Here is a 230,686-nt window from a genome sequence, read left to right on the forward strand (position 1 = left end):
GCCGCAGGTGCGCTGCGACAGACATCGGTGAACGCCCCGCATTGTTGGTAATGAACGCCAAAGTGACGTTCACTTCCGCGAGGGTGTTCAGCGACTGGACCGCATCGTCGATGGCATCAGGGCCAGCGTAGACGACACCGTCAAGGTCGGAGAGGACAGAATCAAATCCAGAGATCAGCATTCGGTGGGGGTTCCTACTACTTGTTGTTTATGACTACTACTGCCACAGCTTACTTGGCGGAGTCGTCTTCAACCTCAGTGGTTTCGATTTCCGTGTCGGACTCGCTAACCTCGGTCAAGCCGTCTTCTTCGTCGATGCCGGTTTCAGCAGCTTCAACTTCGTCAGCTTCTTCGGCTTCGTCAGCGTCTGCTTCTTCAGCTTCGTCAGCATCCTGGTCTTCGTCACCGGATTCGATCAGGTCCTTGGCACGAGGAGTTTCGTCCTCTTCCTCATCCATTTCTGGAGCAAGGTCCATGATGAACGATTCGGTTTCGTGCTCAATGCCCAGAGCGTTCTCGGCCACAACGACCTGCTCGTTCCAACGCTGTGCGTCTTCGGTACGACCGGCAGCCGAAAGCAGATCGGCGTATGCGGTGAACAGACGTGGGCTGAAGGAGAACGCGCGGTTGAAGTTCAGCTGTTCCAAGGATTCCAGCTCAGCCAATGCTTCATCTAGCTTGCCCAAGTCACCGTGAGCGCCAGCCGAAACAATCTGCATCTCAACCTTTACAGCGGCTTCGAGGTTCGCAGATTCTTCAGAGTGAGCCAACTCAATAGCCTTCTCTGGACGACCCAGGGCGCGCAGCGAGTCGGCGATCAGCGGCAGGTTGTAATCCGAACCGGAGATACGACGGTGGGTGCGCAGTTCGCGCAGAGCATCGGCGTATTTGCCGGCGTGGTAAGCAGCAATTCCCACTGCTTCACGCACTACTGCCACGCGGCCACCACGACGGGAAGCTGCCAAGGTGTGCTCGTAAGCCAATTCTGGATCTTCTTCGAGCAAACGGCCAGCCATAACTAGGTGCTTAGCTACCCAGCTTGCAGAACGCTCTTCGAGGTAACGCAGCTGGGCGCGAGCGACGCGGTCCAGCTCTTTACCGGTAACGTCCTCATCGATATCTGGTGACTGGGAGCGGTCTGCACGGTTGGAGATACGAAGATCGCCTGGGTTGTGAGCGCGAACTGCCTCGCCGCGTGGATCTTCGAAACGTGGAGTGCGCGCTGGGCGATCCCCATTCGAACGATCATCCTTGCGGAAGTTGCCACGGTCATCGTTGCGCTTGAAGCCACGATCATCATCACGGCGTTCGCCACGGAATCCACCACGGTTCTCGTCGCGCTTGAATCCACCGCGGTTGTCGTCGCGACGCTCGCCACGGAATCCGCCACGGTTCTCGTCGCGCTTGAAGCCACCGCGGTTGTCGTCGCGACGCTCGCCACGGAATCCGCCACGGTTCTCGTCGCGCTTGAAGCCACCGCGATCGTCATTACCCTTGAAACCGCCACGGTTGTCGTCGCGATTGAAGCCACCGCGGTTGTCGTCGCGGCGTTCGCCACGGAATCCACCACGGTCATCGTTGCCCTTGAAACCACCGCGGTTATCATCACGCTTGAAACCGCCACGGTCATCATTACGCTTGAAGCCACCGCGGTTGTCATCGCGACGCTCGCCACGGAATCCACCACGGTTATCATCGCGCTTGAAACCACCGCGATCGTCATTGCCCTTGAAGCCACCGCGGTTGTCGTCGCGACGCTCGCCACGGAATCCACCACGGTCTTCGTTGCGCTTGAATCCGCCGCGATCGTCATTGCCCTTGAAGCCACCACGGTTGTCATCACGCTTGAAACCACCGCGGTTATCATCGCGGCGTTCGCCACGGAAGCCACCGCGATCGTCGTTGCCCTTGAAGCCACCACGGTTGTCATCACGCTTGAAACCACCGCGGTTATCATCGCGGCGTTCGCCACGGAAGCCACCGCGGTTATCATCGCGGCGTTCGCCACGGAAGCCACCGCGATCGTGGTTGCCCTTGAAGCCACCGCGGTTATCATCGCGGCGTTCGCCACGGAAGCCACCGCGATCGTCGTTGCCCTTGAAGCCACCGCGGTTATCATCGCGGCGTTCGCCACGGTTATCATCGTTGCGCTTGAAACCACCACGATCATCACGACGTTTGAATCCGTCGTTACCTGAATTGTTGCGGTTTGAATCTGAGTTCCGGAAGTCGCCTCGTCCGGTGTCGGAATTACGGCGGAATTCGTTAGACATTTAATGTCCCCTTCAGCGGCAATCTCGATACCGCAACCTTCGTGATCGCTCACACGATGCACTTCACTATTAATTAATCAGCGTGCTCTATAGGCACGAACAACTAAATTCCAGTCTACGGGAGTATGGACTCACACAATAGAGAAAGAGTGCCATTGTGGTAAGACACTCAGTGGAAAGCAACATACCGAGTACGAAAGTTCTTCGTTCCGGCCGGTTCAACATCAAAAGTCGGATAATCACCTCCGGAGAACGCAGCTTGAACGCTACAGGAAAGTACAGGAGATCGTTCCAGGCACTTCGTGAAATCCAGCAAACACCGATGTCCCACGGTTGTAGGCCCATAAGCCGGCACCTGCCACCAGTTCTTTAAACAGGAAAAAGGGGTCGAGCTTCAGCTCAACCCCTACCAACCAGCAATCAGCGGCCGACAATCAGCAACCAACCCACCGTTGGTGGTTAAACAGGTGAGGCCCCAACCAAAAGGTTAGGGCCTCAAACCAACATTCATCTTTATTAAGTTAAGTCCGGCGGTGACCTACTCTCCCACACCCTCACGAGTGCAGTACCATCGGCGCAGTGGGCCTTAGCTTCCGGGTTCGGTATGGGACCGGGCGTTTCCCCCACGCTATGACCGCCGTAACAATCACGAAGCACACAAACCAATTTTCTGGTGTTGTATGAAACGATGCGACAAAAACTACTTGTCAAGTCTCATGTTTAGTTTCGGTTGTCGAGTTGTTGTCTCGTAACCGCATAGTGAACGCGAACAGCAATGATCTTATTAGTCATTATTGTATATATTGTGTGTTGAAAGTCATCGGCCTATTAGTACAGGTCAGCTACACAAGTCTTTAGTCCTTGCTTCCACATCCTGCCTATCAACCCAGTGGTCTAGCTGGGGGCCTCACACACTCAAGGTGCATGGAAATCTCATCTCGAAGCAGGCTTCCCGCTTAGATGCTTTCAGCGGTTATCCCTTCCCAACGTAGCTAATCAGCGATGCACTTGGCAGTACAACTGACACACCAGAGGTTAGTCCGTCCCGGTCCTCTCGTACTAAGGACAGCCCTTCTCAAATTTCCAACGCGCGCAGCGGATAGGGACCGAACTGTCTCACGACGTTCTAAACCCAGCTCGCGTACCGCTTTAATGGGCGAACAGCCCAACCCTTGGGACCTACTCCAGCCCCAGGATGCGACGAGCCGACATCGAGGTGCCAAACCATGCCGTCGATATGGACTCTTGGGCAAGATCAGCCTGTTATCCCCGAGGTACCTTTTATCCGTTGAGCGACGGCCCTTCCACGAGGTGCCGCCGGATCACTAGTCCCGACTTTCGTCCCTGCTCGAGCTGTCACTCTCACAGTCAAGCTCCCTTGTGCACTTACACTCGACACCTGATTGCCAACCAGGCTGAGGGAACCTTTGGGCGCCTCCGTTACATTTTAGGAGGCAACCGCCCCAGTTAAACTACCCATCAGGCACTGTCCCTGAACCAGATCATGGTCCGAAGTTAGGTGACCGGTACAGCCAGAGTGGTATTTCAACGATGACTCCACCTGAACTAGCGTCCAAGCTTCACAGTCTCCCACCTATCCTACACAAGCTGCACCGAACACCAATACCAAACTATAGTAAAGGTCTCGGGGTCTTTCCGTCCTGCTGCGCGTAACGAGCATCTTTACTCGTACTGCAATTTCGCCGAGTTCATGGTTGAGACAGCGGGGAAGTCGTTACTCCATTCGTGCAGGTCGGAACTTACCCGACAAGGAATTTCGCTACCTTAGGATGGTTATAGTTACCACCGCCGTTTACTGGGGCTTAAATTCTCAGCTTCGCAACAAGTTGCTAACCGGTCCTCTTAACCTTCCAGCACCGGGCAGGAGTCAGTCCGTATACATCGTCTTGCGACTTCGCACGGACCTGTGTTTTTAGTAAACAGTCGCTTCCCCTGGTCTCTGCGGCCCACACCCGCTCACAACTGCAAGAGCTGATCACGGGGCAGGCCCCCTTCTTCCGAAGTTACGGGGGCATTTTGCCGAGTTCCTTAACCATGATTCTCTCGATCGCCTTAGTATTCTCTACCTGATCACCTGTGTCGGTTTGGGGTACGGGCGGCTGGGACCTCGCGCCGATGCTTTTCTAGGCAGCATAGGATCACCGAATCACCCACCAAAGTGGGCGCCTATCAGGTCTCAGACATCATGAACCGCGGATTTACCTACGACTCGTCCTACACCCTTGGACCAGGTCAATTCCATTGCCTGGCTCGGCTACCTTCCTGCGTCACACCTGTTAATACGCTGACCTCACTGCATCGGTTCCCACCACATCAACCAACAAAAACACCCGAAGGCATCAACAATTGGAATCCATCATGGTTAGCATCAACAGCTCAGTATGGGCGGTCCTTCGCCGGTACGGGAATATCAACCCGTTATCCATCGACTACGCCTGTCGGCCTCGCCTTAGGCCCCGACTAACCCAGGGCAGATTAGCTTAACCCTGGAACCCTTGATCATTCGGCGGACGGGTTTCTCACCCGTCATTCGCTACTCATGCCTGCATTCTCACTCGTATAGCGTCCACCGCTGGTTTACACCGCGACTTCACCCGCTATACGACGCTCCCCTACCCATCCAAACGCCCAATCCGAAGACCAAGCAAATATTTGAATGACGCAACTTCGGCGGTGTGCTTGAGCCCCGCTACATTATCGGCGCGGAATCACTTGACCAGTGAGCTATTACGCACTCTTTCAAGGGTGGCTGCTTCTAAGCCAACCTCCTGGTTGTCAAAGCAACTCCACATCCTTTCCCACTTAGCACACGCTTAGGGGCCTTAGTTGGCGTTCTGGGCTGTTTCCCTCTCGACTATGAAGCTTATCCCCCACAGTCTCACTGCTACGCTCTCACTTACCGGCATTCGGAGTTTGGCTAACGTCAGTAACCTTGTAGGGCCCATTAGCTATCCAGTAGCTCTACCTCCGGTAAGAAACACGTAACGCTGCACCTAAATGCATTTCGGGGAGAACCAGCTATCACGAAGTTTGATTGGCCTTTCACCCCTACCCACAGCTCATCCCCTCCATTTTCAACTGAAGTGGGTTCGGTCCTCCACACGCTCTTACACGCGCTTCAACCTGGCCATGGGTAGATCACTTCGCTTCGGGTCTAGATCACGCCACTCAAACGCCCTATTCAGACTCGCTTTCGCTACGGCTTCCCCACACGGGTTAACCTCGCGACGTAACACTAACTCGCAGGCTCATTCTTCAAAAGGCACGCCATCACCCAGGAACAAGTCCCAGGCTCTAACGGATTGTAAGCGCACGGTTTCAGGTACTATTTCACTCCCTCCCGGGGTACTTTTCACCATTCCCTCACGGTACTGATTCACTATCGGTCATCAAGTAGTATTCAGGCTTACCAGGTGGTCCTGGCAGATTCACACAAGGTTTCACGGGCCCCGTGCTACTCGGGTATCAACACTAGAACGGCAGACACGCATTACACCTACGGGACTATCACCCTCTATGGTCCGGCATTCCAACCGATTCACCTATACGCCTGCACCTCATCCCACCAGCAAGATAGCGCTGGTACATGTCAACCCCACAACCCCGATGATGCAACGCCTATCCGCTATCACACACCAACCGGTTTAGCCCCATCCGCGTTCGCTCGCCACTACTAACGGAATCACTATTGTTTTCTCTTCCTGCGGGTACTGAGATGTTTCACTTCCCCGCGTTCCCTCCACACAGCCTATACATTCAGCTGCAGGTCACACCACATAACATGGTGCGGGGTTCCCCCATTCGGAAATCCTGGTCTCAACGTCCGGTTATCGACTCCACCAGGCTTATCGCAGATTCCCACGTCCTTCATCGGCTCTTGATGCCAAGGCATCCACCGTGCGCCCTTAAAAACTTCAACACAAAACAAAGTTCTCAGAATTGAGCAATAAAACAATCTAACAAAATCACACAGACAAGACTCAAACACCCCACAACCCAAGGAAAAAGGGTCATAAGACTCATCTCATCTGCAAGATGCTCGCGTTCACTATACAGTTCCCAAACAACAACCCCACACCCCCACAAACACACCCACCAACAACAACCCAAAAGGACCATTGTTCGTACCGAGCATGCCTGCAGCAAACACAGGACAAACACCGAAACACCAAGAACCCCGCCACCCAAGAAGACAATCAACCAACCATCACAACACCAACCCCAAAAGGCCAGCACCGCAACACTTGATCAAATCATCCACCAGGGACGGAGGCTTGTTGCCTCAAAACCCAACAGCATGCCAAACCATACAAACCACACACCATCAACACCCACATTCCAACACCACCACCACACACCAACAAACCCACCCAAAAGGACGGATTCATTCATGTGAAGTAACAATGCGTACTCGCAAGCACCAACACCATACAGCCACAGCCAATACCCCGACACACACCCCAACCACTCATAATGAGGACCAGCGTGCACACGTTTTCCAGTATTGAGTTCATTGATATTCCACCCATGAGCAACCCACCCGTACAACACTCGTGCACAGACATGGGCAACCATAATAATGGTTAGCTCCTTAGAAAGGAGGTGATCCAGCCGCACCTTCCGGTACGGCTACCTTGTTACGACTTAGTCCCAATCGCCAGTCCCACCTTCGACGACTCCCCCACACAAGGTGGTTAGGCCATCGGCTTCGGGTGTTACCAACTTTCGTGACTTGACGGGCGGTGTGTACAAGGCCCGGGAACGTATTCACCGCAGCGTTGCTGATCTGCGATTACTAGCGACTCCGACTTCATGGGGTCGAGTTGCAGACCCCAATCCGAACTGAGACCGGCTTTTAGGGATTAGCTCCACCTCACAGTATCGCAACCCATTGTACCGGCCATTGTAGCATGCGTGAAGCCCAAGACATAAGGGGCATGATGATTTGACGTCATCCCCACCTTCCTCCGAGTTGACCCCGGCAGTCTCCCATGAGTCCCCACCACTACGTGCTGGCAACATGGAACGAGGGTTGCGCTCGTTGCGGGACTTAACCCAACATCTCACGACACGAGCTGACGACAACCATGCACCACCTGTGAACCAGCCCCGAAGGGAAACCCCATCTCTGAGGCGGTCTGGCACATGTCAAGCCTTGGTAAGGTTCTTCGCGTTGCATCGAATTAATCCGCATGCTCCGCCGCTTGTGCGGGCCCCCGTCAATTCCTTTGAGTTTTAGCCTTGCGGCCGTACTCCCCAGGCGGGGCACTTAATGCGTTAGCTACGGCGCGGAAAACGTGGAATGTCCCCCACACCTAGTGCCCAACGTTTACGGCATGGACTACCAGGGTATCTAATCCTGTTCGCTCCCCATGCTTTCGCTCCTCAGCGTCAGTAAATGCCCAGAGACCTGCCTTCGCCATCGGTGTTCCTCCTGATATCTGCGCATTTCACCGCTACACCAGGAATTCCAGTCTCCCCTACATCACTCTAGTCTGCCCGTACCCACCGCAGATCCGAGGTTGAGCCTCGGACTTTCACGGCAGACGCGACAAACCGCCTACGAGCTCTTTACGCCCAATAAATCCGGATAACGCTTGCGCCCTACGTATTACCGCGGCTGCTGGCACGTAGTTAGCCGGCGCTTCTTCTGCAGGTACCGTCACTTTCGCTTCTTCCCTACTGAAAGAGGTTTACAACCCGAAGGCCGTCATCCCTCACGCGGCGTCGCTGCATCAGGCTTTCGCCCATTGTGCAATATTCCCCACTGCTGCCTCCCGTAGGAGTCTGGGCCGTGTCTCAGTCCCAGTGTGGCCGGTCACCCTCTCAGGCCGGCTACCCGTCGTCGCCTTGGTGAGCCATTACCTCACCAACAAGCTGATAGGCCGCGAGTCCATCCCCCACCGATAAATCTTTCAACAACCCACCATGCGGTAAGAAGTCATATCCGGTATTAGACCCAGTTTCCCGGGCTTATCCCAAAGTCGGGGGCAGGTTACTCACGTGTTACTCACCCGTTCGCCACTAATCACCCGTGCAAGCACGGGGTCATCGTTCGACTTGCATGTGTTAAGCACGCCGCCAGCGTTCATCCTGAGCCAGGATCAAACTCTCCATAAAAAATAAAAAGCCATCAGCAACCCCTCGGAAAATAAGGGCGAAACCAATGAAGTCCTGGCGAATAAAAAACACTCAAGAACATCACACGGGGGTGCAATGCCTCAAGCAAATGTTATGTATTCACCAAATAAAATAAATATTCGGTATCAACAAACTTGGCACACTATTGAGTTCTCAAACAACAAACACTCTCGACACCACAACCACCATTTCTCAGTGACCGCTTCGCTCCGGAGCAACTTTTCAAGCTTACCACCGCGTCAACCAAAGTCAACTCGATGTTTCCAGCTTGTTTGCCCCACTGTTTCATTCAGGCCTTTTCGGCCCGTCCGGATCAGCGGCGCGAGATAAGACTCTACACGGATTCCCACCCGGCGCAAAATCGGCTTCCGTGTCGTATTTAGTGGCCTATTCCTACTCCGACTAGTGCTTTTAGTATCCATGTACAACAAAACCACCAAAAAAGTGTGCTGCTTCACAACATTTTCTGGTGGTTTCGTGTATTACGGGTCCGGCTGAGGGTTACTTGCTCAGTTCAACAACAGCCATGTTCTTCTTACCGCGGCGCACAATTGCGTAACGACCGTGGAGGAAGTCCGACTCGCTAAGTACGGAGTCGATACCTTCAACCTTTTCGTTATTCACGTAGGCGCCGCCTTCGCTGACAGTGCGTCGAGCCTCCGACTGAGACTTACTCAGTCCCGAAGCAACCAGCACGTTGAGGATGCCAAGATCCTCGGCACGCACCTGGGCAGTTGGGAGTTCTGCGATGACGGATTCAAGCGTTGGCAAATCGATCGCGCTCAGATCGCCATTGCCAAAGACCGCAGCCGAAGCAGCAATAACTTGCTCGGTAGCCTGTTCGCCGTGCACCAAGGAAGTGACTTCCCAAGCAAGGGTGCGCTGGGCAACCCGCTTGAACGGACGCTCGGCGATTTCAACCTCTAGGGCTTCGATCTGCTCGCGAGTTAAGAAGGTGAAGACCTTGAGGCGATTAGCCACATCGGCGTCTGCAGTATTCAACCAGAACTGGTAGAAGGTGTACGGGCTGCACATTTGCGCATCCAGCCAGATGGCATTGCCCTCGGACTTACCGAACTTGGTGCCATCCGAGTTGGTGATCAGCGGAGTGCCGTAGGCGAACGCGGAGTTGCCAGTGACCTTGCGGATGAGCTCGGTGCCGCTGGTGAGGTTGCCCCACTGATCTGAGCCGCCGGTCTGCAAGGTGCAACCGTACTGACGGTTTAGCTCCAGGTAGTCGTAGCCCTGCAGGACCTGGTAGGAGAATTCGGTGTAGCTGATGCCCTCATCGGAGTTCAGGCGTGCGGCCACGATCTCCTTTTTGATCATCGTGCCCACACGGAAGTACTTGCCAACATCGCGTAGGAAGTCCAGGGCCGAGAGTCCGGAGGTCCAATCCAAGTTGTTCACCAGCTGGACCGCGTTATCCCCCTCGTTGGAAAGGAAACGCGATACCTGGGCTTGGAGCTTGGCGACCCATTCGTTCACGGTCTCTTTGGTGTTGAGGGTGCGCTCTGCGGTTTGACGCGGATCGCCGATCAAACCGGTGGAACCACCCACCAAAGCCAGCGGCTTGTGCCCAGCGAGCTGCAAACGGCGCATGTTCAGTAGCTGAACCAGGTTGCCCAAGTGCAGGGACGGAGCGGTGGGGTCAAACCCGCAATAGTAGGTCACGGTCTGTTCGGACAGGGCACGCTCCAGCTCGGTTTCGTCGGTGGATACGTGCACTAGGCCGCGCCACTTCAGTTCCTGCCAGACGTTCTGGAAAGATGCATCATTCTTCTGTCCGGCAATCACCGGATTCTGCTTAGTTTCAGACATGCTCTCTGTGACCAATTTTCGCTCTTCGTTCTGCCCCTAGTACGCGTGAATAATTCACGCGCACTTGCTCTCGCGCCGCGGTTGGGGTTGCCCACCGGCGCACAACTTCCAGATTATCGCTTGGCAACACATAAGTGCCAGTTGCCTTGCCCGTCGATAATCAACAATTCGATACTCAACAACTCGCTCCTAGGCGCGCAATCCCTGCGGTAGCTCTTGGCTGTGGACCACGTGCAAGCGTTGGGTGGTACGGGTCATGGCTACATAGAGATCGCCCACGCCACCATCAACTTCCGCGACCAGCTGGGCCGGCTCGAGAATCAACACACCATCAAACTCAAGGCCCTTGGACTCGCGCGCGGTGATCACCACAATGTCTTGGCTCAAACCACCCGAACCGGTTCCCACACGATCGCCATATTTATTGCTGACCGCCTGGCGCATGCGGGCCAAATGCTGTTGTGGAACGATCACGGCCTGCAAGCCGCCAGCCGAATACGTCAACTCCTGCGCCAAGGCCTCAAGGACGGTGGATTCCAGATTTTCCTCGGTGCTTTGTGTGAGCACCGGTGGCCAGTCCCCTCACGCACGGCTTGCGGGGTGGTGATGCGTAGGCCAGCTGCTTGGGCCACTCGAACTGCCGCGTCCGCGATCTGCGCCGGCGTACGGTAGTTCACGCTCAACTCTTCAAGATTAAAGCGATCTGCGAAGAACGGCTTCAGCGCTTGGGCCCAACTGCTCGCACCGGAAGCAGCTGAAGTTTGCGCAATGTCGCCCACAATGGTGAAGGACTTCATCGGGCATCGACGCACCAACAAACGCCACTGCATGGGCGAAAGTTCCTGCGCCTCATCAACAACAATATGTCCGTAGGCCCAGGTGCGATCGGCCACTGCACGTTCGGCAGCCGAAAGCTTCGATGCGGTTTCTTGGTTGACCCCGGCGACCTGTTCGGCGGTGATCACCCCGTCGATCCCGGCGTTCTCCAACATCGTATGCATATTGGTCAACGCGGCCTTCGCGTTCTCAATATCCGCCTCGTATTGGGCGGTGTGGGCAGCGATATTGGGGTCCGCAAATTCGCCGAGCAGCTGCGCGGCTTCATCAAGCAGCGGCACATCGGCCTCGGTGAAAGGTGAACCGGCCCGACGGTACAGTGCGTCGCGCTCGGCTTCCTTCAAATGCGGTGCGGCGGCTTCTAACAGGTGCGGGTTGGCAAAAAGTTCGCTCACCAGCTGCGAAGGAGTCATCGGCATCCAGCATAGGTTGAGCACAATGCGCACGTCGTAGGCTTCGCGCACTTCCTGCGGCAGGTAGGAACGATCCGTGGTCGAGGACTGACCGGCCGATTCCTCCAGTTTGCGACGCAGCTGCTCCGCGAGATCCCCAACAAGGACCTTGGTGAAAGTTTCGCGCGCCTCGTTGTACGGCTTATGTGTGTGGCGCGCGCGTTCCCGAGCGTTGCGCACCATCTTCGGGGTCAGCGTCAGGCGGGTGCCTTCAACCACCACGGTGCGGTTCTGATCAATGAGGCGCTGACGGTTACGGACCGCGGCGGCGATGACCTTGGCCATGGACAGCTGGCCTTTAAGTCGCGCGACGGTGCGGTTGGTTTCCGGGATCGCATGCAGGCCGTAGTACAGGTCGCCCACTGAGGACATGACCACGCCGGTCTCACCAAGGGAGGGCAGCACACGCTCGATGTAGCGCATGAAGGAATTTGATGGGCCGACGATCAGCACACCAGCATTTTTGAGTCGTTCGCGGTATTCGTAGAGCAAAAACGCGGCACGGTGCAGGGCGACCGCGGTTTTACCGGTACCCGGTCCGCCCTGAACTACCACGGCGCCGGGCAGCTGGGCGCGAATGATCGCGTCCTGTTCGGCCTGAATGGTACCGACGATGTCTCCCATGCGACCGGTGCGCTTTTCACGCAGCGCCGCCATCAGCGCACCCTCGCCGTGATGGGTGTGTCCCTCATCCAGCCAGGTTTCATCAAGTACGTCGTCTTCAATCCCTGCGACACCACGGCCCTTGAGCATCAGGTGGCGGCGGCGGCGTACCCCGCGCGGGTTCAGTGCGGTGGCCTGATAAAACGGGGCGGCCTCGGTGGCGCGCCAGTCGATCATCATCCGGTTCAGTTCTTCGTCGGACAGACCGATACGCCCGATGTAGCGCGGTGTTTGTTCGTCGCCGGCCATATCAAGACGGCCAAAGACCAGGCGATCCTGCACGGCGTCTAATTGGGCGATCCGGTCCTCGTACAACGTGGCAAAGGAGTCGCGTTCGGACATATTTTGGAATGTGCCGATGGCGCCCTGGGCTCGGGTGCGTTCAAGCTGCTCAACCTTCTCGGCGCGCAACTCATCAAGTCGCGCATACAGCCGGCCCACATAGTCGGATTCAGCTAACAAGTCGCGTTCGATCGTCTCGGTCAACCTAGTTCCCCTCGCGCTTAAAATCTGCTCCTGCGCAAAAACACAGGACAGATAATGATACGCGCCTAAGGTGGCTCGGAACGAATCCTCGCGGACCCTAGGCGTCATCTACTTAGTGTGTGCACCAACGCGGTTTCCCGGCGCCAAGATCACGCCCGGAATTTGGTGGCTCAGAGCATTGGTAGCCCAGAGCATTGGTAGCTCAGACCAGTTGCAGGCTGCGCACGTCGTAACCGGACAGGTTTTTGCGCCCTGCAAGTTCCTCAAGTTCCAAGATGACGCCGACGCCTGCGACGACGCCTCCGGCACGTTCGATCAATCGGGCCGAGGAACCAACCGTGCCGCCGGTGGCCAGCACGTCGTCCAGCACTAATACTCGGGTGCCCGGTGCGATCTCATCCTTATGGATTTCCAGCGAGGCGGACCCATATTCCAGGGTGTAGTCGTCGCGGAATACCTCACGCGGTAACTTGCCCGCCTTACGAATGGTCAACATGCCCTTGCCCGATGCGTAGGCTGCCGCCGCGGCCAGCACAAAACCACGCGCTTCCAGCCCAGCCACAATGTCGTAGCTGCCAGCGAACGGCGCGATCAGTTCATCAACGAGGCGTCGTAGTCCGATCGGATCGGCAAATACTGGGGTGAGGTCCTTAAAGGAGATACCTGGCTGTGGGTAATCGGGCACTACCGCGCACAGTCGATCCAGCAGGTCTGTAATGCTCTCGTTATTAGTCACGCATAAGATTTTAGTTCCTTGAGCGTGGTACTCCCAACCGGAGCATTTTTCTTGCCCCTGCGCGCGGGCTCCGCGCTGGCTCACTGGTCGATCGAGGACATGTTGTTATCGTCATGGCGGGCTCCGGCCGCCGGTTCTAGCGCGTTGAGGCGTGCAAGCTGCCCGGCGCTCAGGCGCACCTCTGCGGCGGCCGTATTTTCTTCAACTCGGCTCACGCGTCGGGTTCCGGGGATCGGAGCGATGTCATTTCCTTGCGAGAGTAGCCAGGCCAGTGCCGTTTGGGCTGGCGTCGCACCAATTTCCGCACCAATTTTGCGCACTTCGTCAACGATCGCCAGGTTTTTCTGGAAGTTCTCCGCGAGGAATCGCGGATTGGTTTTGCGCCAATCATCGTCGGCAAAATCATCCACAGTGCGAATAGAACCGGTCAGCAAACCATGGCCGAGCGGAGAATATGGAACCAGCCCGATACCAAGTTCGCGCAGCACCGGCAGTAGTTGTGATTCAACGTCACGGGTCCACAACGAGTATTCGGTTTGCAGCGCCGAGACCGGCTGCACTGCATGCGCCCGGCGAATTGTCTGCACCGACGCTTCCGAGAGCCCAAAGTGGCGCACTTTACCTTCGGCGATGAGCTCGGCGACGACTGAAGCGGTCTGTTCAATCGGCGTATTGGGATCTACCCGGTGCTGATAGTAAAGATCGATGTAGTCGGTTCCCAGTCGTTGTAGCGATCCCTCTACCGCACGACGCACGTTGGCCGGCGAGCTGTCGATCGTGACCGGACCGCCGTCATGTGACACCAGCCCAAATTTTGTGGCCAAAACTACCTTGTCGCGACGCCCTTTGAGAGCTTGCCCAACAATTTTCTCACTCAAGTATGGTCCATAAATTTCGGCGGTGTCTAGGTGCGTGACCCCAAGGTCTAGGGCACGGTGAATGGTGCGGATGGACTGGGCATGATCCAGCTGGCCCTCACTGGTGTAGGTGCCGGCCATGGTCATGGCACCAAGGCCAATTTGTGAGACCTCTAGGTCCCCCAATTGTGCGGTTAACATGAGTGCAACTTCCTGTTCTGAGATGTTCTGGGGTGCTAAAAATTACTGGCTGCGCCGTGATGTACCGGCGGATCGAAGTCTTAATCCTCTAGATCCATGGCAGATGAGAGTTCACGATGGGCATCTACCTGAGCCAGGAGCTGCTGTGCCTTCTGCTCTGCGCCGGCGACGATGTCCGCGCCGGCCACAAATCGCTGCGGAGATGTTGGCAGCGCCGCCAAAGTCACCAAGGCTTGACCCAACTTGGCAGGATCGCCTCCCTGCTTTCCGTTCATGGCCTTCCACGCGGCGATCGTTGAACTGGTTCGTTCCTGATAGTCGCTAATCGACAGTTCAGGCCAGATCGATGAGGCGCCTTCCACTAGCAGTTCGGTGCGGAAGAAACCTGGCTCAACAACGGTGGTCCCGATACCGTAGGGGGCAAGATCAAAGTGCAGGGATTCCATCCAGCCTTCCAGCGCAAACTTCGAGGCTGCGTAGGCGGCACAGAATTCTTGTCCGATCAGCCCGGCGGCCGAGGTGATAGTGAAAATGTGACCGCTGCGCTGGGCGCGCATGGTGGGCAGAATGGCGCGGGTGACGTTCAGCGGACCAAAAAAGTTGGTTTCCATTTGCAGGCGCATCTGCCGGTCGCTGATTTCTTCAAAATATCCGGCGTAGAAGTTACCAGCGTTATTGACCAACACGTCGATGCTTCCAAAATGTTCTACGGTTGCTTCTGCCGCGGCCACCGCAGCTTCGGCGTTGGTGATGTCTAGTGAGAGTGGCAAAAGGTTTTTGTGCTCGCCCAGTGCAGCGGTGACTTTTTTGGCGTCGCGGGCGGTGCCCACCACGCGGTGTCCGGCGTTCAGTGCCGCCTTGGCCAGTTCGATGCCCATGCCGCGGGCTGCTCCGGTGATAAACCAAACGTTGCTCATAATGGTGCCTTTCGTTGTGCAATACCTTGAGGTTCTAGGGTCGATGCATCAATTCAATCGTCGGCCGAAGTGCTGAGCCAGACCCTGATTATGGGTTCCCCAGCAGGGCACCTTTAGCGCGTGAGTGGTGCTGTATCGTCGAAAATATGGACCACCAGGATGACCTCAGCCAGTTCCTCATTTCGCGCCGCGCCAAGTTGAACCTGCAACAAGTTGGGCTCCCCGATTACGGTGGACGCCGACGCGTTCCAGGATTGCGCCGCGAAGAAGTGGCCCTTTTGGCGGGCATGAGCGCCGAGTATTACAAGCGCCTGGAGCGTGGTAACGCCAAGGGTGTCTCCGAATCGGTGATCAACGGCATCAGCCGGGCCCTACAACTTAATTCGGCTGAGCACTCCCATTTGCTCGATCTGGTTCGGGCAGTGAATGTGGGAGCCAGTTCGCAGCGTCGAGCTGCGCCACGCAAAACTCAGCTGAGCGCCGACGTGCTCCAGACGATTAGCGCGATGTCGACGGTCCCGGTTTTTGTGCAAAATGGTCGGCTGGACGCGATCGCCACCAACGATCTTGGTCGCGCGTTATTTTCACCCATGTTCCAGGACCAATCACAACCGGTGAATGCTGCGCGCTTTATTTTTCTCGATCCGAAAGCTCAAGAGTTTTACCGGGATTGGGAAGCAAACGCGCACCAAATTGTGGCACTTCTGCGTGCCGAAGCTGGTCGTTCGCCCTATGACCGGCAATTAAGCGATCTGGTTGGCGAGCTGTCCACCCGTAGTAACTTTTTTGGCAAATTGTGGGGCGCTCATGATGTGCGCGAGCACCGCACCGGAACCAAGAGCGTTCATCATCCCTTGGTCGGCGATCTGGATCTGACCTATGTGGGGGTGGACTTGTCGGTGGACCGTGGGAACCAGATGCTAATTTTCTCCGCCGAACCTGGCTCCGCTTCGCATGATGGACTGCAGATTTTGGCGCAGTGGACCAAAACTGCACCCGCTCAGTCGCCCGTCGACAAACTGGCGCATCACTCCGAGACACGTCGAGATAGTTAAACGCGAGGCCTTAATGTTGGTGGGGATCAGGATCGGCAGCATACTCAGGTCCTGTGCCGTGCCGGATCTAACGAGGCAATAGCCGATCGCTAGGCCATGGGAGCAAGGTCGGGAATTCGGCGCCGTCGGCTGCGGCCGTAGCCCGCACCACACCGCCCGCCGGTCGTCCGGCCAACCATGCGGCCAGGTCAAAATCGGTTCCTTCCAACACCCACGAATGTGGTCCGTCGCCGAGCACCAGAGGCTTTTTCCCCAGTGGTTGCAACACGATTCGATCGGTTGGCCGAACACGCGCACCGAGGGCACGCAACAGGTGCTCGGAAAATTCCTGTGGCCAGCTGGCCGCCGGGCGTAGCTGCGCGTCCAGATCGGTCGCGTGGATGAGCATCTCACGCCAGGTTGCGTACATCATGTCGGCGACCTTGGCCCCGGGACGGTAACCGACCGGTTCATCCCAGCGTTCACGTGCTTCGGGGAGCACGGCGCGCAATTCATCCAGCGAAGCGGCCACAAGTTCGCGTAGCTTTTCCGGACGCAGTAAGGCCACCATGTTGATGGCTTCGGTCCGGCCAGTTGTTCCCCCGTCGTACATTTGAGGAAGCTGCGCTTGTCCGGCGTGGACAAACTGACGGTGCGCGGCCTGCGCGAGTGAATGCAGGTGCGCCACGAGCTGCGCGGTGCTCCATCCGGGCAACGAGCTTGGCTTGGCAAAAACTTCGTCCGGCAGCGCGGCCAGCTGGGCCTGCAATTCATCTAAGGCGGAGGTTACCTGCTTGATCAGTTCACCCGGAGGAAGTTCATATGTCATGGCACACACTCTAGCGTTGGTGCGGGTCGAACAAAAGCCGTCTCACCTCGGTGCAAGGCCCGCGCGGTGAGGGCAGAAAAGACCACGGTCGACGCGGCCACACATTTGTGGTGATGCGTCGACCGTGGTCGTTGAGCGCTAACGGGTTACTGGTTAACCCACGCGCGGATCTCTTCAAGCTGGCGCTCGAACTCAACCAGCTGCGCTGCCACGGCGCTCGGTGCGGTGCCGCCCTGACCGTTGCGGGCGTTCAGCGAACCCTCGGTGGAGAGTACCTCGCGTACCGCCGGGGTCAGGTGCTCGGAGATGCCGGCGTACTCTTCGTCGGTGAGGTCCCAGAGTTCCACACCACGGGATTCTGCCAGCTGAACCGCGGCGCCGGAAAGCTCGTGGGCGTCCCGGAACGGCACACCCTGACGAACCAGCCATTCGGCAATATCAGTAGCCAAAGCGAAGCCTTGGGGTGCCAGTTCGGCCATACGCTCGGTGTTGAAGGTCAGCGTTCCCATCATTCCCGCCACAGCCGGCAGCAGAATTTCCAAGGTATCCGCCGCGTCAAAGACCGGCTCCTTGTCTTCCTGCAGGTCGCGGTTGTAGGCCAATGGCAGGGCCTTGAGTGTTGCCAGCAGGCCGGTCAGATCGCCGATCAAACGTCCAGCCTTACCGCGAGCCAGCTCGGCGATATCCGGGTTTTTCTTCTGCGGCATGATCGATGAACCGGTGGAGAAGGAATCGTGCAGCTTCACGAAGCTAAATTCCTTGGTGGCCCAGAGGATGACCTCTTCGGAGACGCGCGAAAGGTCCACACCGATCATCGCAGCGATCCACGAGAACTCGGCAAACACGTCGCGGGCCGCGGTGCCATCGATGGAGTTATGTACGGCCGAGTCAAAGCCCAATTCTGCGGCCACAAAATTCGGGTCAAGACCTAGGGTTTGGCCGGCTAGTGCGCCCGAGCCATACGGTGAAACGGCCGCGCGCTTATCCCAATCGACCAGTCGCTGCACATCGCGCAGCAGTGGCCACGAGTAGGCCAGCAAAAGGTGCGAGAGCAGGATCGGCTGGGCGTGCTGCAGGTGGGTGCGGCCAGGCATCGGCGCATAAGGATGCGCTTTAACCTGCTGAACCATGGCATCAAGCGTGTCGATGACGCCCGTGGCGATGATGCGGGCGTGATCGCGCAAGAACATCCGGCCGAGGGTGGCGACCTGGTCGTTGCGGGATCGTCCGGCGCGTAGCTTTCCACCCAATTGGGTGCCTGCGCGTTCGAGCAATCCGCGTTCCAAGGAACCGTGGACGTCTTCGTCGGACTCAGCGGCTACGTAGGCCTTGGATAAAACGTCGGCCTCAAGCTGATCTAGAGCTGCGATCATGTCTTTGAGTTCAGCATCGGTGAGCAGGCCGGCGCGGTTCAGGACTTTTGCGTGGGCGCGGGAACCGGCAATGTCGTAGCTGGCTAGGCGCCAGTCGAAATGGGTGGACTTGCTCAGCGCTGCCATTGCATCCGCTGGGCCGCCGGAGAACCGACCGCCCCAGAGCGATCCTTCATTAGTTGACGAGGCCATGGCCTGTTCCTTTCTGCCGGTAAAAAATTGCACTGCACCCCACTCTAGCAAAGTTTTATGCAATGTTGCTCATAAATATTCACTGTTGCGTTGAATCATGCAGCCTCGCTTCGGGCAGGACACACAGGAAACTCGAAATTTAATCTCTTCCAGTCCACGTCGCCCGGGCGTATGGTGATGACCATAACCGAATCGGAACTACCTTCGGAGGTACGAAATGGAAATCCAGTTGTACCGGGGCGACATCACCACCCTGCACGTTGATGCCATTGTGAACGCGGCCAACCCATCGTTGTTGGGCGGTGGAGGTGTTGATGGAGCGATTCATGACGCCGCCGGGCCCGGCCTGCTCGCCGCATGTCGCGAAGTTCGCGCCCAGCGCTATCCCGATGGGATTCCCTCGGGAATTGCTGTGGCTACCAAGGCCGGTGATCTGCACGCCAAATGGGTCATCCATACCGCAGCGCCGAACTTGGCACTGATCAAACCAAATCCGAAAATTCTCAACGACTGCTTTGTGAACTCGTTGTACGTGGCCGCACGCCACGACGCGCATTCCATCGCTTTCCCGGCGATCGGGGCCGGGGCCTTCGGCTGGGATCCGCAACAGGTTGCCGACATTGCCTTTGAAGCAATCTCGCGGTGGATCGACACCAACAAACATATTTCGCCGATCCATAAGATCGTGTTGGTCGCCCACACCGATGAAGTTCAGGTCGCTTTTGAGCGGGCCTTCTCGTTGGATGCGGTAGCCGAATTGGCAGCCTAAGCCGAGAGACAAAAACTGCCACGTTGTTCGCACAGTGTTTCACTGATCGAACAACGTGGCAGTTTTTGTGTGGTCTTGCGGGTTGGTGGGGCTTGGGTATTACTCGGGTTTAGGTGCGCGCGAAGTAGGTATTGCGCCGTGGGACCTGCTCGGGATCCAAATGTTTGGGCAGGATGACGTAGGGCAGACCCTTAATCTTGACCAGCTTCAGGTATCCGCTATGAACCATGACGTGGTGCTTTGTGCACAAGGGACAGCAGTCTTGTAACCGCGTGTGCCCGCCTTTGGCCCAAGGCGTGTAGTGGTGGAACTCCAACAACGCAGGTTCTGTGGTGCAGCCTGGTACCAGGCAGCCACCATCGCGGTCCCGGGCGGCCAACTTCATCCACCGTGGGAAGAGCCGGGCGTCGCGACCGATATCCATGATGACCCCGTCGGCGTTGTAAATCGGGCTGAGCACCTTAGCTTCGCACAGCATGGTGCGCAGTTCGGGCCCGCTGAGTTTGACCCTATGGGCGGTAATCCCCTGCAGGGACGCCAAATCACACAGGTCAGCGTAGTTTGCATGCACCACAATTTCCGGGGTCACGCGTTTGCCGGCGCTGTCGGGGTCGACATTTCGAAGCACCGCGTTCAGCGCGTTGAGTCTGCGCTCGGGAATGCTGCACGTTGAGGGCATCGTCGGCAAGGCTTTGTTTGGTGCGGGTGGAGCCAACGGATCAGGTGGATCGGTTGGTTCCGGCGGGTCTTCGTTGGGCGGGTGCGCAGCGTCGCTGCGGGCCCAGTCAGGAATCGGGTCATCACTGTGCCAGAGTGGGTCGATTGCCTCATCCGCATCGTCGGGGCGTTGCTCGTTGGTGCTTTCGTCGCCCGTCTTTTCCTCGCTGGTGTTTTTCTCGTCAGTCTTTTCCTCCGGATCCGCTTTGCCAGTGGCCGAAGTGGAATCTGATGAACCTGCGGAAGAGGCGTTAGCGGAAGAGGTGGAAGCATCGACGGCTTGACGGGCGGCGGCGCCAGCCTGGGTGCGCTTGTTGTCCGCCTGAGCGATCAACGATTCCCAGACCTCTGCATCAAGCGAGCGGACGCGGACGATAAATTCGTGGACCCCATTGATCACCGGGCCGCGAAAGAGCCCCAGCTTGGGAGCTTTTGTTTCGCCGTGTGCGTCCTTGTACGCCTTGACCAAAGAATTCAACTGCTTCTGGCGGGTGCGGACCTGCTGAATATTCAGGTGCTCAGCGGCATGAACTTCGAGCAGGACGCCGTCCGGTGCGGTGGCGGTAGCCGAGGTAGGACTGCCATCGAAGGTGGTGTCTGCGGGTTCAAATTTGTCGAGCGCGCGGGCAATTTTGAGCACTTCGCGTGGATCAGCCAGCTGGTGCAGATCTGGCAAACTCCACCCCTGAGCAGAGCCGGAAGATGACGATGCGGCAGAATCCGCAGAGAGGTCAGGATCCGAAGGGGCTGCGTGGTGATGGAAATGCTCGGCCAACAAGGTGAACCGTGGGGCGCAGGCGGCGCCGGAGATATCGGCGCGGGCGTGGACCAAATGTGCGTCGCTGATCCGGCGGGCGGCCTCAAAATAGTTCAGGTCCAGCACGCTGGCTAGGGTCTCCGCCGCGTCCTGGTAGAGGGTGCGGCCTGGGGCAAAAACCGGCTCGGCGCTGAAATCTGTGACGCCGGCGCGCAGGTCGTCGAATTCATTCACGTGCAGGGCATGCGCGGCGGTGGTTTCCACGGTGCTGGCCGCGGCTATGCTGGCGCGTGTGGCCTGCCGGCTCAACGCTTCGGCCAGTTGTGCGTGGGCCACGGCAACGCGTGGATCGGCGATGGAAGATGCCTGGGTGCTCAGGTTTTGGACCAGTTCCAGGCACAGTGTTTCGGCGTGCAGCAGCTGCGCCGGCTCCAGCGTGATGCCCGAGGCCAGCGCCGAAGCGACCTCGGTCAGCGCACTGGTAACACTGTTTTTGTCCATGGGTTGATGATGCGCCGATCGGGCGGTTAACAACGCAGGCCGCCGCGCACTGTGGAAAAGTGCGTGGCGGCCTGGGCTAGCCGAAGCGGGCGCGTGGAAGCGGCGTGTGGAAGCGGGCGGGCTGCGGGTTAGCGCGGTTCGGCCAGTGCGAGGAAGCGGGCAGCCACCTCGGCTCCCCATCCACGTCGCGGGTGGTGACCATGATGGTGTCATCTCCCGCGATGCAGCCCAAAATGAGCGGCATCTGCGAGTGGTCGATGGCCAGGGCCAGCAGATTCGCCGCGCCGGGCGGGGTGCGCAGCACCACGATGTTCCCGGAGGCTTCGGCGGTGACGAGCTGTTCGGCGCAAATCTTGGCCAGGCGCGCGTCGAGCACTTCCTGGGTAATCGCGGTCTGCGGGGAACGATCCCCACCTTCTTGGCGCACCGCGTAAATCAGCTGGCCGGAGTGGTCGCGGATGCGCACCGCGCCGATTTCCACCAGATCACGGGAGAGCGTGGCCTGGGTGACTTCCAGCCCGTCGTCCTTGAGCAGCCCGAGTAGCTCGGCCTGTGATTTGACCGAGTTGTTGCCCAAAAATGCGCGGATGCGGGCCTGTCGAGCGGTTTTGGTGCTTGGCTGCGAGGACATTTTTTACAGCTCCACTCGGGGATCTTGGGCCAGGCCGGAAGCGACCATAAGCCAGGTCATGACGGCCTTTTGGGCGTGCACGCGGTTTTCGGCTTCGTCAAAAACTACCGACTGTGGGCCGTCAATGACCTCGGCGGAAATTTCGTAGCCGCGGTAGGCAGGAAGGCAATGGAGTACGATCGCATCCGCCTTGGCCAGCTTCATCGCCTCGGAGGTGACCGAGTAGTCGGTGAACAGCTTCAGGCGTGCTTCCTTCTCATCTTCCTGACCCATGGAAACCCAAGTGTCGGTGACCACCACATCGGCGTCCTTCAGCGCGGCGGCAGCGTCGGTGGTGATGGTGACCGATCCCCCGGTGAGCTTCGCCCGCTCTTGTGCGGCGGCGACGATCGATTCGGCAGGCAGGTAGCCTTCGGGACCGGCAATGCGCACATGCATGCCGGCGGTGACACCAGCAAGCAGGTAGGAGTTGGCCATATTGTTGGCCGAGTCGCCCAGGTAGCTCATGGTCAGCCCTTGGGTGGCGCCCTTGTGCTCGCGCACGGTGAGCAGATCGGCGATCAACTGGCACGGGTGGTAGTCATCGCTCAGCGCGTTGATGACCGGCACGGATGAGTTTGCCGCCATTTCTTCCAGGCCAGACTGGGCGTAGGTGCGCCACACGATGGTGGAGACCATACGTTCGAGCACCATGGCGGAGTCGGCGATGGACTCCTTATGGCCCAGCTGGGATTCGCCGGAGTTGATGATCAGCGGGGAGCCGCCCAGTTCGGCGATGCCGGCGTGGAAGGAAACGCGGGTGCGGGTGCTGGTCTTGTCAAAAAAGACCGCGACGGTCTGCGGGCCAGCGTATGGCTGGTAGCCGTACTTGTCGGCCTTCATCGCAGCGGCCAGATCAAGCACCTTGGACTGTTCGTCGGCGGTGAAATCCAGGTCGGTCAAAAAGTGGCGGGTTGTGCTCATCAGTTTGTTCCTTAGAATTTGTGCGAAGTTTTAGGCGGCGGCGATCAGCTGTGGCAGCGCCTGCAAGAAGCTGCCCAGCTGCTCTTGGGTGATCACCAGTGGCGGGGCCAGACGGATGGTGAACTCGTCGGTGGCGTTGATGATAAATCCGGCATCTAGCGCCGCGGTCACCAGTGCCGGGGCGTTGGCCTCGGTAAGCTCAAAGGCGGTGAGCATCCCTGCCCCGCGCACCTGTCCCACGCCGGTGATCCCGGCTAGCTGTTGACGCAGCCACTGACCATTTTCTCGAACCTGTTTAAGCAGGTTCTGGGATTCGATGGTGTGGATGACCGCCAGGCCCGCCGCGCAGGCTACCGGGTTACCACCAAAGGTGGTGCCGTGATCGCCCGGGGTTAGGCGTCCGGTATTTTCTTCACCAAAGACGATCATCGCGCCGATCGGGAAGCCGCCGCCCAGACCCTTGGCCAAGGTCATCACGTCGGGAATGACCGGTGCCGAGGCGAAGAATGCGCCGGTGCGCCCCATGCCGGTTTGCACCTCGTCGAAGACCAGCAAGGCGCCAGCCTTGCGGGTAATGTCCCGGGCTGCCTGCAGGTACTGAGCCGAGAGCATTTTCACTCCGGCCTCACCCTGAATCGGCTCGATGAACACCGCCGAGACAGTTTCGTCCACTGCCTCACGCAGCGCCTCGATATCGCCGGCTGGAATCCAGGTGACGTTTTCGGGTAGCGGAGCGAAAGGAGCCCGGTACTTTTCCTTATAGGTCAGCGACAGTGCACCTAGGGTGCGGCCGTGGAAGGCGTGTTCTAGGGCGATCACCCGGGTACGCGGGGTCTGGTCGGTGCCAGCGTTGCGCCGGGTCAGCTTCAGGGCCGCCTCGTTGGCTTCGGTTCCGGAGTTGGCGAAGAAGACTTTGGAACCTGCCGGTGCGGCAGAGATTTCCAGTAGCTTTTCGGCCAGGGCGATCTGGCTCGGGGAAGTGAAGAAGTTCGACACGTGCCCCAAGGTAGCCAGCTGGCTGGTGATCACGGAGGTCAGCAGCGGGTTGGCATGCCCTAGGGTATTCACCGCGATCCCACCGAGCAGGTCCAGGTACTGGTTGCCGTCAGCATCCCACACATGGCAGCCAGCACCACGCACGAGTACACGCTGCGGGGTGCCAAAAACGCCAAGTAGCGAGGTGGAGTAGCGCTCGGAAAGAGCCGCCGAAGAAAGCTGGGTTAGCTGCGCCACCTCATCGATGGCCACATCGGTAGCGCTGTTGGTGTGCGTGGATTGCTCGCTCACAAGTTGTCCTTTGCGTGGGTGATTACCCCCGGGAGCACCTGGGTGCCCACCCCGGCGGTGGTGAAGATTTCTAGCAGCATGGAGTGCGGGACTCGACCGTCCACGATGTGCGCTTGGCCCACGCCTTCATCGACGGCTTTCAGGCAGGCACCCATTTTGGGGATCATGCCCGATTCCAGACTTGGCAGCATGCCGCGCAGCTCATCGTTGGTGATGGAACTGATCAGCGAGGACTTGTCCGGCCAGGCCGCGTACAACCCTTCCACATCGGTGAGGATCACCAGTTTGGTGGCGCCCAGCGCGGTGGCTAGGGCGGCCGCGGCGGTATCGGCGTTAACGTTGAGCACCGCACCGGTTGGATCGCCATTGTCATCAAATTCCGGGGCGACGGTGGAAATCACCGGGATCATGCCGGCGTCCACCAGTGAGTCAACCTGATCGGTGCGCACGCGCGTGACCTCACCAACCAAACCCAAATCCACCGGCAATCCGTCAACGATGGTGCCGGTCCGCACGGCCTGCAAGGTGGCGCCGTCCTCGCCGGACATGCCCACCGAGTAGGGTCCGTGGGAGTTGATGAGCCCCACCAGATCGCGCTGCACCTGGCCGGTGAGCACCATACGAACCACGTCCATGGCCTCGGGCGTGGTCACCCGCAGTCCCCCGCGGAATTCCGACTTGATGCCCAAAGTATCAAGCATTTTATTGATCTGCGGTCCGCCTCCGTGCACCACCACCGGATTGATTCCGGCATGCCGCAAGAAGACGATGTCCTCGGCGAAGGCACGTCGCAGCTCATCGTTGACCATCGCATTGCCACCGTATTTGATGACCATGGTGGTTCCGGCAAAGCGCTGGATCCACGGCAGTGCTTCAATGAGCGCTTCGGCTTTGGATTGGGCGGAATCCAGGTTGGTGCGGATGCTTTGAGCCATGTGGATCGTTCCTAGCTGGAGTAGGCGGAGTTTTCGTGGACGTAGTCGTGGGTCAGGTCGTTGGTCAGCACGGTGGCTTCCTCACTGCCTGCGTTCAGATCGATCTCGATGGACACGTTGCGTTCTTCAAGAGAGACCAGATTTCGATCTTCGCCCACCCCGCCGTTTTTGCAGACCATCACGCCGTTGATCGAGACGTTAAGCTGATCTGGTTCAAAGGCAGCCTTGGTGGTGCCAACCTCGGAGAGCACACGGCCCCAGTTAGGGTCTTTGCCAAACACTGCGGTCTTGACCAGGTTGGAGCGGGATACGGCCTTGGAAACTTCCAGGGCGTCGGCTTCACTGGCGGCATTGTAGGTGCGGATCGCGATGGTGTGATCGGCCCCTTCGGCGTCTTCGATCAGCATCGCGGCCAGTTCGCAGCAGGCGTCGGTCAGTGCTGCAGTGAATTCGCCCAAGTCCGGGGTGGTGCCCGAGGCACCGGAGGCCAGCAGCAACACGGTGTCGTTGGTGGACATGCAGCCATCGGAGTCGGCACGGTCAAAGCTCATCGCAGTGGCTACGCGCAGAGCCTGATCGGCCTGATCGGAAGAAAGCACCGCATCGGTGGTGAGAACAACCAACATGGTGGCAAGCGCCGGGGCGAGCATGCCCGCGCCCTTGGCCATACCGCCGATGACCACTTGGCCACTTGCAGCATCCCCCACCGTGCGCGAAACTAACTTCGGCACGGTATCGGTGGTCATAATTCCGGCTGCAGCCTGATCGGCGGCATTCTGGTCGGTAGCCAACACATCCGCGGCGGCTTTCACCCCGGGAAGCAGCTTATCCATGGGAAGCTGCATGCCGATCAGGCCGGTGGAGGCCACTGCGACATCCCCTGCGGACACCGAGAGCAGTTCAGCGACGTATTCGGCACTCTGGTGGGTATTGCCAAAACCTTCGGCGCCGGTGCAGGCATTGGCTCCGCCGGAGTTCAGCAGCACCGCATCAATTCGACCATCGGCCAAGACCTGCTTGGACCAGTGCACTGGGGCGGCGGCCACGCGGTTGGAGGTGAAGACACCGGCGGCGTTAAAGTTTGGACCAAGGTTTTTGACCAGAACAACGTCGTTCTTGCCGGTGGACTTCAGACCTGCTGGTACCCCGGCAGCGCTGAAGCCGGCCGGTGCGGTGACACCTAAAGCTGGTGCCGAAGGATAGGTATTGGTGTGGGCGAGACTCACGGTGCAACTCCTTGCATGAGCAATCCGGTATTTTCTGGCAAGCCCAGGGCGATGTTCATGGACTGAACTGCCGCTCCTGCGGTGCCTTTGGTGAGGTTATCGAGCGCGGCGGTGACAATCACACGGTTGGCGTGCGTATCAAAGGCCAGCTGTAGCTGAACGTGGTTGGAGCCTTGGACCGCGCCGGTAGTCGGCCACTGGCCCTCGGGTAGCAGGTGCACAAATTGCTCGTTGGCGTACGCCTGTTCCCAAGCGGTGCGCAATTGCGCTTCAGTGACTCCGGCTTTCACCTTGGCGGTGGCGGTGGTCAAAATTCCGCGTGGCATCGGTGCCAGCGTTGGGGTGAAAGACACGATGACCTCTTCGCCGGCCAGCTTGGAGAAGCCCTGTTCCATTTCCGGGATATGGCGGTGGATGCCACCAACACCGTAGGTGCTCATCGAGCCCATCACTTCGCTACCCAAGAGGTTTGGCTTCAGCGATTTGCCGGCTCCCGAGGTTCCGGAAGCGGAGACGATGACCACGTCATCTGACTCGAGCAGCCCGGCCGCGAAGCCCGGTGCAAGGGCGAGCTGACCGCCGGTTGGGTAACAGCCTGGTACGGCTACGCGCTTGGTGCCCACCAGTTTTTCACGCTGGCCAGGTAGTTCGGGCAGCCCATATGGCCAGAAGCCTGCGTGTTCGGAGCCGTAGAACTTTTCCCAGGCGGCTGCTGATTCAAGGCGGTGATCTGCCCCGGCATCAATGACCAAGGTGTTTTCCGGTAACGCTGCGGCCACGGTGCCGGAGGCACCGTGTGGCAGGGCCAGGAATACTACGTCGTGCCCGGCGAGGTTTTCTACCGAGGTTTCTACCAGAACTCGATCGGCGAGCGCATGCAGATGCGGTGCGATCGAGCCGAGTCGCTGCCCGGCTTGGGAGTGCGCGGTGATTGCGCCAATCTCTACTTCTGGATGGGCCGCAAGGATGCGAAGGACCTCACCGCCGGCGTAACCGCTGGCGCCGGAGACAGCTACTGAAATCGTCATGACTAGATTCTATCGCGAATTATTCACCCACGCTAATAAATATTCATAAAATTCTTCGTCACGTAACCCGACATCCTGCGAAGCTGTCCCCACCGTGAAGAGCAAAGTCCTAAACTGGCCGTAGAGACCCCGCCGGAACACCCCCGGGACACTGAGAATTTCAGGAGTAATGCAACATGGAGCAACAAGCCATTGCAGTTAACGAACCAACCGACGCCAACGGACTGAAGCTAACTCAAATCCCAGTTCCGTCCCCGGGTGCTGGCCAGCTCCTAGTCAAGATCGCGGCGACCGGCGTGAACTTCATCGAGACCTATCAACGCAGCGGCATCTACACCGTGGACTACCCATTTGTGCCCGGCTCAGAATTCTCTGGCGTAGTTGAGCAGATTGGTGAAGGCGTACAGAACTTCAAGATCGGCGATCGCGTAGCAACGGCCTCAGGAGAAGCGGGCTACTCGCAGTATGCATTGGTGGATGCCGCGCTTACCGGCAAGGTCCCGGACGCGGTGGATTTACATGTCGCTGCGGCCCTTCCCTTGCAGGGCATGACCGCTCACTATCTGGTCCACTCCAGCTACATGGTTCACAACGGCGACGTTATCCTCACCTATGCCGGCGCCGGTGGAGTAGGCCTGATCCTCACCCAGCTACTCAAACTCAAGGGTGCCACCGTTATCACCACCGCATCCACCCAGGAAAAGAAGGATCTGGCTAAGGCAGCCGGGGCAGACTACGTGGTCGATTACGACCAGGTGGCCCAAACCGTTGACAAAGTCACCGGCGGCAAGGGAGTTAACGCGGTCTATGACGGTATCGGCAAAGACACCTTTGATACGTCGCTGGCAGCCTTGCGCCGCCGTGGCACGCTAGTTCTCTTTGGTGGCGCCAGCGGTCAGGTCCCACCTTTTGATATACAGCGATTGAATGCCGGCGGTTCGTTGACCGTGACACGTCCAAAGCTTGTGGACTTCTTGACCTCGCAGCAGGAGATGCACTGGCGCTTCGGCGACATGGTTGGTTGGGTAGCCAGCGGAAAGATTGATGTGCGCATCGGTGCACAGTATCCGCTGACCGAGGCAGCCGCGGCGCATACTGCCTTGGAATCTCGATCCACCACTGGCAAAGTCATCCTGTTGCAATAAGTACCAGCGATAAGGCCTGAGAAGCAATAAAACCCATTGCTTCGAAGGCCTTTCGCGTCGCAGAAGTGAATCCTTTGAGAGATAGCCGACAGTTCAAGCAAGTCTGGGCTAAGGCGAGGTTCAAAGCGTATTAAATGAATACGGGACCAGCAGGTCCCACCCCTCCAGGATCCATTTCGTTTCCGGGACGCACTCCCCCAGCGACCCGACACAACTGACACATTTTTGTGAAAGCGATGGATCCGTTCAAAATGAACAACGATCAAACTCCTGTACCGGATCAAGAAATTTACACCCCACAATTTCCTTCCGGTGCATTAGCTCCGGCTGCCCGTACCCTCATAGACATTCTCCAGAACACCGCGCAGGCTCACCCCGACGCGGCGGCTATTGACGACGGCGAGCGCACCGAGAGTTACGCAGAGTTGCTCCTTGAGGTCAAGGCCAAGGCGCTGCGCCTCCACGAGCAAGGTTTGGGAGCTGGCGACCGCGTTGGCGTACGTGTTGAGTCCGGAACTCGTCACCTATATGAGTGGATCTTGGCGATTCTCTGGGTCGGCGCCGCCTACGTTCCGGTAGACGCCGATGACCCGGACGAACGTGCCAAAACGGTATTTACCGAAGCGCAAGTTGCCGGAATCGTTAAGGGTACGGACACCATCGTGGTGGATGCCGCCCGGCCAAAGCCATTTCCTGTTCCGCGTCTGCCAGATCTTCAAGACGACGCGTGGATCATCTTCACCTCAGGTTCCACTGGCAAGCCCAAGGGTGTTGCCGTTTCCCATCGATCAGCGGCCGCGTTTGTTGATGCTGAAGCCAAGATGTTTTTACCGGTTGATCCGCTAAACACCACAGACCGCGTGCTTGCTGGGCTATCCGTAGCTTTTGATGCATCCTGCGAAGAAATGTGGATTGCTTGGCGCAATGGCGCCTGCCTCGTCCCCGCCCCGCGCGCCCTCGTGCGCAGCGGCATGGACCTCGGGCCCTGGCTGATTTCTCGTTCCATCACCGCAGTGTCCACCGTTCCCACCTTGGCAGCACTATGGCCGGCCCAAGCCTTGGATTCGGTTCGCCTGCTGATTTTTGGTGGCGAAGCCTGTCCACCGGAACTAGCCGCACGACTGGCCACCGAAGGCCGCGAAGTGTGGAACACCTATGGACCTACCGAAGCAACCGTTGTCGCCTGCGGCGCCACCATGGACGGCAGCCTTCCGGTACGCATCGGCTTGCCGCTGGACGGATGGGATCTGGCAGTCGTTGACCCTGCGGGTATTCCGGTTGCCGAAGGCGAATCTGGTGAATTGATCATTGGCGGCGTGGGACTGGCCCGCTACCTTGATCCTGAAAAAGACGCAGAGAAATACGCACCGATGCCCACACTTGGCTGGAAGCGCGCCTATCGTTCCGGCGACATGGTCATCAATGATCCGCTGGGTTTGATCTTTATTGGTCGTGTTGACGATCAGGTGAAAATCGGTGGACGGCGCATTGAACTTGGTGAGATCGACGCAGTGCTGAACTCTCTGGTCGGAGTATCTTCGGCCGCTGTCGCGGTCCGTGAAACGGCTACCGGCAACAAGATCCTTGTCGGTTATTTGCAAGCATCCCAAGACTACGATCTGTCCGCTGCACGCACCGCCCTGTTAGAAGACCTGCCAGCACCAATGGTTCCGATCCTTGCGGTCATGGATAACCTGCCGATGAAGACCAGTGGCAAGGTAGACCGCAACGCATTGCCTTGGCCGCTACCGGGATCTGAAAACACCGAACAGTCCCAAGATCTTCCCCCGCTGGATGAAGTTGGCGAATTTATTGCCGAGGCATGGCAAGGGGCACTCGGTGCACCCGTATCCGGAATTGACGCTGACTTCTTTGCTTCCGGCGGAGGTTCGCTCTCTGCTGCCCAGCTGGTCTCGGCATTGCGCGTTCGCTACCCAGACCTGACGGTTGCCGAACTCTACGACTACCCGCGATTCGGCGCTCTTGTTGAGTATCTGGGCGGTCAACAGGTATCAAGTGAACCGGTGGAACCGCGCACGGTTCTTCGCACCAAGCGCCTGACCCAGTTGGCGCAAACCCTGGTCGCCTTCCCGCTGTTTATTCTCTCCGGACTGCGTTGGGTCACCTTCCTGTTGCTCGGACACCTAGTCCTCGTGGCCATGAACGTTTTTGAAGACCCCTTGCCAACCCCTTGGTACGTGATAGCCGGACTGTGGCTGGTGTTCGTGACTCCACTTGGCCGCATGAGCTTGTCAATCCTGGCCAATAAACTCTTGCTACGCGGACTGAAACCCGGAACTTATCCACGTTCAGGATCCGTGCACCTGCGTCTTTGGTTGGCCCAGCATGTCGCTGATGTTGTTGACCCGATTTCCCTTTCCAGCGCACCATTACTGCCTTGGTACGCTCGGATGCTCGGCGCAAAAATTGACCGCACCGCGACAATCCATTCCTTGCCACCGGTCACCGGCATGCTCACCGTAGGCCCCGGCGCCACCATTGAACCGGAAGTTGACGTCAGTGGCTACTGGATCGACGGCGACAAACTGCATGTGGGCACCATCGAGGTGGGCGCCCATGCCTCCATTGGTGCACGCAGTACCCTGACTCCCGGCTCAGTCATCGGGGCGAACACCATTGTTGATGCGGGATCAGCCGTCTATGGAACGACCCGTGATAACTCCCGCTATGCCGGTTCCCCGGCAACCAGAGAGTCCAAGGCCAAACCAAAATGGCCCGAGCAGGAACCTGCCTATCGTAAATTGCCGCGACTACTCGGCGGGCTCGCTTCAGTCTTGCTCAACCTGACACAGTGGATCCCGATTCTTCTGGCACTGCTTGCGCTCACCCCAGTCTTGCGGCCAGCACCTTCGTTAGCTGAAATCGGCTGTCGCTTTATCCCTGCCGTTGTGGTGGCGGCCATTGTCTGGTTCTTGAGCAGCATGGTGCTCACCATCATCATCGTGCGCCTGCTATCCATCGGCCTGGTCGAAGGATGGCATCCGGTCACTTCCCGCGTGGGTTGGCAAGCATGGGCCACCGAACGCGTACTTGATACCGCTCGTGATCAGCTCTTCCCGCTGTATGCCTCACTATTCACCCCGATCTGGCTACGTTTGCTCGGCGCCAAGGTGGGTCGTGACGTCGAAATTTCCACTGTTCTGCTCATTCCCAAGATGACCACTATTTCCTCCGGCGCGTTCTTGGCCGACGACACCATGGTGGCCTCCTACGAACTAGGTGGCGGGTGGATGCATATCGCCCCGGTCCGCATTGGTAAAAAGGCGTTCCTGGGCAACTCAGGCATCTTGCATGCCGGTCGCAGAGTCCCCAAGCGTTCGTTGATCGCAGTATTGTCCGCTACCCCGAAGAAGATGAAGGCTGGCACTTCTTGGATCGGTTCGCCTCCACATAAGTTGCGCCGTACCACCGTGGAAGCCGAATCCGAGCGGACCTATCAGCCAGGGTTGAAGCTAAAGATCATGCGTTCCTTCTGGGAACTGACCCGTTCGCTGGCGGTCTTCACCACCGTAGCCATCGCCGGTGGAGTGCTGTGGGCGCTAGCTGCATTGATCACCTCCACCAACGTGTGGCTGAGCATCCTGCTCAGTGGCGCAGTACTCGTAGCTGCCGGAGCATTGGCAGCACTGATCGCAGTGGCGGCCAAATGGCTTGTAGTTGGCGCCATCCGCCCAAGTGAACACACACTGTGGAGCTCATTTATCTGGCGCACCGAAATGGTCGATTCCTTCACCGAACTTGTGTGCGCACAATGGTTTGCACGCTTGGCTTCAGGCACTCCGGCCTTGGTCTGGTTCCTACGCGCCCAAGGGGCCAAGATTGGGCACGGCGTCTGGTGCGAAAGCTACTGGCTGCCCGAAGCCGATCTCGTCACTCTGGAAGACCATTCAACGGTCAACCGTGGTTCGGTCCTACAGACTCACTTGTTCCACGACCGCATCATGTCCATCGACAAGGTCACCCTAGGTGCGGGAGCTACCCTGGGCCCGCATAGTGTCATCTTGCCAGCGGCCAAGATCTCCGAAGGTACAACCACCGGTCCAGCCAGTTTGGTTCTGCGCGGAGAGGTACTGCCTGCCAATACCTATTGGCGGGGCAACCCCGCAGTACGCTGGAACATCAAGCCAGTTGAACAACCAACGCAACCAGTCGCGCACGAAGCCTGAGGATACGTAGAGATATGCCCCATCGCATTTTGGATGAGTACACCAAACACTATGGCTCCGGAAGCTACACGGTAGAGCATTACGACGTGAACTTAGTGGTCAAACTTGCCAGTAATCACCTTGATGGCCGAGCCACCCTACGTATACGAGCGCTCGAAGACCTGAACGAAATTGAACTGAACCTCAACGGGCTAAAAATCGTCAAAGCCACATGCCAAGGTCGCAAGGTTTCTGTCAGCAAAAAGCACCACAGAGTAGTTGTTGCCACCCCAAGCCGGGTCAAAGCCGGGGATCAGATCGAACTTCAATTGCGCTACGGAGGTAACCCAGCGTAGATAACGGACAGTGGGGCGAGGTCGGCTGGGAAGAGTTAACCGACGGTATTTTGGTGTCCGGACAACCAGTGGGCGCTTCAACTTGGTTCCCCTGCAATGACCACCCGAGTCACAAGTCTTCGTATCGTTTTGAGGTTTCTACCGACGCCGGCTACCGGGTTGTTGCCAACGGCGAGTTGATGGATCATCGCCGTTCGGCAAGCCGAAATACGTGGGTTTATGAGGCACGTGAACCAATGGCAACCTACTTGGCAACCTTGCAGATTGGCCGCTACGCAGAAATTTCCTTTGACCGTGGTGGACACCTGCTGGCTTACTCCGTACCGGGCAATGACCTCGCGGTGCGCGGAGCCTTTGCGAAGCAAGCTGACATGGCACAAATCTTTGAACTGAAGTTCGGCCCTTATCCCTTTGAACATTACAAGATTGTTGTTGTTGACGATGACCTTGAGATTCCGTTGGAAGCCCAAGGCATGAGCATTTTCGGCCGGAACCATTTGTCGTTGGAATGGGAAGACCAACGACTGATCGCTCACGAATTTGCCCATCAGTGGTTTGGCAATTCGCTGACCCCCGAGCGGTGGAAAGACATTTGGCTCAACGAAGGATTCGCTTGCTTCAGCGAGTGGGTCTATTCAGATCAGGCAAAGATCATGTCCCTCGAACAGCGTGCTCGCACGGCTTGGGAAATGCTCGATGGCCTCCCCCAAGATCTGCAGGTCGGTGATCCGGGCCCCGAAGACATGTTTGATGACCGCGTGTACAAGCGCGGTGCGCTCACGCTCTACGCTCTGTTGACGGCTCTTGGTGACAAGACTTTTTACGCCATGCTCCAGGACTGGACCAGCACATATCAGCATGCTTCTGTGAACACAGAGAAGTTTGCCAAACACGTAAAAAAGCATGCGACGAACGTCGACGTTGAAGGAATCTTGACTGCTTGGTTAACCGAACAAAGGTTGCCTGATTTCCCGGCATAGCCTCGCGCCATTCCAGTTCAGTACGAGTTCACTAACCGTTCATTCTGAAATTTTAGGCTGAGAAGTATGAGTGTAGAAGTCCCCCTGCTTGACGAAGCGTTCCGCGGTTTTTCGGTGCTTGACGACGATGATGACGACCCAGTGTTGTTGCGCGCCGACGGAACTGTCGTTGACACGTGGCGTGAAGATTACCCTTACAACGAGAAGCTTGACCGTGATACTTACGAAGTTGAAAAACGTGCCCTGCAAATTGAGCTGCTGAAGCTTCAAAAATGGGTTAAGGCCAACGGGCGTCGCATCATGATTGTTTTTGAAGGCCGTGACGCAGCGGGTAAGGGCGGCACGATCAAGCGTTTCACCGAGCATTTGAATCCGCGCGGTGCTCGTGTGGTGGCGCTGGAGAAACCCAGCGAACGTGAATCAACTCAGTGGTACTACCAGCGTTATGTGCAACATTTCCCCTCAGCCGGGGAAATCGTTCTCTTTGACCGATCTTGGTACAACAGGGCCGGAGTAGAGCGCGTGATGGGTTTCTGCACTCCGGAACAGGTAGATCACTTTCTTGAGCAGACTCCATCCTTTGAAAAGATGGTGGTCGACGAAGGCATCGATCTAGTGAAGTTCTGGTTCTCGGTCTCTTCTAGTGAACAGCTCACTCGCTTCACGATTCGCCGCATTGACCCAGTGCGCCAGTGGAAGCTCTCCCCATGGATCTTGAATCTTTGGATAAATGGGAGAAGTACACGGAAGCAAAGAAAGAAATGTTCCTCAAGACTGATACCGATCATGCTCCGTGGACCGTGGTGAAGTCTAATGACAAAAAGCGAGCCCGACTCCAAGCGATGCGACACGTGCTTGATCTCTTTGACTACAAGGGAAAAGATCATGACCTGGTTGGTTCCCCTGACCCACACATCGTGGGACGCGCTGCCAATGTCATCACACACGGTGAAGAATTCTAGCTCCGCACCTAGCACACCGCCGCTAGCGGAACGGTAATGCAGGTCCCCAGCAGCCCTTGGCCGCTCGGGCCTTCTGCTATCCAGCGCCCATTCATCACCGTGAGATCATGCTCTGCGGCAACCGATCCTTTGGCCTGAATTTCAGCGTGGAAACTGTGGGCCTGCGCATCAAGGATAATCCGGCATTCCAAGAAATCCAGCCACTGCCTAGTCAGCGGGAACCATGCTTTGAAGACACTTTCCTTGGCACTGAAAATCAGCCGATCCCAGGCCGTTTCCGGATAGCGCGAATTTAGCTCGCCAACCATCCGTTGTTCTTCGGGAAGCAAAATGATGTCGAGGGTTTCGGCAGGCAGTGAAGCATGTAATTCGGCGTCGATGCCAAGACCGCGAATATCGTTGGTGGAGGCTACTGCGGCTGCCCGAAAGCCAACACAATGGGTCATGCTCCCCACAACGCCAGCGGGCCAAACCGGTGCCCGTTTTTCATCGGGAACCAAGGCAATACCCGCATGACCCAGTTGCCCCAACGCTCGGCGAGCGCAGACCCGGACGGTACGAAATTCATGCTGTCGTTCAGGCACCGCATTGGCGATATACCGTTCTTCTTCTCCATAGGATTCGGTATCCTCCAGCTCGGTACGGGACTGAACTACGTACACCGAAGACGGCAAGAGCGATGCGAAGATATCGTTGCCTTTCATTAGAAGTGGGAAGACCCACCCGAACCGGAGAAGCTTCCGCCACCAGAGTATCCGCCCGACACTCCCCCAGAGGAACTCGCTGCTTCACGCGAGGCAGTCACTGCACTGACGCCCGTGGAATATCCGTGGTTATAACTACCCACGCGCCAATACATCGTAGCGGGATTCAGCACGTCCAAGATGGTGCCCGAGCGACCCGAAAACGCGCCGGTTTCATATCGGGATTTCTTAAGCGCCGATTGCATATCGGCCTTCTCTTCTACGTTTTGTGCATACACTTCGATTTGCGCTTGAGCGAAGATATCCAACTTTTCGCTCAGCTCGGCACGCAAGGCAGATAATCCATCGAGCGCTTGATCCACGGTGATTGATTCTTGCGTCAGCTGTGCCGACAGCTCGTTGAGTTTGGTGATTGCTATTTCCCGGTAGGAAGTCAATGCGGCTGCACTGCCCTGCAGCTCTGGTTCGAGATCATGGACCAATCCCTTGATCTCCTCCAGGTCATCTTCCAGCGGCTTGATCTGTGCATGCCATGCGTCTTGCCAGGAGGCCGAACGAGTATAGAGCGCAGACGCAGCGATGATGGCGTCATCGGTCAGATCCAGGGACTGCGCTGACTCCCGGAACTCCTTAGTAAGGCGAACACCTTCGGCGCTGGAACGTTCCTTTTTGTTTGAACTTTCTAGCGACTGCTGGGCTTCGAAGCAGGCACGGTATTTGGTCATGAACTTGCTGAAACGCTGTTCCAGCTCGGAGGCGTGCGCTGAAGTGGACGGCAGTGTACGGGCCGCCAATTCGGTTTCTTCTAAGTCCATGGTGACGTTGGTCAGATGCACGGATCCTTGTTGCAGTTCTTCTGCAAAAGTTTCTCGTCGTGTGGACCGGGTATGCAGTGCAAAGCCACCCACGATGAGAGCGACAAATCCACCGACACCACTGGTGATCCATAAGGCCGGGTGCTGGTACCAGGGGCGATTCATGATCACGGATGCTTGGTCGGCGACAGCGATGACGCCGTCAGTCCAACGGGAAAGATTAAAGTCATCGTGGCCAGCTTCATGGATGCTCTCTATGGCGCTCTCGGAGACTTTACGGTCTTCGCCGAAGTACGTTCCGATCTGTCCATCTCCCGGTCCTTCGATGGACAGGGTGATGATCAATAGTCCGTCGGCCCAGTAGTCGCCGTAGTCTTCAGGCTTGTCAGATATCCATTCCGGATGTGATGACTTAGCGTAATCAAGAGTTTTGGTGTTGATGTCATCGGAGTATTCGCCGTTGCGGGCATAAATTGCAACGTCTGTTGGCTCGTTAAAATCGAGGTCTTCCAAGGCGTCGCGCAGCCGCTGCTTATTAAGTTTTCCCGTGGAGTCATCGATGGTGACCGATTCTAGGTTCTGCCCGGCTGCGACTTGCACTGAGTTGGCCGCTTGCGCGGCAGGCAGGACTCCGATCAGCCCCAAGGAGAGCACCGTTAAGGCACCGACTAGTGAAATGTTCCAAGTTCGTGGGCCCATGTCGCGTCTCCTTCATCGGGTTTCCGGGTTATCTCCGGTCGATGGCCTTTCCCCTATCCTAGCGAGTCAGAATGTGGCACCGATCATTCTTGAGGCTGCTTTTGGCGCATTAGGGTCACAACGTGTTCGTTCCAACCCCGGTTTCCCGAAAAGTGATGGATTCCTCAAGCAGGTCCATTGCATACCTATTCACGCCTAATCAGCGGATAAGAATCCTCCGGGCTTGGGAGGAAAAAGTGAACGATTGGTTTGAACCGTGCAACATTGCCCCGAATTCGGCGCTAATATTACAGAATGACTAGCATTGATGATTCAGGCGCATCCGTCCTTTCAGAGCCGGAACGCGAGATCCTTACTTGGGATACCTTCGGCGCAGCCTCCCGCGAACTTGCACAGACCGTTGTCGATAGTGGCTTTGAGCCAGACATCGTTTTGGCTGTTGCGCGTGGTGGCCTACTCTTGGCCGGATCGATCTCCTACGCGCTGGGTGTCAAGGCCTGCGGCGCCCTCAACGTCGAGTTCTACACCGGCATCGGCACCGTATTGCCAGAACCAGTAGTTCTGCCTCCAATGCTGGATGACGGCCACCTGCGTGACAAGAAGATCCTGATCGTTGATGACGTCTCGGATTCGGGCCGCACCCTGGAAAAGGTTGTCGAGTTGGTTTCCGCTTGGGGCGCAGAGGTCAAGACCGTTTGCCTCTACACCAAGCCACGCACCATCATGGTTCCAGACTACGAATGGCGCCGCACCGACAAGTGGATCACTTTCCCATGGTCGGATCTGCCACCGGTCACCGCTGGTGGAGCAAAGTAAATATTTTCTGACACTGCAGGGAACGATCTGATGGTCGTTCCCTGCAGTGTTTAATAAGCAACCATCTAATAAGCAACATTAGAATCCGCGAATGCAGATGTCCTAGGCTGAGCCTATGGATCCATCTATTGTGCTGACCGCTCTGACCGAAGCCGACGCAGATTTTATCGCGCAATTGGCTGCCGATAAGAGGATTACTGCCTACATCGGTGACGGTCAGCCATGGAGCGATCAATACACGGGGCAACGTATTGAGGATGCGATAAACAGTCCTGAAATCTCTTGGTTTGTCGCTCGAAGAGACGGTATTAGGGTCGGGTTGTTTACTGCCGTGCAGCGCGAGCAGGCAACCGAAATCGGTTATTGGATTGCCCCAGAATTTTGGGGTCAGGGATTGGCGAAAGCGATCGTAGCACTAGGTATCAAAGCGCTAAATGCGGTGGGCTTTAGCCAGCTGATGGCGCGCGTGATGCCGGAAAACAAAGCGTCGCTCAAGGTACTACAACGCCTTGGGTTCGTGGTCCAAGAAGACACTGCAGAGCTAATTACGATGCGACAAAGCGTCGTTTAGTCGCCGCCATCAAATAGTTAAGGCGCCATGGTTCCACTGGTTGGACGCAATGGATCAACAGGCTCGTCCGTTGGTTGGTAACTAGGTGTCGGTTCATCTTTGAGGTGTGCCCCGGCGCCGCGTTCGATGAAGACTACAACACCCCAGCCAGCAGCGATTAGTGCAGCAATGGCGAGCATTCCAAGAAATAAAATTAGAAGTACCGCACCACAAGAACGTAGACCCTTCACTGCCGGTCACTCCACCTTTGCATCTCGTAGCCCTTTAGAGCTTTCTCAAGATTAATTGTAGTCGCCACTTTCGGGCGCGGTTGCGCACAAGAATGCCCCGGTGCTTGCTCAGATAAAAAAATCGAAACAAACACCGGGGCATCGGCAAACCTGCGTTAGCGCTGAGTAGCACCAAACTTGTCTGCTGCCACTGCGACGGCGGCGGCCCGCGCCTCTGAAGCTTCATCAGCAGTCAGGGTGCGATCAGTAGCTCGGAAGCGAAGACCGAAAGCCAAAGACTTCTTGCCTTCTTCAATACCCTTGCCCTGGTAGACGTCGAAGAGTGCAACATCTTCAAGCAGCTCCCCTGCGCCTTCGCGCAGTGCAGCTAGTACGTCTCCGGCAACGACGTCCTGGTCAACGACCAAGGCGACGTCTTGAGTAGCCAGCGGCTGAGTGGAAAGCTGCGGCGCAACTACCACAGCAGGAGTTGCCTCCATCAGTGCTGCGGCGTTCAGTTCCATAGCCACGGTGCGTGCTGGCAGGTCCGAATCCTTGAGCAGCTGTGGGTGCAATTCACCTGCGTAACCAACAACCTCGCCGGCAACCTTCAAGGTTGCGGCACGGCCCGGGTGGAATGCTTGGTGATTTCCCTGAGCAACTTCGAGCTCTACGCCGAGGATTTCTGCCACGGTGTGGGCCGCGTCCAGTGCGTCAGCCCAATCCCACGCACGTGGCGCGAAGCCGGCCGCAGCCGAAGCCTCGTTACCGGTGAAGACTGCAGCCAAGTGCCATGGCTGGTTAGGTACACCATTGAACAATTCGGCCAGTACTTCATCACTAGGCTTGACGCCCAACGGTGGAAGTACCGAGGAACCGAGCTGCGCTCCTGGCAAGAACACCAGACCGCCCTCGTACAAGGCCAGATCGCGGAAGCCACGGCCAATGTTGCGGCGTGCGGTTTCCAGCAGTCCTGGTAGCAAGCTGGTGCGAAGGAATCGGAATTCCTTGGAGATCGGGTTAGCCAACGAGATGGCCTTGACCTCGGTCCCAGCCTGCGCAGCACCGAAGGTGTTGTTCTGCGACTCGGAGACAAACGGGTAGGACAGAATCTCGGTCAGTCCGGCGTCAGCCAAGCCCTGAAGCAGGCGACGACGCTGCGACTGTGCACGAGTCAAACCACGGCCCGGAGGCGCCACTGGCAAGGTTGCTGGAATCTTGTCGTAGCCAACTACTCGGGCTACTTCTTCAACCAGGTCTTCCTTGATGGCCAGGTCTGGGCGCCAGCTTGGAGCGGTGACCAAGAAGCCAGCACTGTTCTGCTCAACGCTTGCACCGATGCCCTCTAGGGCAGCAACGGTCTGCTCGTCGGTGTAGTCAACACCAATCAGTGCGCCGGCAAAACCAGCAGGCAACTGAATCTGCACGTCGGCTGGCTGCGCGCCAGCGTCGGTGATGTTGGTGGTTTCGGTACCGCCAGCTAGTTCCACCAACAAGTTGACCGCACGCTGTGCTGCAACCTGCATGATGTGTGGATCTACGCCGCGTTCAAAACGCTTGGATGCTTCGGAAGGTAGCTTGTGACGGCGACGTGAACGGCCGATGGATACCGCATCAAAGTGAGCGGCCTCGATCAGCACGCGGCTGGTGGTCCCCGAGACTTCGGTGGACGCTCCCCCATAACACCGGCAATGCCTAGTGCTCCGGACTCGTCGGTGATCAGCAGGTCCTCGGTGGAGAGCTCGCGCTCCTTGTCGTCCAAGGTGGTTAGCTTCTCGCCAGCGTTGGCGCGGCGCACGGTGATACCACCGGTGAGCTTGTCAGCGTCGTAGAAGTGCAGTGGTGCACCGAGTTCAAGCATGACGTAGTTGGAGATGTCTACGGGTAGAGAAATCGAACGCATGCCAGCCAGCTGTAGGCGTGAAGCCATCCAGCGTGGGGTTGGCAAGCTCGGGTTAATGCCGGTGACTTCGCGGGTGACAAAACGGCTGCAGCCAGGAACGTTGTAGATCGGTGCAGCGTCAGCCAAAGTGACTTCGTGGCCCGCAGCGCTAGCTTCAGAAACAACCACGGTGGTGGTTGGATCGGTGAAGGAAGTGCCGGTGGCCAGTGCGTATTCGCGGGCTACGCCACGAATGGAGAAGCAGTAGCCACGGTCCGGGGTCACATTGATTTCAGCAGCCTGGTCATCAAGTCCGAAGAGCTCGAATGCGTCGGTGCCAACTTCTGGGTCAAGACCGTAGTTGGAAAGCACGATGATGCCGTCGTGGTCATCACCGATGCCCAGTTCGCGCGAGGAAGCGATCATGCCAGCCGAGGTGTGGCCGTAGGTCTTGCGTGGCGAAATCTTGAAGTCACCGGGCAGCACAGCGCCGGGAAGCGTGACAACTACCTTGTCGCCCTCCACAAAGTTGTGCGCACCGCAAACGATGCCCTGTACACCTGTTGGGTCGATGCCCTTACCGGTCAGGGTCTGCTCGGTACCTTCTGGGACCACGCGGACCTGGCACCAGTTGATGGTCTTGCCGTTGGAGGCAACTTCCTTTTCCAAGGAGAGCACCTGGCCAACCACGATCGGGCCCGAAAGCTCGTCGCTGGGACGGTGCACGTCTTCTTCTTCAAGGCCAACCTTTACCAGGTCCGCCATGATGTCTTCGGCCGATGCGTCGGCCGGTACCTGCGCATATTCGCGCAGCCAAGATAGTGGAATACGCATTACTTAGATCTCCATCCCGAAGTGCTGGCTGAAACGGATGTCGCCCTCGATCATGTCGTGCATGTCCGGGACATCGTTACGGAACATGAGCGTGCGCTCAATGCCCATGCCGAAGGCAAAGCCCGAGTACTCTTCAGGGTCAATGCCTGCAGCTCGCAATACGTTCGGGTTGATCATGCCGCAACCGCCCCATTCGATCCAGCGTGGCCCACCCTTGGCACCTGGGTGCCAGGTGTCCAGCTCGGCCGATGGCTCGGTGAATGGGAAGTACGCTGGGCGCAGACGGATCTGGGCTTCTTCGCCAAACATCTGGCGAGCGAAGTGCTCCAAGGTGCCGCGCAAGTCGGCCATGGTCAGGCCCTTGTCCACGGCCAGACCTTCAAACTGGTGGAAGACCGGGGTGTGGGTGGCATCCAGCTCATCGGTGCGGAAGGTGCGTCCAGGGCACAATACGTACACTGGCACCTCACGCTGGAGCATGGAGCGAACCTGTACCGGTGAGGTGTGGGTACGCAACACCAGGTGTGCGTCGGCAGGCTCAATGAAGAAGGTATCCTGCATTTCGCGGGCCGGGTGATCCGGCTTGAAGTTCAGCGCGTCGAAGTTGAACCACTCGGATTCAACCTCGGGGCCTTCGGCGATTTCCCAGCCCATGCCAACAAAGATGTCGGACACACGGTCTTGGAGCACCGAGAGTGGGTGGCGTGCGCCAACCGAGCGGCGGCGCGGTGCGGCGGTAACGTCAACGGTCTCTTCAACGAGGATGCGCTCAGCTTCGGCTTCTTCGAGCACCACGGTGCGGGCCGCTAGGGCCTTGTTGACTCGTCCGCGAGCTGAACCTACCAGCTTGCCTGCGATTGCCTTTTCCGTCTTGTCCAGCTTGCCGATTTGGCGGTTGGCCAGTGACAGTGCGGACTTTTCGCCGGTGTGCGAAAGGCGGGCATCTTTGAGTTCGTTCAGGTCTCCAGCAGCTTCGATGGCAGCTAGAGCAGCCTCAACGGCCTGCTGAATTCCTGCTTCATCGGTTGGATGCGGAACATTTGACTCCCCGTCGGGAACTTGTCCAGTTGTCTGATCAGACATGGGATCGATCGATCCTTACTCTTATCTTGTACTTACGCGTAGAACACTTTGGTTCCATTCTATTGCCAAGGGCCCGTGATCGTTTCACCGATGACGGGCCCTTGGCGTGAAGCTTCTTACCTCGAAGCGTTTTTTGCTCGCTTAGTGCGACTCTTTGACACCCTTTGGTGCGAAGACCACCACGAAGATGAGGCTCAAGACCAGCAATGCGCCACCAAAGACCAGCGAGTACAGCAGGCTGTGATCAAATTTGCCGGTGGCCTGGTAGACCTCGGCGCCCTTGACCAGGTCAAAGGTGACGGCCTTGCCATGTACAACGCCTGGACCGTTAGAGGTCACTTCGCCGGGGAAATTTACTTCCAAGTTTGCTTCAGTGAAGTTTTGGTCAACGGTGGCTTTGTCCCCTGGCATGGAGAAGGTAACTTCTTTACCGTCGTCGGCTAGGCCGAACTGGAAGCCGAAGATTTTAAAGGCATCAGCCAACTGGGTGTAAGTCTTGGTGCCGTCGGTTTCGAAGCGCAGGCCCACGTTCTCGCCCTCTTCGACCTTGCTGTAGGTCCACTGACCTTCAATTTCTTTTTCCATGGCAGCGGTGTCCACGGTGGCAGCGAGCACTTCGTCCAGGCTCTGACCCTGAAGATTTTCCTTGTTTATGGTTACTTCAACAACGCCGGTGGTCTTGTCCTGACCAACAACGTTGATTTCTGCGTTCATGTTGACGCAACCGGACAGGGCTAGGACTGCGGTAAAGACCAGCGCGATAACGCTGAACACTTTCTTCACTGAAAAGGGCTCCTCAGAATTTTTTGGTAGTTTGTTGCAATGTCTCAATGGGCATTCATTCAAGCTTACGCGTCTTTAGCCAACGGGCCCTCGACGGGCCTGGGCTAGGCATGCCGTGACGATTGGGGCATCAGCAGGGATCCATGGGACCAGCTGCTGCATGCTCTGATCTAGGTCCAACCAGGCCAGCTGGTCGTGACCGTCCAGAGTCTGGGCATCACCTTCGATAATCTGAGCGAACCACATGCGCATGGCCGCCGAATCGTTCAGTTGCCAACCTTGGGCGTGCGGTCCGGGAATCAAAGCACCAAGCTGGATCTTTACGCCTAGCTCTTCGTGCAGTTCTCGGTGCACGGCTGCGATTTCGCTCTCCCCGGTTCCACTTTGCCGCCAGGGAATTCCCATAGTCCGGCCAAAGATTCGGGGCGATTGCGCCTAGCAGCTAATAGTTTGGTTGGTGAGTGCAGGTCATCAACGATGGCTACGGCGACAATTTGCTTCAGGTTTTGTGCTCTATCCATGCTTAGTCCTGCTTGGCTGAATGCTGCGCACGAGCCGAGGCATACAAACAAACAGTGGCTGCGGTGCCAACGTTCAAGGATTCAGCGACTCCGTAGAGTGGCACAGCAATGCTGTGATCTGCTGCCTGCTTTTCGCCCTCGTCTAGGCCCTGACCTTCATTGCCAAAGAGCCATAGGGTTGGTGCTTCCAAAGCTGGCTCACCAGCTGCCGGGGCAGCGCCGGTGCCGTGTGCACGCAAGACGGCGGCGTCTTGCAAGGCATCCAGGTCTAGGGAACCATAACCGTCGGCTGCTAGCACTTGGCTTCCGGTAGTCTTAGCGGCTTCAACGAGGTGCTCAAATTCGATGTTGTTCAGCACCGGCAGGTGGAACAGTGAACCAACGGTGGATCGTACGGCTTTGGGGTTGTAGATATCTACGCTGCCCTTGGTCAGGATTACCGCGTCGGCTCCGGCTGCGTCTGCAGCACGAAGTACGGTTCCGGCGTTGCCTGGATCCTGCACGCGGCACAAAACTGCGATGAGTTTTGGTTTGGTGGCCAGCACTTCACTCAGTTGTGGTTGCGCGATGGCAGCAACGGCCAATATGCCCTGTGGGGTCTGGGTACCAGCCATGGCGTGCAGTACCTCGCCGGTGACAATCCGGGTAGGTACTTGGGCCTGATCAAGAAGCTGATCAAACTCCTCGTGGCTTTCGAGGAAACCGCCCACTACATAGACAGCCTGGACGAGATTATCGTCCTCAAGGTGGGCCTTAAGTGCTTCTCGCACCGCTTGGGGTCCTTCGACGAGGAACTCCCCGGTAGCTTCACGCCCCTTGCGGTTGGCCAGGCGGGCCACGGCCTTTACTTTCTCGGCGCGCGGATTGGTCATCACTTCAGCGGAAAAACTGCTCATATATCGAGAATACCGGTAGAAACACTAATGGGTGGGTTCCGCGTAAACGCGGTACCCACCCATCGGTGTGATCTGTCCTACCTGAGCCTTAGCTCAAAGGGAGAAAAGATTTACTTCATCTGCTGGCGGGATTCTCCACCAGCTGGTTCGAAGCCTGCAGCCTTAGCAGCTTCGATCGAGTTGAACCAGAACTCTGCTTCAGTCTGCTCGTACCAGGTCGAACCTGGAACGTGGTACTTGTTCGAGTCGGCATTGCCCTTGATTACGAAGCCTTCTGGAGCATCCTGGCCTTCAACAGCCTTGAATACGCCTTCGCCCTCGGTGGACTTTGCAGCAGCCTTTGGAGCCTTTGCAGCCTTAGGTGCCTTAGCAGCCTTTGGAGCAGCAACTTCAGCAGCACCGCGTGGAGCGTTGACGTCAGCTGGAAGAGCTTCCTTTGCAAGCTTTACCAAGGTAGCGAAAGCGTTCGAGTCCGAAACAGCCAGCTCTGCGAGCATACGACGGTCAACCTCGATCTCAGCAGCCTTCAGGCCCTGGATCAGACGGTTGTAGGTCATGCCGTTGGCGCGGGATGCAGCGTTGATGCGCTGGATCCACAGGCGACGGAAGTCACCCTTACGCTTACGACGGTCGTTGAAGCTGTAAACGAACGAGTGGAGCAACTGCTCCTTAGCCTTACGGTACAGGCGCGAACGCTGACCGCGGTAACCCTTTGCGCGTTCCAGAACGACGCGACGCTTCTTGTGGGCGTTTACTGCCCGCTTCACACGTGCCACGTGTGTACTCCTTCAAGTCGGTTCCCCAGTGCTTGCACTATGCAAGGTGGGAGAAATCTATGGTGGTGGGGTTATAACTTCCCCGTGTTGCGAAAGGGAGAGCTTAGAGGCCCAGCATCCGCTTGATGGTCTTTACATCGGCCTTAGCGACGATCTGGTCAGAAGCCAGGCGACGAGTAACGCGCGAGGACTTGTGCTCCAGGTAGTGGCGACGGTTGGCCTGCTGGCGAGCGAGCTTACCGCTACCGGTGAGCTTGAAGCGCTTCTTGGCGCCACTGTGAGTCTTGAACTTCGGCATAGCTGCCGTTCTCCTAACGTGCTCCATCCGGCAAAATTACCGAATGGGGATCATCCGAAGCGGGCCCCGTTGAGGTGACCGCTGTTGTTCTCTTGTAGTTGGATCTTCCGAAAAGGAAGATCCTTCACCATAAACGGTGACGGGCTCGAAAGCCCAACAGGCTTGGCTAGGCGTCGCCTTCAGCTGCCTGACGCGCCTGCTCCAACTTGGCGCGGGCTTCGTCATCCATTGAAGCGGCAACGTTCTGGCCCTCGGTCTCAGCTGGAGCGTCGGTGCGGATCTTGCGCTTAGCCGAATCACGGCCACCGGACTTCTGCTGCTGCTGTTGTTCGCGGCGAGCCTCTGCCTTGTTCTTCAGCGGACCAACAACCATAACCATATTTCGGCCATCGATGCGTGGGCTGGATTCGATCAATCCGACCTCAGCGACGTCTGCTGCAAACTTTTCTAGCAAGCGGATACCCATCTCTGGACGCTGCTGTTCACGACCGCGGAACTGGATCATGGCTTTCACCTTGTCACCAGCGCCCAGGAAGCGCAGTGCATGCCCAACCTTGGTCTCGTAGTCGTGAGTATCGATCTTTAGACGGAAGCGTACTTCCTTCAAGATCGTGTTGGTCTGGTTCTTACGAGCTTCACGAGCCTTGACAGCGGCTTCGTACTTGTACTTGCCAAAGTCCATCAGTTTGCACACTGGAGGCTTGGCGTTGGGTGCCACCTCGACCAAGTCCAGATCGGACTCATGAGCCAAACGAAGCGCGTCCTCGATGCGGACGATGCCTACCTGCTCACCATTGGGGCCGACGAGACGTACCTCTGGCACGCGAATGCGCTCATTAATGCGTGGATCGCTGATGTGTCACTCCTGAAATTCGTAATCATAACCGCAAACGAAGAAGGCCCCGTCTGCGATTGCAGGCGAAGGCCAAAAGAGAAACGACATAACGATAGGCGCAAATATTTGCGCCTGCGTTTTCAGATTGCATTACTGCGATCCTGCCGAGGTACCCGGAAGCCTGGAAACGGCGACAGCGGGTGGGAGATGGCCTCCACTTGCATGGCTCAATACTAGTACGAATCTCTTGTCCAGAACTAACTGAACGTCATGAGAAGTACCGGCATCGAGTCGGTCTGTGACAAGCTTAGCAGTATGAGTACCGAAGACACCAACTCGCATCAGCACCTCGTCGATCAGCAGGTGCGCGACATCGCCGAAGTTCCGGCCGTAGAAATCATCACCACCGCAGCTGTTCACCTGATGAGCGCCGCAGCAGTTAAATGCGGCCTTGCTGAAGGCGCAGACGCCGAAGAACTAAAAGATCTAGACGAAGCACGCAAGCTCATCACCGCGCTTGCAGGCCTAGTCACCGCTGGCGCACCGGAGATTGGCTCGCAGCACGCAGCTCCTCTGCGCGACGGTCTGCGCAGCCTCCAGCTGGCATTCCGCGAAGCTTCACTGATCCCAGATGCCCCCGGCAAGGGTCCAGGCGAGAAGTACACCGGCGCTGTCAACTAAGAAATTTTCGCAGTTTTTAAGAGATTAACATCATGGGCTCGACTCCACTTTGGAGCGGGCCCATTGTTGTCTCCGCCACGTCGAATCGGCCTTTCCTGCAAATGCGTGAGCGCTAGTGTTGGATTATGAAGATCCTTGAACAGCCAACACTCGATGCCAACTCGTTTCGTTTGCGTCCCTTTTTGGACAACGACGTTGTGGCGGTTCAGCAAGCTTCAGCAGATCAGTACATTTCACACATCACTACCCTTGCCTTTGAATCAACGCGTGAACAAGCTCTGAGCTTTATTCAGCGCCAACGCCAACGGGTCATCGACAAAACCGGCTATTCCTTCGCCATTGCCGATGCAGGATCTGATCTGGTTGTCGGTCAGATTGGATTATGGCTACGCAACGCTGACCGGGGTCGGGCCAGTATCGGGTATTGGATCGCCAAGGAGCATCGTGGCCGTGGCATCATCACTCGCGCACTAGAAACCCTCAGCATCTGGGGTTTGGCGCATCCGGGCATTCATCGCCTCGAACTTTATGTAGAGCCGTGGAATCTGGCTTCATGGCACGCAGCGCAAGCCTGCGGCTTTGAACGGGAGGGATTACTTCGCGGTTGGGAAATTATCAACGGCAAACCCAAGGACCTCTACATGTACTCACGACTGAGCTGACAACTTTCGGTCATGCCGCCGATTAGACGGTGGTTTCCCAACGACGTTTCTGAGCACGGCGTACCCGGCGACGAATCTGCTGGGCAGCCAACGCAACGAGCACAACCACTGCGGCCATGACACCAATGGCGACAAAGGCGTAATCAGGACCGACGTTGTCGACAAATAGTCCGGTGACCGGGGAGCCCAAAGCGGTACCGGCGGTCATGGCAGAGCCATACCAACCCATGGCTTCGCCACGGCGCTTTTCTGCCACCAGATCCGTGAGCCATTCTGAGGCAGCGGACAATGTCGGGGCGCAAAGGAAGCCTGGCAAAGCGGAGAGCAAAGCCAAGGACCATGTATCCCACGCGAAGTACATGGGAATGGTCAAGATCGCCATGAACAGCAAGAGCAATAGTGGCGAGACAACGCGCTTCATGGATCCGTAGATGAGTCCACCGATCAGCGAGGCCCCGCACCAGAAGAAGAAGACCAGACCCAACTGGTTGCTTTGCATTGATGCATCAAGCTCCGCGACGATCGATACTTCGGTTCCGGTCAACAGCATGCCAGCACCGGCCGAGGCAATGAATACGGCCAGGACCGAAGCGCTAACCCAGTTGAACCGGCTTTAAATGCCCGCCCACGTTTCTTGATGCGGGATCGCGCCGATTTCCAGCCGGCCAAGATCAGCTCGCCTTCAACCTCTTGAACACCCATCGGTGCTGCGGCGATAAAGCTGGCTTCCGCACCGAGACGTTCTTCATGAGCGTTAGACCGCAAGGCTATGGCCTTCGGGTCATCACTTCGTGTTGGAGGATTCAGGATCATCAAGGCAAAACCGGCTAGAGATGCGGTAACACCAATAACGCTCAGTCCGATAACGCTGCTGATCTGGGTAGCGACGATCCCTGCGCTGGCAGGTCCAACAATGAATACGAGTTCCGTAGCGGTGGCATCCAAAGCAAAGGCCGTGCGACGTTGCTCTCCGGTGGTCATGATTCCCAGAGCTGTACGCACCACGGAGAATACCGGCAGAGCGAAAAGGCCACCGATGAAAGCCAAAGGATAAACCCAGACCAGCGGCACGTGCGGTACGGTGCACCAAACGATGGTCTCAACGATCACCGAGGGAAGCATGGCTCGGCGCAGGCCCCAGGTGTCAACGCGAGCACCACGCCATGGCGCACCGATAGCAATACCAACAGTCATCAATGCGGTGACAAGGCCAGCTGATACCCATGACTGGTCTAGGTCATTTACTAGGTGCAAGAGCAACAACATGCTCAATGCCGAGTGAGGAAGTCGGGCAATCATGCCGATCAGCAACAACAGCGCAATCTGCGGCTGACGCAAAATCTGCAAATAGCTTTTCATGCCCGAAGTGTTCCTTTGCTAGGTAAGGAGCCCGCCGAGTCTAGCTAGGCGCGCTGTGCAAACTAAGTTCTAAAGAATCCACCGCTTCGGTGAATTCGGAGTTTTGGGACAGTCGTCCCTGAATTGCGCTGGTAATTTCCTGCGCTTGGCTAGGGCTTGTCCCCTGTGCGAAAACAAACTGTAAATTAAGTTCTGGTCCGGAACCACCGCCAAGAACGACTTGGCCGTCCTTGGTTCTTGAGCCTACTCCCTGCCCGGCGCCAGCTTCACTGCCTGCAACTGCGTGAAACCTTCGGTGGCGTTTTGGACTAGGTTGGCGATCTGCTGATTCTGATAACTCGGAATCCATTCGATCTGTTTGGCTAGGTTCCAGACCCCGGGTCGTCGAAGGACAAAGGTAAATTCGCTACCAGGGTCTAGAACTAGTAGTTGGCAATCTTCGCTGACCGCTGAGAGTGCTGCGCGGGGAGCAAATACTGCCACCGGACGAGCTTCCTTATGCCAAGCCTGAAGTCGTTCCACCGTGGTGAAAATTGGAAGCGCCATACGACCATCCGGTGCTTTGATTTTCACCAGTGCCATGTCGGCTTCTTTATCAGCGGCGAAGCCGTGGTCACCCATAGCTTCTTCGCCTAGCTGAGCTACAACGGCAACAAACACTCGGGCTGAGGACATGGCCTTGTGAACTTCCAGCTCGGAACCGCGACCGGCTTGTAGCTCAGTCAGTGCCGCCATGACTTTTGCGTCGGCGCTGCCGTCGTCTTTATCAAAGTTATGTAGCGGGTTGCCCTCACCGCTAAGGTCGCGTCCATCCCAACTCTGACCTGCCGAGTCGGCGGGTGAACCGGCCTGCGCCAGCGCGGCGACGATGTGTCCCGGCAGGTGGCGTTTAGGCGCTGATTCGTTGTGCTCCGTGCTCATAAGTCCATGCTATCTGGGGAATCGATGTTGGTGCAGGGTAGTTTTGATTCTTCATTCATGAGCTTGAACACCACTTGTCGATGACGTCAGTCAATAATTGCCCAATTCGCTAGCTAGTTACCGTCATTTGGGTCAGCTGCAGTGAGTTCAATTTCAGAACAAAAAATTGACGGTTTGAAAGCCTAGGCTTTCAAACCGTCAATAGTGAAGATCAGCTCGCGTTAGCGACGACCGGCAACGTCCAGCGCTTCTTGAAGCGTGAACTGACCAGAGTACAAAGCCTTGCCCATAATTGCGCCTTCGATACCCTCAGGAACAAGTTCGCGCAATACCCGCAGATCCTCTAGCGAAGAGATTCCGCCGGAAGCTACAACAGGCTTATTGGTCTTAGTAGCAATCTCGCGAAGCAATTCAACATTTGGTCCGCGCAAGGTGCCGTCCTTGGTTACGTCAGTTACGACGTAGCGGGCGCATCCTGCGTCTTCCAAACGTGCCAGAACTTCCCATAGATCGCCACCGTCTTTGGTCCATCCGTGGCCTGAAAGCGTAGTGCCTCGCACGTCCATGCCCACAGCAATTTTGTCGCCATGGCGAGCAATCGCCTTTTTGGTCCATTCAGGGTTTTCAAGTGCCGCGGTGCCAAGGTTCACGCGAGTGGCACCGAACTCCAACGCACGGTCCAAGGACGCATCGTCGCGGATACCGCCGGAGAGCTCAACCTTGATGTTCAGTTCCTGTGCGATGCGCTGGACAATCTCGACGTTGCTGCCACGATCAAATGCCGCGTCCAAATCAACGAGGTGGAGCCACTCAGCTCCAGCGTTCTGCCATGAAAGTGCGGCTTCTAACGGGTCGCCATAGCCAGTCTCGGAGCCCGCTTCGCCCTGAACTAGGCGCACGGCCTGTCCTCCGGCGATGTCTACGGCAGGCAAAAGTTCGAGGATTGGTTGCTCGCTCATAATGTCCTTAGTGAAGTAGCGAATGTTCTAAAGGGTCAGTATCCACGCGGCGATGATGCTCATGCCTGCGAGTACCCAGAGTGCGATAACCCAAGAGATATGGGCCTTTTGGCTTTTGAGGGAGATGGCGCCACCTGCGAGGAAAGCACCGACGAACCCAAGCACGATAGTCCACATGTTTAGAGGGTGTCCAACCAGTTGCGCAACAGTCGGGCTCCAGCGTCGCCAGACTTTTCGGGATGGAACTGAACGGCCGACAGCGGACCGTTTTCGACTGCAGCGACGAACGGAGTTCCGTGCGTACTCCACGTGACCTGCGGTGGTGTCATGGCAGGCTGAGTAACGTCAAATTCCCACTTCTGCACTGCGTATGAGTGAACAAAGTAGAATCGTTCGTTTTCAACGCCAGCAAAAAGCTTGCTTCCCTCTGGAGGCTGTACGGTGTTCCATCCCATGTGCGGGATAACATCGGACTTCAGACGCTCCACAGTTCCCGGCCACTCGCCGATGCCCTCGGTTTTCACCCCGTGCTCCACGCCTTGTTCAAAGAACACTTGGTGGCCAACGCAGATACCCAAGACTGGCTGTCCTCCGGCAATGCGGCGACCAATCCAGCGAAGCGATCCGGTAGCGGTGAGTTGTTCCATGACCGATGCGTAGGCACCTACGCCTGGAACGACTAGACCGTCAGCAGCAACAATTTTCTTTGGATCCGCCGTGAGTTCAACCGACGCGCCAGCAGCTTCCAGCGCACGAACGGCAGATCGGACGTTGCCCGAACCGTAGTCGAGAACTACTACATTTTTCTTTGCCACTTAAAGGGCACCCTTCGTGGATGGAATCTTGTCGCCCATGCGCTCATCAAGTTCGACTGCTTCGCGCAGTGCACGAGCAAATGACTTGAACTGAGCTTCAACGATGTGGTGCGGGTCGCGGCCAGAGAGGACCTCGATGTGTGCACAAATCTGAGCGTGGAATGTGATGGCTTCAAATACGTGGCGAGTCATCGATCCGGTGAAGTGACCACCAATAAGGTGGTATTCCTGACCAGCTGGTTCACCGGAGTGCACCAGGTACGGACGACCGGAAACGTCGACCACTGAACGAGACAACGCCTCATCTAGTGGCGCGTACGAGGTGCCGAACCGACGAATTCCCGCCTTATTACCAAGGGCTACACGCAGAACCTCACCGATGGTGATCGCGGTGTCTTCAACGGTGTGGTGCACATCGATGTGAGTGTCACCCGTGGCTCGCACGGTGAGATCGATCAGCGAATGCTTAGACAACGCCGTAAGCATGTGGTCGTAAAACGGCACAGAGGTGCTGATCTCAGAAACGCCAGTTCCGTCGAGATCTAGCTCAACAAAAATCGACGATTCGCTGGTGACGCGTTCCATGCGGGCGCGACGTGCGCCAATCAATTCGGCAGACATGTCTTCCTTCGCTTGATCCTGATTAGTTGTCCGCGCCGAGCAGTTCGGCGAGACGATCCAAGAATGCTGTAGTTTCTGATTCGGTTCCGGCAGTTACGCGCAGCGTACCCGGGATCCCATTGTCGCGGACAATGATGCCAGCTTCCAGCAACCCCTCCCAGATGGAGTGGGGATCAGCGAGCCCGCCAAAAAAGACAAAGTTGGAGTCTGAGACTGAGGGTTTGAGACCCAATTCCTTGAGACGATCAACAATTCGGTCACGCTGGGTTTTGATGTCCTCAACCTGAGCAAGCAACAATTCAATGTTTTTCAGGGCCGCGATGGCCGTTGCTTGGGTGACTGCCGAGAGGTGATAAGGCAATCGAACCAAACGAATCGCATCGGTTACTTCTGGCGCTGCCGCTAGGTAACCCACGCGGGCTCCAGCCAGACCGAAGGCCTTGGACATGGTCCGCGAAACGATCAGACGCTGTCGGCCTTCAAGCAAGGTGAGTGCTGATTTAGTACTTGCCAGGGAGAACTCGGCGTACGCTTCATCGACGATGACTACACCATTGTGTTCGCTCATTGCGTCGTACACTTCGGTGATGACATCAAGCCCGAGAGCGGTGCCGGTTGGGTTATTGGGGGAACAAAGGAAAACGATGTTCGGTTTGTTTTTGCGAACCTGTTCGGCGGCGGACTGCGCAGAGAGCGTGAAGTCTTCTGCCCGTTCTCCTGCGATGTACGCGGTGTCAGTACCGCTGGCCAGCAACGGGTACATGGAATAGGTTGGGCCAAAGCTCATTAGGCTTCGGTTCGGACCACCGAATGCTTGCAAAATTTGTTGCAGAATCTCGTTGGAACCGTTGGCGGCCCACATGTTCTCTGCAGTTAGTCCGTGGCCAAGATAGTCGGCCAGCAATTCACGAAGTTCGGTGAATTCGCGATCAGGGTATCGATTAAGAGTTGTCGCAGCTTTGGCGACTTCTTGTGCGATGGCTTCCACGACCGTAGTTGGCAATGGATGGGTGTTCTCGTTGACATTCAGCTGGATGGGCACGTCGATTTGTGGTGCGCCATATGGGGATAGCCCGCGGAGATTCTCACGCAAGGGCAGCTGACTCAAAAGTTCACTGCGGTCATTCACGCAACAAGTCTACGTGTGGACGGGCTTGGGCAGTGAATCCGCTACGAACCAAGGTAACAATCGCTTGACCACGTTTTACCTTTAGCCAGCAAGCACTGGAATCGACAGCGAGTCGCCGACATGAATCTGAGTGCCATCAAGCGAGTTCATTTCCGAGATGTGACTAACGGCTGAGGTGACGTCGTAACCTTCAGCGTATTCGCTGGCCAGACTCCAGAGCGTATCGCCAGGGATGACGGTTACGTCTACCGTTTCAACTCCCTCAGGTACTTCCGATGATGCGTGAGCATCCGACGCGAACATCGAGAAGAAGAAGGCCGCGGCGACAGTTAAGGCGAACACTGGAATCCCGATAAGGACGGCCCAGCCCCGGCGGTTGATGCGGATCTTCATTGGTGAACGGGTTTCGTTTGAGTCAAGTGCGACAGTTGCCATGACTATGTCTCCTCAGAAATAGTTGTGATGCGAAGTTGTGTTCGATGATTTAGATTCGAAGACTTGTTCGAATCTAGTACATCTGTTCTAACAGAGCTTTGTCGAACTTGTCCAGAAGTTTTCGAACAAATCTTTGAAAGAACGGAACTTATCTACTAAGATTTCGAAGTAGACGAGCAATGAAAACATCACACCATCTAGCTCCGACAGTTTGGACTCACGAACTTTCGACTGCTTGCTAGGGAAGGCAAACTCTCATGTCAGCTTCACAACGCACTCCGCGATCGAATGCCCGTTCGCTGACGATTCGCCAAAAGAAGATCCTGGAAACGATCCAACGGTCTATCGGAAAGAACGGCTATCCACCATCGATGCGTGAGATTGGTGACTCCGTTGGCCTCAAGAGCTTGTCTAGCGTCACTCATCAGTTGAGCCAACTCGAAAAGCTCGGATACATTCGGCGCGACCCTCGACGTCCCCGCGCAATGGAAATCCTTCTTCCGCTGCAGTTGGCTGACGATAAGGACGAGTCACAGACAACGGAAGTACCCGCTACTGCCGCTGCCGACGATGCCATGGTGATCGAGCTCAGTACTTCAGCCGACACCACCATGGTTCCTTTAGTTGGTCGAATTGCCGCAGGTGGTCCGATCCTTGCCGATCAGTCCGTGGAAGATGTTTTCTCGTTGCCACGCCAGCTAGTGGGTCATGGAGAACTGTTCATGCTCAAGGTTTCAGGCGACTCAATGGTCGACGCTGCGATTTGCGACGGTGACTGGGTAGTTGTTCGTCGTCAGCAGACTGCAGATAATGGCGACATTGTTGCCGCTTTACTGGACGAAGAAGCGACTGTAAAGACTTTCCGTCAGCGCGACGGTCACACTTGGCTGTTGCCGCAGAACTCCCGCTACGAGCCTATTCTTGGTGATGCGGCCACGATCATGGGCCGTGTTGTTTCGGTAATGCGTTCGCTCTAAATAGAGATCTGATCAATGTGGGGCAGATGCCATTGGCATCTGCCCCACATCGTCTAGCTAAATCAATTTCGACTGTCGGACTCACAAGCAGCAGCTGCACTGAATATCATCCAGCGCTGGACTGCAGCCGAGAGCCTGCGTGGTTCCTGATCTACCAAACTGTTGGCGGTCGCCACGACCATCGTGCGTGCTGTCGACCGCGTCCTGCCATCAAGGCGCACATCATTAGCGGCCAGGGCCAGATACCTGACCAAGATTCCAGCAAACAAGTTGCCGTCGCCACCGCCGTTCAGCGAAAGCGCACCGGTGCTGTCGGTCAAGTATTGTGCACTGGCGTGGATCAGCATTGTTGAGTGCTCTAAATCAGCATCTGATCCCAACTCCAGCAAAGCGCCTAGAACCGGCCCTTGGTTATAGGTATAGAGCGCGTCCTCGATCCTGTGCCCGTCCGGCACCAACCGCAGCCCGTCCAAGTACAGCCCGCTGTCAATGCTAAACAGTCTTGCCCGTAGCCAGCTAAGTAGCTTCCGTGATTGGTCGCGTTCACCATTCCGGGCAAAAAATAGAGCGGCTGGTGCGTTAGCCGGCGCGTTTTTGAAGTCCTTCTTCCGGGACCAATACATTCCACCATCTAGGACATCGTCAATGGCTCCGTTGAGCTGTTTTCTCAAAGTGGTGACAGCCTGTTTGGCATTAGCTGAGCTGTGACCATCAAGGCGACGTGAGAATGAAAGTAATCTTTGGCTCGCCAAAGCTAGCCAAGCCATGTCATCAAAAAAGTAGTTTGGGAAGACACCGAAGTTCCGCAGCCGGATCCCCCGCAATAGCTCGACGGCTCGCTGAAGTTCCCGGTGCGCTGCATCTAAGTCATTGTCAGCCAGGTAGGCATAGCCGTCGTCGATGATGGCATCTAGGTAATGAGCCTGCCACCAGTAATTCCACTCGCGTAGCGGATGCGAAATCCCGTTGAGGTCACTGAGCATGCTGCCGTCACGAAGCTGGTGCGCCTTGCTGTACGGCAGCCCAATCCACGTTCCGGGCAGTCCAAGAAGACGTTGCCCAAAACGTGAGTGGGTGTCTTGCGCGGCGGTGCGGGCAAGTGTCTTCCAAGACTCCATAGTGCCTTCCGGAGATAAAGATTCCTCTACTTGGCACAGACATTAGCATCTGGCGTAAGTGAATCTAGATGGCGCACCGTAGGTGCTTACGCCTACTTCTCTTCTTCGGGTTTGAGCCGCTCTAGGACACCGGTAATAACCTTCTTATCCACGGTGGGCCACATCGGTGGCAGCGTGGCCTTCAAGAAGCTGCCATAGCGTGCAGTGGCCATGCGTGAATCCAAAACCGCCACAACTCCGCGGTCATTGATAGAGCGAATGAGTCGTCCTGCACCCTGCGCCAACCGGATGGCAGCATGAGTCGCTGAGACCTGCATAAAGCCATTGCCGCCGTGTTTAGCAACATCCTCGGTGCGGGCTTTAGAAATCGGGTCATCCGGACGCGGGAAGGGAATCTTGTCGATGATCACGAGTCGGCAGGAATCTCCGGGTACGTCGACACCTTGCCACAGGGTCATCGTGCCAAAGAGACAGGTGTCGCGTTCAGCTGCAAACTGTTCAACCAAGGATTTCATGCTTGCTTCGCCCTGGCACAGAATCTCCACGTCCAATCGTTCCCGAAGGATGCTGGCAGCTTCCTCTGCTGAGCGTTTGGAAGTGAATAGCGCCAGTGCGCCACCGCCCGAGGCCTTGATCAGGTCCTCGATTTCGTCCAAGGTCTCCGCGGCTAGCTGCCGGCCCGGCTTGGGTAGGTGCTTGGCAACGTAGAGAATGCCCTGCTTTGGGTAGTCAAATGGACTACCTACGTCAACGCCGGTCCAGGTCGGAGCTCCTGCACCCATCAATCCCAAGGAACCCGCTACCGCATCAAACTGCGAACCGATAGCCAGTGTTGCGCTGGTCAGCACTACAGTGCGGCCGTCGAATAGCCCCTCTCGGAGCTTTCCCGCCACCGACAATGGTGCCACGTTGAGTGTTGCCGGTTGCGAATCGTCAGCTTCAACATATCCGCGGCCTTCCACAAATTCGCGTGGTCGAGTTGTGTAGAGGACTTCTCGGCGTTCTTCGGATTCAAGCATACGGATGGCATCATCCATCACTGCCTGCATCTGGGATCGAGCGGTCTGCCGTCCGCCATCTGCTGGTGCATTGGCTTCCGGTTTGGACAATGCAAGAATGAGCCGGGCCTGCTCCACAATGTCGTTGAGGGCAATGCCCATATCCTCACGCAGACCCTGTTCTAGCAGGCCGGTAGGAATTCCGGTCAAAGACTTTTCAAGCCGGTTGGAAGCCTTGACCATCTCATCTACGTTGACTCCGCAATGGCGTTTAGCACCGCCTGCGGCTGTCATTACGGTACGCGCCGACAATGCTCCAGAGACCGAGCTTGTCACTCGGTCTTGAAGCTCGTGGGCCTCGTCAATGATTGCTACTTCAAAGTCTGGAAGTACCGACAGGCCTTCGAAAGCTGAGACGGCTAGCAAGGCGTGGTTGGTAATCACGACGTCTGCTTCAGATGCCCGCGCGCGAGCCATCTCGGAGAAGCATTCGTCTGCCATGGGGCACTTTTGAGATCCCAGGCATTCCATTGCTGAAACTGAAACCTGTTTCCATGCCTTGTCGCTGACGCCAGGAACCAGTTCGTCACGGTCACCGGTATCGGTACGATCAGCCCATTCACGAAGCTTTAAGACTTCGCTGGCTAGCGGTGAGTAGGTCGTGCCCGCAGGGACGGCCGGCTCATCCATAGTGAACAGCGTGCCTTCATCATCTGGGTATCCGCCGCCGAGTTTATATTGGCACAGATAATTTGAGCGCCCCTTGAGCAGGGCGACATCCATGGGACGCGAGAGCTTGCCCTTGAGAGATTCGAGTAACCGTGGCACGTCACGACCGACAATCTGCGCCTGCAGTGCCAGCGTAGCGGTGGAGACAATCACTGGCTTAGCGCTAGTTTGCGCGTGAGCCAGCGCCGGAATCAGGTAGCCCATGGACTTACCCGTTCCGGTGCCGGCCTGCACCAGCAAGTGTTCTTCATCTTCCAAGGCGGTCACCACATGCTTGACCATTTCCTGTTGGCCCGTGCGCATGGCACCACCCATGGAAGTGACCGCGGCCTCGAGAAGTTCCAGGGCCTGCTCTTGCTTATCCATGAATGTTGAAGTTCTCCAACTCTGCAGCCAAGGAATCACGTACCTTGACGATCATCCGAGTGCCATCATCTAAATATTCACTTTCCAGAATTTCAGATTCACTCTGGTGTAGCTTCGCGATCAAATCCCCACGGTTGTAAGGAATAAGAACTTCAAGCTGAATTCCGGGTCGTGGAATCAAGGCGCTGATCTTTTCAAGCAGCTCTTCAATTCCTTCACCCGTGTGCGCCGAAACCACCGACGTGTTCGATTCACGGTTACGGATACGTTCAATGACAAATGGGTCAGCAACATCGGCTTTGTTCAGCACAATAACTTCAGGGATGTTCAGTGCGTCAACTTCGCCGAGCACCGTGCGTACCGCTTGAATCTGTCCTTCGGGATCCGGATGCGCAGCGTCAACCACGTGCAAGATCAGATCCGAATCCGCGATTTCTTCCAAGGTTGAGCGGAAGGCTTCCACCAGCTGTGTTGGAAGGTTCGACACAAAACCGACCGTGTCGGCCAGGGTGTAGGTCAGACCGTCTTCCGTGGAGGACTGACGCACGGTTGGATCCAAGGTGGCGAACAGTGCGTTCTCCACCAAAACCCCAGCGTTAGTCAGGCGATTAAGCAACGAGGACTTCCCGGCGTTGGTGTATCCAGCGATAGCTACAGCCGGAACTTCGTTGCGTTTTCGGTTGGCGCGCTTGGCCTCACGAGCCGGCTTCATCGCCTTGATTTCACGGCGAAGCTTGGCCATGCGGTCGCGAATACGGCGGCGATCCATTTCAATCTTGGTTTCACCAGGTCCACGCGAACCGATACCGCCACCGGCAGCACCAACACGGCCACCAGCCTGACGAGACATCGACTCACCCCAACCGCGAAGGCGTGGCAGAAGATATTCAAGCTGAGCAAGCTCGACCTGAGCTTTACCCTCACGGGATGCCGCATGCTGTGCAAAGATATCGAGAATCAAGCTGGTGCGGTCAATAACCTTGACCTTGACGATATCCTCCAGCGCACGGCGCTGGGAAGGTGCCAGTTCGGCGTCAACAACAACGGTATCGGCGCCGGTTGAGGCAACGATTCCGCGCAGTTCTTCAGCCTTGCCTGATCCAAGGAAGGTCGAAGGGTCTGGCTTGCTGCGTCGCTGAACGACGCCGTCAAGAACCTCAGAGCCAGCGGTCTCAGCCAGTGCAGCTAGTTCACGCAGGGAGTTTTCGGCATCAGTAACTGTGCCTTCGTTCCAAATGCCGGCAAGGACTACGCGTTCTAGGCGCAGCTGGCGATACTCAACCTCGGTAACGTCTTCCAGCTCGGTAGACAGGCCGGCAACACGACGCAGAGCGCGTCGCTCAGCTAGATCGTCTTGGTCTCCGTCGAACTGGGACAGGCCAGAAGAGAAACGGTTCAGCGCTGTAGCTTGGCCGGAGAAGATTGAAGAATCTTCCTCGCCGAAGTGCTGGATTTGTGGACTCTGGGCTTCATCAGCTTCGAGGATCCGGTCGATAGCGGCCTGGATCTGGGCATCATCCATTGATGCCGAATCGTGCTCGTGTGACTCGGAGTTAGTCATGGTCTCCTTAGAAGTACTTCGCTTTCCAGAATAGTGCCGAGGACCCCCACTTCGCGACGTGGCGCGTTGGGAGTCAGTCGTTTCATCACTCATTCGTAATCCTTTGCAAAGGCAATCAAATCTGCAGTTAGTCAGGTGAATGCTGGGTTACCGAGGCGCAAAGTCGATTGGCAAGGAGTGTGATGCACAACTTACGGAAAACAAAAAGACTTCGCCGTCTACTGATTCGCTGTTCGGGCACGCCAAATCGGCACGCCTGCTTCAGGGAAATCACGAGGTAACCACAGCGGTTACGTCTTAGACGAATACGAAAGTCATACGGAAAACTCTATCAGTGAAAATTCTGCTTGCCTATATCGCTTTGATCACGTTGAATGCGCTGGTCTTTGGCCCGACGACGCACAACGATAAACTTTGGTCATGACCTCGGATCATTACTTCACCGCCAGCCCGGCTTCGGCAGACGAACGTCGCACCATTGAGGTTGAGCTTAATGGCTCGACTCGCAAGGTTCAGACGGCTTCTGGGATCTTCTCACCCACCGGGCTAGACAAGGGCACTGCTGTTCTCTTGCAATACGTCCCGACCCCGCGCGGACGCGTATTGGACATTGGCTGCGGTTGGGGACCGATTACCTTGACTGCGGCGGAGCAGTCTCCCGAATCCGAAGTTTATGGCTTAGATGTTAATGAACGTTCCATCGAACTGACGCGACTGAATGCGCAGAGTTTGGGGCTGAAAAATGTCATTGTCGGTACCCCCGATTCCGTTGACCCTCAGCTTCAGTTCGATACGATCTGGTCCAATCCCCCAATTCGCATCGGCAAGGAAGCACTACACGAGCTGTTGCTGCTGTGGCTTCCGCGCTTGGCACCGGGCGGAGATGCCTGGCTGGTAGTCCAAAAGAACCTGGGCAGTGATTCCTTGCAAAAGTGGCTTGTTGAGCAATTGCCAGCACAATGGTCGGTGACTCGCGAAGCGACGTCCAAAGCGTTCCGTGTACTGAAGGTTTCACGTCCGGCCTAAGCTGAACAGAAAAACTGCAGGACCTAGTTGAAACTAGGTCCTGCAGTTTTTTGCTTTGCTCAAAGACCTTTAGGCAGCGCCGATTACCCCGCGGCCCACAAGCTCAGCCGGGCCAGAAAGAATCGTGTCTTCTCCCCGGCCGCATTTTCACGGAACTCTACGCCGACTACGCCTCCGGGAACTGCCACCGCCCATTGGTTGATCAATGCTGTGCCGCGAGCCCAGTAGCGGACGGCAGCTGCTGCCGCACACGCGCCAGTGCCACATGACAGCGTCTCTCCGACTCCACGTTCATGTACTCGCATGCGCACTTGAGCTACACCGTCTTCTTCGATCAACGGATCACTAGGCACCACAAATTCAACGTTGGTGCCGTTAGGTGGTGTTGGAGCCACATCTGGGGCCTGGAATAGATCAAGGCTTTCAAGCATGTCGAGGTCAGGTAATGCCACCACGGTGTGCGGGTTACCCATAGTGATGCTCAAAGCTGGAAGGGCCTGCTCCCAGCCGCGAGGCTTAACCATGGAATCGACGGACTCTGCCGTAGCTTTCTCTTCATGGATCAATCCCCATGGTCCAAGATTCACTGCATAACCATCGACAATCCGGGTAATGGTTTTGATCCCTGCGCGACTACCGATCTGGATGCTCTGACCTACCTGCAGATCGACTAATCCCTCTGCAATAAGAAAGTGAGCAAAAGCGCGTACACCGTTGCCGCACATTTCAGCAATCGAGCCATCGCCATTGCGGTAGTCCATGAACCAATAAGCGTCTGGATTCTCCACGGCCTGTGTCTGGTATCCAGAGACCTGAGCGGTGGGAACTGCACGGATCAATCCGTCACCACCAATGCCAAAGCGCCGATGGCACAGCGCTGCTACTTGCTGTTCGCTCAGGTCTAGCTGGCCTTCTGGGTCCGAGATCAAAACAAAGTCGTTTCCCGTGGCGTGACCTTTAGCGAAAGGTTGCCCAGCTAATTGTTCTAGTTCGGTGGTGTACATCGATACTCCTAGCGTGTTGGTGCTTCGCTGGCCGAGCCAACGAGGGAAAGTGCTTTACCAATCAGGTCCGGTTCAGTGGGATTCAGCCAGCTCACCCGCGGGTCAGCGTTGAACCAGGTGATCTGACGACGGGCAAATTTACGGGTGGCGATAACAGTCTGGTTGATTGCCTCAGCCCTACTGATTTCTCCATCGAGATAATCGGTGTACTGCTGATAACCGATGGCGCGTGAAGCAGTTTTTCCCTCACGTAGCCCGTGTTCGAGCAGTCCTGCAACTTCTTCGGCTAGTCCCATCGCATCCATTTTGTGTACGCGTGATTCCAATGCTTCATGCAACGCCGAGCGATCGTAATTTAGTCCGATCTGAATGGCGGGAGCAAAATACTCGCGCTGTGGCATGTATGAGCTGAAGGGTCGGCCCGAGATTTCAAAAACTTCTAATGCCCTGACAGCTCGACGCACATCAAGATTTCGCGCAGCTGAAATGGGATCAACATCAGCTAGTCTACGGCGCAAGTCTCCGTCGCCCATAGCTTGAACTTCTGCGTCCAAGCGCTGACGAACATCAGGATCGGTGGGCGGAAAATCGATCACGTCCAAGGCAGCACGCACGTAGAGGCCCGAACCGCCCACCATAACCGGGACTTTTTCGCGTGCCCGGATATTCGCAAAATGCTCTCGTGCTTGGGCTTGGAAGGTAGCCACGGAAGCTTCCTGAGTAATGGACAAGGTATCCATCAAGTGGTGCGCAACTCCGCCACGTTCGGACACAGGAAGTTTTGCTGTTCCAATATCCATGCCGCGGTAAAACTGAAGCGCATCGGAGTTGACAATTTCCCCGTCCAGTTCCTGGGCGAGGGCGATGGCTAGATCGGATTTTCCGGTGCCGGTGGGACCGACTACTGCGATGACTGGTAATTGAGAATTTCTCATTCGGCTAGCTGCGCACCTTCAAAGTTGGCATACCCAAATTTGCACGGCCAGCAGTAGAGCTAGTTCCTATACTCGGTACACCGCAGCTTTCTGCCTGCGCCCGATCCCACGCATCTCCGGCGCGCGAACGACGTAGTTCAAACTGTTCCAGGCTCGGATCTGAGACTAAGTGGAAGGCAGCTACTTCGGTAATTGGTAAGGTCACTAAATCTCCGGGTCGAGGGGTTGGTGCACCGGCCGGCACTGAGAAGTGAACAAGACGCTGGTCCTGTGCCCGACCGGCCATGCGGTGCGTTTCTTCAGACTTTCGTCCGGATTGTTCGGTAACCATAACCTCAACAGTACGGCCAAGTTGCTTGGCGTTCTCCTCTTTGGAGATCCGATCTTGCAAAGCGGTGAGACGTTCGTAGCGTTCTTGGACCACTGCTTTGGGCAGCTGATCTTCCAAAGTTGCTGCCGGTGTCCCGGGCCGCTTGGAATATTGGAAGGTGAAGGCGGAGGCGAATCGCGACGCTTCCACAACATCCATGGTCGCTTGGAAATCTTCTTCGGTTTCTCCGGGGAATCCAACAATGATGTCGGTAGTTATCGCTGCATTCGGAATTTGTTCGCGGACTTTGTCCAAGATGCCCAAGAATTTTTTGGAGCGATAGGAACGGCGCATATCCTTGAGCACCTTGTCTGAACCGGACTGCAGTGGCATGTGCAACTGTGGCATGACATTGGGAGTCTGGGACATCGCCTCGATGACGTCATCAGTGAACGCAGCAGGGTGTGGACTGGTGAACCGGACGCGTTCCAGTCCCTGGATCTCTCCGCAGGCACGCAATAATTTGCCGAAAGCTAGACGGTCACCAAATTCGACTCCGTACGAGTTTACGTTCTGACCTAAAAGAGTGACCTCAATGGCACCATCATCAACGAGTGCTTGAATCTCCGCCAGAATTTCTCCTGGTCGCCGGTCTCGTTCCTTACCGCGCAGGGAAGGAACAATGCAGAATGTGCAGGTGTTATTGCAGCCCACCGAAATGGAGACCCACCCGGCGTAAACCGACTCACGTCGCGTAGGCAAAGTGGATGGAAAGACATCCAACGATTCAAGGATCTCCAGCTCCGCCTTTTTGTTGTGCTCTGAACGAGCCAGCAACGTGGGTAGAGAACCAATATTGTGGGTGCCAAAAACGACATCTACCCAAGGTGCCTTTTTGAGGATCGAGTCTCGATCCTTCTGGGCAAGGCAGCCGCCCACAGCGATCTGCATGGTTGGACGTTCTGCTTTGATGTTTTTGAGAATACCGAGGTTTCCGTAAAGCTTATTGTCCGCATTCTCGCGAACTGCGCAGGTGTTAAAGACGACGACATCGGCGACTTCATCTTCGCGCTCTTCTGGTTTGCGGTTCAGTCCCGCGTTTTCTAACAGACCTGAAAGACGCTCAGAGTCATGGACATTCATTTGGCAGCCAAAGGTACGCACTTCATAGGTTCGCGTCGCTTCTTCAGCGGTCGAGTTGCTATTGGTTTGTTGCTCAGTCACCCGTTAAGATTACCGAAACTTCGGTGGTACAGAAATATAGGTAACCCTAGGGTGAACCCCGGCTCCCCCACCTACGGCGGTGATCTTGTCGGGCCGTCGCCTGCGTTGATCTTCCAGATAAGATAAATCAGAGTAGTCGGGTACAAGATCATCTAAGACGAGGAAACTTGGGCATGCGTAGCTCCCGAAAGCGGTCAACAAGTTCCACTCCACCGCGGCCAAATCTCTCGCGGGGCATGAAAAAATTTCATTGGTGGATGGCTTCGCTAACGGCTCTACTCGTGCTGGTCGTACCGATTACGATCGGTGTCATCCCGCCGATCGATTACAAAACAGATAAATTGCTCTTTAATATTGGGCTGATCTCGGTGCTTGTTGGCGTGTGCGTCATAAGCATCTGGGTCTTCCAGAGCGTGGATGATTGGATCTTCCGGTTGAGCAGGCATTCCAAACGGCGAGAGTGACCGCTAGATCTCAGATCCGAAGCGCTCTTCCCATTCTTCGCGAGCAACTTTAAAGGCCATACCGCCGTTGTAACCTTTACGCCCGAGCATTCCTACCAACCGGCGCAGCGACCTATCTCGATCTACCCCCATCGATTCTGGGCGTAGTTTGGCACGGACAAGTTCACGAGCTCGCTGTTCCTCAGCCTCGTCGTCAATTTGTTCGAGCGCCTCGGCCGCAAGTTCATCGTCCACGCCTTTAGAACGTAGCTCGTGTTTGATGGCTCCGCGGGCAAGTCCGCGTGAACGGGCACGAGTGACTACCCAGGACTTGGCGAATCGTTGGTCATCAACCAAATTGATCTCTGCATAGCGCTCGATGACTTCATCAGCGATCTCTTCTGGGCATTCCTTGTCCAGCAGTTTATCTTTGAGCTGCTTGGCAGTCTTGTCACCAGCCGTTAGTTGGCGAAGCAAGATACCGCGAGCTTTTTCTCGCCACTGATCATCGCTAAGCTCTTCGGGTTCTCCCGATTCACGAGCTGCCTTACGCGCTGCACGCGTCTCGCGTCGTTCTTTTTTGAAGGTATTGCTGGCGCAGGTGTTACCGGTGCCGCAACGATGCGTTGCATGGCTTCGCGAATTTCGTCGATGCTCTCAGGTTTTTTGTCATCCTCCTGAGGCAAAGGCGCAATAATGACAGGCTTTTGCTCTGTGCTAGCTCGCGGCTCATTGGCTTTGGCAGCAAGCTTCGATTGGATTTCTTCCGGATCAGGCTTGGCCCAGTCTGGCATGTCCTCAAAGTCACCCTGAAACTCTTTGGAAACGGACGTAGCGTCCGACCCGGATTTGTATCCGGGTCGGACGCTACGTCGTTGGAAGCTTGAGCTCACTACTTGTCGCCCTCGACAACTCGCAGTTCTGTCTCGTCTTCTTCAGCTTCGTCCTTAGGTATGACGCCAAGCTTCTGCAAGATCTGACGTTCTAGTTCATCAGACAGATCTGGGTTATCGCGCAGGAAGCGACGAGCGTTTTCCTTACCCTGTCCCAGCTGGTCTCCGTCATAGGTGAACCAAGCACCGGACTTCTTGACCAGGTTGTGCTCTACACCCATGTCGATGAGGGAGCCTTCACGCGAGATTCCGTGACCGTAAAGGATATCGAATTCTGCTTGCTTGAAAGGAGGAGCCATCTTGTTTTTGACAACCTTGCAACGAGTGCGGTTACCAACTGGGTTGGTGCCCTCTTTCAAGGTTTCAATTCGACGGATATCAATACGAACCGAAGCGTAGAACTTCAGTGCCTTACCGCCGGTGGTGGTTTCTGGGCTGCCGAAGAAGACACCGATCTTTTCACGCAACTGGTTGATGAAGACTGCAGTGGTCTTCGAGTGCGAGAGGCGGCCGGTGATCTTACGCAGTGCCTGCGACATCAGACGAGCCTGAAGGCCAACGTGGCTGTCGCCCATTTCGCCTTCAATTTCTGCACGGGGAACCAAGGCGGCAACGGAGTCAATGACGATGATGTCTAGTGCGCCTGAGCCCACGAGCATATCCATGATTTCCAATGCTTGCTCACCGGTATCTGGCTGAGAAACAAGCAGGGCGTCGGTGTCCACACCGAGCTTCTTGGCGTATTCAGGATCCAAAGCGTGCTCAGCATCGATGAATGCTGCAACGCCGCCGGCCCGCTGCGCACTGGCTACAGCATGCAAGGCAACGGTGGTCTTACCCGAGGATTCTGGACCATAGATCTCCACCACGCGACCGCGTGGCAGGCCGCCAATTCCCAGAGCGACGTCCAATGCGACCGAACCGGTAGGAATTACTTCAATTGGTGCACGGGTTTCATCGCCCAAACGCATGACCGAGCCCTTGCCATAGGCCTTGTCGATTTGTCCGAGGACAGCTTCTAGAGCCTTTTCTCGATCATTATTTGCTGCCATGGTTCACCTTTGCTCGTGCAAGCCTCTAGCGACCTGCTCATGATTTATGTCCTGCTGTAGACAGTATGCTCGTCCACCGACACTTTGGACTCGGATAGCCCTCAAGTGTGGACAATCTCAGTGCGTAAGTTTTTGTTGCAGTTTCCTGCGTTGCTTCTAGGATAAGCATATCCGAACAGATGTTCGAAATTCAACACAGGGTTTTCGAAGGATCGAAAATAGAATTTTCGAATTTTCCTCCTAGGACTCCTTGGGTTCGATGTCGATACCAAGCCAGCGTTCCGCCGGAACGTCCTGGGCCAGACACAATGCTTCCCAGACCTGCTTAGGCTTGATCCCTTTGTCTATTGCCTCAGACGCCGTCAGGCTGTCCAACTCGGTCAGTGCCATGGAGTCGGCCAATACATGCGAGTACCGCTGGCCGAACTCGGCTTCCATATTGCGCCAGAAATCGCTGATTTTCACCTAGTTATTCTCCCATGACATAGGCAAGGAGCCCACGCAATACACGTGGACTCCTTGCGTGGCTCCGGTAACCCGATTACTGAGCTGCGGCAACCAAAAGACTTGTTGAATTTAGACCGAAGCCAATGGCTTGCCGGTGCTCTTGTCGGCGAATTCGTTCGCCATGTCCATTGGCACGGTATCTGGGATAGCAATACCCTCGGCTAGGGCTACGCGTTCAGAAACTTCGCGCAACATCAGGGACAGTGGAATTTCTAGTGCCACGCAGATCGAGGAAAGCAGCTCAGAAGAGGCTTCCTTCTGACCGCGCTCAACTTCGGAAAGATATCCGAGGGATACGCGGGCGCTATGCGAAACCTCGCGAAGCGTACGACCCTGGCGTTGACGGACGTCACGCAGAACATCGCCGATTTCATGACGGAGTACTACCATTTTGTGCTCCTCCTTCTCGGGCTGGACCGTATGGGCTTCTCCCATATCGCGCCAACGGACAACACCATTGACAGTAAAGGGTTGCTTGACCATAAATTTAGCCTTTGCTCCTAGGTCCATCTCGAAGATCTGTTCAATACGGGGCCAACCTTGCGACCCTGTAATTCGTACAACGGTGGGTCATACGATTTTGTTCCCTAAACTCAGCCTAATCGGAAAAATGCGACGCGTGCCACATAAAAGGCGATTTTTGCTAAATATCTCGGGAGAAATAGTATTGCGTGTCTTACTGTGAAGAAGCTTTATCTAACATGGCAGCCATCTGGTGGATGGCCGCTTGAGTGCTTTGCTCTCGAATCTGCGAGCGATCCCCCACAAAGTGGTGCTCCTTAGTCCCGGACTCAGCACCCCATGCCCATCCGATAAAGACCGTGCCTACCGGCTTCCCATCGTGAGCCTCTGGCCCGGCGACGCCCGTGGCCGAGATAGCCAGCTGCGCACCGCATGCGCGCAACGCACCCACGGCCATTTGGCGTGCAACTTCAGGATCCACTGAGCCGTTGCTCTGCAGCAAGGATGCATCCACGTTCAGTAGCTCGCGCTTGACGTCCGAGGAATAGCTAACAACTCCCCCACGCAAGACTGCGGAAGCTCCGGGCACTTCGGCCAAGCGCGCCGCGATCATCCCCGCGGTCAACGACTCCGCAGTGGCCAGCTGTACGCCTTGTTCGATCGCGGCAGCAATCACCGCGGGTGCCTGTGCCTTGAGCATGATCCGGCGCCTTACTTCTGCTTCTTAGCGGCAGCAACAAGCTGCCCGGCCTTGATGATGTACTCGACGCCAGTCACCACGGTGACCGCCAGGGTCAGTAGCATCAGGTACCAAGCCACGGTGTGCAACCAGGCAATCTCTTGAGTCCACGGCAACAGGTACAGTCCGATAACCACGGACTGCAATACGGTCTTGATCTTGCCGCCCATATTGGCCGCGATCACCCCGTAACGGATCACCACAACGCGCAGTAGGGTGATGCCCCACTCACGAACCAGGATCGCGATGGTGACCCACCAAGGCAGCTCCGCCAAGATCGAGAAGCTAACCAACGCTGCACCGGTCAGTAGCTTGTCCGCGATCGGATCAGCGATCTTGCCGAAGTTGGTTATCAACCCACGACTACGGGCCAGATCCCCGTCGAGCTTGTCGGTGTACATAGCCAGCACAAACAGCACCAGAGCAACCCAGCGCCACAGGCCTTGCTCGGAGTCATCGGCCAGCAGTGCCCACACAAAGAAGGGCACCATGATAATGCGGATGGTGGTGAGCACGTTGGCGATGTTCAGCGTCGGTACCGGTGGCTGGGCGCCTGGGCCAGCTTGCTCGCTCATGGGTATTAGTTTCTTCCTGTCAGGTCCCAGGCGTCTTCGCCAGGTTCGTCGGAGCCGTCAAAGTAGTCCACGGCTTGCTCTCGATCATCAAGGTCCTTGGCCACCAGATCCTCGGCGTATTCCGCCACCGGATCAGCGTGGTTTACGTTGGCCTCCTGGACCAAGGCAGCCTCGCTGGCCGACATGGTCGTGTTGGCTGGATCATCGCCGCGCATAGCGGCAAGGACCATCGGCAAGTCATCGGGCTGGATGAGTACATCGCGGGCCTTGGAGCCTTCAGAAGGACCAACCACGCCGCGCGATTCCATCAAGTCCATGAGCCGTCCGGCCTTGGCAAAACCAACACGCAACTTACGCTGCAACATCGAGGTGGAACCAAACTGGCTGGTCACTACAAGCTCGGTGGCTTGCAGCAATAGATCCAGATCGTCTCCGATGTCCTCATCGATCTGCTTCTTCTTCTCGGCGACCGGAATCACGTCTTCACGGTATTCAGGTGAAAGCTGGGTCTTGACGTGTTCAACCACGCGCTGAATTTCAGATTCGGTCACCCAAGCACCCTGCACACGCATCGGCTTGGAAGATCCCATAGGCAGGAACAGGGCGTCACCTTGACCAAGCAACTTTTCGGCACCTGGCTGGTCCAAGACCACGCGGGAGTCGGTGACCGAGGAGGTTGCAAAGGCCATGCGCGAAGGTACGTTGGCCTTGATCAGACCAGTCACCACATCCACCGATGGACGCTGGGTAGCGAGCACCAGGTGGATACCAGCAGCACGTGCCAGCTGGGTGATACGCACGATGGACTCTTCCACATCGCGTGGAGCGACCATCATCAAGTCTGCGAGCTCGTCAACAATCACCAAAAGGTAAGGGTAGGGCTTAAGCACTCGCTTGGAACCTTCGGGCGGGTGAACCTTGCCAGCCTTAACTGCCTTATTGAAGTCGTCGATGTGCTTAAAGCCGAAGTTGGCCAAGTCGTCGTAGCGGGTGTCCATTTCACGCACCACCCAGCCCAAGGCTTCGGCAGCCTTTTTCGGGTTGGTGATGATCGGGGTGATCAGGTGAGGCACACCCTCATAGGCGGTAAGTTCCACGCGCTTAGGGTCAACCATCACCATGCGCACCTCATCAGGGGTGGCGCGCATCAGGATGGAGGTGATCATCGAATTCACAAACGAAGACTTACCTGCACCGGTAGCACCTGCCACCAAAAGGTGAGGCATCTTGGCGAGATTCGCTACAACAAAGCCGCCTTCAACGTCCTTGCCCACGCCCATCACCATTGGGTGTTCGGTCTTGCGCGCATTGTTGCTGCGCAGCACATCACCGAGGGCGACAACTTCCTTGTCGGTATTCGGGATCTCGATACCGATAGCGGATTTGCCCGGGATCGGAGAAAGGATACGAACGTCAGAGGAAGCAACGGCGTAGGAGATGTTCTTGGCCAGCGCGGTGACCTTTTCCACCTTGGTGCCCGGGGAAAGTTCGATCTCGTAGCGGGTGACCGTAGGTCCGCGGGAGAAGCCGGTGACCTGAGCATCAACCTTGAACTGCTGCAAGGTATTAGTCAGTGCATCAACTACTACCTGGTTGGCTTCGGACGCTTCCTTGGCCGGCGGGCCGGCAGGCAGGTAGTGGTCCTCTGGCAAGGTGTATGTGACATCCCCGGAGAGCTGCAGTTGTTCGCTGCGTGCAGGGATCGGTGACTGCGGGCCGGCGGAAAGGCCAGCGGCGCGCGAGGACACCTGATCCATGGCGGAAGTGGTAGCTTCCGGCTCAGCGTTTAAGCCGATATTGGCCATGATCTCGGCCATTTCGCTTTCGGCCTTGGTCGGGCGCTTCACCCCAGGTGGTGGGCCAGCTGGCTTGGGAATCGACGTTTCGGCAATGGCCTGAGTCGCAGCTTCAGAAGCGTCTTCTGCTTCATCGTCAAAGGTTGGACGAGCGATAGCCTGAGTGGCCGCTTCATCGGCATCAAAGATCTTGCCCGAGTTGCGCTGAGCTACAGGCAATGAGGTGGTTGATGCTTCCGAGACATCAGCAGGATCGATCACTGCCTTGTCGTAGGCGACATCACCTGGACGGTCCGTACTCTCGCTACCGTGACCATCTACGTCGTAAACCTCGGTCACCTGGCGGGCCGCAGCAGCACGGCGTTCAAAGAAGCCAGGCTTCTTCTTTTTGGAGCTGGCGTCTGGGCCTCTTCATCTGGGTAGAGGTAGGACTGGTCGTGGTCCTCGCGCGTTGAGTCAAGCTCAGGGACAGCCGCCTGACGTGCCGGACGAGTAGCGTTCGGGTCTTGGCCCAGCAAACGGTTGTAACCACCGCGGATCCGTTCAGGGATCTGGGTGAAGGGTGTTGCGGTGACAATCAGAATGGACATAAACGCCAAGAAGATGAACACTGCCATGGCCCCTGGCACGGTGATCAGCATGCCCAGTGGCGTACCCAAAATGGAGCCAACCATACCGCCGGCGTTCCACAAAAGTTCAAAGTCATCCGAGACTGAAGGAGAGCCCTTAGCCAACGATGCAATGGATGAACCGGAAAGGGTCATGATCAGCAGGCCAATACCAATACGGTTGTTGGCGGTCACTGCTTCTGGGTAGCGGAACAGTCGGAAGGCACCGACGAACAAAATCACTGGCAATAAGACTGCCATGAAGCCCAGGGTGCCACCGGCAACGGCATGCACACCTTGACCGAACCATCCTGATTCTCGCAGGCCCCACCATTCGATGATCGCTACGGTGACCGCGATGAGGGCAAGGAAGAGCCCGGTTCCGTCACGGCGAAGTTCGTAGTCAGGGTTCACCGTTCCACCGATACGGCGGAATGCGCCACCAAAGATCCGAGCGATCCCCATCCAGACGCTGCGCAGGGCGCGTAAGGGTAGGGCGAGTTCCTGTTCCGGATTCTCGGGTGTTTTCTTGGAGGGCGAAGTACCGGACGCTTTGGGTTTGCGCGTCGTCGGCTTCTTCGTCCCCTGAGACTGAGTACGTGGGGCCATAGTTCTAGAGTATCGCCAATGGCTGTATGCACCCCGAATTTACACGTCTGCTCGGGGTTTGGCAGGGGCTAGAGAAGGATCACGTACCTAGTCTTCGCCCGAGCGCTCTAAGCCCTCTGGCTACGCGAGTGGTTCAGGTTCAATCCGGCGACGATCACAAAACCAACAGCAAAACAGACAAGCAAGAATCCCAGTGCAGTCAACGTAGACGGCCACGGATCCTGCGCGTTGATTCCTAGACCAATAATCAATACTGCTGGCAGAACCCCTGCGACTACGGCGCCGAAGCCCGCAGCCACTGATTGTGTAGCCGAGGTATCTGACGCGCACTTCACGGCGTGGATCTCGATGGCCACATACATCGCGGAACAGCACAGTACTCCCATGACTATTCCGCTCAACGCTGCAATTAGAACCCATAGCCAGATGCCGCCACTGATCCAAGCCCAAAGGCCACTGCTGGAAATCTCGTCCACTGCAAATGATCCGAACATCGCAGAAAAAGCTACTATGCCAAGGACCATGCCCACCGCGCCAGAGATCATGAACATTGTTTTGGTCATGTCGGACACTGGCGCAGCGGTCATCTGGTTCATGGCTTCAGTCTAGGTTGCTCAGGTGGCGTTCACTAGTAGTTTTATTGATTTGTTCGTAACGATTTTGACACCGTTGCCGCGCTTGCTGAGCTAGGAAAAGTCCAACCCGAGCAATGCGTTTTCGGTGACTTCCGGCAATGCTGGATGGATCCAATATTGATTGCTTGCTACTTCACGTACGTCTAGGTCAAAAGCCATGACCGTGATCATCTGCTGGATTAACGATGAGGCTTGCGGCCCCATGTAGTGAGCACCCAACAGCTTTCCGGTGTGCTTGTCAGCAATGAGCTTGGCGATGCCGGTTTTGTCTTCCATGGCCCAGCCGTACGCGACATCACCATACTTCTGCACCTTGACGGTCACCTCGTGCCCTGCCTCGCGGGCTTCTTCTTCGGTCATGCCAACATAGGCAATTTGCGGGTGCGTAAAGACCGCCGCCGGGACGTGCTCGTGTGGCATTTTCTTCAGCGCGTCAGGGTTGAGCAAGTTATGACGTACCGCGCGCATTTCAGCATTGGCAACATGCTTGAGCATGTATGGCGAGGAGATATCCCCCAGCGCCCAGATGCCTTCGGCCGAAGTGGAGCGACCATATTCGTCTACGCTGATGCGCCCATCTTTAGCGTCAATGCCGGCTGATTCCAGATCCAGCTGGTCACCGTTAGGAGTGCGACCTGTTGCCACAAGTAGTACTTCCCCGCTCACTGTGGATCCATCATCCATTTCCACCGTTACTTCTGAGTCCCCTTGGCTCACGCCGGTGATGTTTCGCCCCATACGCACGTCATAGCGTTTCGCAGCCAATTCATTAAAGGATTCGCGAAGCTCGGTATCGAGGTGGCGCAGTAACTGCGAGCGCGCGATGATGCTGACCTTGGTGCCTAGCGCTTCAAAGACGTGAGCGAACTCCATGGCAATGTATCCGCCACCAACGATCACGATGGATTTTGGTTGCTGCGCTAGGCGCATGATGTCTTCATTGGTGTGGAAATGCACGCCTGATTCGGCAATCACTTCGGGAATCACCGGACGTGATCCAGCGGCCAAGACTATCTGGTCCGCGCTGATCGTTTTGGTTTCTGATCCTTGCCCTGTTCGCAAAGTACGCTCGGATACAAAACGTGCATGCTGATCATAGACGTCGATATTTGGAGTCTTATCTCCGCGTCGATACTCTTCCCCACCCTTGGCGATGAGATCAATCCGCTGATCAAATACCCGGTCAACAATGCTTGACCAGTCGACGGAATTCACTTGGGAGTCAACCCCTAAACGCGATGACTCCCTTGTTTCCAAAGCAGTATCAGCTGCGTAGACGTACATCTTGGTGGGAATGCAACCAACGTTGAGGCAGGTACCTCCGAACGCACCCTTTTCGATGACGGCAATTGATTTGTCATCAAATTCGGGTCCAGGAATTGAATTACCCGAGCCGGTGCCAAGGATGATCAGGTCGTAGTGCTTGTCTACCTTTACTGCTTCGGATGTCATCTTGCTTGGTCCCTTTCGCGGCGACTGATTGAACAGGTAACTGAACAGGGTGGCGTTCACTACCTATCGGGAGGCTATCACTTTGCTGAAGACCTCTGGGTATCTGGATTGTGCGTTAAAACACGTCAACGGTCATCCTTGAGGATTTACTCCCGTAAAGATGACCGTTGAAGTGAACAGTAAATAAGTTAGCGCTTTAGGACCTAAAGACCTTGGTCAGACAACCAAGATTTTGCAATGTCCGCAGCTGACTTCTTATCAACGGTGCTCTGCACGTTCAGGTCAATAAGCTCTTCAGCGGTGAGCTTCTTGCTCACTGGATCCAAGACCTTCCCAAGCTCTTCAGACTGATCCGCCGTAACGACAGGAACAACGTTCGAGGCAAGGAAGAGGGACTTAGGATCTTCAAGTACCACTAGGTCTTCGGTCTTGATGCGAGGATCCGCGGTAAATACGTTAGCCACGTTCACGGTGCCAGCCACAAGATCTTCAACCGTCGTATCACCAGTGGCAGAGAAATCAGTCTTCACTCCGTAAGTGCTTTCCAATCCCTTCGGGCCGTAAGGACGTTCGGCAAGCTCTGGTGGACCACCAAGAGTCAATTCATCTTTGACCTTTGCCAAGTCCTCGATGCTTTTCAGATTATTGTCGTCGGCAAATTTGCGGGTGACGGTGTAGGAGTCCTGGTCCGAGGCTTCCGCTTCATCCAAAACAGCCAACGAGTCAGGCAGCTGGCCTTCTAGTTCCTTGTACACATCCGCAGATGAGCGAGACTTAGTATCTTCCTTGAAGAACTGCAGCAGGTTACCGGTGTACTCAGGGAACACGTTGATGCTGCCGTTTTCGAGCTGCGGCATGTATGCGTCGCGCTGGCCAATGTTGAACTTTCGTTCAACTTCAAGCCCAGAATTCTCCAGAGCCTGCGCGTAGATCTCCGCGACGATTTCATTGGAATAGTAAGCCTGTGAACCTACAACGATTTTCTCGGAGCCACTGTTTTCCGAGCCACTCTGCGTGGCCAATGGATCCGAGCTAGAGCAACCAGCCAAGGTTAGTGCTCCAGCTGTGATTACTGCAGCAACGCGTGATGCCTGCTTTATTCTCATGTCAGTTCTTTCTCTTGTGCGAGTGAAGATTTCGAATCTTGAGTTCTAACTTTTCTCTGCTTTGATCCTAGTGCGCGAGGCACTGCCGCTTTCTGTCCCATGGCAAGGAGCATGTCGAGCAGCAAGGCCACCACGGCTACAAGCAGAGCGCCACCGAGAACCATGTCGAAGCGACGCAGATTCAGCCCGGTAATAATCGGCAAGCCGAGACCGCCAAGGTTTACATACGCTGCGATGGTTACCGTAGCGACTACCTGCAACACTGCTGCTCGAATACCGCCAACTAATAGTGAGAGCCCAAGAGGTATCTCAACTTTGAACAAAATTTGCCATTCAGTCATTCCCATAGCTCGGGCCGCGTCGATGGTTTTCCGGTCAATCGCTTCGAAACCTGTATAGGCTCCGGCCAGTAATGACGGAATAGCCAATACGACAAATGCTAGGACAGCCGCTTCTGGTTTGTGGGTGACGCCCAAAAGCAACACCAGCAATATCAACAATCCAAAAGACGGTACCGCACGGGCAATACCAGCTGCCCCCACCGCGATCTCTCGTCCCTTACCGGTATGCCCGATGGCCCAGCCGACAGGAATCGCGATAGCCCCGGCAATCACGACCGAGATGAAGGTGAACAGCAGATGCTGTCCCAGTAGTACGGCCAGCCCATCTTTGCCTTCCCATTGTTCTGGGGCGACCAGCCACTTGAATGCGTCAGATAGTAGGTTCATGAGGCCACCGCTGCAGTAGCCTGAGCTTGTACCGAACGGCTTCGCCGGTTATCTGTTCTGCTCCATGGCATGAGCCAACGGCCGATCAGCATCAACAGTAGATCAACAACCAAAGCAATCAGCGCCACCGCCAATAGGCCGGCAAATACCTCAACGATGATGCGTCGCTGCAAACCATTGGTGAACAAGTAGCCCAGGTTTGTCACGCCTACCAGGATGCCCACCGTGGCCAGCGAAATCGTGCTCACTGCAGTGACCCGAAGTCCCGCCAGAATCACTGGACCAGCTAGTGGCAGGTCAACAGCGAAGAATCGGCGGGTTGTTCCGTACCCCATTGCGGTAGCTGCCGAACGAGCTGCGGGGTCAACAGAGTTTAGACCGTCAACAACACCACGAACCATGATGGCCACAGCATAAAGGCTCAAAGCTACGATCAGGTTGGCTTCGCTAATCGCGCTCATTCCGGTAATCACCGGAAGAATCATCAACAACGCGAGCGAAGGAATCGTGTAAAGCAGGCCAGTCAGGGTCACCAACGGTCCGCCAACGAGTTTGTATCGCCACGCCACCCAACCCAAGGGAAGGGAGAGCACAAATCCGATGACAATGGCGATCAAGGACTGTCGCAAGTGCTCTATCGACAGTGAACTTATCAGTTGAAAATTCTCAGAAATCCAACTCATTACCGCGGCCCGTCTTCAACGAGTCGGCCCTGAGTTCGGCCCTGCGAATCCACCAGTACCGGGCCTTGTGGTGTTTGTTTGACGCTCATGGCGCGAGCGCCACGGTCTGTCCCAATGAAGGAAGAGACAAAATCATTGGCTGGATTTTCGATGATTTCGCTCGGGCTACCTACCTGAAGCTTTTGGGCACCCGCAGCAAGGATGACCACTTGGTCCCCCAGCAAAAACGCTTCGTCGATATCGTGGGTGACAAAAACGATGGTTTTGTCGAGTTCCTTTTGTAGCCGCAATAGTTCGCTTTGCAGTTCGGAGCGCACGATGGGATCTACTGCGCCAAAGGGCTCATCCATCAGCAAAATATTTGGGTCCGAAGCCAAGCCTCGGGCTACACCGACACGTTGTTGCTGGCCACCGGAGAGCTGGTGCGGGTACCGATCTGCCATTGAAGTAGGCAAGCCCACGGTCTCCATCAATTCCAACGCTCTGCGGCGTGAGTCCCTACGCGATTGCCCCATTAGACGTGGAACGGTGGCGATATTATCGGCCACGGTGAAATGCGGAAGTAATCCTGAGTTCTGCATAACGTAGCCAATACTGCGGCGAAGCTCCACTGCATTTTTAGTGGAAATGTCTTCCCCATCGATTCGCACCGTTCCGGAGCTTGGGTCCACCATCCGGTTGATCATTCGTAGCAAAGTAGTCTTGCCACAACCGGAAGAACCAACAAAAACTGTGGAACTGTGTGCAGGAATCTGCAGGTTGAAATCCTTGACTGCCGTCGTACCATCCGGGTAGTGCTTGGATATGTTCTCGAATTCAATCATGTGCCGACTCCTATAGATGGCTTTGAAGATAATTCTGCCTCAAAGGACCTCGAAGAACACTGGTACGGCACGGATCTTTCTGCGTTACTGCTGATTCTCTCGATCAATGCCAAATAATGCTCTAGTCACCAGTAGGATTTAGACGGATTCTTCACCGATTATAAGGATCCTCATGAAGCTTCGAACCTTTGCCTGGCTCAGCGCTCCACTACTAGTCACAGCGGTAGCGCTGGCTTCCCCAGCTTCGGCTAGCCAGACGCCAGCTGACAGCTCACCGCAGTGGGGTTCGGTGGTGGTCATGGAAGTTGGTACCGGAAAAGTACTCCAGCGGTTGGAAGCGCCCGAGACCACATCGGTGATCATGATGGAAGTGCACACAGGCAAGGTGCTGGATCAGGTGGATTGCACTAACTGGCCCGAGGCTACCGGTTCAGAATTCCGCGCTGGCAAAGTTGTTGAATCGTCGCCCGCAATGATTGCAACACCCGAGTCCCTCTCGCCGTCATTTACCTCAACCCCGAACAGGCTGTTGGGCTGGAACTAAACAATTGCTCAAAAACGACTAATGCCCCAAAACCACGCAACGGTGGTTTTGGGGTATTAGTTTTCTAGTCACAAAGCTTAGGCTTCGAGCACTACCGGAACGATCATTGGGCGTCGGCGTAGCTTGCGCGAGACCCACGAGCCGATGACCCGACGGGTGATCTGCTGTAGCTGGTGTGTGGAGTGGTTCGGGTTATTCGACACCGCTTCCACAATGGCAGCTGCAATCTTTGGCTTGATTTCGTTGAAGACTGAGTCTTCTTCAGCCACACCGCGAGCGTGAATGTCTGGGCCGGAAATGATGGTGCCATTCTGGCGGTTGATCACGGTGATCACCGAGATGAAACCTTCTTCACCCAGGGTGACGCGATCCTTGAGGTCATCATCGGTGATGGTGCCAACCTTTGAACCGTCAACATAGACGTAGCCACATTCAACCTGTCCAACCAGCTGAGCGACGCCGTCCTTCATGTCGATGACCGAGCCATCTTCAGCCAGCAAGACGTTCTCTTCTGGAACGCCGGACTGCGCAGCCAAACGGCCATTGGCAATCAGGTGGCGAGTTTCGCCGTGGACCGGAAGCACGTTCTTTGGACGCAGGATGTTGTAGCAGTACAGCAACTCGCCCGCCGAAGCGTGACCGGAAACGTGAACCTTAGCCATGCCCTTGTGGATGACCTCGGCGCCAAGACGCATCAGACCATTGATCACACGGAAGACCGAGTTCTCGTTACCTGGGATCAGGCTGGAAGCCAGGATCACAGTATCGCCTGGGTTGATCTGAACCTTGTGCTCACCGTTGGCCATACGCGACAGCGCAGCCATTGGCTCGCCCTGCGAACCGGTAGACATCAGCACGACCTTGTGGTCTGGCAGCGAATCGATCTGTTCAAGATCAACCAGCACACCCTGCGGGATATCTAGGTAGCCAAGACGTTCGGCGATGCCCATGTTGCGAACCATCGAGCGGCCGATGAAGGCCACCTTGCGACCGTGCATTGCTGCCGCATCCAATACCTGCTGCACGCGGTGAACGTGCGAGGAGAAGGAAGCAACAATGATGCGGCGACGTGCCCGTGCGAACTTGGCTTCAAGCACTGGGCCAATTTCGCGCTCTGCCACGGTGAAGCCTGGAACTTCAGCGTTGGTGGAGTCAGGCAGGAACAAGTCCACGCCTTCCTCACCCAAACGGGCGAAGTGGCGAAGGTCAGTGATGCGACCATCTAGTGGCAGCTGATCCATCTTGAAGTCACCAGTGTGCAGCACGGTACCGGCTTCGGTACGCAGGAACACTGCCAGCGCATCTGGAATCGAGTGGTTCACAGCGACAAATTCACATTCGAAGTTGCCGATCTGCGCGACCTCGCCTTCCACCACAATGTTGGTGTTGGCCTTGATCCGGTGTTCAGCCAGTTTTGCTTCAACGAAGGCCAAGGTCAGCTTCGACCCATATACTGGAATATCTTCGCGCAGACGCAACAGGTATGGAACAGCACCAATGTGATCCTCGTGGCCGTGGGTGAGCACTACGCCCACCACGTCAGCCAAGCGGTTCTTGATGTACGAGAAGTCCGGCAGGATCAAATCCACGCCAGGTTGGTGTTCTTCTGGGAACAGCACACCGCAGTCGATGATCAACAGTTTCCCGTTGAGCTCGAATACAGTCATGTTTCGGCCGACTTCGCCCAAACCGCCGAGGGGAACAATTCGCATTGTTCCCTTCTTCAGCCTGGCTGGAGTCTGCAAACGTGCAGAATCAGCCTTACCTACTGAACTCTCAGTCATGTGTAGTTAGTCCCTTTCGTTACAGATCCCATCCGCCTTCACGTAGGTCCGCGCGGATAGCATCGAGCTCTGCGTCCGACGGTGCCATAAGCGGCAGTCGGACGACGGTGTTCGGCAGGACACCCTGCCAGTGAAGTCCATATTTTGCGGCCACGGCGCCCTGTATGTGGCCCATGATGCCGCGCTGAATCGCGTCCAGCTCAAAGTGTGTGGTGCGTGCAGTAGCCAAATCCCCTGCATGCATTGCATTAACAAGCGTACGGTACTTAGCAGCTGCAACGTGAGCCGTAACCGAAACCACGCCGACAGCACCTGCTGCCATCAATGGCAAGGTCAGTCCGTCGTCACCCGAGTAGACATGAAGGTCGGTGTTGGCCAGCACGGTGGTGGTTGACTGGTAGTCCGACTTTGCGTCCTTGAGGGCAATGACCTGAGGAATCTTGGAAAGTTCAATAATGGTCTCAGGAGCCAGTGCGATTCCGGTTCGTCCTGGGATGTCGTAGAGCATGATTGGCAGCTCTACCGCTTCAGCGATGGCCTTTACGTGGGCAATGACGCCTGCTTGGCTTGGCTTGTTGTAGTACGGGGTGGTCAACAGCACACCGTCTACGCCAGCCGCCTTGGCGGCCAGCGACAGTTTGATCGAGTGGCGGGTGTCGTTGGTGGTGGAACCGGCCAGCACTGCTGCACGGTCTCCAACTGCTTCAACAACGGTGCGGAACATCTTGATGTTCTCTTCATCGCTCAGGGTTGAGGTCTCACCGGTGGTACCAGTGACCACCAAACCGTCGCAGCCATCATCGACAAGCTTCTGTGCCACTTTTGTTGCCAACGCGTAGTCGACCTCTCCCGCGTCATCGAAGGGAGTGATCATTGCGGTAAGCACAGTACCGAATGGGTATGCCTGATTATCAATTGCACTTGTAGCCATGGTTTTAAATCTACACGCGCGCATGTTGAGATGGCATCCACAGACAAATCCGTGGTGCGATAACTTTATGCAAATTTCGGGGAAGCAACAGCGTCTGTTAGGCGTTGATGCAGCACGTCTACTTGCCATTCTTGGCATGTTTGCGGCACACATTTTTGCGCTCTATCAGGCCAACGGCGACAGCGGATTTTCCCCTACATTTACCGGATCTGTGGCTTCTGGGCGGGCTTCAGTTTTGTTCATGGTGCTGGCGGGTTTATCACTGAGTCTTATGCATGAATCGCTAGCTCGTAAAGGCTTTTCGTACCCTAAGATTTACTCAGTCCTTGCACGGAGAGCATTAATAATTGCAGGCCTCGGAATGCTAATTGGGTCGGCAAATGAACGTATCGCAGTCATTCTTGTCCACTATGGGCTACTGTTTCTTTTGCTTCCACTAGCCCTCAGGCTCCCGAGAATAACCATTTGGGTAGTCTCGGCGTCTTGGGTGATAGTTATGCCGGTTTTATGGCGTCCACTCGCAGCAGCCTGGCTGGGGCAATCTCTGGGCCATAATCCAACCTACTTTGACCTCCTACTTCCAGCACCACTGCTCCAAGATTTGTTAGTTACCGGATACTACCCACTGATGATTTGGTTCGGTTACGGGTTGCTGGGGATCTGTCTAGCTCGTTGCAATTTGCGTAGCCAAAAGATCGCGGCCAGCCTAAGCATCATTGGCACCCTCGTAGCTCTTGGCACCTACCTTGTTGGCCGTGCAGTGAGTTTGGGGCATACAGAGCAAATTTCCCAGGCCGTAGGGACACCGTCCTCGACCGTGTCTACGCTCATCGCGGCAGGCCGGCTACCGGGGATCAATTTTGATCCCTACCTGACAAACATCGACTACCTGTGGCTGCCCACCGGCCACAGCAACTCGCTCTTGGCCACACTGCATGCGGCCGGCTGCGCCGTGGCAGTCATTGGTCTGCTCTTGCTTGTCATCCCTCACCTTGGCGTGCTTGGAAGGATCCTCGCCGGGGCCGGCCGGGCACCGCTAACCCTCTATGCGGGACATATTGTGTTGCTGCCAGCCCTGCAGTATTTCCTTGAACCGGTCGTGATTTGGTGGATCTTGATTACCGTCACCGCAGGTTTTGGCCTCTGGTTGGGCTTGACCAAAGCTTCGGGCCCTTTGGAATTCTGCATACGGATACTGAGTGGTGCCGATGCCACTTCCGGGACACAGAAGTCCACCCCGAATAACAAATGACAAACAGCGCTGTAGCGCCCGACTCTCTCTGATTGTGAGTCGGGCGCTACAGCGGGTTGGTCTTTTGCTTCGTATCAGTCTTGCTTAAAGGCTGCATCAAAAGAGGTTGAGGAGGCGGGGAAATCCAGCTTCTTCAACGCTGCAAGTGACTCCGGCGCTCCAAACAGGCGATCCATGCCGGCATCTTCCCATTCAATTGAAATCGGGCCGTCGTAACCAATGGCAGTTAGGGCGCGGAACGCGTCTTCCCACGGCACGTCCCCACGGCCAGCGGAGACAAAGTCCCAGCCGCGTCGCGGGTCTCCCCACGGAAGGTGGGAGCCTAACCCACCGTTGCGACCGTTGCCCATACGCATGCGGGTGTCCTTGCAATCCACGTGATAGATCTTCTCCTCGAAGTCTGAAATGAACGCGACCGTATCGATACCCTGCCACACCATGTGGCTCGGGTCCCAGTTCAGCCCGAAGGCCTCACGATGCCCAATGGCTTCGAGGGTCTTGACGGTGGACCAGTAGTCATAAGCAATCTCTGACGGATGGACTTCGTGAGCAAAGCGCACACCGCATTCGTCAAAGACGTCCAGAATTGGATTCCATCGATCAGCAAAATCTTGATATCCAGCGTCGATGACCTCTGCCGGTACCGGCGGGAACATCGCTACGTACTGCCAGATTGAGGATCCGGTGAACCCCACAACAGTCTTGACCCCTAGACGTTTGGCCAGTCGCGCAGTGTTCTTCAATTCCTCGGCGGCTCGCTGACGCACCCCTTCCGGGTCACCGTCGCCCCAAACCTTTTCACCCACAATTGCTTGGTGGCGGAAGTCGATCGGGTTATCGCACACCGCCTGCCCTTTCAGATGGTTGGAGATCGCCCAGACCTTCAGCCCATATTTTTCTAAAATGCCAAGGCGCTCGGCAATGTAGTCATCATCGTCCCAACGCCAAGCGTCAAGATGTTCACCGGAGACCGCGATCTCCAGCCCGTCGTATCCCCAACCAGCAGCTAGTCGGGCCACTTCCTCCAAGGGCAAGTCTGCCCATTGGCCAGTGAATAGAGTGAAATCGCGTGCCATCCGTTGACTCCTTGTGATTGCTTCCGTCGTACTGTACTGCAGTGATTCCTAGATGGTGGTTGCCCACGTACTGTTGTTGGCCGCGCTTTTCTGGACCGCGTCCAAAACACGCTGTACCTGATGGCCATCAGCGAAGGAAGGCTCAGGTTGCTGGCCTGCACCAATGGCATCAATAAAGTCCTTGGCCTGATGGACAAATCCATGTTCGTAGCCCAGCGTGTGGCCGGTGGGCCACCATGCTGACATGTAGGGGTGCGCTGGCTCGGTGACCATGATCTGGGCGAAGCCCTGTCTGGTGTCAGGCGCGGTGGCATCGTAGTAACCCAGTGAGTTGTAGTTCTCCAGGTCGAAAGAAATTGCACCCTTTGAACCGGAGACTTCAATGCGTAGCGAGTTTTTGCGCCCCGTGGCCATGCGGGTGGCTTCGAAAGTGCCTAGCGCTCCCCCATCAAATTGGGCCGTAAACGCTGCCGCGTCATCCACGCTGACCTGCCCGAGTTGTGACGGTGAATCCTGCAGGGGGCGTTCGTGAACGAAAGTTTCCATCACACCACTCACCCCGACGATCTTCTGTCCGGTGATGAATTGGGATAGATCCACAGCATGGGCACCAATATCACCCAGCGCACCGGTTCCCGCATGTTCTTTCTGCAACCGCCAGGTTAATGGAGAGTTAGCGTCAGCTAGCCAGTCCTGTAGATAGGCTGCACGCACCTGACGCACCTGCCCAATGACGCCGCTGGTCACCAGCTCGCGAGCAAAAGTGGCCGCAGGTACCCGGCGATAGGTGAAGCCGACCATCGCCTGAATGTCATTGCCGGCGCTTTGCGCAGCCTCGGCCATGGCTTTGGCTTCTTCAAGGGTGTTGGCCAGCGGTTTTTCGCAGAGCACATGCTTTCCTGCGGCTAGTGCAGCGATGGCGATCTCAGCGTGAGAATTGCCGGGAGTGACGATGTCGACCACGTCGATGTCATCGCGTTCAATGGCCGAACGCCAATCGGTAGAGGTTTCGGCCCAACCCCATTTTGCGGCAGCCGCCTGAACGTTCGTAGCATTGCGACCAACGAGCAGGGTCATCTCTGGTTGTAGTGGAAGATCAAAGAATCTAGGCGCAACGCGCCACCCTTGTGAATGCGCGGCCCCCATAAATCCATGCCCAATCAGGGCTACTTTTAAGACTGCTTTTTGGTTGGGCATGTACTTCCTCCTGCGATGGATCTTGTGGGGGTCATGTTCGGGATGGCCTGCCTGCTGTGGCTAGCCACCCCGAATCACTGCGGGCTCCGTTTAGGAGGTGAATGCGGTCGGCAGATACTGGTCGACGTTGTCCTTGGTAACTACCGGAGCGTTCAAAACGATGCGCTTCGGAGCTTCGACCTCGACCAAATCGCTCATGGCCTTGTTCTGGGCGATCAGTCGCGCAAGGCGCACTCCATCGGCGGCCTGGGTGGATGGGTACAGAACGGTGGCTTCAAGCACCGATTCACCACCCTTAATCAGGTCCATAGCGTTCTTTGAACCTGCACCGCCAACCATGAAGAATTCGTCGCGTCCGGCGCTGTCGATGGCAGCTAGGACACCGTGGCCCTGGTCGTCATCGTGATTCCAGATAGCGTCGATCTTTGGTGCGGCTGATAGTAGCTGGGAAGCGGCTGCTTCGCCGCCTGCAACGGTGAAGTCTGCTGGCACGCGGTTATCAACGTCGAGTCCGCAGACCTTGAGTGCTTCCTCAAATCCCTTACTGCGTTCCTGGGTCAGTGGCAAAGAATCAACACCGGGAATTTCTGCGACAACGGCATCAGGCTTATCACCCAATCGTTCACAGATGTATTCACCGGCACTGCGTCCCATTCCGTAGTTGTCCCCCAGGATGGTGGTGCGAGCGGCAGCTGGGCTGGAGAATTCACGGTCCACGTTGATGACCGGAATGCCCGCTTCCATGGCCTTGGTTGCCACAGCAGTTAGTGCTGCGCCGTCAGTTGGCAGCAGAACGATCGCGTTGACCTTGTCGTTGATGAACTGTTCAACCTGGCTGATCTGCAGGTTGGCGTCGTTGGTGCCCTCAGCAACTCGCAGGTCAACATCTTCCAAGGAATCGCCCTGCGCGATGGCGGCCGAGTTGATGGCACCGAGCCACCCGTGATCCGCAGCCGGACCCGAAAAACCGATGACTACCTTGTCGCCAGTTGCGGCGTTGCCTTCGCTGGAGGCATTTGATGGCTGTGCACTTTCGCCATCTGAACCCGACGAGCAGCCGGTGATCAGTGCGCCGATCGCCAGAAGGGCACCGGTTGTGACGAGCATTTTCCGTCCGGATGGAACTGCAAACATGTCTATCTCCTCAGTGAGTTAGGTGCGTCGACGCCGCATGCAGACCGAACTGTTCGGGCGCCCGTCAACGTGACTAGTGTCACAATAACAGAAGTTCGGGGAAAATCGACGAACTTCTACCGATTGCCGACATAATGTGTTAGTTTCATCACATGCTGAAAGATGAAAATCCACGTCCGCTCCTTGATGTTCGCGGGCTTACAAAGCGATTCGGCGCCGTTCAAGCGCTCAAAGGCGTCGACTTGTCCGTGCTACCCGGTGAAGTCCACTGCGTGATGGGACAGAACGGCGCAGGTAAATCCACGCTGATCAAAACACTGTCTGGTGTACACCAGCCCGATAGCGGTGAAATCTTCTGGGACGGCGAAAAGGTTGACCTCTCCACTCCCACCGCGGCACTAAGCCTTGGCATCGCCACCATGTATCAGGAACTCGACGTCGTTGACGGCCTGAGCATCACGGAGAACATCTTTCTAGGACATGAACGAGCAACCGGCGGGGTCCTTCATGTGAAGAAGGCCAATGCCATTGCCCGCACACTCCTAAAAAGACTGGGCCACGGCAGCCTCTCTCCTTCGCGCGAAGTCGGCACACTTTCAGCAGCTAACAAACAAATCGTCAGCATGGCCCGGGCACTGTCCCGCGACACCAAGCTGATCATCATGGATGAGCCCAGCGCCATCCTTGATGCCGGCGAAGTCCAGAATCTCTTCCGAGTGGTCCGCGAACTAACCGCTCAAGGCATTGCGGTTGTGTACATCTCCCACCGTCTTGAAGAGATTAGAGAGATCGGTGATCGGATCTCGGTGATCAAAGATGGTCAGAGCACCGCCAACAACATGGACGTTGCAGACACTCCCAAAGCCGAACTCATCCGTCGGATGACCGGTCGCGACGTATCCAACGTCTTCCCGGAACGCACTCCAATCTCCGTCACGGCCCCCGTGGTTCTAGAAGTCACTGACCTGGAACTCGCAGGGCACTTCGACAAACTCAGCTTCAGCGTACGCGCCGGAGAAATCCTCGGTTTTGCCGGACTCGTCGGCTCCCAACGCTCCGAAATCATCGAGACGATCTACGGAGCCCGAAAGGCCAGCGCCGGACAGGTCACCGTTAATGGAAAGCGGCTGACAGCTGGTTCGGTCACTTCCGCGGTGACAGCGGGAATCGGTTTATCCCCCGAGGAACGCAAAAGCCAAGGTTTGATCCTCGATGAACCCATTTACAAGAACGTCACCCTATCCACGTTTGAACGTTTTTCACGCACTGGATTGTTAGACGAGGCTGCAGAACGTCGTGCGGCCAGCGAACAAATCGAGGCGCTAGAGCTACGCCCTGCAGACCCGCAGCGACCGGCGCGCACACTTTCCGGTGGCAACCAGCAAAAAATCTTATTGGCCCGTTGGTTAGTTCATGGCACAAAAGTGCTACTGCTCGATGAGCCAACTCGTGGTGTGGACGTCGGTGCACGTGCAGAAATCTACACTCTCATCCGACGCTTGGCCGATGCAGGAACAGCCATCATCATCATTTCCAGCGAGACTGAAGAAGTCCTCGGCCTCTCCGACAATGTCTTGGTTATAGACAACGGACAGGTTCTCGCACAAAAAACAGCAACTGAAATCGACGAGCACGGTGTGCTCGACCTCGTCATGAAGGGAAGTGCCGCGTGAGCAAGCAGAAGATCGAGGTTGCTGAGCAACCCACCGCTGCGTCTACTCAGAAGCAAGCAGAGAACTCCGGCACTTCACACCGTTCAGGTGGCCTAGTGCAGAACTTGATGCACGGACCGGCTGGCAGGAGCTTAGGCTTGGTGGTTGCCTTGGTAGTGCTGGTCCTCATCGGCCTGATTACCAGCGGTGATCGTTTCACTTCATCAGAAAACATGTTGGTGATCTTGCGGCACGCATCAATCATTGGTGTGCTGAGCATTGGTGTCACGTTTGTCATTACCGCGGGAGGCATTGACCTTTCGGTTGGTTCGGTACTGGGCCTGACCTCCGTGGTTGGTAGCCTCACCGCGGTGCAGGCTGCAGCTTCGGATTCCACCTGGCTCATCATGGTTGTGGTGTCGTTACTTGTTGGCGCTATTGCGGGACTAATCAACGGTGTCATCATTGCCTACGGCAATGTGGTGGCCTTTATCGCCACGTTGGCGACCTTGGTTGCTGCTCGTGGTCTGGCAGAAATCATTTCCGAACGCCGCACCTTGCTGGTGACCAATACGGACTTCACCAAATTCATGCGCGCGGACTTCCTCGGAGTTCCCGTACTCGTGTGGATCTTCGCCTTGGTGGCTGCCGCAGGGTGGTTCTTGCTCAACCGAACCACCTTTGGACGACGCACCGTAGCCATCGGTGGCAACCTCGAAGCATCGCGTCTTGCCGGTATCAAGGTCAAGCGCCACATCGTTTCGCTCTATGTCTTAGTTGGTGTTGCTGCAGGTATCGCCGGGCTGATGATGATGGGCCGCACTACCTCGGGTACCTCAACCCACGGTTACCTCTACGAGCTGGACGCCATTGCCGCCGTAGTTGTTGGTGGAACCCTTCTGGTGGGTGGTCGAGGCACCATCATGGGTACCGTATTTGGTGTCCTGATCTTCAGTACGCTGACAAACGTGTTCACCCAGAACAACATGGACACCTCGGTTCAGGCCTTGGCCAAGGGAGCGATCATCGTCTTGGCAGTTCTACTGCAGCAGCGTTTCGCTTCCGGCAAGGTCCGTAAAGCCAAGAAGCTACCGCTCAAGGTATAGTTCCAACCTGGCTTCCAACAATCCACGCGGAATATCCGATCACGCCATCGGGGCTGGCCCTTGATCAACGGCCGAGGATCTTGGAGGACTGCAAATACACCCACCGACAAATGCGCGACGTCTTGAATCAGCCAGCGTATGCGTCGGTGGGTGGTGCGCCTTTTAATGTCGAGTCCAAAAATCGTTCCTGGGTGCGCCGTGCACGGAAGTGCGTGCCCTAGTTGGCCCGTTGTGGATTAAGCGCAGCTTCACTCGGCCAGTTCTCCGTCTACCGCTGAAGTCCTGAAACCGTCGTTGTCATAGACCCATACATGGACACATCCCTGCCCAATTAGCGGACCTAACGTCCTGGTGCCACGGCTCGGTTTGCGGCAAGCCGCGCTAGCCATGCAATTGTCTTGGACGCGCCTGCAGCCGGTGGATCACTCGTGGGTTGTAGTTCAGCAAACACTTACGGCGACACTTTTGGATGACTTCGAGGTGTTTCGTCGATTTTCGTGGTCTAATGAGTCGATGAATGACATAAGTAATTTCAGTGGCCTCAGCGGTTCAGGCGCAAGTGAACTTTTTCAGATCCTTCGCGACGGGCGCCCACGCACTCGTACTGAACTCGCAGACATTATGGGGCTGGCTCGTTCAACAGTCACCCTGCGCATCGAAGCCCTCATGGAGCTCGGACTCGTGGGTTACGTGGATGATGCCATTTCCACGGGCGGACGCCCCTCTACGCGCATTGCACTGAAGGCCGGAAGCAAGGTTGTTCTGGGGATTGATATCGGCGCTTCCCACGTCCGGGTGGCATTAACTGATCTACTCGGGCACAGGCTCAAAGAAGATGGTCAAAGCATTGAGGTTTCTAAGGGCCCGGAAATTGTGCTTGAAACCGCGGTAAAGATGGGTAAGAAACTCCTCAAAGACACCAAGCACTCCCCCGACGATCTGCTGTCCGTCGGCGTGGGCGTCCCAGGTCCAGTTGAATATCGCACCGGACGGCCATTCAACCCACCGATCATGCCTGGTTGGAACGGTTTTGACGTACCCGGCTTACTTAAAGATCACTTCCACGTCCCAGTTCTCGTAGACAATGACGTGAACATCATGGCACTGGGCGAACGCAATGCCTCGTGGCCAGATGTAGATAACATGCTCTTCGTCAAGATCGCCACCGGTATTGGCTCCGGAATAATATCCAGCGGCAGACTCCAACGTGGTGCAGACGGTGTTGCTGGCGATATCGGACATATTCGCGTACACAACGGCACCGGCATCCCTTGTCATTGCGGAAATCTAGACTGCCTCGAAGCCGTTGCCTCCGGCCCTGCTGTGGCAAAGAAGTTGCGTGCACTCGGTCATGACGCCAACACCAGCGACGATGTCATTGCACTGGTCAGCTCTGGCAACGCCGAGGCCGTACACGCCGTACGACAAGCTGGACGCGACGTTGGTGAGGTTCTCTCCGCTTGCGTGAGCCTGATCAACCCGTCAGTTATTGTCATCGGTGGCTCGATGACCCTTACCGGAGAACACTTTATTGCTGGCATCCGAGAAGTGGTCTATTCACGCGCAATCCCGGTGGCCACCCAGCATTTGCGTATTGTGCAGTCAGGACCCGGGCTCGATGCCGGAGTGCTCGGTGCCTGCATGCTCGCCATTCACCATGCCATGTCGCCAAAACATATTGATGCGCTCGTCAACGGACTTAAGTCCGACTAGATCAACAACCTTTCGTCGAATTTCGACAACTTTTGCTTGACAGGCGACAGAGATCAAAAATAGTGTTAGCTCCGTCACATGATTTATGCGCTGGTGCTTGTCGCATCTAGCGTTTACGGAACGCTAGAAAGGCGTCACTATGTGCTTCGGATTTAATGCTCCCGCCGCCCTCAAACGCTCACTGGAGCAAAAGGAGGTGGGCCGCCGCGGATTCCTCACTGGAGCCGCTGCTCTAGGCGCCACCATCGGTCTGGCCGGAATGGGGGTAGCCCCAGCAATTGCGGCACCGACCGGGCGCCGCCCAGTACCACCGGGACTGATCAGCATCCAGATGTACACCCTTCGTTCAATCATGAATGGTGAAGGCGTTGACCAGACGCTGGCAGCACTAGCCGACTACGGATACACCAAAATTGAGCTAGCTGGGTTCTATGGACGTACCGCCGAGCAATTGCGCGGCACCCTCGACTCGCTAGGCATCACGCCCTCCTCCAGCCACAGCGGCATGAGCGCTTCGCCAGCCGCACTGGAAACGAAGCTCGCCGATGCACTCACGTTGGGACAGAGCTACATCAACGTCCCATATCTGGTTTCCAGCAATGGAGATGACTGGCGCCGCTGGGCCGACCAAATGAATGAGGAAGCAGCTGCCGCTGCAGCTGTCGGTCTGAAATACGGATATCACAACCACGCCCACGAATTCACCACCGACCTTGGTGGCGGGCTGACCCCATGGGATGTCTTCACTAGCCGTCTGGATCCAAGTCTGGTGCACCTGGAAGTTGATCTGTACTGGGCAGTGACCGGTGGTGTCGGAGTGGGAGCGAAGGATCCTATCCAGTTTGCCATCGACACGATTGCGCAGGCTCCGCAAGAGACGTTGCAGTACCACGTCAAAGACCGCGATCTCTCCGGTGACTTTGCGGACCTAGGCACGGGAGCCATCGACTTCTCGCGTATCTTCTCCGCACACCGGCCGAAGGAATTTGTTGTGGAGAACGACAGCCCTGATGTCACTCCGCTGCAGACTGCGGAGGTTGGTTTCAATTATCTGCGCAAGCTGCGTTTCTAGAAGCTAAACGTTTGGCCAGGCACTTATGTGCCTGGCCAAATTCTTTTCAAACTAAAAGCTACTTGCTAACTTTCTCGGCTTCGCGCCATAGTCCAATCGCGGTGCGCATGGAGGTTCGAGCCCGACCTTTATCGCCACAGGCTTCGTAGGCCAGGGCCAAACGGTACCAAGATTTCCAGGACTCTGGGTTCTCTTCAACGTCACGCTGATGATTGGGGAAATCTTCGTCTGCAGCGGAACGAATAATACGGCCCGACGGCTTTCGGGGCAGGTCCTTAGGCAGTTCGCCCGAGGCGGCCAAGGATTTACCCATCTTCTCGGTACGTAGCCCAAAGAGGATTTCACGAATCAGGATCCAAACGCAGAGCGCAGGAATGACTAAGATCGCCACACCCATGAGCTGAGCAATCAATACGCCTGAGCCCATAAAGCGGAAGGCCTGAGTGAAGGTCATGCCGATGTACAAGGCAAAGAGCAGGAGTATCCCGCCGACCCAAAGCTTGGTTTTCACTGTCCGAGCTCCAAATATCCGTCTAGGCCATAGGTCAGTCCTGGGCGCGACTCTACGGTTCGCAGTCCCAACAAGACCCCTGGCATGAACGAAGCACGGTCAAAGGAATCGTGACGCAAAGTCAGCTGTTCTCCTTGGCCGCCAAGAAGTACTTCCTGATGTGCCACCAGCCCACGCAGTCGAACCGAATGTACATGGATGCCGTCCACTACCGAGCCGCGAGCGCCATCAAGCTGAGTTTCGGTGGCATCGGGGCTGGCTGGAACTCCGGCAGCTTCACGTGACTTCGCCACGAGTTCGGCAGTACGCACTGCTGTTCCGCTGGGAGCATCAACCTTGTTCGGGTGATGCAATTCAATAATTTCTACAGATTCAAAGTACTTTGCTGCGGTGGCAGCGAAGGCGCTGGCCAGCACCGATCCCAGAGCGAAGTTTGGTGCGATCAACACACCGGTCTGCGGACTCTTGTCCAGTAGCGCTTCAAGCTCAGCCCGGCGTTCGTCATCCCACCCGGTGGTTCCGACCACTGCGTGCAGGTGATTCGCCACCGCGAAGCGAACGTTGGCTTCGGTAGCATCCGGAACCGACAGATCAACCACGTGGGTTGCTCCCGCCTCAAGAATCTGAGCGAGGTCATCGCCTCGACCTAAACTGGCTACTAATTCCATGTCGGCAGCTTCGTTAACGGCCTTGACCGCTTCGGCTCCCATTCGTCCGGCCGCACCGAGCACGGCTACCTTGATCTGTGCACTCATGAGCTTAAACCTATCGTTTTCGTCGGCTCCCTCTAGCCAACAATGACGTGCCCGCCTCACCATTCCGTAATGCCGGTGATCATTGAACATCCAAATAATTTGAATCGGTGGCTGCTCTACGGCCAGTCCAGCTTGTTTTGCCCCGCAACTCGGGGAAAAATAAGCTTCAGGAACCTCCGAACAGTGAGCAGGGCTATGGGTCAGAAAATGGGACGTTTAAGTCTAGGCATCAGTGTCATACTGGTTGCCACCTTCGCTGTGACATCGTGCGGGTCAGATACCGAACCGATTTCGCTGTCCGATCAAGAACTCGCCGACGTAGTCAACGTAGTTCAAGAGCAGGGAACCGTCATTGATGGCGCATCCTGTCAGGTCGAAATTTTCCGCATTGAAGCTTCCACCACTTATGGCTGGGCCACCTGTGCACCGGCCGAAGAGAGCGATCCTCAAGCAGTCGCCCAGGCAGATGCCTTCCCATTCCGCATCGATGGTGACAAGCTACGTCGCCCCGATGAAGGCGGTAACTATGCGAAGGACGTAGAGAAGCTTTTCCCTGAAGATCTACGTTCGGCCATCACCCAGCACGCCACGGGGGCCACCGGATAGGTTTTGCGGCAGTTGATGAAGTAAACGGTGGGTGAGCAATCCTGCTGTTGTTTAAAGGTTTGTGAGCGCACATCTAGCGCCATGAAAGGCCACGTGCGTCACGAATATTTTGGGCAGTTGCCCTCTACCCTCAATACCCGTCTGTCCGTTCGGGTTGCCGGAACCGGACCGGACGTAGTTCTCATTCATGGGTTGGGAGCTTCCAGCAGATACTTCACTCCCCTAGCAAATATCCTTGCGAGGAAATATCGGGTCATCGTTCCGGAGCTACCGGGTCACGGCAAGAATTTAGATGACGGCCGTCCGGTAACTGTAGCCCGGTTTGCCCACGAAGTTGCCCTGGCCCTTCGTGAGCTGAAAGTTGAAAAGGCAATCGTTCTCGGCCATTCAATGGGCGCCCAAGTCTCCATCGAACTTGCGCGAACCTGGCCTACATTGGTCAAGCACCTGCTTGTCGCAGCCCCCTCGGTTTACGACCGGGAAGCCACGCTGTTCCGGCAAGCACGCCGACTGATCCAAGACTTTCCTCACGAGCTGAACTCGGTCAAAGCCATCTTGCTAGTTGACTATCTTCGCTGTGGCATTCCGTGGTGGGCCAAGAGTTGCGAGCAGATGTTGGGTTACTCCACCATTAATCTGCTCAAGACCGTCACCTGTCCGATCGATGTTCTCTGCGGTACTCGAGATCCATTATCTCCGCCAGAATTTGGTGTACGTCTGATCGCCGGAATTGAACGCGCCAAGCTGACCATCATGAAACAAGGCGCCCACGGTTTCAATTTTTCTCATGCGCCCGAGATAGCCAGGATTATTGACGCTGCCAATTAGCTAGCTAACGGCCTGAAGCAAGAAAAACCGCGGTATCCCTGCTCTTAGCTGGGATACCGCGGTTTTTCATAGGACCTATAGACCCAGAGCGGCCTCGTCTTCGAACGGACCGACAACGGTGATGACTCGGTCCTTGGCGGCCAGTTCCTGAGCGAGCTCTTGAACTTGCTTGGCGGACACCGCGTTCACCTTGTCCAAGGCTTCATCGATGTCTTGGAATTCGCCGGTAACCATCTCTGCGCGTGCAAGACGCGACATACGGCTTCCCGGATCCTCCAGAGCCAGTACAGTGCCGCCAGCAAGCTGACCCTTAGCTTGGGTTAGCTCGGCTTCAGTGATTCCCTCGCTGGCCAACCGATCCAATTCAGCACCGAGCAACGTGATGACTTCGCCAGCCTTAGCCGGTGCGCATCCGGCATACATGCCGAAGTAACCTGCATCTGTGTAAGCGGCCGAGAAGGAATAGGTTGAGTACACCAGTCCACGCTTTTCGCGGATTTCCTGGAACAAACGTGAGCTCATTCCCCCGCCCAGCACGGCGTTGAGGACGGCCAAAACCTGACGGCGCTCGTCATGCCCGGTGATGCCAGCGCAGCCCATGATGATATTGGCCTGTTCCACTGGACGGTTGACGACTTCAATGCCAGCCCTTGAGGTGATCTGCGCCGGTTGCGCCGCACGTCGCGGTTCAGGCACGGCCAGCGGATCTAGATCCCAGCCAGCTTCACCCAGGGCTTCAAGCACCATGGTGCACAACGTGTCATGCTCTAGCGAGCCAGCGGCGGTAATGATCAGTTCGCTCGAACGATAATGGGCGCGGTAGTGCTCCATCACTGCTTCACGGCTGATGTTGTTGATTTCTTCTGGGGTGCCACCAATCGGGCGACCCAGTGGGTGCTCCCCAAGACTCGGGCAACAAAACGTTCGTGGGCTACGTCTGTCGCATCATCAGCGTCCATCGCCAATTCCTCGATGATGACGCCGCGTTCCTGCTCCAGCTCTTGTGGGTCAATGACTGCCGAGGTGACCATGTCTGCGATGACATCTAGTGCCATCGGCAGATCGGTATCGAGTACCCGTGCGTAGTAGCAGGTCGATTCCTTGGCGGTTGCGGCATTTGATTCGCCGCCCACAGCATCAAATGACTGCGCGATCTCCAGAGCGGAACGCTTTTTGTTCCCTTGAACAACAGGTGCTCTAGGAAGTGGGTTGACCCGTAGTGGCCAGCCTCTTCATCGCGTGAGCCCACTGGAACCCAGAAGCCTACGGTAGTTGAGCGTTGTCCGGGCATGGCTTCAGTAAGTACGCGAACGCCGCCAGGCAAGATACTGCGCCGGACTTCAGAGCCGCCCTCTCCGCGGTGGACCAAGGTAGGGTCCGCCGGGTCTGTCGGAGAGAACTGATTTGTCTCCACCGAATGCAACGGCAATGGAATCATGGCCACGAATATACGTCCTTAAATCTTCAGAAATAAGCCTGTTCAGGGCTTGGAACTTTGCTCTCATTCTCCCACAGAACGGTGGGGCGCAAGCAACCGCCAAGCAGTGCACTTGCCGGTGAAACGTCAGCTATCGGCACGAATTTCAGCTACGCTTCAGCGCGATTCTTGCGATCCATAACTCGGCCAGATCTTTACTCGATTTCAGGTTTCTGCCGGTCAGCTGTTCGATTCGCCCGATTCGGTAGCTCAAGGTCTGGCGGTGGATCCCCAACTTCGCTGAGGTTTCAATCCAGTTTCGGTTTTCATCGAGGTAAGCGCAGAGCGTATCGATCAGGCTCTGTTCAGAGGAACCGGCCTGACGTAGCGGCCCCAAGACGCGTTCCACAATTTCTTTGGCTTGGCTTTCGGACTTCGGAGCTAAGGAAAAACTGACTTCGTCATAACGCACAATTCCGGTTTTCGGGCCGTCCGACGATTCGTAGGCTACCTGTGCTCGAAGTAGCCCATCTTTGACCCCACCAAGGTTGGTGATGGTCGGCGAGATGCCAATTCCAATGCCATGGTATTCGCTCAAACTTTGAAGCACCGGCAAGTCCGCAGAGCGTACGAGTGACGCGTAGTAACCATTTTGTATATGACTGGCGTGGGCGATACCGGCCAAGCTCAAGGATGAAAAGACCAGCTCTTCATTGTTCGTGGAGGTAATGGCCACCATGAGGTCTTGAACTGGTTGTCCAAGTTGGGTGGCATCGCGTACCAAACGGTCTTGCGGAGTACTGCTCTCCAGCGAGTCAGGGAGCAAGTGTCGGCGCTGATGCGCCAATCCAAGGGCGGTATGAGTCCGGCGATTAACTTCCCCGGCGATGACCTGACTTAGATGGGTCATGGTGAAAGAATCCAGCATAGAGCCAGGGCTTTCTTCCACAAGTAACACCGTGGAGCGTTGCGTCGGAAGGCTCCACACCGAAAGTTCTCCCCGCGCAATGAACCCATGCGGTTGATCATCCCTTGCCCATAAGGCAAGACCTCAGATGCCAACTTCTTGATCTCTGAACTATCTACGGTGAGCGATCCAGGAAGTACATCAACACCGGTAGCTACATCCACTGCCGTCATGGCAACCTTGAAGACACTCTCCAGTTGTTGCGCAAAGCCAGAAGGGTGTTCGTACTCGCCCAGGGCTGCCCGATACAAATGGTTCAGCGTCATCAGCTGCTGCGCTTGGTTACTCTTGTTGGCTGCCGCGACCATGCGCACGATGCTGGCAAACGGAACTGCACGTTTCATCAACATCACCGGAAGCCCGAGATGGTTCGCCGTCTCTAGTGCTTCGGGATGCAGCTGTGGTGCTAGGTCGTTATCCTCGACCACCACTCCGCAAAGGCCAGCGCGTTCCAGACGGCGGATGAACTCAACTTGTTCCTGCGCATCATTGGGTACACAGTGACCGATGGTCATCAACAGTTCGTTCTGTCCCAGCCAACGGTAGGGGTCTGGCAATTCGCAGCTATGGGCCCAGAGGATTTCTCGATTGATCCCCTCGGATCCTGCGATCAGCCGGCATCCGGTGGCTTCCATAGCGAGTAGGTCAGAAATGATCATCTGAGCCTGCCGCCTCTGCCGGGGCGCAGAGCTGCGCAATCTTTCTCAACTGAAGCCATGCCTTCAACCGTACCTTTGCCCCTCAGCAAAAGTAGACAAAATTCCTGTGCAGTTCTTCACCCGAACTATCTGCGGATACAACAAAGCCCGTCGGATCAATTAATCCAACGGGCTTTGTGGTGGTTCTAGCCTGTGGAGGTTTTAGACTGTGATGCTTAGAGCCCGGCGTACAGGTTTTCCTGTAGCTTCCGGCGGAAGATCCACAGTACGATACCGACAATCACGCCGGCACCAATGATGCAGATGAAGTACGAGTAATCGCTGATGACGGTGTAGAGCTGGCCGAAGAGTCCGGAGAAAGCCGAGCCTAGGGACAGGGTCAAGAAGTTCAATCCGACCATTTGTGAACGGAAGCGCTCAGGACCGATACGGGTAGCCAGTGAAAGGCTTATCGGTCCAACGAAGACTTCCGAAGCACCGGCAGCCATCATGACAAGCACGATGAGCAACAGCGGGATCAATGCGCCTTCATACATCTTGAGCACAAGGAGCATGATGATGTACGCGCAACCCATGTGGAACATGCCAACCGCAAACTTGGACGGTGCACCCGGACCGCTGTTTCCCGATTTGTCCCAGAAGTAGGTGACAAATGGGGTAATCAGCACTGCAGCGAACTGCGCAAGCATGGTGATCCAAGCAACCGGAACGCTCCACCCGGCAATGACGAGGTCAACGCGTTCGGAAATCAGGATTGCAATGGTGGTTGATTGCTGGAACAGCAGGCCAAAGAAGAGGCCACCAGCCAGGAACAACGGAAGGTAGGCGCTCACACGACGCTTCTCGTCCTTGGTGACTTCCTTGCTGCCAAGCATCATGATGAAGTACCACGCGGCGCTAGCCAGAATCAGCACAGTGGTGATGGCAGACAGCGATGAGGCAGGGAGCAATCCCGAAGACAAGATGACGATAATGGCCAACAAGACCACCACGGCAATGATGCTCAGACGCACCAGCTTGGACTTTTCGATGGGGCGTTCAACAACACCAGACTTCGCTGGAAGCTTGGCCATGGACGCCATATATACGCCCAACGAAACCAACATACCGATTGCTGCCAAGCCGAAGCCTACGTGGAATCCCCACTCGTTCTGGGCGAAGCCCGAAGCCAGTGGTCCGGTGACGGCACCCATGTTGATGGCCAGGTAGAAGTAGGCAAATCCTACGTCTCGACGACCTTCATCTTGGCCTTCAACGGCGAGTCCAACGATGTTAGTGATGTTGGTTTTCAGTGCGCCGGTACCCAAGATGATCAAGCCCAGGCCAATAGCCAAGCCGGTCATTCCTGAGATGAAGGCCAATGCGACGTGACCGGCGGCGATGATGATGCCACCGATGAATACCATCCACTTTGGGCTGATGACTCGTTCGCCCATCCACGAACCGAGCAGCTGAGCCAAGTAGACCGAACCACCGTAGGCGCCAACGATGCCCGATGCGGACGCCGCGTCAATTCCTAGGCCGCCTTCGGAGGCGGTGTACAGAAGGTAGAAGGTCAGGATGCCGTTGAGACCGTAGAACGAAAAACGTTCCCAGAATTCGGTAAAGGCTAGCGTGCCTACGCCGCGTGGTACGCGTGGCTTATCGCTACTATCTGCCGTCGCCGAGGCGGCCTCGGCTTGTTCTAATCTCGGATCTTGCTCGTCGAGTTCAGTGTTTGGCATTGTGGTCGGTCTCCGCTTTCCAAAAATGTGAAGATCAGCCTTGGCCCATAGGCACCGCGAAAAGCTCGCAGAAGCGTACTGCTCTACGAACGCGACATTGCGACTTTCCGTGTTTCTCAAAGCTCATTTGTTACCCGACTCACTCTAGAGTCTTGAAGGTGCCCCAACCCTCATACAGATCAACAAAAGCTTGGGCAACAACTATCCAATGAAACAAGAGGTGCGTCACAAGCATTTTGGTGAGTGCCGAAAATTCGGTCTTTTTCAGGGTTCGCTCAGAGATGCGAGGGCGAGCGAAAACCGAGTCACTAAGTGCCACGGTTCACATTAAATTTTGGCCAGAAGGGCCAAGATCCCCGAGATAACTTCAGATTTGCTCAAAACAGGAACAGGCCATGCCGGGCCGCCCCTGTTCTCTACAGGTTCAACCCGCGCGCGGCTTGGCGCAAAACTAGTTTGTTTAGGACTCGTCGAGGTATCCACGCTTTGCAGCGTCATCACATACTGGCGTCTTGTGTTCCGGGTCAATCGAAGAACAAGCTAGGTAGGCAGAGTTCGCCGCTTCTTCAACACTCAACTCTTCGTAACCCACGGAGCCCGGATTGTACGAAACTGCGGTGCTCCATTCGTCCAAGTCCTTGCATGCGTCTAAGCCCTTGGCTTCAGCCTCTTTGATCTTGGTTTCGGAGGCATCTTTATCTGACCAAGTCTTGTTCTGTGCCGAGATGGCATCTTGGCATCCCTGAGAGATGGTGGCCGTTCTGGCCGAATCTAGATCCGCGCATCCGCTGGTTGAGCAAATAATGAAGGCTACTACGGCAGCTGAGGAAAGAACTTTGCGCATATCAACCATGCTACCCAAAGCACCTAGGGTTTGGCTGAGACGGTGCGCCCCATTGATTTATTCGTGGCCTGCAAAACGCAAAAGATCTCGTGCTTCTCCGTAGAAGAAGCACGAGATCCCGAGAAAATTAGCGAGCTATTTATGCAAGCTTGGAACGCTTGAAGGCATCAAGGCTAATTCCTTGTTCCAGAATTACCTTGGCCCATTCGCGTGCCGAGTGCAGCGAGTGGTCGCGGTAGTTACCGCAGCTCTTTGCTTCGGTGCCTGGAACATCGTCCCAGGTGATCTTCTCTGCAATGTCTTCCAACGAGCTTTTGACCGCTGCAGCGACCTCTGCTGGCTCGGGCTCGCCCCACAAGATCATGTGGAAGCCGGTACGGCAGCCGAATGGGGAGAAATCAATAAGGCCATCAATGCGGGTGCGCAGTAGTCCGGCCATGGTGTGCTCAATCGTGTGCAGACCAGCGGTAGGAATCTCACCGTGGTTTGGTTGCACAAAGCGGATGTCGTAATTGGTGATTGCATCGCCCTTAGGCCCGCGCTCAACTCCAATTTTTCGCACGTAGGGCGCTTTGACCTTGGTGTGATCCAAGGCAAAGCTTTCAACTTCAGCAAGTTCAATATCACTCATGAATAAAGTGTATCCGTTGTGCCCACCGAGAATCGATGCCTGTTAATGAGTCGTAACCGGTAGACTTCTTAGGACGTTCGGGTGCAGTAATCTACCCGAGCTGACTTCATTTAGAGGGGAAATTCATGTCGGATCAGAAGTCCTTGCTCGTCTTTGCGCATCAAGACGAAGCAGTAGCCTTTGCAGATGTAGAACACCTGATTTCAGGCGTCGGCAAGGTCAATGCATCGGTTGCTCTGGCAGGCGCCCTTGCTGACGGAAATATCAAGAATGTCATCGTTCTGGGTACCGCTGGTGTTGTGGGACATGCAGGCGAAGACCGTCCAAGCCTTGAGACCATCTACCAGGTCACGAAACTCATCCAGCATGATTTCCCATTGCCTTCGGCGGACGTAGATCCCACCGGCGAGATCCTTCTGCCCGACTTCCAAGCCGTGATGGCTACTGGTGACGTGTTTGTATCAAATGATGAGCAGCGCGTTCACATCAAGGAGCTCGGTGCTTCCTTGGTGGACATGGAAGGCTACGCCTACGCCAGCATCTGCCAGCGCTTTGATATTCCGCTGCAGATCTTCAAAATTCCATCTGACTACGCTGATGACTCGGCATCCATTGATGAGTGGGACGAGATCGCTAAGCAGAAGAGCGTTGCACTACGCGAGTTCTACGACAAGAACTTGGTCTAAGCACTAAGTTCTCTGAACCGCACCGGATCTTTGAACCACATGGTTTTTAGCTCCGGTGCGTTTTGTGTTTTTGCTGAATAGCACAAGCCAAGAAATCCCAGCGGCGCTGCAGTGGGTATAAAAAACCTCGGTCCCCCACCAAGTGGAGAACCGAGGTTTTTTGATGGAGTCTAGAAACTACTCTGCAGCAGCTTCTTCGTCCTCTTCAACAACTGGAGCCAGCGACAACTTGCCACGGTCATCAATCTTGGTGATCTCAACCTGTAGCTTCTGGCCAACGCCGACAACGTCTTCGACGTCCTCAACACGCTTGCCATCGTTGATCTTGCGCAGCTCGGAGATGTGCAGCAGACCGTCCTTGCCAGGAGTCAATGAAACGAACGCACCGAAGGTGGTCAGCTTCACGACGGTACCCAGGTAACGCTCGCCAACCTCAGGAACCTGAGGGTTAGCAATAGCGTTAATGGCCGAGCGGGCAGCTTCAGCGGCTTCGCCACCGGTTGCGCCGATCAGCACGGTGCCATCATCTTCAATCGAGATGTCAGCGCCGGTGTCTTCCTGGATCTGGTTGATCATCTTGCCCTTAGGGCCGATGACTTCACCGATCTTATCCACTGGAATCTTCACGGAGATGATTCGTGGAGCGTTGACGTTCAGCTCATCTGGAGTATCGATGGCCTGGTTCAGCACGTTCAGGATGTGCAGGCGAGCTTCACGAGCCTGGGTCAGCGCAGCGGCCAGAACCGAAGCTGGAATACCATCCAACTTGGTGTCCAACTGGATTGCGGTAACAAACTCAGAAGTACCGGCAACCTTGAAGTCCATGTCACCCATGGCATCTTCGGCACCGAGGATATCGGTCAGGGCAGCGTAACGGGTTTCGCCGTTGACGGTGTCCGAAACCAGACCCATAGCGATACCGGCGACTGGTGCCTTCAGTGGCACACCAGCGTTCAGCAGCGACAGGGTCGAAGCGCAAACCGAGCCCATGGAGGTCGAGCCGTTGGAGCCCAGTGCCTCAGAGACCTGACGGATTGCGTATGGGAATTCCTCACGGCTTGGCAACACTGGAACCAGTGCGCGCTCTGCCAGTGCACCGTGGCCGATTTCGCGGCGCTTTGGTGAACCAACACGGCCGGTTTCACCGGTCGAGTATGGAGGGAAGTTGTAGTTGTGCATGTAACGCTTGGACTTCACTGGGGACAGCGAGTCAATCTGCTGTTCCATCTTCAGCATGTTCAAGGTGGTTACGCCCATGATCTGGGTTTCGCCACGCTCGAAGATTGCCGAACCGTGAACGCGAGGCAGAACCTCAACCTCGGCGGAGAGCTGACGGATGTCAGCCAATCCACGTCCGTCGATACGGATCTGATCGGTCAAGATGCGCTGGCGCACGATGTGCTTGGTGACTGCGCCGAAGGCCTTGGAGATCTCGCCCTCACGGCCAGCGAAGGTGTTGCCTTCACCGGTCAGAGATGCAAGAACTTCGTCCTTGTAAGCGCTAGTAGCGTTGTCGCGCTCCTGCTTGTCAGCGATGGTGTAGATTTCAGCCAAGCGGGTCGAAGCAGCAGCTTCAACAGCAGCGAAAGCATCTTCTTCGTAATCGCGGAAGACTGGGAACTCAACGGTTTCCTTGGCAGCGCGAGCAGCCAGATCAGCCTGAGCGTCGCACAGAACCTTGATGAATGGCTTTGCAGCCTCAAGACCTTCTGCAACAACCTCTTCGGTTGGAGCCTGAGCGCCGCGTTCCTTGATCAGTTCCCAAGAGTTGTCGGTAGCTTCAGCTTCCACCATCATGATGGCAACGTCGTCGCCTGCAACACGGCCGGCAACGACCATGTTGAAGACAGCGTTCTTCAGCTCGGAGTGGCGTGGGAAAGCAACCCACTGTGCGCCGTTTCCGTCGTCAACCAGTGCAACGCGAACGCCACCGATTGGGCCGGAGAATGGCAGACCCGAAAGCTGAGTGGACATCGAGGAAGCGTTGATTGCTACAACGTCGTACAGCTCATCTGGATCGATGGACAGGACGGTAACAACAACCTGAACCTCGTTGCGCAGACCCTTGACGAAAGCTGGGCGCAGTGGGCGGTCCATCAGACGGCAAGCCAAGATGGCTTCGGTCGATGGGCGGCCTTCGCGGCGGAAGAAGCTACCTGGGATACGACCGGCAGCGTACATACGCTCTTCAACGTCCACGGTCAGTGGGAAGAAGTCGAAGCCTTCGCGTGGGTGCTTGCCGGCGGTGGTTGCCGAAAGCAATGCGGTTTCATCATCGATGTAAACCATTGCCGAACCTGCAGCTTGCTTAGCAAGGCGGCCGGTCTCGAAGCGAATGGTGCGGGTGCCGTAGCGACCGTTGTCGATCTGTGCTTCGGCGAATTGGATTTCTGGACCCTCCATTAAGGGGGTTCTCCTTTCGTTCGCTCCCAGCTAGGTGGATAAGCGAACCGTGTGGCCCTACCCAGATCTGGTCTTCGATCGAGACTCGCGCTAGCGTGCGATAAGCACTTGAGCGAAAGCCACTACCGAGGACCGCGAAGCTGGCGGTCGGGACCAACGGTTGGTCAGCCCTGGGAGTTATTTTCATTCGGGGTCTGCATAGAACATGCTGACCCAAGTACTAGCCTACCGGGAATTGGCCAAAGCTGCAGATCTCGACTGGCCAGCCCAAACTGAGAACATCATCATGATCCGCTTAGCTACTGCGCGCAGACTTCTCTTCTGGCGCGCAAGCCCAACTGGAAAGCATCTTTAGACTCTCTTCGCTCACAGATCCTGGCTCAGCAACATAAATGCTCATTTCGTGGGCAGCACGCGGTAGCTGGGCGATGCCGAAGGAACGGTAGGCCAGATCCAAACGACCAACCACAGGATGTTGCAGCCGCTTGATGCCCTCATGGGTGAAGCGGATGTTGTGTGTGGCCCACAGTGTTCTAAAGTCGTCGCTGAGTGTGGATAGCTCGCCAATGAGATCTTGCAACGCCTTATCGTTGGGCTCGCGTCCGGCCTCGGCGCGAAGAAGTGCCGCGGTCGCAGCTGCGCCAGCTTCCCAATCAAGGAAGAACTCCTTGGCTGCTGGGTCCAAGAAATGGAACCTTGCAAAGTTAGCGTGTGCGTTGGCTTTGGTGGTGTCACTGTTAAGCATGGGCGCGTGCAAGGCCCGGCCCAAGCTGTTTGACGCCACAACATCTAATCGCCCGTTTCGGACGAAGGTCGCCGAGAGTGTGGCTGAGTCCATAAACCACTGCACCGAGGGCGAGATCGGATCAACCTTTTTACGCCTCGCGGGTTTACTTGCGCTCCCCGGGCGGTCTGAGCCAGCTCCAGCAAATAAATGCGCTCTTCTTCATTTAGCCGCAGTGCGGTGGCCACGGCGAGCAACACTTCTTCTGAGACGCCTGAAATGTTGCCCTTTTCTAGTCGGGCGTACCATTCGGGACTGACCCCGGCGAGCACTGCAACTTCTTCCCGGCGTAGCCCAGGGACCCGACGCCGCGTCCCCACAGCGAACCCAACTTCTTCGGGACGGATACGGGCGCGACGGCTGGTGAGGAAGTCTTTGATGTTGCTGCGCTGGTTTTTAGGGTCGGTCATATTTTAAAGGTAAGTCAGGATTGAAGTTTTTCGGGGGTACAACCAGTACCCCTATAAACGCAACCTTTCTCGCATAGCTCCAGTCACGGTGTAATGGATATGGAAAGATTCCTTCTTATAGAACAGGACGTTGATGAACGTAGACGATCGCCGCGTAGCGGTGCGATCTGATGCTACGACGAGGGGCAAGGCCAACCGGTCAATCCCGCTGGTCGTATATGTCTTGGCGGTAGGTACCTTTACGATGCTCACCACCGAGTTCATCGTGGCCGGCATCTTGACCCAGCTGGCGGACGAGCTTGAAATTAGCGTGGGACGAGCGGGACTACTGATCACCGTCTTTGCAGCGGGCATGGTCATTGGTGCACCACTGATGGCACTGCTGACCCTGCGACTGCCACAGCGTTTAACCTTGATCTTGTCCTTGGCAGTCTTTGCTGCTGGACATGTGGTTGTCGCTTTGGGATCAGATTTCACGCTGCTGATGGTGGCTCGTTTTGTTACTGCTCTGGCCACCGGAGCTTTCTGGTCCATCGCTGGAGTAGTTGCAGCTAAAAGTGCTGGCCCGGGCATGGCGTCTAGGGCGCTGGGAATTATCAATGCCGGTGGCATGCTGGCTACCGTACTCGGTGTTCCCTTGGGTGCCTTTGCATCCCAGTACTTCGGTTGGCGCGGATCATTCTGGGGCTTGGCTGTCCTGGCGGTCATCTCGGCGGTGCTGATAGCGCGTTTTGTTCCGCACAATATTTCCAAACATTCCCAGGTCTCAATTCCTCGTGAACTGGCGGGTCTGCGTTCACTGCGGTTGTGGCTGACCTTGGCCGCCTGCGCCACAACCACCGGTGGCGTGCTCTCGGCCTATTCCTATATTTCGCCGTTGCTCATCACCGGCACCGGCTTCAGCGAATCGGTCATACCTTTGGTGCTGATCGGTTTTGGTGTGGGATCGCTAATCGGTTCGTTGATTGGTGGCCGCTTAGGGGACGCGCATCCACACTTGATGACAGTCATTGCACCCGCCGTGTCCACACTGATTCTTGTTTCAGTGTCCCTGTTCTCCGGCCTGCAACTGCCCATGATTGTGTTGATCACCCTGCTCGGATTTTTTGGTTTGGGCGCCAACCCGATCCTTGCCTCCTTGGCCATCAAGTATGGGGATCGTTCACCAACGTTGGCATCCTCGCTCACCGTCGCGGGGTTTAACGTGGGAACCACCATCGCTTCGTGGCTCGGTGGCAAAGCCTTGGAAACTGAGCTTGGAACCACCGGTCCGGTAGTTGTTGGAGCGAGCATCGCCATGCTCACACTCATCCCCGTTATCAGCCTGGCCGTCATTGCCCGACGCAACGCTAATAATCAAAAGCTCGTTCCCGCTCACAGCTAGTGCACCGTTCCTGTGCATTGGCTAAAAATAGAACACTAATCTCGGCGAGATGGGATTATTTACGTATCCGGCATCGTTGATGCTTCTGGGTGCACCTTGTGCGCCTGTGAGCAGAGCACGGGAATCATACAAGATTCGATTGCCCTCATGCGTGAAAATCTGGACCCGCCAGTAACTGAATACCACCGTGCGCCGAACCGGTGCACGATGAGAAGTAAACAGATAGACAAAGGAAAAATCTCCTATGACAACTATGGCAAACGCATACGCTGCACCATCGGCCACTGAGGCACTTGTTCCACTTCAGATTGAGCGTCGGGCCGTGGGTCCAAAGGATGTTCTGATTGACATCAAGTTTGCAGGTATCTGCCACTCGGACATCCACACCGTCAAGGGTGATTGGGGACCACAATCCTACCCACTGGCTCCAGGCCACGAAATCGCTGGCCTCGTAGCCGAGGTCGGCTCCGAGGTCACCAAGCACAAGGTCGGCGACCGCGTTGGTGTTGGCTGCATGGTCAACTCCTGTGGCAAGTGCGAATACTGTGTTGCTGGCGAAGAGCAGTTCTGCACCGAGGGCTCGGTTGGCACCTACGGTGCTACCGACCGCGATGGCACCATCACCCAGGGTGGTTACACCACCAACGTGGTTGTCACCGAAGACTTCGTACTGAGCATCCCAGATTCCATCGAGCTTGATGTTGCCGCTCCCCTGCTTTGCGCCGGTATCACTACCTTCTCGCCACTTCACCACTGGGGCGCAGGCCCAGGCAAGAAGGTTGCAGTTGTCGGTTTGGGCGGCTTGGGCCACATGGCAGTAAAGATCGCCAGCGCCATGGGTGCCGACGTGACCGTACTGTCCCAGTCCTTGAAGAAGAAGGAAGATGGACTCAAGTTGGGCGCTAGCGACTACCGCGCCACCAGTGACAAGAGCACCTTCACTGAGCTTGAGAAGACCTTCGATTTGATCATCAACACGGTCAGCGCTTCGATCGACATCAGCTCCTACCTTCAGTTGCTGCGTGTTGACGGAACCATGGTCAACGTTGGTGCACCTGCTGAGCCACTTCCAGTGAACGCTTTCGCTTTGATCGGTGGACGTCGTTCGTTCGCCGGCTCCGCAATTGGCGGCATCAAGGAGACCCAGGAAATGCTGGACTTCTGTGGTGAGCACGGCATTGGTGCAGAGATCGAAGTTATCTCGGCCGATCAGATCAACGAAGCTTACGAGCGCGTCCTCAAGTCGGATGTTCGCTACCGCTTCGTGATTGACACCGCGACCATGGCCTAAAGCCACAAACGCACGCGGCGCCCGAAACATCAACTGATAAGTTGGTGGCTCGGGCGCCGTTTGTTTAACCAGTAATTCTTCTTCGGAAAGTTTCATCGTGACTGAACCAAATTTTGCAGAACACTCGTGGGACTACCTTGAACGCCGCAGTGTTCTGGTTATTACACTGAGCGGGCCAGCAAATGTGCGACTGATGGACCCTGAGAATTTTGCGGCCTATCAAGACGGCGAAAAGTACGACTTTCATGGCGGTCTTGCCCGCCGGGCACCCTTTCGAATTAAGGTTCCACATTCGGGTCCGTGGTATTTGGCCATTGACCTCAACGGTTTACCCGGGCGCGGGGTACGCCATGATGTCACTGTTCAGCCGCCGCAGAAACTCGAAGAGCGCAAAGCCTAAAGCACAGATCTCGGATGCATATTCCGTGAAGATCAGCCTGAAGCCGTTGTGGGATATAGGCATCAGACACGACAACAGCCGGCCCAGCACCCTAGGTGCTGAACCGGCCGTTGTTGTTGATGAATTACTTGCCGAACTTGCCGCTCTTCAGCTCGCGGTTGGCAGGAATATCTGCCCAGCCGCCAAGTCCATTGTCGCCATAGTTGTAGTCAACTGTTGCCGACGCACCCTTGATGTCCAACTTAACAGTTGGGCCCAAGGTGCCACCTCGGACGAAGTTGTCCTTGGTGCCAATGGTGTCGATGAAGGACTGAACCAGTCCGCCAGGCATGACGTAGTGCGAGTATGCCTGGAACTGGCCTGGGTGCTGGTTGTAGTCAGGAGCGAATGGGCTGCCTGCTGCAAAGTTCAGGTTTGAAGGGCTACCCAAAGCCAAGCCTGAACCGCGGTTCAGTGGCTGGTAATCGCTACGAATACCGTTACCTACGAAGCCGTAAACGCCTTCTGGTCCATCGATGCCAGCAGCAAAGGTGGAGCGGTGGCTAATCGTGAACAGGTAGTACTTGCCGTCCTGCATGTAAATCTGTGGACGCTCAGTCTGGTCGGTAACACAGTTAGCCGACAAGATTGGTGGCAGGAATTCCCACTCGGTGAGTTCCTTGTTCTTTGCACGAGCCAAACCAACGTTACCGATCTGGTAGGTTGCACCTGACTTGTTGACCTCTGCAACGGTTTCACCGTTGGTTTCGCCCTTGTTGTAGCCAAGGTCATCAGCATCGCACTTTGCTGCATCACGCTTCTGCGCGGTGTTGCCCTCGAAGACCATGAAGGTCTCGCCTGGGTGTGCTGGATCTTCAAAGGTGAACGGGTCACGGAAGTTGAAGAAGGAGTTCTGCTCAGCGGTCTGGTAGTACTTACCGTCTGCCTGGAGCAGTTCGGTGACCTTGTCGAAACCGGTGAACTTTACACCCTTTTTGTTTGCGTGAACGTGGCCGACGCTCAATGCGATACGTGGATCGTAAGGCTTGATGTCCTTGCCATCCTTATCGCGGTAGAAGGCAACGTCGGTGAAGAACAGCTTGATTTCGCCGTTCTTGTCTACACGAGCCGAGCCAGACCACTGGGTCTGGTGGCTGTAGGACTTATCCTCGAAGATCTTGCCGGTGACGCCTTCGTCAAAGACCTCGCCGCCGTAGGTCCAGCCGCCGTCTTTTGGACGCTCGTCAGCTGGGACGCCAGCTGGACGGTAGAAGTAGCCGATGCGCGCGTACTGGTGACGCTCATCGAAGCCCAAGTCGCGGTCAGCAACTAGCGAGAAGATGATCTCCTGGCCGCCAACGCTGTACTGGTTAGCGTCTGCGTCAGTCAGTGGCCAGGTATCCCAGACCCATACTTCTTCGTTGCTCATGTCAGGGAAATCCTGAGGAACGGTTGGCATGGTGTACTCGGTTGGCATCGAGTTTTCGCGGGAAGCAGCGTCTGGATCAGACATTGCCTTCAGCTGCTTAGCATCTGCACGGGTCCAACGCGACGTGAAATCATCGGTTGGGCTGTAAGCCTTTTGGGTGTGCTCAGTTGGCGCAGGGAAACCTGGTACCGGCTCGGTTGCGGCCACTGCTGGGGCCGAAACCAAAGTTGCACCGAGCGCTCCAATGCTCAGTACAGCAGCAAGAATGCCGCGTTTGGTGCGTTGCTTATTCACGATTGTTTGCCTTCGTTCGATACGGAATCGGACAATCGCTCGGGCTGCGACACACGCTCTCTCCACAGTCGAATCTAAGGATTCACATAGCTCCTGTCAATCGATTCAAAACGTTTTGGAAGCAGGATCACATTTTTTAGGATTCTTAACGAAATCTTCATCACATTCTTTGCAAAACGTTTTGGTTGTTCGTTAGCGTGGGTAACTGTCACTCGTAGCGACGCACGATCTCTCCCCAAATCTTTTGCGACGACACCCATCGTTGCTGCCCTTTACCGGCGTTTGAACTGACCTACTGGAAAGACCGATGACTCAGCCACAGACCAAGAACTCCAAGATTCTTATTGCTGCCGCAGCCGCCTGTGCACTGGTCCTCGTGGCTTTGCTGGCTTGGCAATTCCTACGCCCTGCACCACAATCACCAAAAACTGAGAGCGACAACAACGCTCAAGAAGCCGAACAGTTTCAACGGCCAGAATCTTGGTCGCAGTTCCGCCCAGCCAATCACCTAACGCCGAGCCAAAACTGGATGAACGATCCGCAACGCCCGTTCTTCCTAGACGGACTGTGGCACTTCTACTATCTCTATAACGCTGACTACCCGGACGGCAACGGTACCGAGTGGTATCACGTCACCTCCACTGACCTTGTTCATTGGAAAGATGAAGGCGTTGCCATTGAGAAATACAAAAACGGTCTAGGTGATATCTGGACCGGCAGTGCGGTCGTTGATACAGAAAACACCGCAGGTTTCGGTAAAAACGCAGTCATCTCGTTGGTTACCCAGCAAGTAGACGGTGTTCAACGTCAGTCGTTGTTCTACTCAACCGACGGCGGATACTCTTTCACCTCGTACGAGGGCAACCCAGTCATGGACAATCCCGGCGTCGACGCATGGCGAGATCCGAAAATTGTCTGGGACAAAGAACGCAATCAATGGCTCATGCTGTTGGCCGAAGGAAGCAAAGTCGGCTTCTACACCTCCAAAGATCTCAAGTCCTGGAACTACCAGTCTGGTTTCGAAGCGCCAGACCTTGGCACAGTCGAATGCCCAGATTTCTTCCAAATGTCCGTAGACGGTGACCCCGAACGCACTACGTGGGTCTTAGGCATCAGCGCCAACGGGGAAAGTTTTGGACGTACCACCGGCTACACCTACTGGTCCGGTGACTTTGATGGCAAGACCTTTACCCCTGCCGAACAAGAACCTCAATGGCTTGATGCCGGATCCGACTTTTACGCGGCAGTGTCGTGGGAGGATCCTCAAGCAGAAGGTCCTTTGGCCCACCGTTACGCACTGGGCTGGATGAACAATTGGGCTTACGCCTCAGATCTTCCATTGGGCGATTGGTCCGGCGGATCTATGTCCACGGTTCGTCAGCTTTCGTTGCGTGAGGTTTCAGGAAAACCGACCTTATTCTCGGAGCCTATTGCAGCGGTTGATAAGCTCGCCGGCGATCCAGCCCAAACCACAGCGCAAGATGTGCCCACGGGGCACAGCGCTTCGGTGGGCAAAGCTGAAACGGATTCTTACCGACTCCACGTTGATCTTGCCCAAGATGAGACTTCGCCAAGCGATGAGGCTCAAGTTGAGATCAAGGACGCCAATGGTGCGACCGTGACTGTCGGCTACAACTTCAAAGACCAAACTCTCTTCCTCAACCGCGACAAAGACAAGGTAGCCTCCACCATGCCCGAGGCTTACCGCGAGATTCGTAGCGAGCATCTTCCCAGCGACAACGGAGCGGTCAGCTTAGATGTACTGGTCGATACAACTTCGGTTGAAGTATTTGCCCAAGATGGACAGGCCTCGTTGAGTTCAACCGCGTTCCTGTCCCCTGGAAATCATGAACTCAATTTGAAGTCTTTGGGTGGCACCACCGATTTGCGCGGTGCCAGTTTGGCGCCGATGGCAGTTGTCGAGACCGCAGAACAGTAATCCAAGCAACTGGGTACACTTCAGCCAATAACGGTGTGGCCTCCTAAGCGGAGACCACACCGTTATTTGCACTGAATCTTCAACACCGTCAAAGCCAAAGATGGCGGAAAATAATTACCGCCCCGGCGCAGCTACCGATTCCCTGCTCACTAGCTCACAACGTAACTGCTTTGAGGTTTTGGATTCTGGGTTGTCTTTTGTCTCAGCAAACAGTTGAGAGACTGCCCAATGCCCCATTTGGTAGTGCGGCAAGGCGACAGTACTTAGAGTTGGCACCAGTGCCTTGGTAATAAGCTGAAGGTCGTCAACTCCGATAACCGATAGGTCCTCGGGAATTCTGATACCAAGACCTGCTGCAGCCTGATAAACGCCCATGGCCATCTCGTCGTTAAAGCAGAAGATAGCTGTCGGTCGGTCTTCGCGATCCAGTAAGTCACGTCCAGCTTCACGTCCGCCTTTGGCTCCATTACTGGCGGCACAGATCCACGACTCATTAACAGCAATACCCGCATCTTTCAACGCGTTGCGATACCCCTGCTCGCGCCCAATCGCTGCCGGTACGCTCAGCGAGACGGTGATAAAACCGATCTGTTGATGACCAAAGCTAATCAGATGGTTGGTTGCGTCGATCCCTATTTGACGCTCATCAGGTACAACGGATGAATAATTCGAATCGGCATCAGTCGCGTTGGCAACTACCACCCGCGCCCCAGCAAGTTCTTGCGGAACTTGAATCTGCTGGTGCCACATCTTGGCGTAGACCAGACCATCCACGCGGTGATCCATCAGAGTTCGGATTCCCATGAGTTCACGTTGCGCGTCCCCGGTTGAATCGATGGCCAGCACTACGCTTTGATGTTCGGCGGCAGCGTCTTGTGCACCGCTGATTAGTCGGCCCGCATACGGGGTCACGGCGATGGTGTCGCTGAGCAGACCTATGGTGAAAGTCCGCGAACTTCGCATTCCGCGCGCACGTAAATCAGGTGAGTACCCTAGCCGTTCAGCAATCTCCAATACACGTTCGCGCGTCTCGGGCTTGATTGCCCTTGCACCGCTTAAAGCGTGTGAAACAGTCGTCAGCGACACTCCCGCAGCGGCGGCGACGTCCCTGATGCCTACTCGGGCAGAGGAACCGAGCTTATTATTCATGCCTTTATTCTATTCACAATTTCTTTTCCCTTTAAACCAAACTCAAAGATGTCTGGTTCAAGGAGGAATTAATTGTCAATGATCCAAAAGGCATGCACTACCTAAGCTAGATTTTTGCCACGCCGCTGAGCACTACTTCGGCACGTCCGCCAACCCAAACCTGATCGTCGACACTGGTGATAAAGATTTCACCATTTCTTCCCATCGCGCCTCCCTGCGCTGCAACATAGGGAGCAGTGGCACGACCAGTTTTAATAAGCCACTGGGCGGCTGACGCATTGAGGCTTCCGGTCACTGGATCCTCACGCAGCGGGTCCTCCCCTCGGTAAAGAAACCGCGCACTTCAAACGCCTTTTCGGATCTTTCAGGATGAGCACCGATAACACCAATGTCCCACCGGCCGGGGAATTTCGAGGCATCGGGACGCAAGGCAAGAACCGACTGCGCGCTATCGAGCAGCACACCGACCCAGCCCGGGCCGTTATCAATCCACTGGGTGTCAACGACCTCTTCTTTCTCTACACCGAGAATCGCGCAAAGTTGTTCCACTAATTCAGGTTCCACTGGGCCGCCACGTTGCAGCGATGGCGCTGCGAATGACAAGATCTCGTCTTCAACTCGAATAGGAATTAATCCAGCTGCACATTCTTGGACGATCATTCCGTCGGTCGCTGGAACGCCTCCGGCCTCCAGCCACGCACGCGCAGTGCCAAGGGTAGGGTGTCCAGCAAACGGCAATTCGGTGTTCATGCTGAATATGCGGACTCGGTAATCGGCCTCAGGGCTCGTTGCAGGAAGTACAAAAGTGCATTCTGAAAGGTTCGTCCATACAGAGAAGCGACGTAGCTGTTCATCATCGAGTCCCTCGGCATTCAAAATGACTGCGACTGGGTTACCTAAACATGGATCAGGGGAGAAAACGTCCACCTGGCTAAAACGGTAAGTCATGACTGAAATCCTACGGGGAGATAACTAGAAAAGGACCCTTGGCTCTGTACTGCTACAAAACAAGACCTCTTACGAAGCTGACCTCACCTCTTTTGGCCTGAGCCCAAAGATTCCCAGCCCTGAAAGAGACGCCAAATGGCTAAAAATCATCGCTGGCTTATCCATTAAGAACAGCCAAATAGCGCCTAAGCGGACGGACTGCGCCAACGAAGGGGCGCTCCCGCAGGCCAAATCTAAATGTGAGCTTTCGATCTTTCCATGATTCTCATAGGACAACTCTGTAGGATCAAGAGAGTCTGCGTTATTCCCGTTTCCAGCCCTCGGCTGAAATTGGCCTTCCAAGTTCTTCGAATGGCTTGGCAGGGAATAATCTAGGAGAACAAACTTATCTTCGGCATCACCTGCCCGTTGGTAATCGCGTTTCATCGCAGCATGCACCACACAGATAGTCCAGCAGAAACGAAGGCAACACTTTGAACGGCAATGCCACCTTTAAACACCACAACGTTGCGCTCTTATCAGTGAACAGCGTCCTCGCACCCGAGGTGGTGACCTCATCCGAATTTGATGAGCGGCTGGCTCCAAGTTTGAAACGTTTGCGGTTATCCAAGAAACTGCTCGAACGCGTTTCTGGCGTTAAAGAACGACGCTGGTGGTCCAAGGGCGTCGAATTTGATGACGCCGCAATTATCGCCGGCAAAAAAGCCTTGGCTGAAGCTGGTATTGAGCCCGATGAAATCGGACTGCTCATCAATACTTCGGTAACCCGTCGCAATCTGGAGCCATCGGTTGCTTCCAAGATTCACAACGGACTGGGCCTGCCATCCTCTGCAATGAACTTCGACGTGGCCAACGCTTGCCTCGGCTTTGTTAACGGCATGAGCCTTGCGGCGAACATGATCGATTCCGGTCAGATCAAGTACGCGCTGATCGTTGCCGGCGAAGATGCCAAGGCAACTCAGGAAACCACCTTCGAGCGTCTGAACGCTGAAGGATCCACCCGCGAAGACTACATGCGTGAATTCGCGACCCTAACCTTAGGTTCAGGAGCCGCTGCAGCGGTCATCGGCCCAGCCGACGCCCACCCAGATGCACACCGCATTCTTGGTGGCGTGTCCCGTGCAGGTACCGAGCACCACGAGCTGTGTGTTGGCGGTCCCAACGGTATGTACACCGACACCAAGGGCTTGCTCGATAACGGCCTAGAGCTCGTTGTTGATGCGTGGGATGAAGCTCACCGCACCGGCTGGGAGTGGAAGTCCATGGACCGCTACGTCACCCACCAGGTTTCAAAGTCTTACACCAACGCGATCATCAAGGCCGTCGGCCTGGTCAAGGATCGTGTGCCGATCACCTTCTCCAAGTGGGGCAACGTTGGACCGGCTTCTTTGCCTATGACTCTGTCCCAGGAAGCTGAAACGCTCAAGCCAGGCGATCGAGTGCTGTGCATGGGTGTTGGTTCAGGACTGAATACCGCGATGATGGAGATTGTCTGGTGACCGAGATTTTCCCCGGCGTCAAGGAAATCTACTCAAAATATCTCGATGTTCCATCCACCTCACCGGTGGACGGCGCTGGCTCCACCTACCGGTGGCATGTCTTGGACAACCAGGAAGAACTAGCTCAACGTGGCATCACGCCAGTAGGCACGCTTTTATGTGTCCATGGCAATCCCACGTGGTCTTACCTATGGCGCAGCCTGCTCAACCATGTTTCTGAGAATCAGTTGGCCTGGCGTGTAGTTGCCGTGGACCAGCTAGACATGGGCTTCTCGCAGCGCACCGGCAAGTTCCGTCGACTGGCAGACCGCGTTAATGACCTGGGCGATCTGGCCGAGGCAATGGATTTAGGTGACAATGTCACCACCGTGGGCCACGACTGGGGCGGCATTATTTCTCTGGGTTGGGCTGTGTCCCATCAGGACCGTCTGGCCAATGTCGTTTTGACGAATACCGCCATTCACCCTGCTGGTTTTGAACTGCCGTCAGCACTGAAGCTGGCGACCCACCCTGCCGTACATGGCTGGGGAACCAAAACCACGCGTGCTTTCCTTCAGGTCACCCACTCCTTGGCACAGCCAGCTTTGGCGCCTGAGGTTCGTAAGACTTTTATGGCCCCTTACACCAGCGCAGATGTGCGCGATGGTGTGGCAAACTTTGTGGCGGACATTCCATTTGATCCCTCGCATCCAAGCCGTCCGGCGCTGGATGAAATTTCTGAGGCTGTGCGCTCACTATCGGTTCCAGCACTGATGCTGTGGGGCCCGAAAGACCCGGTCTTCTCTGACCGCTACCTTCGTGATCTCTTAGGACGACTCCCCCACGCTCAGGTGCACCGCTTTGAAGGTGCAAGCCACCTGGTGGGCGAAGACCGAGATATCGCTTCCCCGATTTTTTCTTGGCTTGCTGGAAACCAGCACGTCGCCGAGTCAGCACGAGCACAAAGCTCCACGCCCTATCAGCCAATGCTTGCAGAGCTGGATTCGCGTTCCGATGACCACAGCACCGCAGTGGTGGACATTCACCCGCCACAATCCTTGTCGTGGTCCCAACTGGGCGAACGTGTTAACGCGCTAGCTGCTGGATTGCAGCAGGTCGGTGTGAAATCAGGAGACCGCGTCAATCTTCTGGTTCCGCCAGGCATTGAGCTGACCTCGTTGATTTATGCCTGCCTGCGTTTGGGCGCGGTCATTGTTGTGGCCGATGCCGGACTTGGAACTAAGGGACTTGGCCGTGCCATCAAGGGCGCTGGCCCAAGCTTCTTGGTAGGAATTGACCGCGCGCTAACCGGTGCCCGAGTGCTTAACTGGCCTGGCACCAAGATCGCCGTCGGCTCCTTGCCTGCTACCAAACGTAAGCTCTTGGGTGTCGCGCACACCCTAGATGAACTACTAGAAACCGGTAGCAAGCTATCGGCCAGTCAGGCGAACTTCACCGCTGCTGATCCTGATGCTGATGCTGCAGTGCTCTTCACCTCCGGATCCACCGGCCCCGCCAAGGGCGTTGTGTACACGCACCGCCAACTTGCAGCCATGCGAGACACCCTGCGTGAAACCTACGATTTGAAGGCTGGTTCAGCACTGGTAGCTGGCTTTGCACCATTCGCGTTGCTCGGTCCTGCCCTCGGCGCCACCTCAGTCACCCCCGATATGGATGTGACTGCGCCTAGAACGCTGACCGCTTCTGCTCTGGCTGATGCCGCCGTCGCAGTGAACGCCACCACGGTATTTGCCTCCCCGGCAGCCCTGGCCAACGTACTAGAGACCAAATCCGAGCTAAACACCGCACAGCGCAAGACACTGGCAGGCGTTGGCCTAATGCTCTCTGCTGGTGCTCCTATTCCTGAGCCGCTGTTGGCAAAGGTTCAAGAGTTGGTGCCCAACGCGAAGGTTCATACCCCGTATGGCATGACCGAAGCGCTACCGGTCACCGATATCGACCTTGCCGGCATTCGTGCCGCTGGGGACGGAAACGGCGTATGTGTTGGCACCGCGGTTGCCGGCGCCACGGTAGCAATCGCGCCTATTGACGCGCTCGGCATTGCGGGCGATGAACCGCAGTACACCCCCAACGTCACCGGCGAAATTCTGGTCCGTGCACCGCACGTCAAAGATCGCTACGACCGTTTGTGGATCACGGAAGCGGCCAGCAGCTCCATCGATGGCTGGCACCGTACCGGAGATGTGGGGCATCTTGATGATGCCGGTTTGCTCTGGGTTGAAGGACGTCTGGGTCATGTGTTGAGCACCGCCAATGGTGCTATCACCCCGGTCGCCGCCGAGCATGCAGTGCAATCGGTCGTCGGCGCCGGACGCGCCGCCCTGGTAGGTGTTGGACCAGCAGGAACCCAAGCCGCAGTGGTAGTCATGGAAACCGTGCCGGCAGCTCGCAAACCTGGGCCAGCCGACAACGCACTGGCCCGCAAGGTTCGCGCCGCGGTTGCGCAGACCGGTATCGAGGTGGCCGCCGTACTAGTGCTGCCAACCTTGCCTACCGACATTCGCCATAATTCCAAAATTGACCGCGCTGCGTTGGCCCAATGGGCCAGCACGACGCTAGCTGGCGGAAGGATCCGCACACCATGAGCGAAACCACTGACCAGTTGAGCCCGCTTCGGGTTCTGGTGACCGGTGCCAGCGGTCTGCTCGGTGGCGCCGTAGCTCAGCTGCTAAGCGAAAAAGGCCACCATGTGCGCACCTTCCAGCGCAGCGCTTCGAGTCATGCCGGGGACGAAGTCCGCGGTTCCTTAACCGACCCCGCCGCGGTAGCCCAAGCGGTTGAATCAATGGACGCAGTGATTCACTTGGCCGCCAAGGTCTCCTTCACCGGACACTGGCAAGAATTTGTTGACACCAACATCACCGGTACCAACAATCTGCTTCAGGCATCACAAAAAGCCGGAATCAAAGACTTCGTTTTTGTCTCTTCACCTTCTGTGGCCCACTTTGGCGATTCATTAGCCGGCGCAACAGCTGGTACTGCCAACCCTGATCTTGCGCACGGCAACTATGCGCGGTCCAAGGCTGCTGCTGAGCTCAACGCGTTAGCGCTGGACTCGGTTGATTTCCGCGTGGCAGCCATCCGTCCACATGTGGTCTGGGGACCCGGTGATACCCAGCTGGTAGAACGCGTCATTGAACGCGCCAAGGGTGGACGCCTGCCGTTGTTAGATCACGGGGCTGCGCTCATCGACACCACCTACATCGATAACGCTGCTGCTGCCATCGTTCGTGGCTTAGAGCGTATGGACCACGCCCATGGCCGAGCGTTGGTGGTAACCAATGGTGAACCGCGACCAGTCGGTGAGCTCATTGCAGGCATCTGCCTGGCCGGTGGCGCTCCAGCGCCCAAGCTCAACGTGCCAGGCTGGTTGGCTCGCGGGGCCGGTACAATCATTGAGAAGCTCTGGCTAGCGGCCGGTTCACGCAATTTGGTTCATGATGAGCCTCCGATGACTCGTTTCCTGGCCGAGCAACTTTCAACAGCTCATTGGTTTGATCAGCGTGAGACTCATGAAGTCCTTGATTGGAAACCAGCCGTCAGCATTGATGAAGGTCTAGCCAAGCTGACCGCACACTACGCGCAGTCCTAAACTACGCATCTGAGAAAACTATTGAAGCCTCGAAACATAAAAATGTTTCGAGGCTTCAGTACATTCTGGGCTTACAACTGCTTGTTGCTACTTCACGGAACTATCACGTCATGATTTGGCATGGACATCAGTGCAACGGGCAAAGAGCGGTACCTTGAAATGATGGGCAACAAGATTTCTTACCAAGGTGAAGCTGGCTCCAATTCCAATATGGCCTGCACTGAACAATTCCCCGATATGCAGGCAGTGCCCTGCGCTAGTTTCGAGGATGCCTTCGCCATGGTGGAAAATGGGGACGCTGATCTTGCGATGATTCCCATCGAGAATTCGCTGGCTGGTCGTGTTGCTGATATCCATGTTCTCTTGCCAGAGTCCGACCTACAAATTGTCGGTGAACACTATCTGCGGATCCGTTTTGACCTACTCGGTCTGCCTGGGGCAACGCTCAAAGACGCCACCGAAGTACATAGTCACATCCACGCGTTGGGACAGTGCCGAAAGATCATTCGCGAGAACCAGCTAACGCCGGTTATTGCCGGAGATACCGCAGGATCTGCACGCGAGGTGAGCGAATGGAACGACCCAACAAAACTGTCCTTGGCTCCCCCAATGGCCGCCGAACTCTATGGGCTTGAGGTGCTGGCATCAGGTGTTGAGGATGACCCCACAAACACCACACGCTTCGTGGTTTTGGCGCGCGAACAGCCTTTACCCGTGCGCTCTGAGCTTCCCGAATCAACGGTGACCACTTTGGTCTTCAAGGTTCGAAACGTTCCTAGCGCGCTGTACAAGGCGTTGGGTGGCTTCGCTACCAACGGCGTGAACATCACGCGTTTGGAAAGCTACATGGTTGGCTCTTCCTTCGCTGCCACAACCTTCATGATTGATGTTGAAGGCCACCCAGAGGATCTGCCAGTGCGCTTGGCTTTGGAAGAACTAGAGTTCTTCACCTGGGAAATCAAGATCCTTGGAACCTACGCCGCCAGCGAGCATCGCAACAACGTTTCTGTTGCCTTCGTTTAGAGCATCCAAGGCGGCCTGCGTGTTTCTTCAGGCCTCTACTTTGCCTTCCCGCTTGAAGCACGAGGGATCAAAGTTGGCATGAATTTTCGGATTTCTGGGCCTTTGACTGGACTAACAATCAGGTCAATCGCTTTGCTAGCGATTTGCTCCAATGGAATCCGCACAGAAGTCAGCGGCGTGGGCAGAAGCTCCGACTGAGGAATATCGTTGTAACCAACCAGAGAAATATCTTCGCCCACGACGAGATTTTGCTCCTTAGCCACAGCCATCACGCCCATGGCCAAATTGTCGTTGGCTGCAAAAATTGCGGTGGGCCTGTTATTTGGCTTTTTGTTGAGCAGCTTTTCCCCTGCGCTGTATCCACTCTTGATGCCGTAGCCGGCCGAAACCATCCATGGTTCAGGTGTAGAAATTCCTGCTTCAGCCAATGCTCTATGCGCCCCAGCAAGTCGAGCCGTACCCGTTGAAGTAAACGCGGGGCCTGTAATGACGGCAATTTTTTCGTGCCCTAGATCCAGTAGATGTCGTGTGGCAAGATACCCACCCACTTCATCATCACCCAGTGCCGAAGGGCTCAAACCGTCGGTACGCAGAACCAGCGCATGAGCGATTCCGGTATCCCTGAGATATTTTGGTAATTCATCTTCGACTCGCGCTGTGGCAAGAATCAGGCCGTCAACGCTTCGGTCCAACAGCGTCTGAGCTGATTTTCTTTCATCTTCCGGATCATCACCGCAGGTAGCGACAATCGCAAAGTAACCGCGAGCCGCAGCAGCACGCTCAATCTCCTCAAACATCAAAGCCATGACGGTATCACTGAGCCTAGGGACCAAGACTCCCAACGTCTGGGTATGTCCGCGGCGAAGATTCGAAGCGAAGGAATTACGGCGATAGCCCAGTTCCTCGGCCACTTTCCGCACCCGATCTGCTGTGGCAGAACGCGGAGCATTCCCGCGGTCGTCGAGGGCGCGGCTGGCTGTTGAAAGACTCACTCCGCTAGCGACTGCTACATCTTTCAGCGTTACCGCCGCACTCGGGATCACCGGTTCCATTTAAATTCTCCTGTTCACTTCATTCCTAGTAGACACTCTATTTCGGATCTGACAAAAAATACCTCTTGACAGTGACGTGTGCCACAAGTCAGAATGAAAACGTTCCCGCAATCGTTTTCATTCTAGCGGGTTTTCCGAACTACATGGAGGTAGCTCTAATGACCATCGATCTCCGCGGGCTGGTTCCCGCACCAGTGACCCCTTTCAACTGCGACGGCAGCGTAGACGTCGACGCCATTCACCGACTCGGCTCCTGGCTAGGCAGTGTCGAGGGCGTCAAGGGCCTTGTGGTTCTTGGCCACGCAGGCGAAGGCACGTTCCTCACGCAAGATGAGCAGGCTTTGGTCATCCGCGAATTCAAGAACTCCGTCAATGGCGAAATCCCCATCATTGCCGGAATCACCGGTGAAGGAAATACCGTCGCAGCTCTTGAAGCTCAGCGGGCCGTTGAAGCCGGCGCTTCAGCCGGATTGGTCTACCCATCTCATGGATGGTTGCGCTTCGGCTACCAGCAGGGAGCGCCACAGACTCGGTACAAAGAAATCTACGAGACCAGCGGCTTGCCATTGATCCTGTTCCAATACCCAGATGCCACCAAGGCCACCTATGACCTGGATACTCAGCTGGAAATTGCAGGCCAAGAAGGCGTCTTCGCCACGAAGAACGGTGTGCGCAATATGAAGCGCTGGGATACCGAGATTCCTGTTCTTCGCAAGACTTACCCGGATCTTCAGATCCTCACCTGCCATGACGAATACCTGCTGCACACGATGTTTGATGTTGATGGCGCATTGGTTGGTTACGGTGGACTTGCTCCTGAACCATTGGTGGAGCTGATCGCCGCAGGCAAGGCCAAGGATTATGCAGCTGCTCGGGCAATCCACGATCGGATCCTGCCAGTGACGAAGAATGTCTACCACCGCGGATCCCACATGGAAGGCACCGTGGCGCTGAAGGAGGGGCTGGTTGCCCGTGGAATTCTGGACCACGCTACCGTCCGTCCACCACTACTTCCATTGGCTGCTGGCGCGGACAAGGAAATTGCAGCGGCGCTACAGTCAGCGAACCTTGGCAAAGTGACCGTTTCCGTCTAATCGTTGAGTTGCTGTGGGGTGGCACGAAGAAGTGCCACCCCAATGCAGTACCTACCGTTTTCTTTTCCCTGAATCTTTAGCAACAATGAGTTCGTACCAAAAGGAGGACTCGTAATGAGCGAGCCGAACAATGTCGTCGTAGCCTCGTCCAATTACGGCAGTCAGCAGCGCCCGGTAAGAAACAACAATGGTGCTGGAACCCGAAAGCGTCGTACTTTTCTGGGCTATCTTGCACTCATGGGTCCAGCTTTTGTAGTGGGCGCATGGCAATTTGGACCTGGAAACCTGACCACTGCGGTTCAAGCAGGTAGCCGCTATGGATACAGCTTGTTATGGGTCATCGCCATCTCAACGATTCTCATGATTTTCTTCACCGACATGAGTGTGCGCTTTGGCCTGTCTTCGCCAAGTTCGCTCATTACCGCAATCAAAGATCATCTAGGTAAAGCCACGGGCATCGCCGCAGGCTTTGGTGTTTTTGGTATTACCTTGATGTTCTCCGTAGGCAACGCAGTTGGCTCCGGTCTTGGGCTATCGATGGTGTTTGGCGGATCACCGATCTTATGGACGGTCATCTGTACCGCCGGAGTGGGTCTGATTCTCGCCTTCCGCAATGTCTACGGCATAGTTGAAAAAGCCTTGTTGGTGATCGTTGCCCTGATGGCCGTCGCCTTTATTGCCAGCGCAGTGATTGCCAAACCAGATTGGTACCAGTCTGCTGCCGGATTAGTGCCGCAGCTGCCTGCCGGAAGCGAAATTCTTGTTGTGGCTCTGGTGGGTACCAACTTCTCCATCAACGCAGCGTTCTACAACTCGTATGGCATCAAAGAAAATGCGAGATCGCGTGCAGATTACCGAGATATCACGCTTGTCGACACCATTCCTGGCATTGTGGCTCCGGGGATCATGACCGCCTTGGTGATCATGGTTTCTGCAGCCGTCCTCGGATCAACGGGTTCGCAAGCAGGAACCATCAATGGACTAGCCGCCATCTTTGAGCCACTGGCTGGACCGGTGGGAACCGTGATCTTTGCCCTCGGCCTATCTGGCGCAGCGTTCTCATCAATGATTGCCAATGCCACTGCTGGCGGAACGATGATGTCAGATGCACTGGGAAAGGGGTCTAAGAGTGGATCGCCCACCGCGCGAATCGTTACCGGACTCATCTTGGCTTTTGGGCTGTTAGTAACCCTTGCTTTCCAATCCTCGCCCGTAGGACTAATCGTCATCGCGCAATCGTTGACCGTCCTTATCGCACCACTGTTGGGAGTGCTTCTGGTTCTCATGGCCAACAACGTCCACGTTATGGGAGAACTTCGTAACCGGTGGTGGCACAACCTGTTCGGCCTTCTCGGCTTGGTTGCCATCATTGCATCCTCGGTACGGCTGATCTCCGTATTGCTCAGCTAACCCACCGATGACTAAAGGCCGTTTCTTGCATCCTCAACGGATGAAAGAAGCGGCCTTGCTCGTCAGATAGCGTGCTACTTGTTCCAGGAATACCGGCGTTCTGGACGCCCGACTCCCCCATATCGTAAGTTCACTTGGACCATGCTTTCCTCAGTTAAGTACTCCAAATACCGGCGAGCGCTCACTCGTGAGGTGCCAAGTTTTTCTGCTGTCTCTGTGGCCGAGATGGGTTCGGTTGCGTCCTTGACGATGTTTTCCACCAGCACCATGGTTTCCGCGCTGCAGCCTTTGGGCAGTGGGCGACGAGTCTGTCCGCCAAGGCCGAAGAGACGATTCACGTCGGCTTGTTCCATTTCTTGGTCGGTGGCCTCATCTAATGGCTGGTAGGTCTTGGCGTAGTGCCCCAGTCTTTCGCGTAGGTCATCCCACGAGAAGGGCTTCATCAGGTAATGCACGATACCGCCTCGTAGTGCGCGGCGAACCGTATCCATTTCCCGGGCGGCGCTAATCACCAAAATATCTAGGTTCGGTTGAACTTTGCGTAACCGTTGTAATAGGTCCAGACCATTCATATCTGGCAGGTGGATGTCCAGTAAGGCCAAGTCAGGGTTCAGCTCTTGGGTGGCCGTGATGGCGTCCTTGGCGGTATGCGCTATCCCTGCAACGGTGAACCCTGGCTCCTTGCTGACAAATCCGGCGTGCACTCTTGCCACCATAAAGTCATCGTCGATCACCAGAACTTTGATCACTGGATAGGTCCTACTTTCTGAGTGTTGCGGTAAATCGTGCGCCATTGTCATTGATCGCTTCAATATCTCCTCCACGGCGCCGACAAACCAGTCGGCTCAGTGCCAGGCCAAAGCCCCTGCCGCCTGAGACGGTGGTGTCCTTTGTGGAGAATCCTTGAGTGAAAATTTCATTCATCGCTTCATCAGCAATCCCAGATCCATTGTCACCGACAATGACGGTTATCAGTCCATCGAGGTCATTGATGGAGAGATTGATCGTTGGCTGATCAATCTCGGCGACAGCATCAATGGCGTTATCAATGAGATTGCCTAGCACCGTGGTTAGGTCCCTTGCACTCTGGTCGTCCCCTCGTCCCAGACTTGAGTCTTGCGAAACTTCAAGTCGGATTCCTCGTTCTGCAGCCACGCTGGCTTTGGCTATGAGCAAGGCAGAGATCGTGGGCTCGGCCATTTGCGCCGCGAGGTTTTCAAAGACTTTGCTGCGGCTGAAGCTGACGCCATCGATGAAGCGAACCACCTCGTTGTATTCCTCTAGCTGGATGAGCCCGGAGATGGCATGTAGATGATTGGCAAATTCGTGCGTCTGGGCTCGCAGCATGTCTGCGGTGGCCTTGCTGTCGCCAAGCTCTTGCTCAAGTAAAGTCAGCTCGGTCCGGTCACGGAAGGTCGTCACAGATCCAAGATCTTTGCGGGCAGTCTTCACGGGCATTCGGTTGAAGACAACAACGCGTTCTCCAATGAGGAACTGCCGGTCGGGGTGTTGTTGCTTTGTCATCAAGGCCCTACTGACCTGTGGTGCTATTTCCAGTTCTGTGAGCTTTTTACCCACGCAATGTAACGGCAGTTGCAATAGTTCGATGGCGGTATCGTTGGCCAGCATGATTCGGCTATCCGGTGAGACCGAAATGATTCCTTCCTTCACCCCATGCAACAGCGCTTCACGGTGTTCAAAGAGTTCGGCGATCTCCTGCGGTTCCATGCCGCGGGTTTGATGCTTGACCCTGCGCGAAAGTAAAACTGAACCGACAGTTCCGAGGATCACTGAGATGAACAGTGTAATCAGCGCGCTGGGTGCAATCTCTTGGATGAGTTCTTGAGTGCTGGGGTAGCTTTGCCCGGCACTGACGATGCCTACAAGCTTTCCGTCATCGTCGAGTACCGGCACCTGCGCAATGAGCACGTGACTGCCGTTGCGGTCTATTTCGCCGGCCCAGCCCCTACCTTGGGCCACAGAGGATTCTGGCTGCAGGATTGAGGTTCCAACTTCATCAGGGAAGGTGGAGGTGACCACGGTGCCATGCTCATCTGCGAGGGTGACAAATTGCAGCCCCGAGGTACTTCGCGTGGTTTCAGCCATCGCGGGAAGCGCTGATCCCATTTCCGGTGCTGCTTTAGGCATGAGTGCGCGCATCAGCGGGTTAGCAGCTAAAGACTCTGCCGCTGAAAGGCTGCGCCGGCCTTCCACCTTTTCAAAGTTGTTGGTGGACTGAGTTAGCGAGACAGCAACTACTCCCGCCAGCACTACCGCGATAATCAGTAACTGCAAGATGAGGTACTGTCCGGCCAAGGAAATCCTGCGAGCAAAGATGTCGGTGAATTTTGAAGCTTTTAAACTCACAGACACATCCTTATCCAAGATTCATTTCTTCCCCGCCTTTGGGGCACCCAGCAACTTTACCGAACTTTTTGATGACTCAAATCACAATTCGCGGTTACACAATGAACAGTATTTTCTTTGCGTACGTAAGAGTGACCTAGTTCACATCCATGCTTACTGTGGAACTACTCGCAACTACGATTCAAGCAATGAGGCTGCAATCAATGAAAAGTTTCAAATCCTTCCGTGCCCTGACGGTCTTCGCCGCCACTGCAGCCCTGGCCTTGGGGGCCACCGGCTGTGGCGTTACCTCTGAGAAGTCGGGATCCGACGCCGGAACGTCAGACGCACCAATCGCCAACCTGCGCATCATGGTCCCTAATACTCCAGGTGGCGGATACGACACCACCGCACGCGTGGGCGCCAAGGTCATGGACGAAGCCAAGCTGGCCACCAATCCAGAAGTGTTTAACCTAGCCGGCGCTGGTGGCACCGTAGGTCTGGCCCGCATGATCAACGAAAAGGGCAATGGCGATCTGGCCATGCTCATGGGTCTGGGCGTAGTTGGTGCCAGCTACACCAATGACACCGATGGAAAGCTGACCGATACCACCCCAATCGCCAAGCTGATCGAAGAGCCAGGAGCCATCATGGTCTCCAAGGATTCGCCATACAAGACCATCGACGATTTGGTCGCAGCGTGGAAGAAGGATCCAGGAAAGATCTCCGTCGGTGGCGGCTCCTCCCTGGCGGTCCTGACCACCTGCTTCCAATGCAGTTGGCAGAAGCTGTTGGTATTGACCCTAAGGACGTGAACTTCGTTTCCTTCGACGGCGGTGGCGATCTACTGCCAGCCATCTTGGGCAACAAGGTCGGCTTTGCAGCCTCGGGTGCTGGCGAGTACATGCAGCAGATCGAAAAGGGCTCGGTTCGAGTTCTGGCAACCAGTGGCGAAAAGAGCCTTGAAGGTGTTGACGCTCCAACGTTGAAGGAATCTGATATCGACTTGGTGTTCTCAAACTGGCGTGGGCTGGTTGCCCCTCCAGGTATCTCTGATGAGGACAAGACCAAGTGGGTCGAGCTGATGACCGAAATGCACGACTCCGAGCAGTGGAAAGAAGCACTGAAAACTAACGGTTGGACCGACGCGTTCATGACCGGTGATGATTTCTCTGCTTTCCTCACCGAACAGGATGAGCGTGTAGCAAGCGTCCTGAAGACCCTGGGTCTGGCGTGAGCGCAGTAAATACCGCAAAGAAGAAACGCGTCGAACTGTTGTTCGCCGCGTTTCTTCTTCTCGTCGGAATCATTGTGTTTGTTGACGCGTCGCAATTACATGCGACGTACTCCCAGGCTGACGCTATCGGGCCTAAGGCAGTGCCCTACCTGGTGTCAGGAATCCTAGTGCTCTCCTCTATTGCCCTGAGCATCACCGTGGCCCGAGGCAACCTCGCTGAAGGAGATGAGGGTGAAGACGTTGATCTGAGCCAGCCTTCGGACTGGAAGGTACTTGTGCCGCTACTTGGCTTCTTCGTCTTGAACCTGTTGCTGATCAACTGGGCCGGTTGGGTTATTTCCGGAACGATCCTGTTCTTCGGCGTTGCAACTAGCTTGGGCGCTCGCCGTTGGGCCCTCACCGCGGTGATCTCGCTGGTACTGGCGTTTGGATCTTTCTACGGCTTCTACTTGGGGTTGGGCATCAAACTGCCCGCCGGAATTCTCTCGGGGGTGCTGTAAATGGATACATTCAATTTATTGATGGGCGGATTTGAATCCGCTCTGACCCCGATCAACCTGCTGTTCGCTTTCGCTGGCGTGGTCTTGGGTACTGCAGTTGGCGTTCTTCCTGGCATTGGTCCAGCGATGGCCGTGGCACTGCTTTTGCCACTAACCTTCGGCATGGAAACATCTAGTGCCTTGATCATGTTTGCGGGTATCTACTACGGCGGTATGTACGGTGGTTCCACCACCTCCATCCTGCTTAATACTCCAGGCGAGTCGGCCACCGTCATCACAGCCATTGAAGGCCACAAGATGGCCAAGGCTGGACGGGCATCTCAGGCACTAGCCACCGCTGCGATCGGCTCATTTGTTGCCGGAACCATCGGTACAGCGCTGCTGGTGACTGTCACACCAATCGTGGTGAAGTTTGCGGTGAGCCTTGGCGCACCAAGTTACTTTGCCATCATGGTGCTTTCACTGATCACGGTTACTGCCGTCTTGGGCTCGTCAAAGATCCGCGGTTTTGCTGCCCTCGGTTTGGGGCTGGCTATTGGTCTTGTGGGCATGGATCCTGTGTCCGGTCAGAAGCGTCTAACCTTCGGCTTTGCTCCGCTGATTGACGGTATCGACATCGTAGTTGTCGCCGTGGCAATCTTTGCTATTGGTGAGGCGCTGTGGATCGCCGCTCACCTGCGCCGCACTCCGGCGCACACCATTCCTGTCGGTACTCCGTGGATGGGTAAGGAAGATTGGAAGCGTTCCTGGAAGCCATGGCTTCGCGGCACCGCCTTCGGATTCCCTTTTGGTGCATTGCCTGCCGGCGGCGCCGAGGTTCCAACCTTCTTGTCTTACGTAACAGAGAAGAAGCTCTCCAAGCACCCTGAGGAATTTGGCCACGGTGCCATCGAAGGTGTTGCTGGTCCAGAAGCTGCTAACAACGCTTCAGCTGCCGGAACACTGACGCCAATGCTGGCCTTGGGCCTGCCAACCAACGCGACCGCTGCGGTGATGTTGGCGTTCTTGACCATGAAGGGCATCCAGCCTGGCCCGTTCCTCTTCGAGAATGAACCCGATTTGGTATGGGCACTGATTGCCAGCCTGTTTATCGGCAACACGTTGTTGCTGCTGATCAACTTGCCGTTGGCGCCACTGTGGGCCAAGCTTTTGAAGATTCCTCGCCCCTACCTGTACGCGGGCATCTTGTTCTTCGCTACCCTGGGCGCGTTCTCCGTGAACATGCAGGTAGCAGACTTGTGGATCTTGCTGCTCATTGGTCTGTTGGGCTTTGCACTGCGTCGCTTCGGATTGCCAGTGCTGCCACTGATCCTTGGTGTCATCATCGGGCCGATGGCCGAGGAACAACTGCGCAAAACCTTCCAGCTCTCCTCGGGCAGTGTGTCAGGAATCTGGAGTGAACCATTAGCGATCGGGATCTACGTATTGATCGCGGTACTGCTAGTACTGCCAGCCGTGATTACTTACATCCGTCGTTCCCGTGGCCGCCATGATGTTGTTGCTGAAGCTGTCCTTGGCGAAGTGGCCGACCAGCCAAAGCACAAGGCCGGAGTTTCGGGCACGACCGCAGACGACGACGAAAGGGAGAACTCATGAGCATCGTTGTAGGCTACATCCCCTCCCTGAGGGTGAAGCTGCTTTGGAGCGGGCCATCAAAGAATCAACAGCAAGACAAGCAAGGTTGATTGTGGTGAACTCCTCCAAAGGAGACCAACTAGTTGATGATCGGCTCATCGATGCTAAACAGCATCACGATCTGGAAGCACGATTGGCTGAATCCGGAGTAGATTTCTGGATTCAGCGTCAAACCCAGGGCATCGATGCCGCAGACCAGATTTTGCAAGTGGCAGAAGCTCAACGAGCCGAGCTCATTGTCATTGGACTGCGCAAGCGCACCCCAATGGGAAAGTTCATCATGGGTAGTGTCGCTCAAAGAGTGCTGCTTCAAGCTGGTTGTCCGGTGCTTTCACTCAAAGCAACTAACGACTGGTAAGCAAAACGTGGAACCCTCAATTTAAGCGAAATGATCCGCACCAATTGGTGCGGATCATTTCTCTTTGCTGACTTTACTTCTGGTACGGATTTGGTGGTGGAGTGGTACCACTGTTGTCCGGATCAGCCGGGCGAACCTGTGCGCCACCCTGCGATGGGTACTGCGTTGTTGGGTTGTAACCCTGTGGTGCTGGTGGGTTATTTGGCAACGATCCACGTCCTGCTTCAGCTGGTGGTGTGCCACCAGCAAGTCGGACAAGTTCCGAAGTGTTCTCCGCGGTACGGATCGAAGCAATCAGCGACTCAAGTCCAGCGCGGATCAAAACAAGGTAGATCAAAACGAATAGTGGTCCGATGATGATCAAAACCAACAGTCCGAGCATGGTGCTTTCCGTAAAAGCGCTGATCACCATGCCGAGGTAGGCAATAACCAACAGGACCATGATCAAGATGTAGACAAACTTGACGATGGACGGAGTTACGAACTTTTTGAAACTGAAATCAAAAAGGGCTTTCATCCTTCTGCCTTCTCTCATGTCGAAACGAATGATATAGCCGACAGTATCGGACTATGAGCCATGAGGAAAGCTGATCTAGAAAATAAGTACTGGCCGTCGTAGTGTTTTTTGATTTCCCTTGGTCTTCTTTACGCCTTGGAGATGGCTTCTTTCAGCGCCGTCAACAACAGCGCTACCGAACCCGGGTTGGCGTTTGGCCCCATCAGGCCAATACGCCATACGGTGCTGGCATACTGACCAACACCACCACCAATCTCGATGTTCAAGCGATCCAGCAGATAGCCGCGCACCTTCGCCGAGTCCACACCTTCTGGAACATTCACGGTGGTCAACTGCGGGAGCCGGTGTCCTTCTTGGGCGAAGAGCGTCAGGCCCATCTCTTGCAAACCATCCTGCAACAACGAGCCAGCTTCTTGATGCCGAGCGGTCACCGCATCCAATCCTTCGGACAGAATTCGATCAATTCCGCCTCCAGCGAGGCAACCATGGCCACCGGTGCAGTGTGGTGATAGGTACGACCGCCGCCCGCAGAACCGGTGGCGTAACCTCCGAGCAGTCCGAGGTCTAAGTACCACGATTGTGGCTTCTGTACTCGACGTTCAAAGGCACGGTCGGAGATGGTGAACGGAGCCAAACCTGGGGCCACACCAATGCACTTCTGGGTGCCGGCGTATCCCACATCGATCCCCCACTCATCAGCCAGTACCGGCATACCGCCAATGGAAGTTACCGCATCCGTGATCAGCAGCGCGTCACCCTTGATAGCGCCCAAGGCAGCAATGTCCGAAAGCACACCGGTACTTGTTTCTGCATGCACACCAGCAATCACCGAAGGATTCGGGTGAGCGTCAGCCACACGCTGCGCATCAATCGGAGTGCCGTATTCGTGATCCACGCGGACCACTTCGGCACCAACACGTGAGGCAACTTCGCACATGCGCTCGCCGAACAGACCGTTAATAGCAATCACAGCGACATCACCGGGATTGATGGTGTTCACAAACGCAGCTTCCATTCCAGCTGATCCGGTAGCGCTCAGCGGAAGGGTGCGCAGGTTTTGTGTGCCCCACAGTGTTCGCAGTCCCTCGGCTACATGATCCATCCGGGCAATGAACGCAGGATCCAGGTGTCCCAGCAGTGGCAGGCCAAGAGCTGCCGTTGCTTCCGGGTACGGGTTACATGGACCTGGGCCGAAAAGATGACGCTGAAGAACGGTCTGACTCATGACTGCTCACTTTCACTTATATGAATTGTTCCAATCGAGATTCAGCGTATCCGCAAGAGGTTGAAAAACGAAAGGTTAGTTCCACATTGTAGAAATTTATGAATTGTAGCCAGAGCGCCATTTTCGAGATGACACATGATGATGAGCCGCTTTGGCACTCACATGCTCCGTTACTTCGTTGCGAGATCGCGGGCTCAGCGCCGAGCAGTGTCCGCTAGCTTCGATCGGTTTGGCCAACAGGTTGCTGGCAAGGCTGATGCTTTGCTCAAATTAGCCATCACCAAGTCAGGGAAGAATCATATAGAAGTCTGAAAACCCCATCAGTCAGGTTGAACTTGAACGCCGTTTGTATAAGTCTGAAAGGACAAATGCGAAAGGAGTACTCCGTGAAGAAAATCCTCATGGTCCTAACCAGCGTTTCCGAACTCGGTGCAGGAGGAGAGCCCACCGGCTACAACGTGGCAGAGGCAGCCCACCCTTGGAAGGTCTTCCGAGATTCAGGACACTTTGTCGACTTTGCTTCAATTAAGGGCGGTCAGCCGCCACGGGACACCGTCGATACCGACGACCCAATCCAAGTTCAATTTACTGAAGATGAGACCACCCGCGCTGGGCTTTACAACACTGCCAGGGTAGAAGTTGTTGATCCAGAACAGTACGACGCCGTGTACCTCGTAGGTGGACACGGCACCATGTGGGACTTCCCTAATAACGAAGGCCTTCAGAAACTTGTTGGTGGCATTTACAACAAGGGTGGCGTTGTCGGTGCTGTTTGCCACGGTCCAGCGGGACTCCTTGATGTCGAGTTGCATCACGGTTTGAAGCTCCTTAGTGGCAAGGATGTCGCAGCCTTCACGAATGATGAAGAAGTTGCAGCGGGCAAGGACAAGGTCATTCCGTTCTTCCTTGCAGACAAGCTCACCGAGCAGGGCGCAAACCACATTGCCGTCGATAACTTCGAAGAAAATGTTCAGGTTTCCGAACGATTGGTGACCGGACAGAACCCTGCATCAGCCGCGGGTGTTGCCAAGGAGATGGAGAAGCTTCTAGCTGAAGCCATCCATCAGGAAAAGGCTGAGGAAGAAGCCGCAGAAGCCGAAGCTGAAGCCGACTAGGCTGATACGCAACAACCTCTGAAGTTACGCAGTAACGACGCTTGGACTCGTGTGAAATCACGAGTCCAAGCGTCGTTTTGTGCCCAGTAGTTCCAAGGGTGAATTGGTGCAAGGACCGATGGGACCCGCTCCCATGGCATCCGCGATTTTTGTTGGCGTGAGCTACTAGATCTTTGAGCCATCAGCGCGTTTGAGTGTAACTAGTGAACAAGGCCCGCATGATCGACGGTGGGCACTTCAAGCCCGTAGTGACCACGCAGAGTGCTCTGATCGTAGTCAGTTCGGAAGAGCTTGCGTTGCTGCAACAACGGAACAACGTGTTCGGCAAAGGTTTCAAGGCCCGAGGGCAATACCGGAGCCATGATGTTGAAGCCATCAGCGGCACCTGCCTTGAACCAGTATTCGATTCGGTCCGCCAGCTGCTCAGGGGTTCCAGCAAATGTCTGGTGACCACGTCCTGAGCCGAGTTCACGAATAATCTGACGAACCGTCAGATTTTTGCGGTATCCCAGATCCAAAATCAGGTCGCGACGTGAGGTGGATTTTTCCTTGGAAGTCGCTGTCTCCAGCCCCTCGGGGAGCACCTCGTCAAGCTCCAAAACATCCGGGGCTACTTGCAGTTGCTGCGCCAAGGTCTTCTTTGCATACTCCGGAAGAATCAAGTCATCCAAGGCATCAGCCAGCTCAAGAGCTTCAGCTTCCGTTGATCCGAGGATGGGAACGATACCCGGCAAAACTTTGACGGACTGCTCGGAGCGTCCGTAGCCCACGGCCTTGGTCTTGATCTCTTGATAGAAGTCCCTTGCTGATTCGAAGGACTGATGAGCCGTGAATATAGCTTCAGCCCATTGACCGGCAAATTCCTTGCCCGCCTGTGAGGCTCCGGCTTGAATAATCACCGGGTGTCCTTGAGGCGAACGCGGAACGTTCAGCGCTCCCGCTACCTGGAAGTGCTCCCCACATGAGCGGCTGGATGAATCTTGGCCGGATCCGCCCACGTGCCACTTGCCTTGTCAGCGATGACCGCATCTGGCTCCCACGAATTCCACAATTTTTTCACCACGCTCAGGAACTCATGCGCCCTGGCGTAGCGCTGTGAACTATCAAGCTGTGACTGTTGGGAAAAATTCTGCGCAGCTGCGTCACCGGCAGTGGTCACAACATTCCAGCCTGCTCGTCCATTGCTGATCAGATCCAGCGTTGCGAACCGGCGAGCAAGGTTATAAGGATCGTTGTAGCTAGTGGAAGCCGTAGCGATCAGTCCAATATTTTTAGTCACCGGCGCAATAGCGGAAAGCAGTGTCACCGGGTCCAGGATTCCGGCTGGTCGTTGTGCCACCGGCCCTTGAAGCACCGGTCCGTCAGCAAAGAAGATTGCGTCGAGTTTGGCCTTTTCCGCAAGCTGCGCCAAGCGAATGTAGTGGTCAACTTCTGTTCCTGCATGGGGGTCGCTCTCGGGCAATCGCCACGAGGACTCGTGGTGCCCGGTAGTTAGCAAGAATGCGTTGAGGGTTAAAGTGCGTGCCATAATTCTGGTCCTTATCCGTGAGAGTTGAGAGTTAGGCGCGAGCCCAGCGCGAAAAGTGTCGCTCCAATGCCACAAGGGCTGCATTAACAACAAAGCCGAGAACGGCGACGGTCAAGATCGCTGCATACATTTTTGGAATGAGGAAGCTGGCCTGCGAGTTGGTGATCAGATATCCAAGACCAGCTTTTGCACCGATCATTTCAGCAGCAATTAGAACCAGCACTGCAGAAGTTCCTGCCATGCGAATGCCGGTAAAGATAATCGGCACAGAGGCCGGTAGGACGACCTTTGAAAAAATCTCAAAGTTGTTTAGTCCCAGCGTTTTGCCTGCACGAATCAGCAGTGGATCTACGCTGCGTGCGCCCAGAATGGTGTTGAGCAGAACCGGGAAGAACGCTGCGTAGAGCACGATGGTGACCTTGGAGAGTTCGCCAATGCCAAGAGTGAGAGTGAATACCGGTAACAGTGCCAGGGCCGCAGTGTTTCGGAATACTTCCAGAAGCGGATTCAGAAAATCTCCGATTCGCGAGAACCATGCCACCACTAGCCCCACCGGTACACCGATCACCAGGGCAAGAAGGAAACCGATGGCTGAGCGTCCTAAGCTGGCGGAAATATGTGTCAGCAGATCTCCGCTCACGATCATTTTCCATAATTGCTGAAGTACCTCGTGCAATGGTGGAAGGAAGACCTTGGAAGCCGGTTCAAGGAGAAATTGTGGAATCAGTTCCCACACCAGTAAGAACCCGATGATTGCTCCGGAACGGTAGAGCGTTTTCCTTATCGTTGCCCCAGCTCGTCCCGTTGGTGCTGTTCGTTGCGCGGACGAAGTTTCAACTCTGATCTGCTGATCTGGCAATGCTAGTGTGCTCATGCTGTGGCTCCTGAAGATATCAAGGTTTTTTCGACCGACGCGGCTACGTCTTGGCGACTGTGGCTATGTAACAGTGACCAGATGTGATGACGGTACTCACCGAACTGCTGGGTTGAGCGGATGTCATCTACCGACTGGCGATCTTGAAGATCAATGTTCACAATTTCCTTGATCTTCCCTGGTCTGGCGGACATGACCGCCACTTTCTGCCCTAGGTAGACCGCTTCTTCAATACCGTGGGTAATAAAAACGATGGTGGTCTTGGTGCGTTTCCAGATGTCCAGCAACAGGTCTTGAAGCTGTTCGCGAGTTTGCGCATCCAGCGCTGCGAATGGCTCGTCCATGAGCAAGACCTTTGGTTCGTGGGCAAGAGCTCGCGCAATCGCTACACGCTGTCTCATTCCTCCGGAAAGTTCGTGCGGGTACTTATCTTCCACGCCTTCTAGGCCAACCAAGCGTAGGTATTCGTGCGCTCGTATCCGGCGTTCGGCCTTGTTCAGGCCCTGACCATGTCGCGCTTGGCTTTCCAAGCCGACCTGAACATTGGCTGCTGCGGTGAGCCACGGGAACAGCGCATATTGTTGAAAGACAACTGAGCGTTCCAGGCTAGGCCCAGAAATAGGCTGCCCGTCAACGAGAACTTCGCCTTGGCTCGGTGTGCTCAACCCAGCAAGGATGTCCAACAAGGTGGACTTACCGCATCCGCTCGGTCCCACCAAGGTGAAGAATTCGCCGTCCTCAATCCACAGATCAAGTGAATCGATGGCCGTGACTGCGCTTTGGTCGCTAGCGCCAGTACGTTGGAACTTCTTGCTCAGATTTTTGATTTCAATTCTCGACATGATCGGTCATTACCCTTCGCTCGCGAGATCGTTAAATTCGTTGGTGTAGTACTCGCTGGGTGTTATTTCACCGTCAACGATTCCGGTGCTCTTCAACCATTCGGACCATCGGCTGAAGTCTTCATCTGAGATCGGCGCATTCTTGCCTACGCCATAACCGTTGAAATACTGCAGAGCTTCAACATCTTCGCCACGATCTCTGGACTCGATGATGTCCGTCAATTTTCTGAGCACTTCTTCACGTGAATGCGATGACGCCCAGTTCGCCGCTTTGGCGGTACCCGTTGCCAGAGCATGTGCCGCTTCGGGATATTCAGCGATGAAATCGTCACGCAATACGTATTCACCACCATTGAAGTTGTCAAAAACTTCAGTGTCCCGGAAGACTTCCCGCAGATCCCCTTGTTTCACGGCATGGACCTGGGCTGCACCAGAGAGTGCCCCGACGTCTACCTGATGGGTGCGAACCGCTTGCTCGGTATCTGTCGGCGGCAGAACGACTAGCTGAACTTGGTCAATCTCGTCCGGGCTTAATCCTTGTGCTTTCAGATAGGTGTGGATCACGGCTTCGGAGTGAGCTCCGAGGGTGTTGACCGCGACAGTCTTTCCAATCAGATCCCGGGCTTCTTTAATGCCGCTGTCTTTCGCGGCATAAAAACCAACAAAGTAATCGTCATTGGAGCCGTAGTATGAGGCGACCGCGGTCACCGGGGAGCCAGCTTCTTGTAGCTTTACAACTGCGCCGGCAAATGCGCCACCGATGTCGGTCTCGCCGGTCGCCGTGTTTTGAATGGACAGCGGACCGCTGGAGTTATTGCCGACCCATTCCAGCTTAATGCCGTCAAGATATCCGAGGCCGGCAGCCAGCTCAATGAGCGTTACGGTGTTGGCTGCGCCTTCGTAGCGGACATTGACGGTGCCGTCTGCATTCTTCAGATCAGTGCCGTGTGCGGAGGCTGTGCATGACGCCAGCAAAAGTGCTGGTGCCAGCAATAGCGTTGCCGCGCCTTGGCGCTGCCGTCGAGTAAGCGGGGTCTTGAACATCTTTGGTATTCCATTTCCTTTGCCGGTGCGGGCTGTTGCTAGCCATACAAGCACCTTTGGAAAGGGTCAGAAAGGGGCTCTGAAACCTGGTGAAATTCAGTGAAACGCGAAGTCAAAGTCGCTATCAGATGTCCGGAAAAGTCCTTGATGTCTGCACCTGTTGTAGCCTGAGGAAACATCGGGTCATAGTGCCTTCAGCACGGCGTTAATTTGGTTTAACAAGTCGCACAGAGTCTCGTGTTTTTAGCAGGTATCGGCGCGGGCGACTCTACGTATCAGTCATAGAAAGACATGTTCAGTATGTGTGCGGCAGCAGAAAATCAGCTTGTCGATTTTTATGATGATCTCCAGTTCATTCGTGCAGTGAACATGTCGCACAGGTGTTATCCGGGCATAAAAAAATCCCCGCCTTCCAAAAGAAAGGCGGGGATCTTCGCACCAGTGCGAAAGACTACTTACGTAGGCCCAAGCGCTCGATCAGCGTACGGTAACGCTCGATGTTGGTGTTCTTCAGGTAGCCGAGCATACGACGACGACGACCAACCAGAGCCATAAGGCCACGGCGGGTGTGGTGATCATGCTTGTGCATCTTCAGGTGCTCGGTCAGGTCCAAGATACGGCGGGACATGACGGCAATCTGAACCTCAGGCGAACCGGTGTCACCCTCGTGGGTAGCGTAAGCCTTGATGATTTCGTTCTTGATAGTGGCATCCAATGCCATAACAAACTCCTAGAGTTGGACCGCGTTCATAAGTCAGTGCAAACGCCGAAGCGTCTACGGTGGAAACTCGCAACCGCGGACTGCAGCGAGAACCATCGTCAATCATATCACCGACGGGCACGCCGGCGGGACCTCCAGGCATGGGTGAGATACGGCACCTGTACCTTGTCGCCCAGTTCATGACCCAGATGCTCGTTCCAATACCACCGTAGGTTTGATTCAACCTTGGCTTGGGTTGTCGGCGAAGATTTGCGGTAGTAGCTGCGCGACTTAGTCAGCTCAACGATCTCTTCAAAATCCAGCGACATCGACCAGTGCCAAATACCGTGTTCAGGTTTGCTGAATTCACGACCCAAAGGCGGTTCAAGCTCGGGACGGTGTACATCTCCAGCATGCATAATGCGGGCTAGCCGGTGCACCCACGGAACAGAGACGTCGAGTTGATTCCACAATAAAGTGAGCCAACCGTGATCATGCAGCAGACGGGCAGCCTCAGCACTGGCTTTGGGATGATCCACCCAGTGCCATGCTTGCGCGTAGGTCACCAGATCAACGCTGTCCTCGTCCAAGCTGGTAGCTTCGCCCGAGGCGCACACCGTGGCCACCTGTGGAAGTCGCTTCGCCAAGACCGAGAGCATGTCTTGGGACGGATCAACAGCGGTGACGTCCAACCCCTGTGCTACCAGTTGTTCGGTAAAGATCCCCGATCCACAACCAATATCAACTGCCACTTTTGGCTGGTCCTGCAGGGTGAAGTCCAAGGCCAGCTGTGGATAGGACGGACGGATCTTGTCGTAACTCTCAGCACCGGACTGGAATGCTGACGCTAATTCGTCACGACGCTTGGCACTGACCACAAAAGCACGTTGTGGCAGAGATGGAATTTCAGACATGAGACTTAGCGCGGTTCAACGGCCAGCACTGCGCGAGCTTGATCCACGTCCTGGGTCATCTGCTCAATCAAAGCTTCGATACCGCGGTAGGCGACCATAGGGCGCAGGTGTGAGATAAACTCAACAACAATCTGCTGACCATAAAGGTCAAAGTCTTCAACACCTTCATCTGGGCGGTCGATCACGTGGGCTTCTACCACCCGGGAGACACCATCAAATGTTGGGTTGGAACCCACCGAAATGGCGGCTGGCCAACGGACCTCGGCCTCGTCGATAACCCAACCGGCGTACACACCATCGGCAGGAATGATGCCGGTGGCTTCAGGATCAAGGTTTGCCGTTGGAAAACCCAGCTCGCGTCCGCGGGCATGCCCGTGGACCACTTCACCGCGCATCCGGTGGGGCCGGCCGAGGATCTGGGCTGCTGCTTCAACGTTGCCTGCAGCTAGTTCTTCGCGAACCCAGGTCGAAGACAAACGACGCTTATCCCCTACGTCTTGCACGCCGATGACATCGAAGTTGTACTTCTTGCCCAGCTCTTGCATGTAGCTGAAATCGCCGGAGTTGTTACGGCCAAAGCGGACATCATGACCAACCACGACCGCGACAGCGTGAAGCTTTTCAACGATCAGTGAGCGGACAAAATCTTCAGCGCTTTGGTCAGCAAATTCAAGGGTGTAATGGATCATCAGCGTGGCATCCAAGCCAACGCTGGCCAAGGTATCGATCCGATCAGCGATTCCCATGATCAGCTGTGGAGCAGCCTCGGGGCGATGCACCAGTGCTGGGTGCGGGTCAAAGGTGATGGCCACCGATTGAGCAGAGCGCGCCTTGGCTTGAGTGACTGCTGCGTCGAGCACTTCGCAGTGCCCCAAATGAACACCATCAAAGTTGCCAATGGTCACGACAGTGGGAGCCACATCCGTGGGGACGGCGTCCAAGCCCTTCCAATAGTGCACTTTGCTCCTTTAGAAATTCTTGTGGTGAGTAGAGAACCCACCGAGGCAATTCTTACACGTCTTTAGGCCAGACGCTCACTGCGGTTACGGTAAAGCCACCACAAGCCAACAATTGGCAGTACCAGCGGAATGTAACCGTAGCCTTCACCGAAACCACTCCACACCGATGGGTGGGCGAAAATTTCAGGATGAGTTAATGACAAAATGCCCACAACGATCACACCAACAAGTTCAACGCTCACTGCCCACAGCGAGACAAGCCATGCGCGCGACTTAGAAGATGACAGTGAGAACGTGGCGACAATGTAGATCAGGCCGGAAAGCAATGACAGCGTGTAGGCCACCGGCGCTTCATCAAACTTGCTCACGATTTGGTACGCACCACGAACGGTTGCCGCCAGAGCCAAGATGCCATAGACCGCAATAATCACTCGGCCTAGGCCAGTGGAGCGGCTTGGCTTTGGACCTTTAGCGGCATTGCGAGATTGTGCAGCCTGCATGATCCGTGAGTTACGAGGATTCTGACTCATGTTGTTTACTCCTAGTGCCAGATTTGTTCCATACGGAACAGCATGATGAAGGTGACGGCTGCCGAGGCACCCAACACCGCATTTGACCAGCGACTCTTTTCACTGACAGCCCAGAAGAATGCCAATGGTGGCATGATCAGCGCGGTGATCAGATATCCCCAGAATTCCAGCGGGTCGCCCTGTACAGCGTTTCCGCCGGCCTGCCTGATCGCGGCAGCAACGCCGTAAACAATCAAGAAGACTTCAGTTGCAGCTGCGCCGATAAGAGCCCAGTCATCCGGGTGCTTGCGAATGATGGTCGCCACCACAGCAACAAGCAATGCCAGTGCACAAACGATGACTCCGGCGATGAAAAATCCGTTCAAGGCAAACAACGGTTCAACCTTTACTTAGCGGTGAAGACTAGGGCCGTACGAGCTTTTTCGCCCTTGTCCTCCAGCAATGCCACCAGCACCCCATTGGGTGCAAAGGCTGCGACGGTCTGGCCAGGCTCAATGTCCATGCTCAGGTGGGATGCGGCAATGGTGCGCCCGAAGGACAGCTCCATCGCTTCATCCACGCTCACCGTACGGTTAGGGAACAACGCAGCGGCAGCCTTCTCAAGGGGCAGCATGGTGAATTCATTAGCCAGCTGTTCCAGAGTGCTAGTCAGATCAATCTTGTACGGGCCAACCTCGGTACGGCGCAACTCCGTCAGGTGTCCACCAACATCGAGTGCTTCGCCCAGATCGCGTGCCAGTGCACGGATGTAGGTTCCGGAGGTGCAAGAAACGGTGACGTCCACGTCAAGGATCTTGCCGCCGTTTTCTCGACGGATTTCGTGAATCTCGAAGCGTGAAATAGTCACCGGACGCGCCTTGAGTTCTACCTGCTCGCCGGCTCGCACACGTGCATAGGAGCGCTTACCATCAACCTTGATGGCTGAAACTTGGCTTGGTATCTGCTCAATATCACCGCGGAGCTTTGCTACTTCACGTTCGATATCTTCATCGGTGACCGCAGCAGCAATACGCTGAGAGATAATTTCGCCTTCAGCATCGTCGGTGACAGTGTTTTGTCCCAGACGGATGGTGGCGGTGTAGGTCTTATCGTGACCAACGATGTAGGTGAGTAAGCGGGTCGCCTTGTTAACACCGACAACAAGCACACCTGTGGCCATCGGGTCTAAGGTGCCAGCATGGCCCACCTTGCGGGTGCCTGCGAGTCTACGGATACGACCAACCACGTCGTGGGAGGTCAATCCTTGATCTTTGTCGACTAGTACCAGGCCCGAGGCCTGCTCTTGCGTGTTCTGCCCGGCTTTACTCACGCCTTCCAGTATATGGCTTAGGCAGAAAATTCACCCGTCTTGCCGTTCAACCGTGGCCGATGCCACGTCGCATCCCAGATTGTTCCTGCCACGGATTGCAGATAAGTCCTTCCAGGCTCTGCGAATTGGCCGCAAAATAAATTTTTTCAAGAGATTCCAATCCGTTGGGCATCCTGCCCCGAATGCTCATTGACCACCTGATCCGCACGGACAGGAAAAGGACCGACGACATCAGTCGCGGCGAAGCAAGGAGAAAATCATGAAGCGCACATACAGCAAAGTCGCTGGAGCATTCGGGCTCATCGCAGTCGCCGCCATGGGACTGAGCGCCTGCTCGACCGGTTCGGAAACCATGGAATCACCCACCGCCTCCGCCACGGAGAGCAGCTCGTCCATGGCCAGCGAATCTGCAATGGATCCGGCAAGCAATCTGGTGGGCAGCGGCTGCGCAGCCTATGCCGAAGCAGTGCCAACCGGTGACGGTTCGGTAGCAGGCATGGCCAAGGATCCAGTGGCCGTTGCAGCTTCCAACAACCCGCTGCTCACCACGCTGACTTCCGCAGTTTCCGGAAAGCTGAACCCGGACGTTGACCTGGTCGACACCCTCAATGGCGACGAATTCACCGTCTTCGCTCCGGTTGATGACGCATTCGCCGCAATCCCGAAGGATGACCTGGCCGCTGTGGCCAAGGACGCGGACACCCTGAGCAGCATCCTGACCTACCATGTGATCCCCGGCCAGATCGCACCAGATGATCTGCCCGGAACCCATGCAACCGTCCAGGGCGAGGATGTAGAAGTCACCGGCAGCGGCGACGACCTCGAGGTCAATGGCGCTTCGGTCATCTGCGGTGGCGTGCAGACCGCCAACGCGACCGTGTACCTGGTGGACACCGTCCTGATGCCACCAGCCAAAAAGTAGCAACGGCGCAATTGCAAGGCCGATGGCCTGAAGGTGATGCATGGAGTCCAAATCCAGGCATCACCTTCGCTGGTGCAACGGGCCGTGCTCCCCATCGGCAACTTTCGCAAAGCGCCACGGAACAGCAGACAGCGAAACAGACACAGATGCGTGAGACTCTAGGATTCATGAGTTCAAATAGACTCGACTCCATGGAAGACGATTCCGTTCAAACGCCGGACGCCCTGATGCAACAGGTCGCGCTGGGACAAGAAGCTGCCTTCGAATCGCTCTACGATGCCATGGCTTCCCGAGTCTTCGGACTCGTGCTGCGGGTGCTTCGCGACAGGGCGCAGAGTGAAGAAGTCACCCAAGAAGTTTTCGTCGAAGCCTGGCAGCAGGCCCGGCGCTTTGATCCGGCACGCGGCACCGCAGCTTCCTGGCTGCTGACCATTGCCCATCGCCGAGCCGTGGACCGTGTGCGTTCGAGCCAAGCAAGCCAAGCGCGGGATTTGCGCGTTGGAATCAAGGACTTCCAAGACAGCTACGATGATGTGGAAGAGAACGCCATCTTGCACGATGAAACCGTGCGCGTTTCCCAGGCACTGCAACGGCTCAGCGCGCCACAGCGAGAGGCCATACACCTGGCCTACTTTGGCGGATACACCCACCTGGAAGTCGCCGAGATGCTGAAAATACCGGTGGGAACCGCCAAAACGCGAATACGCGATGGAATGAGCAAACTTCGAGACCTGATGGGAGTGGCGTAATGGACAAGCATGAGAACGAGCGAACCGACAGCTTCGCCCGGGACGCCCTGGGAGACAAAGAGCGCGAGGAGCTGCTCAACCAGTCTCCGAATTCCGCCCAGGCTCGCCAGGAACTCGACGCACTGCAGGAAACTGCCGGACTGCTTGGCTTGGCGGCACAGCCGGTCGCGCCTCCGCCACGGTTGAAGGCCAACATCATGTCCGCCATCCGCACCACCGAGCAGCTCCCTCCCGTTGCGGACCAGGCACCCACCCTGGGCAGCTCCCCCGCAGCCGTCCCAGCCACCGAGGCTCCGGGGGAACCTGGTTCCGCTGCAGAACCTCCGGTCCAGCAGACAGGAACAGGACGCGGCACGCAGCGCTTCTTTGCCCTGGCCGCCGGTGTGCTGCTGCTGGCAGCAGTCGCCTTGGGAGGATTGGCGATCAACCAGACTTCCGAGCAGCGCGAGTTGGAGAACAAGATGGCCGCCATGGCCTCGCATGAAGAAGAGCTCGCGCGGATTCTGGGCGCCCCTGATGCGAAGTCAAAAACGCAGACCTTGGAGGACGGAGCCCGTGTCACGCTTTCCTATTCGGCCGATGAGGGCTTGATGGCTGTTTCCACCTCCGGCATGCCGGCTCTGTCCAGCGACAAGGGCTATGAGCTATGGCTGATTTCGGCCGATGGGGCAGTTTCTGCGGGCATGCTCGCCGGCCCCGATGCCGATGGCATGATCATGGTTTCAGATCCGATGAAGGACATCACGCATTTCGGGATCACTGTGGAGCCAGCTGCTGGATCCCCTGCCCCGACAACAGATCCCATCATGGTCCAGTCGCTGTGAAGCCGCAAAAAATCTCGTAGCCGATTCCAATCCGCATCGCAGGATGTTCCGAATACATGGTGAGTGGTTGTTCCCCTGCGATCGGCAGGGGAACATGGATCGCAACGCATGAGGTGAGTGGCAGTGGGCATTTCAACGAAACGCAACGACAGAGTTCTCGTATTCCACGCGGTGGCTGGAATCTGTTCGGCAGCAGCCATGTTCGCCGTGGCCCAGTTCGCTTCGGCATTTTTTAATAGCGCCTCGTCGCCGTTTTTCTCCTTGGGCTCGGCCATCATCGACCTGACTCCGCCATGGCTCAAGGACTTTGCCATCGCGACCTTCGGCACCAATGACAAGCTGGCGCTGTTCATATCCATTGGCGTCGTCGCAACGGTCCTGTCCGCGGTAGTCGGCCTGCTGGCCAAGCGAAGCTTCGCCCTTGCCTGCACCGCCATCGTTGCCTTGGCCGTGGTGATGTCCAGCGCAGTGGTCACCCGTGCGTCCACCAGCCTGCTTGATATTGTCCCAACGGTACTCGGCGCGATTGCCGGCATCGGGGTTTTGCAGTGGCTCAGCCGGCTGGCTTCAGCCACGGCCGCGCCTCCGGGCGAGGACGCCAGCATCCCGGGTCCAAGCCGCAGAACCTTCCTGCTCGGTTCGGTCCTGGCCCTGGCCGCCTCGGCCATAGCTACCGGCGCTTCGAGCTCGATCTCCGCTGCGCGGAACATGGCTGAGGCTGCCCGCAAGGCCTTGCGCTTGCCTGCGCCCCGTACCAAGGCAAAACCCCTGCCGGCAGGGGTTCAGGTCGAGGAAGCGGATATGCCACGCTTCGTTACCCCGAACCGGAATTTCTACCGTATCGACACCGCACTTTCGGTGCCCCAAATCGACCCGGGACAGTGGTCCTTGCGGGTTCACGGCATGGTGGAGAAGGAATTCACCATGAACTTCGACGAGCTGCTGGACCAAGAGCTCGTGGAAACCTATCTGACGCTGACCTGCGTATCGAATCCGGTCGGCGGCGACCTGGTAGGCAACGCACAATGGCTGGGCTATCCCCTGCGCCACCTGCTGGAACGCGCGATTCCCCAAACCGGCGCAGATATGGTGCTCTCCACGTCGCATGACGGCTTCAGTGCTTCAACCCCGCTGGAAGTCCTGAGAGATGACCGGATGGCCTTGCTGGCGATCGGCATGAATGGAGAGCCGCTGCCATTCGAGCACGGGTTCCCGGTGCGCATGGTGGTTCCTGGCCTGTACGGCTACGTGTCTGCTACCAAATGGGTGGTCGATCTGGAAGTCACCCGGTTCCAGGACAAGGCTGCCTATTGGACGACTCGCGGTTGGTCCGAACGCGGTCCTATCAAGATGTCTTCCCGGATCGATACGCCTCGCCCATTCGCCAAGGTACCCGCAGGAGACGTCGTGCTGGGCGGTACCGCCTGGGCCCAGACCCGCGGCATTTCCCGCGTGCAAGTGCAGATCGATGACGGACCATGGGAAGATGCCGACTTGGCAGCCGAGGCCTCCTTGGATACGTGGCGACAGTGGCGCTTCGTGTGGAAGGATGCGACGCCCGGCGCACATTCGGCAACTGTACGCGCCTACGACGCACAGGGCCAGTTGCAGACCAGCGAGAAAGCCAACCCGGTGCCCAATGGCGCCAGTGGCTGGCAACGCCTGCAATTCACCGTGCAGTAGGCGCTGACTGTAGCCTACTGGCTACGCAGCACCTTGATGACTTTCTCAACCCTGCGGGTGCGGGTATCTTCCCCCTAGCTTGAACGATCGGGTCTACGTGCCCACGTTGTTTGCTGTAGGACAGCTGGCTCCACGCATCAAGTAGCTCTGGTTCCGCAGAGAGCAGCACGGCCAGCGGTTCAGGGATTTCCACGGTGCGTGGTTCTTCATCCAGCTCTAGCTTCACGGTAATTTCGTCCCCCGCACCTTTGCCGGTATTTGCACGAGTCTCGGAGTTAAAAGAAACAAGAAACTGTCCGCCCATGGAGGCGATAGTTGTTCGGTAGGTGTAGTCGCCATTAATTTGAACTGTCACCGGTACACGTTTGCCACGACCAAATCCGTAAACAATTTCATCGGGCACGACCAGCCCTACATTGTTCCCGGTGCTGGCAATCAGGGTGGTGGTGAATTCTGGCATCTACTTGCACCTTTGTTCGAATCCGTTAGTGGTTTCTCACGCTATCTCATCAGCAACGTGAGCACTAGGGTTCTGGCGTTTAAACGTCAGATGCCCGGGCCACCACGCATTATGCGTAGTGATCCGAGCATCAAACTGAGTAGGACTAGAACAAGGAAGCTTAAGCTTCTTCTTCCTCTTCCTCTTCGTCCTTCTTGTATGGGTCCTGGTCCCCTGCGAAGTCTTTGCCTTCGCGAAGGGCTGCAACTTCAGCGTCCTTCTCGCGGGCCTTAGCCAGCAGTTCCTCAAGGTGCGAGGCACCTTCAGGGATCTCGTCGGCTACGAAGGCCAGCGTTGGGGTCAGACGGATGGTCAGGTTGCGGCCCAATTCCTTGCGCAGCGCACCGCCGCGCTTTTCCAGCGTTTCGGCGATACCCTTCTTCATCTCGTCATCACCAAAGACGGTGTAGTACACCGTAGCGTGCTGCAGGTCGTTGGTAACGCGGGCGTCGGTCACGGTGACATTATCGATGCGTTCGTCTTTGATGACGGTGCGCAGCGACTGGGCCATGAGGACCTGCACGCGCTTAGCCAAGCGTGCGGCGCGGGCTGAATCAGCCATGGTTTTCTCCTAATGGTTCAAAACTCGTGGGCGCTTGACCAAATCTTATCGGTCAAACGCCCACGAATCAGTGAGTCACACTGCTAATTGCTGGTGAGCAATTAGTCGCGTGGCTTTTCGCGCATCTCGAAGGTCTCGATGATGTCGCCGTCCTTGATGTCGTTGAACGACCCCAGGCCGATACCACATTCGAAGCCTTCACGGACCTCGGTGACATCGTCCTTTTCGCGACGTAGCGATTCGATCGACAGGTTGTCGCCAACCACGTTGCCATCGCGTACCAAGCGAGCCTTGGAATTACGCTTGATGGTGCCCGAGCGGATGATCGAACCGGCAATGTTGCCGAACTTCGAGGAACGGAAGACCATGCGGATCTCGGCGGTACCGAGGGCAACTTCTTCGTATTCCGGCTTGAGCATGCCCTTGAGCGCTGCTTCGATGTCGTCGATAGCGGAGTAGATGACCGAGTAGAAGCGCATATCCACGCCTTCTTTGTCAGCCAGTTCAGACACGCGCTCGGCTGGGCGGACGTTGAAGCCAATGATGATGGCGTTGTCCACGGTAGCCAGGTTGACGTCGTTCTGGGTGATAGCACCCACGCCGCGGTGGATTACGCGCAGCTGAACGTCGTCGCCAACCTCGATCTTCATCAGCGAATCTTCCAGTGCTTCAACAGCACCCGAAGCGTCACCCTTAAGGATCAGGTTCAAGGTATCGATCTTGCCATCAGCGACGGCCTTATCGAAGTCTTCCAAGGTGATGCGCTTACGACGCTTAGCCAGCATTGCGTTACGCTCTGCGGTTTCGCGCTTGTCAGCGATCTGACGAGCGGTGCGCTCATCGTCGGTGATCAAGAAGCCGTCGCCGGCGCGTGGCACCGAAGACATACCCAAGACCTGAACCGGGCGCGATGGCAATGCCACGTCCAGGTTCTCGCCGTTTTCGTTGAACATTGCACGCACGCGGCCGTGGGCGGTACCCACAACCATGGTGTCGCCAACGCACAAGGTACCGGACTGAACCAGCACGGTAACAACCGAACCGCGACCCTTATCCAAGTTCGCTTCAATCGCTACACCACGAGCGGACTTGTCTGGGTTGGCCTGAAGTTCAAGCACATCGGAAGTCAGCAAGACAGCGTCGAGCAGCTCGTCGATGCCTTCCTTCTGCAATGCCGAAACCTTCACGAACATGGTGTCGCCACCGTATTCTTCAGGAACCAAACCGTATTCGGTGAGCTGACCCATGACCTTGTCAGGGTTAGCACCTTCCTTATCGATCTTGTTCACTGCAACGATGATTGGCACACCAGCAGCCTGTGCGTGGTTCAGTGCTTCAACGGTCTGTGGCATAACGCCGTCGTCCGCTGCAACAACCAGCACGGCCACGTCGGTGACCTCGGCACCACGAGCACGCATGGCGGTGAACGCCTCGTGACCCGGGGTATCGATGAAGGTCATTGCACGAGTGCGACCTTCGTGTTCGTGGTTGATCTGGTAAGCACCGATGTGCTGGGTGATGCCGCCGTGCTCGCCCTCAATAACGTTGGACTTACGGATAGCATCAAGCAGTCGGGTCTTACCGTGGTCAACGTGACCCATGATGGTGATAACTGGGGCGCGCTCTTCAAGCTCGTCTTCGCCTTCAGCCTCAAGTTCGGCTTCCAGATCAAGGCCGAAGCCTTCAAGCAGTTCCTTGTCTTCGTCCTCTGGGGAGACGACAGAAACCTTGTAGCCCAGCTCTTCGCCGAGGACCTCGAAGGTTGCCTCGTCGAGCGACTGGGTGGAGGTAGCCATTTCACCGAGGTGGAATAGTACGGTCACCAGTGCTGCTGGGTTTGCGCCAATCTTGTCTGCGAAGTCGGTGATCGAGGCACCACGACGCATACGGATCTCGGTCTCACCGGTACCGCGAGGTACGTTGACACCGCCCAGGCTTGGAACACTCATCTGCTCCAATTCCTGGCGCTTTGCGCGCTTGGACTTGCGCTGCTTACCGCGACCGGCGCCTCCCTTACCGAAAGCACCGCCAACACCACCGCGACCACGCGGTGCACCTGGGCGGAAGCCGCCACCGGTACCGCCACCTGCGCCACCAGCGCCGCCACCGGCACCTGGGCGCCCGCGACCTGCGCCACCTGGACGACCGCCAGCTGCTGGAGCTGGACGATCAGTGCGGTTAGGCATCATACGTGGAGTTGCGGAGGTTCCTGCGCCTGCTGGACGTGGTCCACCTGCACCGGCACCGGCTGGACGTGGTCCACCTGCGCCTGCACCTGCTGGACGTGGGCTACGCTGGCCGTCACGTGCTGGACGTGGTCCACCCTGACCCTCGCGTGCCGGACGTGGACCGCCCTGACCTTCGCGTGGTGGGCGTGGACCGCCACCCTGCCCCTGACCGGCTGGACGTGGACCGCGCTGGCCGTCACGTGCTGGACGTGCGCCACCCTGGCCACCTTCGCCGCGCATACCCTGCTGGGAAGAGAACGGGCTGTTGCCTGGGCGTGGACCGCCTGGACGAGGAGCGCCCGGACGTGGTGCACGGCCGCCTTCGCGGCTACCTTCGCGGTTTTGGCCGCGACGTTCGCCCGAGTCACCCGAACGCATGCCCTGCTGGGATGAGAATGGGTTGTTGCCTGGGCGTGGAGCACCTGGCTTTGGGCCCGACTTGGCCGCTGGCTTTGGTGCTGCACCTGGAAGTGGTGCGCCCGGGGTTGCCTTAGCAGTAGGTGCTGCTGGGGCTGCCGGCGTCGCTGGAGCTGCCGGTGCTGGGGTCGCTGCTGCAGGCTTAGCGGCAGGCTTGGTGCCTGGCTTAGCTGCTGAAGAAGCAGCCGGAGCTGCCGCTGGCTTCGAACCCGGCTTTGGTGCGCCCGAGGTTGCTGGCTTAGCTGCAGCCGGCTTGGCTGCAGCAGCGTTGGAACCTGGGAAAGCATCGCGCAACTTGCGCGCTACTGGAGGCTCAACGGTCGAGGATGCGGAGCGAACAAATTCGCCCATATCCTGCAATTTGGTTAGTGCTTCTTTTGAAGTGATTCCGAGCTCTTTAGCGAGCTCGTGAACGCGGGGTTTAGCCACATCTCTCCTGTATCGATGTGATCTGCTCAAACCCCAATTTCAAAGAAAAATCTTCTATGCAGGAGGTCTGGCAAATCAGCTGTGTAATTCGTGAAATTCTTCCGTCGCACGGTGGATCACGCAGAACTGATAGTTCATCGTTGTGCGCTCAACATTGTCGACTCATCGGGTTGCCATCAGATTTCTGACCCGCTTTCATCATGTTTGCCAGATTGCTGACGTGCCGCCAGCTGATCTTCGTATGCGGTAAATTCCTGCACTACCTGCGAATCGTCGACGGCGGACCGGAAGGCCCGCGCGAATGCTTTTCGCTGTACTGCTTGCCGCACACACTTTTGTGTACCGTGGGTCCAGGTTCCTCGCCCGAAGGCGGAACCCTGCAAATCCAAGCTCACCGCACGAAGCGGAGTACCTTCATTGAGGACCCATCTGAGTAACTCGTTTTTACTGGTAATGGTTCGACAGCCAATGCACGTGCGTTGCTGATGCAGCTTCATGCGAGCGCCGTCGCCACCTTCCCTAGTTGTACGAGCCATCTACTAGTCTAGCGCGTTTGCACGCCATAGCGCGCATGAGTTGTGGCTCACACACGCTAGGCTTGCACGCGACTAACTAGCAATTCTTAGCAATCCAGCTTTAGAGCTGTGGCTCCTTGCCGCCGGATGCAGCCAAGATGTCAATGCGCCAGCCGGTCAGCTTGGCGGCCAGGCGGGCGTTCTGCCCTTCCTTGCCGATAGCCAACGACAGCTGGGAGTCTGGAACGACGACGCGAGCACGACGCTCTGCCTCATCAAGGATCTCTACCGAGACGACCTTGGATGGGGACAGTGCTGCGGCGATGAACTTCGCTGGATCTTCGTTGTAGTCAACGATGTCGATCTTCTCGTCGTTCAGTTCATTCATTACTGCACGAACGCGGGTACCCATTTCACCGATGCAAGCGCCCTTGGCGTTCACGCCAGGCTTGGTTGCACGAACAGCGATCTTGGTGCGGTGACCAGCTTCACGAGCCAGTGCCTCAACAACAACGGTGCCGTCAGCAATTTCAGGCACTTCCATTTCGAAGAGCAAGCGAACCATGCCTGGGTGCGAACGTGACAGGGTCACAGCTGGACCCTTGTTGCCGCGTTCAGCCGAGACGACGTAAGCGCGCAGGCGGTTGCCGTGCTGGTACTTCTCGCCTGGAGATTGCTCTACTGGTGGCAGCAATGCCTCCAGGTCGCCAATCTTTACCTGAACCATGTGAGCCGAGTAGCCCTGCTGGATCACGCCGGAGATCAAGGTGCCTACGCGGGTGGTGTATTCACCAACAACCTGTGCATCTTCAGCTTCACGCAAACGCTGCATGATGACCTGACGAGCGGTGGAAGCAGCGATGCGTCCAAAGCCGTGTGGGGTGTCGTCAAATTCGCCGAGCAGAACACCGGCGTTATCGCGGTCCTCCACCAAGATGGCAACGTGGCCGGTAGCGCGCTCAATAAAAGCACGCGCCCCTGGCATTGCGCCTTCGGTCTTGTTGTAAGCCAGCAGCAAAGCCGACTCGATGGTTGGAATCAGTACATCCATGGGGATGTCGCGGTCTTTTTCCAGAATACGCAGAGCGTTGAGATCAATATCCACGCTTAGCCCTCCAAATCTTCAGAATCAACGGTGTCTAGTGGTGCGTCATCGAAGTTCAGTTCTGGGTCGACGACAGCTTTACGGATATTTTCAAAAGTGTGGAGGGCAGGTTCTAGGACCTTAGTCTTCATACCCTTCTTGGCTGGCTCACGGTGCTCAGCAACCAACACATCAGCGTCGTTAACTTCCAACAGCCGGCCGCGCAGTTTGGTTCCGTCGGCCAAGGAAATCTTAACCATGCGGTTCAGGGCGCGAACCCAGTGACGCTTGGCAGTCAGCGGGCGGGAAAGACCTGGCGAGCTGACTTCCAGTTCATAAGGGTCAGCCGACGCATAAGTTGCGTCTTTGTCCAGAGCGTTGGAGATGGTGGTGGTTACTTCACCGAGTTCATCAAGAATCACCGAATCGTTGCCGTCTGGCTTGTCAACGATGATCTGAACGATCATCTGCTTGCCAGAGGGGCGCAAAGTAACTTCTTCTAGGAGAAGCCCGTGGGATTCTACTTCCTTGGAAAGCAAAGCAGTCAGACGCTGTGCTTCCTGTTCGGTATCGGCCGGTATTCCGGTCATGGATATCCTCCCACGCTATTCGATGTTGTCCGTTAAGCGTATATTGCGTTTCGCTTGTTGAGAACTATCAACCGCGCTCAGGTGAAAGAACTCACGAAGTTTTTCTTCTCGTGGTGGTGCGCAACACGAGAATTGACCTAAATTCGAGCTCGAACGTGAAATGATCGAATCGCTATGACTGAAAAATTCCCTCACGCCGATGCTCGCAAGAAGAAAATCGCTTCTCGTGCGCCGAGCTGGATCGCACCAGTGTTAGGCGGTGTTGTTGCTGCAGCACTCACCTGGGGAATTGGTAGCACGATATTTCATGGGGCCTTAGTTGATCAGGGTCTACCAGAACAGGTCCAGTCCGCCTCGGACGATGAACGTGCCTTGTGGGTTCGAGGAGGCGAGCTCGCAGACCTCGCGGCCCGAGCCAACAAGCTCGCCGAGCTAACCGATGGTTCCAGCGCTGAAGCTTTGGCAAACCTAGGCGCTTCGCTGGCGCAGGGCGCTGCCTTACTCGGTGAATTGCAGTTCGAAGAGCAGACACCAACTGCATTACCGCAGTCCTACTCCCCCGAACTCGTACAAGAATTGGCTCAAGATGTGGCCAAGTCTTCAGCTTCGCTGCCTGCGCTGAAGAAGCCGTCGCTACAGAGCACAAAGCTTCTTTCTCAGATCGCGTTCCAGACCAACCTCGATGCCAACAAAGCGATGGACTCCTTGGGTGAAAAGAACCCACCGGAGCTTGCCAAGCCACTCAGTGCCGTCGCCGACCAGGATCAGAACCAGCCAGTGGCGTGCCTTCCCGATCCGAATTTGCTTAACGCTGACGCCGAGGTTAAAGACTCAAAGAACTTTGACTCCGTCACCGTAGCTCGTGCATTGGACCGCGGTTATGCCTTGGACTATGCGTTGCAGCTACAGGCCGCCCGTGGTGTCTCCTCGCAATCAGCCGCGATTGAGAAGAAACGAACTGCACTGAGCAAGCAGTTAGCAAGCTTGCGTTCGGCGGTAGATGCAAAGTGTGAAGATTTGCGCCAGCCTGCTTACGCGTTGCCCAAAGATGGCCTGAAGGATCTGGGGAACGTCGTTTCAGATGCGACCGAGGATTTTGATCAAGCGTTAGTTCTTGCCGCTGGCAGCTCGGATGAAGGCACTGGCCAACGCATCGCCGCTGTTGCTTTTGAAGTGCTGGACAGCGAAGCTAAAGCCAATCCTGAGCACCGCATCCTAGTGTCCGGCGCCAGCGTCAATTAGAGCTGAATCCATCCTAGATTTTCGTGGAGTTCACCTCGAAGATAGCTATTAAAAAATAATCACAACGTTGATATTTGCTCACCCGTGGCATGATTCCGTGACGATAATTTACGCAGATATGCGGAGAGCTCTCAGCACATTATTGTTGGTCACCTTGGCCAGCTCTCTGGATCCTTAGTGCAAACTCCCAAGACAACCGGTCTTTAGAGTCTTAGATCGTTTTCAATTTCACCAGATATATCCGCCCTACTGCTATACGGAATCGTATTCGCGATTATCGAATTGTCCTTCGCAAGATCGTTCTCTCGCAATTCCTGAATAAAACGGCTAGGGTGAAATCAAGGTTCAACAGTTCAAGTATTCACCGGCACAAGCTCCGGAGAATTCACGAAATCTGAGGGCCTTACATGGGGATCCAGACACTCGTTACAAAAACGTACACAGGAGGATGGATAATGCCAGGTCGATTTGTACGATCCAAGATTGCGGAACTTGTCAGCGAAATCATTAATTCGCGACAGGGCCGTGCTCAGCTCAGCGCTCACGGCTGGGTTCAAGGAATGCCGATTGTCATTGCGCAACCGGAAGAGAGCCTCAGCGACGTGATGTCACTGGTAGCGGCCCACCAACCTCCAGTACTGGTCGCCACCACTGACCCAACAAATGGTGATCTGTGGTTTATGTACGTCTCCATCGGTTGCACTGCTTTGCAGGTTGTTGAGCCCCTGCCTCAAAAGACCACCATCGAGCAGCTGTACCGCTCGGCAATCCCAACAAGTTTCTTAACTTTCCGCATTGCTCAAATGCCGGCCAGCTCGGTGGTCCATGCAATCGCCCCACAGCACGTTAAGCATGAGGGCGGCTACACAACGGTGGAAGCTTCCACTTCACACAGTCTCTAACCCTGCGCTTTAGGCGCATCACTAGCCGGCGAAGATCATGTCCGATCCAAGCTTCATGATGAGCGCACTGACGACAACAACAAATACGATGCGGATGAACCCGCTGCCTTTGGAAATCGCCATGCGCGCACCGAGGTATCCGCCGATCATGTTCATAACACCCATGGCCAGTCCCAGCCCAACAAGTACGTGTCCGGTGGGGACGAACAAAAGTAGCGCGCCAGCATTGGTGCACAGGTTGACGATTTTTGCTTTCGCCGAAGACTGCAGGAAGTTGTAACCGAGCACGGTGACCATGGAGATGATCAAGAACGAGCCCGTTCCGGGCCCAACCATGCCGTCATAACCGCCGATAATGAGGCCAATCGCCAGGGCGCGCAGGTAGTGCTTGCGTCCGGTGTAGCGCAGCCGTGAAAGTTCGCCGGCTTTCGGTTTGAAGATGGTAAAGAGTAACACCGCAATTAGAGCGGCGATGATAATCGGTTTGATCGCTTGTGCAGGCAGAATTGTTGCCAATCCCGCTCCACCGAATGCACCAACCAGCGCTGTAGCCGCCATAGGGAGTGCGGTCTTCAGATCCGGACTGGTGCGCCGATAGTACGTGACCGCACTGGTCGCGGTACCAAAAATTGACCCAAGCTTGTTAGTCGCGAGCGCCTGTACCGGAGTAATGCCCGGAAAAAGTAGTAGCGCGGGCAATTGAATCAGTCCGCCACCGCCAACCACCGCGTCGATCCATCCAGCACCCAAGGCAGCTAATAACAGCAATGCCAAGGGCCAGAGGGATACGGGTTCACCGTTGACGGACAGGAATTCCAATACTTCTTGCACCGCGCTACTCCCCTATTTAGTTTTTACGTACGGCCTTTTAGGCTGTCAGCTCAGCAACAACATCTTCGACCTTGACGTCGCGACGTTCACCAGTGGCGCGGTCCTTGACCTCAACCACTCCGTCAGCCAAACCGCGGCCAACCACAACGATGGTCGGCACACCGATGAGCTCTGCATCAGAGAACTTCACACCAGCAGATAGCTTTGGACGGTCATCCAAAATGACTTCCTGGCCGGCAGCTTCAAGCTCATTAGCCAGCTTCTCCGCAGCCTCAAGCATTTCGGCGCCCTTGCCAGTGACCACGATGTGAACCTGGGCTGGAGCAATCTGCTTAGGCCAAGCAAGACCGTTTTCATCATGGTAAGTTTCGGCCAGTGCGGCTACTGCGCGGGTTACACCGACGCCGTAGGAGCCCATGGTGACAACCGTGAGCTTGCCGTTCTGGTCAAGAACCTTCAGGTCCAATGCCTGTGCGTACTTACGTCCCAGCTGGAAGATGTGGCCCATCTCGATGCCACGCTCGGTCCTTAGTGGACCGGAGCCGTCCGGAGCAGGATCGCCTTCGAGTACGTTGACGCCTTCAATGGTGCCGTCAAAGGTGAAGTCGCGGCCTGCAACAAGACCGAAGACGTGCTTGCCCTGCTCGTTGGCGCCGGTGATCCAGGTAGTACCTGAAACCACGCGAGGATCAACCAAGTACGGGATGGCATTTTCGGTATCTTTGCCCAGCAACTGGTTATCCAGACCCAAGGCTGGGCCGAGGTAGCCAGTAACAATCTCAGGGTGGCTCTTCAAATCCTGCGCAGTAGCCTGCTCAACACCGACTTCGCCGTTGATACCCAGTGCGATACCAACGGTTGCTTCCAAACGCTTCTCGTCGACCTGACGGTCACCCGGAATGCCCAGAACAACTAGGTGGCGGTTTCCTTCAGGATCAATAACAGCCAGCACCACGTTTTTCAGGGTGTCTTTGGCTTCCCAAGCGCGATCTTCACGTGGACGCAGCTCGTTGGCTGCAGCTACCAGCGTGGCGATGGTTGGGGTATCGGGCGTTTCGATGACTTCGTATGCCGGTGCATTGGTGAAATCAATGTCCTCAGGCACCACGGTGGTGACGGCTTCAACGTTTGCAGCATAACCGCCAGCCGAGCGGACAAAAGTGTCCTCACCGATCGGTGTTGGGTGCAGGAATTCTTCGGATTTGGAGCCACCCATGGCGCCAGCCTGCGCGAAGACCGGAACAACTTCCAGACCCAAGCGCTCAAAGATCTTCAGGTACGCACCACGGTGAGCCATGTAGGCCTCGTCCAGACCGGCATCATCGATGTTGAAGGAGTACGAATCCTTCATGATGAATTCGCGTCCACGTAGCAGGCCCGCGCGTGGACGTGCTTCGTCGCGGTACTTGTTCTGGATTTGGTACAGGTAAACCGGCAGGTCCTTGTACGAGTTGTACAGGTCCTTGACCAGCAAGGTGAACATTTCCTCGTGGGTTGGGGCCAAAAGGTAGTCGGCATCCTTGCGGTCCTTGAGGCGGAACAGTCCATCCCCATATTCGGTCCAACGACCGGTCTGCTCGTATGGTTCGCGAGGCAGCAGTGCTGGGAAATGTACTTCCTGGCCACCGATGGCGTTCATTTCTTCGCGCACAATAGCTTCAACACGCGCAAGGACCCTCAAGCCCAGCGGCAGCCAGGTGTAGATACCCGGGGCTGCGCGGCGGATATAACCAGCGCGGACCAACAGCTTGTGGCTGGCGACTTCGGCGTCAACCGGATCTTCACGCAAGGTGCGCAAGAAGGTAGTGGAAAGCTTCAAGACCACTGAGGGGCGTCCTATTCCGTCCGTCGACGCCGAAAGGGTATTTCGGTGCCGACTAGCTATGCAAAATCAAAAGGGTTTTTGGCCGCAAAGTCGACCAGTTCTAATGCTACCGCTTCGCATCACTTCCCAATAAATTCAAGGGGAATCGGCTAGCTCGTGTTGCGGATTTTCCTTACCGTACATCTGCTGTCTATTCACCGGCGTCTTTGGTTACGCCCGAGCAAGACATGGGCAGAGCTTCCTGCCACTTGGAGATTCATTGCCGAGCATTGCTCAGCGCACCGGCACGACGAATTAGAAAAGCTCCCCTACAGTTCGATGTGAACTGTAGGAGAGCCTTCCGAATTTGCTACTGACTACTTAGCGGTTTCCTTGATTTCAGCAACGCCCTTGTTCAGCTCAGTGGTGAGCTTCTTCAGTACGTCTTCCGCAGATTCTGAACCGTCGCCACCGGAGTAGGCGACGACTACAGCATTACTTCCCACGAGCCCCTGTACCTGGTACGAACCGCCCGGGAACTCCTGGCCATTGACCGTCATGGTGGTTTGGGTGGCAATGGTGGTGTCAGCGTCAGAAGTCGCATCCAGGATCTTTGCCGATGCGGCGATCTCCTGGCCGGACATGGACATCGTGAACTTGTCACAGCCCTGCATATCCTTCTTTTCCGCCATTTGCTTTGCCTTGTCCAGCTTGGAAGTGTCCTCATATCCAATGACTGAATAGGTGGTGGACGCAGTGCCTTCACCGGTCACCATGGCGACTGCCATGTTAGTACCGTCGAGGTTCTCTGTTCCCTGCTGAGTGACCAGTTCGGCGCACTTCTCGGGCTTGATGTTCATCTGCTCGATGAGCTTCTTGGAGTCAGGCAGTGCTGCCTTGATGGTGTCACTGTCCATGACCTGAGCCTTGGAGTCATCACCCACCATGGACTTGACGACGGCGGTGGTCTGATCCGCGGTCAGTGCCTTGGCTTCGGGAGCCTGTGCTTCAGCGGCTTCAGTGGCACCGGAACTGCTTGCAGCGTTGTCGCTGGAGCCGCCACAACCGGTCAAAGCGAATGCTGCCGCGATCGGCAGCACCCAGAAAGCATGCTTCTTCATGATGTAATCCTCACGTCGGTGATGAAATTCCAACTACAGTATTACACAACACGTTCGAAATAAAAGTATTTACCAGAACTATTGCACCGATTTGATTTCATCAAAAGCTTGATCCGTTAACTTGACTGCTTCGGTGGCAAGTTCGGCCGGTTGCACGGATCCGGTCTGCAGCGTAATTAGAACAAAATTATTGCCATCTAGCGCTTGAACTGCGACTGAATTCAACGTTTGCCCACCACCTGCATCCATAACCGTGGACATGGTCAGCGCGTGTTCGGCATTCACGTCCATAGGCAAGATCTGACGTTTTGCTTTGAGTTCTTTGCCGCTCTGTTCGATAGTCACCGTGCTGCAGTCTTCTAGGTCGTCAAAGGCCAGTGCATTTAATACATTCGCCCTGGTGGCTTCATCGGTGATGGAAAATATCTGGACCACCTTGCCCACTTCTTCCGAACTGCTAGTCGAGGTCGCCGCCACCGAACTGGTTAGGTCTGTAACCGAATACTTGGCGTTGAGCTCTGCACATTTTTCAGGCTTAATTCCGGCTGGCATTTCTGCGTCTTTGGCAGCTTCAAGCTGGGGTTGCATCTGCTCGTTGCTTATAACCTGTACTGACTGGTCGGACTTTAACAATGTGGATGCGACGGTTTCTACTTGCTTTGCGTCCAGACTCTTACCGTCTCCTGCGCCCTGGCTCTGGCTCTTTGCAGATTCAGAAGGCTGACCCGGCGTCCCGTTTTCTTCACTCTGCACACCGCCAGAACAACCGGCCAAGGCCAAAGATGCGGTCAGTGCAACCATGGAAAATACGAAACGCTTGGTCATAAGTTGTCCTTAACGAGTGTTGAAATTGGGCCGCCTGGCGATCTGGATCGCCTATTTCAGCGTCTTGAGCAACTCGTTGATCGTCGATTGTGCCGCTTGAATTTGTTGTTTCGTTTGGCTTGGGGTTGTGGATTGCTGCAAGCCGATCAGCACATTTGAATTGCTGGAACTGACCACAAGCTGTTGCTGAGTAGATTTACCGTTACTGCTTGTGGACACGGAGGCCTCATCGTGATCCGCGTCCGAGTCCAACGCTTGTTCAGCTAGGTGGTAGGCCCGTCGTTCTCCATTGGCGGTCACCGAATAGCGCGAGCATTGCTCATTGGCAGCATTTTTGGTTTCCCAATGCTTTCTCAAAAGCTGCTCATCTTTGTAGATGGCAACCGTGAGGTGACGGCCTTCGAATTCAACCGCGGCCATAGTGGCATTCTTCAGCTGGTCGGCCACCGGCTGGGCGAAGGTGACTCCGCACTTACTTGGATTGACCTTGATTGATTCGAGCCATTCCTGCGCCTTTGGAATAGTTGAGCGCAACTGCTGGTCAGAGAGTACAACAGCGTTTTTATCCGAAGATGTGAAGTCCGCTAATTTACGTTGCAACTGGTCGCTATCAAGGCTAACTAGCTTTTGGGAACTTGGCTCAGGAGTTGGTTCAGGGATTGGCTCAGCCTGGCTACAACTACTCAGGGCAACGGCACCAATGCACAGCGCCATGGCCAGCAACAATCGAGAACCGTTAGAAGGAGCCACAAATTTTCCTATCTCAGATCAGTTAGAACAAGATGGTCGCGAACGTGTCGACCTGCTCAAAACCGATGCGCTGATAAGTCTTCATCGCGGGCACATTAAAGTCATTTACATAAAGGCTGGCAATGGGCGCAAATTGCAGCGCGTACTGGACGGTGGAGCTCATGTAAGCAGCTGCTAGGCCAAGTCCACGGTAGCGTGGATTGACCCAGACTCCCTGGATCTGGACCGCTTCATCAGTGACCGTTCCCAAATCAGCTTTGAAAATCACGTCACCATGTTCATCGCAGTCAATGACTGTGTGGCCGTCTCGAATGAGTTGGCGTACTCGGCTGCGGTAGAAGCTTCCGCCATTTTCTAGCGGCGAATACCCAAGCTCTTCTTCAAACATGGCAGCGCTGGCGGGAAGTACCAGATCAAATTCGTGAATCTTTGCGGCTCGCAAGGGATTCTGCTCAATGCCATCAGGAAGTTGCGAAATCGTCATCAACGGCTGATTTTCCCGCACATCAAAGATAGGCTGCGGTCCTTCGCGCAGCACTTCGTGCATCGGAAGAACCGACGTGGCGGGCCCGAAAACCGAGGCAAAGCGCTGTCGAGAATCCAAGGCGTGGACTGCAAACTTTTGCGCCTGATCTTCGCTCATGGCGGTGGGCGCCACGTTGGCACCCACCCAACATGCAGCTGCCAAACCATCGTCACCGTCGACCCCAACAATATGGGCAAAGCCATCGGGGACGGCTGAACGGTGCATACTCACCTGAGAACGGGTGAAAATATTGGCGACGGGGTCGCGGTCGAGTAGCTCGATGAGGGCCGTCGTATCACGACGGCCCAGAGTCCGCGGCACCCTTGTGTCGTCTCGTCGGCTTTCTTTAGCTGACGGAGACCACGGGAGAACCCGAGGTAGGATTCTCGTCATCGTTCAGTCCCATTTCATCAGCCATACGGTTAGCTTCTTCGATCAGAGTCTCAACAATCTGGTCCTCTGGAACGGTCTTGATGACTTCGCCCCTGACGAAGATCTGGCCCTTGCCGTTGCCCGATGCCACACCAAGGTCAGCGTCGCGCGCCTCGCCTGGTCCGTTGACAACACAGCCCATAACGGCCACACGCAATGGAGCCTTCATTCCTTCAAGTCCCGCGGTGACCTGTTCAGCCAAGGTGTAAACGTCCACCTGGGCACGTCCACACGAAGGGCAGGAAACAATATCAAGCTTGCGAGGACGCAGGTTCAGCGATTCCAGAATCTGGTTGCCAACCTTGACTTCCTCAACTGGAGGAGCCGAGAGCGATACACGGATGGTGTCGCCGATGCCCTTTGAAAGCAGTGCGCCGAATGCCGTAGCGGACTTGATGGTGCCCTGGAATGCGGGACCAGCTTCAGTCACGCCCAAGTGCAGTGGCCAGTCACCACGTTCGGCTAGAAGTTCATAAGCACGAACCATGATGACTGGGTCATTGTGCTTTACCGAAATCTTGAAGTCGTGGAATCCATGCTCTTCGAAAAGCGAAGCTTCCCAGACAGCGGATTCGACCAATGCTTCTGGAGTCGCCTTGCCGTACTTCTGCAACAGGCGGCGATCCAGCGAACCGGCGTTGACGCCGATACGGATTGAGGTGCCGTGATCCTTGGCGGCCTGAGCGATTTCCTTGACCTGGTCATCGAACTGGCGAATGTTTCCTGGGTTCACTCGAACCGCACCGCAGCCAGCTTCAATGGCAGCAAAGACGTACTTCGGCTGGAAATGAATATCTGCAATGACCGGGATCTGCGACTTCATCGCAATGATCTTCAACGCGTCAGCGTCTTTGTCCGTAGGACAGGCGACACGCACGATGTCACAACCGGCGGCAGTCAGCTCTGCAATTTGCTGCAAGGTCGCGTTGATGTCGTGAGTTTTTGTGGTGGTCATCGACTGGACCGAAATCGGCGAATCGGAACCTACACCAACCGAGCCGACCTGGAACTGGCGAGTCTGACGACGTGGTGTGAGAACCGGCGGTGGGCCTGCCGGCATGCCTAGGCTGACCGAAGTCAATGGACGCCTCCGAGTAAATTGTGGATAAATCTCTTAGTCCAAGTATGTCACCGTATCGAGGTGAGCGGGTACTCATGCGAGAAAGGCCACGGGGTCACCGTGGCCTTTCTCGCAGTAATAGGCTGATTTTGCTGACTAGGTCCTAGTTGGCTTCAGCAATTTCTTTGATGCTGTTGAGCACGGCTGCAACCTGCTCAACAACCTCAGTGTCATCCTTCGGGTGCAGCTCAGCGAAGCGAACAACCGAGTTTGGAATTGCCAGCTTGACGTCTTCCAGGACGTTGGCGCCAGCGATGTTCAGTGCCTTGCGAGCTTCATCCTGAGCCCACACGCCGCCATACTGGCCGAATGCGGTGCCAACAACAACGGTTGGCATGCCCGAAACTGCGCCTGCACCGAATGGGCGTGAAAGCCAGTCAATGGCGTTCTTCAGAACTGCTGGCATGGTGCCGTTGTACTCAGGGGTCACCAAGATCAACGCGTCAGCTTCGCCGGCTGCATCGCGCAGAACCTGTGCCGTTACTGGAACGGTACCTTCGACGTCAAGATCCTCATTGTAGAAAGGAATGTTTTCTAGGCCGCTGAATACCGAAACTTCGACGCCCTCTGGAGCGTGGTGAGCGGCAGCTTCTGCCAACTGAACGTTGGTCGAGCCGTTGCGGAGGGATCCAACGAGGGTGAGGACCTTTGTGGCCATGGGTGTGCTCCTAAAAGACGGAAATAGAAAAAGAAGCTGACGCTTCATCTATTTCCAACTATGAATGATGCCCATCCATTCCACGAAACAAGGTGACCGGGATCACTTCACCCTTAGACACATCAATCTCGCCCTGGCTTTTGCCGTAGTTGCTTAGTGACCGAGCGGTTGGATTTTGCATTCAGTCTGCGTCGCTGCGAACCGCGGGTTGGCTTGGTCGCCTTGCGGGTTGGAGCATCCGGCGCCAAGGCTTTCGAAACAAGCAGAGCAAGCTTGTCCATAGCAATCTGTCGATTACGCCATTGGGAACGTTCCTCGGAGGCACGAACTACCACGGCGCCAGAAACGAGCCGCGATGCCAATTTCTGCAGGAGCCGCTCACGTTGCCAGGGCGAAAGTACTCGCGAGGCGCCGATCACCCACGAAAGCTCAGCCCGAGAGTCGGAAGTATTAACGTGCTGGCCACCGGGACCCGAAGAACGGCTGAAATTCCACGAAAGCTCGGAGTCCGGTATGACTAGCGAATCGTTGACATGCAGATCCATCGTTGACTCCTCTCCCGGTCGGTCCCAGATGACTTCTCAATAGCTACTTAAATGCTGATGCCCTCGCCCTCCAGTTTCTGGAGCGCGAGGGCTTAGCCTACCAATAATTTAGGAAGCGAATTCCTGCAATAGCCCGATAACTGGATTCCACTCGGTGACGGTCGTCTTTGCAATCGCGCCGACCTTGGCAAAGGGGTCATTGGCAAGGAACTCATTCAAGCCCTCTTCGGACTCGGCAGCAAAGATCAACAACGCACCATCATTGACCGGAGTCGGACCCGAAACGAGAACTCGAACCGGTCCTTCAACAAGAAAATCGCACAGGTACTCACGGTGTGCCGGGCGGTGTTCGTTTCGTAGTTCATCGGAGTCTTGGGCGTACACGTATTCAACAGCATAAACAGTCATAACTACACCTTAATTCTTGTCGCCTAGAACAGTTGTATTGGCTTAAAAATATCTGCATATATTAAGAGGCCGCCCATAACCAGCATGGCTACTACGACAACGTAGGTCAGTGGCAGGAGCTTGACTGTGTCCACCGGCTTCACGTTTTTCAGTTTGAAGATCCGAGCAAAGAGCCGTTTGATGCCATCGTAAAGCGCGCCAACTACGTGACCACCGTCCAAGGGCAAGAGTGGAATGAGGTTGAATGCGAATAATGCAAGGTTCAGTCCCCCGACCAAGGACAGCAGGGTCGCGAACTTGTCCCCCACGGAAATGGAGTCTTCTGCACTGATTTCTCCGGCGATCCGACCGACGCCAACAATAGAGACCGGCCCATTCGGATCTCGCTCGCTACTACCAAAGGCAGCCTGAGCCACATCAACCATGCGCTGAGGCAAATGCAGGATTACGTCTCCGATGGTCAGAAGCTGATTACCAATCACTCCTGGCACCGAGCTCAATGGCTTTGTCATGTCCTTTTGTAAGGAACTCATTCCGACAAATCCAACCTTGGTCATGATGGTCTGGCCCTGATCATCTGTGAGCGCATAGCCGTTTTCATCGGTGGCAGGACGGTCAGTCAGATACGGCGTCATCGTGGTGGAGTGGCTACTGCCATCACGCTGGTAGTCCAACGTAATCGACTTTCCCGGGTTGTCTCTAATGACGTCGGTGAGCTCGTACCATTCGCCTTCTTTGACGGCATTGCCGTTGACGGCGGTAATGGTGTCACCAGGTCGGAGCCCCGCGGCATAGGCCGGCGCCTGCTCATCCTTATCGGTGCACTGCTTTTGATCCGCATCCTGCGCGGTGGAAATGCACTGGTAAACCTCGGAAACGGTGGTGCTGGGAGTTGCTTGGCCGAAGCTGGTGAGCACGATGGCAATGACCACAAAACCAATGATCAGGTTCATCAGTGGCCCACCAAGCATGATGATTACCCGCTTGTAGACCGGCAACTGGTAGAACAGGCGACCTTCGTCGCTGGGCAACACATTTTCATTCGCTTGTGAGCGAGCGTCGTCAACCATCTGGCCGAAAACCTTTTGGAACAGGTTCGGTTTTTTCTCCGGCTGCCCCTCAACTGTTTTGGCTCGTGGTGGGTACATGCCCACCATGGAAATATAGCCACCCAAAGGCAGGGCCTTGATCCCATACTGAGTCTCGCCACGTTTGAACGAGATCAGAGTTTTGCCGAAGCCAATCATGTACTGCGGTACACGCAGTTTGAAAAGTTTCGCAGGAACAAGGTGACCGATTTCGTGTAGCGCAATGGACAGGCCAACGGCCACGACCATAAAGAGGATGCCTCCTATGAACAGGATGACGCTCATGCTTTGGATCCCACGATCTTCGTTGCATGGGCACGGGCCCAACGGTCGGTTTCAAGAACGGTTTCAACGCTGAGCTCAGCGTTGATTGGCGTGTAGTTATCTAGGACGCACTCAATGGTCTCAACGATGTCGGTGAACTGAATTTGTCCTTCATGGAATGCATCAACGGCAACTTCGTTTGCTGCGTTGTAAACGGCCATGTGAGTTCCCGAGGCCGCGGCGGCTTGCTTAGCAAGTTTCACCGCGAAGAATACGTCTTCGTCCAGGGGCTCAAAGGTCCAGCTAGCCGCCTTGGAGAAATCGCATGGTGTGGCGGCCCCGGTAACGCGGTGTGGCCAGTTGATGCCCAGAGCAATAGGCAGGCGCATGTCTGGTGGCGAGGCTTGCGCAATCACCGATCCGTCAATGAACTCCACCATGGAGTGAATGATTGACTGGCGGTGTACCACTGGCTCGATTTTCTCCAGTGGAACATCAAAGAGCAGGTGAGCTTCGATGACTTCCAGCGCCTTATTGACCATGGTCGCCGAGTTAGTGGTCACCATGCGACCCATGTCCCAGGTGGGGTGAGCCAACGCCTGGGCCGGAGTCACGTCACGCAATTGGTCATAGGTGTAGCCAAAGAATGGTCCACCAGATGCGGTGACCAATAACTTTGCAACTTCGTCAGGAGTACCCGAACGCAAAGCTTGCGCCAGCGCCGAGTGCTCAGAATCAACTGGCGATATCTGGCCCGGGGCAGCAATTTGCTTGACTACTTGGCCACCGATAATCAGCGACTCTTTATTCGCCAGGGCCAGTAAGTGGCCAGCTTCCAAAGCCGCAATCGTTGGCGCTAAGCCGATAGCTCCAGTGATGCCGTTGAGCACCACGTCGGCTTCGTTGAACCCAGCAATGGTGGTCGCCGCACCTTCTCCGGCCACCAGTTCTGGTTCATAGCCGGTAACCGAAGCATCAGCAGCAGCCCGCTTGATCGCGGAGGCAAGATCATCGGTTGATTCCGACGCACAGCCGACAATTGCCGGGCGGAACTTCACCGCTTGCTGGGCTAGCAGATCCAAATTGTAGCCACCGGACAAGGCTGCCACAGAGAAGTTTTCTGGCGCCTTACTAATGACGTCTAGACCTTGAGTGCCGATGGAACCGGTAGAACCGATCAAGCTGACCCGGCGAGGATGCCCGGTTGGTACGAAAGTTTTTTGGGAGCTCACTCAACCATTATGGTTCGTTTAACTGTGAGCGCCCAAAGAGCGCCACACGTTGTGTTTAACGTGCAGCGCTCTGCCGGTCTAGGGACTACAGGCCCAGACTGCGAGCAATGAGCATTTGCTGTACTTGCGTGGTGCCTTCGCCGATCTCCAAAATCTTGGAATCGCGGTAGTGCCGTGCGACGAGGGATTCATTCATGAACCCGTATCCTCCAAAGATCTGGGTCGCATCGCGCGCGTTATCCATGGCAGCCTCGCTAGCAATAAGTTTGGCGTGAGCAGCTTCGATCTTGAAGTCTTTTCCGGCCAGCATCTTGGCTGCGGCCGCGTAGTAGGCCAGTCGCGCGGTGTGTGCTCGGGATGCCATCCGAGCAATCATGAACGAAATGCCTTGATTCTTGCCGATAGCGGTACCAAAGGTTGTTCGGGTCTTGGCGTATTTCACTGCCTCGTCCAAACATCCTTGCGCCGCCCCAGTAGCAAGGGCGGCAATAGCGATGCGCCCCTCATCCAGGATTTCCAAGAAGTAGGCATAGCCGCGTCCTCGTCCGCCCAAGAGGTTTTCTTCTGGGACACGTGCGTCATTGAAACTCAGTGGGTGGGTGTCGCTGGCGCGCCAACCAACTTTGTCGTAGGCCTTCTCTACAGTAAATCCTTCGGTTCCGGTGGGCACGATAATTGCAGAAATTTCTTTTCTACCTGTTGCCTCATCCACCCCGGTTACTGCCGTGGCCGTGACGTGAGAGGTGATCTCAGTTCCGGAGTTGGTAATAAATTCTTTGGCCCCGTTGATAACCCATTGACCATTTTCCAGTGATGCTTTGGTTAGCGCCGCCGAGGCGTCAGAGCCTGCGCCCGGTTCAGTGAGTCCGAACCCTGCAAGACGCTGTCCGGTGGCAAGTGGTTCAAGCCAACGTTGCTTCTGCTCTTTGTTGCCGAACCGATATATGGGCATAGCCCCTAAAGAGACTCCAGCCTCTAAAGTAATGGCCACCGATTGGTCAACCTTGCCCAGTTCTTCGAGTGCCAAAGCCAGATGGAAGTAATCTCCACCAGAGCCACCGAACTCTTCAGAAATCGGTAATCCAAAAAGCCCCATTTGTCCCATTTGTTTAACAACGTCATAAGGGAAAGCATGATTGGCGTCGTTTTCAGCGCTCTGTGGAGCAACGACTTCTTGGGCAAATTCGCGGACCATGTCTACCAGGTCTTGGTACTGGTCATCGAGTTCGAGGTTGATCATCAGACTCTCTCTTCGTTGAGGAACTAACGCACGCGATACGCAGAATGTTTGACGAGCCCAGTGATGATCGTTTGTTGCGATCAGCGAGCATATGTCTTGGAAGCACACTGCGCGACGCGTATGGTTAATACTTGTTAACTGATTGCCGCCTACTGGTCGGTAAACAGCTTCATTTTTGACAGTAGTGGCACGCGTCACACTTGTCCAGAGTTCGGCGTAGCAGTCGTAAGGAGATGATGGTGATGGCGAGCAGATATCAAGCCCTCAATGAACCAACTGACCGCGAACGCGCCAAGGCCGAGCGACGAGAAGCCCTACTGCGCGAAGCCACCAGACTGTTTGCCCAGCACGGTTACGCAGGAGTCTCTCTAGAAGATCTCGGTGCTGCCTGCGGGATCTCAGGCCCGGCGGTTTACCGTCATTTCGCGGGAAAACAAGCCGTATTAATTGCGCTCTTGGTAGACATGTCAAAGGACATCTACGACGGCGGACAAAAGGCCTGCGAAGCTGGCGGCACAGCCTTGGAAGTGCTCTCCCGCCTAGTTGATTTCCACACCGATTTTTCGCTGTCTCGCCCGGACATTCTTCAGGTTCAAGACCGCGATCTGAAATCCTTGCCCGCGGCGGAATTAGCCTTGGTGCGCAAGCTCCAAAACTCGTATATCGCGTTATGGACCAATGAACTTGCCAAGCTGCATCCGACTGGTTCCAAGCAATCTCACCGCTTCCGGGCCCATGCCGTATTTGGACTGTTAAACTCGACAGCCCACTCAGCTCACTCTCCGAGAACTAAAAAGTCTGGTCTTAAGCCACTTTTGTCTAATATGGCTCTCGCTGCGCTCACATCCCCGGTAGTGTAGTTCCCAAGCCAATGTTCCGCAGCGTTCCGAAAACGGCATGCTGACCTACCCGATTGAAAGGCCTTTATCGTGCAGCTACGTGAAGTCCGCCCTTCCGACTTGGACGCATTCTTTGCTCACCAGCAAGAACCCGAGGCGAACCTCATGGCCGCTTATCAGGCGCGTAATCCAGCCGACCGCGCGGTATTCGACCACCACTGGAACTCGATCTTGAATGATCCAAGTGTTCTAGTACGCACCATTGAAGACGACGGTGACGTCGTCGGGTCAATCTTGGTATTTGACGGCGAAACTCCAGAAATCAATTTCTGGAGTTCCACTAAGTACTGGGGCAAGGGAATCACCACCAGCGCGGTGGATGCCTTCCTCGCTGAGTACACCAAGCGTCCACTGACCGCACACGTGGTTCAGGACAATCTGGGATCCATCAAGGTACTTGAGCGCCGCGGCTTTAAGACCGTTGGCACTGAGCAGATCTTCTCGAACGCTCGTGCCGAGGTTGTCACCGAAAACGTTATGCAGCTGGACTAAAACTACAGTCCAAAAATAGCCGTTTAATAGATGAGGAGCTGGCCCACTAGGGCCAGCTCCTCATCTATTCACCATCAATCAGAACCGAGGATCGTAGTCCCCTTTGCCTCGGTCTATATCTTTGCGTGCCTTGCACAACGCTCTTGATGTGGGCGGGTCACGGTCTTCTAAGGCATCCGCCCTTTTATCCAAGCCTCTGAAGGCGCCGATGATAAATGGACACGCACAGCGCCGTTAGCGTTGCGTCGGACCTTCGGTACTCGAATACCACTCAAGGAGCCAGATGTTCTCCGGCTCCTTGAGTGGTTTTTCTGGTACTACCTATCGTGCGTTGTTCAGCAAACGCCACGCTTCGCGACGTTCTGCCTGAGCATGCGGATCAGGCACAGGCGCGGCAGCCAAGAGGCGCTTGGTGTAGTCGTGAGTTGGCGAGTGCAGCACGGTGTTGACCATGCCTTGTTCCACGGCCTTACCGGACTGCATAACAACTACCGCGTCGGCAAGCATGTCCACCACGGCCAAGTCGTGGCTGACAAAGAGGCAAGCGAAGTTGAAGTCGCGCTGCAAGTCCTGAAGCATTTCGAGTACCAGGGCCTGAACGGAAACGTCCAGTGCACTGGTTGGCTCATCAGCGATCAGCAGTTCAGGATTCAGAGTCAGCGCGCGAGCAATACATATACGCTGACGCTGTCCACCGGAGAGCTCATGAGGGTAACGGTTGATCACGTTGCGTGGAAGCTTTACCGCATCGAGTAGTTCCTGCGCTCGCTTAATACGAGAAGCTTTGGTGCCTACCTTGTGAACTACCATCGGCTCGGTGATGCAATCGCCAATTGGGAAACGAGGGTTCAGCGAGGCAGCCGGATCCTGGAAGATCACACCGATCGATTTGCGAACCGCACGAGCTTCCTTTGGTGAAAGCTTCGGAAGGTTGTGCCCCTTGACCGACAGGGTTCCTTCGGCCACTGGTAGCAAACCGAGCACTGCCTTAGCGATGGTCGACTTACCTGATCCGGACTCCCCCACAATGCCCAAGACTTCGCCCTTGGCAATATCAAAGCTCACGTTTTCCACGGCACGGAAAATAGTTCCACGCATGTCATATTCGAGAACAAGATCTTTGGCTTCCAATACCAGTTCACGACCCGGAGGAGCCGTAGCGGTACTGTGTGGAGCATGCTCAGCGATATCAATCGGAGCCGACAGTCGCGGCACTGCCGCCAGCAAACGCTGCGTATACTCATGCTGCGGATGTAGCAAAACTTGATCAACTGAACCGGTCTCAACCAAGTTTCCTTGGAACATCACGGCGACTTCATCAGCCATATCTGCCACCACACCCATGTTGTGGGTAATGAGCAAGATACCGGTATTCAGACGGTCCTTGAGTTCGCGTAGCAGATCCAAGATTTCGGCCTGCACGGTTACGTCCAGTGCGGTGGTTGGCTCATCCGCGATGATCACCTTCGGATCACAAGAGATGGCCATGGCGATCACGATGCGCTGGCGCTGTCCACCGGAGAACTGGTGTGGGTATTGCTTGACGCGCTTTTCAGGTTCAGGAATGCCGACCAAACGCAGCAGCTCAATGGCTCTGTCGGTTGCTTCCTTGCCATAGGCAATGTCGTGCAGTTCCAGTGCTTCGGTGAGCTGGCGTTCAATGGTGAGCACCGGGTTCAGCGCCGTCATTGGTTCCTGGAATACCATGGCGATGTCGGTGGCCCGCATCTTGCGGAGCTTGCTTTCTTCTAAGCCGACCACATTGACGGTACCGACCTTGGCCGAACCTTCAACGATTGCGTTACTAGGTAGCAAACCCATCGCAGCCGTTGAGGTAACCGACTTACCAGAACCAGATTCACCGACTAATGCGACGACCCGTCCTGGACGAACCGTCAGCGACAATCCCTTAACTGCATGAACGTCTGATCCGGAGGTCTCAAAGGTGACGTTGAGGTCTTTAAAACTCAGTGCGTATCCGCTTGAGTCCTGTTCGTTTATTGGCGCTGCATGGCTCATGGCTTGTCCTTGCGGGTTGGCATAGCAAATAGTCCGGCACGGCGACGGCGTTTCTTACCGGTTTGGCGTGGGTCAAAAGCATCTCGCATTCCGTCCCCGAGGAAGTTGACGGCTAGTGCGATCACCACGATGATCATGCCAGGCCACCAGAACAGCCATGGACGGGTCACGAAGGCATTTTGGTACTGGCTAATGAGCAGTCCAAGTGACGACTCCGGTGGCTGTACGCCAAACCCAAGGAAGGACAGCGACGATTCGAGCAAAATGGCGCCAGCGATGGCGAAGGTCGCGTTCACAACGATCACACCGACGGTGTTTGGTAGCAAGTGTTTTGCGATCACACGGCTGGTTTTTGAGCCCATGGCTTGTGCCGCCGCGACGTATTCGCGTTCGCGAAGGCTGAGGATCTCACCACGAACAAGTCGAGCGAGTCCGGTCCAAGTGACCAAGCCCAGTACGAGCGCTAGGGTGATGATCGACCCTGAGCCGTGGCCTGCCATTTGGCCCAAAACAGCGGCCAGAACCAACAGTGGAATCACGATGAAGAGGTCGGTGATGCGCATAAGCACTTCATCAACCCACCCGCGGAAGTATCCGGCCACAGCTCCGATAACTGCGCCAAGGAAAGTGGCAACGAGCCCGACCACAAGGCCGATAATGATTGATTTCTGGGTGCCGTTCATGACCAAAGCAAAATAGTCTTTGCCGACCGAGTCCTGGCCGAAAGGATGATCGCCAATCCGAATTCCCGAACCGCCCAGCCATGTTGGCAATAGCGACAATGATGGCTTACCGCCATTGATCACGGAACCAGCATCTAGGTAGCTCTGTTTCCACCAGCCGGGAATCGGGCCGATACCAATGGAGGTAAAGGCGATTACGGTGATTAGCACCAGCGTCACTGCGGAGATCATGGCTGGCTTATGTTTGAGGAATCGCTCAAAAATGATCCGCGATTGGCTCTTCGATTGTTCGGTCGAAGCAGCAAGCTTCGCGTCCTCCACCTCAGCAATTGAGGTGAGGTTCTCTGGAGTCTTGTCGTTTATATTACTCATCGGTAGTCCTTATTTCCTTAGACCCGGATCCGCGGATCAAGCAGCGCGTAAACTATGTCGGCGAGCAGATTGAAGAGGACCGCAGCGGTACCCGTAACTAGGAAGAATGCCATCACTGGTGCAGGGTCGACGGCGTGTAGGCCGGTGCTGAACATATCGCCCATTCCCTTCCAGCCAAAGACCGTCTCGGTAACTACCGCACCACCAATGAGGCCTGCAAAGTCGAAGGCCGCGATAGTGGCAATCGGGATCAGTGCGTTGCGGAATGCGTGGCGGAAAATTACGGTTCGTTCGCTCAATCCCTTGGAACGCGCGGTACGGATGTAATCCTGCTGCTGTACTTCAAGCATCGACGAACGGGTGTACCTGGAATAACTCGCCAATGAAATGATCGCTAGCACGATCGTTGGCAACAAAAGCTGAGTTGCATTGTCTAGGAAGGAATCCCAGTACCCGCCACCAAGGTTGGCCGTGGAAGATCCGATAGTTCCGATCGGACGTCCTTTCAGCTCAAGGAATCCAGGCCATGCGCGGAAAATATGATCCACGACGGTAAGGGTAGCGCCGACAAAACCAACCAGCATGGATACGCCGGCAGCAGTTTTGGAAAGGCGTCCACCCATGAACTTGCCGATTACTCCCGGGACAGCCACGGCCAGAATCGCGCCCATAATCAAGATCCAGGTATTCGCATCTTTGAGTAGCCAGAAGGTTGCGTAGTACAGAGCTGCTACGAGAGCAACGGTGACCAAAGCCGGGTAAAGAATTTTCTTCTCTTTTAGACCACCGGTCATTGCGGTTGCAGAGAGCGCAAGAAGCAGGGTGAGGATCACAATGATCGCTGGACCCATTTGCGGATAGCGGTAGAAGTTCAACCAAACACTGTATTGCAGGAGCAATGGAACGAAGATGGCGGTGATTAGAAAAGTCACTCCGCGCCGTTTGAGCGAACCGGCCAAGAGCATCTGCAAGATCAAGCCAACAACGACACCAATGAGGATACTTCTACCCAAAGATATTTCAGGGTTTTCCAACCAGTTGTTGTAGCCAATTGCCATGTACTCCTTGAGCAGAACGGCAGCCCAGAATACTGGCAAAGAGAAGAATAGGAAGGTCAAGAACGTGATGATGTAGTCAAGTCCAGAGTACTGACGAACGGCCGTAATCACGCCGATCGCGATACCAAGAATCGCAGCGATGAATGTCGCCAAAAGTACCAAGCGCAAAGTCGAAGATGCTGCATTGGCCAAAAGCCCGCTGACTTCAACGCCGTTGATATTTCTGCCTAGATCGCACGAGCCGACAACGCATTTGCCGACCCCTCCTAGCCAGGAAATGTACCTCAGGTACCAAGGCTGATCAAGGTTCAAATAATCGGAGCGCTGTTGCATCAGGTATTCGCGATTTTCTGCGTTGCTCTCACGCAGGTCGGCCAACGGATCGCCGGCGTTGATTACCAGCACGTAGAGCAACAGGGAAGCTCCGAACAGCACGCCTACGGCGGAACCTAATCTCTTGAGAATGAACTTCAACACGGTTCTAATGTCCTCTTTCTATTCACCTATTTGCGTTGACGCCATCCGGTGCTGATGGTTGACGCACCGCGGGGCCCGATATCGATCGGACCCCGCGGGCGCTCACAGTTGGTGTTTGCTGTTGGTATGCCGTTGCGGCTTACTCAGCGCGGGACCACTGTTCAGCGTTCCAAACAATGCCACCCTGCGTGGCTGTGTGTCGGACGTTCTGGACATCTGAACCCGAAGCGCTCAGGCCAGGGTGGGCGAATACTGGGATTCCGTAGAGGTCATCCCACAACAGCTTTTCAATCTTCTTGGTCTGTTCAGCGTGAACTGCAGGGTCCAAGGAGGTTGCAAGCGTGGTCCAAGCTTTATCCACCTCTGGGTTTGAGTACTTGCCGTAGTTCTGTGGCTTGCCCGTTGCGTAGATGTTCTGACCGGAAGTAATCTGGCCCGAACCAGCCCAAGCGAACAGTGCTACTTCGTAGTCACCGCGTTCCTGGGTTCCGCCTGGTGCGAAGAATTTAGCATCGCCTGCATCTTCGACCTTGAATCCAGCCTTGTCACAGGAAGACTTGATCGCTGCGACCTCGTTGGTGCGGCGTTCGTTAGGGGCCGAGTAACCGATGCGAATCTTGGTTCCTACAGCGTCCTCAGATTCCAAGATCTTCTTGGCGCCTTCAATGTCTACCTGGTCATAACGGCCATCGTAAGCAGCGTCCACAGTCTCTTGGTAGTTTTCCTGGAATGGGAAGACTTCGCGTGCATTCATGACCTGAGCCTCTGGGTTCAGCGGCTTGATCAAGTTGTCAACGATTTCCTGACGAGGAACGCACATTGCGAATGCCTTACGCAGTTCCAAGTTGGTCATTTCATTGCCCTTGGCAAAGTTGAAGTCCAAGTGCTCCCAAGTTAGAGTGTCACCCTTTTGGATGTTGACTGCACTGCCCAGTCCCTCCAACTGCGCCAAGGTATCTACCGTTGGCTGAGGAGCGATGACGTCAACATCTTTGTTCTGCAGAGCCTGGACCATGCCGGTGTCTGCCAAGAAGCGGAAGGTCAGGTTCTTGGTGGCTGCCGGGGTACCGTAGTAGTTCTCATTGGCAGTCAAGGTGACCGACTCGCCGGCCTTCCAAGAGCCCAACTTGTATGGACCGGATACTGGCATATCTGCCTCATCAGGCAATGTGCCTGGCTTGGTCATCCAGCCTTCGTTCCAGAACTTGGCTGCTTTCTCAAGTTTCTTGGAATCGCCGTCACGCACAGCCTTCACGAATTCTTCGGTGCTCAGGCCACCCTTCTTGGCAACGACGTGAGCTGGATGCATCATCCAGGTCTGAATCTGCCAGTCCGGATCTGGGTTCTTGAAGGTTACGGTGAATTCCTTGCTGTCCGCGGCCCCTTCAGGACCCTTAGGAACAGTGTCACCGAGGTCGGTCGAAACCGAGGAGAAGAGTGGCTTGTCCTTTGAACCGGTGTTGAGGTTCAGGTTCTGCATCGCCCAAGCCATCACTGCGTCAGCAGTGGTGATCGGAGTGCCATCGGACCACTTCGCGTTGTCATTGATGGTGTACTTGATGGTCAGTGGATCATCGCTGACCTTCTCGTAGGAGCCGAGGTCGGTGTTTGGGTAGACCTTGCCGTCAGTACCCATGTAGTAGAAACCAGCGAACAAACGGTCAGTGATGCCCGAGTTGTAGGTGGAGTAAGTCTGCGGGGTGTAGCCGTTGTAGCTAATGAATTCAGGAGCGCCAATAGTGGTCTTGATTTCATCATCTTTGGTGGTGACGTCACCCAAGTCCGCGAGGCCCGAGTTCTCGGCCTCGACTCCACCATTCGAGCCAGGACTCTTGCTGGCATCGCTAGTAGCGTCGCCGCCGCCTGGTGCACAAGCCGACAGTGCTAGGGCTAGAGCAGCGCCTACTGCTACTGCTTTCGAAACGCGTTGAATCCGCATTTCGCCTCCTTGAATTCGTGATGATACGAGTTGTGAATCGGTGCGATTCGTTGTGGACCAAATCACATGATCAATCCATTGAGCAATACACTAACCTGAATTTTCTGGCTTGGATAGAGAAAGATTCGCTTCACATCTCCCCCGACGCCACGTTCCTGCGACCGATTCGCAACGCGCTTGTTACGCATCAGTACAAGCGACCTACGCCACATCCGCGAGATTTCAAGGGTTTCTTTCACATTGAGAAAAACCAATCAGAACAACCGTGTTACCAGTATGTTTCACGGATGGTTTTATAACAGTTTTGCAACGTTTGCTTCAGGTTGAAAAAATCTGAAATATTCGTTGAATATGACGAAGTGTGGTCCTTTGGTTAAGCCAGAAGGGCCGTTGAAACCTTTCGGTTTCAACGGCCCTTCTGGCTGTAGGTGACGCCAATTAGATCAGCGATGCACCTGGAATAGCACCCAACAGGTTGCGGGTGTACTGGCTTTTAGGAGCGGCGAAGATCTGGTCGGCAGTTCCCTGCTCAACGATCTTTCCTCGTTCCATAACGCAAACGTTGTCGGCAATCTGACGGACGACAGCCAAGTCGTGGGTAATGAACAAGTAGGTCAATCCCATTTCTCGCTGCAGCTCATCAAGAAGGTCCAGAACCTGCGCCTGAACCAGAACGTCCAACGCAGACACTGCCTCATCACAAACGATCATCTCTGGCTGCAAAGCCAGTGCGCGGGCGATAGCAATACGCTGTCGCTGACCGCCGGAGAGTTCATTCGGGAATCGGTGCATGGTCGAAGCCGGCATCGAGACCTGATCAAGCAGTTCTTCAACCTTCTTCTGTCGAGAAGCCGCATTGCCGATTCCGTGGATTCGCAATGGCTCTTCGATGGTTCGGAAGATCGAGTACATCGGGTCCAAAGATCCGTAAGGATCCTGGAAGATCGGCTGTACACGGCGGCGGTACTTGAACAATTTCTTCTCGCTCAAGTTACCAATCTGCTCACCATCAAAGGTGATCTCACCGCTGGTCTTATCGAGCAAGTTGAGCACCATTTGCGCAATCGTGGACTTGCCCGAACCGGACTCGCCCACCACGGCAGTTGTGGTGCCCTTGGGGATTTCGAAGGAAACGTTGTCCACCGCGGTGAACTTTTCCTTGCGCCCGAAGCCCTTGCGGATGTCGAAGACCTTGGTCAGGTTGCTGATCTTCAGCAGCGGTTCAGCCTTACCCGGCACAATCTCGTCAACGATAGCTTCGTGCTTGTCGCCACGCTGTGCGGACAAGGAAGGAGCTGAGCTGATAAGACGCTTGGTGTAAGGGTGCTGTGGGTTGCGCAGGATGTCCAGAGCAGGGCCGTACTCAACGACCTGGCCCTTGTACATCACGACAACTTTTTCAGCACGCTCTGCGGCCAAACCAAGATCGTGAGTGATCAGCAGAACCGCGGTGCCCAGTTCACTGGTCATCGTGTCTAGGTGATCCAAGATCTGCTGCTGAACGGTAACGTCCAGCGCACTGGTTGGCTCATCAGCGATCAGCAAACGCGGACGGCAAGCCAGACCGATAGCAATCAGCGCACGCTGGCGCATACCACCGGAGAATTCGTGAGGGTACTGTCCTGCACGAGCCTCTGGGTTAGGCAAGCCAGCATCAGCCAGAATCTGGGTTACACGCTGCTTGGGGTTATCCCCCGCCAGACCGTTGGCCTTCAGCGTTTCCTTGACCTGGAAACCAATTTTCCACACAGGGTTCAGGTTGGACATTGGATCCTGTGGAACCATGCCAATGTGATTTCCGCGCAGTTCAACAAATCGCTTTTCACTGGCATGCGAAATGTCTTCGCCGTCAAAGAGAATCTGACCCGAGGAGACAGAACCATTGCCGGCCAATAGACCGATGGCAGCAAGTGCTGAAGTGGATTTACCGGAACCGGATTCGCCCACGATGGCCACGGTCTCGCCTGGCATCACCGTGAAGTTTGCATCGCGTACCGCGTGTACTGGTCCATCAGGGGTGGAGAAGGTAATCGCCAAGTCCTTGATTTCCAGCAACGGCTTAGGTGTTGCAGTTTCAGTCATATTCTAGGCTCCCTTCCGGGCCTTGGGATCCAGTGCGTCACGCACTGCGTCACCGAGCATGATGAAGCTCAAAACTGTCACGGAAAGGAACAGTGCTGGCCACATCAACATCATTGGGTTGCTACGAAGTTGCTGCTGTGCCAGGGAAATGTCGTTACCCCAGCTCATTACTTCGCCCGGCAAACCGACACCCAAGAAGGACAGCGTCGCTTCAGCCACGATGTACACACCCAAGTTCACGGTGGCGACAACAATAATTGGAGCCAGCGAGTTCGGCAGCACGTGCTTGACCAACGACTTAAACCTCGACAGGCCAAGTGCGCGTGAAGCTTTCACATAGTCAGCATCTCGCGCTTCGATAACTGCACCACGAGTGATTCGAGCCAGCTGTGGCCAACCGAAGATTGCTAGCGTAACGATAACCGTCCACACACTGCGATGTTCGCGGAATGCAGGAAGCTGCATAACGATGATTGCACCAAGGATCAGTGGCAGAGCGAAGAAGATATCGCCCAGACGAGCCAAGATGGCGTCGATCCATCCACCGTAGAATCCGGCAAGGGCACCGAGTGCACCGCCGCCGATGACAACGATGAGTGTGGTGAAGACACCAACAAGCAGCGAAGCACGCGTTCCGTAAATAACTCGCGCGTAAACGTCACAACCCTGCAGGTTGAAGCCCATGAAGTGGCCCGGACGCCCAGGCTCATTGGAGTTTTCAAGCTGACAAGCGTTTTGACCGTTGGGGTCAATCGAGGTGAACAAGTGCGGGAATGCCGCGACCACAATGACTGCAAGGATCAGGATCGCTGAAATGATAAACAGCGGTTGCTTGCGCAATGAACGCCAAGCTTCGGCCCACATGGACAGCGGCTTGCCGGTTTCCTTTACCGAGTCAACTGCCTGTAACGGAGTTTCCTCTAGCGGAGCAACAAAGTGCTCGATCTTGTACTTAGAAACCTTGCCGGCGCGAGGCGTGCTAATTTGCAGGCCGTCTTCCGGATTAAAGTTTTGGTTCTCAGGCATAACGGATCCTTGGGTCAAGCAGTGCGTAAAGCATATCCACAACTAGGTTGGCGACGACAAAGACGATCACCAAAACACCGACGACCGCAACGACGGTCGGCGTTTCACCCTTTTGGATTGCTTGGTAGAGCAAGTGTCCAACACCGGGGACATTAAAGATGCCCTCGGTGACAATCGCGCCACCCATCAGTGAACCCAAGTCGGCTCCCAAGAAGGTAACCACTGGGATCAACGAGTTACGCAGGATGTGTACTGTAATAACGCGTCGACGGCTCAAGCCCTTGGCGGTTGCGGTACGTACGAAGTCGGCGCTCTTGTTCTCGATTACCGAGGTACGAGTCAATCGAACTACGTAGGCTAGCGATACCAGGCCGAGCACTAGTGCTGGGAGGAATAGCTCTCCCCATGTCGCGGCACCGGAAACCGTTGGTTTTACCAAATCAAGTTTCACGCCGACAACAAACTGAAGCACGAAACCCAAAACGAAGGTTGGCACAGCGATCACGATCAGTGAGGCAACCAAGATGGTCGAGTCGAACCACTTGCCTTTACGCATACCTGCGATAACACCGAAAATGATGCCGAAGACGCTTTCAATCAGCAGGGCAAGAATTGCCAGGCGTGCGGTCACAGGGAAAGCACGGCCCAAGAGGGCGGAAACTTCCTGGCCTGAGAACGAGGTTCCGAGGTCGAAGGTCACCAAATTCTTCAAGTACAACCCGTACTGAACCCAGAAAGGCTTGTCCAAGTTGTACTGGGCTTCCAGCGCAGCGCGAGTCGCATCAGACATCGGCTTGCCACCGGATAGTGCATCAATCGGGTTGCCAGGTGTGGCAAATACCAAGAAGTACACGAGCAAGGTTGCTCCGATGAAGACCGGAATCAGCTGCGCGATTCTTTTCAGCATGAAACTTAACATGCGTGCATCTCACCTCGAGATGCCGGAGGGCACTTGGCCATTATTTCCTCTTTCCGTCGCTAATTAGCGCGACGTTTATTTTTGGGAGGCAGATCAACACGCCAAAGGGAGACCCATGAATATCCGGGTCTCCTTGACATGCATTTCAGCGAATTTCAGACTTGACCAGTCCGAAAGCTGAAATTACTTACTTACCAGTGATTTCGTTGTAGATTGGAACACCGTTCCAACCGAACTCAACGTTGGAAACATTAGTGCTCCATCCACCCTGAACTGCTTGGTACCACAGTGGGATGACAGGCATATCCTTGAACAGGATTTCCTGGGACTCGTTGAAGATCTTTGCACCCTCAGCTGGGTCAGTCGCCGCCAAGCCCTCAGAGAGCTTCTCGTCGAATTCCTTGCTGGAGTACTTGCCATCGTTCGAGCCTGCATCGGTACCAAATAGTGGGCCGAGGAAGTTGTAGAGCGATGGGTAGTCGGCCTGCCAGCCGGTGCGGAAGCTACCGGACATGTCGTAGGTCGTTACCTTGGCGCGCAGTTCCTTGAAGGAGCTGAAGGACTGGGCGGTTGCCTTGATACCAAGGTTGTTCTTGAGCTGGTTGACTACAGCTTCAACAAATTCCTTGTTACCGGCACCGTCAACGTTGTAGCCAACGCTGAATTCCTTGTCTGCATCCCACTTGCTGATCTTGTCGGCTTCAGCCCAAAGCTTCTTGGCTTCGTCACCGTTGAATTCCAGCACGTCGCTGCCTGGCAGATCATCGCTGTAGCCTTCAAGCACAGGCGCGGTGAAGTCCTTAGCGATGGACTTGCCACCCTGGTAGACCTTGTCGATGATCAGCTGACGGTCAATTGCCTTGGAGATCGCGGCACGACGCAGCTTACCTTCTTCATCTTCCTTGAAGTGATCAAGGTAGCTTGGGATGGTGATGGTTGCGTTACCTGCGTATGGCGAGTTGACTGAGTTTTCACCCAGGTCATCCTGGTAGGAAGCGAGCTGTCCTGGAGGAATCTGATCCAGTACGTCCAAGTTGTTGGACTGCAGATCCGAGTAGGCCGAGTCAGTGGACTGGTAGACCTTGAAATCAATGCCACCGTTTGCAGCCTTGCGAGGACCGTCATACTTCTCGTTGATGTCCATCTTCAGGTTGACGTCGTGGTTCCATTCGGTCAGCTTGTATGGACCGTTGCCGACTGGCTTTTCGCCGAAGGCCTTTGGATCCTTGAATGCTGCTTCTGGCAACGGCATGAAGGCGGTGTAGCCCAGACGCAGTGGGAAGTCAGATTCAGGCTGGGAAAGCTTGACGGTGAAGGTAGTGTCATCAACTACCTTCAGACCTTCCATCTTGTCTTCCTTGGACTTCTCAGCACTTACCTTGTCGTAGCCCTTGATGGACTCGAAGAAGTAGGAGTTCAGCTGAGCGTTCTTGGCTGCGGCACCGAAGTTCCAAGCATCCACGAACGAAGCAGCAGTTACTGGAGAGCCGTCAGAGAAGGTCTGGCCAGACTTGATCTTGATGGTGTAGTTCTGGGAGTCCTTGGACTCAATGGACTCAGCGAGTTCATTGACAGGGGCACCCTTTGCGTCATAGCTGACCAAGCCCGTGAAGAGCAGGTCCATGACACGACCGCCACCAACTTCGTTGGTATTGGCAGGTAGAAGACCGTTCTGCGGCTCTGTGGTGTTAGCGGTGACGACGTATGAACCGTCCCCATCACCGCTGGCGGTGTCACTTGAACCGCCTCCACAAGCCGACAGGGTCAGTGCCAAGGCTGCTGAAAGAACGACAGCCTTAGATGCGTGCGAGTATCGCATCCTATTTCTCCTCAACATAAGGTTGCTGCTTCTGCATTTCGCAGAGCCGTGCGCGCAAGCGTGAGCTGTAGCACGTAGTGAATGAGATTACATCAAAAATTGCGAAACAACCAATGAATATTCATGAAAGCAATGCTTGAAATCGGTTTAGTCATTCCGTCAAAGATATTCTGTCCGGGTCAACATAACTTGAATGTCAAATAAAAATGTTCATCATTCCGGGGTCATGTAAAACTGATCCGACACCTGCGAGGAACTCGCTTGCTTCCTTGCCGTCAACCACCCTGTGATCAAAGGACAAAGCCAAAGTCATGGTATGGCGAAGCGCTACTTCGTCTTGGTATTCCCAAGGCCGACGCTTCACTTGGCCTAATGCCAAAATTCCAGCCTGCCCTGGGGGAAGAATTGGTGTTCCAGCGTCAACGCCGAACACTCCAACGTTGGTAATGGAGAAGGTGCCACCAGAAAGTTGAGCCGGAGACAATGTTCCGGACCGACCTTGATCGATGAGCTCACTCAGCCCGGTAGCCAATTGAACCAGCGGCATCGCCTGAGCCTCCTTGATTACCGGCACCAACAGGCCGCGGTCACTGGCGACAGCCATGCCAAGATTTACCGATCCGAATTCAACGATTTCATCAGCTTGTTCGTCCCACGTTGAGTTCAATGCCCGATAGGTCCCTAGCAAGCGAGTGACAACCAAGGCAGTGAGCGTAGTGATGTTGAGTTTGACGTCTTTCGTCAACCGGTGGGCCCGCATATGTTCAACCAAAGCCAACGATTCGGTGACATCAATGGTCAGGAACTCCGTGGCATGCGGAGCAGTGAAGGCAGAACTCACCATGGCCTTAGCGGTAGCTCTACGCACTGCGGTGATTTTTACGTGCCTATCCCCCGCGTGCGCGTCCACCTTCGGTTGAGCAACCGAAGAATCACTGACCGAGCCAGAAGCATCAATGGCCTGTTGAACATCACGCCGAAGCACCAGCCCATCTTCGCCGCTTCCAGCAAGCACCGAAATATCGACCCCGTGATCACGGGCAAGCTTTCGCACCGGGGGTGTACAACGAGTAACGGTGCGCTGATTACTCCCATGATCCACCACAACAGAAGTTGCCTGCCGAGAGTTACGGGTTTTGCGTTGCGGTCGAGCACCGGTAGCAGCGGGGGCACCATAACCCACAAGAGTCGGGGTGCGTTCGGCTCCGGAAGCATCTTGTGGTGATTGTTGTTGCGGTGAATCCTTAGCTGGTGCTTCGTCGCCAAAAGTCACTAGCGGGCCACCGACTTGAACAACTTCTCCTTGGGACGCATGAATCTGTTGGACCACTCCGGCAAACGGTGAAGGCAACTCCACCACTGCTTTAGCGGTTTCCACCTCGGCAATGACCTGATTTAGGCTCACTTGCTCGCCGACCTTGATCTTCCAGTTCAAGACCTCGGATTCAGTCAGACCCTCTCCCAGATCTGGCAGTTTAAAAGTTTGATTGCTCATCACTGGGCAGCTCCTTCGGTGGCTTCGTGGTGGGCCATGACCGCATCTACCGCGTGTAGCACTCGGTCTAGATCCGGCAAATGATGGCTCTCTAGTCGCGAGGGTGGATAGGGAACGTCAAATCCGGTCACACGCAAGGGCGCGTGCTCCAAGTAATCAAAACAACGCTCGGTGATCTCGGCACAAATCTCGGCACCCAACCCCGCGGTCCGACTGGCCTCGTGAACCACAACCAGCTTTCCGGTGCGCTGGACCGACTGAGCGATGGTGTCGAAATCCAACGGATCTAAACTGCGCAGATCAATGACTTCTAGGCTGGTACCTTCGTCCTCGGCCGCTAGGGCAGCATCGATCAAGGTATAGGTGGTTGGCCCATAGCCGACCATCGTCACGTCATTTCCTTCTCGAACCACTCTTGCCTTAGGTGAAGAATCCGGCTCTGGCTCAATGAGTTCAGCGTCAGACTTTTCGTGATAGCGGCGTTTAGGTTCAAAGAAGATCACCGGGTCATCGCAAGTGATGGCCTGGCGTAGCATTGTGTAGGCATCCTCCACACTGGAAGGTGCAAATACTCGCAGTCCCGCGGTGTGAGCAAAGTACGCTTCCGGTGATTCCGAGTGGTGCTCCGGAGATCCGATGCCACCACCGTAAGGAATACGGACAGTGACCGGCATTTTCACCCGTCCGCGTGAACGGTAATGCAGCTTAGCCAGCTGCGAAACCAACTGGTCAAAAGCCGGGTAAGTGAAGCCATCAAATTGGATCTCCACCACCGGGCGGTAGCCACGGTAGGCCAGACCAATGGCAGTTCCGACAATTCCTGATTCGGCCAGCGGAGTGTCGACCACTCGGTGCTCACCAAATTCGGACTTTAGCCCATCGGTGACACGAAAAACGCCCCCAAGGTTCCGATGTCTTCACCGAGCAAGATAACTTTTTCATCTTCGCTGAGCGCATCGTGTAGCGACTTATTTAGCGCTTTGAGCATAGTTGTTGCCATGATTATTCACCACCTGAAAAGTCACCAAGATAATCCAAATATTCTTTAGCTGCCCGCTGCGTCGGTTCATGCTTCTCTGCATAAACATTGGAGAACAGCTCTTGGACCTTTGGATCTTCCATGGTGGTGATTGCGGCACGTAACTGAGCTGCCATGTCATCGGCGGCGTTCTGCGCACGCTGCTCATAAGACTGAACATCTGCACCCATTTCATGCAGGTACTTCACCAAGCGATCGATAGGATCCTTGGCTTTCCACTCTTCAAGCTGCTCGGTTTTACGGTATCGAGTTGGATCATCAGCGGTGGTGTGAGAACCCATTCGGTAGGTAACAGCCTCAATGAACGTTGGACCAAGTCCATGTCGGGCGTGGGCCAGAGCCGCCTTTGTTGCCGCATACACGGCCAGAATGTCATTGCCGTCCACCCGCCAGGTTTTTAGCCCGAAGCCATGGGCACGGTCAGCAATCTGGGTACGGCTTTGTAAGGCGACGGGCTCTGAGATGGCCCATTGGTTGTTCTGGCAGAAGAAGAGGACTGGCGCCTGGTAGCTGGCCGCAAAAATCATCGCCTCATTAACGTCACCCTGACTGGTGGCGCCATCGCCAAAGTAAGCCACGGAAACTTGCTTGCCGCCATCAAACTTGATGCCCATCCCGTACCCAGCAGCGTGTAGCGCCTGGGAACCTATGACAATCTGTTGGCAAGCAATATTTACTTCGTTCGGATCCCAGCCACTGGCTTGGGCTCCGCGCCAAACGCTTAGTAGGTCTTCTGCTTTCACTCCCCTAGCCCACGCGACTCCGTGTTCGCGGTACGAGGGAAAGATAAAGTCGTCGTCTTCGGTGGCGCGCACCGAACCAATTTGTGCGGCTTCTTGGCCGAGCAACGGAGCCCACAGGCCCAGTTGACCTTGGCGTTGCAGGGCGGTGGCCTCATTGTCCATCCGTCGCAGCACCACCATGTCGCGCAAGAAATCGGCAAGGTCCGCTTCTTTGAGGTCCTTGAGGTGGTGGTCTAGTTCTTCGTCCGGAATTCGTTTCCCGTCGACGTTCAGCAGCTGATGCGTTGGTAGGCATCCGGCGGCTACGTCCATGTGCTGTGTGGACACGATCGGCATCCTTACTTTCACGTAGTCGTTGGCGAGATTCCTGGTCGAACCCCGCTAAATGTGATGCTACTCACGTAACGCAAGACGCACAATGTTCAGCGGAAAATTAGCGCAAAACGCCCTATTTATCCTTCCTTTACGGTGCTAACGTGCTCATTATGCACCTCTTGGACATGACAGATCGACGAATCCTACTGGCGCTAGCCACTGCCAAAAACGAACCTGTTCGGCCATCGCTACGGCTTTGAACCTCGGACGTAATACGGTGCAGACTCGAATGACCAGACTTGAAAATGAAGTCCTGGATAATCCGGACCGTCGCATCCCTCCGGCCGCATTGGGCTACGGACTACTCTCCTTCATTGAATTACATGTGGACCAGAGATATCTTGAGGAAATCACCGCTAAGTTAGCCACCATCCCTGAAGTGCTAGAAGCACACGGACTCACCGGTAATGCCGACATCTTGGTACGAGTGGCAGCCAAGGATGCAGAACAACTTTTTAGGGTCCACGGCCAGCTACTACATATTGATGGGGTCAATCGCGCTGACTCAGCATTGTCCATGGCGCAGCTGGTCCCGTACCGAACCACCGCACTGCTACGACATTCGCTGCAAACCAGCAGCCAGTGATACCACACAAAAAGTTCTGGGGATCAACCATTGGTGGTTAATCCCCAGAACTGTGTTTTACCTACGTGTTATTTGTTTAGTGATCGACGGCCTTTTCAGCGCCCACACCGGTCAGCGAACGAACTTCCATTTCAGCTGCCTTAGTTGGATCCTCGATCCTCTTATCGGTAACCGATCCCAACCAGCCCAGCAAGAAGGCCAACGGAATGGAAACGATGCCCGGGTTAGCCAGCGGGAAGATGGACATGTCGATGCTTGGGATCATCGAGGTTTCTGCCCCGGAGAAGACCGGGGAGAAAATGATCAGCAACAGGGCCGAACCCAGACCACCGTACATAGACCAAACTGCGCCGCGGGTTTTGAATCCCTTCCAGAACAGCGAGTACAGGATGGTTGGCAGGTTAGCCGAGGCAGCGACCGCGAAGGCCAAAGCTACCAAGAAGGCCACGTTCTGCCCCTGAGCACCGATACCGCCAGCGATAGCAAAGACGCCGATAACTAGCACGGTTCGTCGAGCTACTTTCATTTCCTTCTCTGGGGTAGTCCTGCCCTTAGCGATCACCGAAGCGTAAACGTCGTGAGCAAAGGAAGCAGCTGCAGTAATGGTCAAACCTGCCACCACAGCCAGAATAGTTGCGAAGGCGACGGCCGAGATCAGACCCAGCAGAACCGTTCCGCCCAGTTCGTAAGCCAGCAGCGGCGCTGCCGAGTTCACGCCACCTGGGGCGGCCTTGATCCGGTCTGGACCAATCAGTGCGCCGGCACCAAAGCCAAGAACCAGGGTGAACAGGTAGAAAGCACCAATCAACCAGATGGCCCAGACAACCGACTTACGTGCTTCCTTCGCGGTTGGCACGGTGTAGAAACGCATCAGCACGTGTGGAAGGCCAGCGGTACCAAGCACCAGGGCCAACGCCAAGGAGATGAAGTCCAACTTGGAAGTTTCACTCTTGCCATACTGCATACCCGGGTTCAGGATCTCTGGGTTGCCAGCCACTTCGGCGGCCTTGCCCAGCAGTTCCGAGAAGTTGAAACCGAAATTAGCCAGGGTCCAGACGGTCATGATCAACGCGCCAGCGATCAGCAGGCAGGCCTTGATGATCTGCACCCAGGTGGTGCCCTTCATGCCACCGACCAGTACGTAGAGAATCATCAGCGCACCAACGATGACAATCACCAGTGACTGACCAAGCTTCTGATCAATACCCAACAGCAACGAAACCAGCGCGCCTGCGCCAGCCATCTGTGCCAGCAGGTAGAACACACAAACTGCCAGGGTGGAGATTGCGGCAGCAATGCGAACCGGACGCTGCTTGAGGCGGAAGGAAAGTACGTCCGCCATGGTGAACTTACCGGTGTTTCGCAACAGCTCGGCAACGAGCAGCAGCGCGACAAGCCAGGCGACCAAGAAGCCAATGGAGTACAGGAAGCCGTCGTAGCCGTTGATGGCGATGGCTCCGACAATGCCCAAGAAGGACGCCGCCGAGAGGTAGTCACCGGCAATAGCTGTACCGTTCTGCGTTCCTGTAAAGGAACGGCCACCGGCATAGTAGTCCGCGGCGGTCTTGTTGTTTTTGGATGCTCGCAGAACGATCACCAAGGTAATGCCAACAAAGGCAATGAAGATGCCGATATTAACCAGTGGGTTACCCACCTTGGTTGATGCGGCCGCACCTTGAGCAAGGAGTGTTAGTGACTGCATTTATTTCACTCCTTTATCTTCTAGGCGTTCGCGAATGCGCGTGGCCTGCGGGTCGATCTTCTTATTGGCGTAGCTGACATAGGCTGCCGTGATGATGAAGGTCGAAACAAACTGCAAGAGCCCAAGGAGAATGCCGAGGTTGACGTTGCCCCAAACCTTGATTGACATGAAGTCGTGGAAATAGTCAGCTAGCAGTACGTAGGCGAAATACCAGACGAGGAAGAAGATCGCCATGGGGAATACGAAGCTACGGTGAGTTTTGCGTAGTTCCTGAAATTCCTCAGATTGACTCTCCTTGACGAAATCGACGTCGCCAGTGACGTCGGGTTCCGGGTTGGCACTCATTGAGGCCCTCCTTGAGCGAGTTAGAGATGCGGGCGAGCTCACATCGAAAGTGTGACTCAATTCACTATTAGTGATGATTCCTCGCGCTACTAGGGAAATTCGAGGGAGCGTGGCTCAACGGGCTGTTTTATGCGCTCAACGGCACGCACCATCGCGCTCAGCGCACAGGGTCTTGAAGGCCTTTAGGATGAGAACATGTCTCCAGCATTGCAAGTCACCCTGATCGTGGTCATCGTGGTGCTTGGCATTACTATCGTTGGCTACTTCGGTTTTAGGATTTCTCGCTCAACCAGAGAGATGGGCACCGATGCCGAAGAAGCTACCTACAAAACCCTGCACCATATGTCAGTTGCCGTACCCCATTTGGAACGCGGGCTGACTAAAGAAGGCGCCGTAAAAAGCGCCAAGGCACTGCGCCGGCTACTCAATTGCCAGGTGCTTTTGATCAGCGACAGCACCCGGATCCTCGCCACCGACTCCGGAATCGAGTTCACCGCACAATTAGAAGAGGATGCCGCCGAGGCTTCGGCTTCTACACTGGCTACCGGCAAAACTCAGGTGAAGCATTCAACGTCAATGGACATTGTTGCCGCTCCCATCATGGTGGGCGATCAAGTTGTCGGCGCGGTGATTGCTCTCTCGCAGCGCGCCGGTGCGAGCTTTGTTCGTGCAGTGTCAGAAGTCGCGGTTTTTGTCTCCGCACAGGTATCCACTGCGCAACTAGATGAGTCCAAAGCAATGTTGCTTGAAGCTCAGATGCGCGCATTACGCGCGCAAATCTCCCCACACTTCATTTACAACTCGCTAAACGCCATTGCCTCGTTTATTAATACCGACCCAGCCCGTGCCAGAGAATTGGTGATTGAGTTTGCCGACTTCACTCGTTACTCCTTTAGGCGCCGCGGAGAATTTACTACGTTGGCCGAAGAGCTCGAAGCGATCGACCGCTACCTTTTACTTGAAAAAGCCCGCTTCGGCGATCGAATCAAGGTCAGCTTGCAGATTGCTCCCGAAGTTCTCCCCACTCAAATTCCATTCCTCGCCTTGCAACCATTGGTGGAAAACGCCGTCCGCCACGGACTGGAGGCTCGCCCCGATGGTGGTGTCATTTCAATAACCGCCACCGAGGACGGCATGCATGCGGTGATCTCGGTTGAAGATGACGGGATGGGCATGGACCCGGAGCAATTGGCCAGCGTGCTCGCTGGCACCACCACAACCATGCATGTGGGACTTCGAAATGTTGACCTGCGACTGCGTCAGCTTTACGGCAACTCCAATGGGCTGATCATCGAGACCGCCCCGGGAGCTGGAACCTTGATCACCCTGCGCGTTCCTAAATTCCGTGCGCCAGACACCACCGGTGCTGAGGTTTAGGAATCCCAAATGTTTAGAAACAGTAAGAAAACGGTAGAATTTTTGCATGATTAATGTGGTGGTTGCCGATGATGAACTCCCAGCAGTGGAAGAGATCTGTTTCCTGCTGAGCCAAGATTCGCGAATTGGCAAAATCCACCGCGCTACTTCTGGCGCTGCGGCGTTAAAAGCCTTAGAAGAAAACGAAGTTGATGCCTTGTTTTTGGACATCCACATGCCAGCCCTCTCCGGTTTAGACATCGCCCGAGTCATCACGCGCTTTGCTCATCCCCCACTGGTCGTTTTTGTCACCGCCGATGAAGACCAAGCGCTCCAGGCTTTTGAACTGGCCGCTATCGACTACGTACTCAAGCCCATCCGCCCACAGCGTTTGGCCGAGTCCGTGCGCCGCATTTGTGAACTGGTGGAGGAAACGCCTGCCAAGCCAGAAATGATCACCGTAGATCAGGGTGGCATCACCAAACTCATCCCGCGCGGCGACATCGCCTACGTTCAGGCTCAAGGTGATTACGCCCGGCTACACACCAAAGAATCTAGCTACCTGATTCGTGTTCCACTCAATGATCTTGAGCAGCAGTGGGGTGAGTCCGGCTTTGTACGTATCCACCGCTCCTATCTGGTCTGCATGGATAAGATCGAGACCGTGCGGCTACAGACTGGCAAGGCGGCAGTGGTTGTTCACGGAGCTGAACTTCCAATTTCTCGACGTGCCCTGCCCTACCTCCGCGAGCGTCTAGCGGCCAACCGCGTCCGTCCACTCTAGGATTGCCCGGGGCCCGCGTGCAGAATCCAGCAGCTGGCGACAAACGCCAGAACACAAACTCGCCTGACGAAGCTTTGCCAGGACGATTTGCACAACAGCGCCCACAACGAGTGCTTGTCCAGGCACCGCAAGATGCCTCGCTGACCGTGACTCGTCAGCCACCAGAGCACACAGCCGAAGAATTTTATGTCCGTCAGCTGATCCGTTCCCAACTGCGATTAGGCTGCTCGGTGGCTGCAGGATTATTGGCACTGTTGGTGGGCATCTGTTCACTACTGGTGTTTTGGCCAGTGGTCTCGAATATTCATCTGTTCCATATCCCCTTGCCCTGGTGGGTCCTCGGGGTAGGGATGTACCCACTGATCATTGTGGCCGGAATACTCTATAATCGGGCGGCAGCACGCAATGAGCGCAGGTATCGGAGCATCAGCCGTGGCTAGTTTACTTTCGGTTTCCGCCCTCATCGTGGTCTGTCTGACCACCATGCTGATCGCTTTTTATGGCCTGCGAATTTCGCGCACCACCTCAGATTTTTATGTTGCTTCGCGTACCGTGCCTCCGTGGTGGAATGCCTCGGCCATCGGTGGCGAATATCTTTCCGCCGCATCATTCCTCGGCGTCGCCGGGCTCATTGTGCTTTCCGGTCAATCAGGTTTGTGGTTCCCCATCGGCTATACCGCCGGTTACCTGATGCTGCTCTTGTTTGTGGCTGCCCCGTTGCGCAGATCTCGGGCCTACACGATTCCTGACTTTGCACAGATCCGCTTCGATAATTCGCCGATGTTGCGCAAGCTGACCACCTACCTAGTGGTGGTGATCTGCTGGCTATACATCGTTCCGCAAATGCACGGCGCGGCACTGACCCTCTCAATCGCCACAGGCCTGCCCAGTTGGGTGGGACCGGTCGTAGTGGCCGTGGTCGTCTGCGTAACCGTGCTCTCCGGCGGCATGCGATCAGTAACCTTTGTGCAGGCCTTCCAATACTGGTTCAAATTGGCCGCCTTGGTTATCCCGACCATCTTCCTGCTCTCCCGTGCCGTCCCAGAACACGCGGCCAGTGAACGAGCGCAGAGCCTCTACGTGCAGTTGGAATCGGTCAACACGATGAACATGTACGAGACGATCTCAATCATCTTGGCCCTGCTCTTTGGCACCTTGGGCCTTCCTCATGTGTTGGTTCGCTTTTATACCAATCCCACCGGTCAGAGCGCCCGCACCACCACGGTGATTGTTCTCTGCCTTCTCTCCGCGTTTTACCTTTTACCCACCACCTTGGGCGTCCTTGGCATTCTTTACACCCCTGAGCTGGGGGCTACTAATGAAACCGACGCCACGATTCTTTTGTTGCCATCCCGACTCTTTGATGGCTTCCTCGCCGATGCCCTCACGGCCGTCGTGGTCGGTGGCGCCTTCGCCGCGTTCTTGTCGACTACTTCTGGTTTAGTAGTCTCGCTCTCCGGGGCAATCTCCCAAGAGTTCTTCAAAGGAACGGTTCGAGGCTTCCGCATTTCCACCGTTCTGGCCACGGCCCTGCCAGTACTTATTGCTGTGCTCACCAGCTCGCTGGCTCTGGCTGGAGCCATCGGCAACGTCTTCGCCTTTACCGCTTCCACGATCTGCCCATTGTTGCTTCTAGGGATTTGGTGGCGTTCACTGACCGCCAAGGGAGCAATCGCCGGACTGCTGGTCGGAGCCATCACCTGCGGCACATCGTTAATCATCGGCATCTTCCTGCCCGCTACCGATCAGTGGTGGATTCACCTGTTGCGCCAACCTGCCGCCTGGAGCGTTCCACTAGCCTTTGTGGTCATGATTGTGGTCTCTCGGGGCACGCAACACGCTGTTCCAGAGAATGCTGATCGAGTGATGACACTGTTGCATGTGCCTGATCACGATCCGAAGTTTTAACCTGCACTCGATTAGCTAAGAACCCCAAAAACACCCCGGCAAGCACCATGGCCATACCGCTCAGACTTTGGACACCAAGGGTTTCGGAGGCCAGCAGGGTTCCCAGTATTACACCGGTGACCGGGTTCAGCAGGCCGAGCAGTCCCACCGTGGCAGATGGCAAATAGCGCAGTCCACTGAACCACGCGAGAAATGCTGCCGCCGTAGCAACAATGCTGAGGTAACCGAATCCCAATATCGCTTGCCCATCGAGGGCCGACGGCGGCCCTTGAACGAGTCCTGCGACCGGCAGGAGCAACAACCCTCCTGCGACCAACTGCCAAGCGGTGGTGTCTAGGATCGGTTGCCCGCTTGACCATTTTTTGGCGAGGATGAATCCAAGGCCTGAAATACCCATGGCGGTGAGCGACAAGAGAATACCGAGCATATTGATTTGGCTCTGCCCGTCAAAGACCATGATCGCCACGCCGAGGAACCCCAGCCCGGCCCCGATCAGTGGCCAGCGAGTCGGCCGCTCCCCCATCAGTAGCCACGCCATGAGCATCAGCACCCCAGCAGAAACAGCCATCGTTGTTGCCGCAATGCTTGAAGGAAGTATCTGAGCCACCGCATACACCAATGCGAAAAACGCTCCGATGTTCAAGGTGCCCAGGACCAAGGATTTCCACCACCAACTGCCTCGCGGAAGCCTTCGGCAAACCAACAGCAGAATCAGCCCCGCAGGCAATGCACGGAAGACACCTCCCCAAAGTGCTGCATCGCTGGGCAGATACTCCCGGGTGACGTAGTACGTGGATCCCCACGCGATGGGCGCGATGGCGGTGAGGGCCAGCCTGCCTAGCTGGAAGCCGCGGGCTTGCCTCGTTCCTAAATTAGTTTCCATGGAAACTATAATAGCTTCCGTGGAAAGTATAATGAAGAGTATGGAGCATTTAGACCACGTTGCACGTATCCAACAGCAGTGGGCTGCCGAGCGCCCCGATCTGGACCCAACACCCCAAGGGATCATTGGCAGACTCCATCGACTCGCAATTTTCCTGCGCGAAGATATCTGCACCGTGTATGCAGACCATGGGCTGACCGAAGCCGAGTTTGATGTTCTGGCCACCCTGCGCCGCAGCGGAGAACCCTACTGTCTAGCGCCAAGCGAACTGGCTGCCCAGACTATGGTCACTTCGGGAGCCACAACTAAGCGATTAGACCGGCTAGTATCGGCCGGCTATGTCGAGCGTCAGAGCGCGGACGGTGATCAACGTCGACGCCGCATCTCCTTGACCGCCGCAGGTAAGACAAAGATCGATGAAGTCATGACCTACCACCTCGATAATGAGGCTCGACTGATCGCCCAGCTCTCTCTTACGCAGCAATCTGCGCTTGAAGGCGCCCTAAAGAGCTGGCTTAAACACTATGAGTCACCGCAAGGCTGACCCGCATGCCTGAGGCACCCACAATAAGAAAAAGCGAGGACGGACAGGAGAAATCTCCTGTCCGTCCTCGCGGTTAAAGTTCAGCGTAGTTCGCAGCGAACTAGTCGATGGATGCCATCAGCTCAACTACGCGGTCGAGGAACGCATCAACCTGCGACTCCTCATAACCATCAGTTCCCTGAGCAGAACGGAATTCAACACGGCGTACGGCGTCCACGGCCATCGGAACATCGTTTTCGAAGTAATCGATGAGCTGGTCGCATAGACGGTCAACATCTTCAACGTTGTAGCTTGAGGCGTTGGTACGCGATGGGCGGCGGAAGCGCTCACCCTTGGCACGGTGCAGGCGTCCACGCAGAATGGCAGCTAGTCGTCCAACTTGCTGTAGCCAAACTTCTTCGCCCTGGTGGCTGATCAGATCGTCGCGTTCCCGCTTGGCAAACACGTCCTCTAACCTATCCAGCGCACCATCAACCTCGCGCGCCTGGTAGCCGCCCTTTTGAGGAGCAAAAGTGGTTCGGCGAATCAGGTGGCTGGTCACCACGCTGTCGTCGTTTCCCCCGCCGTTGAAGGTGGCACGGGCACGGCTAAGGAACGCATCAACTTGCTTTGCGTTGTAGCCAAACTCCGCATCCGGTACGCGGGAAAACGGAGCATCTTGCTGCTGCGACACGACAGTTCCTTTTTCTCTAGAGAGATGTCAGTGGCGTATCACCCTCAGGCGATACCCTCATATTCTATTTGTTCAAACCAATACTTGGCCCGATGGCCACACCAGCAGGTGTTCTCCAATCAAGGATTACACCATTCCCGCTGCGAAAACCTCGGATCAGAAGACCGCTACGCTCCACGCAAGCAAGTGCGAAATTAAGTATCCCAGCGGGATAACAAAGAGCACCGAATCAAGTCGGTCCATAATTCCGCCGTGCCCAGGAAGCAGGTTGCTCATGTCCTTAATGCCCAGTTCACGCTTGACCATCGACTCCGCGAAGTCGCCGGTGGTTGCTGCGATAGTGGTGAAGAAGGCCAAGATCACGCCAGTCCACCACGGCATATCCAGCCAGAAGTACATCGCGCAAGCACCAATAGCCATTGAGCCAATTAGCGATCCGCCAAAGCCCTCCCAAGATTTCTTCGGAGAGATCTTCGGCGCCATTGGATGTTTACCAATGAGCACACCAACAATGTAGCCGAAGGTGTCATTGGCAACGGCCAAAAGCAGGATCGTAGCAATCAGCAGCTGTCCGTCTTCTCCGTCAAGCATCAACAGCGCGAAGGAAAGCAACAGCGGAATCCAGCTAATGATGAACACACTGCTCATCACCGAGGCGACCGCACCCTTCAGACCTTCCATCAGCCTAAAGAGCAGTGCAACCAAAACGCAGGCAACAAAGCTAAACCCGAGGGCTTCTACTCCCCCAAGTATGGCGCTGACCGGGAGCAGGATCGATGCCAGATACAGCGGTATTTGAGGCACCGCAGTTTTGGCATGAGTTGTTGCTCGTGCCACTTCCCAGCAGCCGATGCCGCTTAGTACGGTGACGGCAAAGACCAGCAACGGTTCCACCCAGAATAGTCCTACGAGCACAACGCCCAGCAGTACTACCCCGACGCCGATAGCGGCCGGCAGGTTTCGGCCGGCGCGTGAGACCTTGGGTTCGGGGTTGCCGATGAGCAGTTCGGGCGGGATTGCCGCTTCCTTAGCATCGGGTTCACCAGTTTCGGCAAGATCCTCTGAGTCGGTTTCCGGCGGGGCCGGCACACGAAGTTCCGACTTGCTTACGCCCAACGACTTTTGGTCTGCACCTTTGTTTGCCTCGGTCGCATTTTGCTGCCCCTTGCTTTGAGCCTCACGCAGTGCGCGAGCCTCTCGCCGGGACATCGGCTGAGAATTACCGGATGCCACTGAGGGCACCGCCGAAGCGTTGCCCTCAGTGTTCTCTGTCGAGCCTGGCATTAGACTTCCAGCAGCTCGGCTTCTTTTTCTTCAGGATCTCATCGACTGAATCAACGTGCTTCTTGGTCAGCGCGTCAAGGTCCTTTTCTGCACGGGTACCCTCGTCTTCGCCAATTTCGCCATCCTTGACCAACTTGTCGATGGTGTCCTTAGCCTTGCGACGGTGGTTACGCAGTGCAACACGAGCGTCTTCACCCTTGGCCTTGGCCAGCTTGACGTATTCCTTGCGACGCTCTTCGGTCAGTACCGGAAGGGTCACGCGGATCATCTTGCCGTCCGAAGAAGGGTTAGCGCCTACTTCTGGGTCACCCAAAGCCTTTTCGATTTCGCGCAGTGCGGTCACATCGAATGGGGTGATGGTGATGGTGCGTGCTTCTGGAACCGCGAAGGATGCCAGCTGCTGCAGTGGGGTTGGCGAACCATAGTAGTCAACCATGACCTTTGAGAACATACCTGGGTGGGCGCGACCGGTACGGATCGTCGCGAAGTCCTCCTTGGCGGCATCAATGGTGCGTTCCATCTTATCGGCGGTCTCCGCCAGCGTTTCCTCAATCACCGGTACTCCTCAAGTTCTTCATCTGTGTTTCCGCTACGGGAAAATAAATCTACTTCAATCCTAGGCCACGTTCACCGATTAAACGGTGACGGTGGTTCCGATCCGCTCACCGCGGATGGCTGCAGCGACATTTCCTTCGCCTTCCATGCCGAAGACCAGCATGTCTAGCTTGTTGTCCTGGCACATGGTCATAGCGGTCTGATCCATAACGCGGATGTTGTTCAGCAGGGCTTCGCTGTAGGTCAGCGTGTCCAGCTTCTTGGCGCTTGGGTCCTTCTTCGGATCAGCGGTGTACACGCCGTCAACGCCCGACTTGGCCATCAGTACCTCGTCTGCGTCGACTTCAAGGCACGCTGAGCGGCCACGGTATCGGTAGAGAAGTAAGGAAGACCAGCGCCGGCACCGAAGATGACCACGCGGTTCTTTTCCATGTGGCGGATGGCGCGACGTGGAATGTAGTTCTCTGCGACCTGAGCCATAGCGATGGCGGACTGAACGCGGGTTTCAACACCGCACTGTTCCAAGAAGTCCTGAAGGGCCAGGCAGTTCATGACGGTGCCCAGCATGCCCATGTAGTCGGCACGTGAACGGTCCATGCCCGCAGCGGAAAGTTCTGCGCCGCGGAAGAAGTTGCCGCCGCCAACAACGATGGCCACCTCAACTTCTCCAACGGTCGCAGCGATCTGCCGTGCAACGCCACGCACGGTGTCCGGGTCAACACCGACCTTGCCGCCGCCAAACACCTCACCGGAGAGCTTGAGCAGGACGCGACGACGTTTGGTTTCTGGGGTGGTTGTCATAAGTTGTCTTACTCCTGGAGGTCGGAATCAAGCTGGGGGTAGTACTTCCCAGTTCCCAAGGTATCTTGAGATCCGGGCTCGAGAAAAGGAGGCGAGTCACCGAGTTTTCTCTCGGTGCTCACCTCCCTTTTCTCTGATGCGGTCAGGTTACCCTGCCCGCCGTTCGCTTAAAACGTGCGGCTAGTGCCTAATGCGCTAAAGCTTAGGCGCCTACGCGGAAGCGAGCGAAAGCAACTGGCTTGGTGCCAGCTTCTTCAAAGACCTTGCCTACGGACTTCTTGGCATCCTTGGCGAAAGCCTGGTCAACCAGAACGATTTCCTTGAAGAATCCGGTCAGACGGCCTTCAACGATCTTGGTCAAAGCAGCTTCTGGCTTGCCTTCTGCGCGAGCGGTTTCGTCAGCGATACGGCGCTCATCGGCAACCTTATCTGCTGGAACCTCATCGCGAGTAAGGAAAGTTGGAGCCAATGCAGCGGTGTGAACAGCAACATCGTGTGCAACGGTGCCGGCAGCTTCGCTGTCAGCATCCACAGCCAGCAGAACGCCAACCTGAGCTGGCAGGTCCTTGCTGGTCTTGTGCAGGTAGGCTGCAACCTTGGCACCCTCGATGCGTGCTACACGACGAACAACGATCTTCTCGCCGAGGATTGCGCCCTCTTCGATGACGGTGTCGCCGATGGTCTTGCCGTCCAGCTCGTAAGCCAGCAGTGCTTCTGCATCTGCTGCGCCGGAAGCCACAGCGGCATCCAGAACCTTGTTGGACAGTGCGATGAACTTCTCGTTCTTTGCGACGAAGTCGGTCTCGCAGTTGATCTCGATCATAACGCCGACGGTGCCTTCAACCTTGGCAGCAACCAAGCCTTCAGCAGTCGAACGGCCTTCGCGCTTGGTAGCGCCCTTCAGGCCCTTTACGCGAATGATCTCGATGGCCTTCTCGGCGTCGCCGTTAGCCTCGTCCAGAGCCTTCTTAACGTCCATCATGCCGGCGCCAGTGCGCTCGCGCAGTGCCTTGATATCAGCAGCGGTGTAGTTTGCCACGTGCAATCCCATTCAGCTAGGAGTTTCAAGTTTGATTTGCTTGTGGGACGGGTCGGTTTTCCGGCCCGTCCCACAAGACTTAGTCGAATTTGCCTCGATCAACACGCTAGTGTGTCAAGGCAAATTCTTAGAGTCACGCAGGTGACTACTTAGCTTCGTCTGCCTCGGTTGCAGCTTCTGCAACAGGAGCTTCTTCAGCTGGAGCTTCAGCGGCAGGAGTTTCTTCCTTAGCCTTTTCGCCCTCAAGCAGTTCGCGCTCCCACTCAGCCAAAGGCTCAGCAGCACCCTCAGACTTACCGGCAGCCTTGTTGTTCTTGGCGATGAGGCCTTCGGCCACAGCGTCAGCAACAACGCGGGTCAGCAGGTTGACGGAGCGAATAGCGTCGTCGTTGCCTGGGATTGGGTAGGTAACTTCGTCTGGATCGCAGTTGGTGTCCAAGATGGCCACAACTGGGATGCCCAGCTTCTGAGCTTCGTCGATAGCCAAGTGTTCCTTCTTGGTGTCAACGATCCAGATAGCCGAAGGGGTGCGGGTCAGGTTACGGATACCGCCGAGGTTGTTCTGCAGCTTGGTCAGCTCGCGCTTGAGCAGCAGAAGTTCCTTCTTGGTGTGACCGGAGCCAGCAACGTCCTCGAAGTTGATCTCTTCCAGTTCCTTCATGCGCTGAACGCGCTTGGAGACGGTCTGGAAGTTGGTCAGCATACCGCCGAGCCAACGCTGGTTCACGTATGGCTGGCCAACGCGGTTAGCCTGCTCGGCGATCGATTCCTGAGCCTGCTTCTTGGTACCGACGAACAGAACGCTGCCGCCGTGGGCAACAGTCTGCTTGACGAACTCGTAAGCGCGGTCGATGAACGACAGCGACTGCTGCAGGTCAATGATGTAGATGCCGTTGCGCTCGGTGAAAATGAAGCGCTTCATCTTTGGGTTCCAGCGACGGGTCTGGTGGCCGAAGTGGACGCCGCTGTCAAGCAGCTCTCGCATGGTTACGACTGGCATGTCGCAACTCCTTTCAGCAGTGGCGGACCGGGCACAGATGCGCCCGCGGTAACTGCTCTTGTTTGTTCGGGTTGATGCAGATAGCCATTGTGGTTATCCGCCCTAGTACGAGCGCCGAAGATGCTTAGCATCTCGCCTTCGATCCACCGATTCTCTCGGACCACTGGAACCTCAGGCCACAACCAAAGTGGTCATGGAAACTCATACGCGAAGTCAATCCCCTATCCGCTGCATCCAATTTTGGACACACCTATGACAGGAAACTGCTGTTTCAAGTGTACTACAGAGATGACAACCACCCACACGCAGGAAAGTGATCTAGAGCCCATCAACTTACCCACATTTCGCCCCCACTGCCTCCAGCTGCTGACATGCACCACGCAGGCTGAATAAATGAATATTAAACGCTGTCTCTACTTCTTGCTTGTACTTGCACTTACCTTCGGCTCATCCGCGGCCTCAGCGTCCACCGGGCCAAGTCAATCACTGGCCAAACGCGCAGCGCTAAGTACCGCGGCAGGTTGGCGATGGCCGCTGGCCGGTGAACCCAAGATCCTTGAGCCCTTTGATAAGCCGGCCCAAAATTGGTTGCCTGGACATCGCGGAGTGGACCTCGGTGCATCCGAGGGAACTAAGGTCTCTTCACCACAGCGCGGGAAAGTTACTTTCGCTTCTACCGTTGTTGACCGACCTGTGGTGGTTATTGACCACGGTGGCGGTTTTAAGACCAGCATCGAACCGGTGACCGCTACGGTGAAAGTCGGTGCAATGGTGAATGCCGGGGATCAGGTGGGAACCGTAGCCACTGGAGCCCATTGCTCTGGGCGCTGCATCCACTGGGGTGTGCGGCTAGAGGGCGAATATATTGACCCCACATTACTGGTGCGCGATATGCGCCCGTCGATCCTCTTACCGCTTCACGAATAGCTTCAAAACTGTGGTCAAAGAAAAATCGCCCGACAACTAGATGTAACTAGTTGCCGAGCGATCAGTGTTGGTAGGGAGTATGGGACTTGAACCCATGACCAAGGGATTATGAGTCCCCTGCTCTAACCAACTGAGCTAACTCCCCACATGTGTTCAACACCTATTGGTGCAAGCACACTCGAAATATTCTAGGGCATCGCTAGCCAAAACACCGATTTGGCGCACCCCGTCGTGACACAAGACTTAGTGTGTGGAGACCTTTTCACCGCGGTACAACGCTTCGAAGGAGTCCATCGTCTTTCTCTGCGCGTGGTTCATCACCTTACGGTGTCCGGCCTGGCCAAGTTTGGCCCGCTCATCTTCACTCAGGGCCAGAATGCGGTCGAGCTTGTCGGCCAAATCTTGGCGATCACCAGGTTTGAACATGTAGCCGTTGACCCCTTCATCAACTAGATGAGGCAGCGCCATGGCATTAGCCAGCACTACCGGCCTTGACGCGGAGAGTGCTTCGAGGGTGACCAACGATTGAAGCTCCGCGGTTCCTGGCTGACAGAACACATCGCACCGCAAGTAGGCCTGTCGAAGTTCTTCGTCGCTGACCAGTCCGAGGAAGCGTACGCGGTCCCGAATTCCCAGATCATCGGCAATCTTTTCCAGGTGGACTCGTTGCTCGCCACCACCAACGATTTCGATGATGGCATCGGGTACCTGAGTCATCAAAGGCAGCGCCTCGATTAGTTCGTGGATGTTCTTTTCAACAGCCAAACGACCAGCGAAGAGGATGGTTGGGAAGTCGTTCTTGATGATCTGTTCCCCAGGAGCCAACTCGTAGTTGCCAACCTCAATGCCATTAGACAAAGGCAAAACGTTCATCAGCTTGGCACGCTCGCGCATGGCTTTAGCAGCCAAAGGTGTTGGAGTGGTCACGGCGTCAGCGCGACCAAAAATCTTGCCCATGTCCTTCCAGGAGTTATGCGCCACGATGCGTTTGAACCACTGAGGGAATGGGAGGAAAGGGTCAAGATTTTCAGGCATGAAGTGGTTCGTGGCCACTGAGCGAACCTTGTTTTTCTTGGCCCACCCAACGGAACGCTGGCCAATCATATAGTGGCTCTGCGCGTGAATGACATCAGGTTTGATGTCGGCCAATAACTTATCAATCTGCCTGTTGACTTCCCAGGGGGCGACGATTCGGAAATACTCGTGGGTCGGAACCGAGTGCGATTTCAGACGATGCACAATTGCTTCGTCACGGATTTCGGTGAAAGTCTTACCATCGTCACCACGTACAGCTAGCACGTGCACCCGATGTCCTCGGGCATGCATCTCGGTGGCTAACCGATAGCAAAACATCGCTGCGCCGTTTACGTTCGGCAGGTAGGTGTCAGCTGCAATGACAATGGTCAGTGGTTTTTCCTCGGCCACGGGCATCCTTAGTCGTTCACAAGAAATTTGGGTTGATGAAAAGTCTGTAGGTTCAGTCTATTTGGGCTCGTGCAGTTCTTTGTCCGCCTCGGATTGATTTCGGCGCTCGATCACGTCTGGGTGATAGCGCGAGAGAGCCACAACTCCGACTATTGCAAAGCCAGCTGCCACGACCATCAACACGGTGACTAGAAGTGGAACATCGGGACGCAATTCACCCAAGATGCTCGCTCCGATGGCGATACCAATAATCGGGTCAATGACGGTCAGCCCCGCGATCACAAGCTCCGGAGGCCCCTTTGAGTAGGCCTTCTGCACAAAAAATGATCCGAGGAGCCCGGCGACCACCACTGCGATTCCAGCGATCCAAGGAAGCTGCAGGAAGCTACTGTTTCCGATACCCAGCACGGCGATGGCAATGGTTCGAACCAGTACCGCAACAAACCCAAACAGCACGCCTGCACCAACGATAAAGAAGATCGCTACCAGCTTGCGGTGGAACAAGATCGTGGCCAATCCCACGATGGCAACTACGCCGGCCAGGATCATTTCAATCAAATGTGACTGTTCTTCGGTCACTGCGTGATTGCTGTTGGTTGCGGTAACTGCCAGCAGCACAAAGCCGACGGAACCGATCATGCAGCTGATGATCGCCAGCACCGTTGGCCGGTTCATGGAGATGTCAGTTTCTTTGGCATTAACCACCGCTGTGACCACAAGAGCGATAGCACCAATTGGCTGCACCACGGTAAGTGGGGCGCTGGCCAAGGCAAAAACATTCAGAGCCATGCCCAGAATCATCAAGAGCAGTCCACCCATCCAGCCTTTGTTGCTGGCGAGGTTTCCTGCATTCCTTAGGGTCAGTTCCAGACCATCCACGGATTCACGTACCGCTTTGGACTGGAAGTGAGCCCCAAAGGCAAGACAAAAGGCACTGCATAGTGCCGCTGCAATAGCGATCCAAACCATGTCAGTGCCTTTCTAGCCCAAATTTTTTGTACATGACGGGGCGGTCCTCTTCGCCCTGGCGCTGTCGCACCGCCCCGTCAGCAGAAAACTTAGGAGCGCTTGAATAAAGCGCGGATTACAGCCCCGAGTGCCAACGTTGAACCAGCCATCACTACATAGGGGCGTGCTTGCTCTGCGCGTTTACCGCTGACTCTGTCAGCCTCCGATTGATCTTCGGAAGCCGAAGACGAAGGGCGGACAAATCCACGAGCCTTAGCAGCAGCACCGGAAACTCGATCTCCAGCATTCTGCGTAAAGGTACGTACTTTATCGATCTTGGCCAGAGGCGCCTGAACGCTCTCGCCTAGGTTGTCGCGCAAAGCCTGGATCTGGCGACGACGGCGACGGGTACGAAGGATCAGTTCGTCAGCACTTGGTGCTGGCGGCTTTGGTTCCTTCTTCTTGTCCTTGTCATCGTCTTCTTCAGACTTCTTCTTTAGCGGCTCATCGAGGGTAGAAACGTCAAATCCACTACCGTCCTTGAGCACACCGAAGTCATGACGCAGGCCACGGATTGCTGCTTCCGGCTTCAAAGGTAGAGCCTTCTTGATCTTGGCGTATCCGACCAATCCCAAAATAGCGGCGACCAGGAGGAAGAATCCTGCAATGATCAAAGCGGCGGCCCAACCGGGCAACCAGATAGCCAGAACATTTACCAAGGTCACGACTACAGCGATCACAAAAAGCAATACCAAGAGCAACGCGGCACCCGCGAGCGCTGCGGCGGTGCCGAGCCTGATTCCTTTGCCCTTGAGTACCGTGGTGGCGAGCTTGACTTCGTCGGAGAGCTGTTGGGGAACAAGCTCCTTAAGTCCATCAACCTGCGACTTTGCACTTTTGACGCTCGACTTCAGGCTTTCGTCAGCTTGCATCGATTCAGCTTCAGTCATGGTTTCTCCATATTCTCGATCGCGCGGCAACCGGTATAACTCACGCTAACATTCCGGCTACCTTCAACGACTCAGTCTTCAGGCGTAAAACCCATAGCTCAATCTCATGCTTAGGGTGTAACTGTTAACGATTCGAAAGTCTATCGTCTTATCACCTGAGGTTATAGGAGATCCGCCCATCAGACTTATTTCAGTCGAAATACCCAGTTGACTTTAGGGTCGGGGAAATAAAAAAACTTCCCAGCTACCTAAGTAACTGGGAAGTTTTTTCTTGGCTCCTCCAACTGGACTTGAACCAGTAACCCTTCGATTAACAGTCGAATGCTCTGCCAATTGAGCTATGGAGGAATGCAACGAGTAATACTTTAGCACTGGCCAACTCAGGTTTTCAAATCGGCGAGCTTCGGTGGCGCCACCGGTGATTTATCCCCAAAATTCGGCGATTTGAACCACTACCTCGCTAGGCCTCAGAGCTAGATCCGCTTCATCGCTTCTTGTGATCTGAGGCATACTTGACTAACTCCAATAGTTGCTGTGCGGAGCGCTGCCACGAATAGTGTTCTGCACGGTGAACTGCACGCTGCGAATACTCTTCCCAGACTGTAGGCTCATCCAACTTACGTACTTGTTGCGCAAACTCTTGTGCGTCATCCGGCGAGGCGTACAACGCGGCGTCTTCGGCGACCTCCCTGAAGATCGGCATATCGGTCACGACTACAGGAGTACCCATACTCATCGCTTCAACCAGCGGAAGCCCGTAGCCTTCTTCACGCGAGAGCGTCACCAAAGCGGTACATTCCCTGAGCAGTTGCTCGTATTCTTCGTCGCTGACTCCGTTGTGGAACACTACGCTGGCACCATCGGGAATCAGCGCACGCAGTTCCGCAGAACGTTGTTCACTGATTCCGCTAAGCAAGTGCAGCTCGAATTCCGGCAGGTATTGCATCGCGCGAAGCAAAGTTTCAACGTTTTTGTACTCCATGAAGGAGCCCATGTAGAGCAACGTCTTTTTGGGTGTCAGCGAGGGGTCCCGGCGAACAAAATTTCCGGTCGGCGCGTTGGATACCAAACCAATATGCTTCTTGGTCAGTCGGTGCTTGCGCATCAGATCAGCCGTCGTGTTCGAGACGGTGGCCACCGCATCGGCTCGATTCAGCAACAAGCGTTGTGGCCAATAGACCTGATGGAAGAGGAACCATCCGGCCCGAATCGGTGCTGGCAGGAACTTCGGTGCGTGCGGGTGCGCGTAGTAAATCAGATCATGCAAGGTAAGAATGACCGGGAATTTTCTTCCGATCGTGCCCATGGTTTGCATTGGAGAGAAGACCACATCGGGCTTGAGCTTATTAATCTGCAGCGCAACTAATGGTTCCAGCACGCTAGTTGGTGCCGTAACTAACAGATAGGGAACGTCAGGGAGCATCGCCAATTGCCGGGTGTCGTTGATCAGCATGGTGACGTCGGCGAGTTTGCTTGTTGCCGCGATGAGACCAGCGGTGTAGCGACTGATTCCGTCATGATGGGTGATGCGGGTGTATCGGGCGTCGATAACTAATTTCACGGGCGCAGTTGCCTTCGGTTCTTCGGAAGCTTATGTATTCCAGCCTAGCGCTTCGCCGGGTGGCGCATGATCCAGAACCACACGACTGCGATCAGAGCGGCGCCTACCCACCCAATGAGCGCAGCGACGATTCCGAAGGCGCTACCCAGAACACCACCGAGCAGGCTTCCCAGCGGTATGGCGCCAAAGGTAAAGAGTCGGCGAGCACTAAGCACTCGGCCTAATAACGCTTCCGGAACAAGTTCCACCAGCCATGAGGAGGCCGCGATATTAAAGATCAACGTCGCACTCCCCCATCCCAGTGCGTGGATGGCTAGCAATACGATGCTCCAAAAATCGCCGACAAAGGCGGCTAACAATACAAATCCGGCCAAGATTGTCTGGACTACTCCGGTTAACATCAGTAACTTCGCCGCCGAGTAGTGTCCTACTACTTTGCTGGCAGCCATGGCTCCAATCAGTCCGCCAACCGCGCAAACCGAGGCATAAAGACCGAACCCGACTTCGCCGAAGCCTAGGTCATTGATGATGAAGATGGCTTCAACGGAGGAGCCGATGGCTAATCCCAGATTGGAAAGTGCCACAACCATCGTCACGGTTCTAAGTTCTCGGTGTGCAAACAGGTACTTGACACCGGCGAGGACAGCACCTTCTTCCGGCGTTGGCCCCTGAGCTAGATCTGCCTTGGGCACATGGCGATGATCGCGAATCCGCAATGCGAGCATGAGTGCCAATACGGCCAACGCTGCAGATATACCCAGCAGAGCTGGTGCGCCGAGCAAGGCAAATCCGGTACCGGCGAGCGCTGGCACGATGACCGTCATCGATTGGTCTGCCGCGCTGAGTCGGGCTATGAGCTTGCTGATGCTCGAAGACCTGCGTTCAGGACCCATTCCGATAAGTCGCGGAACGGCCGAGGTCTGCGCAGTTTCCGAAAATACGTTGCAGACACCTAACAAGGTGCACAGCAGCATGCCCATGGCGATGCTTAGCACGCCGGCAAACGCCAAGATCGCCAGGCACATCATCACGGCGATTTTTCCGCTCAGTCCAATACGCAGGAAACGCAGTGCCGAGTATTTGTCGACCAGATGACCAGCCGGGACGCTGGCGAAAACAAAAGCCAGCGAGCCCAGTGTGTTGAGCAAGCCCATCTGGAATGCGCTCGCTCCCAGTGCTGAGACAAAGAGCAAGTCAATCGTGATGTCACCCAAGCCTCGAGCGGCGGCGTCGGACGCGTTGGAAGTAATCAAGTAGCGCTGGCTACGTTGACTTCCCCTGGCCTCATCGATGGTCACCTGAGTCTCCTTGATAACCGCTTGAGCATATTTGAATTACCCGCAAATTGCAATCAAACAATTAGTGAAACCTAAAAAGGCTAGAACCCGAGGACTTCATGCGGCATTCGCACTCTCAGGGTAAATAGATGAAGCTTCAAACATCAGGTCAACGGTCAATTTATCACAACAGGCGCACCCAGCAAGCAAAATGTCGAAAAAATCTCGCCGCGACTCGACATGGGTTAGTCGGTTTGCATTAACTAATTACTTTGTGTTGTTAATAGATTATTGTTAGGTGAGCCTGACCAAATATATTTCGATCCTATCTGAGGAGCATGCTCTTGGGTGCCTCACTACCTACCCTGCAATTCCCTGATGTTCCAGTGCCGCTCTACGACAACGCGCTCTTGTGCGCGAGTACGGCGGAAATCTACGAAGAAACCTCTCACAGGGCAGCAACCATTGTCGCCAACAAGTTCAAAACCGTTCACGCCCCCACGACCGGACCGACCCCACAAGAGATGGCAACCAAGATCAACCACGTTGATCTGCATCTTCCCCTCGGTACCACCGAGGAGTCATTCGCGGAACTCAACGACCTGTACCTCAAGGACGCGGTGTACTTCCACGACACGAAGTACGCCGCACACCTGAACTGCCCTGTAGCGTTGCCGGCAGTCGTGGCAGAAAACTTCGTTACCAGCATCAACACCTCAATGGATACCTTCGACCAAAGCGCGGCGGCCACACACATTGAGCGAAAATTGGTTGACTTCACCGCTAGCCTCATCGGCTACGACTCAGTACAGGCTGATGGGATCTTCACCTCCGGTGGCACTCAGTCCAACCTGCAGGCGATGCTCATCGCTCGCAACACCGCCACAGCCAAACTGAAAGGCCCATTGCCTCAGCGACTGGCCAACTTGAGAATTTACTGCTCCGAAGACGCGCACTTCTCGATCCGCAACGCAGCGATGCTTCTAGGACTGGGCTACGAAGCAGCTGTTGCCATCTCTACCGATGCCCAGCACCGCATGGATGCTCAGGCCCTACGAGCCCAACTAATTCAGGATTGTAAATCCGGGCTGGTACCCATGGCGATTTCAGCCACCAGCGGGACCACCGACTTCGGCGCCATCGATCCGTTACCGGAACTACGTCAGCTGGCTACCGAGTTCGGCGCCTGGCTGCATGTTGATGCCGCCTATGGATGCGGGCTACTACTTTCAGAACGACACCGGCATCGTCTGGATGGTATCGAACAGGCTGACTCGGTGACCGTGGATTATCACAAGTCCTTCTTCCAGCCCATCGGTTCCAGTGCTTTGATCGTAAAAGCGGCATCAAGTTTTGAATCGATCGCGCACTACGCCGAATACCTCAATCCGGTCTCCGAGGCAGCCGCTACTCCTAATCAGGTGTCAAAGTCTTTGCAGACTACGCGCCGCTTTGACGCTCTGAAATTGTGGGTAACCCTACGCACGCTCGGCGTCCAACGTCTGGGATCAATGTTTGATCAAGTCATCGCCCTGGCCGAAGACGCGCAACAAGAAGTCGCCATGCGCGCCCAACTTCACCTGGTTGCCGATGTCCAGCTAAGCACTTTGGTCTTCTCCTTCGAAGACCCCAGCCATCCATTGGAAATTGAAGAGCACAACCAGCTGGCCAACCAGATCCGTCAACGCCTGTATTCCAGCGGTGAAGCAATGATCGCTGCCACCACTGTGGCTGGCAAACGCCTGCTCAAGCTCACATTGCTCAACCCCAACACCACGCTGAGCGATATCAGCGAAATCCTCGACGCTATTTGCCGCACCGGCACGCAGATCCTCACCGAGCGCACCACTGGAGAAAACGCATGAATCAGCCAAACGAACACTTTGATGTTATTGCCATCGGAGCGGGCCCCTTCAACCTTGGTTTTGCTGCACTGACCGATGGAATTGAGGACTTCAACGTTGCTGTCCTCGAAGCCGGCGACCAGTTCATCTGGCATCCAGGCATGATGCTGCCCGGGACCCACTTGCAGGTTCCATTTATGGCCGATCTGGTGACCCTTGCCGACCCCACCAACAAATACTCATTCCTGAACTATCTCAAGAGCAAACAGCGGATCTACCCGTTTTATATCCGCGAAGACTTTTACGCGCTACGTCAGGAGTACTCCAACTATTTGGCGTGGGCCGCTGAAAATATTCACAGTGTGCGTTTTGGCCACCGCGTATTGGAAACCGAATACCGCGATGGCCGCTACCACCTGTCGGTATTGACCGAAGCTGGTCTGAGCCACTTCACCGCCAACAAACTAGTACTCGGAACCGGCACCCAACCATTCTTGCCACCGGTGATTACCGACGCCGCTGCCAAGACCGGCAAAATTATCCACTCCAGCCAATACCTCTTCGAGCGTGATGCCTTACTAGCGCCTGCCGGTGATACCTCACGCCCGCAAGTGCACTGCGTTGTAGGCAGCGGTCAGAGCGCAGCAGAAATCTTCCTTGATCTACTGCGGAGCGTGCCAGAAGATGATCACCTCATCTGGGCTACTCGTTCTGAACGCTACTTCCCGCTGGAATACACCAAACTCACTTTGGAAATGACTTCGCCGGAATATATCGACCACTTCCACGGCCTGCCTATGGCCAAACGCGATCAGCTTAATGCGGAGCAGAAGGGTCTATATAAAGGCATCAACGCGGATCTGATCAATGAGATCCACGAAGAGCTTTATGAACGCAGCATTGATGGTGCAGCCAATGTGCACCTTCGCACCGGTTGCGCCGCGAAGAATATCGACGTGGTTGCCGAAGGCATCGCCATCAGCTTGCATCATGAGCGCACCGATGAGGACCTAGATTTTGTCGTCGACAATCTGGTGATGGCTACCGGCTACCGTGCAGGTGTCCCGGACTTCCTCAGCGGGATTTCCCAACGCATCGAATACCTGGCCGATGGCCGGTTCAACGTTGACCGCGAGTATTCAATCGGTAGTGAGCAGGACATCTTTGTGCAAAACGCTGAACTGCACACCCATGGCTTCACCGCGCCAGATCTTGGCATGGGGGCCTACCGTAATTCGGTCATCATCAACCGCATCGCCGGCCGCGAGGTGTACCCGGTCGAAGAGCGAATCGCCTTCCAAGAATTTGGGGCAGCTCAGCTGACTGGACTACCGACCGCCTCCCCCGCCAACCTGCACGCCTAAGGACAAATATTCATGCCTAACTACACTTTCCGCTCCGTTGCCCTGCCGCAAGACACCGACTTGCTGCATTCCTGGATCGCCACCGAACACGCCGCTTTCTGGGGCATGCCCAACGCTACGTCTAACGAAATCTTCGAGGAATACTCCAACTTGTTGGACACCGAAGACTACGCGGTGCTCCTAGGTCTGGATCACGATGGCACGGCTCGGTTCCTCATCGAGCTCTACAACCCGGCCACCTCGCCACTAGCCGATGCGTATAACTACGTCCGAGGTGATCGCGGCCTCCACTTCTTGTCTCCAGCAACCCAGAGCCCTGCGCCGGGATTCACCCTAGAAGCCCTGACTGCCGCAGCGCAGTATGCTTTCGCCAAGCCCGGCGTTCAGCGCCTTGTTGTTGAACCGGATGTTCGCAACAAGGCCATCCACGCACTGAATGCGCGTATTGGTTTCCGACCGATTCGCCCCATCAAACTGGCCGAGCACGACGGTTCCACCAAGCAGGCACTTCTCTCGATTTGTACCCGCAACGACTTTGAGAGCGCCACCGGCAACAACCTAAGTTCTTCCTTCCTTAGCCCCGAACAGTGGGAGCAAGCCAACAGGCATGTGCTGGCCAAAGCCCTGGGCGAGTTCTCACACGAACGACTTTTGGAACCGGCCGAACAAGGTGATGACACCTACTGTGTGCAGAAGCAGGGACATCGTTATCTCTTCACCGCACGTCGTTTCCAACTCAACCACTGGTTAGTTCAGCCGGCCAGCATCGAACATCTAGAATTCATCGACGGATCCTGGCAACCTGCAGACGTGGATGTCATCAACTTCGTCACGCTGTTCGCCACTGAACTCACGCTGAACCCTGCGCAGTTGCCGACCTATTTGGAAGAGCTCTCCTCCACGCTGTCCAGCCACTGCTACAAGCAGGTGCACACCACCCATGATTCGGCGGCTTTGGCACAATTCCCAGGCACCGAAGCACAATCCTTCCAGCTCATTGAGTCGTCAATGACCGAAGGCCACCCGTGCTTTGTCGCCAACAACGGACGCATGGGTGTGGGACGTAGCGACTATCTACGTTTTGCCCCCGAGACCGGTTCCGCGCTGAACCTCGGCTGGGCTGCCGCCCACACATCGCGTGCCCAGTTCGATTCCATCAGCACCCTGGATTATGAAACGCTGCTGGCCGAAGAGCTGAGCCCGGAGGAACGCAAACAGCTCGATGACGCGTTAGCATCGGCATTGTTTGGCACCGGATACTCGCCTGAGGATTACATCTTCATGCCGGTGCACCCGTGGCAGTGGGAAAACCGTTTGTCCATCACCTTCGCCAACGATATTGCCCGCAAACAGCTCATCTGGCTTGGCTCTAGTCACGATGAGTACCAAGCCCAGCAGTCGATCCGCACCTTCTTCAACCTCTCGAAGCCAACTCGCCACTACGTGAAAACCGCGATGTCGATCCTGAATATGGGCTTCATGCGTGGACTCAGCGCCGAGTACATGAAAGTCACCCCGGCTATCAATCAATGGTTGGGAGAACTGTTCGAGAACGACCCAGTACTCAGCGCTCAACCAGTTTCGCTGCTGCGCGAAGTGGCCGCGGTGGGCTATCGCAATCCTCAGTTTGAAGCGGCCACCGTGAAATCAGATCCACAGCGCAAGATGCTGGCCGCCTTGTGGCGCGAGTCGCCGATCAACCTCCTGGAAGAAGACCAAAAGTTGGCCACCATGGCCAGCCTGCTACACGTGGATGCCCAAGGTCGTTCTTTCGCCGCCGCGCTGATTCGTCGCAGCGGTTTGGCACCGTCGACTTGGCTGGCGCAGTATCTTGATGCTTACTTGGTGCCGTTGGTCCACTGTTTGGCCGCCTACGATCTGGTCTTCATGCCACACGGGGAAAACGTGATCATGGTTCTGGAAAACGGTGCGGTTCGCAAGGTTCTGCATAAGGATCTGGGCGAAGAGGTAGCGGTGCTTTCTGACAGTGTAGAGCTACCTGAAGAAATTCGTCGGGTACGTACCGGTGGTGATCCGGTGCTCTCGGTCTTCACCGACGTCTTTGATTCGTTCTTCCGCTTCCTTGCTCCGCTGTTGGACAACGAAGGTGTACTGGCAGAAGAAGAGTTCTGGAGCGTTGTTGCGCAACGCTTGCTGGAATACCGTTCAGAGCATCCGCAGTTTGCTGGGCGCTTTGACGAGTTGGGACTCTTTGAGTCTTCCTTCCCGCTCTCGTGCCTGAACCGATTGCAGTTGCGCAATCATCAGCAAATGCTTGATCTCACCGATCAGTCCTCAGGTCTGCTTTATGCCGGCGACCTGGAAAATCCGCTGGCTACCGCGGTGATTCCGGCAAGCTAGACCGTAGCTTTCGAACGCATCGCGTCACACAGTCATCGTGTGGCGCGATGCGTTTTTCTTCTGGTTTTAAGAAAGCCGCCGTCCAATCTGAGCGGCACCTTCACCGTCCAGCTTGGCCACGAAGTTTTTGCGCCCGGCCATGACCATCACCAAATCCAATAGTTTTCCAGTGACCGCCGGTCCCTCACCATGGGCAAATGGATAATCGGTGGCACTGATTCTCAGGTCTTTGACCAACGTATGGCTGTTGACGGCAAAGTTCTTCGTTGCCATAAAACTTGCGACCAGCCTGAGGCTTTGACGCGATGGCTCCAGTTTGATGCCCAGCGGCACGGCAATGTCTTGGCCGTGAACGATTATTTCTGTCAGTAAGCCGTGCGCTGAGTTCAGTGGCGCCACCGTTTTGTGTACTGTCTGCTCAAAATTTTCCCGCGTTGCTTCGGGGTCGGACCCCAAGTATCTACCAAGCAGGCGGTCATTATGCCGATCAGTGTTAAAGCCACTGCTGAGCATGTTGACGAGCCACGCGCCGGTGCCTGTTGCGCCTGCCGCGGCCAGATGCGCCACGACGTCACGAACCTGCCACTGGTCACACAGCGTGGATTCCTGCCACTGCTGCGTGCTCAGATTTCCTAGAATCTCTGCAAGCTTTGCTCGCTCGATTCCAACCAATTCCCAATCGTGATTCGCTCTCACGGCGCTCCTTTCCAAGGCAGCGTATTTCAGCTGTAGTCCCCACCCTAGCGTGGGTCCCGACATGGCGAACGAGAGTGTAATAATCCAGAAATCGCCATTCCTGATTTGTTCCGTGCTAGTTTAGTTATCACAATTGAACAGTGTTCAAGAATCTGTAGGACGCCGCTACCAACAACATCTAAGGGATCCATGTCAGCCGAAACCCAACCCAAAAACACCACAACTTTCGCTGAACTAGCTACACGCATCAAGCAGGGCCACCGACTGGCAACCAGTGAAGCCCTTGGCCTACTTTCTACCAGCGACGCCGATACCTTCAGATTGGTCAATGAAGCTGGGCGACTACGACGTAGATATTTTGGCAACACGGTCAAGGTGAACTATCTGGTGAATCTCAAATCAGGCCTGTGCCCCGAAGATTGCACGTACTGCTCCCAGCGCCTTGGTTCCAAAGCACAAATCTTGAAATACACGTGGCTAAAAACCGAAGAGGCGGTGCACCAAGCCGGGCTGGGCATTGCAGGTGGTGCCTCGCGCGTTTGTCTTGTTGCGTCCGGAAAATCCCCTTCGGATCGCGATGTCGATCGCGTGGCGGGCCTAATTAACTCACTCAAGGACGAGCACCCTGGCGTTGAAGTATGCGCCTGCCTCGGAATTCTCAAGGATGGTCAGGCAGACCGCCTAAAAACAGCGGGTGCCGACGCCTACAATCACAACCTGAATACCGCAGAGTCCATGTACCCGGAAATCTGCAGCACACATGACTTTGATGAGCGGGTGGCCACAGTTCAGCAGGCCCAAGCCAGCGGCCTGTCCCCTTGTTCAGGGCTCATCGTGGGGATGGGCGAATCTCATGAACAGCTTGTTGAGGCAGTATTTGCGCTGCGGGAACTGAACGCAGACTCCATTCCGATCAACTTCCTCATGCCCTTTGACGGCACTCCGCTTGAGGGAACATGGAACCTCACCCCGCTAGCTTGCCTACGAATTCTTGCCCTGGTTCGCATGGCCTGCCCAGATAAGGAGGTGAGGATTGCCGGCGGTCGAGAAATGCATTTGCGCTCATTGCAGGCCACCGCGCTGGAGGTCGCCAATTCACTATTCCTCGGAGACTACCTAACCAGTGAGGGCCAGGATTCGCGGGCTGATCTACAGATGATCACCGACGCCGGATTTGTCGTTCTAGGACAAAGCCATTCCGATGTCTCCACACAGACCGGCAACACGCTCAAACCGTGCTCCGACCATGGCTCGTGCGGTGGTGGTTGCTGCACCACCTCGCCGACAAATATCGAACCGGCATCACGTCGGCGAGGGGCCGGAACGCAACAACTGCCCAACGCCTAGTGGCATTAACTGCGTGGCAGGGTCAGGATTTCCGCGCCGGTTTCGGTGATGGCAATAGTGTGCTCGGTGTGAGCAGTTCGGCAGCCGGTAGCACTACGCAAGGTCCAGCCGTCCTTGTCCATGATCAATCGATCCGTATTGGTCATGATCCATGGCTCCAGCGCCAGCAGCAGACCGGGGCGCAGTTTATAGCCACGGTTCGGGCGGCCGTCGTTGGATACGTGCGGATCTTGGTGCATGGTGCTGCCAATGCCGTGTCCACCAAATTCCATATTGACCTTGTACCCGGCGGCCTTGATGACCGACCCCATTGCATAGGAAAGGTCACCGACCTTGGCATCGGGCTTCGCTGCGGCAATTCCGGCGGCCAACGCGAGCTGCGTGGTTTTAATCAGCTTCTGATCTTCAGCAGAACCCGCGGAACCAACTACGAAGCTAATGGCAGCGTCCGCGGCGATGCCGTGCAGTTTAACTGCCAAATCCAGCGAGAGCAGGTCACCCTCGACCAGCTTGTAATCACGTGGCAGCCCATGCAGCACAGCGTCATTAACGCCGGTGCAGATGTAGTGAGCAAATGGACCATTACCGAAGGATGGCGCGTAGTCGACGTAGCAAGATTCGGCGCCTGCGGCCAGAATCATCTCTTTGGTCCAGGCATCGATTTCTAGCAGATTTGTGCCTACTTGCACCCGCTCTTTGAGCGTGGCAAGAATGGTGCCTACTAGTTCTCCGGATGCGCGAGCCTTATCCACCTCAACGGGTGTAAGAATTTCAATCATGCCAATAACTATACCGGTCATATAGTACCGGTACTATAATTTTCTTATGGTTAGATTGCCGCTCACTGCCAAAGAACTCGAACAGGGAAAGACTCTCGGGTCAATCCTGCGACGCGCACGAGGCAAACGCACCATTCTCGACGTCGCGCTGGAAGCCGGTTTATCCCCCGAGACGTTACGGAAAATCGAAACCGGACGGGTAGCCACCCCCGCTTTCTCCACCATTGCAGCCGTAGCCGCCGTACTGAATCTATCGCTCGATGAGATCTGGTCATCCATCAATCTGCAAGCAACTATAGATGCAGCACCACCTCACGCCAAGCAACTAGCGCACCGCTAAACAGCAGCATTTCATCCTGACGCCAATGTACGCTTTGACGCGTACATGACTTTTATGTACGCTTTTATGCGTACATACACTCTGTGGAGCGAAGGAACTTATCGTGGCAAGCCGCCTCACACGCCCCCTCTCCCTTCCTTCCAAGGAAGAGATGGATCTGTTTCAAATCATGGCAGCATTGGCCGATCCAGTCAGGCGCGCCATCATCGCCCACATAGCTGCCACGCCTGGCGGGGCGTGCAGCAGTTCTGACTTTGGCGTCTCAAAATCAGCACTCACTCGTCATTGGCGCATTCTTCGTGAGTCAGGCCTAATCCGACAAGAAGTCGACGGAACTCGCCACCGCAATTGGTTGCGTTCTGATGAACTGGACGACCGATTCCCCGGACTGATGAGCACAGTTCAACAAGAAATCGCTCGCAAGAGCAACGTTGATTTAGACGGAGAAACAAATGAGCATTAACAACATCGGCATTATCGGCAGTGGAGCGATTGGCCAAGAAATCGCACGTTTAGCTCTTGCAGCTGGACTGTCCGTCGCCATTTCCAATTCACGCGGACCTGAATCCCTGTCCGATCTCATTAAGAACCTTGGTTCCAACGCGCACGCTGCAACCGCCACTGAGGCAGCCGAGTTTGGTGACATTATTGTCTTGGCCATTCCTCTCTCGGCCTACGCACAACTACCCACCCAGGCACTAGCAGGCAAAACGGTACTGTCCACCGGCAACTACTACCCTGCCCGCGATGGTCGTATCGAGATTCTCGATTCTCTGAAATCCACCACGGCCGAGCTAGAAACAGCTCTGCTTCCTGACGCCAGTATCGTTAAAGCCTTTAACAACATCGTGGCGCACCACATCCCACTGCTTGCCCACTCCACACCGAAGACCGCGCTGCCCGTTTTCGGGGATGATCAGGCCACCAAGGCTGAAGTGCTGGAACTTATCCGAACTCTGGGATTCGACACAGTTGATGCTGGCAACCTAGCTGATTCTTGGCGCACCGAGCCCGAATCAGGGGGCTATACGCTCACCTACGCTGCCGATCGTGCTGGTTTTGCTGCCGACTACCTCGCCGATCGCGGTCAACCGGTGACCTTCGCGCAGCTAGAAGCGGTGCTCCTAGGTTCACAACGAGCCGACGTCGCTGCCCGGCAGTTCTGACAGATAGCAAGATCGTCCTAGGAATAACCGACCAGAGCTACTTGTTGGTTCAAGTATGAAGAACATCGGATTCTTGTCCTTCGGTCATTGGACCGACCATCCGCAATCTGGCACCCGCAGCGCCTCGGATGCTCTACTGCAAGCCATTGATCTTGCAGTGGCCGCTGAAGAGCTCGGTGCGGATGGTGCGTACTTCCGCGTGCACCACTTTGCCCAGCAATACGCGTCCCCTTTCCCGTTGCTCGCAGCCATCGGCGCCAAGACCAACCGCATCGAAATTGGCACCGGTGTCATTGATATGCGCTACGAGAATCCGCTATACATGGCCGAAGACGCAGGCTCCGCTGACTTGATTTCCAATCGCCGGCTGCAGCTAGGCATCAGCCGTGGTTCACCCGAGCAGGTTGTCGATGGCTGGCGCCACTTTGGTTTTGAACCAGAAAACGGTGAGTCCGACGCCGATATGGGACGCCGGCACACCGAACGCCTACTCGAAGTTCTTACTGGCGTTGGCTTCGCCGAGCCAAGCCCCAACCCGATGTTCACCAATCCTCCAGGACTCCTGCGCATTGAGCCGCACTCCCTGGTTTGCGCGAACGCATCTGGTGGGGTTCAGGCTCTAACGCCACTGCCGTCTGGGCGGCCAAGCTGGGCATGAACCTGCAAAGCTCCACCCTGAAGGACGACGAATCGGGTAAACCGTTCCACGTCCAGCAGGCCGAGCAAATCCAGCTCTACCGCGACGCGTGGAAAGAAGCCGGCCATCAGCGCGAGCCTCGGGTCTCGGTGAGCCGAAGCATCTTTGCGCTCACCGATGAGCGCGACTGGCAGTACTTCGGTCGCGACCGCTACAGCTCGGACCAGATTGGCAACATCGATGAGAAGACCCGTGCGGTCTTCGGCAAATCCTATGCCGGCGAGCCTGATGAACTGGCCAAAAACTGGCTGAAGATGAAGCGATCGCTGCTGCCGACACCTTGTTGCTCACCGTCCCCAACCAGTTGGGCGTGGATTACAACGCGCATGTCATCGAGTCGGTACTCATACACGTTGCTCCGCAGCTTGGATGGCGCTAACTTCACATAGTTACGCCGTTTCTTTTGGTCATTAAGCCCTTGGGCAACCAGTGATTAGGCTGGAGTCTAAGAGTCAGATCATTATCGGACAGAAAGCAGAGATTTTTATGAGTTCCCCATTGAAGGTTGCGTTCATCAAGGCCAGCTGGCACGCAGATATCGTCGATCAGGCACTGGCGGGTTTCACCGCTGACATGGATACCTCCGGTACCCAGTACACGGTTGATACCATCAGCGTTCCCGGCGCCTACGAGATGCCTTTGCAGGCCCAGCGCTTGGCCAAGACCGGGAAATACGATGCGATTGTTGCCGCTGCGTTGGTTGTCGACGGCGGCATCTACCGCCACGACTTCGTCGCCCAGGCCGTGGTCGACGGGCTGATGCGCGTCCAGCTGGATACCGATGTGCCGACCTTCTCGGTGAGCCTGACCCCGCACCACTTCCATTCCAGCGACGAGCACCAGAACTTCTACTTCGAGCACTTCCTCAAGAAGGGTGCAGAGGCAGCTCGCGCAGTTCGAACCGTGGCAGCCATCGAACTCTAGTCTCCAGCAGACAGTCATCAGGCGTGTTGCTTGCTCCACATCTCGTGGGAGCAGGCAGCACGCCTGAGCCGCATCTATCCTGTCCTTCTGCTTCAGTACGATCAGTACATGATCGATTTTAATAATTCTTCAGTGTTCAAATTGGGCCCCTGGGATCTTGCACAAGTAGCACCAGAAAACATGCCTATGCTCGTAACCGGCGAAGAACTGCTTGCTGCTTTTAAGGGTGCTCGCGACTACGTGGTCTTCACCAACAAGCGGCTCATTGCCGTCAACGTCCAAGGAATGACCGGCAAGAAGCGCGATTACACTTCGTTGCCCTATTCAAAAGTCCAGTCTTTCTCTGTCGAGACGGCGGGAACCTTTGACCTCGACGCAGAACTGGACCTTTGGTTCAGTTCTTTGGGCAAGGTTCGCTTGGAGTTCAAAGGCAAAGTTGATGTCCGGGCTCTCTCGCAGCTGATCGCCAGCTACGTTCTGTAACAGAGACAGCTACCACGCAGCACGCGGGCTCAGCCGAGCCACCGCCATCGAGGCCCCGAGGATAATGGTGCGCATGAAGCGTTCGGCTGCTTCGATGAGCAGCCGCTCCCCGTCATCCACGGCTTCCTGCAAAGTCATCGGAATCGGCATGATCGACGCAATGGCGTCAATGCCGATGTCGTGCACATCGCGGCAACCACGGCCCAAGGTTCCGGCGAGCGCCACCACAGGTACCCCATGCAGCGATGCCCTGCGGGCGACCTCGGCCGGAACCTTGCCCTTGGGCGTCTGGAAATCGATGGCGCCTTCGGCGGTGATCACCAGGTCGGCTCCGCGCAACATCGAGTCCAGGTCGATTCCCGCCAGACCTGAGTCCAGGATCGCTTCGAAGCGCGGCATCAGGATCGCCCCGATCGCTGCCAATCCAGCACCCAGTCCGCCCGAGGCACCGGTGCCAGGCCCCGTGGCGAAGTCGGTGGATCGGGCCACCTCCAAGGCGTCCCTCCTGAGCACCGAAGCCCAACGTTCAAACCCTGCCGACATCTCTTCCACCTGCGCAGGCGTCGCACCCTTCTGCGGCCCGAAGACCCGGGCAACGCCGCGGGCTCCGGTGAGCACATTGTGCTGGTTCAGCGCCATGGTGATCTGGATTTTCCCTTCAGCCACAGCCGGGTGCAGTCCTTCGAGATCCAGCCGGTCGATACGGCCCAGGTGATTGCCGCCGGCGGGGACTTCGCGCCCTTGGGCATCCAGGATTCTGGCGCCAAGTGCCTGCAGCGCTCCCATGCCTCCGTCAGAGGTGCCGGAGTCCCCGCAGCCCACCAGGATTTTTGTCGCCCCGCTGTCGATTGCGGCGCTGATCAGCTCACCGACCCCATAGCTGGTAGTGGTGCCCGGGTCTCGCTGGTCTCGCGGGACCAGGCGCAAACCGGCAGCCGCCGCCATTTCCACCACCGCGGTTCCGCTCGCTTCCCCGCCGAGCATCGCATAGTGGGAATCCACCTGCTTCCCTACCGGACCGGTGACGCGAATCGGTACCAGATGGCCGCCGGTGGCGCTGGCCAGGGTTTCTGCCGTTCCTTCCCCGCCGTCGGCGATGGGCACTGCTTTGACGGTGGCCCCGGGCAGCGCCCGGCGGACTCCGGCCCCGATGGCCGCGGCGACTGCGGCAGCATCCAATGATTCCTTGAATCCGGAAGGTGCGACCAGAATTCGTTGTGGAAGTGCGTGTGCCATGATGATGTGTCCTTTACTGAGTAAAAATGCGGAACCCGAAGGGGTTATTAGACGAAGAGTTCAAGACCCATAAGAGGCCAGATCCAGAAGGCGAAAACCAGCACCAGCAGGATCATCAGCGGCCCCAGCGCAGCGCTCAATTTCAGGAGGTCTGCAGGCTGATAAGTGGTGACCCCTTCAATATCGGAGAAAAGATTCACCGGCTTCGCGCTGCTGGTCAGGGTGTGGCAGAAACCGGCCGCGGCAGTCGATGCCAGGGCAATGGCTACCGCATTCACCCCCACCCCGGGGGCCAGGGAAACCACCAGCGGAATCAGTACCGCGGAACGGGCCGAGCGCGACTGGATGACAAGGTGGGCTCCAGCGGAGATCACCACAACAAGAACCGTGAAGATCCACGGGGCTGAAGGACCGAGCTGCGTCACCGGGCCGAGCGCACCATGGGCCAGCCATTGCGCTGCCCCCGACTCGATCAGCGAGGTGCCCAGGGCCAGCGTGGCGGCCATGAATATCAGCATCGACCACGGCACCGATTTCAACGCCTTGGCCAGCGACACCGACCCGAAGCCAGGGCTTGCCACCAACAGCGAGCCCAGCAGAGCCACCACCGCCGGGTGCAGCTGGTGCAATGGTTCGGTGCACCACAGCACCACCACCACGCCGACCAGCAGCGCGGCCCGGCTTTGGGCTACCGACAACGGGCCGGAGAGCGGAACCGGCGAATGCTCCTGCATCTTCTTGATCCCGACGCTCAAAACCTGCCCGCGATCCTCCCTGCTGGTGAAAAGCAGAAGCACCAGCTCTGCACACAGGTGCGAAGAGACCAAAGCCAGCGGCAAACCGTATAGCAGCCAGATGGCAAACGAGAAGCCTTCATACTCGGAGGCCACCAGAATCTGGCTGGTAATCAGGTGGGCGCCGGCCCCCAGATAGGAGGCGACCGCGGAGAGCAGGATGACCGATGGGAAGAGCAGCGACAGGGCGAGCACTACCCGGCGGTGCGCACTGAGCGTCTTGGCCAGGGCGACGAACACCGGGATCGCCAGGGCTGCCCGCCCGGAGGTTGAGGGAACGGCAAAGGCCGTAGCCACCAGAACCCCGGTGCTCAGGTGCATCAGCTGCCTGGGGGCGTGCGCCCCGATGACGATCCAGGCCGCGGCCCGGGTAGCCAGCCCGGTCGCGGTAATACCGGCGGCGATGACAAACGCGGCCAAGAGCAGCCAGATCGTGTCCTCACCCAGGGAAGAGAACAGCTGAGTTTCGGGGAACACTCCCATGAGCACGAGCACCAGGCAAGCGCCCAAGGCGACGTAGGTGTCGGAGACCGGAGAGACGATCCACAGCCAGATGGCCACTGCGAACACCGCGAGGGTCAGCGCACCCTGGGCGGACAGGGAGTTCGGTGTCCCCGCCGATGGCCCGAAGGCCGCATAACCGCAGCCCGCGATCAACCCCGCCAGCACTACGGCCGCAATGACCGCAGAGGTGTGTTTCGGCTTCCACCTGCTTCGAGGCTTGGTCTCCAGCTGCCGATCGCTGTTGAAGGCCGCCGGTGATTCGGTGGAATACCGGAACCCGGACTTTTCATTGATGGGCGTCAAACTCATGATTCGCTCCCCAGCATGCTGGCCAGTTGGTGCGGCAGCTGGCCGTCCTGCGCGCCCGGCGCATCGTGGTTGTCCATCGGAAGCGAGAAACCGAATCGTGCTCCGATCCCCTCGCCTGATTCGACCCACGCGGTACCGCCATGCGCCTGCGCGACGGCCTTGACCACCGCCAAGCCAAGCCCCATGCCTGCGGCTCGATCTTCATTGCTCGGGGCGCTTCGATAGGTTTCAAAGAGCGCTTTCGCCCGTTCAGGGTCCAGGGCCGGTCCCTCGTTGGCGACCCAGAAGCTCACCTGGTCCCCGTCAATCGTTGAGCCGATCCGGATGCACTCGCCAGCAGCGGTATGCGCGACGGCATTGTGGATCAGCTGGTGCATGGCCTCGGATACCCGGATGGGATCGAGCCATGCCTGGGCCCGCGCCGATTCCTGGATCCTGAATTGCCGGTGCGGGTAGGCTCCCGGCCGTGCTGCCGCCGCGGCCACATCCGCGGTGACTTCGCCGACCGAGACCAGGCTGGGCTGCACGAAGTCCGGATTGCTGCTCTGCGCCAGCACTTCCAGATCGATCAGCGTCTGTCCCATCTGGTCAATCAGATTCTGCGCTGTGGCAATCACTTCTTGCCTGCGCTGCGCGCCACGGCGTCGCTATTGAGCTCGGACAGGGCGGCGGCCAGTTCCCGCTGGGGATTGTGCAGATGCTCGCGTGCCTCGGCGATGAAGTGTCGCTGGGCCAGATGTGCGGTTTCCACGCGATCGAGCATGGAGTTGAAGGTCTGTGCCAGCTGCGCCAGATCGTCGCGTCCCACCACCGGCACGCGGGCCGAAAGATCATTGGCGGTAATCGAGGCGGCGGTTTCGCTCATGGAATGGATCGGGCGCATGATCTGCCGCGATACGAGCCATGCGATGCCCGCGGTGAGGGCCAGTCCCCCGCCGGCAATGCCGAAGAGCAGCACCGCCTGCTGGTCAACCCGCTCCTGCGCGCCGGCGATATAGTGCGCGACGACCAGCTGCCCCTGCTGCTTCGGGCCGTTCTGGCCTCCGGCTTCCTGTGCCACGGCCTTGGCCCAGCGCACGGTTCCGTGGTCGCTGTTCGAAACGCCCGAGGTTTTTCGCTCGCCAGAATCCGGCCCAAGAGGACCGGGTCCTGTGCCAGCAGCCGGCCTTCGTGGTCGGCCGTATTGCCTGTGGTAGCTACCTTGCCTTCTGCCTTGGCCACGATCGCTTCGCCAGCCATGGGTTGCTGCCGGGCAAGGTAGCGTTCCATCAGCGAATGCATCGAGGTGAAGGGCTGGGCCGTTGTCGGGTCGAGCGCCTCGGCCGCAAAAGTCCTGAACTCGTCAATCTCCTGGGCGATGCCGACGTTGGCTGCCTCGGCGATCTGGGCCGTCATGATCGATCGCATGGTCGCCGTCACTGCGAGCAGTGCCACGGCAGTGGTCAACACGATCCATCCAACGATCCTCAGTCGGGCGGAGACTGATGATCCTTGCTGCGCTTCGGTGTCAGTCTGCATCTTCCTGCTCCCCTTCTCCCGCGTTGTGGTTGCGGGTTGCGGGGCAGGGCTGAGCTTGACCATAACCGGTGGCTGATGGTCCATGGCCGGGTCGGCGTTATCGGCCAGGGCTTGGCTTGCGCTGGCGAGGCCCGCTGGAACAGCGAGCACCAGAAGAATGAGAAGTATGCGGCGAATCATGTTTTGAACATTAAAAGACCCACGTGAGCCGGCCATTAGCTGGCCATGAGAGTTCCATGATGCGTCGATGAGAACTATATGAGACGCGCTTTTAACCACGGATTCTTGCGGTTTTCACTTGCGGTACACCGGGCAAAAAATGTTAAAACCCAGGCCCCATCACCCTTGAGCGGGTCATGGAGCCTGGGTTGCGCTATGCGATTGAGGCCAGGTTACTTGGTTGCCCAGAGCACCGATTCATCGTTGAATGACATGGTTTCGGTCATTCGGATCTTGGCGTCCGCCACGGCTTCTGCCGGAACATCAAAGACCACCTGGTAGCTGGCTTTGCCGCCCTTAGACAGGGTTGGTGCGTCCGTCGCCGGCTTGGCAGGAACGACCATGGCGGTGCTGGTGTCATAAATACTCGCATCCGAGCCAACAAGTTCCGGGTTCAAATCGATCCAGGCGTCGCCTTCTTCATCTCCGTTGTAGACCACGGAAATATCAACCAGCACGTACTGCCCCTTGGCTTTTTCGTTGAACTCGTTGGCCTTGGCAATGGCCTTGCCGGCGTCCAGGTTCACGGCGCTGACGTTGACGGAGTACTCGCCGACGTTGGCGGCCTTGCCCAGCGCCAGCACCTGGGTCTCGTACTCGGCCTGGTCTACGACCTCTGCCGGAGCGGCTACTTGACCGTCCGCTGCGTCCTCGATGCCGCTGGCGACTTCATCGATGGCCTTGACGTAGAACGACTGGGTCACGAAAACCAAGACGATGGCCACGATTGCGATCACGCTTGATGCGATGCCCAGTCCCTTGCTGCCGTTGCGCTTGAGCGCGATGACAAGGGAGACGATACCCAGCACGAGGGCAATCACGCCCAGAATCGCTGCCACGTTGTTCACGATCGGAACCCAGCACAGGACGAGCGCAACAATAGCTATCACCAGGGCCGCGATGCCCAGGCCTCGTCCCGCGGTGGACTTCGGGGATGGAGCCGGAATCGGCGTTCCGGGATCCATCGGTGTATGAATACTCATGAGTGCTTCCTTCGAGTGACGGCAGAACACAACGCTCTGCGATGGAGATTGACCTGAACGGATGACAGTCCCAGGTGCAACCGGAACCTTTATTGACTCTTCAATGATCATGTCAATCGACACCGACAGTTTGGCTTGCTGCAGATGGAACTCCCTCCTCCACAAGCCAGGCCAGCTGATAATGGCCAAGTCCTCAACCATCGAATTCGCTGAAGATCTTTCCTGGCTGGGCAAGCCTTTTCCCAAAACCGGTGCCCGCATTACAGAATGCTGATATGCTCCCACCTGCTGAACGCTTCCAAGGTCGCGATACCCTGCGCTACGTGCGCCTCATGCTGCTCGTCGTTCCCCTGCTTTTGGTGGTGGCCATCGTCATTTACGGAATCGTCAACCAGCGGATCGAAGACTCGCTCAGCTCCTACTACTTGGGCCCAGCCCGTGACCTGTTTGTTGCCATGCTGGTGACTACCGGAGCATTGCTGGTGGTGTACAGCGGCGAAGCTCTGGAGGACTATGCGCTGAATTTGGCCGGGTTCTACGCCATGTTTGTCGCGCTGGTTCCCACCAGGCTGGGCGAAACCCTGGCCACGCTTGCACCGGCCGAACAGGGCAAGCTGATCCTTTCGGTCCGCGTAGCCATCGTTGCCGTATTGATCGTTAGCGCCGCATTCGTCTGGCTGGGCATCAGGACCAGCAGCTGGCCGCACAAAGCGCTGATGCACAGCACGTTGACCCGGGCCTTGGGATGGATCAGCACCGGCCTGCTCGCGGTCTTCATCCTGTTATTGATCTGGCGTGCCTTCGAAGGAAAAACCTTCGCCTGGGTTCATGCCAGCGCGGCGTTCTTGTTGATCTTCTCCATGGGCATCGCCATTGCCAGCCATCTGGGCCACGCGCCAATGTGCCACGAGGACACCAGCGGCGGTTCCCCGAACCGCTATCGGATCATCCTGGGACTGATGGCGCTGGGCTTGATCGCCTGGCCAATTCTGCTTGTCGCCGGCGTTGACGAAGCCCTGTTCATCGTCGAGTGGTTCCAGATCGGGCTATTCGCCTACTTCTGGTACTTGGAATCCCGGCGGCTCTGGGACCCGGTTGCCTAAAAGAACCAAGCGGCCCGGTTCGAATGTCGAACCGGGCCGCTATGAACAGGCACCTCGCTAGGCGCGATCGGCTAGCTGCCCAGCAGCATGCCAAGCTCATCCGCATTCGGTGGATTGGCGCCAGCGCGCGAGCAGGTAATGCCCGCAGCCCGGTTGGCATATGAAACAACCTCGCGAGCTTGATCCAAAGTCAAGGCATTCAAGACAGGCCTTGCCTCGGCCCCCAGCGCACCAAGCTGTGCGAGCCCAGCAAGGAGTCCCGACATGAAGGAATCTCCTGCCCCGACAGTGTCCACGAGAGCAATTTTCTCACCGCCAACTTCCACCCGCCCTTGCCGGGAGAGGAACACCGTACCGGCATCGCCACGAGTCACGGCGATAAAAGCCGGCCCGAGCTCCAGCCAAGCGGCCATGGTTTCCTCCGGTGAGCGATCCGGGTAGAGCCACGCCAAGTCTTCGTCGCTGGCTTTCACCAGGTCACTTTCCTGCACGAAAAGTTCTGCCTGCCTCCTGGCCTGGCTGGCATCAGGGCATAAGGCTGGACGGCAATTCGGGTCGTAGCTGATGGTGCTGCCTCCGCGGCATTCAGCGATGGCAGTCAAAACGCTGGTTGCTCCTGGCATCATTGCACTCGCGATCGAACCGGTGTGGATATGCATGCTGCCACGAACCTCGGTGCCTAATTGCCGCTTTCCGGTGCCCAGGTTCCACTCGATTGAAAAGTCATAGTCGGCCGATCCACCGGAGCCGATCGAGGCCTCGGCCACCGAAGTTCTTTCCAATCCGAAATTGCTCACTTCCACGTTGCTGGATTCCAAGTGGTCCTGGATCAATTGCCCGTGCTCGTCGGGGGCGAATTGAGTCACCAACTTCGTAGGCAGTCCCAAACGAGCCGTGCCCACCGCGACGTTTAACGGGCTGCCGCCAGGGTACGTGGCCCCAACATCCCCATCTGAAGCCGTGGCAATAACATCTACAAGAGACTCACCGACGATAGAGATGAGGGTGCCTTGAACCAAGATTGAAGTTTTTTCCTCCGCTGGCAACACTGCCCCGTCCTTTCCATACATTCTTTTCATTCAGCCATGAGGCCGCGGCAACGTGCATCGTTTCAGGTGCCGTTCGCGATTGCCCGCGAGGCGGGTTTTCCCATGGTCGTGGGGATCCAATTGCAGACTTCTCGTGAGCGCAGCTTGTCGTCCACGCATCCACCACGTCTTTAACCCGTAGCCAGCTTCTAGCGCCCCGGATATACGACTGCTTTGAGCTGTCCTGGTTGCTTTCCGGATTTCAGTGCTTGCTCGGATTCGCTCAATGAATATCGGCCGGTAACCAAGATGTCCAGATCCACTTTGCCAGCTTCCAGCAGCTCGATAGCCAACGGCCATGTATTGGTGTAGCGGAAGACGCCGGAGAGCCAGATTTCTCGATTCTGGATATAGGACACGGGAAGTTCGATATCGTCGGCACCCAAGCCAACGAGAATGACATGCCCGGCAGGAGCAACCGACTTGATACCTGACCGGACTGCGGATGGTGCGCCAGAGGCATCGATAAACGCATCCACATCCAGCCCCTCGACAGGATCGGTGGCAGCGTTCAGGGCCTTGGTCGCGCCATGTTCAAGCGCAAATTCAAGTCGTTCTTCTGCAATATCGCTAATGTAGATTTCGCTCGCTCCGAAAGCCCTCGCCGCTTGTGCGACGATAACGCCGATCGGTCCGGCACCTGCAATGAGCACTCTGCTCCCTGGCCGGATGCCAGCACGCTCGCAAGCCCAGAGCCCCACCGATAGCGGCTCGATGAGGGCAGCAGCTTCGTCGCTGATGCTGTCAGGAATCGGGAAGGCAAAATCCGATTCAATCGTGACGAATTCGCAAAATGCGCCGTTGACAGGCGGCGTCGCGTAAAACTCGATGTCGGGGCAAAGGTTGTACCGCCCCGCCTTGCACTGGGCGCAGGTTCGGCATGGGCGCTGCGGTTCAACGGCCACCCGTTGGCCAATCCGGGAACTGTCAACAGAACTGCCGACCGCCGCGATTTTTCCGGCGAGCTCGTGGCCAAGGATCAGCGGGTGATCCACCACGTAGTCGCCAATACGACCGTGTTCATAATAATGGACATCGCTTCCGCAAACGCCGACTGCGGAAACCTGCACAAGAACCTGATTGGGTTCCAGTGCGGGCAGGGGCAGGGTTTCCATGGTCATTTCATGCTGGCTTTGGAGAACCGCCGCGCGCATGGTGGCCGGCAATGCTTGATTGCCACGTTCAGATGAGACTGCAGTTTGACTTGCCATGGGGAATTTCCTTTCGATATGCAAGATAAGATCTTTGGCTACTTCACTGCGCCCAAGGAAAGTCCTTGGACCAGCTTGTCCTGGGCGGCAAATCCAGCGATCAGCACCGGCAATGAAACAACTACCGAGGCGGCACACAATTGCGCCAGGAAGAGCCCTTGGCTTGAAACGAAACCTGTCAGGAATACTGGCGCTGTTCCAGAAACAACTCCAGTAAGCACTCGGGCCAGCAGCAGCTCATTCCACGAGAAAATGAAGCAGATCAATCCGGTAGCTGCGATTCCGGGAGTCGCCACGGGGGCTACTACCTGGCTCAAGGTGCGAATCAGCCCGGCACCATCCAGCTGAGCCGCCTCGAGCATTTCCACAGGAACTTCAGCCAGGAAGGAACGCATCATCCATACTGCGATCGGCAGGTTCATCGAGGTGTACATGATGATCAGGAACCAAATGTTGTCGAGCATCCCTGAGAAATTGGCAAATATGTACAGTGGCAACGCGGCGGCCACAATGGGCAGCATCTTGGTCGACAGCAAGAAGAACAGCACGTCGGTCCACTTCTTGATCGGCTTGATTGACAGCGCGTAGGCCGCTGGCATCGCCAAAAGCAACACAAGAATCGTAGAGAAGACCGAGGCCATCGCTGAATTGATCAGTGGCGGCCAGGGGTTGGCACCGGAGGCCGCTCCAAAGAACTGGGCGTAGGCGTCCAGCGTCAGTGGCGCGAAAAACGACGGCGGGTTTGTTGCCGCATCGGCCTCGGAATGGAAACTGGTGATCATCATCCATAGGACCGGGGAAACAAAGAGCAGGGCTGTAATCCACGCGATGAGGCCAACGAGGGGATTCCGGCGCCCGGAATTCTTGAGCCTGCGCTTTGGAGACAGTCGAAGTTGTTTGGTCGCAACGCTCATCGCGCGGCCTCCTTCTTGAAGATGGAAAATACGGTGCGCAGGGCAAAAGTCGCTACGATCAAGCTGCCGGCCACGGTTACAACACCGGCAGCCGAGGCCACGCCGTATTCATTAGCGATATAGAACGTCTTGTACACGGCGTACGGAAGGTTGCTCGTGCCCAAGCCGCCCGAAGTCAGCGTGAACACTGCATCGAAGTTCTGGACGATATAAATCGCTCCAAGCAAGCCGCCGAGTTCCAGGTACTGGCGCAGGTGCGGAAGGGTGATGTAGCGGAATACGTGCCAAGCGTTGGCACCATCCATTTGCGCCGCTTCGATCGCGTCAGCCGGCCTCGACTGCAAACCGGCCAGCAAGATCAGCATCATGAACGGCGTCCACTGCCAAACCAGCGACGCAATGATCGCGGCCAAAGGCTGATCGGTGAGCAGATCCATCTGCGGCGGATTTTGGCTCCCAAAGAGCTCCCAGATCCCGGTCAGGATGCCGTTGATCAAGCCGTAGACGGGGTTCAGGATGGCGTGCTTCCAGATCAGCGCGGCAGCGACCGGAACCACTAGGAATGGGGCGATCAGCAAGGTGCGCACCAGCCCTCGCCCGAAGAACTTCTGATTCAACAGCAGGGCAATCAGCAACCCGGTAACCAGGCTGATAAGAACCACGGACGCCGTCAGCAATATGGTCACCCAAACCGCGTGGCGAAGCCCAGGGTCCGCAAATACCTGAATGTAATTGGAGAGCCCGGCAAAACCTCGATCGTTGGGCCTCAGGCTGTTCCAGTTGAAGAAGGAAATCACCAGAGTGACGGCAAAGGGCAACTGGGTGGTGATGATTACGAAGATCAGGGCGGGCAGCAATGGTGCCCGTCGTGCCCATGCGGCTGCACGCGATTTCTTGCGCTGATCTGTTCCGGGGCCACCCAAAGTCGGCTTGGGTTTCATGGCCGTGCTGACATACGACATCGTATTTGTGCTCCTAGTGAGGATCCAGCTGATTAGCCGCGCCTTGCGGTCAGCTCGATAGGATTTGGTATCAATCGCGGTACGTTGCGGCTATGCGCTCGGCGCGTTTCTGGCCTTTATCGAGAGCCTTCTCGACACTGGTCTTGCCGGCGATCACCGCGGATACGTCTTCGGAAACGAAGGTTCCCAAGTCCGCGAATTCGGGAATGCCAGCAAACTGGATACCCACATATGGACGTTCTTGAACCCCTGGATTTTTCGGGTCGGCGTTGAGAATCGCTTCGCGTTCAGCGTCGAAGAACGGCGCCGCCTTCTGGTATTCAGGCTGTTCATAGGTCGAACTGCGCTTGCCGGCCGGAACCGATGCCCATCCCAACTCGTCAGCTACCAAATTTTCATATTCTTTCGAACTTGCCCAGGCAACAAATTCGGAGGCTGCATCTTGTTTTTCGGATGCCGCTTGGACTCCCCATGACCAGGTCCAAAGCCAACCGGCATGTTCAGTTTCTTTGACCGGTGCCTGTGCGTAGCCGAGCCTGCCTTTCACCGGAGAATCATCAGCTTCCAGAATCGAACCGGCCGATGATGCGTCGTACCACATGGCGGTGTTCGACTGGACCATGTTATTCAGGCACTCTGCGAATCCAGCCTGGGCTGCACCCGCTTCGCCATGTTCTCTCACGAGATCCGTGTAGAAGGTAACTGCCTGGGTGAACTCCGGGGAATTAACCTGGGCATTCCAATCCTTGTCGAACCAGGTGCCGCCAAAGGTATTTACCACCGAGGTCAACGGCGAGAATACTTGGCCCCAGCCTGGTTGGCCGCGTAGGCAGATGCCCTTCATGTCGGGTTCGCCTTCATCGATTTTCTCGGCCAATTCCGCGACTTCATCCCAGGTGGGATTGTCCGGCATCTTCAAACCGTGTTTCTCGAAGAGATCCTTGCGGTAGATCGTCAGTGACGATTCTCCGTAGAAGGGCTCCCCATACAGATGGCCATCGGTTCCTGTCAGGGATTCGGTATAGGCAGGAAGAATGTCGTCTTGGTCAAAATCGGCTCTTCCAGCTACCGACTCGTCGAGAGGGGCCAGCCAGCCGTTTTCGGCAAAGAACGGAATTTCGTAGTTCGACAGCGAAGCGACGTCATACTGCCCGGACTGCCACGAAAATTCCTGGGTGATCTTGGCCCGGACATCGTTTTCCGGCATAACCGTGAAATTCACGGTTATGCCAGTTTCTTTGGTGAAATGCTCAGCAGTGAGCTTTTGCAGATCCAGCATTTGCGGGTTGTTCACCATGAGGACGTTAATGCTGTCCTTGCCACCTTGGGCCGGGCCACCGCCCGCACCTGCGCACCCGGTGAGGGAAACAGACAGCGTTATTACACTCGCGGCCACCGCGGTGAAGCGTGTTTTTGGCTGCATGGCGGACTCCTAAAATTCTTGTGTTGATGCACTGCCAGCTCTCGCCAGAAAGTCTGTCGAGTGGCTCATGCGCGAACCTCCAAACCGGTTGCTCCCGGAATGTGGCTTCTCAAGCTTAGAGTTATGACCTACGACTCAACTAGATCGTTCATTGCGAATTTCTGATACTTTTTTGCCTATATGAAATTGAACCGCACACAGTATCCTTGGGAATACGCTTTCGATTTTGGTGAAAGTTCATGCATACATCTGGAGTCGCGTAATGCGCATCACACCCAAGAATGAGGCGCAGGCCAGGCTTGCCGAAGAACTGGTTGGCATGCAGGCCAACAGGGAAGTCATCCCGCCGGATCCAAGATCCTGCGTACGCTGGCATGTGCACGACTATCCCAGCCCGCTCGCACGCTGGAATTACCATCCCGAGTATGAAATCCACCTGATCCGCAAAGGCACAGGAAAGTTCATTGTCGGAAACTACATCGGGACCTTCGAAGCTGGACACGTGGCACTGATCGGTTCGGGATTGCCGCACGACTGGGTCAGCGATCTGGCACCCGGAGAGATCGTGGAGGGCCGGGATGTCGTCATCCAATTCGATCCTTCCTTGATCGAAGGAGCAGCGGCCATCATGCCGGAAATCTCGGAGATCAAGACGCTGCTGGACGATGCCGCGAGAGGTATCCAATTTTCAGGTGTTACGTCGAGCGCAGCTACCGCAGAGATCGAGGCCATCGGAACGTCGACGGGCGCCCAAAGGCTGATGCACCTCTTTCGGCTCTTCGCAATCCTGGTTAATTCCCCACCCGAAGATCGTCGCAGCCTGGCCGATAGCTGGTTTCGGCCGCAACTCGACGATCACTCGGCAAGGGCCGTGGAACAAGTGCTCGAGTACATTTTCAACAACCATTCAGGAGAAATCTCGATGTCCGAGGCGGCCGCTGTAGCGGGCATGACTCCGCCGATGTTTTCGAAGCACTTCAAGCGTGCGATTGGGCAGAACTTCAGCGACCTGGTGCGAAAGCTGCGTCTGGCACATGCCAAGCGCTTGCTTGAAAGGACAGACAGTAGCATCTCAGAAATATGCTTTGACGTGGGATTCTCGAATTTGTCTAACTTCAACAGGCATTTCATGAATGACTTCAATGAAACGCCTAGACAGTTTCGGCAGCGTTGCCGATCTTCGTCTTAGAAAGAAAATCCGCATTGCAGCCCGTGATCACCGGCAACTGATCTGGCTCGGTTCCAGGCAGCGCCGCAAGAATTTCCGGGAAGGCTACGAGCACATGCTGAACCTCGCCCGTATAGAAAGATCTTCGTGATTTACCACAACGACCGCTGCGTGGCTCGCCGAAAAGCAGCATCACTGCCACCAGTATGTCGTCTCCAGTTAGTTCCCTGCCAACCGCTGCGCAAACCAACGCAACCGATGGCATGAGTAACCGCTTGGGCCGTCAGAATTCGACGGCGTCTCCTCGTGTGCGCGTTCCGGGATAACTGCACCAACCTCGAGGAACTCCTCAACGAAAACGTGCCGTAGAGCTTTGCGGCCACACCGTATCCTTGGCGAAAATGAAATGACAGCACGTAGAAGACACGCCGGAAGTTCACGAAGAACGCCGTCAACGCCGCCATCGACGACGGTGCCGATGAAACCGCCAGTACCAACCGGATGAACTCCAACGAACCATCGAATCCTTAGGAAGAATGGCGCATGTGTTGCGGTACCACTGCGCTCCACCTTGGAACCGGCACGGTGGAGGTGCTGGCAAAGACTGCTCCTGCTCGAAACAGACCGCTGCGTCATTGGCACTCTGTGATACAAACGGACGGACTAGCCGGGCTGAGAGATTGATGGTTCCCGGCCTGGCCGATTCAAGGAACCGGGCACCGTGGGGAAGAAAAACCAGCAGCCAGGCCCGATCCAGACCCGCCGTTGCACGAATAAGCAAAAATCCCGACTCGCTTTCGCGAGCCGGGATTTTTCTATGAGCTCCTCCAACTGGACTTGAACCAGTAACCCTTCGATTAACAGTCGAATGCTCTGCCAATTGAGCTATGGAGGAATGCAACGAGATATAACTTTACCGAAGATTTTCGCTAATGCAAAATCCTCTCGCTTAGGTCCCCCGCAGGATCCTTCGGCGCATCTCCAGCTCCATCAATTCCCTATTGATCTGGGCATATTCTTCACCTTCTGGCTCCATCTCGGCGCGCTGCAAACGCC

General features: G+C 55.9%; 203 protein-coding genes, 3 tRNA genes, 3 rRNA genes and 13 pseudogenes (2 of these 222 cut by a window edge). 65 read left to right on the plus strand and 157 right to left on the minus strand.

Annotated features, from left to right (window positions below):
• From N6V40_RS14275 to N6V40_RS14325, 11 genes and pseudogenes are all read right to left on the minus strand, one after another.
• Positions 1–181: the beginning of an HAD-IIA family hydrolase gene (locus tag N6V40_RS14275; RefSeq protein WP_131087706.1), read on the minus strand. 827 nt of this gene lie to the left of the window's left edge; the window shows 181 of its 1,008 coding nt (coding positions 1–181); its start codon is at positions 179–181; its stop codon lies off the left edge, out of view.
• A gap of 49 nt (positions 182–230) precedes the next feature.
• Entirely contained in the window at positions 231–2,273 is a 2,043-nt protein-coding gene (locus N6V40_RS14280; RefSeq protein ID WP_262198063.1) for a hypothetical protein, read from the minus strand.
• Between the two features lie 525 nt (positions 2,274–2,798).
• Positions 2,799–2,915 (minus strand): 5S ribosomal RNA (rrf, locus tag N6V40_RS14285).
• Between the two features lie 165 nt (positions 2,916–3,080).
• A 23S ribosomal RNA gene (locus tag N6V40_RS14290) occupies positions 3,081–6,213 on the minus strand.
• Between the two features lie 329 nt (positions 6,214–6,542).
• Positions 6,543–6,869: a hypothetical protein gene (locus tag N6V40_RS14295; protein ID WP_262198064.1), complete on the minus strand. Its 327-nt coding sequence runs from the start codon at positions 6,867–6,869 to the stop codon at positions 6,543–6,545.
• Positions 6,870–6,889: 20 nt separating this feature from the next.
• Positions 6,890–8,414 (minus strand): 16S ribosomal RNA (locus N6V40_RS14300).
• The 16S, 23S and 5S rRNA genes sit together here, the layout of an rRNA operon.
• A 522-nt stretch (positions 8,415–8,936) precedes the next feature.
• A complete protein-coding gene (tyrS, locus tag N6V40_RS14305; RefSeq protein WP_131089879.1) occupies positions 8,937–10,256 on the minus strand; it encodes a tyrosine--tRNA ligase in 1,320 nt (439 codons plus the stop codon).
• Positions 10,257–10,445: 189 nt separating this feature from the next.
• A pseudogene (locus N6V40_RS14310) lies at positions 10,446–12,694 on the minus strand (HelD family protein).
• A 202-nt stretch (positions 12,695–12,896) separates the two neighbouring features.
• On the minus strand, positions 12,897–13,430 hold the full coding sequence (locus N6V40_RS14315; RefSeq protein WP_396267936.1) for an adenine phosphoribosyltransferase: 534 nt from the start codon (positions 13,428–13,430) through the stop codon (positions 12,897–12,899).
• Positions 13,431–13,510: 80 nt separating this feature from the next.
• A complete protein-coding gene (locus N6V40_RS14320) occupies positions 13,511–14,488 on the minus strand; it encodes an aldo/keto reductase (RefSeq protein ID WP_262198065.1) in 978 nt (325 codons plus the stop codon).
• Between the two features lie 80 nt (positions 14,489–14,568).
• Positions 14,569–15,405: an SDR family oxidoreductase gene (locus N6V40_RS14325; RefSeq protein ID WP_262198066.1), complete on the minus strand. Its 837-nt coding sequence runs from the start codon at positions 15,403–15,405 to the stop codon at positions 14,569–14,571.
• 146 nt (positions 15,406–15,551) lie between these two features.
• On the opposite strand from N6V40_RS14325, the gene N6V40_RS14330 reads away from it, so the two are divergent.
• Positions 15,552–16,460 carry a helix-turn-helix domain-containing protein gene (locus tag N6V40_RS14330; RefSeq protein WP_131089883.1) on the plus strand — a complete coding sequence of 303 codons (909 nt, stop codon included), beginning with the start codon at positions 15,552–15,554 and terminating at the stop codon, positions 16,458–16,460.
• A gap of 67 nt (positions 16,461–16,527) precedes the next feature.
• Here the strand turns inward: N6V40_RS14330 and N6V40_RS14335 are convergent, their stop codons facing one another.
• Both N6V40_RS14335 and argH read right to left on the minus strand, forming a co-directional pair.
• Positions 16,528–17,268, minus strand: coding sequence for a maleylpyruvate isomerase family mycothiol-dependent enzyme (locus N6V40_RS14335; RefSeq protein WP_131089884.1), 741 nt, complete (start codon positions 17,266–17,268; stop codon positions 16,528–16,530).
• Between the two features lie 146 nt (positions 17,269–17,414).
• Positions 17,415–18,833 carry an argininosuccinate lyase gene (gene argH / locus N6V40_RS14340; RefSeq protein WP_262198067.1) on the minus strand — a complete coding sequence of 473 codons (1,419 nt, stop codon included), beginning with the start codon at positions 18,831–18,833 and terminating at the stop codon, positions 17,415–17,417.
• A gap of 217 nt (positions 18,834–19,050) precedes the next feature.
• Here argH and N6V40_RS14345 point away from each other — a divergent pair, with 217 nt between their 5' ends.
• Positions 19,051–19,602 (plus strand): macro domain-containing protein, encoded by a 552-nt coding sequence (locus tag N6V40_RS14345; RefSeq protein WP_131089886.1) that lies wholly within the window; start codon positions 19,051–19,053, stop codon positions 19,600–19,602.
• Positions 19,603–19,711: 109 nt separating this feature from the next.
• Here N6V40_RS14345 and N6V40_RS14350 read toward each other — a convergent pair whose 3' ends face one another.
• The 7 genes and pseudogenes from N6V40_RS14350 to argC form a co-directional block, all read right to left on the minus strand.
• Complete coding sequence (locus N6V40_RS14350) at positions 19,712–21,577, minus strand: HNH endonuclease signature motif containing protein (RefSeq protein WP_262198068.1); 1,866 nt, start codon at positions 21,575–21,577, stop codon at positions 19,712–19,714.
• 128 nt (positions 21,578–21,705) lie between these two features.
• Positions 21,706–22,208 (minus strand): annotated as a pseudogene (locus N6V40_RS14355) (arginine repressor).
• Positions 22,209–22,211: 3 nt separating this feature from the next.
• Positions 22,212–23,171, minus strand: coding sequence for an ornithine carbamoyltransferase (gene argF / locus N6V40_RS14360; protein ID WP_207306519.1), 960 nt, complete (start codon positions 23,169–23,171; stop codon positions 22,212–22,214).
• A gap of 30 nt (positions 23,172–23,201) precedes the next feature.
• A complete protein-coding gene (locus tag N6V40_RS14365) occupies positions 23,202–24,458 on the minus strand; it encodes an acetylornithine transaminase (RefSeq protein WP_396267940.1) in 1,257 nt (418 codons plus the stop codon).
• A complete protein-coding gene (argB, locus tag N6V40_RS14370; protein WP_131089890.1) occupies positions 24,455–25,393 on the minus strand; it encodes an acetylglutamate kinase in 939 nt (312 codons plus the stop codon). The genes N6V40_RS14365 and argB overlap by 4 nt, the downstream gene beginning before the upstream one ends.
• 11 nt (positions 25,394–25,404) lie before the next feature.
• A complete protein-coding gene (argJ, locus tag N6V40_RS14375; protein WP_262198069.1) occupies positions 25,405–26,619 on the minus strand; it encodes a bifunctional glutamate N-acetyltransferase/amino-acid acetyltransferase ArgJ in 1,215 nt (404 codons plus the stop codon).
• Positions 26,616–27,647 carry an N-acetyl-gamma-glutamyl-phosphate reductase gene (gene argC / locus N6V40_RS14380; RefSeq protein ID WP_131089892.1) on the minus strand — a complete coding sequence of 344 codons (1,032 nt, stop codon included), beginning with the start codon at positions 27,645–27,647 and terminating at the stop codon, positions 26,616–26,618. Before argC ends, argJ begins: the two co-directional genes overlap by 4 nt.
• A gap of 176 nt (positions 27,648–27,823) precedes the next feature.
• On the opposite strand from argC, the gene N6V40_RS14385 reads away from it, so the two are divergent.
• The 5 genes and pseudogenes from N6V40_RS14385 (at position 27,824) to ppk2 (ending at position 35,256) form a co-directional block, all read left to right on the plus strand.
• Positions 27,824–28,792, plus strand: coding sequence for a quinone oxidoreductase family protein (locus tag N6V40_RS14385; RefSeq protein ID WP_131089893.1), 969 nt, complete (start codon positions 27,824–27,826; stop codon positions 28,790–28,792).
• Between the two features lie 251 nt (positions 28,793–29,043).
• Positions 29,044–32,979, plus strand: a complete 3,936-nt coding sequence (locus N6V40_RS14390) for a Pls/PosA family non-ribosomal peptide synthetase (RefSeq protein WP_131089894.1) — start codon at positions 29,044–29,046, stop codon at positions 32,977–32,979.
• 14 nt (positions 32,980–32,993) lie between these two features.
• Entirely contained in the window at positions 32,994–33,314 is a 321-nt protein-coding gene (locus tag N6V40_RS14395) for a gluzincin family metallopeptidase (protein WP_262198070.1), read from the plus strand.
• A gap of 53 nt (positions 33,315–33,367) precedes the next feature.
• The gene (locus N6V40_RS14400; RefSeq protein WP_262198071.1) at positions 33,368–34,294 is read left to right on the plus strand and encodes a M1 family metallopeptidase; all 927 of its coding nucleotides are present in this window, start codon (positions 33,368–33,370) and stop codon (positions 34,292–34,294) included.
• Positions 34,295–34,360: 66 nt separating this feature from the next.
• A pseudogene (gene ppk2, locus N6V40_RS14405) lies at positions 34,361–35,256 on the plus strand (polyphosphate kinase 2).
• Between the two features lie 8 nt (positions 35,257–35,264).
• Here ppk2 and N6V40_RS14410 read toward each other — a convergent pair.
• On the minus strand, positions 35,265–35,960 hold the full coding sequence (locus N6V40_RS14410) for a 4'-phosphopantetheinyl transferase family protein (RefSeq protein ID WP_131089897.1): 696 nt from the start codon (positions 35,958–35,960) through the stop codon (positions 35,265–35,267).
• Positions 35,960–37,474, minus strand: coding sequence for a DUF5129 domain-containing protein (locus N6V40_RS14415; protein WP_131089898.1), 1,515 nt, complete (start codon positions 37,472–37,474; stop codon positions 35,960–35,962). The genes N6V40_RS14410 and N6V40_RS14415 overlap by 1 nt, the downstream gene beginning before the upstream one ends.
• Positions 37,475–37,768: 294 nt before the next feature.
• Here N6V40_RS14415 and N6V40_RS14420 point away from each other — a divergent pair, with 294 nt between their 5' ends.
• A complete protein-coding gene (locus N6V40_RS14420) occupies positions 37,769–38,290 on the plus strand; it encodes a phosphoribosyltransferase (protein ID WP_131089899.1) in 522 nt (173 codons plus the stop codon).
• A gap of 115 nt (positions 38,291–38,405) precedes the next feature.
• Positions 38,406–38,861 (plus strand): GNAT family N-acetyltransferase, encoded by a 456-nt coding sequence (locus tag N6V40_RS14425; RefSeq protein WP_131089900.1) that lies wholly within the window; start codon positions 38,406–38,408, stop codon positions 38,859–38,861.
• Positions 38,862–38,878: 17 nt separating this feature from the next.
• Here the strand turns inward: N6V40_RS14425 and N6V40_RS14430 are convergent, their stop codons facing one another.
• The 9 genes and pseudogenes from N6V40_RS14430 to infC all read right to left on the minus strand — a co-directional run bounded on the left by N6V40_RS14430 (position 38,879) and on the right by infC (position 46,966).
• On the minus strand, positions 38,879–39,040 hold the full coding sequence (locus tag N6V40_RS14430) for a hypothetical protein (protein ID WP_165477351.1): 162 nt from the start codon (positions 39,038–39,040) through the stop codon (positions 38,879–38,881).
• A gap of 206 nt (positions 39,041–39,246) precedes the next feature.
• Positions 39,247–41,786, minus strand: a pseudogene (gene pheT, locus N6V40_RS14435) (phenylalanine--tRNA ligase subunit beta).
• Positions 41,787–41,789: 3 nt separating this feature from the next.
• Positions 41,790–42,869 (minus strand): phenylalanine--tRNA ligase subunit alpha, encoded by a 1,080-nt coding sequence (locus N6V40_RS14440; RefSeq protein ID WP_262198072.1) that lies wholly within the window; start codon positions 42,867–42,869, stop codon positions 41,790–41,792.
• A 141-nt stretch (positions 42,870–43,010) separates the two neighbouring features.
• On the minus strand, positions 43,011–43,652 hold the full coding sequence (locus tag N6V40_RS14445; protein WP_131089903.1) for an LppM family (lipo)protein: 642 nt from the start codon (positions 43,650–43,652) through the stop codon (positions 43,011–43,013).
• A gap of 180 nt (positions 43,653–43,832) precedes the next feature.
• Positions 43,833–44,173 (minus strand): annotated as a pseudogene (locus N6V40_RS14450) (NUDIX domain-containing protein); the annotation flags it as partial.
• 2 nt (positions 44,174–44,175) lie between these two features.
• A complete protein-coding gene (locus tag N6V40_RS14455; protein WP_131089905.1) occupies positions 44,176–45,069 on the minus strand; it encodes a TrmH family RNA methyltransferase in 894 nt (297 codons plus the stop codon).
• A 110-nt stretch (positions 45,070–45,179) separates the two neighbouring features.
• Positions 45,180–45,845 (minus strand): 50S ribosomal protein L20, sunset domain variant, encoded by a 666-nt coding sequence (gene rplT, locus N6V40_RS14460; RefSeq protein WP_131089906.1) that lies wholly within the window; start codon positions 45,843–45,845, stop codon positions 45,180–45,182.
• A gap of 103 nt (positions 45,846–45,948) precedes the next feature.
• Positions 45,949–46,143 (minus strand): 50S ribosomal protein L35, encoded by a 195-nt coding sequence (rpmI, locus tag N6V40_RS14465; RefSeq protein WP_013348480.1) that lies wholly within the window; start codon positions 46,141–46,143, stop codon positions 45,949–45,951.
• A gap of 166 nt (positions 46,144–46,309) precedes the next feature.
• A complete protein-coding gene (gene infC, locus N6V40_RS14470) occupies positions 46,310–46,966 on the minus strand; it encodes a translation initiation factor IF-3 (RefSeq protein WP_242632564.1) in 657 nt (218 codons plus the stop codon).
• Positions 46,967–47,293: 327 nt separating this feature from the next.
• Between infC and N6V40_RS14475 the strand changes: the two genes are divergently transcribed.
• Positions 47,294–47,659 carry a DUF1844 domain-containing protein gene (locus N6V40_RS14475; protein ID WP_131089908.1) on the plus strand — a complete coding sequence of 122 codons (366 nt, stop codon included), beginning with the start codon at positions 47,294–47,296 and terminating at the stop codon, positions 47,657–47,659.
• Positions 47,660–47,784: 125 nt separating this feature from the next.
• A complete protein-coding gene (locus N6V40_RS14480) occupies positions 47,785–48,321 on the plus strand; it encodes a GNAT family N-acetyltransferase (RefSeq protein ID WP_131089909.1) in 537 nt (178 codons plus the stop codon).
• A 22-nt stretch (positions 48,322–48,343) separates the two neighbouring features.
• Here N6V40_RS14480 and N6V40_RS17435 read toward each other — a convergent pair whose 3' ends face one another.
• The 9 genes from N6V40_RS17435 to N6V40_RS14520 form a co-directional block, all read right to left on the minus strand.
• A complete protein-coding gene (locus tag N6V40_RS17435) occupies positions 48,344–48,871 on the minus strand; it encodes an MFS transporter (RefSeq protein WP_315973702.1) in 528 nt (175 codons plus the stop codon).
• Complete coding sequence (locus tag N6V40_RS17440; protein ID WP_315973703.1) at positions 48,862–49,680, minus strand: MFS transporter; 819 nt, start codon at positions 49,678–49,680, stop codon at positions 48,862–48,864. The genes N6V40_RS17435 and N6V40_RS17440 overlap by 10 nt, the downstream gene beginning before the upstream one ends.
• Positions 49,681–49,923: 243 nt before the next feature.
• Complete coding sequence (locus N6V40_RS14490) at positions 49,924–50,601, minus strand: SseB family protein (protein WP_315973704.1); 678 nt, start codon at positions 50,599–50,601, stop codon at positions 49,924–49,926.
• Between the two features lie 221 nt (positions 50,602–50,822).
• Positions 50,823–51,560, minus strand: coding sequence for a bifunctional 1-(5-phosphoribosyl)-5-((5-phosphoribosylamino)methylideneamino)imidazole-4-carboxamide isomerase/phosphoribosylanthranilate isomerase PriA (priA, locus tag N6V40_RS14495; RefSeq protein WP_131089912.1), 738 nt, complete (start codon positions 51,558–51,560; stop codon positions 50,823–50,825).
• Positions 51,561–51,587: 27 nt separating this feature from the next.
• Complete coding sequence (locus N6V40_RS14500) at positions 51,588–51,737, minus strand: CG2302 family histidine operon protein (protein WP_165477352.1); 150 nt, start codon at positions 51,735–51,737, stop codon at positions 51,588–51,590.
• Positions 51,738–51,739: 2 nt separating this feature from the next.
• Positions 51,740–52,375, minus strand: a complete 636-nt coding sequence (gene hisH / locus N6V40_RS14505) for an imidazole glycerol phosphate synthase subunit HisH (protein WP_131089913.1) — start codon at positions 52,373–52,375, stop codon at positions 51,740–51,742.
• Positions 52,376–52,996 (minus strand): imidazoleglycerol-phosphate dehydratase HisB, encoded by a 621-nt coding sequence (hisB, locus tag N6V40_RS14510; protein WP_262198073.1) that lies wholly within the window; start codon positions 52,994–52,996, stop codon positions 52,376–52,378.
• Between the two features lie 22 nt (positions 52,997–53,018).
• Positions 53,019–54,125: a histidinol-phosphate transaminase gene (locus N6V40_RS14515; protein WP_131089915.1), complete on the minus strand. Its 1,107-nt coding sequence runs from the start codon at positions 54,123–54,125 to the stop codon at positions 53,019–53,021.
• 81 nt (positions 54,126–54,206) lie between these two features.
• Positions 54,207–54,560, minus strand: a complete 354-nt coding sequence (locus N6V40_RS14520) for a LysM peptidoglycan-binding domain-containing protein (protein ID WP_131089916.1) — start codon at positions 54,558–54,560, stop codon at positions 54,207–54,209.
• 257 nt (positions 54,561–54,817) lie between these two features.
• On the opposite strand from N6V40_RS14520, the gene lexA reads away from it, so the two are divergent.
• A complete protein-coding gene (gene lexA, locus N6V40_RS14525) occupies positions 54,818–55,537 on the plus strand; it encodes a transcriptional repressor LexA (RefSeq protein ID WP_131089917.1) in 720 nt (239 codons plus the stop codon).
• 62 nt (positions 55,538–55,599) lie between these two features.
• Here lexA and N6V40_RS14530 read toward each other — a convergent pair whose 3' ends face one another.
• From N6V40_RS14530 to hflX, 3 genes are all read right to left on the minus strand, one after another.
• Positions 55,600–56,655: a glycoside hydrolase family 76 protein gene (locus N6V40_RS14530; protein ID WP_262198074.1), complete on the minus strand. Its 1,056-nt coding sequence runs from the start codon at positions 56,653–56,655 to the stop codon at positions 55,600–55,602.
• A gap of 92 nt (positions 56,656–56,747) precedes the next feature.
• Positions 56,748–58,748, minus strand: a complete 2,001-nt coding sequence (locus N6V40_RS14535; RefSeq protein ID WP_131089919.1) for an ATP-dependent DNA helicase — start codon at positions 58,746–58,748, stop codon at positions 56,748–56,750.
• Positions 58,741–60,309, minus strand: coding sequence for a GTPase HflX (gene hflX / locus N6V40_RS14540; protein WP_131089920.1), 1,569 nt, complete (start codon positions 60,307–60,309; stop codon positions 58,741–58,743). Before hflX ends, N6V40_RS14535 begins: the two co-directional genes overlap by 8 nt.
• A 420-nt stretch (positions 60,310–60,729) precedes the next feature.
• Between hflX and N6V40_RS14545 the strand changes: the two genes are divergently transcribed.
• Positions 60,730–61,335: a class I SAM-dependent methyltransferase gene (locus N6V40_RS14545; RefSeq protein ID WP_131089921.1), complete on the plus strand. Its 606-nt coding sequence runs from the start codon at positions 60,730–60,732 to the stop codon at positions 61,333–61,335.
• 83 nt (positions 61,336–61,418) lie between these two features.
• Here N6V40_RS14545 and dapF read toward each other — a convergent pair whose 3' ends face one another.
• From dapF to N6V40_RS14635, 17 genes and pseudogenes are all read right to left on the minus strand, one after another.
• Positions 61,419–62,339 carry a diaminopimelate epimerase gene (dapF, locus tag N6V40_RS14550; RefSeq protein ID WP_315973705.1) on the minus strand — a complete coding sequence of 307 codons (921 nt, stop codon included), beginning with the start codon at positions 62,337–62,339 and terminating at the stop codon, positions 61,419–61,421.
• An 8-nt stretch (positions 62,340–62,347) separates the two neighbouring features.
• Complete coding sequence (gene miaA, locus N6V40_RS14555) at positions 62,348–63,274, minus strand: tRNA (adenosine(37)-N6)-dimethylallyltransferase MiaA (protein WP_262198077.1); 927 nt, start codon at positions 63,272–63,274, stop codon at positions 62,348–62,350.
• A 4-nt stretch (positions 63,275–63,278) separates the two neighbouring features.
• A complete protein-coding gene (gene miaB, locus N6V40_RS14560) occupies positions 63,279–64,808 on the minus strand; it encodes a tRNA (N6-isopentenyl adenosine(37)-C2)-methylthiotransferase MiaB (RefSeq protein WP_262198078.1) in 1,530 nt (509 codons plus the stop codon).
• 467 nt (positions 64,809–65,275) lie between these two features.
• Positions 65,276–65,728 carry a regulatory protein RecX gene (locus N6V40_RS14565; RefSeq protein WP_262198080.1) on the minus strand — a complete coding sequence of 151 codons (453 nt, stop codon included), beginning with the start codon at positions 65,726–65,728 and terminating at the stop codon, positions 65,276–65,278.
• Positions 65,713–66,045: a hypothetical protein gene (locus N6V40_RS14570; RefSeq protein WP_262198082.1), complete on the minus strand. Its 333-nt coding sequence runs from the start codon at positions 66,043–66,045 to the stop codon at positions 65,713–65,715. Before N6V40_RS14570 ends, N6V40_RS14565 begins: the two co-directional genes overlap by 16 nt.
• A gap of 98 nt (positions 66,046–66,143) precedes the next feature.
• On the minus strand, positions 66,144–67,196 hold the full coding sequence (recA, locus tag N6V40_RS14575; RefSeq protein ID WP_131089927.1) for a recombinase RecA: 1,053 nt from the start codon (positions 67,194–67,196) through the stop codon (positions 66,144–66,146).
• A 240-nt stretch (positions 67,197–67,436) separates the two neighbouring features.
• Positions 67,437–67,661, minus strand: a complete 225-nt coding sequence (locus N6V40_RS14580) for a DUF3046 domain-containing protein (RefSeq protein ID WP_131089928.1) — start codon at positions 67,659–67,661, stop codon at positions 67,437–67,439.
• Between the two features lie 111 nt (positions 67,662–67,772).
• Positions 67,773–68,186, minus strand: coding sequence for a helix-turn-helix domain-containing protein (locus N6V40_RS14585; protein WP_131089929.1), 414 nt, complete (start codon positions 68,184–68,186; stop codon positions 67,773–67,775).
• A gap of 193 nt (positions 68,187–68,379) precedes the next feature.
• Positions 68,380–68,865 (minus strand): CinA family protein, encoded by a 486-nt coding sequence (locus N6V40_RS14590; RefSeq protein WP_131089930.1) that lies wholly within the window; start codon positions 68,863–68,865, stop codon positions 68,380–68,382.
• 11 nt (positions 68,866–68,876) lie between these two features.
• A complete protein-coding gene (gene pgsA / locus N6V40_RS14595; protein WP_262198085.1) occupies positions 68,877–69,479 on the minus strand; it encodes a CDP-diacylglycerol--glycerol-3-phosphate 3-phosphatidyltransferase in 603 nt (200 codons plus the stop codon).
• A 5-nt stretch (positions 69,480–69,484) separates the two neighbouring features.
• Positions 69,485–72,492 (minus strand): annotated as a pseudogene (locus N6V40_RS14600) (DNA translocase FtsK 4TM domain-containing protein).
• A 107-nt stretch (positions 72,493–72,599) separates the two neighbouring features.
• Complete coding sequence (locus N6V40_RS14610; protein ID WP_131089933.1) at positions 72,600–73,088, minus strand: hypothetical protein; 489 nt, start codon at positions 73,086–73,088, stop codon at positions 72,600–72,602.
• A 90-nt stretch (positions 73,089–73,178) separates the two neighbouring features.
• Positions 73,179–74,579, minus strand: coding sequence for a mycothione reductase (mtr, locus tag N6V40_RS14615; RefSeq protein ID WP_131089934.1), 1,401 nt, complete (start codon positions 74,577–74,579; stop codon positions 73,179–73,181).
• A 203-nt stretch (positions 74,580–74,782) separates the two neighbouring features.
• On the minus strand, positions 74,783–75,685 hold the full coding sequence (locus N6V40_RS14620) for an ABC transporter substrate-binding protein (RefSeq protein ID WP_131089935.1): 903 nt from the start codon (positions 75,683–75,685) through the stop codon (positions 74,783–74,785).
• Positions 75,682–76,413, minus strand: a complete 732-nt coding sequence (locus N6V40_RS14625) for an ABC transporter permease (protein ID WP_131089936.1) — start codon at positions 76,411–76,413, stop codon at positions 75,682–75,684. Before N6V40_RS14625 ends, N6V40_RS14620 begins: the two co-directional genes overlap by 4 nt.
• A complete protein-coding gene (locus N6V40_RS14630; RefSeq protein WP_262198090.1) occupies positions 76,410–77,096 on the minus strand; it encodes an ABC transporter permease in 687 nt (228 codons plus the stop codon). The genes N6V40_RS14625 and N6V40_RS14630 overlap by 4 nt, the downstream gene beginning before the upstream one ends.
• A complete protein-coding gene (locus N6V40_RS14635; protein ID WP_131089938.1) occupies positions 77,096–77,920 on the minus strand; it encodes an ABC transporter ATP-binding protein in 825 nt (274 codons plus the stop codon). Before N6V40_RS14635 ends, N6V40_RS14630 begins: the two co-directional genes overlap by 1 nt.
• Positions 77,921–78,092: 172 nt before the next feature.
• Here N6V40_RS14635 and N6V40_RS14640 point away from each other — a divergent pair, with 172 nt between their 5' ends.
• A complete protein-coding gene (locus N6V40_RS14640) occupies positions 78,093–78,464 on the plus strand; it encodes a hypothetical protein (protein ID WP_262198091.1) in 372 nt (123 codons plus the stop codon).
• Between the two features lie 77 nt (positions 78,465–78,541).
• Here N6V40_RS14640 and N6V40_RS14645 read toward each other — a convergent pair whose 3' ends face one another.
• Positions 78,542–80,248 carry a ribonuclease J gene (locus tag N6V40_RS14645; RefSeq protein WP_262198092.1) on the minus strand — a complete coding sequence of 569 codons (1,707 nt, stop codon included), beginning with the start codon at positions 80,246–80,248 and terminating at the stop codon, positions 78,542–78,544.
• Positions 80,249–80,267: 19 nt separating this feature from the next.
• Positions 80,268–81,179, minus strand: coding sequence for a 4-hydroxy-tetrahydrodipicolinate synthase (dapA, locus tag N6V40_RS14650; protein ID WP_131089941.1), 912 nt, complete (start codon positions 81,177–81,179; stop codon positions 80,268–80,270).
• Positions 81,180–81,246: 67 nt separating this feature from the next.
• On the opposite strand from dapA, the gene N6V40_RS14655 reads away from it, so the two are divergent.
• Entirely contained in the window at positions 81,247–82,431 is a 1,185-nt protein-coding gene (locus tag N6V40_RS14655) for a heparan-alpha-glucosaminide N-acetyltransferase domain-containing protein (RefSeq protein ID WP_165477353.1), read from the plus strand.
• Positions 82,432–82,505: 74 nt separating this feature from the next.
• Here N6V40_RS14655 and N6V40_RS14660 read toward each other — a convergent pair whose 3' ends face one another.
• The 3 genes from N6V40_RS14660 to N6V40_RS14670 all read right to left on the minus strand — a co-directional run bounded on the left by N6V40_RS14660 (position 82,506) and on the right by N6V40_RS14670 (position 85,838).
• Positions 82,506–83,507 carry a sugar phosphate isomerase/epimerase family protein gene (locus N6V40_RS14660; RefSeq protein ID WP_131089943.1) on the minus strand — a complete coding sequence of 334 codons (1,002 nt, stop codon included), beginning with the start codon at positions 83,505–83,507 and terminating at the stop codon, positions 82,506–82,508.
• Between the two features lie 48 nt (positions 83,508–83,555).
• The gene (locus tag N6V40_RS14665; protein WP_207306520.1) at positions 83,556–84,704 is read right to left on the minus strand and encodes a Gfo/Idh/MocA family protein; all 1,149 of its coding nucleotides are present in this window, start codon (positions 84,702–84,704) and stop codon (positions 83,556–83,558) included.
• Positions 84,705–84,794: 90 nt separating this feature from the next.
• Positions 84,795–85,838, minus strand: coding sequence for a substrate-binding domain-containing protein (locus N6V40_RS14670; RefSeq protein WP_131089944.1), 1,044 nt, complete (start codon positions 85,836–85,838; stop codon positions 84,795–84,797).
• A 152-nt stretch (positions 85,839–85,990) separates the two neighbouring features.
• Between N6V40_RS14670 and N6V40_RS14675 the strand changes: the two genes are divergently transcribed.
• From N6V40_RS14675 to N6V40_RS14690, 4 genes are all read left to right on the plus strand, one after another.
• On the plus strand, positions 85,991–87,511 hold the full coding sequence (locus tag N6V40_RS14675; RefSeq protein WP_262198093.1) for a sugar ABC transporter ATP-binding protein: 1,521 nt from the start codon (positions 85,991–85,993) through the stop codon (positions 87,509–87,511).
• Positions 87,508–88,596 (plus strand): ABC transporter permease, encoded by a 1,089-nt coding sequence (locus N6V40_RS14680; RefSeq protein WP_396267960.1) that lies wholly within the window; start codon positions 87,508–87,510, stop codon positions 88,594–88,596. The genes N6V40_RS14675 and N6V40_RS14680 overlap by 4 nt, the downstream gene beginning before the upstream one ends.
• Positions 88,597–89,109: 513 nt before the next feature.
• Complete coding sequence (locus N6V40_RS14685) at positions 89,110–90,309, plus strand: ROK family transcriptional regulator (protein WP_131089946.1); 1,200 nt, start codon at positions 89,110–89,112, stop codon at positions 90,307–90,309.
• Between the two features lie 139 nt (positions 90,310–90,448).
• Positions 90,449–91,381 (plus strand): sugar phosphate isomerase/epimerase family protein, encoded by a 933-nt coding sequence (locus N6V40_RS14690; RefSeq protein ID WP_131089947.1) that lies wholly within the window; start codon positions 90,449–90,451, stop codon positions 91,379–91,381.
• Positions 91,382–91,439: 58 nt separating this feature from the next.
• Here N6V40_RS14690 and N6V40_RS14695 read toward each other — a convergent pair whose 3' ends face one another.
• Both N6V40_RS14695 and dapB read right to left on the minus strand, forming a co-directional pair.
• The gene (locus tag N6V40_RS14695) at positions 91,440–91,892 is read right to left on the minus strand and encodes a tetratricopeptide repeat protein (protein ID WP_131089948.1); all 453 of its coding nucleotides are present in this window, start codon (positions 91,890–91,892) and stop codon (positions 91,440–91,442) included.
• A complete protein-coding gene (dapB, locus tag N6V40_RS14700) occupies positions 91,889–92,647 on the minus strand; it encodes a 4-hydroxy-tetrahydrodipicolinate reductase (RefSeq protein ID WP_131089949.1) in 759 nt (252 codons plus the stop codon). The genes N6V40_RS14695 and dapB overlap by 4 nt, the downstream gene beginning before the upstream one ends.
• A 207-nt stretch (positions 92,648–92,854) precedes the next feature.
• Between dapB and N6V40_RS14705 the strand changes: the two genes are divergently transcribed.
• Complete coding sequence (locus tag N6V40_RS14705) at positions 92,855–93,253, plus strand: hypothetical protein (RefSeq protein ID WP_131089950.1); 399 nt, start codon at positions 92,855–92,857, stop codon at positions 93,251–93,253.
• Positions 93,254–93,346: 93 nt separating this feature from the next.
• Entirely contained in the window at positions 93,347–94,081 is a 735-nt protein-coding gene (locus N6V40_RS14710) for an alpha/beta fold hydrolase (protein ID WP_165477354.1), read from the plus strand.
• Positions 94,082–94,156: 75 nt separating this feature from the next.
• On the opposite strand, the pseudogene N6V40_RS14715 reads toward N6V40_RS14710, so the two are convergent.
• The 6 genes and pseudogenes from N6V40_RS14715 to N6V40_RS14740 all read right to left on the minus strand — a co-directional run bounded on the left by N6V40_RS14715 (position 94,157) and on the right by N6V40_RS14740 (position 100,323).
• Positions 94,157–95,525: pseudogene (locus N6V40_RS14715) on the minus strand (M16 family metallopeptidase).
• A gap of 139 nt (positions 95,526–95,664) precedes the next feature.
• Positions 95,665–96,408: a PucR family transcriptional regulator gene (locus N6V40_RS14720; protein ID WP_262198096.1), complete on the minus strand. Its 744-nt coding sequence runs from the start codon at positions 96,406–96,408 to the stop codon at positions 95,665–95,667.
• Positions 96,405–97,124 (minus strand): PucR family transcriptional regulator ligand-binding domain-containing protein, encoded by a 720-nt coding sequence (locus N6V40_RS14725; RefSeq protein ID WP_262198098.1) that lies wholly within the window; start codon positions 97,122–97,124, stop codon positions 96,405–96,407. The genes N6V40_RS14720 and N6V40_RS14725 overlap by 4 nt, the downstream gene beginning before the upstream one ends.
• 215 nt (positions 97,125–97,339) lie before the next feature.
• Positions 97,340–98,848 (minus strand): peptide MFS transporter, encoded by a 1,509-nt coding sequence (locus N6V40_RS14730; RefSeq protein WP_131089953.1) that lies wholly within the window; start codon positions 98,846–98,848, stop codon positions 97,340–97,342.
• A gap of 460 nt (positions 98,849–99,308) precedes the next feature.
• Positions 99,309–99,701 carry a hypothetical protein gene (locus N6V40_RS14735; protein WP_262198100.1) on the minus strand — a complete coding sequence of 131 codons (393 nt, stop codon included), beginning with the start codon at positions 99,699–99,701 and terminating at the stop codon, positions 99,309–99,311.
• A gap of 130 nt (positions 99,702–99,831) precedes the next feature.
• Positions 99,832–100,323 (minus strand): S-ribosylhomocysteine lyase, encoded by a 492-nt coding sequence (locus N6V40_RS14740; protein ID WP_131089955.1) that lies wholly within the window; start codon positions 100,321–100,323, stop codon positions 99,832–99,834.
• A gap of 125 nt (positions 100,324–100,448) precedes the next feature.
• Between N6V40_RS14740 and N6V40_RS14745 the strand changes: the two genes are divergently transcribed.
• Positions 100,449–101,009, plus strand: coding sequence for a phosphorylase family protein (locus N6V40_RS14745; RefSeq protein ID WP_262198101.1), 561 nt, complete (start codon positions 100,449–100,451; stop codon positions 101,007–101,009).
• A gap of 177 nt (positions 101,010–101,186) precedes the next feature.
• On the opposite strand, the gene N6V40_RS14750 is transcribed toward N6V40_RS14745, so the two are convergent.
• From N6V40_RS14750 to N6V40_RS17450, 3 genes are all read right to left on the minus strand, one after another.
• The gene (locus tag N6V40_RS14750) at positions 101,187–103,412 is read right to left on the minus strand and encodes a polyribonucleotide nucleotidyltransferase (protein WP_262198103.1); all 2,226 of its coding nucleotides are present in this window, start codon (positions 103,410–103,412) and stop codon (positions 101,187–101,189) included.
• 295 nt (positions 103,413–103,707) lie between these two features.
• A complete protein-coding gene (locus tag N6V40_RS17445) occupies positions 103,708–104,250 on the minus strand; it encodes an MmyB family transcriptional regulator (protein ID WP_315973706.1) in 543 nt (180 codons plus the stop codon).
• Entirely contained in the window at positions 104,202–104,606 is a 405-nt protein-coding gene (locus N6V40_RS17450; RefSeq protein ID WP_315973707.1) for a helix-turn-helix domain-containing protein, read from the minus strand. Before N6V40_RS17450 ends, N6V40_RS17445 begins: the two co-directional genes overlap by 49 nt.
• 133 nt (positions 104,607–104,739) lie before the next feature.
• On the opposite strand from N6V40_RS17450, the gene N6V40_RS14760 reads away from it, so the two are divergent.
• The 3 genes from N6V40_RS14760 (at position 104,740) to N6V40_RS14770 (ending at position 107,681) form a co-directional block, all read left to right on the plus strand.
• Positions 104,740–105,990 carry an MFS transporter gene (locus N6V40_RS14760; protein ID WP_262198104.1) on the plus strand — a complete coding sequence of 417 codons (1,251 nt, stop codon included), beginning with the start codon at positions 104,740–104,742 and terminating at the stop codon, positions 105,988–105,990.
• A 244-nt stretch (positions 105,991–106,234) separates the two neighbouring features.
• Positions 106,235–107,281, plus strand: coding sequence for an NAD(P)-dependent alcohol dehydrogenase (locus tag N6V40_RS14765; RefSeq protein ID WP_315973708.1), 1,047 nt, complete (start codon positions 106,235–106,237; stop codon positions 107,279–107,281).
• A gap of 97 nt (positions 107,282–107,378) precedes the next feature.
• On the plus strand, positions 107,379–107,681 hold the full coding sequence (locus N6V40_RS14770) for a DUF1883 domain-containing protein (protein WP_131089961.1): 303 nt from the start codon (positions 107,379–107,381) through the stop codon (positions 107,679–107,681).
• A 124-nt stretch (positions 107,682–107,805) separates the two neighbouring features.
• Here the strand turns inward: N6V40_RS14770 and N6V40_RS14775 are convergent, their stop codons facing one another.
• Positions 107,806–109,383 carry a glycoside hydrolase family 68 protein gene (locus N6V40_RS14775; protein ID WP_242632565.1) on the minus strand — a complete coding sequence of 526 codons (1,578 nt, stop codon included), beginning with the start codon at positions 109,381–109,383 and terminating at the stop codon, positions 107,806–107,808.
• Between the two features lie 307 nt (positions 109,384–109,690).
• Here N6V40_RS14775 and N6V40_RS14780 point away from each other — a divergent pair, with 307 nt between their 5' ends.
• A complete protein-coding gene (locus N6V40_RS14780; RefSeq protein WP_131089962.1) occupies positions 109,691–111,322 on the plus strand; it encodes a glycoside hydrolase family 32 protein in 1,632 nt (543 codons plus the stop codon).
• Positions 111,323–111,436: 114 nt separating this feature from the next.
• On the opposite strand, the gene N6V40_RS14785 is transcribed toward N6V40_RS14780, so the two are convergent.
• The 3 genes from N6V40_RS14785 to N6V40_RS14790 form a co-directional block, all read right to left on the minus strand.
• Entirely contained in the window at positions 111,437–112,471 is a 1,035-nt protein-coding gene (locus N6V40_RS14785; protein ID WP_131089963.1) for a LacI family DNA-binding transcriptional regulator, read from the minus strand.
• 106 nt (positions 112,472–112,577) lie between these two features.
• The gene (locus tag N6V40_RS17455) at positions 112,578–112,766 is read right to left on the minus strand and encodes a PhzF family protein (RefSeq protein ID WP_315973709.1); all 189 of its coding nucleotides are present in this window, start codon (positions 112,764–112,766) and stop codon (positions 112,578–112,580) included.
• Positions 112,763–113,419 (minus strand): PhzF family protein, encoded by a 657-nt coding sequence (locus N6V40_RS14790; RefSeq protein WP_315973710.1) that lies wholly within the window; start codon positions 113,417–113,419, stop codon positions 112,763–112,765. The genes N6V40_RS17455 and N6V40_RS14790 overlap by 4 nt, the downstream gene beginning before the upstream one ends.
• 473 nt (positions 113,420–113,892) lie before the next feature.
• Here N6V40_RS14790 and N6V40_RS14795 point away from each other — a divergent pair, with 473 nt between their 5' ends.
• The 4 genes from N6V40_RS14795 (at position 113,893) to N6V40_RS14810 (ending at position 119,533) form a co-directional block, all read left to right on the plus strand.
• Positions 113,893–114,918, plus strand: coding sequence for a 3-oxoacyl-ACP synthase III (locus N6V40_RS14795; protein WP_131089965.1), 1,026 nt, complete (start codon positions 113,893–113,895; stop codon positions 114,916–114,918).
• Positions 114,915–117,503: an alpha/beta fold hydrolase gene (locus N6V40_RS14800; protein ID WP_131089966.1), complete on the plus strand. Its 2,589-nt coding sequence runs from the start codon at positions 114,915–114,917 to the stop codon at positions 117,501–117,503. Before N6V40_RS14795 ends, N6V40_RS14800 begins: the two co-directional genes overlap by 4 nt.
• The gene (locus N6V40_RS14805; RefSeq protein WP_262198112.1) at positions 117,500–118,510 is read left to right on the plus strand and encodes an NAD-dependent epimerase/dehydratase family protein; all 1,011 of its coding nucleotides are present in this window, start codon (positions 117,500–117,502) and stop codon (positions 118,508–118,510) included. The genes N6V40_RS14800 and N6V40_RS14805 overlap by 4 nt, the downstream gene beginning before the upstream one ends.
• 162 nt (positions 118,511–118,672) lie before the next feature.
• Positions 118,673–119,533, plus strand: a complete 861-nt coding sequence (locus tag N6V40_RS14810) for a prephenate dehydratase (RefSeq protein WP_131090362.1) — start codon at positions 118,673–118,675, stop codon at positions 119,531–119,533.
• A gap of 35 nt (positions 119,534–119,568) precedes the next feature.
• Here the strand turns inward: N6V40_RS14810 and N6V40_RS14815 are convergent, their stop codons facing one another.
• Positions 119,569–120,585: a LacI family DNA-binding transcriptional regulator gene (locus tag N6V40_RS14815; RefSeq protein WP_262198113.1), complete on the minus strand. Its 1,017-nt coding sequence runs from the start codon at positions 120,583–120,585 to the stop codon at positions 119,569–119,571.
• A gap of 158 nt (positions 120,586–120,743) precedes the next feature.
• On the opposite strand from N6V40_RS14815, the gene N6V40_RS14820 reads away from it, so the two are divergent.
• Entirely contained in the window at positions 120,744–121,679 is a 936-nt protein-coding gene (locus N6V40_RS14820) for a dihydrodipicolinate synthase family protein (protein WP_207306521.1), read from the plus strand.
• A 114-nt stretch (positions 121,680–121,793) separates the two neighbouring features.
• Positions 121,794–123,089, plus strand: coding sequence for an Nramp family divalent metal transporter (locus N6V40_RS14825; protein ID WP_131089970.1), 1,296 nt, complete (start codon positions 121,794–121,796; stop codon positions 123,087–123,089).
• A gap of 74 nt (positions 123,090–123,163) precedes the next feature.
• Here the strand turns inward: N6V40_RS14825 and N6V40_RS14830 are convergent, their stop codons facing one another.
• Together N6V40_RS14830 and N6V40_RS14835 are read right to left on the minus strand one after the other, a co-directional pair.
• A complete protein-coding gene (locus N6V40_RS14830; RefSeq protein ID WP_131089971.1) occupies positions 123,164–123,838 on the minus strand; it encodes a response regulator in 675 nt (224 codons plus the stop codon).
• Positions 123,839–123,848: 10 nt separating this feature from the next.
• Positions 123,849–125,456, minus strand: coding sequence for a sensor histidine kinase (locus N6V40_RS14835; RefSeq protein WP_242632566.1), 1,608 nt, complete (start codon positions 125,454–125,456; stop codon positions 123,849–123,851).
• 203 nt (positions 125,457–125,659) lie between these two features.
• Between N6V40_RS14835 and N6V40_RS14840 the strand changes: the two are divergent.
• From N6V40_RS14840 to N6V40_RS14855, 4 genes and pseudogenes are all read left to right on the plus strand, one after another.
• A pseudogene (locus tag N6V40_RS14840) lies at positions 125,660–126,672 on the plus strand (Bug family tripartite tricarboxylate transporter substrate binding protein).
• The gene (locus N6V40_RS14845; RefSeq protein ID WP_262198114.1) at positions 126,669–127,172 is read left to right on the plus strand and encodes a tripartite tricarboxylate transporter TctB family protein; all 504 of its coding nucleotides are present in this window, start codon (positions 126,669–126,671) and stop codon (positions 127,170–127,172) included. Before N6V40_RS14840 ends, N6V40_RS14845 begins: the two are co-directional and overlap by 4 nt.
• Positions 127,173–128,768, plus strand: coding sequence for a tripartite tricarboxylate transporter permease (locus N6V40_RS14850; RefSeq protein ID WP_262198115.1), 1,596 nt, complete (start codon positions 127,173–127,175; stop codon positions 128,766–128,768).
• Positions 128,665–129,165, plus strand: a complete 501-nt coding sequence (locus tag N6V40_RS14855; protein WP_315973812.1) for a universal stress protein — start codon at positions 128,665–128,667, stop codon at positions 129,163–129,165. The genes N6V40_RS14850 and N6V40_RS14855 overlap by 104 nt, the downstream gene beginning before the upstream one ends.
• Before the next feature lie 73 nt (positions 129,166–129,238).
• Here N6V40_RS14855 and N6V40_RS14860 read toward each other — a convergent pair whose 3' ends face one another.
• Complete coding sequence (locus N6V40_RS14860; RefSeq protein WP_262198116.1) at positions 129,239–129,682, minus strand: DUF4282 domain-containing protein; 444 nt, start codon at positions 129,680–129,682, stop codon at positions 129,239–129,241.
• Between the two features lie 128 nt (positions 129,683–129,810).
• Positions 129,811–130,907: pseudogene (locus N6V40_RS14865) on the minus strand (pyridoxal-phosphate-dependent aminotransferase family protein).
• Positions 130,908–131,293: 386 nt separating this feature from the next.
• On the opposite strand from N6V40_RS14865, the gene N6V40_RS14870 reads away from it, so the two are divergent.
• Positions 131,294–132,022, plus strand: a complete 729-nt coding sequence (locus N6V40_RS14870; protein ID WP_262198117.1) for a type 1 glutamine amidotransferase domain-containing protein — start codon at positions 131,294–131,296, stop codon at positions 132,020–132,022.
• Between the two features lie 200 nt (positions 132,023–132,222).
• Here N6V40_RS14870 and N6V40_RS17460 read toward each other — a convergent pair whose 3' ends face one another.
• From N6V40_RS17460 to truB, 11 genes are all read right to left on the minus strand, one after another.
• On the minus strand, positions 132,223–133,020 hold the full coding sequence (locus N6V40_RS17460) for an LLM class flavin-dependent oxidoreductase (protein ID WP_315973711.1): 798 nt from the start codon (positions 133,018–133,020) through the stop codon (positions 132,223–132,225).
• On the minus strand, positions 132,963–133,550 hold the full coding sequence (locus tag N6V40_RS17465; protein ID WP_315973712.1) for an LLM class flavin-dependent oxidoreductase: 588 nt from the start codon (positions 133,548–133,550) through the stop codon (positions 132,963–132,965). The genes N6V40_RS17460 and N6V40_RS17465 overlap by 58 nt, the downstream gene beginning before the upstream one ends.
• 31 nt (positions 133,551–133,581) lie before the next feature.
• Entirely contained in the window at positions 133,582–134,424 is an 843-nt protein-coding gene (locus N6V40_RS14880; RefSeq protein ID WP_262198118.1) for an ABC transporter permease, read from the minus strand.
• Entirely contained in the window at positions 134,421–135,269 is an 849-nt protein-coding gene (locus N6V40_RS14885) for an ABC transporter ATP-binding protein (RefSeq protein WP_207306528.1), read from the minus strand. The genes N6V40_RS14880 and N6V40_RS14885 overlap by 4 nt, the downstream gene beginning before the upstream one ends.
• 6 nt (positions 135,270–135,275) lie before the next feature.
• Complete coding sequence (locus tag N6V40_RS14890; RefSeq protein ID WP_262198120.1) at positions 135,276–136,310, minus strand: ABC transporter substrate-binding protein; 1,035 nt, start codon at positions 136,308–136,310, stop codon at positions 135,276–135,278.
• A 451-nt stretch (positions 136,311–136,761) separates the two neighbouring features.
• The gene (gene rpsO, locus N6V40_RS14895; protein ID WP_131089982.1) at positions 136,762–137,031 is read right to left on the minus strand and encodes a 30S ribosomal protein S15; all 270 of its coding nucleotides are present in this window, start codon (positions 137,029–137,031) and stop codon (positions 136,762–136,764) included.
• 107 nt (positions 137,032–137,138) lie between these two features.
• Positions 137,139–137,924, minus strand: a complete 786-nt coding sequence (locus N6V40_RS14900) for a class I SAM-dependent methyltransferase (RefSeq protein ID WP_131089983.1) — start codon at positions 137,922–137,924, stop codon at positions 137,139–137,141.
• Positions 137,925–137,929: 5 nt separating this feature from the next.
• The gene (locus tag N6V40_RS14905; protein ID WP_131089984.1) at positions 137,930–138,883 is read right to left on the minus strand and encodes a bifunctional riboflavin kinase/FAD synthetase; all 954 of its coding nucleotides are present in this window, start codon (positions 138,881–138,883) and stop codon (positions 137,930–137,932) included.
• A 62-nt stretch (positions 138,884–138,945) separates the two neighbouring features.
• Positions 138,946–139,413, minus strand: a complete 468-nt coding sequence (locus N6V40_RS14910) for a hypothetical protein (protein ID WP_262198123.1) — start codon at positions 139,411–139,413, stop codon at positions 138,946–138,948.
• Between the two features lie 11 nt (positions 139,414–139,424).
• Positions 139,425–139,787, minus strand: a complete 363-nt coding sequence (locus tag N6V40_RS14915) for a hypothetical protein (RefSeq protein WP_131089985.1) — start codon at positions 139,785–139,787, stop codon at positions 139,425–139,427.
• Positions 139,788–139,798: 11 nt separating this feature from the next.
• Positions 139,799–140,722, minus strand: coding sequence for a tRNA pseudouridine(55) synthase TruB (gene truB, locus N6V40_RS14920; protein ID WP_131089986.1), 924 nt, complete (start codon positions 140,720–140,722; stop codon positions 139,799–139,801).
• 259 nt (positions 140,723–140,981) lie between these two features.
• Between truB and N6V40_RS14925 the strand changes: the two genes are divergently transcribed.
• The 4 genes from N6V40_RS14925 (at position 140,982) to N6V40_RS14940 (ending at position 144,900) form a co-directional block, all read left to right on the plus strand.
• Positions 140,982–141,644 (plus strand): fasciclin domain-containing protein, encoded by a 663-nt coding sequence (locus N6V40_RS14925; RefSeq protein WP_131089987.1) that lies wholly within the window; start codon positions 140,982–140,984, stop codon positions 141,642–141,644.
• Between the two features lie 167 nt (positions 141,645–141,811).
• Entirely contained in the window at positions 141,812–142,393 is a 582-nt protein-coding gene (gene sigK, locus N6V40_RS14930; protein WP_035762269.1) for an ECF RNA polymerase sigma factor SigK, read from the plus strand.
• Positions 142,393–143,217, plus strand: a complete 825-nt coding sequence (locus N6V40_RS14935) for an anti-sigma factor (protein ID WP_131089988.1) — start codon at positions 142,393–142,395, stop codon at positions 143,215–143,217. The genes sigK and N6V40_RS14935 overlap by 1 nt, the downstream gene beginning before the upstream one ends.
• A gap of 198 nt (positions 143,218–143,415) precedes the next feature.
• Positions 143,416–144,900, plus strand: a complete 1,485-nt coding sequence (locus N6V40_RS14940; RefSeq protein WP_262199756.1) for a molybdopterin-dependent oxidoreductase — start codon at positions 143,416–143,418, stop codon at positions 144,898–144,900.
• On the opposite strand, the gene N6V40_RS14945 is transcribed toward N6V40_RS14940, so the two are convergent.
• From N6V40_RS14945 to rimP, 6 genes are all read right to left on the minus strand, one after another.
• On the minus strand, positions 144,887–145,360 hold the full coding sequence (locus tag N6V40_RS14945) for a DUF1905 domain-containing protein (protein WP_262198125.1): 474 nt from the start codon (positions 145,358–145,360) through the stop codon (positions 144,887–144,889). The two genes, N6V40_RS14940 and N6V40_RS14945, sit on opposite strands and share 14 nt — an antisense overlap.
• 160 nt (positions 145,361–145,520) lie before the next feature.
• Entirely contained in the window at positions 145,521–145,961 is a 441-nt protein-coding gene (rbfA, locus tag N6V40_RS14950) for a 30S ribosome-binding factor RbfA (protein WP_262198126.1), read from the minus strand.
• Between the two features lie 101 nt (positions 145,962–146,062).
• The gene (gene infB / locus N6V40_RS14955; protein WP_262198127.1) at positions 146,063–149,035 is read right to left on the minus strand and encodes a translation initiation factor IF-2; all 2,973 of its coding nucleotides are present in this window, start codon (positions 149,033–149,035) and stop codon (positions 146,063–146,065) included.
• Positions 149,036–149,211: 176 nt separating this feature from the next.
• On the minus strand, positions 149,212–149,571 hold the full coding sequence (locus tag N6V40_RS17790; protein ID WP_131089992.1) for a YlxR family protein: 360 nt from the start codon (positions 149,569–149,571) through the stop codon (positions 149,212–149,214).
• Between the two features lie 100 nt (positions 149,572–149,671).
• The gene (nusA, locus tag N6V40_RS14960; RefSeq protein WP_131089993.1) at positions 149,672–150,655 is read right to left on the minus strand and encodes a transcription termination factor NusA; all 984 of its coding nucleotides are present in this window, start codon (positions 150,653–150,655) and stop codon (positions 149,672–149,674) included.
• Between the two features lie 2 nt (positions 150,656–150,657).
• Positions 150,658–151,224, minus strand: a complete 567-nt coding sequence (gene rimP / locus N6V40_RS14965) for a ribosome maturation factor RimP (protein WP_262198128.1) — start codon at positions 151,222–151,224, stop codon at positions 150,658–150,660.
• 174 nt (positions 151,225–151,398) lie between these two features.
• Between rimP and N6V40_RS14970 the strand changes: the two genes are divergently transcribed.
• Positions 151,399–152,466, plus strand: a complete 1,068-nt coding sequence (locus tag N6V40_RS14970; protein WP_262198129.1) for a hypothetical protein — start codon at positions 151,399–151,401, stop codon at positions 152,464–152,466.
• A 455-nt stretch (positions 152,467–152,921) separates the two neighbouring features.
• A complete protein-coding gene (locus N6V40_RS14975) occupies positions 152,922–153,368 on the plus strand; it encodes a hypothetical protein (RefSeq protein ID WP_131089996.1) in 447 nt (148 codons plus the stop codon).
• A gap of 21 nt (positions 153,369–153,389) precedes the next feature.
• Here the strand turns inward: N6V40_RS14975 and N6V40_RS14980 are convergent, their stop codons facing one another.
• The 13 genes from N6V40_RS14980 to N6V40_RS15040 all read right to left on the minus strand — a co-directional run bounded on the left by N6V40_RS14980 (position 153,390) and on the right by N6V40_RS15040 (position 166,212).
• A complete protein-coding gene (locus tag N6V40_RS14980; RefSeq protein ID WP_396268674.1) occupies positions 153,390–154,178 on the minus strand; it encodes a sulfite exporter TauE/SafE family protein in 789 nt (262 codons plus the stop codon).
• Positions 154,179–154,236: 58 nt separating this feature from the next.
• Positions 154,237–156,024: a proline--tRNA ligase gene (locus tag N6V40_RS14985; RefSeq protein WP_131089998.1), complete on the minus strand. Its 1,788-nt coding sequence runs from the start codon at positions 156,022–156,024 to the stop codon at positions 154,237–154,239.
• Positions 156,025–156,380: 356 nt separating this feature from the next.
• Positions 156,381–157,124 (minus strand): hypothetical protein, encoded by a 744-nt coding sequence (locus N6V40_RS14990; protein WP_131089999.1) that lies wholly within the window; start codon positions 157,122–157,124, stop codon positions 156,381–156,383.
• Positions 157,125–157,202: 78 nt separating this feature from the next.
• A complete protein-coding gene (locus N6V40_RS14995; protein ID WP_131090000.1) occupies positions 157,203–157,949 on the minus strand; it encodes a hypothetical protein in 747 nt (248 codons plus the stop codon).
• 51 nt (positions 157,950–158,000) lie between these two features.
• Positions 158,001–158,699, minus strand: coding sequence for a hypothetical protein (locus tag N6V40_RS15000; protein WP_131090001.1), 699 nt, complete (start codon positions 158,697–158,699; stop codon positions 158,001–158,003).
• A gap of 22 nt (positions 158,700–158,721) precedes the next feature.
• Positions 158,722–159,546 (minus strand): GNAT family N-acetyltransferase, encoded by an 825-nt coding sequence (locus tag N6V40_RS15005; RefSeq protein WP_262198130.1) that lies wholly within the window; start codon positions 159,544–159,546, stop codon positions 158,722–158,724.
• Positions 159,547–159,571: 25 nt separating this feature from the next.
• On the minus strand, positions 159,572–160,738 hold the full coding sequence (ispG, locus tag N6V40_RS15010) for a flavodoxin-dependent (E)-4-hydroxy-3-methylbut-2-enyl-diphosphate synthase (protein ID WP_131090002.1): 1,167 nt from the start codon (positions 160,736–160,738) through the stop codon (positions 159,572–159,574).
• 142 nt (positions 160,739–160,880) lie between these two features.
• Positions 160,881–161,435 carry an NAD(P)H-dependent oxidoreductase gene (locus N6V40_RS15015; protein WP_131090003.1) on the minus strand — a complete coding sequence of 185 codons (555 nt, stop codon included), beginning with the start codon at positions 161,433–161,435 and terminating at the stop codon, positions 160,881–160,883.
• 122 nt (positions 161,436–161,557) lie between these two features.
• Entirely contained in the window at positions 161,558–161,980 is a 423-nt protein-coding gene (gene arfB, locus N6V40_RS15020; protein ID WP_131090004.1) for an alternative ribosome rescue aminoacyl-tRNA hydrolase ArfB, read from the minus strand.
• A gap of 108 nt (positions 161,981–162,088) precedes the next feature.
• Positions 162,089–162,388 (minus strand): YciI family protein, encoded by a 300-nt coding sequence (locus N6V40_RS15025; RefSeq protein WP_131090005.1) that lies wholly within the window; start codon positions 162,386–162,388, stop codon positions 162,089–162,091.
• Between the two features lie 23 nt (positions 162,389–162,411).
• Positions 162,412–163,761: a M50 family metallopeptidase gene (locus N6V40_RS15030; protein ID WP_131090006.1), complete on the minus strand. Its 1,350-nt coding sequence runs from the start codon at positions 163,759–163,761 to the stop codon at positions 162,412–162,414.
• Positions 163,758–164,972, minus strand: coding sequence for a 1-deoxy-D-xylulose-5-phosphate reductoisomerase (dxr, locus tag N6V40_RS15035; protein ID WP_131090007.1), 1,215 nt, complete (start codon positions 164,970–164,972; stop codon positions 163,758–163,760). The genes N6V40_RS15030 and dxr overlap by 4 nt, the downstream gene beginning before the upstream one ends.
• An 85-nt stretch (positions 164,973–165,057) precedes the next feature.
• Positions 165,058–166,212, minus strand: coding sequence for an acyl-CoA dehydrogenase family protein (locus N6V40_RS15040; protein WP_131090008.1), 1,155 nt, complete (start codon positions 166,210–166,212; stop codon positions 165,058–165,060).
• 242 nt (positions 166,213–166,454) lie between these two features.
• Between N6V40_RS15040 and N6V40_RS15045 the strand changes: the two genes are divergently transcribed.
• Both N6V40_RS15045 and N6V40_RS15050 read left to right on the plus strand, forming a co-directional pair.
• The gene (locus N6V40_RS15045) at positions 166,455–167,072 is read left to right on the plus strand and encodes a TetR/AcrR family transcriptional regulator (protein WP_242632570.1); all 618 of its coding nucleotides are present in this window, start codon (positions 166,455–166,457) and stop codon (positions 167,070–167,072) included.
• A 69-nt stretch (positions 167,073–167,141) separates the two neighbouring features.
• Positions 167,142–167,603, plus strand: a complete 462-nt coding sequence (locus N6V40_RS15050) for a GNAT family N-acetyltransferase (protein WP_262198131.1) — start codon at positions 167,142–167,144, stop codon at positions 167,601–167,603.
• Positions 167,604–167,924: 321 nt separating this feature from the next.
• Here N6V40_RS15050 and N6V40_RS15055 read toward each other — a convergent pair whose 3' ends face one another.
• The 11 genes and pseudogenes from N6V40_RS15055 to pdhA form a co-directional block, all read right to left on the minus strand.
• Complete coding sequence (locus N6V40_RS15055) at positions 167,925–169,622, minus strand: ABC transporter ATP-binding protein (RefSeq protein ID WP_131090011.1); 1,698 nt, start codon at positions 169,620–169,622, stop codon at positions 167,925–167,927.
• Complete coding sequence (locus tag N6V40_RS15060; protein ID WP_131090012.1) at positions 169,619–170,677, minus strand: ABC transporter permease; 1,059 nt, start codon at positions 170,675–170,677, stop codon at positions 169,619–169,621. Before N6V40_RS15060 ends, N6V40_RS15055 begins: the two co-directional genes overlap by 4 nt.
• Before the next feature lie 17 nt (positions 170,678–170,694).
• Complete coding sequence (locus N6V40_RS15065) at positions 170,695–172,212, minus strand: ABC transporter permease (RefSeq protein ID WP_131090013.1); 1,518 nt, start codon at positions 172,210–172,212, stop codon at positions 170,695–170,697.
• A 139-nt stretch (positions 172,213–172,351) separates the two neighbouring features.
• On the minus strand, positions 172,352–174,151 hold the full coding sequence (locus tag N6V40_RS15070; RefSeq protein WP_131090014.1) for an ABC transporter family substrate-binding protein: 1,800 nt from the start codon (positions 174,149–174,151) through the stop codon (positions 172,352–172,354).
• 438 nt (positions 174,152–174,589) lie between these two features.
• Positions 174,590–176,233, minus strand: coding sequence for an ABC transporter ATP-binding protein (locus N6V40_RS15075; protein ID WP_131090015.1), 1,644 nt, complete (start codon positions 176,231–176,233; stop codon positions 174,590–174,592).
• Between the two features lie 3 nt (positions 176,234–176,236).
• On the minus strand, positions 176,237–177,259 hold the full coding sequence (locus N6V40_RS15080) for an ABC transporter permease (protein WP_262198133.1): 1,023 nt from the start codon (positions 177,257–177,259) through the stop codon (positions 176,237–176,239).
• On the minus strand, positions 177,252–178,178 hold the full coding sequence (locus tag N6V40_RS15085) for an ABC transporter permease (protein WP_131090017.1): 927 nt from the start codon (positions 178,176–178,178) through the stop codon (positions 177,252–177,254). Before N6V40_RS15085 ends, N6V40_RS15080 begins: the two co-directional genes overlap by 8 nt.
• 187 nt (positions 178,179–178,365) lie before the next feature.
• Positions 178,366–179,997 carry a peptide ABC transporter substrate-binding protein gene (locus N6V40_RS15090; protein ID WP_131090018.1) on the minus strand — a complete coding sequence of 544 codons (1,632 nt, stop codon included), beginning with the start codon at positions 179,995–179,997 and terminating at the stop codon, positions 178,366–178,368.
• A gap of 196 nt (positions 179,998–180,193) precedes the next feature.
• Complete coding sequence (locus N6V40_RS15095) at positions 180,194–181,492, minus strand: dihydrolipoamide acetyltransferase family protein (RefSeq protein WP_131090019.1); 1,299 nt, start codon at positions 181,490–181,492, stop codon at positions 180,194–180,196.
• A pseudogene (locus N6V40_RS15100) lies at positions 181,492–182,492 on the minus strand (alpha-ketoacid dehydrogenase subunit beta). The gene N6V40_RS15095 and the pseudogene N6V40_RS15100 overlap by 1 nt, the downstream one beginning before the upstream one ends.
• Before the next feature lie 2 nt (positions 182,493–182,494).
• Positions 182,495–183,610: a pyruvate dehydrogenase (acetyl-transferring) E1 component subunit alpha gene (pdhA, locus tag N6V40_RS15105; protein ID WP_131090021.1), complete on the minus strand. Its 1,116-nt coding sequence runs from the start codon at positions 183,608–183,610 to the stop codon at positions 182,495–182,497.
• Between the two features lie 268 nt (positions 183,611–183,878).
• Here pdhA and N6V40_RS15110 point away from each other — a divergent pair, with 268 nt between their 5' ends.
• The gene (locus N6V40_RS15110) at positions 183,879–184,235 is read left to right on the plus strand and encodes an Lrp/AsnC family transcriptional regulator (protein WP_315973714.1); all 357 of its coding nucleotides are present in this window, start codon (positions 183,879–183,881) and stop codon (positions 184,233–184,235) included.
• A 76-nt stretch (positions 184,236–184,311) separates the two neighbouring features.
• Here the strand turns inward: N6V40_RS15110 and N6V40_RS15115 are convergent, their stop codons facing one another.
• Complete coding sequence (locus tag N6V40_RS15115; protein ID WP_131090022.1) at positions 184,312–185,937, minus strand: monocarboxylic acid transporter; 1,626 nt, start codon at positions 185,935–185,937, stop codon at positions 184,312–184,314.
• Positions 185,938–186,282: a DUF485 domain-containing protein gene (locus N6V40_RS15120; RefSeq protein WP_131090023.1), complete on the minus strand. Its 345-nt coding sequence runs from the start codon at positions 186,280–186,282 to the stop codon at positions 185,938–185,940. It abuts the gene before it with no gap.
• A 195-nt stretch (positions 186,283–186,477) separates the two neighbouring features.
• Here N6V40_RS15120 and N6V40_RS15125 point away from each other — a divergent pair, with 195 nt between their 5' ends.
• Genes N6V40_RS15125 through N6V40_RS15140 form a run of 4 tightly spaced genes read left to right on the plus strand, consistent with a single transcriptional unit; the run spans position 186,478 to position 190,330 of the window.
• Positions 186,478–187,659 carry a sensor histidine kinase gene (locus N6V40_RS15125; RefSeq protein WP_131090024.1) on the plus strand — a complete coding sequence of 394 codons (1,182 nt, stop codon included), beginning with the start codon at positions 186,478–186,480 and terminating at the stop codon, positions 187,657–187,659.
• Between the two features lie 46 nt (positions 187,660–187,705).
• Complete coding sequence (locus N6V40_RS15130; RefSeq protein ID WP_131090025.1) at positions 187,706–188,422, plus strand: LytR/AlgR family response regulator transcription factor; 717 nt, start codon at positions 187,706–187,708, stop codon at positions 188,420–188,422.
• A 17-nt stretch (positions 188,423–188,439) separates the two neighbouring features.
• Positions 188,440–188,862: a hypothetical protein gene (locus N6V40_RS15135; protein WP_242632571.1), complete on the plus strand. Its 423-nt coding sequence runs from the start codon at positions 188,440–188,442 to the stop codon at positions 188,860–188,862.
• The gene (locus N6V40_RS15140; protein ID WP_131090026.1) at positions 188,828–190,330 is read left to right on the plus strand and encodes a sodium/solute symporter; all 1,503 of its coding nucleotides are present in this window, start codon (positions 188,828–188,830) and stop codon (positions 190,328–190,330) included. Before N6V40_RS15135 ends, N6V40_RS15140 begins: the two co-directional genes overlap by 35 nt.
• Here the strand turns inward: N6V40_RS15140 and N6V40_RS15145 are convergent.
• Positions 190,230–191,213, minus strand: a complete 984-nt coding sequence (locus tag N6V40_RS15145; RefSeq protein ID WP_131090027.1) for an EamA family transporter — start codon at positions 191,211–191,213, stop codon at positions 190,230–190,232. The two genes, N6V40_RS15140 and N6V40_RS15145, sit on opposite strands and share 101 nt — an antisense overlap.
• Positions 191,214–191,244: 31 nt before the next feature.
• On the opposite strand from N6V40_RS15145, the gene N6V40_RS15150 reads away from it, so the two are divergent.
• Complete coding sequence (locus N6V40_RS15150; protein WP_262198135.1) at positions 191,245–191,757, plus strand: MarR family winged helix-turn-helix transcriptional regulator; 513 nt, start codon at positions 191,245–191,247, stop codon at positions 191,755–191,757.
• Positions 191,758–191,857: 100 nt separating this feature from the next.
• Here N6V40_RS15150 and N6V40_RS15155 read toward each other — a convergent pair whose 3' ends face one another.
• The 6 genes and pseudogenes from N6V40_RS15155 to rpsB all read right to left on the minus strand — a co-directional run bounded on the left by N6V40_RS15155 (position 191,858) and on the right by rpsB (position 197,109).
• Complete coding sequence (locus N6V40_RS15155; RefSeq protein WP_131090029.1) at positions 191,858–192,430, minus strand: DivIVA domain-containing protein; 573 nt, start codon at positions 192,428–192,430, stop codon at positions 191,858–191,860.
• 156 nt (positions 192,431–192,586) lie between these two features.
• The gene (locus N6V40_RS15160) at positions 192,587–193,714 is read right to left on the minus strand and encodes a phosphatidate cytidylyltransferase (protein ID WP_242632572.1); all 1,128 of its coding nucleotides are present in this window, start codon (positions 193,712–193,714) and stop codon (positions 192,587–192,589) included.
• Positions 193,714–194,270: pseudogene (frr, locus tag N6V40_RS15165) on the minus strand (ribosome recycling factor). The gene N6V40_RS15160 and the pseudogene frr overlap by 1 nt, the downstream one beginning before the upstream one ends.
• Positions 194,271–194,348: 78 nt before the next feature.
• Positions 194,349–195,070, minus strand: a pseudogene (pyrH, locus tag N6V40_RS15170) (UMP kinase).
• 202 nt (positions 195,071–195,272) lie between these two features.
• Positions 195,273–196,109 (minus strand): translation elongation factor Ts, encoded by an 837-nt coding sequence (gene tsf / locus N6V40_RS15175; protein WP_131090032.1) that lies wholly within the window; start codon positions 196,107–196,109, stop codon positions 195,273–195,275.
• A 145-nt stretch (positions 196,110–196,254) separates the two neighbouring features.
• Positions 196,255–197,109, minus strand: coding sequence for a 30S ribosomal protein S2 (rpsB, locus tag N6V40_RS15180; RefSeq protein ID WP_131090033.1), 855 nt, complete (start codon positions 197,107–197,109; stop codon positions 196,255–196,257).
• Between the two features lie 393 nt (positions 197,110–197,502).
• On the opposite strand from rpsB, the gene N6V40_RS15185 reads away from it, so the two are divergent.
• Complete coding sequence (locus N6V40_RS15185) at positions 197,503–198,036, plus strand: M23 family metallopeptidase (RefSeq protein WP_131090034.1); 534 nt, start codon at positions 197,503–197,505, stop codon at positions 198,034–198,036.
• 68 nt (positions 198,037–198,104) lie between these two features.
• Here N6V40_RS15185 and N6V40_RS15190 read toward each other — a convergent pair.
• The 7 genes from N6V40_RS15190 to N6V40_RS15220 form a co-directional block, all read right to left on the minus strand.
• Positions 198,105–198,181, minus strand: a tRNA-Ile gene (locus tag N6V40_RS15190).
• Positions 198,182–198,279: 98 nt separating this feature from the next.
• Entirely contained in the window at positions 198,280–199,467 is a 1,188-nt protein-coding gene (locus tag N6V40_RS15195; protein ID WP_131090035.1) for a glycosyltransferase, read from the minus strand.
• A 51-nt stretch (positions 199,468–199,518) separates the two neighbouring features.
• Positions 199,519–200,430, minus strand: coding sequence for a DMT family transporter (locus N6V40_RS15200; protein ID WP_131090036.1), 912 nt, complete (start codon positions 200,428–200,430; stop codon positions 199,519–199,521).
• A gap of 89 nt (positions 200,431–200,519) precedes the next feature.
• Entirely contained in the window at positions 200,520–201,359 is an 840-nt protein-coding gene (locus N6V40_RS15205) for a phage holin family protein (protein ID WP_131090037.1), read from the minus strand.
• Between the two features lie 272 nt (positions 201,360–201,631).
• Positions 201,632–201,707 (minus strand) — tRNA-Asn (locus tag N6V40_RS15210).
• A gap of 136 nt (positions 201,708–201,843) precedes the next feature.
• Entirely contained in the window at positions 201,844–202,920 is a 1,077-nt protein-coding gene (locus N6V40_RS15215) for a glycosyltransferase family 4 protein (protein WP_262198137.1), read from the minus strand.
• A 44-nt stretch (positions 202,921–202,964) separates the two neighbouring features.
• Positions 202,965–204,218: an MFS transporter gene (locus N6V40_RS15220; RefSeq protein WP_131090039.1), complete on the minus strand. Its 1,254-nt coding sequence runs from the start codon at positions 204,216–204,218 to the stop codon at positions 202,965–202,967.
• A 323-nt stretch (positions 204,219–204,541) separates the two neighbouring features.
• Here N6V40_RS15220 and N6V40_RS15225 point away from each other — a divergent pair, with 323 nt between their 5' ends.
• The 3 genes from N6V40_RS15225 to N6V40_RS15235 are packed head-to-tail and all read left to right on the plus strand — an operon-like array spanning position 204,542 to position 209,766.
• The gene (locus tag N6V40_RS15225; RefSeq protein WP_131090040.1) at positions 204,542–206,062 is read left to right on the plus strand and encodes a pyridoxal phosphate-dependent decarboxylase family protein; all 1,521 of its coding nucleotides are present in this window, start codon (positions 204,542–204,544) and stop codon (positions 206,060–206,062) included.
• Positions 206,059–207,405 carry a lysine N(6)-hydroxylase/L-ornithine N(5)-oxygenase family protein gene (locus N6V40_RS15230; protein ID WP_131090041.1) on the plus strand — a complete coding sequence of 449 codons (1,347 nt, stop codon included), beginning with the start codon at positions 206,059–206,061 and terminating at the stop codon, positions 207,403–207,405. The genes N6V40_RS15225 and N6V40_RS15230 overlap by 4 nt, the downstream gene beginning before the upstream one ends.
• Before the next feature lie 12 nt (positions 207,406–207,417).
• Positions 207,418–209,766: a GNAT family N-acetyltransferase gene (locus N6V40_RS15235; RefSeq protein ID WP_131090042.1), complete on the plus strand. Its 2,349-nt coding sequence runs from the start codon at positions 207,418–207,420 to the stop codon at positions 209,764–209,766.
• A gap of 66 nt (positions 209,767–209,832) precedes the next feature.
• On the opposite strand, the gene N6V40_RS15240 is transcribed toward N6V40_RS15235, so the two are convergent.
• Positions 209,833–210,477, minus strand: coding sequence for a maleylpyruvate isomerase family mycothiol-dependent enzyme (locus N6V40_RS15240; RefSeq protein WP_262198138.1), 645 nt, complete (start codon positions 210,475–210,477; stop codon positions 209,833–209,835).
• Positions 210,478–210,651: 174 nt separating this feature from the next.
• Between N6V40_RS15240 and bioB the strand changes: the two genes are divergently transcribed.
• Entirely contained in the window at positions 210,652–211,809 is a 1,158-nt protein-coding gene (gene bioB / locus N6V40_RS15245) for a biotin synthase BioB (protein WP_262198139.1), read from the plus strand.
• Between the two features lie 5 nt (positions 211,810–211,814).
• Here the strand turns inward: bioB and map are convergent, their stop codons facing one another.
• A complete protein-coding gene (gene map, locus N6V40_RS15250; protein WP_131090045.1) occupies positions 211,815–212,588 on the minus strand; it encodes a type I methionyl aminopeptidase in 774 nt (257 codons plus the stop codon).
• Positions 212,589–212,634: 46 nt separating this feature from the next.
• Between map and N6V40_RS15255 the strand changes: the two genes are divergently transcribed.
• The 6 genes and pseudogenes from N6V40_RS15255 to N6V40_RS15280 all read left to right on the plus strand — a co-directional run bounded on the left by N6V40_RS15255 (position 212,635) and on the right by N6V40_RS15280 (position 216,198).
• Positions 212,635–212,928 (plus strand): helix-turn-helix domain-containing protein, encoded by a 294-nt coding sequence (locus tag N6V40_RS15255; RefSeq protein ID WP_131090046.1) that lies wholly within the window; start codon positions 212,635–212,637, stop codon positions 212,926–212,928.
• A gap of 151 nt (positions 212,929–213,079) precedes the next feature.
• Entirely contained in the window at positions 213,080–213,391 is a 312-nt protein-coding gene (locus N6V40_RS15260; RefSeq protein ID WP_207306522.1) for an ArsR/SmtB family transcription factor, read from the plus strand.
• Positions 213,381–214,094, plus strand: a complete 714-nt coding sequence (locus N6V40_RS15265; protein ID WP_242632573.1) for an NADPH-dependent F420 reductase — start codon at positions 213,381–213,383, stop codon at positions 214,092–214,094. The genes N6V40_RS15260 and N6V40_RS15265 overlap by 11 nt, the downstream gene beginning before the upstream one ends.
• A gap of 55 nt (positions 214,095–214,149) precedes the next feature.
• Positions 214,150–215,170 (plus strand): annotated as a pseudogene (locus tag N6V40_RS15270) (LLM class flavin-dependent oxidoreductase).
• Between the two features lie 107 nt (positions 215,171–215,277).
• A complete protein-coding gene (locus tag N6V40_RS15275) occupies positions 215,278–215,715 on the plus strand; it encodes a 6,7-dimethyl-8-ribityllumazine synthase (protein WP_262198140.1) in 438 nt (145 codons plus the stop codon).
• A gap of 30 nt (positions 215,716–215,745) precedes the next feature.
• Positions 215,746–216,198, plus strand: coding sequence for a PH domain-containing protein (locus N6V40_RS15280; protein ID WP_262198141.1), 453 nt, complete (start codon positions 215,746–215,748; stop codon positions 216,196–216,198).
• A gap of 9 nt (positions 216,199–216,207) precedes the next feature.
• Here N6V40_RS15280 and N6V40_RS15285 read toward each other — a convergent pair whose 3' ends face one another.
• The 4 genes from N6V40_RS15285 to N6V40_RS15300 are packed head-to-tail and all read right to left on the minus strand — an operon-like array spanning position 216,208 to position 220,119.
• Positions 216,208–217,434: a glycerate kinase family protein gene (locus N6V40_RS15285; protein WP_262198142.1), complete on the minus strand. Its 1,227-nt coding sequence runs from the start codon at positions 217,432–217,434 to the stop codon at positions 216,208–216,210.
• A 47-nt stretch (positions 217,435–217,481) separates the two neighbouring features.
• Positions 217,482–219,041 carry an SLC13 family permease gene (locus N6V40_RS15290; protein WP_262198143.1) on the minus strand — a complete coding sequence of 520 codons (1,560 nt, stop codon included), beginning with the start codon at positions 219,039–219,041 and terminating at the stop codon, positions 217,482–217,484.
• Entirely contained in the window at positions 219,038–219,658 is a 621-nt protein-coding gene (locus N6V40_RS15295; RefSeq protein WP_262198144.1) for a sensor histidine kinase, read from the minus strand. The genes N6V40_RS15290 and N6V40_RS15295 overlap by 4 nt, the downstream gene beginning before the upstream one ends.
• Positions 219,655–220,119, minus strand: coding sequence for a HAMP domain-containing protein (locus N6V40_RS15300; protein WP_262198145.1), 465 nt, complete (start codon positions 220,117–220,119; stop codon positions 219,655–219,657). Before N6V40_RS15300 ends, N6V40_RS15295 begins: the two co-directional genes overlap by 4 nt.
• Positions 220,120–220,326: 207 nt before the next feature.
• Here N6V40_RS15300 and N6V40_RS15305 point away from each other — a divergent pair, with 207 nt between their 5' ends.
• Entirely contained in the window at positions 220,327–220,635 is a 309-nt protein-coding gene (locus N6V40_RS15305) for a hypothetical protein (RefSeq protein WP_262198146.1), read from the plus strand.
• Between the two features lie 316 nt (positions 220,636–220,951).
• Here N6V40_RS15305 and N6V40_RS15310 read toward each other — a convergent pair whose 3' ends face one another.
• Positions 220,952–221,761 carry a DUF4190 domain-containing protein gene (locus N6V40_RS15310; protein ID WP_262198147.1) on the minus strand — a complete coding sequence of 270 codons (810 nt, stop codon included), beginning with the start codon at positions 221,759–221,761 and terminating at the stop codon, positions 220,952–220,954.
• A 275-nt stretch (positions 221,762–222,036) separates the two neighbouring features.
• Between N6V40_RS15310 and N6V40_RS15315 the strand changes: the two genes are divergently transcribed.
• Entirely contained in the window at positions 222,037–222,864 is an 828-nt protein-coding gene (locus N6V40_RS15315) for a hypothetical protein (protein WP_131090055.1), read from the plus strand.
• Positions 222,865–222,935: 71 nt separating this feature from the next.
• Here N6V40_RS15315 and N6V40_RS15320 read toward each other — a convergent pair whose 3' ends face one another.
• From N6V40_RS15320 to N6V40_RS15340, 5 genes are all read right to left on the minus strand, one after another.
• The gene (locus tag N6V40_RS15320; RefSeq protein ID WP_131090056.1) at positions 222,936–223,934 is read right to left on the minus strand and encodes a carbohydrate kinase family protein; all 999 of its coding nucleotides are present in this window, start codon (positions 223,932–223,934) and stop codon (positions 222,936–222,938) included.
• 167 nt (positions 223,935–224,101) lie between these two features.
• Positions 224,102–225,163 (minus strand): NAD(P)-dependent alcohol dehydrogenase, encoded by a 1,062-nt coding sequence (locus N6V40_RS15325; RefSeq protein WP_131090057.1) that lies wholly within the window; start codon positions 225,161–225,163, stop codon positions 224,102–224,104.
• Between the two features lie 38 nt (positions 225,164–225,201).
• Positions 225,202–226,077 (minus strand): carbohydrate ABC transporter permease, encoded by an 876-nt coding sequence (locus N6V40_RS15330; RefSeq protein ID WP_131090058.1) that lies wholly within the window; start codon positions 226,075–226,077, stop codon positions 225,202–225,204.
• A complete protein-coding gene (locus N6V40_RS15335; protein ID WP_373682655.1) occupies positions 226,074–227,018 on the minus strand; it encodes a carbohydrate ABC transporter permease in 945 nt (314 codons plus the stop codon). The genes N6V40_RS15330 and N6V40_RS15335 overlap by 4 nt, the downstream gene beginning before the upstream one ends.
• A 91-nt stretch (positions 227,019–227,109) precedes the next feature.
• Positions 227,110–228,462, minus strand: coding sequence for an ABC transporter substrate-binding protein (locus N6V40_RS15340; protein WP_262198148.1), 1,353 nt, complete (start codon positions 228,460–228,462; stop codon positions 227,110–227,112).
• 262 nt (positions 228,463–228,724) lie between these two features.
• Between N6V40_RS15340 and N6V40_RS15345 the strand changes: the two genes are divergently transcribed.
• The gene (locus N6V40_RS15345; protein WP_131090061.1) at positions 228,725–229,651 is read left to right on the plus strand and encodes an AraC family transcriptional regulator; all 927 of its coding nucleotides are present in this window, start codon (positions 228,725–228,727) and stop codon (positions 229,649–229,651) included.
• Here N6V40_RS15345 and N6V40_RS15350 read toward each other — a convergent pair.
• The 3 genes from N6V40_RS15350 to dnaG all read right to left on the minus strand — a co-directional run.
• Positions 229,614–229,895: a hypothetical protein gene (locus N6V40_RS15350; RefSeq protein ID WP_131090062.1), complete on the minus strand. Its 282-nt coding sequence runs from the start codon at positions 229,893–229,895 to the stop codon at positions 229,614–229,616. The genes N6V40_RS15345 and N6V40_RS15350 overlap by 38 nt on opposite strands.
• 557 nt (positions 229,896–230,452) lie before the next feature.
• Positions 230,453–230,525: transfer RNA gene (locus tag N6V40_RS15355), tRNA-Asn, on the minus strand.
• 54 nt (positions 230,526–230,579) lie between these two features.
• Positions 230,580–230,686, minus strand: the final stretch of a protein-coding gene (gene dnaG, locus N6V40_RS15360) for a DNA primase (RefSeq protein ID WP_131090063.1). The gene runs 1,771 nt beyond the window's last position; 107 of the gene's 1,878 nt are visible here — the last part of the coding sequence; the start codon falls outside the window, past its right edge; it ends in the stop codon at positions 230,580–230,582.

Source organism: Glutamicibacter sp. M10 (genome assembly GCF_025452055.1).
In the GTDB taxonomy this organism is placed as follows: domain Bacteria; phylum Actinomycetota; class Actinomycetes; order Actinomycetales; family Micrococcaceae; genus Glutamicibacter.

Excerpts from the sequence above, each read along its gene's own strand:
- N6V40_RS14570 (WP_262198082.1), bottom strand. The coding sequence starts at position 66,045 with ATGCCAGACTGGGCCAAGCCTGATCCGGAAGAAATCCAATCGAAGCTT.
- N6V40_RS15320 (WP_131090056.1), bottom strand. The coding sequence starts at position 223,934 with ATGTATGGAAAGGACGGGGCAGTGTTGCCAGCGGAGGAAAAAACTTCA.
- N6V40_RS14345 (WP_131089886.1), top strand. The coding sequence starts at position 19,051 with ATGGAAATCCAGTTGTACCGGGGCGACATCACCACCCTGCACGTTGAT.
- N6V40_RS15285 (WP_262198142.1), bottom strand. The coding sequence starts at position 217,434 with ATGGCACACGCACTTCCACAACGAATTCTGGTCGCACCTTCCGGATTC.
- N6V40_RS14410 (WP_131089897.1), bottom strand. The coding sequence starts at position 35,960 with ATGAAAGGCAACGATATCTTCGCATCGCTCTTGCCGTCTTCGGTGTAC.
- N6V40_RS15235 (WP_131090042.1), top strand. The coding sequence starts at position 207,418 with ATGCCTAACTACACTTTCCGCTCCGTTGCCCTGCCGCAAGACACCGAC.
- N6V40_RS15260 (WP_207306522.1), top strand. The coding sequence starts at position 213,080 with ATGGATCTGTTTCAAATCATGGCAGCATTGGCCGATCCAGTCAGGCGC.
- N6V40_RS15335 (WP_373682655.1), bottom strand. The coding sequence starts at position 227,018 with ATGAAACCCAAGCCGACTTTGGGTGGCCCCGGAACAGATCAGCGCAAG.
- N6V40_RS14545 (WP_131089921.1), top strand. The coding sequence starts at position 60,730 with ATGACCTCGGATCATTACTTCACCGCCAGCCCGGCTTCGGCAGACGAA.
- N6V40_RS15325 (WP_131090057.1), bottom strand. The coding sequence starts at position 225,163 with ATGGCAAGTCAAACTGCAGTCTCATCTGAACGTGGCAATCAAGCATTG.
- N6V40_RS14940 (WP_262199756.1), top strand. The coding sequence starts at position 143,416 with ATGTTCGCCGTGGCCCAGTTCGCTTCGGCATTTTTTAATAGCGCCTCG.
- N6V40_RS14820 (WP_207306521.1), top strand. The coding sequence starts at position 120,744 with ATGACCATCGATCTCCGCGGGCTGGTTCCCGCACCAGTGACCCCTTTC.
- hisB (WP_262198073.1), bottom strand. The coding sequence starts at position 52,996 with ATGTCTGCCGAATTGATTGGCGCACGTCGCGCCCGCATGGAACGCGTC.
- N6V40_RS14425 (WP_131089900.1), top strand. The coding sequence starts at position 38,406 with ATGGATCCATCTATTGTGCTGACCGCTCTGACCGAAGCCGACGCAGAT.
- N6V40_RS15350 (WP_131090062.1), bottom strand. The coding sequence starts at position 229,895 with ATGCCATCGGTTGCGTTGGTTTGCGCAGCGGTTGGCAGGGAACTAACT.
- N6V40_RS14790 (WP_315973710.1), bottom strand. The coding sequence starts at position 113,419 with ATGACTTACCGTTTTAGCCAGGTGGACGTTTTCTCCCCTGATCCATGT.
- N6V40_RS14480 (WP_131089909.1), top strand. The coding sequence starts at position 47,785 with ATGAAGATCCTTGAACAGCCAACACTCGATGCCAACTCGTTTCGTTTG.
- N6V40_RS14395 (WP_262198070.1), top strand. The coding sequence starts at position 32,994 with ATGCCCCATCGCATTTTGGATGAGTACACCAAACACTATGGCTCCGGA.
- N6V40_RS15140 (WP_131090026.1), top strand. The coding sequence starts at position 188,828 with ATGAGCGCAGGTATCGGAGCATCAGCCGTGGCTAGTTTACTTTCGGTT.
- N6V40_RS17440 (WP_315973703.1), bottom strand. The coding sequence starts at position 49,680 with ATGAAAAGCTATTTGCAGATTTTGCGTCAGCCGCAGATTGCGCTGTTG.
- N6V40_RS15075 (WP_131090015.1), bottom strand. The coding sequence starts at position 176,233 with ATGACTGAAACTGCAACACCTAAGCCGTTGCTGGAAATCAAGGACTTG.
- dapB (WP_131089949.1), bottom strand. The coding sequence starts at position 92,647 with ATGAGTGCACAGATCAAGGTAGCCGTGCTCGGTGCGGCCGGACGAATG.
- N6V40_RS14825 (WP_131089970.1), top strand. The coding sequence starts at position 121,794 with ATGAGCGAGCCGAACAATGTCGTCGTAGCCTCGTCCAATTACGGCAGT.
- N6V40_RS15045 (WP_242632570.1), top strand. The coding sequence starts at position 166,455 with ATGGCGAGCAGATATCAAGCCCTCAATGAACCAACTGACCGCGAACGC.
- N6V40_RS14385 (WP_131089893.1), top strand. The coding sequence starts at position 27,824 with ATGGAGCAACAAGCCATTGCAGTTAACGAACCAACCGACGCCAACGGA.
- N6V40_RS14535 (WP_131089919.1), bottom strand. The coding sequence starts at position 58,748 with ATGGATAAGCAAGAGCAGGCCCTGGAACTTCTCGAGGCCGCGGTCACT.
- N6V40_RS14690 (WP_131089947.1), top strand. The coding sequence starts at position 90,449 with ATGTGCTTCGGATTTAATGCTCCCGCCGCCCTCAAACGCTCACTGGAG.
- N6V40_RS14860 (WP_262198116.1), bottom strand. The coding sequence starts at position 129,682 with ATGAAAGCCCTTTTTGATTTCAGTTTCAAAAAGTTCGTAACTCCGTCC.
- rpsB (WP_131090033.1), bottom strand. The coding sequence starts at position 197,109 with ATGCCAGTCGTAACCATGCGAGAGCTGCTTGACAGCGGCGTCCACTTC.
- N6V40_RS15200 (WP_131090036.1), bottom strand. The coding sequence starts at position 200,430 with ATGGTTTGGATCGCTATTGCAGCGGCACTATGCAGTGCCTTTTGTCTT.
- tyrS (WP_131089879.1), bottom strand. The coding sequence starts at position 10,256 with ATGTCTGAAACTAAGCAGAATCCGGTGATTGCCGGACAGAAGAATGAT.
- N6V40_RS14705 (WP_131089950.1), top strand. The coding sequence starts at position 92,855 with ATGGGACGTTTAAGTCTAGGCATCAGTGTCATACTGGTTGCCACCTTC.
- N6V40_RS15115 (WP_131090022.1), bottom strand. The coding sequence starts at position 185,937 with ATGCAGTCACTAACACTCCTTGCTCAAGGTGCGGCCGCATCAACCAAG.
- N6V40_RS14640 (WP_262198091.1), top strand. The coding sequence starts at position 78,093 with ATGAAGCTTCGAACCTTTGCCTGGCTCAGCGCTCCACTACTAGTCACA.
- N6V40_RS14810 (WP_131090362.1), top strand. The coding sequence starts at position 118,673 with ATGGGCAACAAGATTTCTTACCAAGGTGAAGCTGGCTCCAATTCCAAT.
- N6V40_RS14745 (WP_262198101.1), top strand. The coding sequence starts at position 100,449 with ATGTCGGATCAGAAGTCCTTGCTCGTCTTTGCGCATCAAGACGAAGCA.
- N6V40_RS15185 (WP_131090034.1), top strand. The coding sequence starts at position 197,503 with ATGAATATTAAACGCTGTCTCTACTTCTTGCTTGTACTTGCACTTACC.
- rpsO (WP_131089982.1), bottom strand. The coding sequence starts at position 137,031 with ATGGCATTGGATGCCACTATCAAGAACGAAATCATCAAGGCTTACGCT.
- N6V40_RS14970 (WP_262198129.1), top strand. The coding sequence starts at position 151,399 with ATGACTGAAAAATTCCCTCACGCCGATGCTCGCAAGAAGAAAATCGCT.
- miaA (WP_262198077.1), bottom strand. The coding sequence starts at position 63,274 with ATGAGAAATTCTCAATTACCAGTCATCGCAGTAGTCGGTCCCACCGGC.
- N6V40_RS14620 (WP_131089935.1), bottom strand. The coding sequence starts at position 75,685 with ATGAGAATAAAGCAGGCATCACGCGTTGCTGCAGTAATCACAGCTGGA.
- N6V40_RS15015 (WP_131090003.1), bottom strand. The coding sequence starts at position 161,435 with ATGGCCACAAAGGTCCTCACCCTCGTTGGATCCCTCCGCAACGGCTCG.
- map (WP_131090045.1), bottom strand. The coding sequence starts at position 212,588 with ATGATTGAAATTCTTACACCCGTTGAGGTGGATAAGGCTCGCGCATCC.
- N6V40_RS14475 (WP_131089908.1), top strand. The coding sequence starts at position 47,294 with ATGAGTACCGAAGACACCAACTCGCATCAGCACCTCGTCGATCAGCAG.
- N6V40_RS15060 (WP_131090012.1), bottom strand. The coding sequence starts at position 170,677 with ATGAGTAATATAAACGACAAGACTCCAGAGAACCTCACCTCAATTGCT.
- N6V40_RS14855 (WP_315973812.1), top strand. The coding sequence starts at position 128,665 with ATGTTGTTGCTGAAGCTGTCCTTGGCGAAGTGGCCGACCAGCCAAAGC.
- N6V40_RS14280 (WP_262198063.1), bottom strand. The coding sequence starts at position 2,273 with ATGTCTAACGAATTCCGCCGTAATTCCGACACCGGACGAGGCGACTTC.
- N6V40_RS14900 (WP_131089983.1), bottom strand. The coding sequence starts at position 137,924 with ATGTCTGAAATTCCATCTCTGCCACAACGTGCTTTTGTGGTCAGTGCC.
- N6V40_RS14635 (WP_131089938.1), bottom strand. The coding sequence starts at position 77,920 with ATGATTGAATTCGAGAACATATCCAAGCACTACCCGGATGGTACGACG.
- N6V40_RS15345 (WP_131090061.1), top strand. The coding sequence starts at position 228,725 with ATGCGCATCACACCCAAGAATGAGGCGCAGGCCAGGCTTGCCGAAGAA.
- N6V40_RS17465 (WP_315973712.1), bottom strand. The coding sequence starts at position 133,550 with ATGGCACGCACTTTAACCCTCAACGCATTCTTGCTAACTACCGGGCAC.
- N6V40_RS15025 (WP_131090005.1), bottom strand. The coding sequence starts at position 162,388 with ATGACTGTTTATGCTGTTGAATACGTGTACGCCCAAGACTCCGATGAA.
- N6V40_RS14610 (WP_131089933.1), bottom strand. The coding sequence starts at position 73,088 with ATGAACCAGATGACCGCTGCGCCAGTGTCCGACATGACCAAAACAATG.
- N6V40_RS15055 (WP_131090011.1), bottom strand. The coding sequence starts at position 169,622 with ATGAGCCATGCAGCGCCAATAAACGAACAGGACTCAAGCGGATACGCA.
- N6V40_RS15340 (WP_262198148.1), bottom strand. The coding sequence starts at position 228,462 with ATGCAGCCAAAAACACGCTTCACCGCGGTGGCCGCGAGTGTAATAACG.
- N6V40_RS15230 (WP_131090041.1), top strand. The coding sequence starts at position 206,059 with ATGAATCAGCCAAACGAACACTTTGATGTTATTGCCATCGGAGCGGGC.
- N6V40_RS17435 (WP_315973702.1), bottom strand. The coding sequence starts at position 48,871 with ATGCTGTTGACCGGAACCGAAGTATCGATCGTCGCGGAGCTTGATGCA.
- rpmI (WP_013348480.1), bottom strand. The coding sequence starts at position 46,143 with ATGCCGAAGTTCAAGACTCACAGTGGCGCCAAGAAGCGCTTCAAGCTC.
- N6V40_RS15205 (WP_131090037.1), bottom strand. The coding sequence starts at position 201,359 with ATGACTGAAGCTGAATCGATGCAAGCTGACGAAAGCCTGAAGTCGAGC.
- argH (WP_262198067.1), bottom strand. The coding sequence starts at position 18,833 with ATGGCCTCGTCAACTAATGAAGGATCGCTCTGGGGCGGTCGGTTCTCC.
- N6V40_RS15145 (WP_131090027.1), bottom strand. The coding sequence starts at position 191,213 with ATGGAAACTAATTTAGGAACGAGGCAAGCCCGCGGCTTCCAGCTAGGC.
- N6V40_RS14720 (WP_262198096.1), bottom strand. The coding sequence starts at position 96,408 with ATGACCCATCTAAGTCAGGTCATCGCCGGGGAAGTTAATCGCCGGACT.
- N6V40_RS14995 (WP_131090000.1), bottom strand. The coding sequence starts at position 157,949 with ATGACCAAGCGTTTCGTATTTTCCATGGTTGCACTGACCGCATCTTTG.
- N6V40_RS14335 (WP_131089884.1), bottom strand. The coding sequence starts at position 17,268 with ATGACATATGAACTTCCTCCGGGTGAACTGATCAAGCAGGTAACCTCC.
- N6V40_RS14655 (WP_165477353.1), top strand. The coding sequence starts at position 81,247 with ATGCAAATTTCGGGGAAGCAACAGCGTCTGTTAGGCGTTGATGCAGCA.
- N6V40_RS14630 (WP_262198090.1), bottom strand. The coding sequence starts at position 77,096 with ATGAGTTGGATTTCTGAGAATTTTCAACTGATAAGTTCACTGTCGATA.
- N6V40_RS14455 (WP_131089905.1), bottom strand. The coding sequence starts at position 45,069 with ATGAGCAGTTTTTCCGCTGAAGTGATGACCAATCCGCGCGCCGAGAAA.
- N6V40_RS15275 (WP_262198140.1), top strand. The coding sequence starts at position 215,278 with ATGAGTTCCCCATTGAAGGTTGCGTTCATCAAGGCCAGCTGGCACGCA.
- N6V40_RS15330 (WP_131090058.1), bottom strand. The coding sequence starts at position 226,077 with ATGAGCGTTGCGACCAAACAACTTCGACTGTCTCCAAAGCGCAGGCTC.
- argB (WP_131089890.1), bottom strand. The coding sequence starts at position 25,393 with ATGGCTCAAAGCATCCGCACCAACCTGGATTCCGCCCAATCCAAAGCC.
- N6V40_RS14760 (WP_262198104.1), top strand. The coding sequence starts at position 104,740 with ATGAACGTAGACGATCGCCGCGTAGCGGTGCGATCTGATGCTACGACG.
- N6V40_RS15125 (WP_131090024.1), top strand. The coding sequence starts at position 186,478 with ATGTCTCCAGCATTGCAAGTCACCCTGATCGTGGTCATCGTGGTGCTT.
- N6V40_RS15070 (WP_131090014.1), bottom strand. The coding sequence starts at position 174,151 with ATGCGGATTCAACGCGTTTCGAAAGCAGTAGCAGTAGGCGCTGCTCTA.
- N6V40_RS15110 (WP_315973714.1), top strand. The coding sequence starts at position 183,879 with ATGACCAGACTTGAAAATGAAGTCCTGGATAATCCGGACCGTCGCATC.
- sigK (WP_035762269.1), top strand. The coding sequence starts at position 141,812 with ATGAGTTCAAATAGACTCGACTCCATGGAAGACGATTCCGTTCAAACG.
- N6V40_RS14850 (WP_262198115.1), top strand. The coding sequence starts at position 127,173 with ATGGATACATTCAATTTATTGATGGGCGGATTTGAATCCGCTCTGACC.
- recA (WP_131089927.1), bottom strand. The coding sequence starts at position 67,196 with ATGGCAGCAAATAATGATCGAGAAAAGGCTCTAGAAGCTGTCCTCGGA.
- N6V40_RS14765 (WP_315973708.1), top strand. The coding sequence starts at position 106,235 with ATGACAACTATGGCAAACGCATACGCTGCACCATCGGCCACTGAGGCA.
- N6V40_RS14890 (WP_262198120.1), bottom strand. The coding sequence starts at position 136,310 with ATGTTCAAGACCCCGCTTACTCGACGGCAGCGCCAAGGCGCGGCAACG.
- N6V40_RS14420 (WP_131089899.1), top strand. The coding sequence starts at position 37,769 with ATGACTAGCATTGATGATTCAGGCGCATCCGTCCTTTCAGAGCCGGAA.
- N6V40_RS14990 (WP_131089999.1), bottom strand. The coding sequence starts at position 157,124 with ATGAAGAAGCATGCTTTCTGGGTGCTGCCGATCGCGGCAGCATTCGCT.
- N6V40_RS15290 (WP_262198143.1), bottom strand. The coding sequence starts at position 219,041 with ATGAGTTTGACGCCCATCAATGAAAAGTCCGGGTTCCGGTATTCCACC.
- N6V40_RS14945 (WP_262198125.1), bottom strand. The coding sequence starts at position 145,360 with ATGCCAGAATTCACCACCACCCTGATTGCCAGCACCGGGAACAATGTA.
- N6V40_RS14910 (WP_262198123.1), bottom strand. The coding sequence starts at position 139,413 with ATGAGTCAGAATCCTCGTAACTCACGGATCATGCAGGCTGCACAATCT.
- N6V40_RS17445 (WP_315973706.1), bottom strand. The coding sequence starts at position 104,250 with ATGGACTCAGCCACACTCTCGGCGACCTTCGTCCGAAACGGGCGATTA.
- N6V40_RS14975 (WP_131089996.1), top strand. The coding sequence starts at position 152,922 with ATGCCAGGTCGATTTGTACGATCCAAGATTGCGGAACTTGTCAGCGAA.
- N6V40_RS14925 (WP_131089987.1), top strand. The coding sequence starts at position 140,982 with ATGAAGCGCACATACAGCAAAGTCGCTGGAGCATTCGGGCTCATCGCA.
- priA (WP_131089912.1), bottom strand. The coding sequence starts at position 51,560 with ATGAGCGAGCAACCAATCCTCGAACTTTTGCCTGCCGTAGACATCGCC.
- N6V40_RS14645 (WP_262198092.1), bottom strand. The coding sequence starts at position 80,248 with ATGACTGAGAGTTCAGTAGGTAAGGCTGATTCTGCACGTTTGCAGACT.
- N6V40_RS14805 (WP_262198112.1), top strand. The coding sequence starts at position 117,500 with ATGAGCGAAACCACTGACCAGTTGAGCCCGCTTCGGGTTCTGGTGACC.
- N6V40_RS14730 (WP_131089953.1), bottom strand. The coding sequence starts at position 98,848 with ATGCCAAACACTGAACTCGACGAGCAAGATCCGAGATTAGAACAAGCC.
- pdhA (WP_131090021.1), bottom strand. The coding sequence starts at position 183,610 with ATGCCGATCGTGTCCACACAGCACATGGACGTAGCCGCCGGATGCCTA.
- N6V40_RS15150 (WP_262198135.1), top strand. The coding sequence starts at position 191,245 with ATGAAGAGTATGGAGCATTTAGACCACGTTGCACGTATCCAACAGCAG.
- N6V40_RS14665 (WP_207306520.1), bottom strand. The coding sequence starts at position 84,704 with ATGCCCAACCAAAAAGCAGTCTTAAAAGTAGCCCTGATTGGGCATGGA.
- N6V40_RS14325 (WP_262198066.1), bottom strand. The coding sequence starts at position 15,405 with ATGAGCAACGTTTGGTTTATCACCGGAGCAGCCCGCGGCATGGGCATC.
- dapF (WP_315973705.1), bottom strand. The coding sequence starts at position 62,339 with ATGTACACCACCGAACTAGAACAATTAGCTGGGCAACCTTTCGCTAAA.
- N6V40_RS14350 (WP_262198068.1), bottom strand. The coding sequence starts at position 21,577 with ATGGACAAAAACAGTGTTACCAGTGCGCTGACCGAGGTCGCTTCGGCG.
- lexA (WP_131089917.1), top strand. The coding sequence starts at position 54,818 with ATGTCAGCTTCACAACGCACTCCGCGATCGAATGCCCGTTCGCTGACG.
- N6V40_RS14440 (WP_262198072.1), bottom strand. The coding sequence starts at position 42,869 with ATGTCTGATCAGACAACTGGACAAGTTCCCGACGGGGAGTCAAATGTT.
- N6V40_RS14880 (WP_262198118.1), bottom strand. The coding sequence starts at position 134,424 with ATGAGCACACTAGCATTGCCAGATCAGCAGATCAGAGTTGAAACTTCG.
- argC (WP_131089892.1), bottom strand. The coding sequence starts at position 27,647 with ATGACGATTTCAGTAGCTGTCTCCGGCGCCAGCGGTTACGCCGGCGGT.
- N6V40_RS17450 (WP_315973707.1), bottom strand. The coding sequence starts at position 104,606 with ATGACCGACCCTAAAAACCAGCGCAGCAACATCAAAGACTTCCTCACC.
- N6V40_RS15085 (WP_131090017.1), bottom strand. The coding sequence starts at position 178,178 with ATGTTAAGTTTCATGCTGAAAAGAATCGCGCAGCTGATTCCGGTCTTC.
- N6V40_RS14415 (WP_131089898.1), bottom strand. The coding sequence starts at position 37,474 with ATGGGCCCACGAACTTGGAACATTTCACTAGTCGGTGCCTTAACGGTG.
- N6V40_RS14685 (WP_131089946.1), top strand. The coding sequence starts at position 89,110 with ATGAATGACATAAGTAATTTCAGTGGCCTCAGCGGTTCAGGCGCAAGT.
- arfB (WP_131090004.1), bottom strand. The coding sequence starts at position 161,980 with ATGGATCTGCATGTCAACGATTCGCTAGTCATACCGGACTCCGAGCTT.
- N6V40_RS15315 (WP_131090055.1), top strand. The coding sequence starts at position 222,037 with ATGCTCCCACCTGCTGAACGCTTCCAAGGTCGCGATACCCTGCGCTAC.
- N6V40_RS14740 (WP_131089955.1), bottom strand. The coding sequence starts at position 100,323 with ATGAGTGATATTGAACTTGCTGAAGTTGAAAGCTTTGCCTTGGATCAC.
- rbfA (WP_262198126.1), bottom strand. The coding sequence starts at position 145,961 with ATGGCTGATTCAGCCCGCGCCGCACGCTTGGCTAAGCGCGTGCAGGTC.
- N6V40_RS15090 (WP_131090018.1), bottom strand. The coding sequence starts at position 179,997 with ATGCGATACTCGCACGCATCTAAGGCTGTCGTTCTTTCAGCAGCCTTG.
- N6V40_RS14590 (WP_131089930.1), bottom strand. The coding sequence starts at position 68,865 with ATGCTCAAGGCACAGGCACCCGCGGTGATTGCTGCCGCGATCGAACAA.
- dapA (WP_131089941.1), bottom strand. The coding sequence starts at position 81,179 with ATGGCTACAAGTGCAATTGATAATCAGGCATACCCATTCGGTACTGTG.
- N6V40_RS15310 (WP_262198147.1), bottom strand. The coding sequence starts at position 221,761 with ATGAGTATTCATACACCGATGGATCCCGGAACGCCGATTCCGGCTCCA.
- N6V40_RS14330 (WP_131089883.1), top strand. The coding sequence starts at position 15,552 with ATGGACCACCAGGATGACCTCAGCCAGTTCCTCATTTCGCGCCGCGCC.
- N6V40_RS14670 (WP_131089944.1), bottom strand. The coding sequence starts at position 85,838 with ATGTTTGCAGTTCCATCCGGACGGAAAATGCTCGTCACAACCGGTGCC.
- N6V40_RS14520 (WP_131089916.1), bottom strand. The coding sequence starts at position 54,560 with ATGGCAACTGTCGCACTTGACTCAAACGAAACCCGTTCACCAATGAAG.
- N6V40_RS14625 (WP_131089936.1), bottom strand. The coding sequence starts at position 76,413 with ATGAACCTACTATCTGACGCATTCAAGTGGCTGGTCGCCCCAGAACAA.
- N6V40_RS14785 (WP_131089963.1), bottom strand. The coding sequence starts at position 112,471 with ATGAATAATAAGCTCGGTTCCTCTGCCCGAGTAGGCATCAGGGACGTC.
- N6V40_RS14725 (WP_262198098.1), bottom strand. The coding sequence starts at position 97,124 with ATGATCATTTCTGACCTACTCGCTATGGAAGCCACCGGATGCCGGCTG.
- N6V40_RS14815 (WP_262198113.1), bottom strand. The coding sequence starts at position 120,585 with ATGGAACCGGTGATCCCGAGTGCGGCGGTAACGCTGAAAGATGTAGCA.
- N6V40_RS14320 (WP_262198065.1), bottom strand. The coding sequence starts at position 14,488 with ATGTTAACCGCACAATTGGGGGACCTAGAGGTCTCACAAATTGGCCTT.
- mtr (WP_131089934.1), bottom strand. The coding sequence starts at position 74,579 with ATGACATCCGAAGCAGTAAAGGTAGACAAGCACTACGACCTGATCATC.
- N6V40_RS17790 (WP_131089992.1), bottom strand. The coding sequence starts at position 149,571 with ATGGCTCGTACAACTAGGGAAGGTGGCGACGGCGCTCGCATGAAGCTG.
- N6V40_RS14735 (WP_262198100.1), bottom strand. The coding sequence starts at position 99,701 with ATGGTTGATATGCGCAAAGTTCTTTCCTCAGCTGCCGTAGTAGCCTTC.
- N6V40_RS14390 (WP_131089894.1), top strand. The coding sequence starts at position 29,044 with ATGAACAACGATCAAACTCCTGTACCGGATCAAGAAATTTACACCCCA.
- N6V40_RS15130 (WP_131090025.1), top strand. The coding sequence starts at position 187,706 with ATGATTAATGTGGTGGTTGCCGATGATGAACTCCCAGCAGTGGAAGAG.
- N6V40_RS15080 (WP_262198133.1), bottom strand. The coding sequence starts at position 177,259 with ATGCCTGAGAACCAAAACTTTAATCCGGAAGACGGCCTGCAAATTAGC.
- N6V40_RS15030 (WP_131090006.1), bottom strand. The coding sequence starts at position 163,761 with ATGAGCGTCATCCTGTTCATAGGAGGCATCCTCTTTATGGTCGTGGCC.
- N6V40_RS14750 (WP_262198103.1), bottom strand. The coding sequence starts at position 103,412 with ATGGAGGGTCCAGAAATCCAATTCGCCGAAGCACAGATCGACAACGGT.
- N6V40_RS14430 (WP_165477351.1), bottom strand. The coding sequence starts at position 39,040 with ATGCTCGCCATTGCTGCACTAATCGCTGCTGGCTGGGGTGTTGTAGTC.
- N6V40_RS14500 (WP_165477352.1), bottom strand. The coding sequence starts at position 51,737 with ATGTGGACTATCGTGCTTGGGTTCGTCGGTGCTTTCCTCGCAGGTGGC.
- N6V40_RS15160 (WP_242632572.1), bottom strand. The coding sequence starts at position 193,714 with ATGCCAGGCTCGACAGAGAACACTGAGGGCAACGCTTCGGCGGTGCCC.
- hflX (WP_131089920.1), bottom strand. The coding sequence starts at position 60,309 with ATGACTAACTCCGAGTCACACGAGCACGATTCGGCATCAATGGATGAT.
- N6V40_RS15265 (WP_242632573.1), top strand. The coding sequence starts at position 213,381 with ATGAGCATTAACAACATCGGCATTATCGGCAGTGGAGCGATTGGCCAA.
- N6V40_RS14490 (WP_315973704.1), bottom strand. The coding sequence starts at position 50,601 with ATGAGCACGGAGCACAACGAATCAGCGCCTAAACGCCACCTGCCGGGA.
- N6V40_RS15195 (WP_131090035.1), bottom strand. The coding sequence starts at position 199,467 with ATGCCCGTGGCCGAGGAAAAACCACTGACCATTGTCATTGCAGCTGAC.
- bioB (WP_262198139.1), top strand. The coding sequence starts at position 210,652 with ATGTCAGCCGAAACCCAACCCAAAAACACCACAACTTTCGCTGAACTA.
- N6V40_RS15120 (WP_131090023.1), bottom strand. The coding sequence starts at position 186,282 with ATGAGTGCCAACCCGGAACCCGACGTCACTGGCGACGTCGATTTCGTC.
- N6V40_RS15040 (WP_131090008.1), bottom strand. The coding sequence starts at position 166,212 with ATGATCAACCTCGAACTCGATGACCAGTACCAAGACCTGGTAGACATG.
- N6V40_RS14585 (WP_131089929.1), bottom strand. The coding sequence starts at position 68,186 with ATGGTCAAGCAACCCTTTACTGTCAATGGTGTTGTCCGTTGGCGCGAT.
- N6V40_RS14780 (WP_131089962.1), top strand. The coding sequence starts at position 109,691 with ATGACTCAGCCACAGACCAAGAACTCCAAGATTCTTATTGCTGCCGCA.
- N6V40_RS14935 (WP_131089988.1), top strand. The coding sequence starts at position 142,393 with ATGGACAAGCATGAGAACGAGCGAACCGACAGCTTCGCCCGGGACGCC.
- N6V40_RS14660 (WP_131089943.1), bottom strand. The coding sequence starts at position 83,507 with ATGGCACGCGATTTCACTCTATTCACTGGCCAATGGGCAGACTTGCCC.
- N6V40_RS15255 (WP_131090046.1), top strand. The coding sequence starts at position 212,635 with ATGGTTAGATTGCCGCTCACTGCCAAAGAACTCGAACAGGGAAAGACT.
- argF (WP_207306519.1), bottom strand. The coding sequence starts at position 23,171 with ATGAGCACAACCCGCCACTTTTTGACCGACCTGGATTTCACCGCCGAC.
- N6V40_RS14675 (WP_262198093.1), top strand. The coding sequence starts at position 85,991 with ATGCTGAAAGATGAAAATCCACGTCCGCTCCTTGATGTTCGCGGGCTT.
- N6V40_RS14295 (WP_262198064.1), bottom strand. The coding sequence starts at position 6,869 with ATGGTTGCCCATGTCTGTGCACGAGTGTTGTACGGGTGGGTTGCTCAT.
- rimP (WP_262198128.1), bottom strand. The coding sequence starts at position 151,224 with ATGACCGGAATACCGGCCGATACCGAACAGGAAGCACAGCGTCTGACT.
- pgsA (WP_262198085.1), bottom strand. The coding sequence starts at position 69,479 with ATGAGCGAGCAAGCTGGCCCAGGCGCCCAGCCACCGGTACCGACGCTG.
- N6V40_RS15095 (WP_131090019.1), bottom strand. The coding sequence starts at position 181,492 with ATGAGCAATCAAACTTTTAAACTGCCAGATCTGGGAGAGGGTCTGACT.
- N6V40_RS14530 (WP_262198074.1), bottom strand. The coding sequence starts at position 56,655 with ATGGAGTCTTGGAAGACACTTGCCCGCACCGCCGCGCAAGACACCCAC.